At 72.5% G+C, this 230,104-nt stretch carries 199 protein-coding genes and 3 pseudogenes (2 of these 202 only partly in view); 113 read left to right on the top strand and 89 right to left on the bottom strand.

All coding sequences use genetic code 11. The annotated features are described in order from the left end of the window. Window positions 1–1,682, bottom strand: partial view of a tetratricopeptide repeat protein gene (locus tag J421_RS20505; RefSeq protein WP_025413047.1) — the 5' portion only. It extends 490 nt beyond the left edge of the window; 1,682 of the gene's 2,172 nt are visible here — the first part of the coding sequence; the start codon lies at window positions 1,680–1,682; its stop codon lies beyond the left edge, outside the window. 147 nt (window positions 1,683–1,829) lie between these two features. Beyond that, window positions 1,830–3,446 carry a serine/threonine-protein kinase gene (locus J421_RS20500; protein WP_025413046.1) on the bottom strand — a complete coding sequence of 539 codons (1,617 nt, stop codon included), beginning with the start codon at window positions 3,444–3,446 and terminating at the stop codon, window positions 1,830–1,832. A 71-nt stretch (window positions 3,447–3,517) separates the two neighbouring features. Here J421_RS20500 and J421_RS20495 point away from each other — a divergent pair, with 71 nt between their 5' ends. Then, entirely contained in the window at window positions 3,518–5,332 is a 1,815-nt protein-coding gene (locus J421_RS20495; RefSeq protein WP_025413045.1) for a GMC oxidoreductase, read from the top strand. Window positions 5,333–5,395: 63 nt separating this feature from the next. Here the strand turns inward: J421_RS20495 and J421_RS34660 are convergent. After that, window positions 5,396–5,875 (bottom strand): annotated as a pseudogene (locus tag J421_RS34660) (transporter); the annotation flags it as partial. A 733-nt stretch (window positions 5,876–6,608) separates the two neighbouring features. Here J421_RS34660 and J421_RS20490 point away from each other — a divergent pair. Further along, complete coding sequence (locus tag J421_RS20490) at window positions 6,609–8,291, top strand: serine/threonine-protein kinase (protein ID WP_025413043.1); 1,683 nt, start codon at window positions 6,609–6,611, stop codon at window positions 8,289–8,291. A gap of 186 nt (window positions 8,292–8,477) precedes the next feature. Beyond that, the gene (locus J421_RS20485; protein WP_025413042.1) at window positions 8,478–8,708 is read left to right on the top strand and encodes a hypothetical protein; all 231 of its coding nucleotides are present in this window, start codon (window positions 8,478–8,480) and stop codon (window positions 8,706–8,708) included. Between the two features lie 137 nt (window positions 8,709–8,845). Here J421_RS20485 and ppc read toward each other — a convergent pair whose 3' ends face one another. After that, window positions 8,846–11,656, bottom strand: a complete 2,811-nt coding sequence (ppc, locus tag J421_RS20480) for a phosphoenolpyruvate carboxylase (RefSeq protein WP_025413041.1) — start codon at window positions 11,654–11,656, stop codon at window positions 8,846–8,848. Between the two features lie 219 nt (window positions 11,657–11,875). Between ppc and J421_RS20475 the strand changes: the two genes are divergently transcribed. The 3 genes and pseudogenes from J421_RS20475 to J421_RS34655 all read left to right on the top strand — a co-directional run bounded on the left by J421_RS20475 (window position 11,876) and on the right by J421_RS34655 (window position 15,844). Further along, window positions 11,876–14,044: an ADOP family duplicated permease gene (locus J421_RS20475; RefSeq protein WP_025413040.1), complete on the top strand. Its 2,169-nt coding sequence runs from the start codon at window positions 11,876–11,878 to the stop codon at window positions 14,042–14,044. Beyond that, entirely contained in the window at window positions 14,014–14,283 is a 270-nt protein-coding gene (locus J421_RS20470) for an FtsX-like permease family protein (RefSeq protein WP_025413039.1), read from the top strand. The genes J421_RS20475 and J421_RS20470 overlap by 31 nt, the downstream gene beginning before the upstream one ends. A gap of 125 nt (window positions 14,284–14,408) precedes the next feature. Then, a pseudogene (locus J421_RS34655) lies at window positions 14,409–15,844 on the top strand (coniferyl aldehyde dehydrogenase). Window positions 15,845–15,934: 90 nt separating this feature from the next. Here J421_RS34655 and J421_RS20460 read toward each other — a convergent pair. The 3 genes and pseudogenes from J421_RS20460 to J421_RS20450 form a co-directional block, all read right to left on the bottom strand. Beyond that, window positions 15,935–17,889 (bottom strand): annotated as a pseudogene (locus J421_RS20460) (sensor histidine kinase). 335 nt (window positions 17,890–18,224) lie between these two features. Beyond that, on the bottom strand, window positions 18,225–20,270 hold the full coding sequence (locus J421_RS20455; protein WP_025413037.1) for a M13 family metallopeptidase: 2,046 nt from the start codon (window positions 20,268–20,270) through the stop codon (window positions 18,225–18,227). A 125-nt stretch (window positions 20,271–20,395) separates the two neighbouring features. After that, entirely contained in the window at window positions 20,396–21,589 is a 1,194-nt protein-coding gene (locus J421_RS20450) for a S41 family peptidase (protein ID WP_025413036.1), read from the bottom strand. Between the two features lie 156 nt (window positions 21,590–21,745). On the opposite strand from J421_RS20450, the gene J421_RS20445 reads away from it, so the two are divergent. After that, window positions 21,746–22,510 carry a hypothetical protein gene (locus J421_RS20445; RefSeq protein WP_025413035.1) on the top strand — a complete coding sequence of 255 codons (765 nt, stop codon included), beginning with the start codon at window positions 21,746–21,748 and terminating at the stop codon, window positions 22,508–22,510. 38 nt (window positions 22,511–22,548) lie between these two features. On the opposite strand, the gene J421_RS20440 is transcribed toward J421_RS20445, so the two are convergent. From J421_RS20440 to J421_RS32175, 3 genes are all read right to left on the bottom strand, one after another. Beyond that, entirely contained in the window at window positions 22,549–23,079 is a 531-nt protein-coding gene (locus J421_RS20440; protein WP_148306425.1) for a hypothetical protein, read from the bottom strand. Window positions 23,080–23,260: 181 nt separating this feature from the next. Then, the gene (locus J421_RS20435) at window positions 23,261–25,882 is read right to left on the bottom strand and encodes a zinc-dependent metalloprotease (RefSeq protein WP_025413033.1); all 2,622 of its coding nucleotides are present in this window, start codon (window positions 25,880–25,882) and stop codon (window positions 23,261–23,263) included. Between the two features lie 135 nt (window positions 25,883–26,017). Beyond that, window positions 26,018–27,523 carry a methyl-accepting chemotaxis protein gene (locus tag J421_RS32175; RefSeq protein WP_025413032.1) on the bottom strand — a complete coding sequence of 502 codons (1,506 nt, stop codon included), beginning with the start codon at window positions 27,521–27,523 and terminating at the stop codon, window positions 26,018–26,020. Window positions 27,524–27,685: 162 nt separating this feature from the next. Here J421_RS32175 and J421_RS20420 point away from each other — a divergent pair, with 162 nt between their 5' ends. Both J421_RS20420 and J421_RS20415 read left to right on the top strand, forming a co-directional pair. Continuing rightward, the gene (locus tag J421_RS20420) at window positions 27,686–29,968 is read left to right on the top strand and encodes an FUSC family protein (RefSeq protein ID WP_025413031.1); all 2,283 of its coding nucleotides are present in this window, start codon (window positions 27,686–27,688) and stop codon (window positions 29,966–29,968) included. Window positions 29,969–30,250: 282 nt separating this feature from the next. Beyond that, a complete protein-coding gene (locus J421_RS20415) occupies window positions 30,251–31,606 on the top strand; it encodes a serine hydrolase domain-containing protein (RefSeq protein ID WP_025413030.1) in 1,356 nt (451 codons plus the stop codon). 6 nt (window positions 31,607–31,612) lie between these two features. Here J421_RS20415 and J421_RS20410 read toward each other — a convergent pair whose 3' ends face one another. Then, window positions 31,613–33,013, bottom strand: coding sequence for a nicotinate phosphoribosyltransferase (locus tag J421_RS20410; protein ID WP_025413029.1), 1,401 nt, complete (start codon window positions 33,011–33,013; stop codon window positions 31,613–31,615). 214 nt (window positions 33,014–33,227) lie between these two features. Here J421_RS20410 and J421_RS20405 point away from each other — a divergent pair, with 214 nt between their 5' ends. Further along, on the top strand, window positions 33,228–33,485 hold the full coding sequence (locus J421_RS20405) for a hypothetical protein (RefSeq protein ID WP_148306422.1): 258 nt from the start codon (window positions 33,228–33,230) through the stop codon (window positions 33,483–33,485). Between the two features lie 74 nt (window positions 33,486–33,559). Here the strand turns inward: J421_RS20405 and J421_RS20400 are convergent, their stop codons facing one another. The 3 genes from J421_RS20400 to J421_RS20390 are packed head-to-tail and all read right to left on the bottom strand — an operon-like array spanning window position 33,560 to window position 37,751. Then, window positions 33,560–34,432 carry an MOSC domain-containing protein gene (locus J421_RS20400; protein ID WP_104022869.1) on the bottom strand — a complete coding sequence of 291 codons (873 nt, stop codon included), beginning with the start codon at window positions 34,430–34,432 and terminating at the stop codon, window positions 33,560–33,562. 9 nt (window positions 34,433–34,441) lie between these two features. Continuing rightward, window positions 34,442–35,482, bottom strand: coding sequence for an SDR family oxidoreductase (locus tag J421_RS20395; RefSeq protein ID WP_025413026.1), 1,041 nt, complete (start codon window positions 35,480–35,482; stop codon window positions 34,442–34,444). Between the two features lie 19 nt (window positions 35,483–35,501). Continuing rightward, entirely contained in the window at window positions 35,502–37,751 is a 2,250-nt protein-coding gene (locus tag J421_RS20390) for an amylo-alpha-1,6-glucosidase (RefSeq protein WP_025413025.1), read from the bottom strand. A 94-nt stretch (window positions 37,752–37,845) separates the two neighbouring features. Here J421_RS20390 and J421_RS20385 point away from each other — a divergent pair, with 94 nt between their 5' ends. Beyond that, complete coding sequence (locus tag J421_RS20385) at window positions 37,846–38,337, top strand: DUF2231 domain-containing protein (RefSeq protein WP_025413024.1); 492 nt, start codon at window positions 37,846–37,848, stop codon at window positions 38,335–38,337. A 7-nt stretch (window positions 38,338–38,344) separates the two neighbouring features. On the opposite strand, the gene J421_RS20380 is transcribed toward J421_RS20385, so the two are convergent. Further along, a complete protein-coding gene (locus tag J421_RS20380) occupies window positions 38,345–39,370 on the bottom strand; it encodes a TolB-like translocation protein (protein ID WP_104022867.1) in 1,026 nt (341 codons plus the stop codon). Window positions 39,371–39,554: 184 nt separating this feature from the next. Further along, on the bottom strand, window positions 39,555–41,771 hold the full coding sequence (locus tag J421_RS20375; RefSeq protein ID WP_025413022.1) for an alpha-amylase family protein: 2,217 nt from the start codon (window positions 41,769–41,771) through the stop codon (window positions 39,555–39,557). 91 nt (window positions 41,772–41,862) lie between these two features. Here J421_RS20375 and J421_RS32935 point away from each other — a divergent pair, with 91 nt between their 5' ends. Continuing rightward, window positions 41,863–42,588, top strand: a complete 726-nt coding sequence (locus J421_RS32935; RefSeq protein ID WP_025413021.1) for a hypothetical protein — start codon at window positions 41,863–41,865, stop codon at window positions 42,586–42,588. Here J421_RS32935 and J421_RS20365 read toward each other — a convergent pair whose 3' ends face one another. Further along, entirely contained in the window at window positions 42,589–43,218 is a 630-nt protein-coding gene (locus tag J421_RS20365; RefSeq protein ID WP_025413020.1) for a response regulator transcription factor, read from the bottom strand. Between the two features lie 153 nt (window positions 43,219–43,371). On the opposite strand from J421_RS20365, the gene J421_RS20360 reads away from it, so the two are divergent. Next, on the top strand, window positions 43,372–45,501 hold the full coding sequence (locus J421_RS20360) for a TonB-dependent receptor (RefSeq protein ID WP_025413019.1): 2,130 nt from the start codon (window positions 43,372–43,374) through the stop codon (window positions 45,499–45,501). On the opposite strand, the gene J421_RS20355 is transcribed toward J421_RS20360, so the two are convergent. Continuing rightward, on the bottom strand, window positions 45,485–45,703 hold the full coding sequence (locus J421_RS20355; protein ID WP_025413018.1) for a hypothetical protein: 219 nt from the start codon (window positions 45,701–45,703) through the stop codon (window positions 45,485–45,487). The two genes, J421_RS20360 and J421_RS20355, sit on opposite strands and share 17 nt — an antisense overlap. A gap of 117 nt (window positions 45,704–45,820) precedes the next feature. Here J421_RS20355 and J421_RS20350 point away from each other — a divergent pair, with 117 nt between their 5' ends. The 5 genes from J421_RS20350 (at window position 45,821) to J421_RS20330 (ending at window position 54,915) form a co-directional block, all read left to right on the top strand. Then, window positions 45,821–46,822 (top strand): zinc-dependent alcohol dehydrogenase family protein, encoded by a 1,002-nt coding sequence (locus tag J421_RS20350; RefSeq protein WP_025413017.1) that lies wholly within the window; start codon window positions 45,821–45,823, stop codon window positions 46,820–46,822. A 1-nt stretch (window position 46,823) separates the two neighbouring features. Beyond that, complete coding sequence (locus tag J421_RS20345) at window positions 46,824–48,455, top strand: lysylphosphatidylglycerol synthase domain-containing protein (protein ID WP_104022866.1); 1,632 nt, start codon at window positions 46,824–46,826, stop codon at window positions 48,453–48,455. An 81-nt stretch (window positions 48,456–48,536) separates the two neighbouring features. Continuing rightward, the gene (locus J421_RS20340) at window positions 48,537–52,073 is read left to right on the top strand and encodes a CRTAC1 family protein (RefSeq protein WP_025413015.1); all 3,537 of its coding nucleotides are present in this window, start codon (window positions 48,537–48,539) and stop codon (window positions 52,071–52,073) included. A 221-nt stretch (window positions 52,074–52,294) separates the two neighbouring features. Beyond that, the gene (locus J421_RS20335) at window positions 52,295–54,067 is read left to right on the top strand and encodes a CRTAC1 family protein (protein ID WP_025413014.1); all 1,773 of its coding nucleotides are present in this window, start codon (window positions 52,295–52,297) and stop codon (window positions 54,065–54,067) included. Further along, window positions 54,064–54,915, top strand: a complete 852-nt coding sequence (locus tag J421_RS20330) for a hypothetical protein (protein WP_104022865.1) — start codon at window positions 54,064–54,066, stop codon at window positions 54,913–54,915. Before J421_RS20335 ends, J421_RS20330 begins: the two co-directional genes overlap by 4 nt. Here the strand turns inward: J421_RS20330 and J421_RS33685 are convergent. From J421_RS33685 to J421_RS20295, 8 genes are all read right to left on the bottom strand, one after another. Further along, window positions 54,906–55,193 (bottom strand): carboxymuconolactone decarboxylase family protein, encoded by a 288-nt coding sequence (locus J421_RS33685; protein WP_201773051.1) that lies wholly within the window; start codon window positions 55,191–55,193, stop codon window positions 54,906–54,908. The genes J421_RS20330 and J421_RS33685 overlap by 10 nt on opposite strands. 48 nt (window positions 55,194–55,241) lie before the next feature. Next, window positions 55,242–55,484 carry a carboxymuconolactone decarboxylase family protein gene (locus J421_RS33680; RefSeq protein WP_201773050.1) on the bottom strand — a complete coding sequence of 81 codons (243 nt, stop codon included), beginning with the start codon at window positions 55,482–55,484 and terminating at the stop codon, window positions 55,242–55,244. Beyond that, on the bottom strand, window positions 55,481–55,786 hold the full coding sequence (locus J421_RS20320; protein WP_025413012.1) for a carboxymuconolactone decarboxylase family protein: 306 nt from the start codon (window positions 55,784–55,786) through the stop codon (window positions 55,481–55,483). Before J421_RS20320 ends, J421_RS33680 begins: the two co-directional genes overlap by 4 nt. Before the next feature lie 13 nt (window positions 55,787–55,799). Beyond that, on the bottom strand, window positions 55,800–57,458 hold the full coding sequence (locus J421_RS20315) for an MFS transporter (RefSeq protein ID WP_025413011.1): 1,659 nt from the start codon (window positions 57,456–57,458) through the stop codon (window positions 55,800–55,802). Window positions 57,459–57,518: 60 nt separating this feature from the next. Continuing rightward, a complete protein-coding gene (locus tag J421_RS20310; RefSeq protein WP_025413010.1) occupies window positions 57,519–59,120 on the bottom strand; it encodes an NAD(P)/FAD-dependent oxidoreductase in 1,602 nt (533 codons plus the stop codon). 278 nt (window positions 59,121–59,398) lie between these two features. Next, on the bottom strand, window positions 59,399–60,337 hold the full coding sequence (locus J421_RS20305) for an archaeosine biosynthesis radical SAM protein RaSEA (RefSeq protein WP_025413009.1): 939 nt from the start codon (window positions 60,335–60,337) through the stop codon (window positions 59,399–59,401). Next, the gene (locus J421_RS20300) at window positions 60,334–61,665 is read right to left on the bottom strand and encodes an asparagine synthase-related protein (RefSeq protein ID WP_025413008.1); all 1,332 of its coding nucleotides are present in this window, start codon (window positions 61,663–61,665) and stop codon (window positions 60,334–60,336) included. The genes J421_RS20305 and J421_RS20300 overlap by 4 nt, the downstream gene beginning before the upstream one ends. A 39-nt stretch (window positions 61,666–61,704) precedes the next feature. Continuing rightward, window positions 61,705–62,820 carry an NAD(P)-binding domain-containing protein gene (locus J421_RS20295; protein ID WP_025413007.1) on the bottom strand — a complete coding sequence of 372 codons (1,116 nt, stop codon included), beginning with the start codon at window positions 62,818–62,820 and terminating at the stop codon, window positions 61,705–61,707. Between the two features lie 54 nt (window positions 62,821–62,874). Between J421_RS20295 and J421_RS20290 the strand changes: the two genes are divergently transcribed. Further along, window positions 62,875–63,366, top strand: a complete 492-nt coding sequence (locus tag J421_RS20290) for a hypothetical protein (RefSeq protein ID WP_025413006.1) — start codon at window positions 62,875–62,877, stop codon at window positions 63,364–63,366. Between the two features lie 43 nt (window positions 63,367–63,409). Further along, on the top strand, window positions 63,410–64,927 hold the full coding sequence (locus tag J421_RS20285) for a UDP-N-acetylmuramate--L-alanine ligase (RefSeq protein WP_104022862.1): 1,518 nt from the start codon (window positions 63,410–63,412) through the stop codon (window positions 64,925–64,927). On the opposite strand, the gene J421_RS20280 is transcribed toward J421_RS20285, so the two are convergent. The 5 genes from J421_RS20280 to ku all read right to left on the bottom strand — a co-directional run bounded on the left by J421_RS20280 (window position 64,917) and on the right by ku (window position 68,797). After that, complete coding sequence (locus J421_RS20280) at window positions 64,917–65,351, bottom strand: hypothetical protein (RefSeq protein ID WP_025413004.1); 435 nt, start codon at window positions 65,349–65,351, stop codon at window positions 64,917–64,919. The genes J421_RS20285 and J421_RS20280 overlap by 11 nt on opposite strands. Window positions 65,352–65,388: 37 nt before the next feature. Continuing rightward, window positions 65,389–65,928, bottom strand: a complete 540-nt coding sequence (locus J421_RS20275) for a PAS domain-containing protein (RefSeq protein ID WP_148306420.1) — start codon at window positions 65,926–65,928, stop codon at window positions 65,389–65,391. 163 nt (window positions 65,929–66,091) lie between these two features. After that, window positions 66,092–66,610 (bottom strand): hypothetical protein, encoded by a 519-nt coding sequence (locus J421_RS20270; protein ID WP_025413002.1) that lies wholly within the window; start codon window positions 66,608–66,610, stop codon window positions 66,092–66,094. Further along, complete coding sequence (locus J421_RS20265; protein WP_148306419.1) at window positions 66,607–67,737, bottom strand: DNA polymerase domain-containing protein; 1,131 nt, start codon at window positions 67,735–67,737, stop codon at window positions 66,607–66,609. Before J421_RS20265 ends, J421_RS20270 begins: the two co-directional genes overlap by 4 nt. A gap of 175 nt (window positions 67,738–67,912) precedes the next feature. Continuing rightward, the gene (gene ku, locus J421_RS32930; protein WP_025413000.1) at window positions 67,913–68,797 is read right to left on the bottom strand and encodes a non-homologous end joining protein Ku; all 885 of its coding nucleotides are present in this window, start codon (window positions 68,795–68,797) and stop codon (window positions 67,913–67,915) included. A 580-nt stretch (window positions 68,798–69,377) separates the two neighbouring features. Here ku and J421_RS20255 point away from each other — a divergent pair. Continuing rightward, window positions 69,378–69,866, top strand: coding sequence for a hypothetical protein (locus J421_RS20255; protein WP_025412999.1), 489 nt, complete (start codon window positions 69,378–69,380; stop codon window positions 69,864–69,866). Here the strand turns inward: J421_RS20255 and J421_RS20250 are convergent. Next, a complete protein-coding gene (locus J421_RS20250; RefSeq protein WP_025412998.1) occupies window positions 69,810–70,730 on the bottom strand; it encodes a hypothetical protein in 921 nt (306 codons plus the stop codon). The genes J421_RS20255 and J421_RS20250 overlap by 57 nt on opposite strands. A 948-nt stretch (window positions 70,731–71,678) precedes the next feature. Between J421_RS20250 and J421_RS20245 the strand changes: the two genes are divergently transcribed. The 3 genes from J421_RS20245 (at window position 71,679) to ligD (ending at window position 73,493) form a co-directional block, all read left to right on the top strand. After that, window positions 71,679–71,954 (top strand): hypothetical protein, encoded by a 276-nt coding sequence (locus J421_RS20245; protein WP_025412997.1) that lies wholly within the window; start codon window positions 71,679–71,681, stop codon window positions 71,952–71,954. A 95-nt stretch (window positions 71,955–72,049) separates the two neighbouring features. Further along, window positions 72,050–72,463, top strand: a complete 414-nt coding sequence (locus J421_RS20240; RefSeq protein ID WP_025412996.1) for a hypothetical protein — start codon at window positions 72,050–72,052, stop codon at window positions 72,461–72,463. Next, on the top strand, window positions 72,450–73,493 hold the full coding sequence (gene ligD / locus J421_RS20235; protein WP_148306417.1) for a non-homologous end-joining DNA ligase: 1,044 nt from the start codon (window positions 72,450–72,452) through the stop codon (window positions 73,491–73,493). The genes J421_RS20240 and ligD overlap by 14 nt, the downstream gene beginning before the upstream one ends. Here the strand turns inward: ligD and J421_RS20230 are convergent. The 4 genes from J421_RS20230 to J421_RS20215 all read right to left on the bottom strand — a co-directional run bounded on the left by J421_RS20230 (window position 73,490) and on the right by J421_RS20215 (window position 77,061). Beyond that, window positions 73,490–73,822, bottom strand: coding sequence for a hypothetical protein (locus J421_RS20230; RefSeq protein ID WP_025412994.1), 333 nt, complete (start codon window positions 73,820–73,822; stop codon window positions 73,490–73,492). The genes ligD and J421_RS20230 overlap by 4 nt on opposite strands. A gap of 130 nt (window positions 73,823–73,952) precedes the next feature. Next, the gene (locus J421_RS20225; RefSeq protein WP_025412993.1) at window positions 73,953–75,224 is read right to left on the bottom strand and encodes a phospholipase D-like domain-containing protein; all 1,272 of its coding nucleotides are present in this window, start codon (window positions 75,222–75,224) and stop codon (window positions 73,953–73,955) included. 27 nt (window positions 75,225–75,251) lie between these two features. Beyond that, window positions 75,252–75,974, bottom strand: coding sequence for a hypothetical protein (locus tag J421_RS20220; RefSeq protein ID WP_025412992.1), 723 nt, complete (start codon window positions 75,972–75,974; stop codon window positions 75,252–75,254). A 4-nt stretch (window positions 75,975–75,978) separates the two neighbouring features. After that, window positions 75,979–77,061, bottom strand: coding sequence for a hypothetical protein (locus J421_RS20215; protein ID WP_148306416.1), 1,083 nt, complete (start codon window positions 77,059–77,061; stop codon window positions 75,979–75,981). Between the two features lie 139 nt (window positions 77,062–77,200). Here J421_RS20215 and J421_RS20210 point away from each other — a divergent pair, with 139 nt between their 5' ends. Next, complete coding sequence (locus J421_RS20210; RefSeq protein WP_025412990.1) at window positions 77,201–77,485, top strand: hypothetical protein; 285 nt, start codon at window positions 77,201–77,203, stop codon at window positions 77,483–77,485. Between the two features lie 85 nt (window positions 77,486–77,570). Beyond that, on the top strand, window positions 77,571–78,356 hold the full coding sequence (locus J421_RS20205) for a CPBP family intramembrane glutamic endopeptidase (protein WP_025412989.1): 786 nt from the start codon (window positions 77,571–77,573) through the stop codon (window positions 78,354–78,356). 4 nt (window positions 78,357–78,360) lie between these two features. Here the strand turns inward: J421_RS20205 and J421_RS20200 are convergent, their stop codons facing one another. The 3 genes from J421_RS20200 to J421_RS20190 form a co-directional block, all read right to left on the bottom strand. Next, the gene (locus J421_RS20200) at window positions 78,361–78,591 is read right to left on the bottom strand and encodes a hypothetical protein (protein ID WP_025412988.1); all 231 of its coding nucleotides are present in this window, start codon (window positions 78,589–78,591) and stop codon (window positions 78,361–78,363) included. 109 nt (window positions 78,592–78,700) lie between these two features. Further along, window positions 78,701–79,924: a DNA polymerase Y family protein gene (locus tag J421_RS20195; RefSeq protein ID WP_025412987.1), complete on the bottom strand. Its 1,224-nt coding sequence runs from the start codon at window positions 79,922–79,924 to the stop codon at window positions 78,701–78,703. Between the two features lie 103 nt (window positions 79,925–80,027). Continuing rightward, entirely contained in the window at window positions 80,028–81,161 is a 1,134-nt protein-coding gene (locus J421_RS20190) for an alanine racemase (protein ID WP_025412986.1), read from the bottom strand. Between the two features lie 66 nt (window positions 81,162–81,227). On the opposite strand from J421_RS20190, the gene J421_RS20185 reads away from it, so the two are divergent. Both J421_RS20185 and J421_RS20180 read left to right on the top strand, forming a co-directional pair. Then, window positions 81,228–81,656 carry a RidA family protein gene (locus J421_RS20185; protein WP_104022860.1) on the top strand — a complete coding sequence of 143 codons (429 nt, stop codon included), beginning with the start codon at window positions 81,228–81,230 and terminating at the stop codon, window positions 81,654–81,656. Further along, a complete protein-coding gene (locus J421_RS20180; protein WP_025412984.1) occupies window positions 81,653–82,336 on the top strand; it encodes an alpha/beta hydrolase in 684 nt (227 codons plus the stop codon). Before J421_RS20185 ends, J421_RS20180 begins: the two co-directional genes overlap by 4 nt. Here the strand turns inward: J421_RS20180 and J421_RS20175 are convergent. From J421_RS20175 to J421_RS20160, 4 genes are read right to left on the bottom strand one after another with little or no spacing between them, the layout of a single operon-like run. Further along, window positions 82,323–82,712 carry an RNA-binding S4 domain-containing protein gene (locus J421_RS20175; RefSeq protein WP_025412983.1) on the bottom strand — a complete coding sequence of 130 codons (390 nt, stop codon included), beginning with the start codon at window positions 82,710–82,712 and terminating at the stop codon, window positions 82,323–82,325. The genes J421_RS20180 and J421_RS20175 overlap by 14 nt on opposite strands. Beyond that, complete coding sequence (locus J421_RS20170; protein ID WP_025412982.1) at window positions 82,705–83,079, bottom strand: hypothetical protein; 375 nt, start codon at window positions 83,077–83,079, stop codon at window positions 82,705–82,707. Before J421_RS20170 ends, J421_RS20175 begins: the two co-directional genes overlap by 8 nt. A gap of 24 nt (window positions 83,080–83,103) precedes the next feature. Then, a complete protein-coding gene (locus J421_RS20165) occupies window positions 83,104–84,642 on the bottom strand; it encodes a CHAD domain-containing protein (protein WP_025412981.1) in 1,539 nt (512 codons plus the stop codon). Between the two features lie 3 nt (window positions 84,643–84,645). After that, the gene (locus tag J421_RS20160) at window positions 84,646–84,903 is read right to left on the bottom strand and encodes a CPXCG motif-containing cysteine-rich protein (RefSeq protein WP_104022859.1); all 258 of its coding nucleotides are present in this window, start codon (window positions 84,901–84,903) and stop codon (window positions 84,646–84,648) included. A gap of 191 nt (window positions 84,904–85,094) precedes the next feature. On the opposite strand from J421_RS20160, the gene J421_RS20155 reads away from it, so the two are divergent. Next, window positions 85,095–85,715, top strand: a complete 621-nt coding sequence (locus J421_RS20155) for a penicillin-binding protein activator LpoB (RefSeq protein ID WP_025412979.1) — start codon at window positions 85,095–85,097, stop codon at window positions 85,713–85,715. A 14-nt stretch (window positions 85,716–85,729) separates the two neighbouring features. Continuing rightward, window positions 85,730–86,563 (top strand): hypothetical protein, encoded by an 834-nt coding sequence (locus J421_RS20150; RefSeq protein ID WP_148306415.1) that lies wholly within the window; start codon window positions 85,730–85,732, stop codon window positions 86,561–86,563. Between the two features lie 487 nt (window positions 86,564–87,050). Here the strand turns inward: J421_RS20150 and J421_RS20145 are convergent, their stop codons facing one another. Continuing rightward, window positions 87,051–87,419, bottom strand: a complete 369-nt coding sequence (locus J421_RS20145) for a hypothetical protein (protein ID WP_025412977.1) — start codon at window positions 87,417–87,419, stop codon at window positions 87,051–87,053. A 60-nt stretch (window positions 87,420–87,479) separates the two neighbouring features. Then, a complete protein-coding gene (locus J421_RS20140; protein WP_025412976.1) occupies window positions 87,480–87,980 on the bottom strand; it encodes a hypothetical protein in 501 nt (166 codons plus the stop codon). A 263-nt stretch (window positions 87,981–88,243) separates the two neighbouring features. On the opposite strand from J421_RS20140, the gene J421_RS20135 reads away from it, so the two are divergent. Next, window positions 88,244–88,987, top strand: a complete 744-nt coding sequence (locus J421_RS20135; RefSeq protein ID WP_025412975.1) for a hypothetical protein — start codon at window positions 88,244–88,246, stop codon at window positions 88,985–88,987. A gap of 96 nt (window positions 88,988–89,083) precedes the next feature. On the opposite strand, the gene arfB is transcribed toward J421_RS20135, so the two are convergent. Both arfB and J421_RS20125 read right to left on the bottom strand, forming a co-directional pair. Next, window positions 89,084–89,536: an alternative ribosome rescue aminoacyl-tRNA hydrolase ArfB gene (arfB, locus tag J421_RS20130; protein WP_025412974.1), complete on the bottom strand. Its 453-nt coding sequence runs from the start codon at window positions 89,534–89,536 to the stop codon at window positions 89,084–89,086. Beyond that, window positions 89,533–90,876, bottom strand: coding sequence for a hemolysin family protein (locus J421_RS20125; protein ID WP_025412973.1), 1,344 nt, complete (start codon window positions 90,874–90,876; stop codon window positions 89,533–89,535). The genes arfB and J421_RS20125 overlap by 4 nt, the downstream gene beginning before the upstream one ends. Before the next feature lie 78 nt (window positions 90,877–90,954). Here J421_RS20125 and J421_RS34510 point away from each other — a divergent pair, with 78 nt between their 5' ends. The 27 genes from J421_RS34510 (at window position 90,955) to hslU (ending at window position 120,698) form a co-directional block, all read left to right on the top strand. After that, entirely contained in the window at window positions 90,955–92,643 is a 1,689-nt protein-coding gene (locus J421_RS34510; RefSeq protein WP_025412972.1) for a two-component system sensor histidine kinase NtrB, read from the top strand. Window positions 92,644–92,954: 311 nt separating this feature from the next. Continuing rightward, on the top strand, window positions 92,955–94,346 hold the full coding sequence (locus tag J421_RS20115; protein ID WP_025412971.1) for a sigma-54-dependent transcriptional regulator: 1,392 nt from the start codon (window positions 92,955–92,957) through the stop codon (window positions 94,344–94,346). A 401-nt stretch (window positions 94,347–94,747) separates the two neighbouring features. Next, window positions 94,748–95,164: a type IV pilin protein gene (locus tag J421_RS34505; RefSeq protein WP_104022855.1), complete on the top strand. Its 417-nt coding sequence runs from the start codon at window positions 94,748–94,750 to the stop codon at window positions 95,162–95,164. A 91-nt stretch (window positions 95,165–95,255) separates the two neighbouring features. Further along, window positions 95,256–96,455, top strand: a complete 1,200-nt coding sequence (locus tag J421_RS20105; RefSeq protein ID WP_025412969.1) for a sensor histidine kinase — start codon at window positions 95,256–95,258, stop codon at window positions 96,453–96,455. Between the two features lie 37 nt (window positions 96,456–96,492). Continuing rightward, entirely contained in the window at window positions 96,493–96,849 is a 357-nt protein-coding gene (locus J421_RS32925; protein ID WP_025412968.1) for a prepilin-type N-terminal cleavage/methylation domain-containing protein, read from the top strand. Between the two features lie 5 nt (window positions 96,850–96,854). Then, complete coding sequence (locus J421_RS20095; protein ID WP_148306413.1) at window positions 96,855–97,820, top strand: prepilin-type N-terminal cleavage/methylation domain-containing protein; 966 nt, start codon at window positions 96,855–96,857, stop codon at window positions 97,818–97,820. A gap of 2 nt (window positions 97,821–97,822) precedes the next feature. After that, a complete protein-coding gene (locus J421_RS20090; protein WP_025412966.1) occupies window positions 97,823–98,920 on the top strand; it encodes a hypothetical protein in 1,098 nt (365 codons plus the stop codon). A 144-nt stretch (window positions 98,921–99,064) separates the two neighbouring features. Beyond that, the gene (gene pilM / locus J421_RS20085) at window positions 99,065–100,108 is read left to right on the top strand and encodes a type IV pilus assembly protein PilM (RefSeq protein ID WP_025412965.1); all 1,044 of its coding nucleotides are present in this window, start codon (window positions 99,065–99,067) and stop codon (window positions 100,106–100,108) included. Between the two features lie 4 nt (window positions 100,109–100,112). Beyond that, on the top strand, window positions 100,113–100,874 hold the full coding sequence (locus tag J421_RS20080) for a PilN domain-containing protein (RefSeq protein ID WP_025412964.1): 762 nt from the start codon (window positions 100,113–100,115) through the stop codon (window positions 100,872–100,874). Window positions 100,875–100,876: 2 nt separating this feature from the next. Then, complete coding sequence (locus J421_RS20075; protein WP_148306412.1) at window positions 100,877–101,074, top strand: hypothetical protein; 198 nt, start codon at window positions 100,877–100,879, stop codon at window positions 101,072–101,074. Then, window positions 101,071–101,532: a type IV pilus inner membrane component PilO gene (locus J421_RS20070; RefSeq protein ID WP_025412962.1), complete on the top strand. Its 462-nt coding sequence runs from the start codon at window positions 101,071–101,073 to the stop codon at window positions 101,530–101,532. Before J421_RS20075 ends, J421_RS20070 begins: the two co-directional genes overlap by 4 nt. Further along, the gene (locus J421_RS20065; protein WP_025412961.1) at window positions 101,529–102,116 is read left to right on the top strand and encodes a hypothetical protein; all 588 of its coding nucleotides are present in this window, start codon (window positions 101,529–101,531) and stop codon (window positions 102,114–102,116) included. The genes J421_RS20070 and J421_RS20065 overlap by 4 nt, the downstream gene beginning before the upstream one ends. Continuing rightward, complete coding sequence (locus tag J421_RS20060; RefSeq protein WP_025412960.1) at window positions 102,113–104,305, top strand: type IV pilus secretin family protein; 2,193 nt, start codon at window positions 102,113–102,115, stop codon at window positions 104,303–104,305. The genes J421_RS20065 and J421_RS20060 overlap by 4 nt, the downstream gene beginning before the upstream one ends. An 11-nt stretch (window positions 104,306–104,316) precedes the next feature. Continuing rightward, window positions 104,317–106,785, top strand: a complete 2,469-nt coding sequence (locus J421_RS20055; RefSeq protein WP_025412959.1) for a YncE family protein — start codon at window positions 104,317–104,319, stop codon at window positions 106,783–106,785. Between the two features lie 150 nt (window positions 106,786–106,935). Further along, complete coding sequence (gene aroC / locus J421_RS20050) at window positions 106,936–108,129, top strand: chorismate synthase (RefSeq protein WP_025412958.1); 1,194 nt, start codon at window positions 106,936–106,938, stop codon at window positions 108,127–108,129. 5 nt (window positions 108,130–108,134) lie between these two features. Continuing rightward, window positions 108,135–108,665 (top strand): shikimate kinase, encoded by a 531-nt coding sequence (locus tag J421_RS20045; protein WP_158508851.1) that lies wholly within the window; start codon window positions 108,135–108,137, stop codon window positions 108,663–108,665. A gap of 2 nt (window positions 108,666–108,667) precedes the next feature. Then, on the top strand, window positions 108,668–109,111 hold the full coding sequence (locus tag J421_RS20040; RefSeq protein WP_104022853.1) for a DUF494 family protein: 444 nt from the start codon (window positions 108,668–108,670) through the stop codon (window positions 109,109–109,111). A gap of 2 nt (window positions 109,112–109,113) precedes the next feature. Further along, window positions 109,114–111,573, top strand: coding sequence for a type I DNA topoisomerase (topA, locus tag J421_RS20035; protein ID WP_025412955.1), 2,460 nt, complete (start codon window positions 109,114–109,116; stop codon window positions 111,571–111,573). A gap of 127 nt (window positions 111,574–111,700) precedes the next feature. Next, complete coding sequence (locus J421_RS20030; protein ID WP_025412954.1) at window positions 111,701–112,225, top strand: YybH family protein; 525 nt, start codon at window positions 111,701–111,703, stop codon at window positions 112,223–112,225. Between the two features lie 32 nt (window positions 112,226–112,257). Further along, the gene (locus J421_RS20025; RefSeq protein ID WP_025412953.1) at window positions 112,258–112,779 is read left to right on the top strand and encodes a YybH family protein; all 522 of its coding nucleotides are present in this window, start codon (window positions 112,258–112,260) and stop codon (window positions 112,777–112,779) included. A gap of 171 nt (window positions 112,780–112,950) precedes the next feature. After that, window positions 112,951–114,309: a methylenetetrahydrofolate--tRNA-(uracil(54)-C(5))-methyltransferase (FADH(2)-oxidizing) TrmFO gene (gene trmFO / locus J421_RS20020; RefSeq protein ID WP_025412952.1), complete on the top strand. Its 1,359-nt coding sequence runs from the start codon at window positions 112,951–112,953 to the stop codon at window positions 114,307–114,309. After that, the gene (locus tag J421_RS20015) at window positions 114,306–115,226 is read left to right on the top strand and encodes a tyrosine recombinase XerC (protein ID WP_025412951.1); all 921 of its coding nucleotides are present in this window, start codon (window positions 114,306–114,308) and stop codon (window positions 115,224–115,226) included. Before trmFO ends, J421_RS20015 begins: the two co-directional genes overlap by 4 nt. Window positions 115,227–115,261: 35 nt before the next feature. Next, a complete protein-coding gene (locus tag J421_RS20010; RefSeq protein ID WP_025412950.1) occupies window positions 115,262–116,854 on the top strand; it encodes a glycoside hydrolase family 10-like protein in 1,593 nt (530 codons plus the stop codon). A 2-nt stretch (window positions 116,855–116,856) separates the two neighbouring features. Continuing rightward, window positions 116,857–117,246 (top strand): hypothetical protein, encoded by a 390-nt coding sequence (locus J421_RS20005; protein ID WP_025412949.1) that lies wholly within the window; start codon window positions 116,857–116,859, stop codon window positions 117,244–117,246. A gap of 40 nt (window positions 117,247–117,286) precedes the next feature. Then, entirely contained in the window at window positions 117,287–117,850 is a 564-nt protein-coding gene (gene hslV, locus J421_RS20000) for an ATP-dependent protease subunit HslV (protein ID WP_025412948.1), read from the top strand. 348 nt (window positions 117,851–118,198) lie between these two features. After that, complete coding sequence (locus J421_RS19995) at window positions 118,199–119,059, top strand: PEP-CTERM sorting domain-containing protein (protein ID WP_148306410.1); 861 nt, start codon at window positions 118,199–118,201, stop codon at window positions 119,057–119,059. A gap of 142 nt (window positions 119,060–119,201) precedes the next feature. Further along, entirely contained in the window at window positions 119,202–120,698 is a 1,497-nt protein-coding gene (hslU, locus tag J421_RS19990; protein ID WP_025412946.1) for an ATP-dependent protease ATPase subunit HslU, read from the top strand. 107 nt (window positions 120,699–120,805) lie between these two features. On the opposite strand, the gene J421_RS19985 is transcribed toward hslU, so the two are convergent. Then, complete coding sequence (locus J421_RS19985) at window positions 120,806–121,858, bottom strand: hypothetical protein (protein WP_025412945.1); 1,053 nt, start codon at window positions 121,856–121,858, stop codon at window positions 120,806–120,808. Between the two features lie 169 nt (window positions 121,859–122,027). Between J421_RS19985 and argF the strand changes: the two genes are divergently transcribed. From argF to J421_RS19945, 8 genes are all read left to right on the top strand, one after another. Beyond that, window positions 122,028–122,969 (top strand): ornithine carbamoyltransferase, encoded by a 942-nt coding sequence (gene argF, locus J421_RS19980; protein ID WP_025412944.1) that lies wholly within the window; start codon window positions 122,028–122,030, stop codon window positions 122,967–122,969. A gap of 25 nt (window positions 122,970–122,994) precedes the next feature. Next, window positions 122,995–123,465, top strand: coding sequence for a thioredoxin-dependent thiol peroxidase (gene bcp, locus J421_RS19975; protein ID WP_025412943.1), 471 nt, complete (start codon window positions 122,995–122,997; stop codon window positions 123,463–123,465). Window positions 123,466–123,546: 81 nt separating this feature from the next. Next, entirely contained in the window at window positions 123,547–124,125 is a 579-nt protein-coding gene (locus tag J421_RS19970) for a pyridoxamine 5'-phosphate oxidase family protein (RefSeq protein WP_025412942.1), read from the top strand. A 159-nt stretch (window positions 124,126–124,284) separates the two neighbouring features. Continuing rightward, the gene (gcvT, locus tag J421_RS19965) at window positions 124,285–125,397 is read left to right on the top strand and encodes a glycine cleavage system aminomethyltransferase GcvT (RefSeq protein WP_025412941.1); all 1,113 of its coding nucleotides are present in this window, start codon (window positions 124,285–124,287) and stop codon (window positions 125,395–125,397) included. Between the two features lie 10 nt (window positions 125,398–125,407). Then, window positions 125,408–125,911: a MogA/MoaB family molybdenum cofactor biosynthesis protein gene (locus tag J421_RS19960; RefSeq protein ID WP_025412940.1), complete on the top strand. Its 504-nt coding sequence runs from the start codon at window positions 125,408–125,410 to the stop codon at window positions 125,909–125,911. Next, window positions 125,908–127,533, top strand: coding sequence for a sigma-54 dependent transcriptional regulator (locus J421_RS19955; protein ID WP_201773049.1), 1,626 nt, complete (start codon window positions 125,908–125,910; stop codon window positions 127,531–127,533). Before J421_RS19960 ends, J421_RS19955 begins: the two co-directional genes overlap by 4 nt. Window positions 127,534–127,754: 221 nt before the next feature. Then, a complete protein-coding gene (locus tag J421_RS19950; protein ID WP_025412938.1) occupies window positions 127,755–128,477 on the top strand; it encodes a hypothetical protein in 723 nt (240 codons plus the stop codon). Between the two features lie 551 nt (window positions 128,478–129,028). After that, window positions 129,029–130,345 (top strand): HD-GYP domain-containing protein, encoded by a 1,317-nt coding sequence (locus J421_RS19945; RefSeq protein WP_158508850.1) that lies wholly within the window; start codon window positions 129,029–129,031, stop codon window positions 130,343–130,345. A 119-nt stretch (window positions 130,346–130,464) separates the two neighbouring features. On the opposite strand, the gene J421_RS19940 is transcribed toward J421_RS19945, so the two are convergent. The 3 genes from J421_RS19940 to J421_RS19930 all read right to left on the bottom strand — a co-directional run bounded on the left by J421_RS19940 (window position 130,465) and on the right by J421_RS19930 (window position 135,335). Further along, the gene (locus J421_RS19940; RefSeq protein WP_025412936.1) at window positions 130,465–133,560 is read right to left on the bottom strand and encodes an ATP-binding protein; all 3,096 of its coding nucleotides are present in this window, start codon (window positions 133,558–133,560) and stop codon (window positions 130,465–130,467) included. A gap of 156 nt (window positions 133,561–133,716) precedes the next feature. Beyond that, entirely contained in the window at window positions 133,717–134,748 is a 1,032-nt protein-coding gene (locus J421_RS19935; RefSeq protein WP_025412935.1) for an AAA family ATPase, read from the bottom strand. A gap of 113 nt (window positions 134,749–134,861) precedes the next feature. After that, window positions 134,862–135,335 (bottom strand): BsuPI-related putative proteinase inhibitor, encoded by a 474-nt coding sequence (locus tag J421_RS19930; RefSeq protein ID WP_158508849.1) that lies wholly within the window; start codon window positions 135,333–135,335, stop codon window positions 134,862–134,864. Between the two features lie 471 nt (window positions 135,336–135,806). Between J421_RS19930 and J421_RS19925 the strand changes: the two genes are divergently transcribed. From J421_RS19925 to J421_RS19890, 8 genes are all read left to right on the top strand, one after another. Continuing rightward, entirely contained in the window at window positions 135,807–136,046 is a 240-nt protein-coding gene (locus J421_RS19925; RefSeq protein ID WP_025412933.1) for an AtpZ/AtpI family protein, read from the top strand. After that, window positions 136,043–136,390: a hypothetical protein gene (locus tag J421_RS19920; RefSeq protein ID WP_025412932.1), complete on the top strand. Its 348-nt coding sequence runs from the start codon at window positions 136,043–136,045 to the stop codon at window positions 136,388–136,390. Before J421_RS19925 ends, J421_RS19920 begins: the two co-directional genes overlap by 4 nt. Beyond that, window positions 136,387–137,355 carry a F0F1 ATP synthase subunit A gene (gene atpB, locus J421_RS19915; RefSeq protein ID WP_025412931.1) on the top strand — a complete coding sequence of 323 codons (969 nt, stop codon included), beginning with the start codon at window positions 136,387–136,389 and terminating at the stop codon, window positions 137,353–137,355. The genes J421_RS19920 and atpB overlap by 4 nt, the downstream gene beginning before the upstream one ends. A 156-nt stretch (window positions 137,356–137,511) precedes the next feature. Then, a complete protein-coding gene (gene atpE / locus J421_RS19910; RefSeq protein WP_025412930.1) occupies window positions 137,512–137,790 on the top strand; it encodes an ATP synthase F0 subunit C in 279 nt (92 codons plus the stop codon). Between the two features lie 80 nt (window positions 137,791–137,870). After that, window positions 137,871–138,461, top strand: a complete 591-nt coding sequence (gene atpF, locus J421_RS19905) for a F0F1 ATP synthase subunit B (protein ID WP_025412929.1) — start codon at window positions 137,871–137,873, stop codon at window positions 138,459–138,461. After that, window positions 138,461–139,006, top strand: coding sequence for an ATP synthase F1 subunit delta (gene atpH, locus J421_RS19900; RefSeq protein ID WP_025412928.1), 546 nt, complete (start codon window positions 138,461–138,463; stop codon window positions 139,004–139,006). Before atpF ends, atpH begins: the two co-directional genes overlap by 1 nt. 243 nt (window positions 139,007–139,249) lie before the next feature. Beyond that, the gene (locus J421_RS19895; RefSeq protein ID WP_025412927.1) at window positions 139,250–139,606 is read left to right on the top strand and encodes a cupin domain-containing protein; all 357 of its coding nucleotides are present in this window, start codon (window positions 139,250–139,252) and stop codon (window positions 139,604–139,606) included. 21 nt (window positions 139,607–139,627) lie between these two features. Further along, window positions 139,628–140,668: a sugar phosphate nucleotidyltransferase gene (locus J421_RS19890; RefSeq protein WP_148306409.1), complete on the top strand. Its 1,041-nt coding sequence runs from the start codon at window positions 139,628–139,630 to the stop codon at window positions 140,666–140,668. A 200-nt stretch (window positions 140,669–140,868) separates the two neighbouring features. Here the strand turns inward: J421_RS19890 and J421_RS19885 are convergent, their stop codons facing one another. After that, entirely contained in the window at window positions 140,869–142,050 is a 1,182-nt protein-coding gene (locus J421_RS19885; protein ID WP_025412925.1) for a M20/M25/M40 family metallo-hydrolase, read from the bottom strand. Window positions 142,051–142,221: 171 nt separating this feature from the next. Between J421_RS19885 and J421_RS19880 the strand changes: the two genes are divergently transcribed. Continuing rightward, window positions 142,222–143,460 (top strand): MFS transporter, encoded by a 1,239-nt coding sequence (locus J421_RS19880; RefSeq protein ID WP_025412924.1) that lies wholly within the window; start codon window positions 142,222–142,224, stop codon window positions 143,458–143,460. 209 nt (window positions 143,461–143,669) lie between these two features. On the opposite strand, the gene J421_RS19875 is transcribed toward J421_RS19880, so the two are convergent. Both J421_RS19875 and J421_RS19870 read right to left on the bottom strand, forming a co-directional pair. After that, window positions 143,670–143,843 carry a YbdD/YjiX family protein gene (locus J421_RS19875; protein WP_104023177.1) on the bottom strand — a complete coding sequence of 58 codons (174 nt, stop codon included), beginning with the start codon at window positions 143,841–143,843 and terminating at the stop codon, window positions 143,670–143,672. A gap of 10 nt (window positions 143,844–143,853) precedes the next feature. Beyond that, window positions 143,854–145,935: a carbon starvation CstA family protein gene (locus tag J421_RS19870; protein WP_025412922.1), complete on the bottom strand. Its 2,082-nt coding sequence runs from the start codon at window positions 145,933–145,935 to the stop codon at window positions 143,854–143,856. A gap of 137 nt (window positions 145,936–146,072) precedes the next feature. Here J421_RS19870 and J421_RS19865 point away from each other — a divergent pair, with 137 nt between their 5' ends. The 9 genes from J421_RS19865 to J421_RS19825 all read left to right on the top strand — a co-directional run bounded on the left by J421_RS19865 (window position 146,073) and on the right by J421_RS19825 (window position 159,080). Beyond that, a complete protein-coding gene (locus J421_RS19865) occupies window positions 146,073–147,089 on the top strand; it encodes an isocitrate/isopropylmalate dehydrogenase family protein (protein ID WP_025412921.1) in 1,017 nt (338 codons plus the stop codon). A 100-nt stretch (window positions 147,090–147,189) separates the two neighbouring features. Further along, window positions 147,190–148,011, top strand: a complete 822-nt coding sequence (locus J421_RS19860; RefSeq protein WP_025412920.1) for a metallophosphoesterase family protein — start codon at window positions 147,190–147,192, stop codon at window positions 148,009–148,011. A gap of 17 nt (window positions 148,012–148,028) precedes the next feature. Further along, window positions 148,029–148,883, top strand: a complete 855-nt coding sequence (locus tag J421_RS19855; RefSeq protein WP_148306408.1) for a SprT-like domain-containing protein — start codon at window positions 148,029–148,031, stop codon at window positions 148,881–148,883. A 35-nt stretch (window positions 148,884–148,918) separates the two neighbouring features. Next, entirely contained in the window at window positions 148,919–150,148 is a 1,230-nt protein-coding gene (locus tag J421_RS19850; protein ID WP_025412918.1) for an acyl-CoA dehydrogenase family protein, read from the top strand. A gap of 325 nt (window positions 150,149–150,473) precedes the next feature. Further along, complete coding sequence (locus J421_RS19845; protein WP_104022846.1) at window positions 150,474–153,581, top strand: SusC/RagA family TonB-linked outer membrane protein; 3,108 nt, start codon at window positions 150,474–150,476, stop codon at window positions 153,579–153,581. A 1-nt stretch (window position 153,582) separates the two neighbouring features. Next, window positions 153,583–154,896 (top strand): RagB/SusD family nutrient uptake outer membrane protein, encoded by a 1,314-nt coding sequence (locus tag J421_RS19840; protein WP_025412916.1) that lies wholly within the window; start codon window positions 153,583–153,585, stop codon window positions 154,894–154,896. A gap of 237 nt (window positions 154,897–155,133) precedes the next feature. After that, complete coding sequence (locus J421_RS19835) at window positions 155,134–155,886, top strand: electron transfer flavoprotein subunit beta/FixA family protein (RefSeq protein WP_025412915.1); 753 nt, start codon at window positions 155,134–155,136, stop codon at window positions 155,884–155,886. Beyond that, window positions 155,886–156,875 (top strand): electron transfer flavoprotein subunit alpha/FixB family protein, encoded by a 990-nt coding sequence (locus J421_RS19830; RefSeq protein ID WP_025412914.1) that lies wholly within the window; start codon window positions 155,886–155,888, stop codon window positions 156,873–156,875. The genes J421_RS19835 and J421_RS19830 overlap by 1 nt, the downstream gene beginning before the upstream one ends. 117 nt (window positions 156,876–156,992) lie before the next feature. Further along, window positions 156,993–159,080 carry a (Fe-S)-binding protein gene (locus tag J421_RS19825; protein WP_025412913.1) on the top strand — a complete coding sequence of 696 codons (2,088 nt, stop codon included), beginning with the start codon at window positions 156,993–156,995 and terminating at the stop codon, window positions 159,078–159,080. Window positions 159,081–159,319: 239 nt separating this feature from the next. Here J421_RS19825 and J421_RS19820 read toward each other — a convergent pair whose 3' ends face one another. From J421_RS19820 to gpmI, 7 genes are all read right to left on the bottom strand, one after another. Continuing rightward, window positions 159,320–159,991, bottom strand: a complete 672-nt coding sequence (locus tag J421_RS19820) for a class I SAM-dependent methyltransferase (RefSeq protein ID WP_104022845.1) — start codon at window positions 159,989–159,991, stop codon at window positions 159,320–159,322. Then, on the bottom strand, window positions 159,988–161,310 hold the full coding sequence (locus J421_RS19815) for a molybdopterin molybdotransferase MoeA (protein WP_025412912.1): 1,323 nt from the start codon (window positions 161,308–161,310) through the stop codon (window positions 159,988–159,990). Before J421_RS19815 ends, J421_RS19820 begins: the two co-directional genes overlap by 4 nt. Continuing rightward, window positions 161,307–162,866 carry a D-alanyl-D-alanine carboxypeptidase/D-alanyl-D-alanine endopeptidase gene (gene dacB, locus J421_RS19810; RefSeq protein ID WP_025412911.1) on the bottom strand — a complete coding sequence of 520 codons (1,560 nt, stop codon included), beginning with the start codon at window positions 162,864–162,866 and terminating at the stop codon, window positions 161,307–161,309. Before dacB ends, J421_RS19815 begins: the two co-directional genes overlap by 4 nt. Before the next feature lie 158 nt (window positions 162,867–163,024). Beyond that, complete coding sequence (locus J421_RS19805; RefSeq protein ID WP_158508848.1) at window positions 163,025–163,432, bottom strand: 6-pyruvoyl trahydropterin synthase family protein; 408 nt, start codon at window positions 163,430–163,432, stop codon at window positions 163,025–163,027. Between the two features lie 107 nt (window positions 163,433–163,539). Then, complete coding sequence (locus tag J421_RS19800; RefSeq protein ID WP_025412909.1) at window positions 163,540–164,061, bottom strand: BON domain-containing protein; 522 nt, start codon at window positions 164,059–164,061, stop codon at window positions 163,540–163,542. 43 nt (window positions 164,062–164,104) lie between these two features. Then, a complete protein-coding gene (locus J421_RS19795) occupies window positions 164,105–164,815 on the bottom strand; it encodes an outer membrane beta-barrel protein (RefSeq protein ID WP_025412908.1) in 711 nt (236 codons plus the stop codon). Continuing rightward, complete coding sequence (gpmI, locus tag J421_RS19790; protein ID WP_025412907.1) at window positions 164,812–166,398, bottom strand: 2,3-bisphosphoglycerate-independent phosphoglycerate mutase; 1,587 nt, start codon at window positions 166,396–166,398, stop codon at window positions 164,812–164,814. The genes J421_RS19795 and gpmI overlap by 4 nt, the downstream gene beginning before the upstream one ends. Window positions 166,399–166,711: 313 nt before the next feature. Here gpmI and J421_RS19785 point away from each other — a divergent pair, with 313 nt between their 5' ends. The 9 genes from J421_RS19785 to J421_RS19745 all read left to right on the top strand — a co-directional run bounded on the left by J421_RS19785 (window position 166,712) and on the right by J421_RS19745 (window position 176,830). After that, entirely contained in the window at window positions 166,712–167,857 is a 1,146-nt protein-coding gene (locus tag J421_RS19785) for a D-Ala-D-Ala carboxypeptidase family metallohydrolase (RefSeq protein WP_025412906.1), read from the top strand. Window positions 167,858–167,897: 40 nt separating this feature from the next. After that, window positions 167,898–168,401 carry a hypothetical protein gene (locus tag J421_RS19780; protein ID WP_025412905.1) on the top strand — a complete coding sequence of 168 codons (504 nt, stop codon included), beginning with the start codon at window positions 167,898–167,900 and terminating at the stop codon, window positions 168,399–168,401. Further along, window positions 168,398–168,904 (top strand): YkvA family protein, encoded by a 507-nt coding sequence (locus tag J421_RS19775; RefSeq protein ID WP_104022843.1) that lies wholly within the window; start codon window positions 168,398–168,400, stop codon window positions 168,902–168,904. The genes J421_RS19780 and J421_RS19775 overlap by 4 nt, the downstream gene beginning before the upstream one ends. A 30-nt stretch (window positions 168,905–168,934) precedes the next feature. After that, window positions 168,935–170,482, top strand: a complete 1,548-nt coding sequence (guaB, locus tag J421_RS19770) for an IMP dehydrogenase (RefSeq protein WP_104022842.1) — start codon at window positions 168,935–168,937, stop codon at window positions 170,480–170,482. Window positions 170,483–170,750: 268 nt separating this feature from the next. Next, on the top strand, window positions 170,751–172,223 hold the full coding sequence (locus J421_RS19765) for an amino acid permease (RefSeq protein ID WP_025412902.1): 1,473 nt from the start codon (window positions 170,751–170,753) through the stop codon (window positions 172,221–172,223). Between the two features lie 89 nt (window positions 172,224–172,312). Then, window positions 172,313–173,359 carry a DHH family phosphoesterase gene (locus J421_RS19760; protein WP_025412901.1) on the top strand — a complete coding sequence of 349 codons (1,047 nt, stop codon included), beginning with the start codon at window positions 172,313–172,315 and terminating at the stop codon, window positions 173,357–173,359. After that, window positions 173,356–174,519, top strand: a complete 1,164-nt coding sequence (locus tag J421_RS19755) for an Mrp/NBP35 family ATP-binding protein (RefSeq protein WP_025412900.1) — start codon at window positions 173,356–173,358, stop codon at window positions 174,517–174,519. Before J421_RS19760 ends, J421_RS19755 begins: the two co-directional genes overlap by 4 nt. Further along, window positions 174,516–175,883, top strand: coding sequence for an MATE family efflux transporter (locus J421_RS19750; protein ID WP_025412899.1), 1,368 nt, complete (start codon window positions 174,516–174,518; stop codon window positions 175,881–175,883). The genes J421_RS19755 and J421_RS19750 overlap by 4 nt, the downstream gene beginning before the upstream one ends. Before the next feature lie 194 nt (window positions 175,884–176,077). Beyond that, window positions 176,078–176,830: an SAM hydrolase/SAM-dependent halogenase family protein gene (locus J421_RS19745; protein WP_025412898.1), complete on the top strand. Its 753-nt coding sequence runs from the start codon at window positions 176,078–176,080 to the stop codon at window positions 176,828–176,830. Between the two features lie 7 nt (window positions 176,831–176,837). On the opposite strand, the gene J421_RS19740 is transcribed toward J421_RS19745, so the two are convergent. The 5 genes from J421_RS19740 to J421_RS19720 all read right to left on the bottom strand — a co-directional run bounded on the left by J421_RS19740 (window position 176,838) and on the right by J421_RS19720 (window position 181,199). Then, complete coding sequence (locus tag J421_RS19740; RefSeq protein WP_025412897.1) at window positions 176,838–177,812, bottom strand: YihY/virulence factor BrkB family protein; 975 nt, start codon at window positions 177,810–177,812, stop codon at window positions 176,838–176,840. A gap of 78 nt (window positions 177,813–177,890) precedes the next feature. Beyond that, the gene (locus J421_RS19735) at window positions 177,891–178,724 is read right to left on the bottom strand and encodes a hypothetical protein (protein ID WP_025412896.1); all 834 of its coding nucleotides are present in this window, start codon (window positions 178,722–178,724) and stop codon (window positions 177,891–177,893) included. A 37-nt stretch (window positions 178,725–178,761) separates the two neighbouring features. Next, window positions 178,762–179,874 carry a bactofilin family protein gene (locus tag J421_RS19730; RefSeq protein ID WP_025412895.1) on the bottom strand — a complete coding sequence of 371 codons (1,113 nt, stop codon included), beginning with the start codon at window positions 179,872–179,874 and terminating at the stop codon, window positions 178,762–178,764. 22 nt (window positions 179,875–179,896) lie between these two features. Next, a complete protein-coding gene (locus J421_RS19725; RefSeq protein ID WP_025412894.1) occupies window positions 179,897–180,475 on the bottom strand; it encodes an anti-sigma factor in 579 nt (192 codons plus the stop codon). A 112-nt stretch (window positions 180,476–180,587) separates the two neighbouring features. Further along, complete coding sequence (locus J421_RS19720) at window positions 180,588–181,199, bottom strand: sigma-70 family RNA polymerase sigma factor (protein ID WP_025412893.1); 612 nt, start codon at window positions 181,197–181,199, stop codon at window positions 180,588–180,590. A 62-nt stretch (window positions 181,200–181,261) separates the two neighbouring features. On the opposite strand from J421_RS19720, the gene J421_RS19715 reads away from it, so the two are divergent. The 6 genes from J421_RS19715 to J421_RS19690 are packed head-to-tail and all read left to right on the top strand — an operon-like array spanning window position 181,262 to window position 186,233. Then, window positions 181,262–182,032 carry a ubiquinone/menaquinone biosynthesis methyltransferase gene (locus J421_RS19715; RefSeq protein WP_201773046.1) on the top strand — a complete coding sequence of 257 codons (771 nt, stop codon included), beginning with the start codon at window positions 181,262–181,264 and terminating at the stop codon, window positions 182,030–182,032. Continuing rightward, window positions 182,029–183,501: a menaquinone biosynthesis decarboxylase gene (locus J421_RS19710; RefSeq protein ID WP_025412891.1), complete on the top strand. Its 1,473-nt coding sequence runs from the start codon at window positions 182,029–182,031 to the stop codon at window positions 183,499–183,501. Before J421_RS19715 ends, J421_RS19710 begins: the two co-directional genes overlap by 4 nt. Further along, complete coding sequence (locus J421_RS19705; RefSeq protein ID WP_025412890.1) at window positions 183,498–184,403, top strand: UbiA-like polyprenyltransferase; 906 nt, start codon at window positions 183,498–183,500, stop codon at window positions 184,401–184,403. Before J421_RS19710 ends, J421_RS19705 begins: the two co-directional genes overlap by 4 nt. Next, window positions 184,404–185,027, top strand: coding sequence for a UbiX family flavin prenyltransferase (locus J421_RS19700; protein WP_025412889.1), 624 nt, complete (start codon window positions 184,404–184,406; stop codon window positions 185,025–185,027). After that, window positions 185,024–185,488, top strand: a complete 465-nt coding sequence (locus tag J421_RS19695) for a metallophosphoesterase family protein (protein ID WP_025412888.1) — start codon at window positions 185,024–185,026, stop codon at window positions 185,486–185,488. The genes J421_RS19700 and J421_RS19695 overlap by 4 nt, the downstream gene beginning before the upstream one ends. Before the next feature lie 7 nt (window positions 185,489–185,495). Next, window positions 185,496–186,233: a DUF2461 domain-containing protein gene (locus tag J421_RS19690; protein WP_025412887.1), complete on the top strand. Its 738-nt coding sequence runs from the start codon at window positions 185,496–185,498 to the stop codon at window positions 186,231–186,233. 23 nt (window positions 186,234–186,256) lie between these two features. On the opposite strand, the gene J421_RS19685 is transcribed toward J421_RS19690, so the two are convergent. From J421_RS19685 to J421_RS19665, 5 genes are all read right to left on the bottom strand, one after another. Further along, the gene (locus tag J421_RS19685; protein ID WP_025412886.1) at window positions 186,257–186,475 is read right to left on the bottom strand and encodes a hypothetical protein; all 219 of its coding nucleotides are present in this window, start codon (window positions 186,473–186,475) and stop codon (window positions 186,257–186,259) included. A gap of 123 nt (window positions 186,476–186,598) precedes the next feature. After that, window positions 186,599–188,614: a DNA-formamidopyrimidine glycosylase family protein gene (locus tag J421_RS19680; protein WP_025412885.1), complete on the bottom strand. Its 2,016-nt coding sequence runs from the start codon at window positions 188,612–188,614 to the stop codon at window positions 186,599–186,601. After that, window positions 188,592–189,878 (bottom strand): phosphoribosylamine--glycine ligase, encoded by a 1,287-nt coding sequence (gene purD / locus J421_RS19675; RefSeq protein WP_025412884.1) that lies wholly within the window; start codon window positions 189,876–189,878, stop codon window positions 188,592–188,594. The genes J421_RS19680 and purD overlap by 23 nt, the downstream gene beginning before the upstream one ends. Window positions 189,879–189,984: 106 nt before the next feature. Next, entirely contained in the window at window positions 189,985–190,992 is a 1,008-nt protein-coding gene (locus tag J421_RS19670) for a M48 family metallopeptidase (protein WP_025412883.1), read from the bottom strand. Continuing rightward, window positions 190,992–192,161, bottom strand: coding sequence for a cystathionine gamma-synthase (locus J421_RS19665; RefSeq protein ID WP_025412882.1), 1,170 nt, complete (start codon window positions 192,159–192,161; stop codon window positions 190,992–190,994). Before J421_RS19665 ends, J421_RS19670 begins: the two co-directional genes overlap by 1 nt. Before the next feature lie 107 nt (window positions 192,162–192,268). Between J421_RS19665 and J421_RS19660 the strand changes: the two genes are divergently transcribed. The 5 genes from J421_RS19660 (at window position 192,269) to J421_RS19640 (ending at window position 199,588) form a co-directional block, all read left to right on the top strand. Beyond that, window positions 192,269–193,324, top strand: coding sequence for an HD-GYP domain-containing protein (locus J421_RS19660; protein ID WP_158508847.1), 1,056 nt, complete (start codon window positions 192,269–192,271; stop codon window positions 193,322–193,324). Between the two features lie 144 nt (window positions 193,325–193,468). Next, complete coding sequence (gene glmM / locus J421_RS19655) at window positions 193,469–194,833, top strand: phosphoglucosamine mutase (RefSeq protein WP_201773045.1); 1,365 nt, start codon at window positions 193,469–193,471, stop codon at window positions 194,831–194,833. A 106-nt stretch (window positions 194,834–194,939) separates the two neighbouring features. Then, the gene (gene glmS / locus J421_RS19650) at window positions 194,940–196,763 is read left to right on the top strand and encodes a glutamine--fructose-6-phosphate transaminase (isomerizing) (protein ID WP_025412879.1); all 1,824 of its coding nucleotides are present in this window, start codon (window positions 194,940–194,942) and stop codon (window positions 196,761–196,763) included. Between the two features lie 256 nt (window positions 196,764–197,019). Then, window positions 197,020–198,663: a hypothetical protein gene (locus J421_RS19645; RefSeq protein ID WP_148306406.1), complete on the top strand. Its 1,644-nt coding sequence runs from the start codon at window positions 197,020–197,022 to the stop codon at window positions 198,661–198,663. Window positions 198,664–198,766: 103 nt separating this feature from the next. Further along, complete coding sequence (locus J421_RS19640) at window positions 198,767–199,588, top strand: hypothetical protein (protein WP_025412877.1); 822 nt, start codon at window positions 198,767–198,769, stop codon at window positions 199,586–199,588. 64 nt (window positions 199,589–199,652) lie between these two features. Here the strand turns inward: J421_RS19640 and J421_RS19635 are convergent, their stop codons facing one another. Both J421_RS19635 and J421_RS19630 read right to left on the bottom strand, forming a co-directional pair. After that, the gene (locus J421_RS19635; RefSeq protein ID WP_025412876.1) at window positions 199,653–200,648 is read right to left on the bottom strand and encodes a hypothetical protein; all 996 of its coding nucleotides are present in this window, start codon (window positions 200,646–200,648) and stop codon (window positions 199,653–199,655) included. Next, the gene (locus J421_RS19630) at window positions 200,648–201,646 is read right to left on the bottom strand and encodes a hypothetical protein (RefSeq protein WP_025412875.1); all 999 of its coding nucleotides are present in this window, start codon (window positions 201,644–201,646) and stop codon (window positions 200,648–200,650) included. The genes J421_RS19635 and J421_RS19630 overlap by 1 nt, the downstream gene beginning before the upstream one ends. A 190-nt stretch (window positions 201,647–201,836) precedes the next feature. Here J421_RS19630 and J421_RS19625 point away from each other — a divergent pair, with 190 nt between their 5' ends. Then, on the top strand, window positions 201,837–203,864 hold the full coding sequence (locus J421_RS19625; RefSeq protein WP_025412874.1) for a PAS domain-containing sensor histidine kinase: 2,028 nt from the start codon (window positions 201,837–201,839) through the stop codon (window positions 203,862–203,864). 41 nt (window positions 203,865–203,905) lie between these two features. Here the strand turns inward: J421_RS19625 and J421_RS19620 are convergent, their stop codons facing one another. Further along, entirely contained in the window at window positions 203,906–205,063 is a 1,158-nt protein-coding gene (locus J421_RS19620) for a lactonase family protein (RefSeq protein ID WP_025412873.1), read from the bottom strand. 113 nt (window positions 205,064–205,176) lie between these two features. Here J421_RS19620 and J421_RS19615 point away from each other — a divergent pair, with 113 nt between their 5' ends. Continuing rightward, window positions 205,177–205,689 (top strand): DUF1003 domain-containing protein, encoded by a 513-nt coding sequence (locus J421_RS19615; RefSeq protein WP_025412872.1) that lies wholly within the window; start codon window positions 205,177–205,179, stop codon window positions 205,687–205,689. A 182-nt stretch (window positions 205,690–205,871) separates the two neighbouring features. Here J421_RS19615 and J421_RS19610 read toward each other — a convergent pair whose 3' ends face one another. The 11 genes from J421_RS19610 to J421_RS19565 all read right to left on the bottom strand — a co-directional run bounded on the left by J421_RS19610 (window position 205,872) and on the right by J421_RS19565 (window position 216,246). Continuing rightward, window positions 205,872–206,123, bottom strand: a complete 252-nt coding sequence (locus tag J421_RS19610; protein ID WP_025412871.1) for an anti-sigma factor family protein — start codon at window positions 206,121–206,123, stop codon at window positions 205,872–205,874. Continuing rightward, window positions 206,120–206,752, bottom strand: coding sequence for a sigma-70 family RNA polymerase sigma factor (locus J421_RS19605; protein WP_025412870.1), 633 nt, complete (start codon window positions 206,750–206,752; stop codon window positions 206,120–206,122). The genes J421_RS19610 and J421_RS19605 overlap by 4 nt, the downstream gene beginning before the upstream one ends. A gap of 50 nt (window positions 206,753–206,802) precedes the next feature. Then, a complete protein-coding gene (locus tag J421_RS19600) occupies window positions 206,803–209,556 on the bottom strand; it encodes an MGH1-like glycoside hydrolase domain-containing protein (protein WP_025412869.1) in 2,754 nt (917 codons plus the stop codon). Window positions 209,557–209,620: 64 nt separating this feature from the next. After that, entirely contained in the window at window positions 209,621–211,063 is a 1,443-nt protein-coding gene (locus tag J421_RS19595; RefSeq protein WP_148306405.1) for a COG1470 family protein, read from the bottom strand. 2 nt (window positions 211,064–211,065) lie between these two features. After that, complete coding sequence (locus J421_RS32165; RefSeq protein WP_148306404.1) at window positions 211,066–211,623, bottom strand: hypothetical protein; 558 nt, start codon at window positions 211,621–211,623, stop codon at window positions 211,066–211,068. Continuing rightward, a complete protein-coding gene (locus tag J421_RS19590; RefSeq protein WP_025412866.1) occupies window positions 211,527–212,564 on the bottom strand; it encodes an ABC transporter permease in 1,038 nt (345 codons plus the stop codon). Before J421_RS19590 ends, J421_RS32165 begins: the two co-directional genes overlap by 97 nt. Continuing rightward, on the bottom strand, window positions 212,561–213,286 hold the full coding sequence (locus tag J421_RS19585) for an ABC transporter ATP-binding protein (protein ID WP_025412865.1): 726 nt from the start codon (window positions 213,284–213,286) through the stop codon (window positions 212,561–212,563). The genes J421_RS19590 and J421_RS19585 overlap by 4 nt, the downstream gene beginning before the upstream one ends. Before the next feature lie 3 nt (window positions 213,287–213,289). Beyond that, window positions 213,290–214,321: an NHL repeat-containing protein gene (locus J421_RS19580; protein WP_148306403.1), complete on the bottom strand. Its 1,032-nt coding sequence runs from the start codon at window positions 214,319–214,321 to the stop codon at window positions 213,290–213,292. Window positions 214,322–214,332: 11 nt separating this feature from the next. Beyond that, entirely contained in the window at window positions 214,333–214,815 is a 483-nt protein-coding gene (locus tag J421_RS19575) for a hypothetical protein (RefSeq protein WP_148306402.1), read from the bottom strand. A gap of 7 nt (window positions 214,816–214,822) precedes the next feature. Further along, window positions 214,823–215,221: a hypothetical protein gene (locus J421_RS19570; protein ID WP_148306401.1), complete on the bottom strand. Its 399-nt coding sequence runs from the start codon at window positions 215,219–215,221 to the stop codon at window positions 214,823–214,825. Next, window positions 215,164–216,246 carry a helix-turn-helix domain-containing protein gene (locus J421_RS19565; RefSeq protein WP_025412861.1) on the bottom strand — a complete coding sequence of 361 codons (1,083 nt, stop codon included), beginning with the start codon at window positions 216,244–216,246 and terminating at the stop codon, window positions 215,164–215,166. Before J421_RS19565 ends, J421_RS19570 begins: the two co-directional genes overlap by 58 nt. Window positions 216,247–216,599: 353 nt before the next feature. Between J421_RS19565 and J421_RS19560 the strand changes: the two genes are divergently transcribed. The 4 genes from J421_RS19560 to J421_RS19545 all read left to right on the top strand — a co-directional run bounded on the left by J421_RS19560 (window position 216,600) and on the right by J421_RS19545 (window position 220,059). Continuing rightward, entirely contained in the window at window positions 216,600–218,324 is a 1,725-nt protein-coding gene (locus J421_RS19560; protein WP_158508846.1) for a GGDEF domain-containing protein, read from the top strand. Window positions 218,325–218,559: 235 nt separating this feature from the next. Further along, window positions 218,560–219,027, top strand: a complete 468-nt coding sequence (locus J421_RS19555; RefSeq protein WP_025412859.1) for an SRPBCC family protein — start codon at window positions 218,560–218,562, stop codon at window positions 219,025–219,027. Window position 219,028: 1 nt separating this feature from the next. Continuing rightward, window positions 219,029–219,466: a D-aminoacyl-tRNA deacylase gene (gene dtd, locus J421_RS19550; protein WP_025412858.1), complete on the top strand. Its 438-nt coding sequence runs from the start codon at window positions 219,029–219,031 to the stop codon at window positions 219,464–219,466. Next, window positions 219,463–220,059, top strand: coding sequence for a Maf family protein (locus tag J421_RS19545; protein ID WP_104022834.1), 597 nt, complete (start codon window positions 219,463–219,465; stop codon window positions 220,057–220,059). Before dtd ends, J421_RS19545 begins: the two co-directional genes overlap by 4 nt. A gap of 171 nt (window positions 220,060–220,230) precedes the next feature. Here J421_RS19545 and J421_RS19540 read toward each other — a convergent pair whose 3' ends face one another. The 4 genes from J421_RS19540 to trpE all read right to left on the bottom strand — a co-directional run bounded on the left by J421_RS19540 (window position 220,231) and on the right by trpE (window position 225,397). Then, on the bottom strand, window positions 220,231–221,292 hold the full coding sequence (locus J421_RS19540) for a glycosyltransferase family 9 protein (protein ID WP_025412856.1): 1,062 nt from the start codon (window positions 221,290–221,292) through the stop codon (window positions 220,231–220,233). Next, on the bottom strand, window positions 221,289–221,999 hold the full coding sequence (locus J421_RS19535) for a lipopolysaccharide kinase InaA family protein (protein ID WP_025412855.1): 711 nt from the start codon (window positions 221,997–221,999) through the stop codon (window positions 221,289–221,291). Before J421_RS19535 ends, J421_RS19540 begins: the two co-directional genes overlap by 4 nt. A 4-nt stretch (window positions 222,000–222,003) precedes the next feature. Further along, window positions 222,004–223,815, bottom strand: a complete 1,812-nt coding sequence (locus J421_RS19530; RefSeq protein WP_025412854.1) for an adenylate/guanylate cyclase domain-containing protein — start codon at window positions 223,813–223,815, stop codon at window positions 222,004–222,006. Between the two features lie 61 nt (window positions 223,816–223,876). Beyond that, window positions 223,877–225,397, bottom strand: a complete 1,521-nt coding sequence (trpE, locus tag J421_RS19525; RefSeq protein WP_025412853.1) for an anthranilate synthase component I — start codon at window positions 225,395–225,397, stop codon at window positions 223,877–223,879. Between the two features lie 17 nt (window positions 225,398–225,414). Between trpE and J421_RS19520 the strand changes: the two genes are divergently transcribed. The 3 genes from J421_RS19520 to J421_RS19510 all read left to right on the top strand — a co-directional run. Continuing rightward, window positions 225,415–227,631 (top strand): hypothetical protein, encoded by a 2,217-nt coding sequence (locus J421_RS19520; RefSeq protein ID WP_025412852.1) that lies wholly within the window; start codon window positions 225,415–225,417, stop codon window positions 227,629–227,631. Window positions 227,632–227,694: 63 nt separating this feature from the next. Beyond that, complete coding sequence (locus tag J421_RS19515) at window positions 227,695–228,498, top strand: hypothetical protein (protein ID WP_025412851.1); 804 nt, start codon at window positions 227,695–227,697, stop codon at window positions 228,496–228,498. Window positions 228,499–228,577: 79 nt separating this feature from the next. Next, window positions 228,578–230,104, top strand: the 5' portion of a protein-coding gene (locus J421_RS19510) for a GspE/PulE family protein (RefSeq protein ID WP_025412850.1). 99 nt of this gene lie beyond the right edge of the window; the window shows 1,527 of its 1,626 coding nt (coding positions 1–1,527); it begins with the start codon at window positions 228,578–228,580; the stop codon falls past the right edge of the window.

The raw sequence follows: 230,104 nt of genomic DNA, 5'->3' as shown, positions 1-230,104 counted from the left end.
CGCGCCGCGCGCACGGCGTCGGGCGCGATGCCGCGTCCGGTGGCGAGCGCCACGCCGAGCTGGCTGCAGCCGCGCGGCACCTTGCCGTCGCACGCCCGCTGGTAGAGCGTCGCCGCGCGCGCCCACGACGTCGAGTCGACGGCGAGGAGCTGGCCCAGCTCCACGCAGTACGCGACCGCGCCGCCCTCGCACGCGCGGCCGAACAGCGTGGCCGCGCGCGAGAGGTCCTTCGCCGTGCCGGTGCCGGTGGCGGCGAGCAGCCCCTGCTCGCCGCAGGCGGTCGCCTCGCCGCCCGTGCACGCGTGGTCGAGAAAGCCGAACGCCGCGTCGGGCGCCCGCGCGATCCCCTCGCCGCGCAGCGCCATGCGGCCGAGCGCGAGGCACGCCGACGCGGTGCGCGCGTCGCACGCCGTGCGGTACAGCGTCGCGGCGCGCGCGAGGTCCTTCGGCACGGCGCCCGCGAGCTCCTTCGACACGCCCCCGCCGGTCGCGTACGCGTTGGCGGCGAGCGAGCACGCGGGGACGACGCCGTTCTTGCACGCGCCCTCCCACAGCGTCGCCGCGCGGGCGACGTTCTGCGGCACCGCCTTCCCCTCGGCGAGCAGCGCGGCGAGCGTGGCGCAGTCGCCCGCGCGGCCGCCGGTGCAGCCCTTGTCGTAGAGCGCGGCGGCCTGGGTCATGTTGCGCGCCGGCGCGCGTCCGGCCGCGATGAGCGACGCGAGCTCGCCGCACGACCGCGCGTCGCCGGCGTCGCACCCGCGCTCGTAGAGGATCACCGCGTGCGCCGCGTCGGCCGACACGCCGACGCCGTTCGCGAACGCCGCGCCGGCCGCCGCGCAGTGCGCCGTCGCGAGCGCGGCGGGGCCGCTCTCGCACGCCTTCGCCGTGTACGCGAGCCCCTGCGCGCTGTCGACCGGCACACCCTTGCCGCCGAGCAGCATCGTCGCCGCATCGACGCACGCCGGCGCCTCGCCCGCGTCGCAGGCGCGGCGGTACAGCGCGACCGCGCGCTCGCCGTCCTTCGGCACGCCGTGGCCGGTCATGTAGAAGCCGCCGAGCCGGCGGCACGCCGCGAGCTCGCCCTGATCGCAGCGCAGCGTGAGCACCGCCGCGGCCTGCGTGTTGTCGCCCGGGTTGAGGCTCTCGTCGAGGATGTCGACCGCGCGCCAGCACGACGGTCCGCGTCCGGCGCGACACGCGACGAGCAGGTACTCCGCCGCCTTCGCGCGGCTCTTCGGCGCGAAGATCCCCTCGATGTACTGGTCGGCGACGGAGTCGCAGGCCGCCACCGTGCCGCGCTCGCAGCTCCGCTGCATCTCCAGCACGCGCGGCGTGACGATGCCGCCCGCCGAGTCGACCGTCGCCGCGGCGGCGGGCGCCGCGACGCACGACGACTTGAGCTGGCCGATGTAGGCGTCGTCGGCGCCCGCGTTGCGGAGCTTCTTCTCGTCGTCGGCGGTGAGCTCGGCGGCGAGGCAGTTCGCGCGCACCTGCGTCATGACCCACAGCGACGGCGCCTTGCGTCCGAGGAACTCGACCAGATCGCTGACGGCGATCGGCCGCGCCGGCGCGGGCGGTGGCTGCGTGACGGGGTTCTGCGCGTATGCGGCGCCGGCGCCGAGCGCGCCGGTGACCAGCAGTGCCGCGAGCGCGAGGCCGCGGCGAAGACGGAGGTGCGACATACGACGGGATGAGGCGGTGCAGGTGCGGCCCGCGCAGGGGGGCGGCGGCGGGTCCACGTTAGGGCGCATGCCGGGGCTCGGCAATACTGATGTCGTCGCCCCGAATCGTCCCCCGCGCTGCCGTACGCGGCGCCGCGCGCGGCGCGATCAGCCGCAGCCGAGCTGCTCGTCGTACTTGCGCACCTCGGCGCGCTCGGCGGCCGTGCCCGCGGCGGCGCGCGCGGCGCGCAGCGCGGCGCAGGCACCCGCCAGGTCGCCGGCGAGCGCGCTCGCCTCCACGAGCCGGATGTGCGCCGCCGCCCGCGCGTCGCGCGCGAGACGCGGCAGCAGGTCGCGGATCGCCGCCGCCACCGCACGCGCCGTCGCGGCGTCGCTGTTGCCCCGGTGCAACACGTTGGTCAGCGAGTCGAGCACGAGGCGCGCGGCGTACTGACGGTCGCTCTCCGCGGTCGAGCTCTCGCGCCGGTCGCCGGTCGGCGCCGACTCGCGCGGCGTGTCGCGCGGCGTGCGCGCCCGGGCCGTGTCGCGCGCGGCCGGCGGCGCGACCGCCGCGGTCGACTCGGGGCGCGGTGCCGCCGGTTTCGTCGAGTCGACCGCCGTGGCCGGCGGCGCGTGCGTCACCGCCTCGTCCTGCGCGCCGTGTCTCGTCGCGAGGTACGCGAACACCGCGACCGCCGCCACGGCGATCGCTCCGAGCACCATCGGAAGCTTGCTGCGCGTCGGAGCGGGCGGCGGCGTCGGCGCGGCGGGCGCCCGGGGCGTCGCCGGGCGCGCGGCGGGGGCGGAGGCGGTCGGGCGCGCGCCCGGCTGCGTCCACGCTTCGGCGAGCGCGCCCTCGAGCCGCTCGGCGAACTCGCCGGCGCTCTCCGGGCGCCGGCTCACGTCGCGCGCGAGCGCGTCGTCGAACACCGCCTGCACCGCGGGCGGCCACGTGACGTCCGGGCGCACGTCGAGCAGGGGACGCGGCGGGTTCGTGAGGCGCGACGTCAGCATCTGCTCGGGCGTGCTGCTCTCGAACGGCAGCGAACCCGTGAGACACTGGTAGGCGAGCAGCGCGAGCGCGTACACGTCGCTGCGCGGATCCACGGACTCGCCGAGCAGCTGCTCGGGGCTCATGAACTCCGGCGTGCCGACGACGAAGCCCGTCTTCGTGAGCCCGGCGTCCTGCGTGCCGAACGCCTTCGCGATGCCGAAGTCGACGACCTTCACGCGGTCGCGCCCCTTCGCGCCGGTGACGACGAGCACGTTGTCCGGCTTCAGGTCGCGGTGCACGATGCCGAGGCGGTGCGCGGCGTCGAGGCCGTCGGCGATCTGCTTCACGAGCGACGAGACACGGCGCGCGCGCAGCGGTCCCTCCTCGTGGATGAGCGCGCGGAGCGTGCGCCCCGGCACGTACTCCATCGCGAGGTACACCAGCCCGTCGCTCGTCTCGCCGAAGTCGTACACGCGCGCGACGTGGTCGTCCTCGATGCGGCTCGCGCTCGTCGCCTCGCGATTGAACCGCGACACGGCGGACGGATCGCGCACCAGCTCCTTGCGCAGCACCTTGATCGCCGCCTGCTGCGGGAGGCGCACGTGCCGCGCGAGGTATACCTTGCCCATGCCGCCCTCGCCGAGCAGGTCGGTCACGAGGTACCGGTCGGCGACCACGGAGCCGATGAGATCTCCATCCAGCTCGGCCGCGCGCAGCGTGCTCCCGTCCACCGGGCAGAACGCGTTCGCGTCGGGATAGGCGGTGTTGCAGACCGGACAGATCTTCGGCATGGCACGGCGAACTTATGGGCGGGCCCGTGGGGCAGCAAGCAATCGGACCTCGCGTCGGGACACCTGCGCGCATGCGTGACGCGACCTACGACTACGTGATCGTCGGCTCCGGCTTCGGCGGCAGCGTCTCGGCGCTGCGGCTCGCCGAGAAGGGGTATCGCGTGCTCGTGCTCGAGCGCGGCCGGCGCTTTCGCGACGAGGACTTCGCGCGCACCACCTGGAACCTGCGCCGCTACCTCTGGGCGCCCGCGCTGCGCTGCTTCGGCATCCTGCAGATCAGCCCCTTCCGCGACGTGTTCGTGCTGCACGGCGCGGGCGTCGGCGGCGGGAGCCTCGGCTACGCGAACGTGCTCACCGCGCCCGACGACGCGACGTTCGACACGCCGGCGTGGCGCCACCTCGCCGACTGGCGTGCGCTGCTCGCGCCGCACTTCGCCACCGCGCGCCGCATGCTCGGCGTCGCCGAGAACCCCCGCCTCGGGCCGGCCGACGGCGCGCTGCACGAGATCGCGCGATCGTTAGGCACCGAGGGCACGTTCCGCCCGGTGCCCGTCGGCGCGTACTTCGGCGAGCCGGGGCGGGAAGGGCAGGAGGTGCCCGACCCGTACTTCGGCGGCGAGGGGCCGCCGCGACGCGGCTGCATCCACTGCGGCGCGTGCATGGTCGGCTGCCGCCACAACGCGAAGAACACGCTCGTCAAGAACTACCTCTGGCTCGCCGAGCGGCGCGGCGTCGAGGTCCGCGCCGAGTGCCACGTGCGCGACGTGCGGCCGCTCGGTCGGGACGAGGACGACGGCGCGCGCTACGCCGTGGAGTACGTGAGCAGCACGGCGCTGCTGCGGCGTCGCGCGACGGTGGTGCGCGCGCGGCACGTGGTGTTCGCGGCCGGGGCGTTGGGCACGCTCCGGCTGCTGCTCCGGTGCCGCGACGTGACGCGATCGCTGCCGCGCCTCTCGCCGCGGCTCGGGGATCTGGTGCGCACGAACAGCGAGGCGCTGCTCGGCGTCGGGAGCCGCGACCGAACGGTCGACTACTCGAAGGGCGTCGCGATCACCTCCATCTTCAACGCCGATCCGGTGACGACGATCGAGCCCGTGCGCTACCCGGCCGGATCGTCGGCGCTCCGCTTCCTCGCCGGCCCGCTCGTCGACTCCGGCGGCCGGCTCGCGCGCGTGGCGAAGACGCTCGTCGATCTCGTGCGCCGCCCGATGGACGTGCTGCGCGCCTACGTGCTCCCCGGGTGGGCGGAGCGAACGACGATCCTCCTCGTGATGCAGACCGAGGACAACCGGATCCGGCTCCGGCTCGGTCGGAGCGTGTTCACCGCGTGGCGCCGCGACCTCGTCTCGCGTCCCGACGAGGAAGCGACGATCCCCGTGAAGGTCGACGTCGGCCACCGTGTGGCGCGCGCGTTCGCCGAGCGCACGAACGGCGTGGCGATGGGCTCGATCAACGAGGGACTGTTAGGCATCCCGATGACCGCGCACATCCTCGGCGGCTGCCCGGTCGGCCGCGACGCGTCGGAGGGCGTCGTCGGGCTCGATGGGCAGGTCCACGGTCACCCGGGGCTCTACGTGGTGGACGGCTCGATCATGCCCGGCAACCCGGGCGTGAACCCCAGCCTCACGATCGCGGCGCTCGCCGAATATCTGATGTCCCTCGTTCCGCCGTCAGAACGTGACTTCGGCGCCGCCGGTGAAGATGCGATCGGCGCGGAGGCCGCCGCGGTTGAGCGGCACGAGCGCGTTCAGCACGAGCGTCACGTCGCGGCGCGGCATCACCTTGAAGCCGAACGAGCCGCTGACGATGTCGTCGCGCTCGTCGGGGATGCTCGTCGGCGTCACGGTGCGGCGGAACGGCGCGTCGTAGACGACCGGCTGGGGTAGTCGCAGCCGCGACGTCCCGACCTGCAGCTCGCTCACGACGTCCGCGGCGAGCGTCACCTGGTCGGTCACGCGCTGGTCGAAGCCGGCGGTGGCGAGCACCGCGTCGTTCTGGCGCCCGCCGCCGCGGTACATGTAGCCGAGGTTCGCGTGCGGCGACACGTCGCCGGCGCGGCCGGTGAGGACCGCGAGGCCGCGCGCCATGAACGCGCCGGATCCGAGCAGGTCGTCGGCGCTGCCCGTCGCGAAGCGCGACTCGGCCAGCACGGCGAGGCTCGCGCGCGGCGAGTCCGCGAGCCGCAGCTTCGCGCGCACCGCGACGTCGCCGAGTCCCGTGGCCGATCCGCTCACGGCGCGGCTCGCGGTGAGCACGGGGTTGGACGGCGTGCCGGCGAAGAAGTGCGCCGCCGTCGGCCCGCCGAACGGCACCACCTGCGCGAGGCTCTCGCCGTGCATCGACGTCGACACGATCGGCACCACCGCGGACACGTCGAGGCGGTCGCTGACGCCGTACGTCACGTAGAGCGACGTCACCGACACCTTCATGTCGAGCGCGAGGTTCACGTCGATGACGTCGTTCTCCAGGGCCGGCACCCCCATCTTCTTGCAGCTGTCGTGGTACACCGTGTCGCAGCCCGCGAAGTCCACGTTCTCGTGCGTGAACGCGAGCTGCACGTTCGACAGCGGCACGCCGCGCAGCGACGTGAAGCGGAACGCGCTGTGGGTCGCGCCGGCGAGCACGCGGCCGCGCCCCAGCGTCGTCGCGCGCTCGGCGAAGATCGGGCCCGCGGACGTCGACGTCTTCACGGGGATGCCGCCCTCGAAGCGGAAGGTCACGCCGCCGCTCGTCGAGCCGATGGGCGTGTTCGCGACGCTGGTGCCGATCGCGTCGACGAGGAAGCCGATGATGGAGCCGTTCTGCGCCGCGGAGGACGGCACGAAGTGCGTGCCGTGCGCCTGGATCGTGATCGGGTTGCTCGGATCCGCCGAGCCGGCGAGGAAGAGCGGATCCTCGCCCGAGCCGAAGATGAACAGCTCCGCGATGCGGTCGCGCAGTCCCTGCGCGGCGAGCGGCGCCGGCGTGCCGACGAGGGGCACGAGCAGCAGCGCGGCGAGCGTACGCAGCAGTGTCCGGGAACGGAGCGACATCGCGTAGTTCATAGAGGAGGGAACCAAACCCCGGCGCCGCGCATTGCTGACGCCGGGGCCGGGTAGGATATTGCCCGACATCCCATCCGCAATCGCCCTCCGCACACGCACCGCGCGTTCACTCGGGCTCATGGCCGCCGTCACCCGCTCGCCGATCGGGAAGTATCGCATCCTCGAGCTCGTGGGCGAGGGGGCGATGGGTGTCGTCTATCGGGCCGAGGACACGGTGCTGAGCCGCGTCGTGGCGGTGAAGATCATGAGCGAGTCGATCGCGCGGCAGGACGAGCTGCGCGACCGGTTCCTGCGCGAGGCGCAGCTCGGCGGCTCGCTGACGCACCCGAACATCGTCACCGTCTACGACTTCGGCGAGACCGACGGGCACCTGTTCATCGCGATGGAGTTCGTCGAGGGCACCGATCTGGAGACGGTGCTGCAGCGCCGCGAGCCGCTGAAGCTGCAGACGAAGCTCGAGATCGTGATCGACGTGCTCACCGCGCTGGCCTACGCGCACAAGCGCGGCATCGTGCACCGCGACGTGAAGCCGGCGAACATCCGCATCACGACCGACGGGCACGCGAAGCTCATGGACTTCGGCGTCGCGCATCTCACCGCGTCGACCATCACGCGGACGGGCGCGCAGATGGGCACCCCGAGCTACATGGCGCCCGAGCAGGTCACCGGCGGCCGCGTCTCGCCGGCGTCGGACATCTTCGCCGTGGGCACGATGCTCTACGAGCTGCTCGCCGGCTCCAAGCCGTTCGGCGGGCCCACGCTGCACAGCGTGATGTACAAGATCGTGAGCGAGGAGCCGACGCCGCTCGCCGAGATGGTGCCGGGCGTCCCGCCCGGACTCGAGCGGATCGTGCGCCGCGCGCTCGAGAAGGAGGAGTCGGACCGTTATCAAAGCGCGCTGGAGATGGCCGCCGACGTCACCGCGGAGCGCGCAGCGCTGAGCGGCGGCGGATTCCCGGGCACGCTGTCGCTGCGCGTGCCGTCCGTCGCCGCCAAGCCGACGCGCGGCCGCTCGGCGCGTCGTGCCCTGCCGTGGATCGGCGGCGTGTTAGGCGCCGCCGCGGCCGCGGCGATCGCGTGGGGGCTGTCGTCGCGTGCGGCAGCCGCGCGCGCCTCGGCGCCGACCGCGCCGACGGCGAGCGCCGTCGTCGCCGATTCCACGCACACGGTGACGCGAGCCGTCGTGGGGCCCAGCGCGCCGAGCGCGCCGAGTGCGCCGAGTGCGCCGCCGCCGGTCGTCGCGGCGCGGACTGCGCGCCCGGCGCCGCCGCCCGCGCCCAGCAGCGCATCGGCGGCACCGCCCGACGCGGCGCCGGCGCCGACGCCTAACGCGAGGGCCGACGTCCCGGCACCGCCGCCGGCGCCCACCGTCGTCGCGCCGGGGGTCGCGCAGGCCGTCGCAGCAACCGTCGCGCCGGTCGCGGCTTCGAGCGCGCCCGTCACCGCCGCGCCGCCGGCGTCGCCCGCGCGACCGGCCGCGGATCCCGCGCGCATCCCCGACGCGATCGCTGCGTACGCCCGGGCCATCGAGTCGCGCGATCTCGCCGCGCTGCGCGAGGCGTATCCGGGGCTCACCGCGCCGCAGGAGCGCAGCTTCGCGCAGTTCTTCGACGCGGCGCGCTCGATGAAGGTGTCGCTCGCGATCGCCGGCCTCGACGTGACCGGCGCGATGGCGGACGCGCGCGTCGCCGGCACGTACGAGTTCATGACGAGCGGCGGCAAGGCCGAGCGCCAGCCCGTGAGCTTCCGGGCGTCGCTGCGCTACGACGGCACGCGCTGGCGGCTGCTCTCGGTGCGCTGAGCCGTTCGGTACGGCGGCGCGCTCACGAGCGCGCTCACGAGCGCACGGGCGCCCCGCGTGTGACCGTGGTCACCGTGCGAACGCGCGCCGGCTTTCACTGTGGGGGAGATCGTTAGGCTCCAATGTTGCACGGACGCTACGCCCGGCCTCCTGCCGGCCGCGAGCATCCACCCTGAGACCCGACGAATGACCCTGCGATTCGGCGACCGGACGTCAGGAGATGGCGCGATCCACTGCCGACGATGCGGCCACGGCATCACCCTCCGCGGCGGCGACGCGGTCCCGCGCTGCTATTGCGGTGGCGACGAGTTCGAGGAGCCCGGCGACGAGCGCGCCGAGGTGACGGCCTCGAGCCGCGGCGCATCGTTCCCACACGACTTCCCACGCGACTTCCGACGCGGCGACCCGCCGCGCTGAGGTCCGCACCACACGGAACGCGGAGACCGCAGAGCCACCCGCACGCGGCGAGGGGCTCTGCGGTCTCTGCGTTCTGGGGTGCGGTCGTCGCCTCAGCGACCGAGCGCGAACGTCCGCCACATGCCGCGGGAGCGCGCTCAGCCGGTGTTGCGCAGCCCCTGCGCGATGCCGCTCAGCGTCGCCGCGACGGCCTCCTCGGCGCGCGCACGCTCGTCGCTCCCCTCCGCGGCGGCGCGCTTGCGGCGCAGCAGCGTGATCTGCAGCAGCGACAGCGCGTCGACGTACGGGTTGCGCAGCGTGATCGCCGCGCGCAGCACGTCGGAGTCGTTCACGAGGTGTCCCGTGCCACGGATGCGCAGCAGCGCGTCGACCGTGCGCGCGTACTCGGCGTCCAGCTCGGCGAGCAGCTGCACGTCGCCGCCTAACCGTTCCACGTACGCGCGCGCGATCTCGAGGTCGGCCTTCGCGCACACCATCTCGATCTTCGCCAGCAGGTCGTCGAAGAACGGCCACGCCTCGGCCATGCGGCGCAGCACGTCGAGGCCGCCCGGCTTCGCCGCGAGCTCGGCGAGCGCGCTGCCGACGCCGAGCCAGCCGGGGAGCATGAGACGGATCTGCGTCCAGCCGAACTGCCACGGGATCGCGCGAATGCCCTCGATGCCGGGCTTCGCGCCCGGCCGGTAGGCGGGACGCGAGCCGAAGCGCGCGGCCGCGAGCTCGGTCACCGGCGTCGCGGTGAGGAACAGCGCGAACAGCGCGTCGCCATGATGCACGAGGTCGCGGTACAGGTCGAGCGATCGCGCGGCCAGCGCGTCCATCGTCTCGCGGAAGCGCGCCACCTCGGCCGGGTCGACGCGGTCGCGCCAGTCGGTGAACGCGTGCAGCAGCGTGCCGCTCAGCGTCACCTCGAACGTGCGCTCGGCGATCGGCGCGAGGCCGAACTGCTGCGAGATGATCTCGCCCTGCTCGGTGATCTTGATGAGGCCTTCGTTCGTGCCTGGCGGCAGCGCGGCGAGCGCGCGGTACACCGGCGAGCCCCCGCCGCGTCCCACGCTCCCGCCGCGGCCGTGGAACAGCCGCAGATCGATGCCGTGCTCGCGGCACACCGCGGAGAGCATCTCCTGCGCGCGGTACAGCGCCCACGACGACGCGAGCATCCCCGCGTCCTTGCCCGAGTCGGAGTAGCCGATCATCACCTGCTGCCGACGGCCGCGCGCCGCGAGCTGCCGCGCGTACACCTCGTCGGCGAACAGCGCGCGCAGCACGTCGGGCGCGCGCTCCAGATCGTCGAGCGTCTCGAACAGCGGCACGGTGTCGATGCGCGAGACCGGCGGATCGGCCGCGAGATCGACGAGCCCCGCCTCGCGCGCGAGCACCAGCACGCGCAGCAGATCCTCGGCGCACGTCGCCATCGACACGATGTACGTGGACGCCGCCGGCTCGCCGCTCTCGTCCTGCACGACGCGGACGGCGCGGAACGTGTCGAGCACGCGGCGGGTCGCGTCGGCGAGCGGCACGTGCGGTCCGACGAGCGGACGCCGGCCGAGCAGCTCGCGCCGCATCGCGTCGGCGTCCAGGGTGCCTAACCCGACCTGCGCCGCGAGGTCGTCGAGCGCCGCGGCGTGCACGTCGGCGTGGTCGCGGACGTCCATGCGGAACCCGTGGAAGCCGTACGCGCGCACGCGCGCGAGCAGCGGGTCGAATGCGGTGCGGCACGCCTCCGCCGCGCCCGCGTCGAGCAGGTAGCCGCGCACGAGCTGCAGGTCGCGCTCGAACGCCGCGACGTCGTCGTACGCCGCCGGCTCGTGCGCGGGCCGTCCCGCGTCGCGCGACGCCACGCGCCGCCGCGTCGCGTCGAGCCGGGCGGCCATGAACGTGAGCTTGAGCCGCAGCGGCTCGTCGGCGTTTCGGCGGCGGTTCGCCTCCCACACCTCGGGGAGCACCGCCCTGTCGCTCTCCAGCGTCTCCAGCAGCGCAGCCGGCGGCGGCGCGATGTGCGCGGCGAGCGACAGCCGCTCGATCAACCCGTCCACGACGTCGCGGTAGCGGCCGAGGATGACGTGGCTCGCGCGGCGCGCCGCGGCGACGGTGACCTCGGGCGTCACGAACGGATTGCCGTCGCGATCGCCGCCCACCCAGTTGCCGATGCGCAGCGGCACGGCGAGCCTGACGGCGTCCGACGCGGCGCCGAACTCCGCCTCGTACGCGCGCACGAGCGCGTCCTGCGTGCGCGCGCTCGCGTCGAGCAGGCGCGTCTCGAGGTACCACAGCACCGTGCTCACCTCGTCGAGCACCGACGGGCGGTCGTGGCGCACCTCCGCGGTGAGCCAGAGCAGCTCCACCTCGCCCTCGAGCGCATCGTCGATCGCGCGCCGCTCGGAGTCCGACGCGTCGGCGCGGCGCAGCAGCAGGTCGGCGACGCGCGCCTGCAGGCCGAGCAGCGTGCGGCGCGTGCTCTCCGTGGGGTGCGCCGTGAGCACGGGACGCACGTCGAGCCGCTCGACGGCGCGCGCCACCTCGGCGGCGTTCCGGCCGCTCTCGCGCAGCCGCCGCATCGTCCACCGCGCGGACGCCACCTGCGGTGCGTCGCCGCCCTCGTGCTGCGCGTACGTCGCGCGTCGCCGCACGCGGTGCACTTGCTCGGCGGTGTTGATGAGCAGGAAGAACAGCGTGAACGCGCGGGCCGAGAGCGCGCACAGCGCGAGAGGCAGCGCGTCGACGTGGTCGAGCAGCGCGTCGAGGTCGAGCGCACCCGCGTCGCCGCGGCGGCGTGCGCGACACGCGCGGCGCAGGTCCTCCACCGTGCGGAACGCCTCCTCGCCCTCGATGCGATGGATGACGCGGCCGAGCGTCGCGGCGAGGCGGCGCACGTCCTCGTGGAGCGGCAGGTCCTCGGGGCGGGGCGTCGGCTCGGGCGCCGGGGCCGGTGTGGATTCCGTCGTCGGCATGCGCGGCAATGTACGGGCGATGAGGGGGCAGGGGCGAGGCGAGGACTCTCCGGAGATCCAAAGGCGATCGGTCGGATCGCGAGATCCCGACGATCGCTTCATCCCCAGCGGCCGTGACCTCGTCCCTCCGCCCGCAGTGAACGAAACGCGGCGACCACGATCGCCGTACACGATCTCGTTCCCGGCAGGCCCCGTCGAATTCCGCTTCCGTCGCGCGCCATGAACGGCTTCGTTCACGACCTCCGCTACTCCGTCCGCTCGCTCCGCGGGAGCCCGTGGCTCGCCGTGACCGCCGTCGTCGCGATGGCGCTCGGCATCGGCCTCACGACCGCGATCTACTCCATCATCGACGCCGCGATGCTGCGCGGGCTGCCGTTCCCCGCGGGCGACCGCGTGGTGACGGTGACGCGCATGATCCCCGAGAAGGGGCAGCGCATGGGTGTGCTCGTGCGCGACTTCCTCGCCATGCGCGAGCGGCAGCGCGCACTGGAAGGGATCGCGGCGTTCGAGGAGTCGCCGATGAACCTGAGCGGCGACGACCGCCCCGAGCGCGTGCGCGGCGCACGCATCACGGCGGGCGCGTTCGCGCTGCTGCGCATGCAGCCCGCGCTCGGCCGCGACTTCGCGAGCGGCGACGACGTGAAGGGCGCGCCGCTCGTCGCCGTGCTGAGCGACGAGGTGTGGCGCGCGCGATTCCAGGCGGACCCGAAGGTGCTCGGCAGATCGATCCGCGTCGACGGCGAGGCGGCGACGGTGATCGGAGTGATGCCGAAGGGATTCCGGTTCCCGGTGACGTCCGACCTGTGGGTGCCGATGCGGCTCGACCGCTCGGCGTACGAGCGCGACGCGGGGCAGTGGATCGAGGTGTTCGGTCGCCTGCGCCCCGGTGCCACGAAGGAGGCGGCGACGCGCGAGCTCACCGCGCTGCAGTCCGCGATCGACCGCGAGCACGGCGACGCGGAGCAGGGCGCGCGCGCCGAGGTGCAGGGATACGTCGCGGCGTTCACCGGCGGCGAGGACGCGAAGCTGCTGTGGGTGATGCTTGCCGCGGTGATGCTGGTGCTCGTCGTGGCGTGCGTGAACGTCGCGAACCTGCTGCTCTCGCGTGCGGCGCACCGCGCGCGCGAGATCGCCGTGCGGTCGGCGCTGGGCGCGTCGCGCGCACGCGTGGTCGCGCTGTTCCTCACCGAGTCGCTCGCGCTCGCGGCCGTCGGAGCGATCGCGGGACTCGGCATCGCGTGGGTCGGCATGCGGATGTTCTCGCACGCGATCGTCGACACCGAGCCGCCGTTCTGGATCGTGCTCCGCATGGACCCGCGCGTGCTCGGCTTCGTCGCCGCGGCGACGGCGACCGCGGCGCTCGTCTCGGGGTGCCTGCCGGCGCTGCACGCCTCGCGCGCCGGCGTCGGCGAGGTGCTGAAGGATGGCATGCGCGGCACGTCGGGCTTCCGCGTGGGGCGGGTGAGCCGCGCGCTCGTGGTGGCGGAGCTGGCGCTGTCGTGCGGGCTCCTCGTCGCCGCGGGGATGATGGTGAGCACGGTCGCGAAGCTCCGCACGCGCGACTTCGGCGTCGACGCGCGCGGCACGGTGGTGGCCAACCTCATGCTCCCGCCGCGCTACGATCACGACTCGTCCGGCGTGCAGCGGTTCGCCGACGACCTGCTGGCGCGGCTGCGCGCCGCGGGCGTGCCTAACGCGACGCTGGCGAACGCGATGCCGGTGGCGGACGGCTCGCCGGTGCTCCCGACGCGGCCGGAGACGGAGCCCGAGCGCGAGGGCCGGCCGCAGATCGCGCTCCGTGTGGTGGTGTCGCCGGGGTACTTCGCCGCGGTCGGCGCGCGTCCGGTGGTGGGCCGCGACTTCGACGCGCGCGACCGCGCCGGCGCGCCCGACGTGGCGCTCGTGAACGCGGAGTACGTGCGCCGTCACTTCGCCGGCAAGGACCCGATCGGCCAGCGGCTCGTGGTCCGGTGGTCGGAGAACCGCACGCGCACGCTCACCATCGTCGGCATCGCGCCCGACGTCTCGCCCGGCGGCACGAACGCGCTCAGCATCCAGGAGGCGTTCTACGTGCCGCTGCTCCAGTGGCCGGACCGCTGGATCGTCGTCGGCGCGCACGGCTCGACGTCGCTCGCGCCCCGCATGCGCGCCGCGGTCGCCGCGGTGGATCCGGACGTCGCGGTGAGCGAGGTCGAGACGCTCGCCGGACGCATCGCGCGGCGCACGTGGTTCTACCGCGTGTTCGGCGGCACGTTCAGCATCTTCGGCGCGACGGCGCTGTTCCTCGCCGCGCTCGGGCTGTACGCGGTGATGGCCGCGTCGGTGGCGCGGCGCGCGCGCGCGAGCTGGGCGTGCGCATGGCGCTCGGCGCGACCACGGGCGGCGTGATGCGCCTCGTGCTCCGCCAGGGCGGCGCGCAGCTGGCCCTCGGTGGCGCGCTCGGCCTCGCGCTCGGCGTGGGGCTGTCGCAGCTCCTGCGCGGGCTGATGTTCGGCGTGAAGCCCGGCGACCCGGTCGTGATGCTCGGCGTCGTCGCGGTGCTCGGCGGCACCGGCATCGCGGCGTGCCTCGTCCCCGCGCTGCGGGCCAGCCGCGTGGATCCGATCGGGGCGCTGCGCGCGGAGTGAGAGGTAGTCGGGACTCGGGACTCCGGACTCGGGACTCGGGGCTGCGGACTCCCGAGTCCCCAGTCCCCAGTCCCGAGTCCCGAGTCCCGAGTCCCGAGTCCCGAGTCCCGACTATCTTCTCCTGCATGACCGTCACGGCCGCGCCCCCCGCTGTCGATCGTCCATCGCTCGCGTCGCTGCTCGACGCGCAGCGGCGCGCGTTCGCCGCGGGGGCGCCGGACTACGACGCGCGCATCGAGGCGCTGGAGTCGCTCGCCGACGCGCTGCGGGCGCACCAGGAGGAGCTCGCCGACGGCGTGTCGGAGGACTTCGGTGGGCGGGCGCGCGAGGAGACACTGCTGCTCGAGCTGCTGCCGCTGCGCGAGGAACTCCGCAACGCACGCCGCCACCTGCGCGCGTGGATGAAGCCGCGCGCCGTGCGGCCGACGTGGTTCCTGCTGCCGGCGCGGGCGCGCGTGATGTACCAGCCGTTAGGCGTCGTCGGCGTCATCGGCGCGTGGAACTATCAGGTGCTGCTCACGCTCTCGCCGCTCGTCGGCGCGCTCGCGGCGGGGAACCACGTCATCGTGAAGCCGAGCGAGATCACGCCGCGCACCGCGGATCTCATCGCGCGGATCGTCGCCGAGCGGTTCCCGCCGGAGCGCGTGGCGGTCGTCACCGGCGGCCCCGAGGTGGCCGCCGAGTTCTCCGCGCTGCCGTTCGACCATCTCGTGTTCACGGGCTCGACGCGCGTCGGCAAGCTCGTGATGCGCGCCGCGAGCGAGCACCTCACGCCGGTGACGCTGGAGCTGGGCGGCAAGTCGCCGGCGATCGTGCACGCCGACGCGCCGCTCGAGCGCGCGGTCGAGCGCATCCTGATGGGGAAGCTGTACAACGCCGGGCAGACGTGCGTGGCGCCCGACTACGTGCTCGTGCCGCGCGCGCGCGCATGACGGCATTCCGCGACGCCGCCGCTCGCTTCGTCGCCGAGCGCTTTCCGCGGCTCGTCGAGACACGCGACTACACGCGCGTGGTGAACGCCGCGCACTGGACGCGGCTCGCCGGCTACGTCGAGGAGGCGCGCGTCCGCGGCGTGGAGGTCGTCGAGGTGAACCCCGCCGGCGAGCGGTGCACGATCGACAACCGCGTGCTGCCGCCGACGCTGCTCGTCGACCCGCCGGAGGATCTGGCGGTCATGCAGGAGGAGATCTTCGGCCCGCTGCTGCCGCTCGTGCCGTACGACGCGCTGGAGGACGCGATCGACTACGTGAACGCGCGCCCGCGTCCGCTCGCCCTGTACTACTTCGACGACGACGGCCGACGCGTGAACCTCGTGCTCGAGCGCACGACGTCCGGCGGCGTGACGGTGAACGACGTCGTGTACCACCTCGGCCAGGACAACCTCCCGTTCGGCGGCGTGGGGCCCAGCGGCATGGGCCACTACCACGGCTTCGACGGCTTCGAGCGCTTCTCCAAGAAGAAGGGCGTCATGCTGCAGTCGAGACTCTCCGCGCTGAAGCTCGTGTGGCCGCCGTACACGGCGCGCACGCGGGCGCTCGTGGACCGCCTGATGAGGCTCTAGGGCAGGAGGGCAGGAGGGCAGGAGGGCAGGAGGGCAGGAGAGGCGATCGCTCCTGCCCTCCCGCCCTCCTGCCCTCATGCCCTCATGCCCTCATGCCCTCTTCAGTTTCAGCGTGAACGTGGAGCCGGCGCCTAACGCGCTCTCCACGGTGAGGTCGCCGCCCATCGCGCGGGCGAGCTCGCGGCTGATGGCGAGACCGAGGCCGACGCCGTCGCGCAGGCCGCGGTGCGTCGGTGCCGCCTGCACGAACGGCTCGAAGATCGCCTCGAGCTGCTCCGGGGCACGCCGAGCCCCGTGTCGCGCACGCGGATCGCCGCGACGTCGGCCTGCAGCTCGCACTGCACGCCGATGCGGCCCCCCGGCTCGGTGAACTTCACCGCGTTCGAGAGCAGGTTGAGCACGATCTGGCGCAGCTTCACCGCGTCGGCCCGCAGCGTCGCCGCGCCGTCGCACGGCGTGTACTCGTAGAGGATCCCCTTCGCGCGGATCTGCGGCGCGATGAGCGCCTCCACCGAGCGCAGCACGTCGTCGATCGGCACGTCGGTGATGTCGTACGTGATGCCGCCGCTTCCCGCGCGTGCGTACGCGAGCACCTGGTTGATGAGGCCGAGCAGGTGCCGCTGCGCGCGCTGCAGCCGGCGCAGGTCCTCGCGCTGCTGCTCGGTGACCGGGCCCCGCACGCCCATCTCGATCAGCTCCGCGTAGCCGCCGATGGCGTTCAACGGCGTGCGCAGCTCGTGGCTCATGCGCGCGACGAAGTCCTCGCGCGCGCGGCTCGCCGCCTCCGCCTGCGCGCGCGCCAGCTCGGCCTGCGCGCGCGCCACCTCGGCCTCGGCGTGCGCCTGGCGCGCCTCGGCGAGCAGACGCGTGGTGTCGAGCGCGAGCGCGGCGCGCTCGGCGAACGCGTGCGCCGCGTCGCGGTCGTCGTCGTCGAACACGCGCTTCGACGCCGCGCTGCGCGCGAACACGATCGCGCCGAGCGACCGGCCGCGCGCGACGAGCGGGATCGTGATGCCCGAGCGCAGCTCCAGCTGGTCGAGCAGCTCCATGTAGCGCGCGTCGGGCGCGGCGGCGCGCAGATCCTCGGGGCGCAGCCGCGGCGAGAACACCGACTGCTGGGTGCGCATCACGCGCGCGGCGGGCAGCTCGGAGTCGGCGTCGAGCGGGAAGTGTCGCTCGAGCGCGTCGAGTACCGCCTCCCGTGCCGAGTCGGCGTGCGCGCGCGCGACGCGGTGCACGCGACCGTCGGCGCCGAGCCGGTACACGATGCAGTAGTCCGCGAGATCGGGCACCGGCAGACGCGCGATCAGCGCCAGCGTCTCGTCGACCTCGGTCGGCATCGACAACGCGCGCGACACGTCGGCGAGGAACGCGAAGCGGCGCGCCTGACGCGCGGCACGCTCGGCGAGCCGCGCGCGGCCGAGCGCGATCGCCGTCTCCTCGGCCATCGTCTGCAGCATCGCGCGCTCGTCGGCGTCGAACGGATGCGGGCCGGCGAAGCTGATCGCGAGCACGCACGACACGTCCTCCGTCTCGCACGGCAGCGCGGCCGCACCCTCGAAGCCCGCCGCGGCGTGCAGCTCGGTGTGCGGCTGAAAGCGCCGCTCCCAATCGGCGCGCGACTCGAGGAACACCGGCGCGCCGTCGCGCGCGGCCTCGGCGGCGATCGTCGACGCGTCGAGCGGAAGGTCGGCGGCGGCGAGCATGTCGTCGGAGTAGCCGCGCGCGTGCACCAGTCGGAGGACCGGCGCGCCGTCGGCGTCGCGCGCGAGCACGCGGAGCGCGGCCGCGGCGGCCCCCGTGGCGCCGAGCAGCGCGTCCGTGACGCGGTCGCCGATGGCCGCCGTGTCGACGGCGGCGGCGAGCGATGCGGTGACCGACTGGAGGCGCGCGAGCCGGTCGGCAGCGCGGCGCAGCGCGGTCTCGGCGTCCGTGGGCGTCGCGCGCGGTCGATCCGCGCTCCGCCGGTCGAGGAGCGGCCAGTCCTCGGCTCGCTCCTCACCGATGGGAAGCGGTTCCAGCGCGGAGACCTCCGGCACTTCCATGTCGTCCGCGTTCATGTCGGTCGCCGCCGCCGCCGAAGCGGCGCAGCACTCCGGTGAAGGAGGAGAACGGCTTCGGGCCGCTCCGCGCGGGCGGTCCCTGCGCTAAGCTCTCGCGGCCCGGGAATGGCCGCAAGGCAGGACCGCTTCGGTTGAACCGCAGAGGGCCGCAGAGGGCCGCAGAGAACGGCAACGGCTTCTTACCACAGAGGACACGGAGGACACGGAGGAAACCCACGCTCTTGAAGGGTTCTCCTCCGTGTCCTCCGTGTCCTCTGTGGTTCAATACGAAGAGGCAGTCCTCCGCGGCCCTCTGCGGCCTCCGCGGTTGGATGTCGTTACCAGATCTGCGGCACGACCTCGCGCGGCCGGACCATGGGATCGCCCGGCTTGCACCCCCACGCGCGCGCGAACGCCTCGCTGTTCGACAGCGGGCCGTTCACGCGCCAGCGCGCCGGCGCGTGTGGGTCCGTCGTCACGCGCGTGCGCATCGCCTCGGGCCGCGTGTGCTCGCGCCAGCTCTGCGCGTAGCCGAGGAAGAAGCGCTGCTCGGGCGTGTAGCCGTCCATGAGCGCCGGCCGCCCGTTGCGTGCGAGCGCGCGCTGCAGCGCGTCGAACCCGGTGAGCACGCCGCCGTAGTCGGCGATGTTCTCGCCCAACGTCAGCTTGCCGTTCACGTGGAACGTGTCCACCTGCACGTACGTGTCGAACTGGTCGACGACGCGCTGCGCCTGCTGCGTGAAGCGGAGCGAGTCCGTCGGCGTCCACCAATCGCGCTGGTTGCCCGCGGCATCGAAGTGGCGGCCCTCGTCGTCGAAGCCGTGCGTCAGCTCGTGGCCGGCCCAGCTGCCGCCTAACGCGCCGTAGTTCGCGCCGTCGTCGGCCGCGGGATCGAACGTCTGCGGCGCGAGCGCGCCGGCGGGGAACACCATCTCGTTCTTCGACGGGTCGTAGTACGCGTTCACGGTGGGCACGGTCATGTTCCACTCCGTCGTGTCCACCGGCGCTCCGGGGCGGTTGATCGTGCGCTGCCACTCGAACGAGTGCGCGCGCAGCACGTTCAGCGCGAACGGCCCGTCCTGCACGTCGAGCTTCCCGTAGTCGCGCCACCGCTCCGGGTAGCCGACCTTCTCGCCCATCCGCGCGAGCTTGTCGAGCGCCTGCGCGCGCGTGGAGTCCGACATCCACGTGAGCCGCTTGAGCCGCTCGCCGAACGCGGCGCGGATGTCGTCGATGACCGCCTTCGCCCGCGCGCGCGCCTCGGGCGAGAACGTCTTCGCGACGTAGCTCTCGCCGAGCGCCTCGCCGAGGTCCGCGTCGGCCTCGCGCAGGCAGCGCTTCCAGCGGGGCAGCTGTGCCTTCGCTCCCGTGAAGCGCGACGTGAACGCGAAGCTCTCGTCGACGAACGGCGCGCTGAGCCACGGCGCCGTCTCGGCGAGCACGTGCGCGCGCAGGTACGCGCGCCAGTCCGACAGCGGCGCGCGCGCGACGAGGCTGTCGACGCGCTTCACGAAGTCGGGCATGCCGACGTTCACCTGCTGCACCGGCGACGTGATCCCCACCGCGCTGAAGTAGTCCGTCCACGCGACGTGCGGGGCGAGCGCGCGCAGGCGGCCTAACGGCATGAGATGGTCCGTCGCCGCCGGGTCGCGCTGCGCGACGCGCGTCATCGACGCGGCGGCGAGCGACGTCTCGAACGCGAGCACGCGCCCCGCGACGCGCCGCGACTCGGCGGCCGGCGTGCCCGCGAGCTCGAGCAGCCGCGCGAGGTACGTGACGTACGCGCGCCGCGTGGAGTCGCCGGCGGCGCCCTTCTCGAAGTAGTAGTCGCGGTCGGGGAGACCGAGCCCGCCCTGGTAGACGCCGGCGACGTAGTGGGCCGCGTCGTGCCGCCCGACCTCGGGGCCGAACCCGAACGCGACGTTGACGCCCTGCGCCTGCAGCGCCGCGATCTGCTGCACGAGCCCCGCGCGCGACGCGATGCCGTCGATCGCCGTGAGCAGCGGCTTCACCGCCGACACGCCCGTGCGCTCCGCGGCCGTCGAGTCCATGCACGTGCCGTAGAACGTCGCGAGCTTGTGCGGCGTGGTCTCCGCCGCGAGCGTCGCGCGCCGCGCCAGCACGTCCTCGAGCACCGAGCGCACGACGAGCTCGTTGCGGTCGCTCATGTCGCGGCCGACGCCCGACGACGAGTACGCGGCGGGGATGGTGTCCTTCGCCAGCCACGCACCGTTCGCGTACTGGAAGAAGTCCGTGCACGCCTTCGCCGTGGTGTCGACGAACGCCGGATCGACCACCTTCAGCGGGACGGGAACGATCGACGCGGGCGGCTGCGCGGCCGCCTCACTGACGGCGACGAGGGCGGCGAGAGCGAGGAGACGCATGGGGGCTGTCGACGGCGACCTTGTGAGGGCGGCACGAGCAGGGCGACCCGTGAACGGCGACTGAAAACGGCGACCTGTCGCACTGACAAGGTCGCCGTTCGCAGGTCGCCGTTACAAGGTCGCCGTCAGAACGTCGTCGCCGCCCGGTTCGTGAGGAAGTACGGGCTCACGTTGAGCGGCCGCGTGCGCGGGCCGGTGGACTGCGGGAACGCGTCCGGGTTCGCGCGCAGCGCCGGCAGGTCCTGCGTCGAGCCGGTGCCGCCGCACTCCGGCCGCGTGGCGAGCCAGTTCAACGCCGCCGTCGTGGAGAGGTCCCTGGCGCCGGGGGAGCGGTTGTACGTCGTGTCGGACGGGATGACCTGGTCCGGCGTGATCGCGTTGCCGTAGAGCTTTCCGGTGCGGTCGAACATGATCGCCGCGGTGATGTTCAGGTACGCGCTGTCCGGCGGCAGGTACTCGCCCGCGGGCACCGTGGTGTCGCCCGAGGAGTTCGTGCCGAACGACCTCGTCGCGTTCGGATAGCCCTTGAACGCGAGCAGGATGATCTCGCCCGCGCTCGCCGTCCACGGGCCCTGGAGCAGCGCGACCGGCGGGTTGGGATGATTGAGCGTGTACGTGCTCGACGCGGTGACCTGCGGGTAGTTCTTCCGCGTCGACGGGTCGTAGATCCCGGCCTCGCCGTTCTGGACGTAGAAGTACGCCTTCGCGTTCGTGTTGTCGACGAGACCCGCGAACTGGCCGTCGCCGACGAGCGGGTTCAGGCCGGCGAACATCGCCGCCCACGTGCCGCCGGGGTTCGTGCGCAGGTCGATGATCCAGCCGCACGGCTTGTTCGCGTCGAGCGCCTTGATCATCGCGAGCGTCGTGTCGGCGCGCCCCTTCGGGTTCAGGCCGGCGAACGTCGGCACGTACAGATAGGCGACCTTGCCGAGCATCTGCCCCTGCACGAGGTACAGCGGGTTGTTCGGCGGGCTGTCGGTGCGCCCGGGTGCCTCGCTCGGCGGCCAGAAGCCGCTGTGGAAGTCGCCGAGCGGCCGGAAGTAGTGGTCGATCGAGTACTGGATGGCGTTGTACGTGTCCGACGGCTTCTGCGCGTTCGCCGCCTTCGACATGACGTCGGCGCGCATCGTCGTCCAGTTGATCTTGTCGCCCCAGTAGAAGACGTCCTGCTCGAAGTCGAGCGCTTCCGTGAGGTACGCGCGCGCCGTCGTCGACATCCCGGTCGTCGGCGTGACCGGCTCGGTGGTGCCGTTGTCCTTCGAGCCGCAGGCCGCGACGAGCGCCGTCGCGGCGAGGACCCCGAAACGAGGGAATCGCATGGCGGTGTATGACTTGGAGGTGTCCGGCGCGAGATCGTGGAAGACGCACCCGACTTCCACGGACCGGGCAAGAGGCACGCCGCGTCACGAATCGAGCAGCCTCGCCCACTCCACGGGTAACACCCGAGTTCCGTTTGTCCCTTGTACATTCGGGGCATGACCAGCCCGCCGCCCGACGGCCGCCGATTCGACGACGACGAGGTGTCGCTCATCCTGCGCCGGGCGGGGGAGCTGCAGGAGGCGCGGCAGAGCGACGCCGGTGGGATGTCGCTCGCCGACCTCGAGTCGGTGGCGCGCGAGGCGGGGCTCGACCCGGCGCTCGTGCGCCAGGCGGCGGCCGAGCTGTCGCCGCGCGACGCGGCCGCCGCGGCGCTCCCGGGCCCCGGCGGTGGCTTCCTTGGCGCGCCGACGCTGCTGCGCTACGAGCGCGTCGTCGACGGCGAGGTGCCGCCCGCGGAGTACGACGTGCTCGTCGACGAGATCCGCCGCTCCATGAACGACGTCGGCACGTTCAGCATGCTGGGGCGCACGCTCGCGTGGGGCTCGACCCCGGCGATGCAGCGAGGGCAGGCGGGGTCGCGCCAGGTCAGCGTCACCGTGGTCGCGCGTGGCGGCCGCACGGCCATCCGTGTCGAGGAGCGGGTGACGTCGCTCGCCGGCGGCCTGTTCGGGGGCATCATGGGCGGCGTCGGCGGCGGGGGGAGCGGCATCGCCGTCGGGACCGGACTCGCCGTGCTGCACTCCGCCCTCGCCGCCGCCGGGCTGTGGGGGTTGCTGATCGCCGGCAGCTACGGCCTCGCGCGCACGATCTTCACGCGCATCGTCCGCCGCCGCGCCGGTCAGCTCTCGTCACTCGCCGACCGGCTGGCGGGGTACGTCGAGGGCACGAGGGCAGGAGCGCAGGAGGGCACGAGAGGCTGATCGCTCCTCGTGCCCTCCTGCCCTCCTGCCCTCCTGCCCTAGAAGGGCAGGTCCTCGTCGTCGTAGCCGGGATAGTCGTTGTCCGACGGCGGCGGCGCGTCGTGGGCGGGCGGCGGCGGAGCGGGGCGGGCGGCGGGGCGCGGCGCGGCCGGACGCGCGCCGGCCGCCGCGGGGGCGCGCGACTCGCCCTCGCGCGGCGGCCAGATGACGCCGGGGCAGCCGGGACCGCCCATGACCTTGGGCTTGTTGCGGCACTTGAAGTCCGGCGCCCGCGGGTTGCGCTTGGACGTGCGGTCGTCCCACATCTTGCCGCCGCAGACGGGGCACGCGGGGTCGTCGGGCGTGCCGGCGGGAGCGGGCCACTGGCGCGGCTCGTACGTCGTGTCCGTCGCCGCGGCGGGCGCCGGCACCGCATCGCGCGGCGGCCAGATCACGCCGTCGCACGCCTTGTCGCGGCACTTGAAGTCGGGCGCGCGCGGGTTGCGCTTCGACTCGCGGTTGTCCCACATCGCGCCGCCGCACTTCGGGCAGCTCGGCGCCTCTCCTGGCTGGACGGTCTGTTCGCTCATGCACGCATCATAACGCCGCCTCCGATGCGCGACCAATCCGTGGCGCTGCGGATCGGATCTCGTCGAACGCAGGGTGCCAAACGCGCTGCGTGGCTGCGTGGCTGCGTGAGATCACGCGAGCACGCAGCCACGCAGCCACGCAGCCACGCAGCGACGCAGCGACGCAGCGACGCAGCGGAGGTTACTTCTTCGGCTCCAGGATGTCCGCGATGCGGTGCACCATGCCCTGCAGGTGCAGCGTCGTCGCGCGGTCACCGGCGGAGCCGATCGCGCGCTGGATGTCGTTGCGCAGCGTCACGAGCTCGCCGCGCAGCTGCGACTTCGCGTCGTCGGCGAGCGGGGCCTGCGGCTGGCCGAAGCCGCCGCCACCGCCGCCCTGACCGCCCGCGGCGGGCGTCGCCGGCGGGTTGATCTTGCGGTCGATCTGCGTCAGGAAGTCGTTCTGCAGCTCGCGGCGGTACGCGTCGATCACCGGACGGCCCGTGTAGATCTCCGACCAGATGCCGTGGCGCAGGTCGTCGAGCATGTTCGCGAGCTTGTACGCGCTCGTCGGGTTCAGCGCCTCGCCCTCGAGCAGGCGGTTGAGCCGCCCGTCGTTCAGCACCGCCGTGAGCACGCGCGTCTGCGCGCCGTTGATGCGCTGGATCATGCCGCTCGCCTCGATGCGCGACGCGATCTCGGGGCGGATGAGCCACGTCGGCGTCTCGAACACGTTCTCGTTCAGGAAGCGCACCGCCGCCGCCTGACGCTCGCGCGAGAGGCGCTCGTACACGGCGCCCTTCTGGCTGCCCGACTTGTACTGCACGGTGCCGCCGCCGATCATCGTCGCGACGTGGCCGGCCTCGGTCGCCCACTGGCTGACGACGCGCCCGTAGACCTCCTGCAGCTCGTCGTTGTCCTCGCCCGGCCTGACGGTCGCGTCGTACACGTAGCCCACGACGCGCTTGAGGTTCTTGAAGCCTAACGCCGTGGACTTCACCGGGTCGGCGTCGCCCACCGCCTCGTTCAGCGTGCCGAACTGACCGAACTCGTTGTTGGCCGAGAAGCGATACCACGGGATCGTGTCCTGCATGCGCGCCCACGACTCGAGCGTCGGCCGCTCCTGGTCCGGCGTACGGGCGCCGGGGATCGGCTTGTAGCCCCACATGATCGCGAACTTGTCGTACGGGCCGACCTTCGGGCCGAGGTCGTTCACGTCGATCTTGTCCTCGGGCTGCGCGACGTAGTTGAAGCGCGAGTAGTCCATGATCGACGGCGAGTGCCCCATGCGGTGCACCCACGACGCGCTGCGCACGCTGTCGGCCGGATACGTCGAGGAGCCGATCTGGTCGTGCTGGAGGCCCAACGTGTGGCCGATCTCGTGCGCGACGACGAACTCCATCAGCTTGCCGACGAGCGAGTCGGGGAGCGGGAGCCGCTGCGCGCGCGGGTCGAGCGGTGAGACCTGCGTGAAGTACCACTCGCGCGCGAGGTTCATCACGTTGTGGAAGATGCGCGTCGAGCCGTTCAGGATCTCGCCCGTGCGCGGGTCGCTGACGTGCGGACCGACCGCGTTCTCCACCGTCGACGGCAGCCAGCGGATCACCGTGTGGCGGATGTCCTCGGGCGACCAGTCGGGATCGTTCGCCGGGGGGTCCGCGGCGACGATGCCGTCGCGGAAGCCCGCCGCCTCGAACGCCGGCTGCCAGTCGAGGATCGCGCGGCGCATCCACGGCTTGAGCCACTCCGGCGTCGCCGGGTCGACGTAGTAGACGATCGGCTTCTTCGGCGTGCACAGCCCCTGCGCGTCCGGCGCGCCGGCGCACTCCAGACGGTACTTCGTGATGTACTCGCGGCGCGCCGAGCGCTGCTCGTTCGTGCCGAAGTCCACGTTGCGGATGGAGAAGAAGCCGACGCGCTCGTCGAACCGACGCGGCATCATCGGCTGCTCCGGCAGCCGCACGATCGACCAGTGCGCGAGCACGCTCTGCGCGCTGCGCGCGGCGCCGCCGGCGCCCGCGCCCCCGCCCCCGCCGCCCGGGCCGCCGGCGGCCGCCGGCGTACCGGTCTGCGTCGCCTCGACCTCCACGTTGTCGGGGAAGGCGAGCGCGCGCTCGATGTACGAGCGCGTCGGGTCGATCGTCTGCGGCGTGTTGCCGCGGATCGCCGCGAACTCCGGCACGAACGTCGTGAACAGCCGCGTCACGTCGACGACGGCCGCGCTGTCCGGGCCGTACGCCTCGACGTTCAGCACCGCGATGATCGGCCCGTAGTTAGAGTTCTCCACCGCGCGATACACCGACGCCGCGGTGTCCGCGGTGATGGCGAACGACGGCGAGCGCAGGATGACGCGGTTGCCGTTGCGCTCCCAGCGCAGCGTGCGCTCGCTGAACTGGTCGCCGGCATACTCGCCGAAGCCGCCGCCCTGGCCGGTCGTGGGGTTCGACGCCGCGGCGCGCGTGTAGCGGCCGACGACGAGCATGTCCTTGTTCAGCTCCCGCGTCGGGATCTCGAAGTACAGCCGGTCGTTCACGCGGTGCACGGCGAACATGCCGCGCCGCGTGCGCGCGCCGGGCGTGATGACGCGGTTGTACGGGCGCGGCTGCCCGGGGACGCCGCCGCGTCCGGCGACGCCACCGCCGGCACCGCCGGCGCCGGTCGAGTCGCCGGCGGGCGGCTGCCCCTCGGGGGCCGGATTCTGCGAGATGCCGCCGCGCGCCGCACCCGGCGTGGGCGTGGGAGTGGGGGCGGGCTTCGCTGCCTGGTGCGAGCACGCGGCGACGGCGGCCGCGATCGCCAGCAGGGGGACTACTCGGTTCGTCATGCGGTTGGCACGCGGTACGAGGAAACGACCCCGGCCGACGGATCGGCCGGTGTTCGGGAGTTCGTACCTATGACGTGCTAGCGCTGCAAAGCGCTGAGGCCCGCGCGGGGCGTCAGCGGGGGGTCAGTCGCGAGGTCAGTTGTCGCCCCACACCGACCGCCGCCGCTCCTTGCGGAACCCGGTCGGCTTCCGCGCCGGATCGGGCGGCGGCGCGCTGCCGGTCACGAGCGCCGCGAGCGCGCGGCTCTCCGCGTCGAGCGCCGCCGCGGCGCCCGCCGACGCGTCCGCGTGCGCGACGCACCGCGACGTGCCGGCGCGCAACGCCTCCAGCGCGGCGCCGACCTGCCGCACGCGCATCGCCTGCGCCTCGCCCGTTCCCGCGCCGGCGGCGACGACGGCCCCGACGCGCCGCACCTGCTCCGCGATCTCGGCCAGCCGCGCCTCGACGGCGCCGTTCAGCGCGACGGCGGCGGTCGCGTGCCCGGCCGCGGTGTCGACGAGCGCCGCCGTCTCCCGCGCCGCCGCGGCCGACCGCCCGGCCAGCGCGCGCACCTCCTCCGCGACGACGGCGAAGCCGCGACCGGCGTCGCCGGCGCGCGCCGCCTCGACCGCCGCGTTCAGCGCGAGGAGGTTCGTCTGGAACGCGATCGCGTCGATCGTCTTCAGCGCCTTCCGCGTCGCCGTCGCCGCCGTCGCCACCTCCGCGATCGTGCTCGTGAGGCGCGCCATGCCCGCCGCGCCGTCGTCGGCCACCGCGCACGCGCCCTCGACGAGCCCACGCACCTCCGCCGCCGTCGCCGAGTGGCGCGCCGTCGCGGCGGCGAGCGCGGCGAGGCTCGTCGCGATCCCGTCGAGCGACGTGCTCTGCTCGACGGCGTGGCGGGCGAGCGCGTCGCTCTCGCCGCCGATGCGCGACGACGTGTCCGACAGCCGCCGCGCGATCGCCGCGACCTCGCCGCGCAGCCGGTCGAGATCCTCGGCGCTCGTGCTCACCGCGCGATGGACCGGAGCGACGACCGCGTCCACGGTCGCGTTCAGCTCCTCGAGCAGCATCCGGTACGCGCCCGCGGCGCGCCACGACTCGGCGCGTTCGGCGAGCCGTCCCGCGCGCGCCGCGGCGGCGATCGCGCGCGTCGTGTCGATGACCTCGCGCACGTCGTCCCGCACGGCGTTCATGCGTAGCGCCACCACGTCGTCGGGCGACCGCGGCTCGAGCCCGCCCGACAGGTCGCCGCGCGCGAGCCGCTCCGCGGCGGCGGCCACCTCGCGCTGATACGCGACGACGTCGCGCAGCGCGTCGGCGAGCGCCGCGATCTCGTCACCGCCGTCGAACGTCGGCAGCTCGCGCTCCGGGTCGCGCTCCGGGTCCCCGAGGTCGCCGTACGCGAGGCGACGCGCGTGGTCGGCGAGCGACGCCAGCGGATCCACGACGCGCCGGACGGCGGCGCGGGCGAGCGCGATCCCGCACCCGACGACGGCGGCCATCCCGCCCAGCAGCGCCGGAACGAGCAGCGCGGGGGCGAGGCGCACGACGACGTACACGACGACGGCGTGCGTTGCGACGACGGCGACGACGGCGCCGATGCCTAACGAGAGCCGCGCGCGCAGACCGACGCGAGCGATGGGGAGCTGGAGCCGCATGGCGGAGGGTGACGGAACGGCGTGACGAGTCCGTGGGAGTCTCGGCATCCGGCCGCGGCGCCTTGAGCGCCGCCCCGGGTCCTCGCCGGCAGTCGTCGCCCGTGGCCGTCGCCTGCAGTCGTCGCCCTTGCTTCTCGCGGGGGGCCCTCGTGATCGTGCGCCGTGCCCACACCGCGACTCGCCACCCGCACGCGCGACGTGCTGACGTCGACGCTGAAGCTGCCGACTAGCCGCATCGCGACGCTCGCCACGCTGCTTGGCGGGCTCCGCGCGGGGATGGCGACCGTGCTCCCGATCCTCGCCGCGTACGCCACGGCGAGGCCGATCCTCATCTGGGCGGCGATGGGCGGGTGGCTCTCGACGTTCGCGGACACCGGCGGCGCGTACCGGGCGCGCGCGCGGCATCTCGCGGCCTTCGCCGTGGGCGGTGCGGTGTCGTGCTTCGTCGGCGCGCTCGCCGCCCGCGCGCCGCTCACGTCGGTGGTCCTCGTGTTCGTGTGGGCGGCGGGCGGCGCGCTGCTGCGACTGTTCGGCGACGCCGCGACGAGCGTGGGAAGCCTGCTCGCCGTGACGTTCGTCGCGTCGCTCGGCACCGCCACCGACGTGCGCGGCGCGGCGGCCCGCGCGGCGCTGCTCCTCGCCGGGTGCGCGTGGGCGATGCTGCTCACGCTGTTCGTGTGGCCGCTGCGCCCGTGGCAGCCCGCGCGCCGCACCATCGCCGCGTGCTACGACCTGCTCGCGGGCTACGCGCGCGGCATGGCGGCGGCGATCGCGTCGGCGCCTAACGGCGGCGCGCCGTGGCACGACCTCGCGCTCCGCGAGCACGCGGCCATCCGCACGGCGATCGAGACGGCCCGCGTGACGTTCGGCGAGACGCGGCGCACGCGCGTCGGGTCGAGCCGGCGCGGCGAGGACCTCGTCGTGCTGCTCGAGTCGGCGGAGCTGCTGTTCGAGACGCTCGTTGCCGCGGCGGACCAGGTGGAGGCGACCGCGCGCGCGGCGAGCGACCGGCGCGCCGGCGGCACGGCCGACGCGCAGCCGTCCGACGACCGCCTCGTGCACGCGCTCGTCGACGCGGTGGACGCGGTGGGCGACGCGCTCACGTCCGTCGCCGACTCCATCCCCGTGATCGGTCGGTGGCGCGCGTCGCCGCCGCCCACCGCGCACCGCGCCGACCGCGCGATCGTCGCGCTGTGGGAGGCCGCCGAGACGGAGCACGATCCGTCGTCGCCGCGCGCGACCGCAGCGCGCAACGCGGCCGCGCTGCTGGAGCACGCCGTCACGCTCGTCGACACCGGCGCGGAGGCGGCCGCGTCGCTCCTCAGCGGCGGACAGGCGCCGGCCGGCACACCGCGCGCGCCGGCGCAGGATCTCGACGCCGACCTGCGCGCCGCGCAGCCGGCCCCATGGACGGTCCTGCGCGCGAACCTCACGCCCGACTCGCTCGCGATGCGCCACGCGATGCGCGTCGCCGTCGTCGCGGCGGTGGCCACCTGGCTCGGGGCCGTGGCGCGCCTGCCGCACGCGACGTGGGTGACGACGACGGCGCTCATCGTGCTGCAGCCGTACGCGGGGCTCACGCAGCGGCGTGGCCTCGAGCGGCTCACGTGGACGCTGCTCGGCGGGCTCGTATCCGCGCTGCTCGCGGCCGTGGTGCGCGACCGGCTCGCGATCGGGGCGATCATGTTCCCACTCGCCGTGGCGAGCATCGCGGTGCGCGCATCGCACTACGGGCTGTTCACGTTCTTCCTCACGCCGGTATTCGTGCTGCTCGCCGAGCCGGCGGCGGGGGACTGGTCGGTGGCGCTCGTGCGCGGGCTCGACACGCTGTTAGGCGGCGCGCTCGCGCTCGTGGCGAGCCGCGTGCTGTGGCCGAGCTGGGAGTACCGCCGCCTGCCGTCGGAGCTCGGCCGGATGCTCGACGCGCTGCGCGGCTTCTTCCGCGCGGTGGAGTGGCGCGCCGTCGGCGCCGAGTCGGCGTCGCAGGAGCAGGTCGCGGCAGCGCGACGCGCCGTGGGGCTCGCGAGCAACAACGTCGACGCGGCGATCCAGCGGTTCCTCGGTGAGCCACCCGGACGCGTCGCCGACGTCGAGTCGCTGATGACGATGCTGACGTTCGTGCGGCGCATGGCCGGCGCGCTGACGACGATCGCGGTGAGCGGCGGCGGGCTGCGGCCCACGTCCGCGGAGCACCTGGTGCTCGCCCGCGCGCTCGACGTCGCGCTCGCGGACCTCGGCGACGCGGTGCGCGAGGAGCGCGCCCCGCCGCCGCTCCCCGAGCCGGTCGCGCGCCTCGCCCACCGCCGCGCGGACCCGACCGTGCCGCGCGACCGTCGCGCGCTGCGCAGCACGCACGAGCTGCCCGCCGTCGGCGTGGGGCTCGAGCGGCTCGCGCGCCAGGTGGGCGTGCTGCACGCGGCGGCGGCGCGCGTGTACGCGGGTTGAATCGAACCGCGGAGGACGCAGAGGGTCGCAGAGGACTGCCTCTTCGAATAGCAGAAGCTCTGGGGATGAAAGGATCCTGAGGGATCCTGGGATCCTTTCATCCCCAGGTCTCTGCGGTCGATGTTCTCTGCGGCCCTCTGCGTCCTCCGCGGTTCGTTCACACAGCCAAGGCAGTTCCCCGCGGGCTCCGCGGCTCCGCGTGAGACGAACGGCATGGACAACTCCATGCACGCGTCGCAGCTTCGCGACTCCCGCCTGGTCCCCACCGCATCTCCACGACCCATGCGCAGTCTCCTCGCCGCCTCGCTGCTCGCTCTCACGGTCGCCTCGTCCGCGCGCGCCCAGGACGAGCGCAAGCTCGTCGCGTTCGTCGACTCCGTCGCGAACGCCGCCGTCTCCGCCCACAAGACGCCGGGCGTGTCGGTCGCGATCGTGCGGCGCGGACGCACCGTGCTGGCGAAGGGCTACGGCTACGCGGACCTCGAGAACGACGTGCCGGCCGCCCCGAACACGGTCTATCGCATCGGCTCCATCACGAAGCAGTTCACGGCCGCGGGGATCATGCGGCTCATGGAGCAGGGGAAGCTCTCGCTGGACGACACGCTGCAGAAGTTCCTGCCCGGGTTCCCGACGCAGGGGAATCGCGTCACCATCCGCCACCTCCTGAACCACACGTCGGGGATCAAGAGCTACACGAACCTCGGCCCGAAGTGGGCGCGGGTCATGCGCATCGACCTCGTGCCCGATTCGCTCGTCGCGCTGTTCGCGAGCGAGCCGTTCGACTTCAAGCCGGGCGATCGGTGGTCGTACGACAACTCCGGCTACTTCCTGCTCGGCATGGTCATCGAGAAGCTGAGCGGGAAGCCGTACGGGCAGTACGTGCAGGACGAGTTCTTCACGCCGTTAGGCCTGACGGGCACGGTGTACTGCGACCAGGCGCCGCTCATCAAGCACCGCGCGCAGGGATACGCCCCGAAGCCCGGCGGGCAGTTCGTGAACGCCGAGCCGCTCAGCATGACGCAGCCCTATGCGGCGGGGTCGCTCTGCTCCACGGTCACCGACCTCGCGGCGTGGACGCTCGCGCTCTCGTCGGGCAAGGTCGTGAGCCCGGCGTCGTATCGACAGATGACCACCCCGGGCACGCTGAACGACGGCAAGCCGCTCACGTACGGGTTCGGGCTCGGCGTCGGCACCCTGCGCGGCCATCGACAGGTGAGCCACAACGGCGGCATCAACGGCTTCATCTCCGAGCTGCACAACTACGTCGACGACTCGCTGGTCGTCGTGGTGCTGACGAACGTCATGAATCTCACGGCGCCCGAGCTGGAGCGCGTCATCGCGCGCCGCGCGCTCGGCGTGCAGGATCTGCCCGTCGTGGCGATCGACGCGGCGGGGCTGGCGCGCCTCACCGGCGAGTACGCGCTGCCGAACGGGCGCGTGAGGGTGTTCGCCGAGAACGGGCAGCTCCGCATGCAGACCGGGACGCAGCCGCCGGTCGCGCTGAAGCACATCGGCGGCGATCGCTTCGTGCGCGAGGACAACGACGACATCGAGTTCGCGTTCACCGCCGGTACGCCGTCGCCGAGCGTGGTGCGGCGCGCGAACGGCGATTCGCTCACGATCAAGCGACTGCCGTAGCGCCGCCTAACGGTCCTCGCGGAGCATCGCCTCGCGCCGCTCGGCGAGGCGATGCTCCAGTGCCACGGGATAGGGCACGGGGTTCACGAGTCGGCGCACGTCCGCCGGGAGCGCGGCGCACGACGACAGCGCGCGGTCGCGCGCGACGTCCAGCGGCTCGTCGGCGCGCACGCGTCGTCCGCCGCGGAACGCGGGCCGGAGCAGCTCCACGCCGTCGCCCTCGGGCGGCCCGGAGAGCTCGTCCCAGATCACGTCGCGCACCGCCGTGCCGCCCGCCGAGTAGCGGCGCACCTGCAGCATGCCGGGCGTGCTCGCCTTCGCGGCCTGCTCGGAGTGCTTCACGCGCGGCTCCCACGCGCCGCCCGGCTCGCGCACCGCGGCGAGCTTGTACACCGCGCCGAGCGCGGGCTCGTCGTACGCGGTGGCGAGCCGCGTGCCCACGCCCCACACGTCGATGCGCGCGCCGGCCGCCTTCAGCTCGGCGATGCGATGCTCGTCGAGATCGTTCGTCGCGAGCACCTTCGCGTCGGGAAAGCCCGCATCGTCGAGCAGCGCGCGCGCGGCGACGCTGAGCGCGCACAGGTCGCCGGAGTCGAGGCGCACGCCGAGCAGCCGCTGCCCGCGTGCGCGCAGGCGCCGTCCCATCTCGATCGCGTTGCGCACGCCGTCGAGCGTGTCGTACGTGTCGACGAGGAACACGCCGTTGTTCGGCATCGCGTCGGCGTACGCGGAGAACGCCTCGCGCTCCGAGTCGAACGACATGACCCAGCTGTGCGCGTGCGTGCCGCTGACCGGGATGCCGTACAGCTTTCCCGCGAGCACGTCGGACGTGGCCGAGCAGCCGCCGACGTACGCGGCGCGGCTCGCCGACAGCCCGCCGTCGGGGCCCTGCGCGCGTCGCAGGCCGAACTCCAGCACCGCGTCGTCGCCGGCCGCGTGGCGCACGCGCGCCGCCTTCGTGGCGACGAGCGTGGAGAAGCCGACGAGCGTGAGCAGCGTCGTCTCCACGAGCTGCGCCTGCGCGATCGGCCCGACGACGCGCACGAGCGGCTCGTTCGGGAACACCACGGCGCCCTCGTCGACCGCATCGACGTCCAGCGTTAGGCGCAGGTCGCCGAGCCAGTCGAGGAAGGCGCGGTCGAACAGCGGCGCGTCGTCGGCCCCGGTGAGCCCTGCGAGATACGCGAGGTCGTCGTCGCCGAAGCAGAACCGCTCCAGGAAGTCGCAGACCGGGCCCAGCCCGCACGCCACGGCGTAGCCGCCGTCGAACGGCAGGGTGCGGAAGTACAGGTGGAACGCCGCCTCGTGCGCGTCGCGCCCGGCGCGCCAGTAGCTGTACGCCATCGTGAGCTCGTACAGGTCGGTGAGCAGCGCGGGGGGCGGAGCGGTGCGGGTCGGGCCGGGCATGTCGGGGCTCGGGACTCGGTGTCGGTACGCGGGCGAACGTAACGGGGCGGCGTGCACCGGGGGTAGCGCACGAGCCGCGCCGGGCTCGGCGGCCGGGGCGCGCAAAAGTGGGATTCCAAAGGTCGGCGGTACGGTCGTTGCGCAGCCGGGGGCGAGTTAGGCGCGTCCGGCGGTGCCGGGCGGCGCGCTCCCAGACCACCGAGGACTCTCCACGATGAAGCGAGCACTCCTACTGATCGGCGGCATGTTCCTCGTCGGCGCGTGCGGCAAGAAGGACAGCGCCGTGACGACGGACAGCGCGGCGGCCGCGGGCGTCGGCGCGTCGGCCAGTGCGCCCGCCATGACGGCGCCGACGACGACCCCGACCGACAGCGCGGCGGCCGCGGGCGCGACGACGGGCGCCGCGCCCGGTACCGCGCCCGGCGCCACGACGGGCGCGCGGCCGGACACGTCGGCGACGAAGAAGCCCTGATCTGGTCCGCGGGGGCGGGTGACGGCGCCGATCGTCGGTACGTACGTCGGCAAGCACGTCAACCAGTACATCAGCTAGTCGTTGTCCGGCACCGTTGCCCGCCGCCCGCTCTCCGTCACGACATCACCGACCGCGACGTCGCCGCCGCGCACGACGAGGGCGTTCTGCGCGAAGAGGACGTTCTCGCCGCGGCGCCGGTACGTGGCGAGCGTGCGCAGCGGCTCGCCGCGCGCCGACGCGCGCCCGGTGGCGGGGTCCACCGTCGTGAGCACGCAGCGCGCGCACGGCTTCGCCACGCGCAGCGCCACGCCGCCTAACGACACGTCGCGCCAGCCGTCCTCGGCGAACGGCGCGTCGACGCCCTCCACCACGACGTTCGGGCGGAACCGCTCCATGCCGACCGCGCTCGCGCCGTGTGCGACGAGGTGCGCGTTGAGGTCGGCCAGCGACTCGCGCGACACGATCAGCACCGGGAACGCGTCGGCGAACGCGGCACGGTCGTCGGGACCGGCGTACGTCGGATCGACGCGGCGGCGCACGTCGTCGGGCATGTACACGAGATGCGCGGGTCGGCCGAGCGCCTCGGAGAACCACGCGTCGACGTCGCCGCCGTACGTCTCCGCGTCCACGATGTCGGCCCACACGCGCACGCGGCGGCGCGTGGTGCCGGGCGGCGGCGGCGCGACGGTCAGCGGCTCCTGGCCCGGGGCGGTGACGTGCACGCCGCCGTCGGTCGGGGTGGCGTGCACGAGCGCCATCCGCGGCAGCGCGCGCTGCGTGTAGAACACGCCGTCGTCGGCCACCAGCATCCAGCGCCGGTCGCCGGCGAATCCGAGGTCGCCGACGGTGGCGCGCTCGAGCCGCACGCCGCCGAGCGACTTGATCGGGTACACGCGCAGCTCGGCCACCCGGCCGAGCGTGCGTGGGGCGGTGGGAGGCGGCGTCACGCGCGAAAGCTACACCGACTCGGCCGGCGGCGCCTCGCTCCGGCGGCGCGCGCCTAACACGCCGGCGAGCAGCACGCCGACGCCGACCGCGCCCGCCACGGCCGTGAGCCGAGGGTGCAGCACCGCGCTCGTGTACAGGCTCGAGTCCTTCGTGTCGCCCTCCCAGTTGCGGCCGCGCTCTCCGCCGTCGTCCGCCACCGGCGCGTACAGGTTGTCGGGGCGCTCGCCCACCGGTCGATCGGTCTTCTGGGTGTCGAACATCTTGCGCTCCATGTACCGATCCGTGAGCCCCGGTGCGAGCGCCTCCGCGATCGGCAGCTGGACCGCCGCGCCGCCGGCGATCAGCTCGCGCACCGGCTTCGCCGCCGCCTCGAGGATCGCCTCCGCGACGACCTCGGGCACGTACACCGGCGGGATCGGCTGCGGCTCGACGCCCATGTAGCTCTTCGCCTTCTGGAACAGTGGCGTGTCGATCGACGCCGGCTTGATGAGCGTGATCGAGATGGGGACGCCGTCGGCGTGCAGCTCCATGCGCAGCGCGTCGGTGAAGGCCTTCACCGCGTGCTTCGCCGCGCAGTAGTTCCCCTGCAGCGGGATCGCGCGGTCGGCGAGCGCGCTCGCCACGTTCACGATCGCGCCGCCGTCGCGTCCCATGCGCTGCACCGCCGTGCGGCTGCCGTGCACCGTGCCCCAGTAGATGACGTCGAACTGTCGGCGCATGTCCTCCATCGACACGTCCATCACCTTGCCGTAGAGGCCGACGCCCGCCGCGTTCACCCACGTGTCGATGCGGCCGAACTCGCGCACCGCCGTCTCCGCGATGCGCTCCACCTGCCCGGCGTCCGCGACGTCGGCCACCTGGTGGACGGCGCGTCCGCCGCGCGCGCGGATCTCGTCGACCGCCGACGCGAGGTCGTGCTCGTTGCGCGCGGCGAGCACGACGCGCGCCCCGCGCTCCGCCGCGGGTCGCGCCGTCGTGCGGCCGATCCCGCTCGACGCGCCGACCACGACGACGACCTGCTCTCCGATCGGACGCAGGGAGATGTGCATGGCTGATCCTCCGTGTAGCTCAGTGATGCATGAGTGACTCGAACAGCGCGCGCACGCGGTCGCCGACGCCCGCGTGCAGCGACTCCGGCGGCGGCTGGTGGACGACGTGCAGCGTGCCGCGCTTCTCCACGACCTCGGCGTGCGCGCGTCCCGACGACGCGTCGCGCACGAAGCGCAGCGTCGCCGTCGCGCCGGCGAGACGCAGGTCGCGCACGGTGACCTCCGGCAGCCATTCGGGCAGCACGGGGTCGACGACGAGCAGCTCGAGCGGCGCGACCGGCTGCAGGCCGAGCAGCGACTGCAGCAGCATGGTGTATGCGCTCTGGTTCCACGCCTGCATCGGGTTCGCGCGCGGGTACGCGCCCGGCTGCGGGAACTCCGAGCGCGCGTAGCCGCCGACGCACTCGGGAATGCGTCCGCGCTCGTACAGCGTCGCGAGGTCGACCACGGCGCGGGTGAGCTCCAGCGCGCGCCCGTCGAAGCCGAAGCGGCGCAGGCCGAACACGGTGGTCGCGTTCTCCACCGGCCACACGCTGCCGAGGTGATAGGCGAGCGGGTTGTACGCCACGTGCGCCGACGACAGCGTGCGGATCCCCCACCCGCTGAACAGGTCCGGCGCGAACAGCCGCCCCACCACCGGCGGCACGTGGTCCGGCGCGACGATTCCCGCCGCGAGGCAGTGCCCCACGTTCGACGACGCGCTGCGCGCCGGCCGCTTGTCGGCGTCGAGCGCGAGCGCGAAGAAGCCGTCCTCGGGGAGCCACCAGTCGCGGTTGAACCGCTCGCGCAGCTCCGACGCGGAGCGCCACCACGCCTTCGCATCCTCGGTCGCGCCGAGGGCGAGACACATCCCGGCGGTGAGCTGCTGCGCCGCGAACCAGTACGCCTGCAGCTCGCAGGTGCCTAACGGCGCCGGCACCGGCGTGCCGTCCTCGTAGAGGATCGCGTTGCCGCTGTCCTTCCACCCCTGGTTCTTCGTCCCCTTCGGCGACCGCGTCTGATACTCGAGAAAGCCGTCCTGGTCCGGATCGCCGAGCGTACGCGCCCAGTCGAGGATGCGGCGCGCGACGTCCCAGTGCCGGCGCACGCACGCCGCGTCGCCGGTCCACGCGAACAGGTTGCCGAGCCCGATCACGAACAGCAGCGGGCTCGCGAAGTCGGCGTAGTACGCGTCGTACGGGTTGAGGCCGAGCCGCGCGAGCGGGCCGCTGCGGACCTGATACGGGATGCGCCCGGGCTGCGCGTCGCGCCAGTCGTCGGTGTGGTCGCTCTGCATGCGGCCGAGCCGCGCGAGGCTCGCGTCGAGCAGCTCGGCGCGATCGAACATCGCCGTCTGCCAGCCCACCGTGAGCGCGTCACGGCCGAACAGGGCGGGGTAGAGCGGGATCCCCGCCTGGATCGCCCGCCACTCGTCGGGCGCGCCGTCGAGCAGCGCGAGCGACACCACGTCGTCGGCGCCCTGGTTCACGAGCGCGGCCACGCCGACGTCGTCGCCGGCCGGCACCTCCACGCGGGCGAGCGATGCGCGCCACGCCTCGAGCCGCCCGCGCCGCGCCGCCTCGCCCGCGTCGTCCGGCACGCCGGCGCCGAGTGGCACGACGCGCAGCGCCAGCGTCGCGCTCGCGCGCGGCGCGAGATCGACGCGCGTCGTTAGGCGCCCCGGCGTGATGCGCCACTCCGCCGCCCCCTCCGCGCGGATGCGCGTGCCGATCGGCAGCTGCGGGTGCGTGTAGTCGAAGCGGAGCGTCGCCGCGTCTTCCGTCGCATCGCGCACCGCCGCGTCCTGCTGTCGCTCGCCGGAGAACGCCTCCTGGATGTCGGCGAAGTCCGCCGCGACCTCCCACGCGACCTCCAGCGTCACCGGCTCCTGCGCGCGGTTCGTGAGCGTGGCGCTGGCGACGAGCGATGCCGGGCCGACGCGGTGGTGCAGCCGCACGTCGATCGCGCGCTGCGGGACGCCGTGCGGATCGCGCCAGGTCGTGTCGTCGGAGACGTCGGTGCCGCCGCCGCCGAAGTGCGTGAGCTCGGGGTAGGCGAGCACCATCGCGAGCTCGTCGTGCGCGGCCGACGCGTCGGCGCACAGCCATGGCGCCACCCCGTTGACCGTGAGACGGAGCGCGCGCAGGTGGCGCGCCTCGCGGTAGTAGTAGCCGGTCAGCGCGTCGTCGTCGCCGCACTCCCCGCGTGCGTTCGTGACGAGCAGCGACGTGCCGTGCCAGGCGTGGCGCTGGTGCGCGGCGACGTGCGAGCGGCTGAGGTTGAGCGGCACCCGGACCCCTTCTTGCAGACAGATAGTCAATGAGAATCTGCGGTATTCCGCTCCGGTTGCACGACCCGTTCCTTCTGCGCCGCGGAGGGTGGCGATGGAGAGCAAGGCGAAGCTGCTCGGGCACCCGATCCACCAGATCCTGATCGTCTTCCCACTCGGCCTGCTCGGGATGGCGGTCATCTTCGACGTGCTGCGCGTCGCCGCCGGCTGGGCGCTCGGCACCACGGTCTTTCACATGATCGCCGCGGGCGTCGTCGCGGGCCTCGTGGCTGCGGTGTTCGGCCTCGTCGACTGGTCGGCGATCCCCGGCAGCACCCGCGCGAAGGGGGTCGGCGCGCGGCACGGGCTCGGGAACGTCGTCGTCGTGGTGCTCTTCCTCGCGAGCTGGTGGCTGCGGCGCGACGATCCCGCGAATCCCCCGTCGACGGCGTTCGTGCTCTCGCTCCTCGGCGGCGGCCTCGCGCTCGTCACCGGATGGCTCGGCGGCGAGCTGGTGAACCGACTCGGCGTCGGCGTCGACGACGGTGCGCACCTCGACGCGCCGAGCTCCCTCTCGGGTCGGCCGGCGCGGTCGTCGGAGCGCTGACGCGCGGCTACTTCAGTCGGTACAGGAAGATCCCGTAGCCCACGCCCGCGGGGTCCCTGCTGCGCGCCGACTGGAACGCGAAGAACTTTCCGTCGGGGCTGACCGAGGGGTTGGATGCCTTGTAGCCCTCGTAGTCGCCCCACCGCGTCATGCGCACGAACTCCGTGCTGTTAGGCACGAGCCGCATCTTCCACAGGTCGATGTAGCTCGCGTTCTGCCGTTCCGGTCCGCCCTGGTCGCGGCTGGACTCCACGAGCTCCCACGCGCCGTCGGGGGAGACGCCCTCGCCCTCGTTGTACTCGCCGTCCACCTTGCGGTACGTGGTGACGGCATGCGTGGCGAGGTCGATGCCGAACACGTCGGCCTTTCCGCCGTCGCGGTAGCACGTGTAGACGAGCTCCCGGTCGTCGCGGCGGAAGTCCTGCGCCTCGAGCGTGCACGCGGGCCGCCGCGCGCGAAGCACCTCGGTGCGGTTCGCGAGCCGCGGCGCGCCGTTCTCGTACACGACGTCGGCGACGTACATCACCGACTCGCCCTCCGCCACCGAGTCGGGGTACTGGCCGTGCGTGTTCGACCAGGCGATGCGCAGGCGCGAGCGCGACACGGCCACGCCCTCTGAGAGCTTCTGGCCGAGCGCCACGGGCGGCGACTGCGCGTCGGGCTTCATCACCCACAGCTCCTCGTCGCGGTCGCGCGTCGTGCGGATGTCCTTGAAGTCGCGCGCGCCGATGAGCAGCAGATCGCCGTTAGGCAGGTAGTGCACGCGCAGGAAGCCCGCGTGGCGGAAGTGCGCGGTGAGCATGCGCACGAGCCGCGTGCGCAGGTCGATCTCGAACGCGTCGCCGAAGCTCTTGCCCATGAACGCGATGCGCCGCCCGTCGGGCGACCAGACGGCGCGCTCGCCGAACGCGGTGAGCTGCGTGATGTTCGGCGGCAGGTGCGCCTCGGGGCTGCCGGCCTTCGTGGGCTGCGCCGCGAGCGGCGTCGCGAGCCACGTCGCGAGCGCCAACGCTGCTGCGATGGGTCTCCTCATGGTGTGCTCTCCCGGTGCGCCGTTCAGGACTCCACGTACTCGTCTTCGGGGGACTGAAGGAGGACTGAAGGAGGACTGAAGCAGGACAACAACAAAGAAGTTGTGGTTGGTCCTTCTTCAGTCCTCCTTCAGTCCTCCTTCAGTCCTACACGAAACACGTACGTGGAGCCGTGCGGAGCGCGCGTCAGTCGGTCCGACCGACGACCGCGACCTCGTGATCCAGCACCGATGGCAGCTCGAACTCGACCCAGCCGTCACGGCTCACAGCGGCCACGTCGACGTTCGCGACGAGCAGCCGTACGCGGCTCGCGCGCACGTCGCCGGCCCGCACGCGCACGCGCAGCGGCCCCACGCGAATCAGCTCGTCCACCGGCGCGCGCCACGTGCCCGCGCTCGTGAGGTTCACGACGTGCAGCACGAGGCGTCCCGGCTGCCGGTACAGGTGGCAGTCGACGAAGCCGGCGCCGTCGACGTGCAGCGGGATCGTGTCGGCCGCCGCCCACCGCACGAGGTTCGCGAGCAGGTCGCCGTGGTCGGGCAGGTTGTCGCGGGCGTACCGCCGGTCGAGGTCCGCGGGGAGGAAGGCGACGCGGCCGTTCACGAGCAGCGCCGGCACGTCGGTGCGCGGCTCGCGCATCCACGCCTCCTCCGGCGGGAACGTCGGCGACGGGGGAATCCACGTCGCGAGCACCCGTGCCGAGGGCTCGACGCGGAGCGGCTGCAGCACGCCGCCGAACGCGAGGATGTCCGTCTCGTCGAAGCCCGCGAGCGCGGCGTGGCGTGCGCCGGTGGACGGCGTGCGCGGCGCACCCGGGCCGTATCCCCACGCGCGCGACGCGGGGAGCAGGCGCAGGTACGTGTGCTCGGTGCGCCCCGCCTGGCGACGTACGATGCTCTCCGCCGCCGCGTGCGCGCCGAACAGATCGGCGAGCGCGTAGTCGGGGCGCGCGTCGCCCCACTCGTCGAAGCGGCTGCTCTCGCCCGTCGCGATCACCGCGCCGCCGGCGGCGACGAAGCCGCGCACCGCGTCCACCTGCGCCGTCGTCATCGCGCCGACGTCGGGGAGGATGAGGGCCGAGAAGCGGTGGCCGTCGCGCGCGAGGTGGTCCGCGTGCACCGGCAGGTACGGGATGCGTGCGCGCACGAGCGCGTTCGTCCACCCGCGGCGCGGCAGCTCCACGAGGTCGTCCACCGCGTCGCGCCCGTAGAAGTCGCCGTTCGTCTGCGACCACACGATGCCGACCGTGGCGACGGGCGTGCGGCCGACGAGATACCGCTCGTGCGCGGCGTGCCAGCGCGTCACCGGCTCCGCCGTGCGGAACATGCGCCGGTCCTCGTGCGCGGCGCCGACGTGGTGCCACCACGGCTGGATGCCGCCGGCGATGCCGTCGAGCATCCACATCCGGGCCTCGTTAGGCGGCTTGGCCGCGAGGCGGAACTGGCTCGGGCCGGCCTGGTACATCGCCATGCTCTCGGGAACGACCCTGTCCCAGCCGAGCAGCCCGTGCACCAGCTTTCCGGCGTCGCCGTTGCTCTGGAAGCCGCTCGCGTTCGTGCGGAACTGGTGGTCCAGCAGCACGAGCTCGGAGCGCTCGCAGATCGCCTTGAAGTCGCGGAACGCGCTCGACTGCCCGGAGATGGACCCGCTGTTCATGCCGATCCACAGGCAGTCCGGTCCGCCCACGTCGCGCGTCGTGTGGTTGAACAGGTCCCAGATCTCGAGGCGGCGCGCGTAGCTCCACGCGATCCACCGGCGGTACGTCGGGTCGTTCCAGTCCCGCGCGCGCGGCAGGGTCCCGAACTTCCGCTCGCAGTTCGCGCAGTGGCAGATGCTGTCGCGGCGCAGCCCGTTCCAGTTGTTGTCGGCGAACCCCTCGGGGTGCGACCGCTCGACGATCTCGCGCAGCACCGACGGGATGTACTCGTCGTAATACGGGCTGTTGACGCACGCGACGTAGAGATCCGTGTCGCGGTACGGCTTCCCGTCCGCGTCGACGGCGAACCAGTCGGGATGCGCGCGATAGAAGTCCTCGTGCGCGCGGTTGGAGTCCATGCGCGCGAGCACTGCGAGCCCATCGTCGTGCGCGGCGCGCGCCAGCTCGCCGAACAGGTCGCGGTCGCCGAGTCCCGCGGCGCGGTAGTGGAGCGGGAAGCGGCTCGGGTAGTACGCGACGATGCCACCCGCGTTCACGATGACGCCCTGCGTCGCGGTGCGCTTCCAGTGCTGGCGCCACCACGCGACGTCGTAGCTCGCGACGTCGATCTCGCGCACGTTCGTCTGGCCCCACCGGAGCACGCGTCGGTACCACGGCGCGGGCGCGGCGCCGGCCGGGGTCGGCTCGCGCAGCGCGGCGGCACCGCACAGCGCGAGCGAGCGCCCGACGAACTCTCGGCGTAGCATCGACGACCTCCGGTGAGCGGTGAGGCGAGCGGTCGCTAGAATGCGCCCCATGGCTCCGGTTCGGTAGTCAGTCTCCAACGACGGAGGATCGATGCACTCGTCTCATCGCGTCTACGGCGCGGCGGTCGCCACGCTCGCCTCGCTCGTCACGATCGCCGCGTGCTCCAAGCGCGACGCATCGTCCGCGGCCGACACCGCCGCGACGTCCGCCGCGCCCGCGACGCCGGCCCCAGCGCCAGCGGCCGCGGCCCCGGCGACGAGCGACACGCTCGTGCGCGGTACGGTCGCCAGCGTGACCGACACCGTGCTCACGATCCGCGCGGCCGACGGCGGTCAGGTGCGCGTCGCGCTCGCGTCGCCGGTCACGGTGTTCGCGCGCGAGAAGGCGGACCTGTCGCGCGTGACGGAGCGGTCGTTCGTCGGCGTGACGTCGGTCGCGCAGCCCGACGGCAGTCAGCGCGCGACGGAGATCCACATCTTCCCCGAGGCGCTGCGCGGGCTCGGCGAGGGCAGTCGTCCGATGGGCGCGGCGTCGGGCACGGGCGGACGCACGATGACCAACGGCACGGTGGCCGCGGGCGCGTCGCGCATGACCAACGGCGCCGTGCGCGCGCAGTCGGGCGGCACGCTCTCCGTCGAATACAACGGCGGGTCGCAGACGATCACGGTTCCGCCCAACGTGACGGTGACCGCGCTCGCGCCGACCACCGCGCCGCTGCGCGCCGGCGCGAACGTCGTCGTGCTCGCGACGCGGCGGGCCGACGGCTCGCTGCAGTCGTCGCGCGTGCTGCTCGCCGCGCCGACGCCCGCGCGCTGACTAACGGATCGCCGCCACGCCGTCGGTGTCGATCCCGTGCTCCAGCACGTAGCGCGTCACCACCGCGGCGGACGACGCGCCGAGCTTCCGGGCGAGGCTCTCGCGGTACGTGTTCACGGTGCGCACGCCGACGCCGAGCGCCGCGGCGATCTGCTTCGTGGTGAGACCCGCGGCCACGCGCACCGCGACCTGCCGCTCGCGGCGGCTGAGCGCCCCGGCGACGCGCGGCGCCGGGCACTGGGCGCGGAGCGCGCACGCGGCGCACCGCCCGCCGAGCAGCGTCCCGATCGTGGCGCAGAGCTCCTCCACGCCGGCGTCGCGGGGGACGCAGGGGAGGGCGGCGCCGCCGTCGGCGGGGGCGTCGCCCAGGCGCAGGAGGCACGCGGCGGGGGCGGCGCGGCGCAGCGCGTCGAGCCCCGCGGCCTCGGCGGCGCCCGACGGCGCGGCGGCGAGCAGCACGACGTCCGGCCGGCACCGCCCGGCCACGGGCACGCTCTCCTCGACGTCCGCCGCCTCGGCCACGACCGCCAACCCGGGGGTCGCTCCGATCACGGCCCGCAGGCCGGCACGCACGAGGGCGTGCTCCGCCACGAGGAGGATGGTGGTGTCGTCCGGCGTACCCGAGCGCATCGGGAGAATATCACTCCGGATTCCGGGCACGTGGAAGGGGCGCCGGTTCGGTAGAACTGCCGAATGCCCCGCCGCGCGGGCCGGCCGTAGGATGCAGGCGACGATGCTACATGAGAAGCATTCTCAACGAGTCGTCCCGACCTCCACGACCCGATGCCCACGACCCGTCCCCGCCACGCGCTGCTCCTCCTCGGCAGCCTCGCGCTCGGCGCTCCCCTGGCCGCCCAGACGACGCCCGACAGCGCGCCGCGTCGGCGACCCGACTCCACCGCCCAGGCGCTCGCCGCCATGCGCGTGACCGCGGGCCGCGCCCGGACCGGCGCCTATGCCCCCGCACGCACCGCCACGGCGACGAAGACCGACACCCCGCTCCGCGACACCCCGCAGGCGGTCTCCGTGGTCACCCGGCAGCTCATCGCCGACCAGGCCATGCAGGGAATGGCCGACGTCGTCCGCTACGTGCCCGGCGTGTCGATGAGCGGCGGCGAGGGGCACCGCGACCAGCCCACCATCCGCGGCAACTCGTCCACCGCCGACTTCTTCGTCGACGGCGTCCGCGACGACGCGCAGTACTACCGCGACCTGTACAACGTCGAGCGGGTGGAGGCGCTGAAGGGGTCGAACGCGATGATCTTCGGCCGCGGCGGCGGTGGGGGCGTCATCAACCGCGTGATGAAGCAGGCGGAGTGGGCGCCGACGCGCACCATCACCGTCGAGGGCGGCTCGTTCGACCACAAGCGCGGCGCGCTCGACGTCGGAGCCGCGCTCGGCCGCGCCGCGGTGCGGCTCGACGGCGTGTACGAGAAGTCGGGCGTGTTCCGCGATGTGCCCGGCTTCCGGCGCTACGGCGTGAACCCGACCGCCGCGCTCGCGCTCTCGCCGAGCACCACGCTGCGCGCGAGCTACGAGTACTTCGACGACGACCGCACCGTGGACCGCGGCATCCCGTCGTTCCAGGGGCGCCCGTCGCCGGCCGACGTGCGCACGTTCTTCGGCAACCCGGCGGTGAACCGCGCGTTCGCGCACGTGCACCAGGGCAGCACGACGATCGAGCACGTGGCCGCGCGCGGCCTGCGTGTCACGAACCGCACGCGTCTCGCCGACTACGACAAGTTCTACCAGAACACCTACCCGGGTGCGGTGAACGCCGCGGGCACGCAGGTGTCGCTCTCGGCGTACAACCACGCGCTCCGCCGCCGCAACCTGTTCAATCAGACGGACGTCGTGCTGCCGTTAGGCACCGGCGCCGCGCGCCACACGCTGCTCGTCGGCGCGGAGGTCGGCCGGCAGCGCACCGACCAGGTGCGGCAGACCGGGTACTTCGATGGCATCGCGACGTCGCTCAGCGTGCCGTTCGCGCAGCCGACGGTCGAGACGCCGGTGACGTTCCGGCCGAGCGCGACCGACGCCGACAACCTCGCGCGCGCCACCGTCGCCGCCGCGTACCTGCAGGACCAGCTCGCGCTCGGCGAGCACGTGCAGGCTGTCGTCGGCGTGCGCTACGACCGCTTCGCGATCGCGTACCACAACGATCGCACGGGGCAGCGCCTCTCGCGCACCGACCGCCTGGTGTCGCCGCGCGCGGGACTCGTGCTGAAGCCCGCGACACCGCTCTCGCTCTACGGGAGCTACGGCGTGTCGTTCCTGCCGAGCTCCGGCGACCAGTTCACCGCGCTCACGGTGACGTCGCAGACGCTGGAGCCGGAGCGGTTCACGAACCGCGAGATCGGCGCGAAGTGGGACGCGCGCGCGGATCTCGCGCTCACGGCGGCGGCGTATCGCCTCGACCGCACGAACACCTCGGCGCCCGATCCGTCGGACCCGGCGAAGGTGGTGCAGACCGGCGCCCAGCGCACGACCGGCATGGAGCTCGGCGTCACCGGCAACGTGACGCGCGCCTGGCAGATCGCCGGCGGTCTCGCGGCGCAGCGGGCGCGCATCGTGAGCACGACGAGCGCCGCGAAGGCCGGGCAGACCGTGCCGCTCGTGCCGCGTCGCACGCTGTCGCTGTGGAACCGCTACCAGATCCTCCCCGCGCTCGGCGCCGGCGTCGGCATCGTGCGGCAGAGCGACGTGTACGCGGCGATCGACGACGCGGTGACGCTGCCGGGGTTCACGCGTGTCGACGGCGCGGTGTACGTGGGGCTCGCGCGGAACGTGCGCGCGCAGCTCAACGTCGAGAACGTGCTCGACGCGCGCTACTACGGCGTCTCGAACGGGAACAACAACATCATGCCCGGCGCGACGCGCACCGTGCGCGTGTCGCTCACGACGGGGTTCTGACCGCGCGCGGGTTCCCGAGGATCCAGCGGATCCCCTCCGTGACGGACATCGGGCGCGGCGGCTGGAACGACGGCGCGCGCAGCCCCGCGGGGTACGGACGGCCGTTCAGGATGCAGCTGATCGCCTCGGCGAGCAGCACCTCGCGCGGGACGGCGCTGGTGTAGGCGGCGGGCTCGCGACGGGTCTCGCGCTTGGTGCTCATGGGACGCTCCGCGTGTGGTGTGGGGCCACTATGGGCCTCGGCGTCCCCCGACCAAGGGTCGAACGACCCACGGCCGCGCCCCGTGCGCCGCGGCGTGACGGCGCTTAACATCGCAGCGTGCACGCGATGATCCTCGAGGTGCCGGGCGGGCGCCTGCGCGCGGCCGAGCTGCCGGTGCCGTCCGTCGGCGCGGGGCAGCTCCTGCTGCGGGTGCGCGCCTGCGGCGTCTGCCGCACCGACCTGCACGTCGTCGACGGCGACCTGCACGACGCGAAGCGCCCCGTCACCCCGGGACACGAGATCGTCGGCGAGGTGGTGCGGGCCGGCGACGGCGCGTCGCGCTACGCAGTCGGCGCGCGCGTCGGTGTGCCGTGGCTGGGCTGGACGTGCGGCGTGTGTCGCTACTGCCGGGCCGGACGCGAGAACCTGTGCGAGCGCGCGCGGTTCACCGGCTACACGCTCGACGGCGGCTACGCGGAGTACGTCGTGGCCGACGAGCGGTTCTGTCTCCCGGTGCCCGACGCGTACGACGACGAGCACGCGGCGCCGCTGCTGTGCGCGGGGCTCATCGGCCACCGCGCGCTGCGCGCGGCCGGCGATCCGGCGACGGTCGCGCTGTACGGCTTCGGCGCCGCGGCGCACATCGTCGCCCAGGTCGCGCGACACGAGGGGCGGCGCGTCTTCGCGCTCACGCGCCCCGGCGACGAGGACGGGCAGCGCTTCGCGCGCGCGTTAGGCGCGGCGTGGGCGGGCAGCTCGGAGGAGGGTCCGCCGGAGCCGGTGGACGCGGCCATCATCTTCGCGCCGGTGGGCGCGCTGGTGCCCGCGGCGCTGCGCGCGGTGGACAGGGGAGGCGTGGTGGTGTGCGCCGGGATCCACATGAGCGACATCCCGAGCATGCCGTACGAGATCCTGTGGGGCGAGCGCACCGTGCGGTCGGTCGCGAACCTCACGCGCCGCGACGGCGAGGAGTTCATGGCGCTCGCGCCGCGCGTGCCGGTGCGCACGGAGGTGCGGGCGTACGCGCTCGACCGCGCGAACGACGCGCTCGACGATCTGCGCGCGGGGCGCGTGACGGGGGCCGCGGTGCTCCGGCCCTCTGCCAGCGGCGTCGCGTAGCATGTCAGAGGCGTCGCCCACGAAGCGTCGGCTCGTCCGTCTCTGGCGGTCGACGATGGTGGTGGTCCAGCCGCTGTTCCCGCTGCTGCTGTTCGCCGCGGCGCTGTGGGCGCTGCAGCGGCTGCTCGCGGACTACGATCTCCACGAGGTCGTGAGCGCGGTGTCGGCGGTCCGGCCCGGCGCGCTGCTGCTCTCGCTCGCGACGACGGCGCTCGGCTACCTCGCGCTCGTCGGCTACGACTACGTCGCGTTCCGCTTCATCGAGCGGCCGCTGCCGCTGCGTGCGATGCTCGTGCCGTCGTTCGTGAGCTTCGCGGTGGCGAACAGCGCGCCGGCGTCGGTGCTCACGGGCGGCGGCGTGCGCTATCGCGTGTACGCGAGGCATGGCCTCACCGTGAAGCAGGCGGCCGCCGTCGCGGGGTTCGACGTCGTGACGTACGTGGTGGGGCTGCTCGCGCTGAGCGGGATCGCGCTCGTGGCGGGACCCGGCGCGAGCGAGGCGGCGCCCGCGTGGGCGGCCGTGTCCGGACGCACGCTCGGTGTGGTGCTGCTCGTCGTCGTGGTCGCGTACTTCGTCGTCGCGGTCGCGTGGCGCCGTCCGCTGCGGCTGTTCGGCCGCGACCTGCGCATGCCGTCGCCGCAGCTGGCGCTCGCGCAGCTCGCGGTCTCGGCGGCGGACTGGATCCTCTCGTCGGGCGCGCTGTACGTGCTGCTCGCCGACGTGGGGCGGCTGCCGTACCTCGCGTTCCTCACGCGATTCCTCGTCGCGGCGGTCGTGTCGCTCGTCGTGCCGATTCCCGGTGGGCTCGGCGTGTTCGAGGCGGTGGTGCTGTACCTCACGTCGAGCGGCACGCCGGCGCCGCGCGTGCTCGCCGCGCTGCTGGTGTATCGCGTCGTGTACTACCTGCTGCCGCTCGTCGCCGCGGGCGCGCTGCTGCTCGCCGCCGCGGTGCGGCGTGCGGGCCGAGGCGGCGTGCGTCCGGGTCGATGGATCGTCGATCAGCTGCTGCACGCGGCGCCGCGGCTCGTGTCGCTCACGACGTTCCTCTCCGGATGGCTGCTGCTCGTCACGGGGACGCTGGCGACGGACGAGCGACGCCTCGCGTGGCTGTCGCACGTGCTGCCGCTCGCGCTCGTCGAGGCGTCGCACTTCCTCGCCAGTGTGCTCGGCGCGGCGATGCTGATCGTCGCGTGGGGGCTGGAGCGACGCGCGCGCTCGGCGTACCACCTCGCCGTCGCGCTCTACGGCCTCGGCATCGTCGCGTCGCTGCTACGCGCGGCGGACGTACGGCTCGCCGCGGGGTTGCTCGCGGCGCTTCTCGTGCTCGTGGTCGCGGAGCGAAAGTTCCCGCACCGCCAGCCGGGCGACCTGCTGCGCGAGCCGTTCGCCGCCGGATGGGTGGTCGGCATCGGCGCCGCGTTCGTGGTGACGCTGTCCGTCGGCATGTTCGAGTACCACGGCGTGCGCTACTCGAGCCAGCTCTGGTGGCGCGTCGCGCTGGACGACCGCGTGCCACGCGCGCTCCGCGCCGCGGTCGGCGCGAGCGTCACGTTCCTCCTCTTCGCGCTCGCCCGCGTGCTCGCCCGTCACGCGCCGCGCCCGATCGCGCGGTCCAGTCGCTCGGAAGCCTGAGCGCGCTGGCTTACGCGTGGACACGCGGGCAAGATTGAGCAGCCGCGTCGTGTCGTGACTCCTCCCTCCAGCCAGTCCCCGGTGCGCATCGGATCTCGTCCTCGCCTCGTCGTCGTCCTGCTGTCGCTCGTCGCGCTCGTCGTGGCGAGCGCGTGTCGCGAGAAGCCGAAGCGGAGCGTGGCCGAGCTGATGGTCATTCGCGGCGAGGGGCTCGCGCGACTCTCGCGCGGCGAGCTGCCGGAGGCCGAGGCGCAGTTCAAGCAGCTCACCGAGCTCGCGCCGGACGACCCGCTCGGCTACACCGATCTCGGGCTCACGTACCTGCAGGAGGGGCGGCTCGCGGAGGCCGAGGCGCCGCTGCGCCGCGCGCGCAAGCTCGACCCGGCGAGCATCGACGCCGGCCTCGCGCTCGCGAAGCTTCTCGCGCTCACGAAGCGCACCGACGACGCGCGCGAGCTGCTCGAGTCGCTCCGCAAGGGCGCACCGCGCGACGCGCACGTGCTGTACGCGCTCGCGCAGCTCGACGCGAAGGCCACCGACGCGGCGGGCGCCGCACGCTACGAGCAGCGGCTGCGCGACGTGCTCGGCGCGGTGCCGGCGAACCTCGCGGTGAAGGTGGAGCTGGCGGCCGCGCTCGCGCGCCGAGGCGCGGCCGACGCCGCCGTGCAGCAGCTCGAGGAGCTGCGCCGAACGCCACCGGAAGCGCCGGAGCCGGCGCGCATGGCGCTCGACAGCGCGCTGCTGCGTCTCCGGGCGGGGCAGGTGGCCGAGGCGCGCACGTCGATCGACCGGCTCGCGCGCGCGCTGGAGCTGACCGCGCCCTATCAGGCTTCGCTCGACGCGGTGCGATGGGTGGAGGGCCCGCTCGTCGGCCGGCAGTCGCTCACCTTCAGCCCGAAGGACTTCATCACGCTCCGCACGCTCGCGCGCAACGACAGCGCGGCGCCGGTGCGGTTCGTCGACGCGACGAGCGACGCCGGCATCGCGCCGGGCGCGCAGGCGCCTAACGCGTCGGGGAGCGCGCCGGCGGTGCTCGCGGCGGGCGACGTGGACGGCGACGGGACCGACGAGTATCTCGTCGCCGCGTGGTCGGCGGCGCAGCGGAAGTCGGTCGCGCGGCTCTACAACGCGCGCGGCGGCCTGTTCGCCGACGTCTCGACGCGCTCGGCGCTCGCGCTGCCGGACGGCGTGGTGGACGCGACGTTCGCCGATGTCGACAACGACGGCTGGCTCGACCTGTTCGCGATCGGCGGCGACGGGCGTGGGCGGCTGCTGCGCAACCGCGGCGACGGGCGGTTCGAGGACGTCACGGCGAAAGCGGGCGTCGGGGACGTGCGCGGGGCGCGACGGGCGCTGTTCGTCGATCTCGATCACGACGGCGATCTCGATCTCGTGCTCGTCGGCGGCGCGCAGCGCACCGTGTACCGCAACAATCTGGACGGCACGTTCACCGAGGCGACGGCCGCGTTCGGCCTCACCGGTGGTGAAGCACGCGAGGCGCGCGACGTCGCGTTCGGCGACTTCGACGGCGACGGGCGCGTGGACCTGTTCGTCGCGGGCGTCACGGACATGCTGTTCCGCAACGACGGTGCGTCGCGGCTGCGCGACGCGACCGCGGAGAGCGGCGTGGCGTCGACCGGCTCGACGGCGGTGGCGGTCGGCGACTACGACAACGACGGCGCGCTCGACGTGCTCGTCGCCGGCGCGAACGGCGCGGTGCTCTGGCACAACCACGGCGACGGCACGTTCGCGCGCGACGCACGCGCGGAGGCCGGGCTGGCGCCGCTGCGCGGCACGTCGGCGGCGGCGCTGCGGTTCCTCGACTACGACAACGACGGGTGGCTCGACGTCGTCGCCGTCGGCGCGGCACGAGAGCCTGACGGGCGCGGCGTCGTGCTGCTGCACAACGAGCGCGGCGCCGGCTTCGTCGACCGGGCGAGCGCGTTGCCGGACGCGGTGCGCGCCGCCACGGCGGTGCTGCCGACGGACGTCGACGACGACGGCGACCTGGATCTGCTGCTCGCCGACGCGTCGGGCGACGTGCGCCTGCTGCGCAACGTCAACGGGAACCACAATCTCGCGCTGAACGTGCAATTGAAGGCGCTGCGCACGGGCAGCGGGAAGAACAACGACTTCGGTATCGGCGCGCGGCTCGAGCTGCGGGCAGGGGAGCTGCAGCAGACGCGCGTGGTGACCGACCGCGTGACGCACTTCGGGCTCGGGCCGCATCTGAAGGCCGACGTGCTGCGCACCGAGTGGCCGAACGGGATGCCGCAGACGATCTACTTCCCGGGCACCGACCAGGACGTGCTGGAGATGGAGGCGCTGAAGGGCTCGTGCGCGTTCGCCTACACCTGGGACGGCACGCGCTTCCGCTTCGTGACGGACGCGATGTGGCGCAGCGCGTTAGGCATGCCGCTCGGTCTCATGGCGGGTGGGCGGGGCAGCGCGTTCGCGCCCGCCGGCGCGTCGCAGGAGTACGTGCGCATCCCCGGCGACGCGCTGCGGCCGAAGGACGGTCGCTACCTGCTGCAGCTCACCGAGGAGCTGTGGGAGACCGCGTACGCCGACGAGGTGAAGCTCCTCACCGTGGATCACCCCGACTCGGTCGACGTGTTCGTCGACGAGCGATTCGTGCCCCCGGGACCGCCGCTGAAGCTGCGGCTGTATCAGGTGGCGCGCCGGCAGGCGCCGCGGAGCGCGGTCGACGAGCGCGGCACCGACGTGCTGCCCGCGCTGCTGAAGAGTGACGACGTGTACGTGTCCGACCTCACGCCGACGCGCTACCAGGGCGTCGTCGAGCCGCACGACCTCGTGCTCGACCTCGGCGACGAGGCGGGGAAGGCGGGGACGGCGCTGTTCCTGCGCGGGTGGATCTACCCGACCGACGCGAGCATCAACGTCGCGCTGTCGCAGCAGTCCGCGGTGCAGGCCGTGCCGCCGTCGCTCGAGGTGCGCGACGCGCGCGGACGCTGGGTGACCGCGATCGCGAGCCTCGGCTTCCCGTCCGGGAAGGACAAGACGATGGTGATCGAGCTCGGCGGCCTGTTTCCGACGAGCGATCATCATGTGCGGCTGCGCACGACGATGCAGATCTACTGGGACCAGGCGTTCGTCGCGGCCGACGTCGCATCGAGTCCGACGACGATCGCGACGCTCGCTCCCACGTCGGCCGACCTGCACTACCGCGGGTTCTCGCGCACGTACCGCAAGGGCGGCCGCTACGGCCCGTACTGGTTCGCGTACGACGACGTGACGAAGGCGTCGCCGTGGCGCGCGATCACGGGCGCGTTCACGCGCTTCGGCGACGTGCGGTCGCTCGTCGGGACCGCGGACGACATGTACGTCGTGATGGCCCCCGGCGACGAGACGACGCTCGCGTTCGACGCGAGCTCCGAGCGCGCGCTGCCGAAGGGGTGGAAGCGCGACTTCCTGCTCTACACCGACGGCTGGATCAAGGACTCCGACCTGAACACGGCGCACGGCACGACCGTCGGCCCGCTGCCGTTCCACGCGGTGAAGTCGTATCCCTACGGACCCGGCGACGCGTACCCCACGGACCCGATGCACGCGCGGTTCCTTCGGGAGTACCAGACGCGCGTGGTCGGGAGACGTTAGGCAGGGCATGTCGCACGCGGAGACGCGGAGGACGCGGAGAACTTCCTCCGCTGGGTGAATGAACCGCAGAGGACGCAGAGGGCCGCAGAGGACATCATGTGCAGTCCTCGGCGGCCCTCTGCGTCCTCCGCGGTTCAATCCAAAGGGTCCGTTCTCCGCGTCCTCCGCGTCTCCGCGTGAGGCGCCTGTCGTCAAGCTTGCCCGGGCCCCAGATTGACCCCATGCACCCCCCGCTGCGCTCCCGCCCCGCCATCAGACGCGCGATCATCGCCGTGCCGTTCGTCGCCGCGATCGCGCTCGCGGCGCGCCTCGACCGCGAGCCGTTCGGCGGACGCGTCGATCCCGGCCACCCGGGGTTCGCGATGCGCGACGTCACCGCGGCGGCGGGGATCCACTTCGTCCACCATCGCGCCACGCTCGACCCGAAGCTCGCGAACGTCGAGCCACACATCGCCGCCGTCGGCGCGGGGGTCGCCGTGACCGACGTGGACGGCGACGGGTGGCCGGATCTCTACTTCACGAACAGCCGCTTCGGCGCGCCCAACGCGCTGTACCGCAATCGACGCGACGGCACGTTCGAGGACGTCGCGGCGCGCGCCGGACTCGCCGACCTCAATCGGCCCGGCGAGGGCGTGTCGATGGGAAGCATCTGGGGCGACATGGACGGCGACGGACGCGAGGACGTGCTCGTGTACCGCTACGGCTACCTCGCGCTGTTCCGCAACCGCGGCGGCGGCACGTTCGAGGACGTCACCGAGCGCGCGGGGCTGCGCCGATGGGTCAACAGCAACGGCGCGATCTGGCTCGACTACGACCGCGACGGGCGGCTCGACCTCTACGTCACGGCGTACTTCCGCAGCGACGTCGACCTGTGGCACGTCGCGTCGACGCGCATCATGCACGACAGCTTCGAGTTCGCGACGAACGGCGGCAAGAACCTGCTGTTCCACAACGTCGGCGGCGGCCGCTTCGAGGACGTCACCGACCGCATGGGCGTCGGGAGCACGCGGTGGACGCTCGCCGCCGCATCGGCCGACTTCGACGGCGACGGGTGGCCCGATCTGTATCTCGCGAACGACTACGGCCCCGAGGAGCTGTACCTCAACGACCACGGCAAGCGCTTCGTGCCGGCGAAGGCGGGGCTCGAGAGCGAGTCGAAGAGCGGCATGTCGGCGTCGCTCGGCGACGCGTACGGGCGCGGGCGGCTCGACGTGTTCGTGACGAACATCTCGGCCCGCGGCTACCTGTTCCAGAACAACAACCTGCGGCTGAACGAGATGGACGAGTCGCGGAAGTTCCGCAACGTCGCCGACGCGCAGGTGGCGGACGCGGGATGGGCGTGGGGCGCGCAGTTCGGGGACTTCAACAACGACGGCGCGAACGAGCTGTTCGTCGCGAACGGCTTCATCTCCGGCGACCGGGGCACGAGCTACTGGTACAGCATGTCGAAGATCGCCGGCGCGAACGGCGCGCTGTTCGAGGACGCGTCGCGGTGGCCGGCGTTCGGCAACGCCAGCCTGTCCGGCTACGAGCGCTCGCGCGTGTACGTGAATCGCGGGCTCGCCGGCTGGGTCGACGTCGCCGGCGCCGTCGGCGTCACCGACACGTACGATGGCCGCGCCGTGGCGCTCGCGGACCTGTGGAACCGCGGCGCGACCGACGTGATCGTCGCGAACCAGAACCAGCCGGCGATCGTCTATCGCGACGAGCCGGACCCCGCGAGCCACTGGATCGGCTTCCGTCTCGTGGGCACGCGCAGCAATCGCAGCGCGATCGGGGCCGAGGTCGTGATCGAGGCGAGCGGGTTGACGCAGCGGCGCGTCGTCGACGGCGGGATGGGCTTCGCGAGCCAGAACGACCGCCGGCTGCACTTCGGGCTCGGGCGACGCGAGTGGGTCGACGCGATCACCGTGAGCTGGCCGTCGGGCACGCGGCAGGTGCTGCACGGCCTCGCCGTGGACCAGCTCCACACGATCACGGAGCCGACGCGATGAGCGCGACGCAGGCCGCCGAGACCCCGGCGGGACCGCGGTCGTGGGCGCGGGATCTCGACCCGCGGCTGCTCATCGCTGGCCTCATCACGCTGGTGCTGGTCGTCGCGCAGCTGCGCTATCACGTCGTCGGCGGCTACGACCGACTGGTGCTCGCGCTGCTCGCGTGCACGGTCACCGAGGCGGTGCTGTCGTGGTTCGACCGCGGCAAGGTGGTGAACCTGCAGAGCGCGTACATCAGCGGCATCAGCCTCACGCTGCTGGAGAAGCCGCAGGGCGGCGCGCTGTGGCCGGTGCTGATCGGCGGCTTCCTCGCGATCGCGTCGAAGTACGTGCTGCGCTACCGCAACAACCACCTGTGGAACCCGACGAACTTCGCGATCGTGACGCTGCTGCTCGCGGCGCCGTCGCGCGTGTCGGTGCTGAGCCACCAGTGGGGGAACGACCTCGCGACGAACCTCGTGATCTGGGCGTTCGGCCTCCTCATCGCGTCGCGCGTGCGGGTGCTGCACATCACGCTGAGCTACGTCGCGGCGTTCTTCGCGCTCAACACGCTGCGCGCGCTCGTGCTCGGCCAGCCGGTGGCGCCGGAGCTCGCGCCGATCACGGGGCCGATGTACCAGCTCTTCGTGTTCTTCATGATCACCGACCCGCGCACCGTGGTGCGCGGCCGTCAGCGACAGATCGCCGTCGTCGTGGTCATCGCGGTGGTGGAGGCGCTGATCCGCTACGCCTCCGACCGCGGCGCGCCACTCCCCACCGCGTTCAACGCGGCGCCGCCGCTCGTCGCGCTGTGGCTCGTCGGGCCGGTGGCGAAGTGGCTCGATCTGCGGCGTTCAACTCACGAGTAGCCTTTCCTCAGCAGGAACCGCCCGGCCTTGGCGTAGTACGCCGGATCCGGCAGCTCCCAGCCCAACGTGTCCGCGAGCCGGTCGTACGTGTTGAACAGGAACGCGACGTAGAACGCGTCGCGTATCGCTTCCTTCGTCACGCCGGTGGCGAGCACCGCGCGCACGTCGTCGGGCGTGAGCAGCTCCGGGTGGAGCGTGAACGTCTCGAGCAGCCCGAGCATCGCCCGGAGCTTCTCGTCGATCGGGGCCGTCCGGTAGTTCGCGAGCACCGGTTGCATCGACCCGCTGCCGAGCGCCGCCTCCGCGACCGCGGAGTGGGCATTCGTTCAGAACGTGCACTGGTTCAGGTGCGAGACGAACGCGGCGAACGTCTCGCGCTCGCCAGGCGTCCACGGCGACGGGCCGCGCATCACACGCTGCGTGAGCTCGGACCACGGTCGGCCGAAGAACTCCTTGCGATACAGCAGCGTGCGCACGACGCCGGGCGCGTGGCCCATCACGACGCGCATCATGCCGAGCATCAGCTTGTCGCGGAGGCGATGTCCGCGGTGCACGTTGGGCAGTCTCATGCGAGGTCCAGGGCATCCAGCCCGGCGAGGAGTCTCCGGCGCGACGCGCCGAGGGCGGCGCTGACCACGATCTCGAACATCGGGTCGTCGCCGTACGTCGCGCGCAGCCGCGCGACGTCGTCGTCCGTCACGCGGTAGGCATGGTCGTGGATCTTGTCGACGAGCGCGCGCAGGTCGGCGGGGAGCACCTCGCGCGCGCGATCCGCCGCGGCGCGCCGCAGGGCGGGGGCGCTCGCTCCCGTGCCGTCGAGCACTCCGGCGATCACCTCGTCGCGCAGCGCCGCGTACGGATCGCTCGTCATCGCTCGTGATCGTTCACGCGGTGCGCGCGACGTCCACGTTGCTCGGCAGCGACATCTCCTCCAGCGCGCGGTCGCGCGTCTCCACGCCCGCGACCGCGAGGATCACCGCCGAGAGCGCGACCGGCGCCGCCATCACCAGCGCGAGCGCGGTGAAGCCCGGCACCGCCGTGAGCACCACCGCGGCGAGCGGCGGCGCCACCACGCCGCCCACCTTGCTGCACGCCGCCGCGAAGCCGCTGCCCGTGCCGCGCAGGTGCGTCGGGTACACCTCCGCGGTGTACGGCGAGAGCATCGCGGTGATGCCGCTCCCACCGACGAGCAAGGCGACCATGAGCGGCAGGAACCATCCCGCGTTGCGGCCTCCGGCGCCCGGATCCACCACGGCGAACGCGACGAGCGCCGCGGCGGTGAGGACCGCGAACAGGATCATGCTCTTCTTGCTGCTCCAGCGGCCGTACAGGTACGCCACCGCCACGGTCGCCGGCAGCGACACGAGCGCCGCGAGGAAGAGCAGCCGGCTCGCGCTCGCCGCGCTCAGGCCGCGGTCGCGCAGCACCGTCGGCGTGAACGTCACGAACCCCCAGTTCATGAGGCCCCAGCCGAGGGCGTAGGCGCCGACGCTGATCGTGTTGGGCACGTACGGACCGCGGAACAGGCTCAGCACCCGCGAGGGCGACGAGTCGCTCGGCGGCGCGTCCTGCGCCGTCGGCGGCGCCACGTCGGGCGGATCCTGCGTCACGACGACGCCGTAGCGCCGCATCACCTCGTGCGCTTCCGTCGTGCGCCCGCGCGCGAGCAGGAAGCGTGGCGACTCGGGGATCCATCGATTCAGCACGAGCAGGATGAGCCCCGTCGGCAGACCCGCGAACCAGAGGATGCGCCACGTGAAGTGCGGCTCCAGCAGCGCCGCGAGCCCGCTCGCCGCGAGGTAGCCGCCCACCGACCCGAGCCCGCCGTGCAGCACCACGAGCCAGCCGCGGTCGCGCGCCGGCATCGACTCCGTCATGAGCGCGTAGACGATCGGCAGCATGCCGCCCGCGGCGATCCCCATGAGGCCGCACATGAACAGGTTCCATCCGTACGACGGCATGAAGCCGCAGATCGACGTGCCGATGAACAGGATCGACGCGAGCAGGATCGCCGCGCGTCGGCCGACGCGGTCGGCGAGCACCCCCCACAGCAGCGAGCCGATGGTCGTGCCGATGAGCGCGACGAGCGGCAGGCTGGCGATCTGCTTCGTGGTGACCCCGTACTCCGACTTCATCCCGGGCGCAACGAAGCCGAGCGTCGCCGGCTTCATCACGTCGACGATGAGCGCGACGCCGAGGATGAACAGCAGCCCCCAGTGCTGCCGCGTGAGCCGCGCGCCGTCGAGCGCGCGCACGTGCACGCGCGGCGCGTGCGGCACCACGGCGGCTGCGCGGCCGAGCGGCACGATGCCGTAGGTCGCCAGGGCGAGCCCGCCGACGATGAGCGCCATCCCCGCGAGCATGAGCGTCGACATCGACATGCCGCGCATGTGGAAGCCCATGCCCGATGCCTCCGCGAAGTCCGGCACGTGCGCGAGCACGCCGGCCACGACGGCGGCGGTGCCTAACCAGAACGCCGCGGGGCTGTTGAACGTGACCCCGGCCGAATGCGGGATGCGGTCGCGCGTGGAGGGTGCGGACATCGGGGAAGGCATGCGGGGCGGGCGCGCCGGCGGCACCGGCGCGGGTGGGGTCCGTGTCTACTAACGTCGGGACCCGATCCCCGCAATCTGGGACAGGTCGGGCTCCGGCCCCATTCCGCGCAGCGCCGGCAGCGCGGCGAGCACCGCGGCGCGCGTCATCCCCAGCAGCGCGTGCCGGTCGATGAGCGTGTCGAGGTCTACCGGGTAGAGGTTGTGCCGGGACGGGTCGGCGAGCCCCGCGACGTTCCGCGGATGGATCGCGTCGGCCACCCACGCCGCGAACGCCCGCCGCGCGTCCGCGTCCGCCGGCGACAGCGTCCGCAGCCGGCGCAGCGCCTCGCCCGGCAGCGGCTCCGTGACGGCATCGCCGACGCCGAGGAAGCCGCTCCACGTCGCGTCGTCCTCGGGCGCCAGCCGCTGCCCCACCTCGGCGAACGACACCGTCGCGAAGTAGAGCATCGCGTGCGCGGCGAGCAGCTCGAAGTGCGCCATCGCCTCGTACGCGCCGGCGACGAGCCGGTCGATCTGCGTCGCCTCCGCCGCGAGCGCCGCGTCGTAGCGCGCGAGCCACGCCGCGTTAGGCACTCCGTGCTCGAACGCGAGCGCCAGCCGCTCGACGGCGCGCAGGCCCCACGCGATCCCGGTCGAGAACAGCGGGTCGACGAACGCGTACGCATGCGGCAGCAGCAGCCAGCCATCGCCGGCGGCGCGCGCGAGCCGGTGCTGCACCCGCGGCACGAACCCGATCGGCGTGCGCGGCGTCGCGTCGTCGTACGCGGCGCCGATCGTCGGATAGCGCTCGACCACCGCGCGCCAGAGGGCCGCCGGATCCGGCGCGTCGGCGCCGAGCGACGCGAGGCCGCGCGGCGTGAGCAGGAACCCCGCGCTCGTCACGTCGTCGTCGAAGCGCAGCGCGTACATCCACCCCTCGTCGATGACGTGGTGCACGGCGGCGCGGTCGTCGGGGTAGGGTCCGTCGGGCAGTCCCGGCACGACGTCCGGCATCGTCCGCACGCCGTCGAAGTGCGAGTACACGAGCGCCGACTGCGTCTCCACACGGTCGAGCGCCGACGGGATCGCGAGCTGCCGCGCGAGGAATCCGCCGGGCCCCGACGCGTCGACGACGAATTCCGCGCGCAGACCGAGCGGCTCGCCGCCGCGCGTGCCCGTCAGCCGCCACCCGCCGGGCGCACGCTCGGCGCCCGTCAGCTCCACGCGGTCGCGGTAGTCGACGCCCGCGGCGACGGCCTCGCGCACGAAGTGGTGGTCGACGTCGGCGCGCAGCCAGTGCGTGTCGGCGATGTCGTCGCTCGGGCTCGCGGCGACGAGCAGCCGCTCCGAGTCGAGCCCCGCGTTCTCGAATGGGCGCCCCGGATGGTGCCGGTAGAACGTGAACCCGCGCTTGAGACCACGCCGCACGCCCGCGTGGTGTGCGAGCCATCGCCCGTGCGTCGCGAGATGCCAGCAGTCGGCCAGCCCGTAGCGCCGCGCCAGCCGCTCCAGCGACAGGTTGGCGAGCGGCGTCGTCGACTCGCCGATCGCGAACCGCGGATGCGTCCCGCGCTCCAGCAGCACGACGTCGTGGCCGAGCACCGCCAGCACCCGCGCCGCGAGCGACCCGGCGAAGCCGCTGCCGACGACGGCGATCTCACGGCGAGTCATCGGCGTGGCTCCGTTCGCTCACGCGCAGCGGGGAGGCGGAGAACTAGCGCTCTGAATCGAACCGCAGAGGGCCGCAGAGGACTGTCCTGTTGAGTTGAACCACAGAGGACACGGAGGACACGAAGGAAACCAACAAGACTGGTTCTCCTCTGTGTCCTCTGTGTCCTCCGTGGTAAGAAGCCGTTGAAGTAGTTGCCGTTCTCTGCGGCCCTCTGCGGTCCTCTGCGGTTCAAGAATTCTCCGCGTTCTCCGCGCCTCCGCGTAAGATCCGAACGGCATCACGCGCCGCACGCCTCGCAGCGGATCCGCGGCTCGGCGTGTCCCGTGACGTTGATCCGTCCCAGCCGCTCGATGCGTGCCGACCGACACACCTCGCACGCCGGCAGCCGCGCCGCGTCCCACAGATCCACCGTCACGACGGTGGGCCCGAACGCGAGGCACCGGTCGAGCACATCCTCGAGCTGCGCGAGCGTCGGCGGCGTGAACTCGCCGAGTGCGGCGAGCCGCTCCATCTCGCCGTTGCCGCCGCGCACCGGGATGACGCACGCCATCGCCGCGCCCCGCGCCGCCGCGTGCTCCACCGCGCGCACCGTCCACTCCACGCTCTCCGCGACGGGCACCGACGGCGCGCCGAGCAGCACGAACACGCGCAGATCCACGTCGTGCGCCGCGAGATACGCCGCCGCGCGATCGAAGCGATCGACGTCGAGCCGCTTGTTGATGCGCGCCGCCGCCGCCGGGTGGATCGTCTCGAGACCCATCGCCACCTCGAGCCGGCCCGGGATCGACCGCGCGAACGCGACCGTCGCCGGCCCCACCGTGCTCGCGTGCGACTCCACCGTCACGCCGCGGAACCGCGCGCCTAACGACGCGAGGGCCGGCAGATCTTCCGGCGGCACCGCGCGCCGGTCGAAGAAGTTGCTCGCGTTGTACAGCTTGACTCGGTCGGGCAGTGCGCCGTCGAACGCTTCGAGCACGTCTGCCACCTGTCGCGGCAGCGCGCCGGGCGGCGTCGGCCCCTCGATCGTCCACCGCCACAGATCGCAGAACGAGCAGGTGAACGGGCACTCCGCGCCCGCGAGAAAGATCGTGAGCGCGCGCTCCAGCGTCCCGTCGGGCCGTCGCTCCACGTCCACGGCGGTGCCGTGCGCCCGGTACGCGTCGACGGGCGGCTTCGGCGGGCGCAGCGCGCGGATGCGACGGTCGACGGTCGTCACGCCATCGCCGCGTGCAGCGCCTCGAACCGGCGCCGGTAGCGCGCCTCGTTGCGCGGGAACAGTCGCGGCACCTGCTCCGACTCCACCGCGCCGTGCTGGAAGCGGCGCTTCGGAAATACCGGCATCTCGACGCCGAGCACGGTGCGCATGCCGCGCGACACGATCTCGCCCTTGAGCGCGTAGAGCCGCTCGTGCGAGCCCGCCGTGAGCGCGGCGAACGGGATGGCCTCCGCCACCGCGATCACCGACGGCCGCGTGTACGGGCTGAACGTGATGAAGCCGTGTGCCTGCGCGCACGCGTAGCCGCGCACGCATCCGCGGCTGTAGCCGCCCGAGTACGTGAGCGAGTGCTTGATGGACTCGACGCCCCAGCCTTCCTGGTACAGCATGCGGTTGTTCACGACGCTGCGGATCGTGAGCTCGCTGTTCTCCTCGATGGGATAGTCCTTCAGGTTCTCGTCGCCGCCGTCGCCGTCGACGAGCAGCCGCCAGTCCGGGTAGCGCTCGCGCAGCGCGCCGAGCAGCGCGAGGTTCACCGCGGCGCACTCGACGTCGAGCGGCTTGTAGTCCTCGATCACCCCGACCGCGCGCAGCGGGTCGAGCGCCGACGACGGCACGTCCACCGTCTCGCCGAGCATCTCGAGCCCCGTGCGGGTGAGGAACTCGCGCGCCTGGCGCGCGTCGTCGCCCCCGCCGTCCACGCTGAGCGTGAACGCCTTGAGCCGCGCCGGCGACTGCCCCGCGTCGAGCAGCGCGCGATTCAGCGCGAGCAGCACCGACCCGCTGTCGATCCCGCCCGAGAACGGCACGCCGATCGGCGCCTCGGGCTCCTGCTGGGCGAGCCACCGGCGCACCTCGCCGTACAGCGCCGACACGTAGCGCTCGCCGATGACGTCCAGGTCGTTAGGCAGCGTCCCGCGCGGCGGGTCGAAGAAGCGGCGGTGCACGGGGTTCGGATCGGGGCAGCCGACGAGCCGCAGCGTGGTGACGTGGTGCGCCGGCACCATGCGCGTGTAGCTCGGGTGGAACTGGTCGCCCCAGCCGAGCCGCGCGAGCTCCGCCGCGATCTCGTCGATCCGCTCCGCCACGATGAGCACCGGCCCGTCGGCGGCCTTCGCGAGGAAGTAGCGCAGCGGCCGGTCGAGGCTCCGCGCGAGCAGCACGCGCTCGCCGTCGCGCGCGACGAGCGCGAACGAGCCGTCGATGGCGAGGACGTCGCTCGGGTCGGCGGAGAGGAGGCGGCGTCGCGCCTCCGACTCGTCCATGCCCCACAGGTGCTGCGACTCGGGGCGCACCAGCTCGATGACGCGGGCGATCGGGTATTGCATGCGCGGAGGGGACGGAGGAGACGGAGGTGAGCGCGAAATCTACCGCGACGCACGCAGGCCGAGGAACGCCATGAGCTCCTCCGCCGCGGCGCCGCCCGCGCGGTTGGCGCCGATCGTCGACGCCGACGGACCGTAGCCGACGAGGTGTACGCGGGGGTGCTTCGCCACCTGCGTCGCGAGCCGGCCGGTCATCACGATGCCGCCGTTAGGCTCGCGCAGCATGAGCGGCGCGAGGTGGTCGAGCGAGGAGCGGAAGCCGGTGCACCACAGGATGACGTCGGCGCGCATCGTCGTCCCGTCGGGCCACCGCACGCCGTCGTCGAGGATCTCGGCGAACATCGGGAGGCGGTGCAGCACGCCGCGCGCGCGCATGTCCTCCACCGCCGGCGTCACCGGCAGCCCGGTCACCGACACGACCGACAGCGGCGGCAGCCCATGGCGCACGCGGTCCTCCACCATCGCCACCGCCGCGCGCCCCGCCGCCTCGTCGAACGGCCCCGTGCGGAACTCCGGTGGGCGGCGCGTCACCCACGTCGTCGTCGTCACGCGCGAGATCTCGTCGAGCAGCTGGATCGCGGAGATGCCGGCCCCGACGACGATGACGTGCCGGCCGATGAACTCCGCTGCCGTGCGGTAGTCCTTCGTATGGAGCTGTCGCCCCCGGAAGCGCTCGGCGCCCGGATACTCCGGGACGTACGGCGTCTCCCACGTGCCCGTCGCGTTGACGATGCCGCGCGCCGAGATCTCGCCGTGGTCCGTCTCGACGACGAGGCGATCGCCGCGCTGGCACACCACCGTCACCGTGACCGGGCGGTAGACCGGCAGCTCGAACGCCCGCTCGTACGCGGCGAAGTAGCGCGGCACGGCGACGGCCGCGGGCACCTCCGCCGCCTCGGTGTCCACCGCGTCGGCGAAGCGCATTCCGGGCAGGTCGTGGATGCGGTTCACGGTGCTGAGCGTGAGGCTCGGCCACCGATGCTGCCACGCGCCGCCCGGGCTCGGCGACCGATCGAGCACCACGAGGCCGCGCAGCGGCGTTAGGCCGCGGCGCTTCAGGTGGTACGCCGCCGACAGCCCCGCCTGCCCGGCGCCGACGACGACGATCTCGGTCCGCAGGCGCAGCCCCGCGGCGGGCGTGGGTGCGACGTCGCTCACCCGTGCACGGTACTACATTCGTCTGGACTCGCTACCCTGCCAGGAGGTGCTCGCGTGCGGCTGGCACCGCATCGTCCGGACGTGAAGCGCGTCGCCGTCATCGCCGCGGCGATGCTGGGCCCGAGCAGCTGTGGCGGAGGCGGCCGCACCGCCGTGGACCCGCCGCCGCCGCTCGTCTGCAGCGACATCGACGCGGGGCAGACGCTCACCGCGGGAGCGCAGCACGTGGGCAACGTGGTGATCGTCACGATCCGTACCGTCAGCTTCGCGGTCGGGTGGCAGGTGACGAGCGTCGGCGAGGCGGTCGGCGCCACCGTGACCACGACCGCGCTGCCGCGGCTCGCCGGCGACTCGCTGGTCGTGCGCGCGCAGCTCGAGACACCGAGCACCGCGCGCGTCGACTTCCTCGTCGAGTCGACGCTCACCGACGCGCAGGGCAAGAGCTGCGACGTTAGGCGCACGTTCCACCTGCTCATCAGCTCCACCGGCGTGCAGGTCGCGTCCGCGCCCCCCGACCGCCGCCCGCTGAGCGGCCCCGGCATCTAGCCGAGGTGACGTCGCGGCCGCCCGCCGAGATACATTCCGCGCTATGTCGACGACCACCACTCCCGCGCCGAACGGCAACGTCCTCGAGACCATCGACGGCGCGTCGGTGCGCCGCATCCACCTGTTAGGCGTCGCCGGGACCGGCATGGGCGCGTTCGCGGGCATGCTGAAGGCCGCCGGCTACGACGTCACCGGCAGCGACACGAACGTCTACCCGCCGATGAGCGACATGCTGCGCGCGTGGGAGATCGACGTGATGACGCCGTACGACCCCGCGAACCTCGACCGTGCGCGCCCCGACCTGGTCATCGTCGGCAATGTGATCCGCCGCGAGAACCCCGAGGCCACCGCGGTGCGCGAGCGCGGCCTGCCGAGCATGAGCTTTCCTGCGGCGTTCGGGTCGCTCATCCTCGCGACGCGCCACTCCGTCGTCGTCGCCGGCACGCACGGCAAGACGACGACGTCCGCGCTCATGGCGCACGTGCTGGCCGCCGCCGGTCTCGACCCGACGTTCCTCGTCGGCGGCGTGACGCGCAACTACGACAGCAACTTCCGGCTCGGCAAGGGCCCGCACGCCGTCGTCGAGGGCGACGAGTACGACACGGCGTACTTCGACAAGGGCCCGAAGTTCATGCACTACCGCGCGCGCACGGCGATTCTCACGAGCCTCGAGTTCGACCACGCCGACATCTACCGCGACCTGCCGCACTACGAGTCGGCGTTCGAGCGGTTCGCCGCCGTCGTGCCGCCCGAGGGGCAGCTCATCGTCAGCGCGCAGTACCCGCGGCTCGTCGCGATCGCGCGCGCGCACGGCGAGGCGCCGGTGGTCACCTACGCCGCGGCGCCGCACGAGGTGCCCGACACGCGGTTCCAGGCCGTCGACGTGCGGCTCGGTCCCGACGGCGCGCGGTTCCGCGTGCGCGACGCGGAGCGGGGAAGCACCTCGCCGGAGTACCATCTGCCGATGGCCGGCTATCACAACGTCGAGAACGCGGTCGGGGTGTACGTCGCGGCGCGCGCGTTGGGCCTCACCGACGAGCAGATCGCGCCGGGGTTCGCGACGTTCGCCGGCGTGAAGCGGCGCCAGGAGCCGCGCGGCGAGATCGGCGGCGTGCTCGTGCTCGACGACTTCGCGCACCACCCGACCGCGGTGCGCGAGACCGTCGCGGCCGTGCGGGCGCGCTACCCCGACCGCCGCCTGCTCGCCGTCTTCGAGCCGCGGTCGAACACGAGCCGCCGCAACCTGCACCAGGCCGAGTACGGCGAGGCGTTCGAGGGCGCGCAGCACGTCTTCCTGCGCGAGCCCGAGCCGCACGACAAGGTGCCCGTCGATCAGCGGCTCGACGCGCACGCGGTCGTGCGCGCGCTCGAGGCCCACGGCATCGAGGCCGAGGTGCACGAGCCGGTGCCGACGCTCGTGCAGTGCGTCGCCGACACCGCCGCGCCGGGCGACGTCGTGCTCGTGATGAGCAACGGCGCGTTCGGCGGCTTCATCCCGTCGCTGCTCGACGCGCTCGCCTCACGCGCGGCGCGCCGCGCGCAGGACGCGCCTAACGGCTGACCGGGGCGGGCTGCGTGTGCGCCGGCGTCTGCGGCCCCGAGCCGAGCACGCCGCGCCCGATCGCCGTGATGCCGACGGCGATGAGCAGCAGCGTGGCGACGACGCCGAGCAGTCGGATCGTCAGCGCGCGCCGCTCCTCGGTCGCGCGCCGCGCCATCACCGACGAGCCGTGGGCGACGACCGCGGCCACGAGCATCGTCGCGAGGTGGCCGATCAACGCGCCGTAGAAGACGCCGCCGATCACGAGCGCGACGCCGAGCAGGATCTGGAGGTCGAGCAGGCCGGTGAACGCCGCGGTGAGCCCGCGCGCCGCGCCGACGGGACGGCGCGCGACGAGGCCGTACGCGAAGACGAGCGCCGCGAGCACGCCCACGAGGAGCACGAGGTAGCGGAGCCCCGAATGGGCATGGTAGAGGATGTTCATGGCCCGCAATCTACGCGGCCGCGCACCCTCGCAGCTCTCAGAAGGCCGGCACGAGCGGAGCGAGCGTCCACGCGAGCACGGTCGTCGGCTCGCCGAGCGTCAGGATGCGCCGCACCCACGCGCGGCAGTCCACGGGCGCCGCGTCGCTCGGCGACACCCACAACGCGAAGTCCACGACGTGCGCCGTCTGCTGCGCGCGCTCCAGCAGCGCCTCGTACGCCGTACGGTGCGGGGCGGGAACGAACGTCGCGATCGGATGCCCGAGCAGCGCGTCCGGCGGACGGCGGAGCAGGAGACAGGCAGCCGTGTTCGCGTGGGTCACGACGCCGTCGAGCGTGGTGACGAGCGTCGCCGTCGGCAGCCCGTCGAACACGTCGCGGTACCACGTCGCCGCCGCGTCCGCGGTGACCGGCCCCGGGAGCGCCGGCCGGTCGGCCGGGCAGCCGAGCCCAAGGCCCTCGATCGACGCGCGGCGGGGCAGCTTCAGGACGTCCGCATCTCGGCGCGGCACGCGCGGCGGCGTGCGCACCGCGTGCCGGTGCATCTCTTCGGTGGGGTCTCTCGGGATGTCAGGCATGGTCGGCGCGCGGGCCCCGGAGCGACGTCCGGCGTGCTCCCGTGTCTTGCAACCATTGGAGTCCCATGTCAACGGATCTGCTCCGTCCATTGGCGAGAATTAGCCCGAACGAAGACCGAAGTCAATGCGCCGCGCGGTGGCAGCGCGGCCTCGCGTGGCGGCCTCAGCTCGCCGACTCCGACGCGTCGTCGAACCCGCCGCGCGGCAGCCGGCGCGGGCTCGGCGGAGTGAGCCGCATGGCGCGCAGCGCGCGCACGGCGGAGCGGTCGGGAAGCGCGTCGGCGACCGCCCGGCCTAACGGCGTCGCGCGGTAGACCGCCGTCGCGACGCGCTCCAGCAGCCCGACCGACACGAGGTGCTGCAGGTAGTGCGGCATCGTCCCGAGCGCCGGCCCCGTGTCGGGGTACACGGCGCGCACCGACGGCGCCGGCACGCACTCGAGCCCGGCCTGCTCCAGCCAGCACACCACCACCAGCAGCGCCTCCGACGTGCGCAACTGGCCCTTCCGCTCCAGCAGCGCGCGGAGCGCCTCGCGCGCGTCGCTGCGCGTGACGCCTGGTGGGAGCACGCCCCGCAGCGCACGCGGCGCGCGGCGCGTTCCCCGCGCCAGCGGCGGCAGCGGGATGCGCGAGCGCGGCGCGAGCGCGTCGACGAGTTCCTCGGCCGAGACGGGGCGCCTCATCGCCGACCTCCGGCCGCGTGCGACGTGTGCAGCACGCGGCGCAGCGCCTCGAGGTCGTTGCCGCGCTGCATCGCGTCGGCCCACAGGTCGCCCACGCGCGCGATGCGCTCGGGCACCGTGCGGATGTTCCAGTCGCCCGCGTCGAGCGCCGGCGTCACCTCCTCCCAGTTCAGCGGCGTGGACACGGTGAGCGTGGGCGTCGCGCGCGCCGAGTACACGCTGGCGACCGTCTTCCCGGCGATGTTCTGCAGGTAGTCGACGTACACGCTCGCCGACGGACGCTCGCGTACCGCGCGCACCACCGTGGCCGCGTGTCGATGGCGGGCCGCGACCTGCGTGGCGACGAGCTCCGAGAGCAGCCGCGCTGCGTCGGCGGTCGTGTCGCTCGGCAGCGGCACGACGACGTGGATCCCCGACGCGCCGGACGTCTTCGGCAGGCTCGCGAGTCCGAGCGTGAGGAGCTCGTCGTGCACCCACCGCGCGACATCGACGACGCGCCCGAACGGCGCCTCGGGCCCGGGGTCGAGATCGATGATCGCGTAGTCGACGAGCTCCGGGGCATCGGCGCGTCCGTGCCACGGATCCATCGACACCGCGCCGAGCTGCACGTGATACAGCAGCGTCACGAGACCGCCACCGACGAAGCGCGGCTTCGTGTCGCCGTCGACGCGCGCCGTGCGCACGCCGTCGGGCGGCTCGGCGTTCACGTGCTGCTGGTAGAACGCGCCGCGCTCGCCCGCATCGGTGTGACGGCGCAGCACGAGCGGCCGTCCGGCGATCGCGCGCAGCAGGTACGGCGCGACGGCGAGATAGTAGCGCAGCAGATCCGCCTTCGTCGCGCTCGCACCGACGGCGCGCCCGAGATGCGTGACGCCGAGCGCGAGCGGCGCGCGCACGACCCACCGCCAGCCGTACGGGTCGACGCACTCGTCGAGCGTCGGGATGTTCACGCCGAAGTGCTCGGGCGCGATCGCCGACACGTCGGCGACGGCGAGGCGCAGTCGCGTCTTCGCGCCGTGCGACTCGGCCGCTTCGCTCGCGAGCAGCAGATCGAGCGCCTCGCGCGTCGCGCCGAGTCCGAGCGCGACGAGATCGGGCACGCCGGCGAGCGCGTCCGACCACGGCATGCGAGGCACGCGCGCGCGTCCGCGTCGTCGCGGGGGCGGGCTCGGGCTGTCGACTCCCGCGACGATCGGCGATCGCGTCGTCGGTCGGGCGATGGTTCCGCGCACGGGACCCGTGATGGTGGGACGATCGGCGGCGGCGCGCTTGAGCGACATCGGGCGGTGTGGTGAGATGGGATCAGGCGGTGCGCCGGCGCGGCGCCGCCTTCTTCGTGGGCGCGCCGTGCGAGGCGCGTCCGCGCTTGCGCGTCTCGGTCTCGTGCGGCTCCGCGCGCTCCCGCTTCGCATCGGACCCCGTGGCCGCGAGGCTCTCCTTGAGGCGCGACATGAGGTCGATGACCGGCGTGCCGACCGCGTCGACGTCGCTGTCGGTCTCGAGGTCCACGCCGGTGAGCTTCGACTCGACGAGCTTGCGCACCGCGACCTGGTACTCGTCGGTGAAGTCGGACGCGTCGAACGGCGCGTGCAGGTGCGAGATGAGCTGCTCGGCCATCGCCTTCTCCGGCGCGCGCACGCTCTCCGCGCTCGGCAGGTCGAGCGCACGCGGATCGACGAGCGCCGATGCGGGGCGGATGACGTCCATCACGAGCGCGTCCTCGATCACGCGCACGGTGACGAGGTGCGTGCGCTGCCGCATCGTCACGCGTCCCACGCCGACGACGCCGCTGTCGCGGATGGCTTCGCGCAGCAACGCGTACGCGCGCCCCGCGGTCGACTCGGGAATGAGGAAGTACGGCGTCTCGTAGTGTCGAGGGTCGATCTCGCCGGCGTCGACGAACGCCACGAGGTCGAGCGTGCGCCCGGTGGGCACCTTGAGCGCGTCGAGCTCCTCCTGCGTGACGACGACGAACTTGCCCTTCGTGTACTCGTATCCCTTCACGAGATCCTTCCACTCCACGTCGTCGCCGGTGACGGAGTTCACGCGCCGCATCTTGATGGGCGCGAGGTTGTGCTTGTCGAGCTGTCGGAAGCTCACGCTCTCCGTGTCGCGTGTCGCGGGCTCCGCGCGCACCGGGATGTTCACGAGCCCGAAGCTCACCGCGCCTTTCCAGATCGTCGCCACTGTGTCGCGTCCCGTCCGAGGTGAAGATGCGTCGTGCGAGTCGCAGGGGAAGGCCCGGAGGTGCAGACGACGGGCCGCACATCGCGTTGTCGACATTCCACATGTTGTCCACGTGAGTTGTCGACATGCGCGTGGAGAACGAATGCGTATCACAATGCGACAAAGCGTACGCGCTCTGGGGTCAGGGCACGCCAGCGCACACGGCGCCGGCCAGTGTGAACGCTGGAACTCCCGCTCGATGGCCGCGGCGCACGCAGCGGTGATGGGGCCGATCGGCGCGCAGCTCGCCTCGCGCGCGGGGGCGCCGACGTTCACGCCGTATGGATCGCGACGCGCGCGACGTCCGCGTGTGCGCTGGCGCTCCCTGCGCGATGCCGCGCGCGACACGCGTGCTTGTGCACAGCGTTGTGCACAGCGAGTTGTGCACATGCTGTGGAGAACGTGTGCACAACGCACGACGCTGCGCATTGCCGTTGCGAATGTCGCGCGCGCTCGTATTCTTCCCGGGCGCGTAACGAATGACGACTGCGCGCCGGTGCCCGTTAGGCACTCCCTCCGCACTTCTCACCCCAGCGATGCCATGCGTCTCGTCGCGTGCGCGGCTCCCATCGGTGCACTGCTCGTCGCGCTCGAAGACGCGCCCATGACGTCGGCGGCCGTGGAGCTGATCGCGTCCGTCGGCGACGACGATCTATCGTGCTGGGACGCGTACTGGGACGCGAGCGACGCCGACGAGCCGTACTATCTGCACGCGCGACTGCGCGACGCGTGGTACCGCATCGACGCCGAGCCGACCGGCGGCGACGGCGCCGGGGAAGAGCACGTGGGCGCCGAGGCGGGCGTTAGGCGGATGGGGCTCGCCGGGCGGTGGGCGAGCGGTGCGCCGCGACCGTCGTTCTGCTACGTGCGCACGCCGCGGCGCGGCGCGCCGGCCGAAGGCGAGGCGCTGCTGCGAGCGACGACGGCCGCGGTGGTCGCCGCGGCCGTCGAGTCACTCGTCTTTCCGGGGAGCCTACCCGCGCGAACGACGTCGCGCTGGCGCGCCGTGGCGGTCCGGCTCGACGACTGACGCCCCGCGCTCGCCGAGCGTGCCGGCCGGCGCGGGAAGACCGGCGACGATCATCGGCACCTCGAGCGCGGTCGTGAGCCACTGGTACGCCGTGTCGAGCGTCCGATCGCCGGCGGTGAGCGTGCCGGCCGACGCGAGCGCCATGCGGGCCCGCGGCACCGCGAGCGCGGTGACGCCGCGCCGCGCCCACACGACGGTGTGTGCCGTCGCGTCGGCGAGCGCGTAGAGGATCTGCAGGTAGGTGCGCATGACCGGCACCATGTCGCCCGACAGCGTGACGAGCAGCTGCGCCTCGTGCGTCGCGCGCGCCTCCCGCATCTCGCCGAGCCGCTCGAACGCGCGCTGCACCGCGTCGGTGTCGCCCGACTCGTCGCCGGTGAGCACGTGCTCGGCGATCTCGAGCCACACGTCGACGAGCGCGTCGCGCAGCCGCGCATCCCACCGCGCGAGCAGCTGGTGCGTGCCGTCGTCCGCCGCGAGGCCGGTGGTCTCGTGTCGCGCGTCACGCGCCGCGGCGATCCACTGCCGCAGCGCGACCCGGTCGGCGCCGAGCGCGCCGATGCTCAGCGCACGCAGCACGTGCGGCAGGTGGGCGGGATCCCACGGGGGCGGCAGCGGACGCGTGCGCACGAACGTGAACGCGACGTCGCTCGCGCCGCGCAGCGCGGCGAGTGCCGATGCGACCTGCGCGAGCTCCGCCTGATGGCTCGAGCTCGTGTGCGTCGCGTGTCCCGCCAGCGTCGGTGCGGGAGCGCCGCCGGCGTCGGCGGCTCCGGCGCGCTCGACGTCGTCGCTCGGTGGGATGACGTCCTCGGGGGGCGTCGGGAGTGTGGGCGTGAGGCCTGCGCGATCGAGCTCGCGCATCGCGAGCTCGAGTCGATCGGCCTGCTCCAGCGCGGCCAGCTCGTACGCATCGGCGACGCGCGTGAGCAGCTCCGTATCGCGGGCGCTCCACGCGTCGCGCAGGCGCGGCGCGCCGCGGCGCCAGGCGCGCTTGACGAGCGCGCGCGCGCGCGCTGGCGGTCCGAGATCGTCAGCGCGGCGACGGCCCAGTGGTCCTCGACCACCATGCGCGCCGCGAGCTCGATGTCAGCCGCGTCGCTCGACGAGTCCGTTGCGGCGGAAGGCGTACGGGCCATGGCAGCGCATCCGAAGTGGAAGTGCGGGTGACGATCGACACGGCGCGAGCGGTCGCGCGCGGACGAGGAGTGCAGGTGACGCGTTCATCGCTGTGCAGGTGTGCTCGTTCGTGCCGACGTTCGTGTGACGACCGTGTGCCATCGTGTGCTACACCCTCAATACTCGCGTGTGTCGCGCGTGCGGTCGTGCTCGCGATCTACTTACAGTTCCGTGCCAGCGCCGCGCGCAATCTGCGCCGTCAGAGTGGCAGCGAGAGACGCCTATCGCGCAGGTAGCGCGCACGTATCAGTCGTGTATATTCACCGACCCCGCACCACGCGAACGCATCATCGCTGTCGACCACGATGGGCGTGAACGCCGCGAGCGAGACGATCCGCGGTCGTGTGCACCAACGCAGGTGCCGCGTCGCACGCTGCCTCTATCCCACCGCCGACGCACGCGTCGGCACGCCTCCGTCTCACGATGCGTACGAGTGACCCCGCAGTAGCCCTGCGGATCGGGGAGCCGTCGGCAGTCGCCGCGGCGCCTCTCCCGTCGGATGGTGATCCGACGCTCGACCCGACCGTTTCCTGCAATCTGGGGGCGGACGCTCCGTACGCCAGGGTACGCGACGAGCCGCGCCGTTGGCTCACGCTCGTCGCGGACGACGAACCGCCGCCGCCCGCCGCCCCGATGCTCGCCGCGCGCGGCACCGACGCGACCGCGGACCCGCTGCCGATGGCGGCGCCGATCGACGGTGTGATCGGCAGCACATTCGGCTCCTCGGCCGCACTGCGCGAGCTGCTCGACGCGGCGAACGAGCACCGGCGCGTCGTGGATCTCATCTGGACCGCCCACGAGTTCGGCGCCGTCCAGCTCCCCGCCGCGCTCGTGACCCGGCTCGAGCGAGCACGCGCCGCGTGGCCCGCCGCGCTCTCCGGATTCTCCGTCGGCGCGGCACCCGCCTGAGACGCGCGTGACGCGCATTTGACGCGCTGGCACGGGACTCTCGCCGAGGCGTGATCGGGCCACACGGCCCGACACGCTCACCGGCGGAGGTACACGTGGTCGGATTCGTCGACTCGCCAGGCGCGCCGCGCGGCGCGACCGGGCGCGACGCCGCGGAGCCGTTCCGGCCCGCAGTCATCGAAGTGTTAGGCGGCCTGTTCGAGGGCGAGATGTCCCGGGTGAACCGGTACCTCGCCGACGCGCCGCGCGTCGTGCTCTACGACGAGGAGGTCGTCGTCACGGCGTTCGTCCAGCTCACGCCGCACCTCGTGCTCCAGGTGCAGGACGACGATGCCACCGTGAGGCTGGAGCTGCGCCGCATGACCGAGGAGGAGCTGCGCGCGACGGTCCGCGAGGAGCACGCGTGGGAGTCGGTGATCGGCCCCGATCCGTTCGGCATCCCGATCGACGACGCGGGATGCGTGCTGCCGGCGCCGCGTGGGACGGGCACGGGGCGTGCCTGCGGCTGAGCGCCTAACGGCGGCGCCGGTCGCGGCCGGACGGGTGGCGCCCGTCGAGCCGATGTACGCGAGCACCGGCGCGACGCTGCCGACGGGTCCGGGCTGGACGTTCGAGCCGAAGTACGATGGCATCCGCGTGATCGCCGTCGCGACCGCCGGCGAGGCGCGCCTGTTCACGCGGAACGGCAACGACAAGTCCCGCCAGTTCCCCGAGATCGCCGCCGCGCTCCGCGCGCTCGCCGCGCGGGCAGGCCGCTCGCTGGTGCTCGACGGCGAGGTCGTCGCGCTCGATGCGGGCGAGCCCGCGCGCTTCCAGGCGCTGCAGTCGCGCATGCACGTGGAGGATCCGCGTGCGGTCGCGCTGCACGCCACGCAGGCGCCGAGCGCGCTCGTCGCGTTCGACCTGCTGCTCGACGGCGACGAGCCGCTGATCGCGCGCCCGTGGCGCGAGCGCCGGACGCGGCTCGAGCGCGTCCTCGGGCGCCGGGGGCGCGGCGGGAAGGGGGGCCGCCTGCGACTCGGCCACACCGAGGCCGACGGTGCGGCGCTGCTCGCACGCGCACGCGACGCGGGGTGGGAGGGGATCCTCGCCAAGCGCACCGACGCCACGTATGCGCCCGGCGTGCGCACCCGCCACTGGCTCAAGCTGAAGGTGGAGCAGCGCCAGGAGTTCGTCGTCGGCGGCTACACGGAGCCGCGCGAGAGCCGCAAGCATCTCGGCGCGCTGCTGCTCGGCTACTACGACCGCGACGGCCGCTTCGTCTACGCGGGCCATACCGGCGGCGGGTTCACGCACGCCGGCCTGGCCGACATGGCGCGGCGCCTCAGGCCGCTCGCGCGCGCCACATCGCCGTTCACCGAGGCGATCAAGACGAACGCGCCCGCGCACTGGGTGCGGCCGGAGGTGGTCGTCGAGGTGAAGTTCAGCGAGTGGACCGCCGACGGTCGGCTGCGGCAGCCGATCTTCGTCGGGGTGCGCGACGACAAGCCGGCGCGAGACGTCCGGCGCGAGCCGGTCGCGCGGAGCGGCGCCGCCTAACGTCGCGCGGTGCGCTCCGGCCAGCGCACGTACAGCTGGCTGCCGAGCAGATCCTGCGTGACCAGGAACAGCGCCACCTGACCCGCGCGCACGCGCACCGGCACCGAGCGCACGTTCGCGTTGCCGCCGACCGCCGTGGCGACGAGTGTGACGCGGTCGCGCGGGACGTCGGCCGCGCGCAGCGCGAACCGGGCCTCGCCGCTCGCGCCCACCTCGCCGAGCACGGAGTCGCGGCCGGCGCGCTCGAGCGCGATGGCGAGCCGGCGGTCGGCGCGGCTGATGACGCGCACGATCACCGAGTCCGGCTGCGAGACCTCGCGGTCGAACACGGCGTCGGGGGTACGGTGGGCGCGGGAGCACGCCGCGCAGAGGGCGAGAGCGAGAGCCGTGACGAGTGTGCGGGACATGGCCGACGTGGATGTGGACCGAGGACGACGGGGAGCGCCGTGCCGACGCCGCTCACAGCACGCGCCACACCGCGTAGCACGCCTTCTCCTTGATGCGCTCGATCCAGCCCCGCCGGCGAAACTCGTCGAGCCGGATCTCGTTCGCGAAGCCGAGGTCGTCGAGGAACTGCCGCTCGATGGTGCACGTGACGCCCGCATCGAGGATCATGAGCACGGTCTCCTCGTTGAACGAGAGCGAGCGGTTGTCCGCGTTCATGCTGCCTAACGCCGCCCACCCGCCGTCGACGGTGAGCGTCTTCGCGTGCATCATCACCGGCTGGTACTCGAAGATGCGCACGCCGGCGGCGAGCAGCTCCTCGTAGCGCGCGCGGCCGGCGTACCAGGTGCTCTTGACGTCGGTCTCCGCGCTGACCGTGAGGATCCGCGTGTCCACGCCGCGGCGCGCGGCATCGGCGATGAGCGTGCGGATGGCGCGGTCGGGGACGAAGTAGGAGTTCGTGATGTAGAGCGTCCTTCGCGCGCTGGCGATCGAGTAGGTGAGGAACCGCTCGGCCTCGGTGCTCCCGACCGACGGCGACGCGTGCAGCAGACCGGCGACGACCGGCCCGTCACCGTCGGCCGACGGCTCGACCGGAGCGATCAGCAGGTCGCCGGTCGATTCGGTCCAGCACGCGGCGAACGCGGCCCACAGCTGATGCACGGCCGGACCGGTGAAGCGCACGTTCGAGTCGCGCCAGTGGTCCTTCGTCCGGCCGTCGCCGAACCACTTGTCGGAGATGCCGAAGCCGCCCGTCCAGCCGATCGTGCCGTCGATGGAGACGACGCGCACGTGCGCGCGATGCTGCATCGTGCGCAGCGTGCGGATCCCGATCGGTCGGAACGGCTCGGCGCGCACGCCCGCGGCACGCAGCGCGTCGATGTACTCGTCCGGGAACGACGTGCCGAACGCGTCGTAGAGAAAGAACACGCGCACGCCGGCGCGTGCGCGATCGACGAGGATCTCGCGCAGCTCGTCGGCCATGCGCCCGGTCTCGCAGTAGTAGAGCTGCAGCGTGATCGACGTCCGCGCGGCGCGCAGGTCGGCCCACAGGCGCGGGTACGTTTGGTCGCCGTTCCAGAACGTCTCCACGTGATGGCCACCGGACAGCGCCGTGCGGCTGACGAGCTCCATCGCCGTGCAGAACGACGGATCGTCCACCGGCGGCAGCGTCGCGCCGAGCGGGACGACGCGTCGCACGGGCGTGCCTCGAACCGCGTTGAGGAGGCCGAGCAGACCGAGGACTCCGACGAACAGACCGGCGAGGATGAACGCGATGATGGCCATCGGCTGGTCGCGGGGCGCCCGTGTCGATCAATCGAACCGCGTGAAGACGCCGATGCGGTAGCTCAGCACGTTCGCCGCGCCCTCGCTCGTCGTCACGCTCGGCGTCGTGGTCTCGTTCAGCTGCACGTCGCCCGGACGGACGAACCGGGCGTGCGGGTTGTGCTGGTAGCGCACGCCGACGTCGAGCAGCGCCCCGCCGAGGTTAAGCCCGATCGAGGCCAACGGCACGAGAGCGCCGCCGACGCCGCTGATCGTGCGGCTCGTGTTGCTGAAGTTCGTCCGCTGATCGAGCGTGATGGGCTGGCCGTTCGTCGTCTCCTCGCGCGGCACGCGAATCGTCGTCGCGGTGGAGAAGTGCGTCAGCCCGTAGATCGCCGCGGCGTACGGCCGGAACGGTCCGCTGGGTACGGTGAGCTGCGGCCCGATGCCTAACGTGTAGATGTGATTCCTCGCCTCCTCCTCCAGCAGCGCCCGCCCACCGAAGCCGTCGGAGACGACGAACTCGGCGCGTCCCGCGCTGTAGCCGACGACGCTCGCCTCGCCGCGCAGCGAGAGGATGCCGCGCCGGTCGGCGGCGAGCGTCACGTGGCCGTCGCCGCCGAAGCCCCACTTCGCGTTCTGTCGGAAGTCGCCGAGCGGCTGGCTCGCGACGCCGGCCAGCCCTCCACCGAAACGGGACTGCGCCGACAGGGCGGCCGGCGCGACGACCGGCAGGAGCGATGCGGCGACCAGGATGCGAGAGGAGCGCATACGACTACTGGTACTGGATGTAGATCGGCGGCGGAAACAGCGCGAGCACCTGCTTCGGGGTCATCATCGGAAAGCCGTTCTTCGTGTCGTTGTGGTAGAACAGCTTGAATCCCGTGTACTGCACCGGATAGGGATAGATGAACCGCGACCACGTGGCCTTCTTGCCGTGTGGCGGCCCCCACCCGTCCATGTCCATCACGACCTGCACGCGCGGATCGAGCTTGATGCTCTGATAGTTCGTGACCATGGGCCCCGTGAAGCGGTGCACGATGAGCACCTTCGGCGGGAGCTTGTACTGATCGACGAGCCGGATGAGCTGATCGATCGCGTAGTTGATGTGCGTGGCGTCGTACGTGCCGATGCGGCCTCCGGGCAGCCCGCCCTTCGTCATCGCGAACTCGGGATCGAGCGCGAGGTGCACGTCCGGGCGCTGGAGATACGGGAGCAGGTACGCGAGCTCCGACTGCAGCGTGCTCTTGCCGATCTGCACGTCGAGGAAGAGGATCGCGCGCTTCTGCTTCGCCCAGCCGTACACCTTCTCGATGAGCTCCGGCACGGCACGATAGCGATACGTGCTGTCCTTGCCCGGCGTCCCCTGCGCGACGATGGCGATGAGGTGCAGCGCGGGCTGCACCGGGTGCGCCGGATCGGCGGCGTTCCACTTCGCGACCTCGGTGTCGAGCTTCGCGAGCATCTGGTCCATGGGGAGCTCGCCGAGCACGCCCATCTTCTTCGAGAGCGGGTTGCCGTAGAACGCGACGATGCGCTTCGCGGGCAGGATGGAGCCGGCGATCGGTGCCGGGGCCTTCGGGTTCGGCCAGACCGGCTCGTGCCCCTTGGCGCGACGCGCCGTGTCGCCCGGGGTGCGGGCGTTCGGTCGGCGCACCGTGTCGGGCCACCATGCCTCGCCGCTCGCCGAATCGCGGCGGACCGGCGTCGGCGCCGCGGCGACGGCCGTGGTCGCACCGGCGGTGGTCGCGCCGGCGCGGCCGACGGGCTTCGGCGCGTCCGAGTCGCAGCCGGAGAGCGCGCCGGCGACGAGCGCGGCGTACGGATGCAGGGTGGGGCGGGCACGGAAGAGCGACATCATCGACGAGCGAGTGGGCGAGCGTGAGCCGGACAGCGGACGGTCGAACGCTAGCGACGTGGCAAGACCGTTGCCGGTTGGGTCGCGACGCCCGTGCCGGACGGCCGTACCGGGCGTGACTCGAACCCGAGGAGACCGCATGCCCCAGCCCGACGACCGCACCGACGACTCCCTCGCCGGCCGCCGCGACCCGAACCGCTTCCGCGACGAGGACGAGATCGACCGCATGGCTCGCGAGGGCGGCAAGACGGAATGGCAGGAGCGCTCGGCCCCCGCGGCCGGCGATCCGGTGAGCGACGACGAGCGCCGCGGCCTCAGCATCCTCGGCGAGAACGACCCACGCGGCGACGGCGCCATCGAGGGCGTGAGCGACGCGAGCGACGCCGAGGTAGCGTCGAAACCCGCCCCGGACCGACTGGCGTAGGGCAGGAGGGCAGGAGGGCAGGAGGGCAGGAGCTTTCCCTTCGCCTCTCCTGCCCTCCTGCCCTCCTGCCCTCCTGCCCTCGCCCATGCCCGCCCGCCTCGCCCCGACAACCAGCTCGTACTGGCGGCTCAGCCGCGCGCCGCGCTACAGCCTGCTCTTCGCGCTGCCGCTGCTCGCGGCGTACGAGGGGCTGGCGGCGCTGCTGTCGCACGGGGATGCGGCGCAGGTACGCAACGGCGCGGAGGTGATGCTCGCCGCGCTGTTCTCGCTCGTCGCGGGTCCGCGGGGCGGAATGGTCGTCGTCGCGCTCGTCGTGCTCGGCTGCGTGGGGCTCGCCGGGTGGGACATGCGACGCTCGGGCGCGCGGCTGCAGCGCAACGTGTTCGCGCTCATGCTCGCCGAGTCGGCGGTGCTCGCGGTGGTGTGCGGGCTCGTGATCGGCGTGGCGACGGCGCGGCTGCTGCACGCGGTCCAGCCGCATCTCGCCATCACGCATCTCGCGATCGCGCCCGCGCCGGACAGTGCGATGGCCTCGCTGGGGTGGCCGACGAAGCTCATGCTCGCCCTCGGCGCGGGGCTGTTCGAGGAGCTGCTGTTCCGCGTGCTGCTCGTCGGCGCGCTCGCGTTCGGGCTACGCCGAGTGCTCGGCGCCGGGCCGACGCTCGCGGGCGCGGTGGCGTCGGGCGTCGGGGCGCTGGTGTTCGCGGCGGCGCACTACATCGGCGCATACGGCGACGCGTTCACGCTCGCGTCGTTCACGTTCCGCGCGCTCGCCGGGCTGTTCTTCAGCGTGCTGTACGTCCTCCGCGGGTTCGGCATCACCGCGTGGTCGCACGCGCTCTACGACGTGATGGTGCTCACCGTCGGGTGACGCGTCACCGGTGCTCGGGGGCCGGCGTGCTCTGCGCGGCCTCGTGCGCGTTGCCCGGCTGCTCGTATACCTCTCGCATCATGAGGTCGCGCGGGTGGCGGTACGTCCGCGTGTGGATGTAGAACGCCGTCAGGAACAGGGCCGCGACGCCGGCGAGCGTGAGGAGCGCGGCACCCCAGCCACCCTTCTTGTACGGGATGTGGCGGTTGGGCGGCAGGATCGGCGAGTGCGCCATCGAAGTCGGGAATGCGGGTGAGGCGGAATACTACCAGGGCCGACGGGCGAGGGCCAAGGGGCGCACGTGCCGCGCCAGTGGCGAACGCTCCGGTCGCACCGCGGGCGGCTCAGCTCTCGTCCAGCCGGCCGGCGCGCTTGATCACGTCGCGCCCGAACTTCGCGCGGATCGCGTCGACCGTCTGCGACACGCGCCGGTCCTTCTCGGTCTCCACGACGTCGTCGGGTGCGACGACGGTCTCGTCGAACAATCCGAGCTGCTGCGGCGCCGACGCGTGCTCGAGCTGCGACAGCGTGACGCCGAGCAGCCGCGCGCCGACGCGCCGCGCGCGGCGCAGCCGGTGGAGCAGGGGACGCGCGACCTCCCAGATCGCGCGGTCGCTCTCGATCGCGCGCGGCAGCGTGAGGCTCGCCTGGCGGCGCGTGAAGTCGCCGTCCTTGATCTTCACGGTGACGGTGCGCGCGCGGAACTGCTCGCCGCGCAGGTCGGCGCCCACGCGCTCGCACAGCGCGAGCAGCTCGCGCTCCAGCTCCGCGTCGTCGTGCAGGTCGCGCGGGAATGTCTCCTCGCGGCCGGTCGACTTCACCTCGTCGCGTTCCTCGACCGGCGAGTCGTCCTTCCCGCGCACGCGGTCGTGCAGCCAGCGCGCCGTGTCGGCGCCGAGGATCGTCGTCAGCGCCTGCAGATCGAGCGGCAGCACGTCGCGCACCGTGCGCAGCCCGATGTGCGCCAGCTTCTCGGCGAACTTCGGTCCGATGCCGGGAAGGTCGCCCAGCGCGAGCCGCTCCATGAACGCGGCCTCCTCGCCGGGCACGACGACGATGACGCCGTCGCCGCCCTTGTGCGGCTTCGCGTAGTCGACGGCGACCTTCGCGACGAGCTTGTTCGGCGCGACGGCGATGGAGAGCGTCATCCCCGTCTCGTCGCGCACGGCCTCGCGCAGCCGCCGCGCGAACGCCTCCGCGTCCTCGTAGCCGGGCAGCTTCTCGGTGCCGGTGAGATCGACGTAGCCCTCGTCGACGCCGGTCGGCACGACGACGGGTGCACGCGAGCGGATCACCGCGACCACCGCGCGGCTCTTCTCGCCGACCGTGCCGCGCGGCACGGGGACGAACAGGGCCTGCGGGCACAGTCGCTTCGCGGTGCTCGTCGCCATGCCGGCGCGGATGCCGTACTTGCGCGCGGCGTAGCTCGCCGACGTCACGACACCGCGCGACTCCGCGCTGCCGCCGACGACGAGCAGCTCGGCCTTCCCCGCGGTGTCGGGCCACTCGACGGCCGCGCACTGGGTGAAGAACGCGTCGATGTCGTAGTGGAGGATGCGACGGGTCATGATCGTCTCACGCGGAAACGCGGAGCACGCGGAGAACGACAAGCATACCGACCAGTCTAGCAGTTCTCCGTGTGCTCCGCGTCTCCGCGTGAGACACCACGGCCTACCAGTCCGGAATCATCTCGGGCACGTCGCGCCCGCGTGCGGCAACCGGCCAGCGCGTCTCCACGACGCCGTTGCGCACGCCGTAGATCAGATCGTTCAGGTGCACCACGATGCACACGTGGTTAGGCACCACGCGCACGGTGTCGCCGACCTTCGGCTGCCAGTCGGTGCGCGAGAGGTCGAGGATGCCGTGCTCCTCGCTCATGCGCGTCACGACGACCTCGGGGCGGTCGAGCAGCGCGCCGAAGCCGGGCGCGGCACCGCCGCCGGCGCGCGTCTGGTCCATCGGCTCGCGGCCGAGCGCCTTGGCGCCGGCGTCGATCACGGCCTGACCGGGAACCGCCGTGCTGACGACGGTCGCGACGACGGTCAGCGCGCAGTCGTCCCACTCGCACGCGCCGACGGCCGCGGTCACGCGATCGTTGTAGACGTACGTGCCGGGGCGCACCTCGGTGAGGCCGGGCACCTCGTGCATGCGCCATGCGGCCGGCGTCGAGCCGCCGCTCACGATGCGCGGCGTGAGCCCGTCGCGCTCGAGGGCGCCGAGCGTCGCGTCGAGCTGCGCGGATACGTCGGCCAAGGCGGGGCCCTGCTCGCCGATGCTCTGTCGCACGTGGCCGGGGTAGAACGTGATGCCTTCGTAGCGCAGCGCCTCGCGCTCCGACACGAAGCGCGCGAGCTCCACCACCGCGTCGGCGCCGGCGACGCCCACGCGCCGCATGCCGACGTCCATCTCCACGAGCACGCCGACCTCGCGTCCCACCTCGTCGGCCGCGGCCGCGAGCTGCACCGCGGCGCGCGCGGAGTCGAGCGCGACGAGCAGCCGCACCCGCGACGGCAGCGCCATCAACCGGCGCAGCTTCGTGGTGCCGACGACGGGGAACGCGACGAGCACGTCGTCGGTGAGCTCGGACATCACCTCGGCTTCGCGGATCGTCGCGCACGTTAGGCCGGTCGCGCCGAGCCGCAACTGCTCCGCGGCGATGCGCGGCGCCTTGTGCGTCTTCACGTGCGGACGCAGACGCAGCGCGTGCACCGCCGCGTAGGCCGCCATGCGATCGAGGTTCGCGGCGAGGATGTCGAGATCCACCACCGCGGCGGGGGTCTCGAGCTGGTCGAGGTAGAGTGGCACCAGGGGGTGGTCGGGGAGATTACAATCCGCGCATGACGCGGTCTCACTCACTGTCCTGAGACATACATGACACCCACGTCGCCCAGTCAGCAACCTGCCGACCGCACCCGCGGCTGGCAATCCGTGATGCTCCCCGGTGCCCCCGCACCGAAGGGGGCCTACTCCCCGGCCGTCCGGGCGGGGGATCTCGTGTTCGTGTCGGGCCAGGTGCCGCGCGACCCGTCGACGGGCGCGCTCGTCGGGGACGAGATCGCCGAGCAGACGCGCCAGGTCATGCGCAACGTGGAGCGCGCGCTCGCCGCCGCCGACGCGACGCTCGACGATGTCGTTTCCGTCACGGTGTATCTCACGAACGTCGACGACTGGGGGACGTTCGACGCGACGTACCGCGAGATCATGCGCCCGCCGTATCCCACGCGCACCGCGGTCGGCGCATCGCTGCGCGGTATCCTCGTGGAGATCAGCGCCGTCGCCTACGTCGGCGGCCGCGAGTGAGCGACCCGGTCGAGCGGCACCTCACCGTCCCGCGCACCGCGCGCTACTACACGCTCGGCGATGCGGCGACGGCGCGCGAGATCTGGGTGGTGCTGCACGGCTACGGGCAGCTCGCCGCGTACTTCGCGCGGCCGTTCGCGCCGCACGCGGCGGGTCGGCTCGTCGTCGTGCCGGAGGCGCTGTCGCGCTTCTACCTCGAGTCCACGCTCGACGGTCCGCACGGCCCGCGGGTGGGCGCGACGTGGATGACGCGCGAGGACCGCGACGCGGAGATCGGCGACTACGTGCGGTGGCTCGACCTCGCGCTCGATGCCGCGGCCGACGGCGCGGGTGCGCCGCTGCACGTGCTCGGCTTCTCGCAGGCGACCGCGACGGCGTGCCGCTGGCTCGCCGCGCGCGACCGCCGCGGCGCGCCGCCCGCCGCGCGGCTGGTGCTGTGGGCGGGCGACGTGCCGCCGGAGCTCGACCTCGGCGCGGCGTGGCTCCGGCGCACGCGCCTAACGTTCGTCGCCGGCGCCGAGGACCGGTTCGTCGCCGCGGACGCCGTCGCGGCGCTGCGCGCGCGGCTCGATGCGGCGGGCGTGCCATACGACGCCGTGCGCTTCGAGGGCGGGCACAAGCTCGACGCGCCGACCCTCGCACGCGTGATGCACGCGACGGTCGACGTCAGCGCCCCTTGAAGCGGCGGATCTCGCGCCGGTCCTTCTTGCTCGGACGTCCGTCGTCGAAGTCGAACGTCGTCGCGGCGAGGCGGTGCTGCTCGGAGGCGCGCGCGCGGTCGGCCGCGCTCTCCGGCGTCTCGTCGTAGAGCTCGCGCGCGGCGGTCGCCGGGCCGCGGCGCTCCGCGGTGTCCTTCACCTTCACGACGAAGAGCTGCGGGCCGACGCGCACGCGGATCTCGTCGCCGGGCCCGACGAGCTTCGCCGGCTTCGCGCGCGTGCCGTTCACGTCGACCTTGCCGCCGTCGACGGCCTCGGTGGCGAGGGAGCGCGTCTTGAAGAACCGCGCCGCCCACAGCCACTTGTCGAGACGCACCCGCTCCTGGTCGTCACTCATCGTCGTCCTCGTCGTCGAGCTCGTCCTCGAGATCGTCGTCGTCCTCGTCGTCCTCGTCCGCGGCGCCGAGCGCCTGGCGCACGCGCGTGACCGCGCCGCCGTAGACGTTGCGCACGTCGGGCGAGCGCTCGGCGGCGAGGAGGCGCTCGAGCTCGGGCACGGCGGCGCGCAACGCGGTCGCGTCGGCCGCGGCGCCGAGCAGCGCGGAGACGCGGTCGCACGCGTCGGCCATCTGTCGACACGCGTCGGCGCTCGGCCCGTGCGCCTGGGTGCCGCCGCGCGACTGAAGCACCGAGGCGCGCGCACGGAGCGCCTGCGCGTCGTCGCGGAAGCGGGAGGCGAGCAGCGTTGGAAGGGGATCGGTCATCGGGGAATGATCCGGCGCGCCTGCCTAACGCGACGCCGCCAGCTCGTAGTTGGTGTAGCCCGGTTCGTCGGTCACCTCGCGCACCACGTACGGCGCGAGCCACTCGGGGAACGGCGGCGTGGCGTCGGGCGACGGGAGCTCGATCTCGGCGAGCACGAGCGGCCGGTCGAGGAACTCGTCGATCTCCCACGTGAGCGCGCCGTCGGGCACGGGATGGCGGCGCTTCGCGATGCGGCGCGGCTCCGTGTGCGGCCACAGCGCGCGCCACAGATCCGCCGTCGTCTCCTCGTCGAGCTCCACGCGCGACACGCCGCGTCCCATCTTCACCGTGCGATGGAAGCGCTCGCCGGCGCCGTCGCGCGTGCGGCGCAGCCGCTCGACGAGCTGCTCGCCGGGGAGCCAGCCCTGCTCGATCTCCGCGGGCGGCACGTCGCGCGCGCGCGGCGGCAGCGCACTGAGCAGGTACTTCCGCTCGATCTCGCGCGGCACGCCGTCGTCGCCGGCCCCACCGGCCCGCGGCGCGGCGAGCGCCTGCGCGACGTGCTCCAGCGCGGCGAGGAACGGTGCGGCCGCGCCCGCGAACCACGTGCTGGAGAGCTCCACAAACAGGGCCTCGCGCCGCGTCCGCGCGCGCCGCGCCAGCCCGGCGAGCCCCGGCCGCGGATCGCGCTCCAACGCCGCCTTCGGGATCGGCGTCGGATGCGGCCGTTCGTTCTCCGGCTCGGCCGGTTCCGCGGGTGACGCCTCCGCCGACGCGGCATCCATCGACGCCGCCTCCGCCGTCTGCTGCTGCCGCTGGAAGTCGCCTAACGCGATGGCGAGCTCCTCGCCGACCACGTCGAGGTCGTGCAGCTCGCCCAACGCATCCTGCAGCGCCTTGAGGCGACGCACCGCATCGCGCGCGCCGTCGACCGCCGGCGCGACGGGCTCGAGGAGATAGCGCACCCGCTTCGCCGCGATGCGCGCCTCGTGCGCCGCGTCGGCGGCCGCGGGGCCGGTGACCTCGGCCAGACGCAGCGACAGCTCCGTCGCGGCGGCACGCACGCGCGTCGCGAGCGCGTCGGCGAAGCGGGGCGGGGCGGCCGCATCGCCGACGCGGTGCGTGAGCTCGTAGCACGGAAGCGCGCGCTGCAGCCTCGCGCTCACCTTCTCGAAGTCGGTCGCGACCTCGTCGCGCAGCGATTCGTCGGAACGGAGCTTCTGCTCGCGCAGTCGATCGCGGAACCACGCCGCGCCGGGACGATGACGCGAGTACAGCGACGGGCGCTGCGTCTCCAGCCATTCGAGCTGCACCTCGGCGTCGCGGCCACCGTTCGTCGCGCGCGCGACGCGCCGCAGCCGACGACGCGCCTTGCCGCGCACGCTCTCCGCGAGCTCGCGTGGGAACGCGCGGATCGTGCTGCGCAGTCGCCGGATCGCGACGCGGAAGTCGTGCAGCGCCTCGGTGTCCGACGGGTCGCCGAGCCGATCGCGTGCGGCGCACGCCTGCGCGAGAAAGTCGAGCGCGACGACCCGCACCGCCTCCTTCGGGTGGCGCTCCAGCAGGATGTCCGGGGCGAGCATCGCTCAGTCGCCGTCCGCGGGCTCGGCGAAGACCTGCGCGCAACCGTCGCCGTCGTACGCCACGACCACGCGCCACGGACGGCAGCAGACCTGGCAGTCCTCGACGTACTCCTGGTGGGCGCCGCTCCCGGGGTCGAGCGCGACGTCGTTCGCCTCGCCGCAGTACGGGCAGACGACCACGCCCGTCACGTCGGCCACCCCGTCACCGAGGGGGAACTCCTCGTCGAGCCAGTCCTCGGTGGGATCCTCGAAGTCGATCATGGGCGGAAGTTGTCGACGGGTCCGTCCCCGCGCTACGACACGGCTGCGTCACCGCGAAGGGACAACGGGGCTGGCGCTGGATTCCGCACCGTGAGGCCGCGCAACGACTTGCGTGACGTGCGTCACGGGCCCGGGCGCTGCGTACCGTCGCGCTCGACGTTCCGTCCCGCCCTCCGCAGCCCCCGGTCCCCATGCGACACACCTCGTTCGTCCGAGCGCGGCACGCCCCGTTGCTCGCCGCCGCCGTCGTGGCGCTCGGCGCGTGCAACAACAAGCGGGTCGCGCGCATCGATCCCACCTCGGTCACCGACCTCTCCGGGCGGTGGAACGACACCGACTCGCGGCTCGTCGCCGGCGCGCTCGTGCAGCAGGCGCTCGCCGCGCCGTGGGCCGAGCGCGCCGCGGCGGCGCGCGGCGGCCGCCCGCCGGCGGTCATCGTCGGCGCGTTCACGAACCACACGATGGAGCACATCCCCGTCGCGACGTTCACGCGCGACGTGGAGGCCGCGCTGTTGGGCAGCGGCACGGTCACCGTGGTCGCGAGCGCGTCCGAGCGGCAGGAGGTGCGGGCCGAGCGCGCCGACCAGCAGCAGTACGCGGCGGCCGACACGCGCGCCGGTCTCGTGAAGGAGCAGGGCGCCCAGTACGTGCTGAAGGGCGACGTGCAGGCGATCGAGGACGCCGAGGGGCGCGAGCGCGTGGTCTACTACCAGATCGACGCGACGCTCGTGGACCTGGAGTCGAACGCGAAGGTCTGGGTGGGACAGCACAAGATCAAGAAGTACATCGACCGCCGACGCATCGGCTGGTGAGGGAGAACATGACCATGACTCGACGTATGCTCCGATCCGTGCTCGTGTTCGTCCCGGTCGGCTGCTGCCTGTCGCTCGCCTCGGCGTGCAACGGCCCACGCGTGATCCACGAGCAGCCCGTGCTGGTGACCGGCGAGCGCGTCCCCGACGCGGCACGCGCCGGCGAGGCCGCGGCATCGCGCGCGGCCGAGATGCAGAACGCCCATCGCGCCGCCGCCGACTCGGCCGCGGCGTCCGCGCTGCAGGGATGCACGCCCGACGTGTGCGCCGCGCTCGCCCGCGGCGAGGTGGCGCTCGGCATGACGGAGGCGCAGGTGCTCGCCGCGACGCGGAGCGCGCCCGCGGCGTGGAGCGCGCGCCGCGCGTCGGCGTCGGCGGTGCTCGTGCCGGCGTCGTTAGGCACGCCGCCGCGCGACATGCAGGGCGAGATCGCGATGGTGCAGCTCGCGTCGGGCCGGGTGTCGTCGGTCGCGTACCGCGAGGGCGCCGGCGTGCGCGTGGTGCAGAGCGCGGCGGACGCCACGCCCGAGGGACGTGCCGCGGCGGAGGGGCGGATGCTCCTGGCCGAGGGTGACCGGCTCGCGGCCGCTGGCCAGAGCGCCGCGGCGCTCGACCGATACGACCGCGCGCTCGTGCTGCTGCCGAACGAGCCGATGCTGCAGTACCGCATCGCGACGCTGCTGGACGAGCAGCTGCGCCCGATCGAGGCGCTGATGCGCTATCAGCGGTTCCTGACCCAGCTCGAGATCCAGCGCATCGACGCGATCGGGAACGCGAACGCGAAGCTGGCCGACGCGATCGCGCGGGCGCGGGAGCGGGTGATCATTCTCGAGAAGCAGGCGCGATGAACTGCCGCGGTGGGCTGCGTCGCTGCGTGGCTGCGTGGCTGCGTGACGGATCCCAACGCAGCCACGCAGCCACGCCGCGACGCAGCCTCCTCGGGGGCATGCTCGTGTGCGGGGCGCTGTTAGGCGGCTGCTCGTCGCTCGTGCGGCAGACGGCGCGCGCGGCGATGGCGGGGCCGGATGGGCTCGCGCCGGCGGAGCAGCGGCTGCGCGAGGCGCTCGCGGCGGGGCGGTTCGAGGCGGCGTTGCAGACGGCGGCGAGCGAGAAGCGCGGCGGGCCGGGCGACCGCCTGCTCCGCGACCTGTTCGCCGGCACGGCCGCGTACTACGCCGGCAAGTTCGACGAGAGCGCTGCCGCGTTCGAGCGCGCTGCGACGCTGGCCGACGATCGCTACACGAAGAGCGCGAGCCGCGGTGCGCTGTCGCTCACGACGAACGACCTCGCCCTGCCGTACGCGCCGGGGCACAACGAGCGGCTGCTCGTGCACTACTACGGGCTGCTGGCGTGGCTCCGCCGCGGCTCGGTCGCCGACGCGGCCGTCGAGGCGCGGCGGCTCGGGTCGCTGCTGCAGCAGTACGACGCGGATCGCCTGCCGATGGACGCGTCGACGCGCGCGGTGCTGCGCGTCGTGTCGGGCGCGGTGTTCGCGGCGGCGGGTGACGCGAACGACGCCGCCGTCGCGTTCCGCATCGCGCGCGCGCTCGCCGGCGGTGTCGTGTCGGACTCGGTCGACGCGTCGCCCGACGCGCCGACCGACGCGGCGTGGACGGCAGTCGCACCGGCGTCGGCGGACAGCGGCGACGTGCTCGTGGTGGTGGAGCAGGGGTTCGTCGCGCACCGCGTGGAGCAGCGCCTCACCGTGCGCGGCCGCGACGACGGCGAGTGGCGCGTGTTCCAGGGTGCGAGCCGCCACGGCGGCTACGGGCAGCGCGACGCGATCGCCCGCGCGTCGTCGCTGCTGACGGGCGACGAGGGGCTGTGGGCGGATGTGCCGCAGCGCGTGCTCGCGCTCGACGCCGACACGGCCGACGCGATTGCCGACGACTCGGCCCCCGACGCGGACACGCTCGCGACGAGCGACGCGACGAGCGACGCGACGACCGACGCATCGATGCCATCGCGCGTGCGACGCCGCGGCTGGTCGACGCGCGCGCAGCTCACGTGGCCCGCGTACCGACGGCCGGCGCCGATGCCGCTCGTGTCGCTCGTCGTCGATACGACGCCCGCGGTCACGCTGCTGCGCGCGGATCTCTCCGCGGCGGAGGCGGCCGACTTCCGGCGCGACCGCACGGCGCGGCTCGCGCGCCTGCTCGTGCGCACGGCGCTGCGCGAGGCCGCGGCGTCGGGGCTGGAGAAGAAGCACAAGGACATCGCGTCGATCGTGCGCTCGGTCGGCGGCGCCGTCGAGCGCGCGGACACGCGGTCGTGGCATCTGCTGCCGGGCGTCGTCGGCGTGGCGCGCGTGCGGCTGCCGGTGGGCGATCACGCGATCGGCGCGGATCTCGGCGGCACGCGGGTGTCGTTAGGCACCGTGCACGTCGTGCCGGGCGGCCTCGCGCTCGCGACGGCTCGGCTCTGGGGCCGAGCGCGGCGGTACCCACGCTCACGAGCGCATCCCCGTGAAACCGCGCCGCGCGTGCGGCGTAATGGGCAGCAGAAGCACTTCCCCCAGGAGCCCCACCATGCTCATCCATCGCGCACTTCGCATCGCGCGACGCCTCGCACCGGCGCTCGCGCTTCCCACTGCGGTCCTCGCACAATCCCCGCTCAACCTCGGCCCCGCGACCGCCGACGGCGAGCCGCGGCTCATGGCCGGCGTCGACTTCACCGTCGCGCAGCCCGCGGGGCAGTTCAAGCAGTACGTCTCGAACGGCTTCGGCGTCGGCGTGCACGGCCTCGCGCGCCTCGGCGGCCTCGGCGCGTTCGCGCTGCGCGTCGACGGCAACTTCGTGCAGTACGGCAGCGAGACGAAGCGCGTCAATCTGAGCCCCACCGTGGGCGGCCGCATCCAGGTGGACCTCAACACGTCGAACAACATCGTCTGGTTCGGCGTGGGGCCGCAGCTCATGGCGCCGCGCGGGCCGGTGCGCCCGTACGTCAACGGCACCGTCGGCTTCTCGTACTTCGCCACCGAGTCGTCGGTGAAGGGGTTGAACGACGGCGAGTCGCTGCTGCACAACACGAACTACGACGACTTCGTGTTCTCGTACTCCGGCGGCACGGGCGTGCTGATCCCGATCGCGCACGGCCGGCGCACGCTCGTGTTCCTCGACCTCGGCGCGCGCTTCCACAACAACGGGCGCACGAGCTACCTGCGCGAGGGCGGCATCGAGGATCTGCCGGGCGGCGGCATCGCGCTGCACACGATCGACTCCAACGCGAACCTGTGGACGTACCACGTCGGCGTGTCGATCGGCGGCCGCTGAGGGGCGAGGGCAGGAGGGCAGGAGGGCAGGAGGGCAGGAGGGCCACACGGCCTCCTGCCCTCGTGCGTTTCGCGCGCGCCCTCCTGCCCTCGTGCCCTAGATGTCGAAGTCGCGCCGCTGACGCTTCTTCTCGGAGTGCTTGCGCTTCTCGTCGAGCCGCTTGGCCTTCGCCGCGCGCGAGGGCTTGGTGGCTTTCCGCTTCTTCGGGACGTGCAGCGCGCGCCGGACGAGATCCGCGAGCCGCGCCTCGGCGGCCTCGCGGTTCTGGCGCTGGCTGCGGAATTCGCTCGCCACGACGCGCACGTTGCCGTCGGCGTCGAGCCGCGCGGCGAGGCGGGCGAGGACGTGGTCGCGGCGGGCGTCGTCGAGGGCGCGGGTGGTGCGCACGTTCCATCGCAGCTCGATGCGCGTGCTCGACGTGTTGACGTGCTGACCACCGGGACCACCGGCGCGCGTCGCCTTCGCGTCGAGCTCCGCGCGCGGGATCGCGACGTCGGGCGTGACGACCAGCGCGTCGCCCGGATCCGGCGCGCCTAACGGATCGGTCACGACGCGGCGGGCGCCGGCGCGCGGTGCACGCGGACCGCGGCGACGCGGCGGCCGTCCATCGCGACCACTTCGAGCTCGCCGCCGGGGAACGGCACCCGGTCGCCGATCTTCGGCAGCCGCCCGAGCGTGCCGAACACGTAGCCGCCGAGCGTCGTCCAGTCGCCGTCGGGAATGCGCAGGTGGTAGTCGGAGCGCACGTCGACGAGCGACAGCGCGCCGGCCAGCTCCAGCACCCCCTCGAACTCGAACGCCTCGCGCTCGCGCTGGTCGTACTCGTCGTTGATGTCGCCGACCACCTCCTCGACGAGATCCTCCATCGTCACGATGCCGGCGGTGCCGCCGTACTCGTCGAGCACCACGGCGAGGTGCGCGCGCGTCTTCCGCAGGTCGTCGAGCACCCGCTCGGCGGCGCGCGTGCTCGGGATGTAGAGCGGCTCGCGCAGGTAGTCCTTCAGCGAGAACGGGCTGTCGCCGTCGCGCAGCCAGTAGTCCTTGGCGAGGAACACGCCGACGACGTCGTCGAGCGACTCGTGGTACACCGGGTAGCGCGAGTACCGCTCCGTGCGCAGCACCTCGCGCACCTCCTCCTCCGTCGCATCCTGGTCGAGCGCGACGACCTCGGTGCGCGGGCGCATGACGTCGTACGCCTTCTTCTCGTGGAAGTCGAACACGCCGGCGAGCATGGCGGAGTCGCTCTCGTCGAGCGTGCCGTGCGCGCGCGCCTGCATCACGAGCAGCCGCAGCTCCTCCGGCGAGTGGACCTGCTCCTCCTCCGACACCGGCTGGATGCCGAACAGGCGGAGCAGGCGGTTCGCCGAGCCGTTCAGCACCCAGATGAACGGCGACGTCACGCGCACGAACAGCAGGATCGGGCGCGCGATGACCTTCGCGACGCCCTCCGCGTTCACGAGCGAGACCGACTTCGGTCCGAGCTCGCCGATGACGATGTGCAGGAACGTGATGACGAGGAAGCCGATCACGACCGCCGCCGCGGTGTGCTCCGTGGCCGGCGACGCGTGCACGCCGAGCGAGCGCAGCCCGAGGTCGATGAGCGCCGCCACCGAGGGCTCGCCGAGCCAGCCCAGCGCCAGGGAGGCGAGGGTCACGCCGAGCTGGGTGCCCGAGATGATGCGGGGGAGCTGGTCCTGCGCATCGCGCACGCGGCGCGCGGCGCGGTCCCCCTCGGCGGCCATCTGATCCAGGCGGCTGCGGCGGGCCGCGACCAGCGAGAACTCGGCGGCCACGAAGAAGCCGTTCAGCAGCACGAGCAGGAACACGAGCCCGAGACGCAGCGCGATGGCGCCGAGCGTCAGCGTCTCCTCCGCCTCTGCTACGGCCACCCTGTAACCCCCTCGTAGCTGGTTCGTCCCCCTGTCGTGCGCCGCTCGCCCCAATCTACCGCCCTCGCGCTGCAAGTCATGCTGGACCCGCGCCAGATCGTGCGCTGGGTCCACGTGGCGCGGCTCACGGTCGCCGCGGCGATCCTGCTCGCGGCGGTGTTCGTGTGGACGAGCGCCACCCGCAACGACACCCTCGTCGCGACGCTGGCGTTCGCCGGCGCGGTGCTGTGGACCGGCGCCGCGATCGCCCTCGACCGCCGGCCGCGGGACGACGCGGGCCCCTCGACGCTGGTGGTCGCCGCGAACGTCCTCTGCGACCTCGCGCTCGTCACGGCGGTGGTCCACGTCACCGGCGCCGGCGCGTCGCAGTTCGTCGCGCTCTATGTGCTCGTGGTGGCGTACGCCGCGCTGCTCCTGCCGGCCGTCGGCGGCGCGCTCGCCGTGGCCGCCGCGGACGTGCTCTACGCCGCCGATGCCGCGTGGCTGCGCCCGTACGCCACCTCCGGCGGCATCGGCCTCCAGGTCGCGCTGTTCGGCGTCGTCGCGGTCGCGAGCGGGTGGGTGGGGGCGCGGATGCGCGCCGCGGGCACCGGCGGCCACCGGCTCACCGCGGCGCTCGCGCGGGCGAGCGTGGAGGCGGCCGACATCCTCCGCGCGATGAACAGCGGCATCCTCACGGTCGACGCGGACGGGGTGCTGCTCTACGCGAACCCCGCGGCCTCGGCGCTGCTCGGCGTCGCGCTCCACGAGCGGCTCGGCGCCCCGGTGCTCGAGTCCATCGCCGAGCGGTCGCCGGAGCTCGCACACGCGCTGCGGCGCGCCGCGGTGGAGCGCGAGCGGACCACGCGCGCCGAGGGCACCGTGGCGCGCGCCGACGGCTTGCGGCGCATCGGCGTGACGACGACCGCGGGCGCGGACGACGCGCGCACCGGGACCGCGATCTTCTCCGACATCACGGACTCCAAGCGGATCGACGCGCTGCACGCGCGCGCCGGTCGGCTGGAGGCGATCGCCGAGCTCTCGGCGTCGCTGGCGCACGAGATCAAGAACCCGCTCGCGTCGATCCGCAGCGCGGTGGAGCAGCTCGCGCGGCGCAGTGCGCGACGCGCCGCCGCAGCCGGGGAGGACGACGAGGACGAGCGCACGCTCTCCACGCTCATCGTGCGCGAGAGCGATCGCCTGAGCCGCCTGCTGAGCGAGTTCCTCGACTTCGCGCGCGCCCGCGTGCGCCGCGTGGAGCGGGTGGACGTCGCGTCGGTGGCGCGCGACGCGGCGCAGCTCGCGGCCGCGCACCCGTCGCGCGCCGAGGACGTGCGCATCGACGTGGACGCGCCCGAAGGCAGCGACGGCGCCGCGGTGCTCGTCGACGGCGACGAGGAGCTGCTGCATCGCGCGCTGTTCAACCTCGCGCTGAACGCGGTGCAGGCGACGCCGGCCGGGGGACGCGTGCGCATCGAGGTGCAGCTGCCGGAGGCCGCGGAGCTGCCGCCCGGCATCGCGTTCGCGGGCGGCGCCGTCGCGGTGCACGTGTCGGACGGTGGCCGCGGCATCGACCCGGAGACGCTCGACCGGCTGTTCGACCCGTTCTTCACGACGAAGCCGACCGGCAGTGGGCTCGGTCTCGCGGTGGTGCACCGCGTGGTGGAAGCGCACCGCGGCGTGGTGCTCGTGGAGGCGGGCGGGGGAGGGAGCGGGGCGCGGTTCACGCTGCTGCTGCCGCGGGCCGCCGAGGGGATGGGGACGACGGCGGAGCGGGCGGCGGCGTAGGGACGGACACGTGACTGCGGGACGGCCGACGGCGGGACGACGACGGCGGGACGACGAACGGCGGGACGACGAACGGCGGGACGATCGACGGCGGTGCCGCGATGGCCGGATCCGCTCCGCGTCGGATTGGCACCGCGGCGCGATCCGCGAGTAGCACCTTGGGCGAAGGGGGGGGAGCCCCCCTGGGGACTAGGTACGCGCGGTCCCGCCGTATGCGTCCCCCGGTGAAGCGTCCCGCGGTGAAGCGTCCCGCGGTGAAGCGTCCCGCAGTAGATCGTCCCGCAGTAGATCGTCCCGCCGTTCCTCTCCAGATGACCCCATCGCCGCTGGCGCGTCATCAGGACATGAGCTGCTCCGTCCTCCTCATCGACGACGAAACGTCGATCCTCGACTCGCTGCGCATCCTCCTCAAGGAGGAGGGCTTCGCCGTGCACGCCGCGCACGGGGGCCGCGCGGGGCTCGAGCAGATCGCCGCGCTGAAGCCCGACGTCGTGCTGAGCGACGTGCGCATGCCCGGCGTCGACGGGCTGCAGGTGCTCGACGCGGCGCGCGCGCAGGACCCGGACACGCCGGTGATCCTCATGACCGCGCAGGCGACGCTGCAGAGCGCCATCCAGGCGGTGAACGCGGGCGCGTACTACTACCTCCAGAAGCCGTTCCGCAACGACGAGCTGGTGGCCACGGTGCGCCGCGCCGCCGAGCATCGCACGCTGCGCGTCGAGAACACGTCGCTGAAGCAGGAGCTGAAGCGGCGCGGTGGATCGTCGGCCGCGCCACCGGTGGGGCAGAGCCGCGCGTGGCGCGAGGCGCTGCGGCTGGCGGAGACCGTCGCGCCGACCGACAGCACGGTGCTCGTCACCGGCGAGAGCGGCACGGGCAAGGAGGTCGTCGCGCGCCTCATCCACGAGCGCTCCGGACGACTCGGCGGACCGTTCCTCTCCGTGAACTGCGGCGCGCTCCCCGAGGGGCTGCTGGAAAGTGAGCTGTTCGGCCACATGAAGGGCTCCTTCACCGGCGCGGTGAAGGACAAGCAGGGTCTGTTCGCGGCGGCGACCGGCGGCACGTTCTTCCTCGACGAGATCGGCGAGACGACGCCGGCGACGCAGGTGAAGCTCCTGCGCGTGCTGCAGCAGCGCGAGATCATCCCCGTGGGCGCGACGGAAGCGGTGCCGGTCGATGCGCGCCTCGTCGCGGCGACGAACCGCGACCTCGAGGACGAGGTGCGGCGCGGCGGCTTCCGCGGCGATCTGTACTACCGGTTGAACGTCATCACGGTGCACCTGCCGCCGCTGCGCGATCGTCGCGACGACATCCCGCTGCTCGCCGACGCGTTCCTGCGCCGATCCGCGGCGCACCGCGGCGACTCGCCGAAGACGCTCGCGCCGCAGGCCCTCGACGCGATGATGGCCTACGACTGGCCCGGCAACGTGCGCGAGCTGGAGAACGCGCTGGAGCGCGCCGTGATCCTCACCGCCGGCGACACCATCGCCGCCGCGTCGCTGCCCGAGCGTGTGTCCGAGCGACGCGCCGAGCCGCTCGTGAGCGAGCGCGCGCCGGCGTCGCCCACGCTGGAGGCGATCGAGCGCGCGTACGTCACGTGGGTGCTGCAGAACGAGAGCGGCAACAAGAGCCGCGCGGCCGAGGTGCTGGGGATCGACCCGTCGACGCTCTACCGCAAGCTCGCCCGCTACGGCGTCGACTGAGAAGCGACGGAACGAGCTGAAATGACGAATGGCCCCCGGCATCGGACGCCGGGGGCCATTCGTCGCTCGTTAGGCCCGTCGAGCGGCCGAGCGGCGGCTCTTGCAAGCTGCAACGCATCATGCAAAACGCGGTGCGCGTCGGAAGGATCCGCCCCGCGTTCGAACGGTGTAAGTGATTGCATCTCCGCGCGTTAGGCTAGCGCGACTCGGACGGCATGCGCACTGCCTTAGAGGCGCCCGGCAGCACGCGACGAGCGGCCGCCGAACGACGCGAGCGTCACACGAAAACGTGAGATCGCACCCGCTCAAGTGACCGCCGGAACGTGCCGAGAATGCAACACGTGCACGAATCCAACACTTCCCGCAACACCGCTTCAAACCCCGCACGGAGGCAACCGCACATGATGCAGAACACGAACCGCAAGGGCTTCACGCTGATCGAGCTTCTGATCGTCGTCGTCATCATCGGCATTCTCGCCGCGATCGCGATCCCGAAGTTCTCGTCGACCAAGGAGAAGGCGTACATGGCGACGATGAAGGCGGACCTGAAGAACCTCACGAACGTGCAGGAGGCCTTCTACTCCGACTCCGGCCGCTACGCGAAGCAGAGCGAGCTGACGGGTAACTACCTGTGGAACCTGAGCCAGGGCAACGCGATCCAGGGCGTCGACGGCGATGCGACCGGCTGGTCGGCCGCGATCACGAACCCGGCGGTCAAGGCGGTCACGAGCTGCAACATCTTCGCGGGCGGCCCGACGGGCGCCGCGGCGACGAACAAGGGCTCGGCCACGGCCGACGGCGCGCCGCTCTGTAAGTAAGTCACGGAGCAGCACCGCTGTGCGGGAGGGGGGCGGCACCTTCGGGTGCCGCCCCCTTGCCGCTTTCGGGGCACGCGAGGATCCTCCGCGCATGCCGGAGTCGACTCCGACGGATCCGATCGATCCCTACGTCCCGCCGCCGCTGCTCCGCGCCCTCGCGCGCCGCGTCGCGCTGCTCGCCGCCCTCGCGGCGGTGGCCGGCGCGCTCGTCGCGTTGGGCGCCCTGCGCGTCGCCGGCGGTGAATCGTTAGGCACCGGCCTGCTCGCCGCCGCGGCGGCGGCCGCCGTGCTCTCCGTCGCCGGCATCGTGCTCACGCGCCGCTGGGGGCGCCGCGAGCTGAGCGAGCGCTATCAGCGTCTCGCCGAGCAGCTCCGCGCGGAGCAGGCGCAGCGCGCGCGCGTGGAGAAGCTCGCGACCGTGGGGCACATGGCCGCCGGCATCGCGCACGAGGTGGGGAACCCGCTCGCCGCGATCGCCGGCTACGCGCACGTGCTCCGCACGCGCGGCGCCACGATCCCCGGCGTCGGCGACGTGCTCGACGCGCTCGAGCGCGAGACGGCGCGCATCGACCGCATCGTGCGCGGCCTGCTCGACTTCGCGCGCCCGCGCCGCGTGACCCCGAGCGCGGTCGACGTGAACGACGTCCTCGCCGGCGCGCGCCGCCTGCTCAACGACCAGGGCGTGCTGCGCCGCATCCGCGTCGCCGAGGATCTCGACCGCGCGGCGCCGACGGTGTTCGCCGAGCGGCACGAGCTGGAGCAGGTGTTCGTGAACCTGCTGCTGAACGCCGCCGACGCGATGGAGCGCGTGGGACGGATCGCGCTGCGCACGCGCATCGTCCCGGTCGACGAGCTGCGCGCGCCGCGCGGACGTGCCGGCGACGTGCCGGGCGAGTACGTGCCGCACAAGCCGCATCGCCGCGTCGCGGAGTGGCTCTCCGGCGCGGTGCGCGCGCCGGGGCTCGTGGCGCAGGTCGTCGTCGCCGACTCCGGTCCCGGCATCGCGCCCGACGACGTGGAGCGCGTGTTCGATCCGTTTTTCACGACGAAGTCCGCCAGCCGCGGCACGGGGCTCGGCCTCGCCGTCGTGGCGCGCATCGTCGATGCGCTGGGCGGCGCGGTGTGGGTGCAGCGGGCGCGCGAGGGCGGCGCCGCGTTCGTCATCGTGCTCCCACTGGCCGACGGCCACGCCCAGTCGGCACGACGCGCCGCGTTCGCCGAGCCGATCGAGGACGCGCTGCAGCTCCCGCTGTTCGTGCGCAACGATTCGACCCCTCCCGCGACGGATTGATACGTCGTCCGCCCGCGCGCGACGCACCGTGTGTCGCATGCGAGCGAGAGATGGGAGACGCGGGTTCACGATCGCCGAGCTGCTCGTCGCGCTCGGCCTGCTGGTCGTCGGGCTGCTCGCGCTGGCGGGCACCGCGACGCAGCTCGCGCGCGCCGAGTCGCGCGCCGTCGCGAGCGAGCGCGCCGCCGCGCTGCTCGCCGATCGACTCGAGCGCGTGGCCTCGTCACCGTGCGCCGACGGCGCGGGCGGCAACGCCACGCGGGTCGCCGCCGAGGCGTGGAGCACCTGGACCGTCGACAGCGTGCACTGGCTCGCGGACTCGGTGCGCTGGACGTCGAGCGGCGCGCCCGTCCGGTCGGCCTCGATCGGCGCGCCGGTGCGCTGCGGTCGGTGACGACGATGTTGCCTTTCATTGAACCACAGAGGACGCGGAGGACGCAGAGGACTGCACATGACACTCCTCTGCGTCCTCTGCGTCCTCTGCGGTTCATTCGAAGAGCAGCAGGCTTCACCCTGGTCGAGCTGCTCGTCTCCCTCGTGCTGCTCGGCGTGCTCACCGCGACCGTCGCCGACGTCGTCGCGCGGCAGTGGCGGCTGCAGGGCGCGCTCGACGCGCGGCGCGCCGCGCGCGCACAGCTCGCTGCCGCGGCCGACGCGCTCCGGCCCGCGCTCCGCATGGCCGCCGGCACCCGCGACGCGGCCGACTCGTCGGACCTCGTGGTCGTGAGCGACACGCTGCTCGAGCTGCGCGCGGCCACCGGCGCATCGGTCGTCTGCGGCGTGGTCGACCCGAGCACGATCGATCTCGTGCCGCTCGCCACCGCGCCGCCCGCGCTGAGCTGGTGGCGCGCCGCGCCGCAGCCGGGCGACGTCGCGCTCGTGCACGTGGACGACGCGTCGGGCGGCGCGTGGATCGCGCGCGACGTCGAATCGGTCGGCGGCACCACGGTTGGATGCGCGGCCTCGCCGCTCGCGGCGACCGCGCAGCCGCGGCCGCGCCTCCGCCTAACGATGCCGCTGCCGGGGGCCGTCGCGCCCGGCGCACCGGTCCGGCTCGCGCGCCGGGTACGGTGGCTCCACTACCGCTCCGGCGGCCTGTGGTACCTCGGCGAGCGTGAATGGGACGGCGCGGCGTGGACGGGCACGCAGCCGGTCGCGGGGCCGCTCCGCCCACCGGGCTCGCGCGGGGGCCTCACGATCGTCGCGCGCGACTCGGCGGGGAACGCGCTCGTCGGATCGGTGGTGTCCTCGCGCGTCGTGCGCGTCGACGTCGTCGTGCGCGCCGACGTGCCGTCGCTCACCGGCGTGCGCGGGGCGACGTCGGTCGACTCGGTGGCGTTCGTCGTCGCGCCGCGCGGAGGCTGACCATGCGATCGCGTCGCGGTGCCGCGCTCGCCGTCGTCCTCGTCGCCCTCGTGGTCGTCGCCGCGTTAGGCGCCGGGGCCGCGCTCGCGGCGCGCGAGTCGAACCGCTCGGCGAGCGACGATCTCGCGCGCGTGCGGGCGGAGTCGCGCGCGTGGGGCTCGCTGGAGCACGCGGTGCGCGAGTGGGACCGACGGCGCAGTGTGCTCGCGGTCGGCGCGGTGGACTCCGGCGTCGGCGCCGCCGATCCTCGCGACGTCGTGCGCGTCGTGCGCCTGGATCGCACGCGCTTCCTCGTCGAGGCGTCGGCCCGCGAGCGCTCGGCGGCGCCCGGTGCGGCAGGGCAGGCGGAGCGCACCGCGTCCTCGTTCGTGCGTCTCGCGCCGCCGACCGTCGCGGCGCTCGCCGCCATCACGTCCGGGGGCACGCTCTCGGTGCTCGACCATGCAGCGGTGGACGGACGCGACGTGCCGCCGCCCGGATGGACCGACTGCGCGACGCCGACGAGCGACACGGCCGCCGTCGCCACGGCCGCGGCAGGGGCTGTGCGTCCCGCGCCACAATCGACGATCGGTGGTGCGCTCAAGCAACACTCCGCCGCTGCCGACACTGCGAGCTACGCGGCGTTCGGGGCGGACGACTGGGCCACGCTCGCCGTGCGCGCCGACGTCGTCGTCGCCAGTGGGCCGAGCGTGCCGACGCCGCGCGCGAGCGCATCGACGTGCGTGCTCGACGTCGATGCGTGGTCGGAGCCGATGCGGGGCGGTGGGGCGGTGGGCGCGTGCACGACGACGTTCCCGATCGTCGTCGCGCCGAACGGGCTCGCGCTCGACGGCGGACGCGGGCAGGGCATGCTGCTCGTGAACGGCGATCTCGTTCTGAACGGATCCGTCACGTACGCCGGCGTGATCGTCGTGCGCGGTGCGCTGCGCGCGGACGTCGGTGCGCTGCGGTTGCACGGCGCGCTGCTCGTGCAGGGTGGTGGTGCGCTCGGCGCGGGATCGCTCGTGCAGTTCTCACGCTGCGCGATCGAGCGCGCGATGGATGGCATCGCACGCGCGAGCGCGGCGCGACGACACAGTTGGGCGGAAGTAACACGGTGACACGAATCACTCCCGAAGCGGGCGCCGCTGTTACCTGAGCGCACTTCGACTCGTGTTCACGCTGACGCGATACGCGTTCGTCGCTTTGTCAAGATCGTACTTGCAGGATCGCCGTCGCACGGTCGTCTCACAGCAACCACTCGCATGGCGCTATTCCGCCGCAACCGCACCACCGTGGGCCTCGACATCGGCTCCGGGCTCGTGAAGGCCGCCGTGGTGGATCACGGCAAGGACCTTCCGGAGCTCGTCAAGGTGGCCGTCACTCCACTCGGCGCCGACGCGATCGTCGACGGCGAGGTGATGGATCCGGCGCTCGTCGCCGACGCCGTGCGCGAGACGCTGCACGCCGCGGGCGTGAAGCCGAAGGGACTCGTCGTCGCCGTCGGCGGACGCGACGTCATCGTGAAGCGCATCCGCAGCGAGCGCGTCCCCGAAGCGCAGGCGCGTGAGCTGATGCGCTTCGAGGCCGAGCAGCACGTGCCGTTCGACATGGACTCCGTGCAGCTCGACTTCCAGATCCTCGACCCCGAGGGCGAGGGCCGCGAGATGACCGTGCTGCTCGTCGCCGCGAAGCGCGAGCTCGTCGACGCGAAGCTGCGCCTGCTCGGTGAGGCCGGCGCCGACGTGGCGCTCGTCGACGTCGACGCGTTCGCGCTGCACAACGCGTTCGCCGCGAACTATCCGGACGCGCTCGAGGGCGTGGTCGCGCTCGCGAACGTCGGCCACGACGTGACCAACGTGAACATCCTCGACGACGGCGTGCCGGCGCTCACGCGCGACCTCGCCTGCGGCACGCGCCGCGTCCGCGAGGATCTGCAGCGCGAGCACGGCCTGTCGTCGCGCGAGGCCGAACAGCTGCTGCGCGCCGGCGCGTCGGACCCGCGGCTCGACGCGGTGCTCGCGCGGCATGCGGAAGACATCGCGGCCGGCGTCGAGCGCGCGGCCGCGTTCCTCGAGTCGGCGTCGCGCTCCGCGGGCCCGCTCCGCGCGCTCTACCTGTGCGGCGGCGGCGCGCAGATCCCCGGGCTCGCCCAGGCGATCGCCGGCCGTCTTCGCGTGAACGTGGAGGCGGCGAGCCCACTCGCCGCGCTCGCCGTGCGTGACGGCGCGCTCGACGACGTCGACGCGGCCGCGGTCGCGCCGCTGCTCATGCTCCCCATCGGGCTCGCGCTCCGCGCGGCGGCCTAACGCCATGCTGATCCACATCAACCTGCATCCCGAGGGCGGGCGCCGCCGGCGCCGCGGGCTCCCGAAGGCGAGCCCCGCGATCGGCCGCGCGCTCGCGCCGCTACGCGACAAGTACCTCATCGGTGCCGTCGTCGCCGTGGTCGCGTCGTGCGGCGCCGTCGCGGCGCTCCACCTCACGCAGACCGCCGAAGCCGCGGAGCTGACGCAGCAGGAGGAGGCCGCGCAGCGCGACTCCGCCCGCTTCGCCGGCGTCATCGCGGCGCGCGCGAAGGTGCTCGCGCGGCGCGACTCGCTCGGCCGCGAGCTGCGCATCATCACCGCCATCGACAGCACGCGCTACACGTGGGCGCACCTGCTCGACGAGGTGAGCGCGACGCTGCCGCCGTACACCTGGCTCTCCAGCGTGACCCAGACGAGCGCGCCGCCGGCGCCGCCGACGACCGTCGTGGGGAAGGCCGGCGCGAAGCCGGTGGCCGACACGAAGGCCGCCGCGCCTAACGGTGCGAAGGCGACGACCGACAGCGTGCCGACGCTCCGCTTCCGCGTCGTCGGCCAGACGGTCGACCTGCAGGCCCTGACGCTGTTCATGCGCGACCTCGAAGCCTCGCCGTTCGTGCGCAACGTGCAGCTCGTGAACTCCGCGCCCGCCGCGCAGCAGGTGCAGGGCAGCTCGCGCGAGCTCACCGAGTTCACGCTCGACGCGGAGTACGAGCGCCCGACGCGCGACGTGCTGCGCACCGTGACCATCTCCGTCCCGGTGAGGTGACCGTGGGACTCCTCCCGTCGAACCAGAAGGACCAGATCAAGGTCGCCATGGGCCTGATCGGGGTCGCCCTCGCCGGCTACTACTACTCGTACCCGTACACGGCCAAGGCCGCGGAGCTCGAGACCGTGCGCGCGCACGTCGAGACGCTCGACGGGCAGAACGCGAAGGCGCGCGCGCGCAGGCGTCGCACGCCGACATGACGAAGCTGCGCGACGAGGCCGCCCGCACCGGCGCCGGCCTCGAGGCGATGCGCCGGCTCGTGCCGACCGAGCGTGAGGTCCCCGCGCTGCTCGAGGAGATCTCCACCGCCGCGCGTCGCGCGGGGCTCGAGGTCAGCGGCGTCGTGCCGGATCCCGTGCTGAAGGGCGACGAGTTCGACACGTACCGCTACAAGATCACCGTCGTCGGCGGCTACCACCGGCTCTCGACGTTCCTCGCGAACGTCGGCTCGCTGCCGCGCATCGTCGCGCCGGTCGCGTTCACGCTCACGCCCGCGCCCGACGCCGCCCAGGCGCCGGTGAAGCCGGGCGTGACGCGCCCGCCGCAGCTCGCCGCCTCGGTCACGCTGCAGACGTACGTCGCGCACGGCATCGCGACGGCGCCCGCCGACACCGTCGCCGTGCGGCCGGTCGCCAACACCGGGGAGATCCTGCCATGACGCCGAGAGGCCTGCTTCTGAGCGCGCTCGCCGGCGTGCTCGCCGGCGGCGGCGCCGCCGCGCTGCGCGCACAGTCGCGCGTGGTGCATCCGGCGGCGGACGTCGTGCCCGCGAAGGCCGCCGCGCCGCGCGGCGCCGTCCGTCACGCCGCGCCTAACGCGAAGCCTGACGCGAAGCCCAGCGCGAAGCCCAGCGCGAAGCCGAACGCGAAGGCCGGCAAGGCGGACGCGAAGGCGAACACGCCGCCGGCGATCGTCACCATCGAGCGCGAGACGTACAGCTACACGAGCGACGGCCGGCGCGATCCGTTCAAGTCGCTGCTCACGACGGCCGATCTTCGCCCGATGCTGGCGGAGCTGCGGCTCGTCGCCGTCGCGTTCGATCCCACGAACGGCGGCTCCGTCGCGATCCTCCGCGACGTCAACGCGAAGACGCAGCACCGCGTGCGTGTCGGCTCGGTCCTCGGCCGGATGCGCGTCGCGGCGATTCAGAAGAAGGCGGTCGTGTTCACGATCGAGGAGCTGGGCTACAGCCGTCAGGAGACGCTGGGGCTGAACGATTCCACCGCAGTGAGGGGCAAATGAAGGTAGGGACGCTGATCACCGCCGCGGCCGCGCTGCACGCGACCGCGCCCGTCACTCCGGCGCACGCCGCGAGCGCCTGGCTCGCCGCCGGCGTGCGGCGTAGCGCGGTGGCCGAGGCGCCCGCGCCCGACGCCGCCCGGGGCGCCGTCACCGCCGTGCGCGTCGCGCCGGCCGGCACCGCCGGAGCCGAGATCGCCGTGCGCGTCGACCGGCAGGTCGAGGTGCAGGACTTCACGCTCGACTCGCCGTTCCGCATCGTGCTCGACATCTCCGGCGCGCAGCTCGCGCACGCCGCCCGCGCCTACGATGGCGTCGTGCGCGGCGGCGTGACCAACGTCCGGCTGTCGCAGTTCCGCGCCGGCATCGTCCGCGTCGTCGTGGAGCTCGACGGCTCGCACCGCTACGAGGTGCGCAAGACCGACGGCGAGGTCCGCCTCGTCGTGAAGGGCGGCGCCACCGACTTCGCCCCGTGGCAGAGCGCCGGCATCGCCAGCGTCGTCGCCGCGCAGCCCGCGCCGCAGGCCGCGCCGCCCGCGGCCGAGCAGCCCGCCGAGCAGCCGCCCGTCGCGCGCCCCGCGCCCGCCCCGACCCGCCTCGCCGTTAGGCAGCCGGAGAAGATCGCGGACAAGCCGGTCGAGAAGCCGGCCGAGCGCCCGGCGATCGCCAAGGCCGCGGTCGACAAGCCGGCGTTCGAGAAGGCGCGCGACAGCGAGCCCGAGCCGACGCGTGCCGAGCCCGCGAGCCGCGTCGCCGTCGCGCCGCGCATCACCGTCACGTACCAGGACGCCGACATCCACGACGTCGTCGCCGCGTTCGCCGCGTTCTCCGGCCGCACGATCATCGTCGGCCGCGACGTCACGGGGCAGGTGACCGCCGAGATCAAGGAGCAGCCGTGGGACGTCGCGCTCGGCGCGCTCCTCCGGTCGCAAGGGCTCGCCGCCACCGAGGACAAGAGCGGCATCATCACCGTCGACAGCTACAAGAACATCGCCTCCACGCGCGCCGTCGAGCCGCTCGTCACGCAGATCGTCGAGGTGAACTACGCGAAGGCCTCGTCGCTGCTGCCGATCGTCCAGACGCTGCTCTCGCGCGACTGCGGCACCACCGTCGGCAACGACGTCGTCGGCGCCGCCTCCGGCGCCACGGCCAACTCGGCCGCCGCGACGCAGGCGGGCGCGTCGACCGCCACGCGCACCTGCCTCGTGCGCGGCGCCGTCACCGCCGACACGTCGACCAACAAGCTGCTCGTCACCGACGTCCCGTCGCACCTCCCCGAGATCACCGCGCGGCTGCAGGAGCTCGACGTCCGCACGCCGCAGGTCGCGATCAAGGCGAAGATCGTCTTCGTCAATCGCACGGGCCTCGAGGACATCGGCGTCTCGTACGACCTCGGCACCGGCACCCAGCAGTTCTTCAACTCGCTCGTCAAGCGCATCGACCCGTCGACGCGCAAGCCGGTCGACACGAACGGCGACGGCGTGCCGGACGCGATGGGCGGCGGCTCGCCGTTCGACGGCGACCGCATCTCGGTCGGCGGCAACGCGCTCTCCGCGCTCGCGAACGCGAACAACGCGATGACGCCGTCGGCGCTGAACCTGATCTACTCGGCCACCATCGGCCGCTTCCAGCTCACGTCGTTCCTCAACGTGCTCCAGCAGACGTCGCTCGCCGACGTGCAGTCGGAGCCGAGCATCGTGACGCTGAACAACCGGACGGCCGAGATCTTCGTCGGCCAGCAGATCCCGATCCGCGTCATCGACGCGAGCGCGGGCGGCAACAGCGGCGGCGGCGGCGGCGGGAACTTCCCGCGCGCCACGGTGCGCCTCGAGGAGGCGGGCATCAAGCTCTCCGTCACGCCGCAGGTCACGAACAACCGCAAGGTCGTCCTCACGGTCAGCGCGGAGAACTCCAACGCGCAGGCCGCGTCGAGCGACGTCGGCGTGATCTTCAACCGCCAGCGCGCCGACAACCAGCTCCTCGTCGGCGACGGCGAGACGGCGGTCATCGGCGGCCTCACGGTCACCGAGACGTCGAAGGCGAAGACCGGCATCCCGTTCCTCGTCGACCTGCCGCTCATCGGCCGCCTGTTCGGCCAGACCACGACGTCGCAGGTCAAGCGCGACCTCCTGATCCTCATCACGCCGCACATCCTCGAGGATGGCGAGACGGCGCCCACCAACCGCCGTTGAGCGCCGCCGCCATGCCTAACACCTACCAGGGCCCGCTGCCGTCGGACGAGTCGCTCGTCGCGCGCTCGTTCCGCGCGCTCGGTGCCGTGCTCGCGCTGCTGTTCCTCGGCGCCTGCGGCGGCGAGCAGCCGACCGCCGTCGCGTCGATCATCGCCGACCGCAACCCGCCCGTCGTCGCGCTCAGCAAGACGACCGGGACGCCGCCGGACAGCGTCCTCTCGTTCCAGCTCCAGGCGCGCGACGACCTCGGGCTGAAGTCGATCCACGTCCGCCTCGTCGGCGGCGTGGCCGGCGCGTTCGACACGACGTTCACGAGCGCCGTCACGACCGTCACGCTGCCGTACAGCGTCGTCGTCGCGCGCTCGGTGCCCGTCGGCACCATCGTCACCGTGATCGCCCAGGCGGTCGACGGCAACGCGAACACGTCGACGCCCGACTCGCTGCGCCTCGCCGTCGGCAACGTCACGCCGCCGAAGGTCACCATCACCGGCCCCGCCGCCGGCACGCTGTTCGTCGTCGGCAAGTCCGGCGTGCTCTCGTTCAGCGCGCGCTCGCAGCTGAAGGTGAAGACGGTCGGCTTCACGACCACGGGCCCGTACCGCTTCGCCGACTCGACGATCCTCAAGGCGCCGCTGAAGGACTCCGTCGCGGTGCTCGACACGCTCGTCGTGCCCGACACCGTGAAGGCCGGCGTCATCATCGTCACGCCGTTCGTCATCGACTCGCTCGGCCAGCGCGCCACCGGCGACCCGGTGTCGTACGCCGTGCAGCCGATCAGCGCGGTGAACAGCATCCCGACCGTCGGCATCGGCCTGCACCCGCGCGTCGAGGTGCTCGACACGGTGCACGTCTCGGCGAACGATCCGACCGGCATCACGCGCCTCGGCTACGAGGTGCGCAGCCTCACCGGCACCCTGCTCGCCGCCGACTCCGGCGCGTCGTCGGGCAACCTCACGGTGGCGGAGAGCACGTTCACGTGGCGGCTCAAGGTGTCGCCGCCGGCCACGGTGGTCGTGAAGTCGTTCGCCACGAACGCCGCCGGCCGCCGCAGCTACGCCAAGCTCGCCAACGGCCTCGATCGCGCCGACACGGTGCTGCTCGTCGCCGGCCTCACGCGCAACCTGCCTAACGGCGGGCGCCTGGCCGACGCGATCTACCTGCCGCGCTACGACCGGCTGTACCTGACCAACATCGATCGCAACCAGCTCGAGGTCTTCAGCCTCCCCGACACGCAGTTCCTCGCGCCGGTGCTCGTCGGCTCGCGGCCGTGGGGGATCTCGGCCTGGCCGCGCGACCGCGCGGGGAACGCCGCCGACACGCTGCTCGTCGCGAACTCGGGCGGTACGAACGTCAGCTACGTCGACCTGCGCCGCGGATCGACCGGCCGCGAGGTCTACCGCTACCCGCTGCCGAACATCCACGTCTGCTCGATCACGACCGAGGTCTCCTCCTCCGGCCAGAAGTTCCAGCAGCGCACCTGCTACGACTTCACCGACCGGCCGCAGTTCATCGCCTCGACGTGCTCGGGTCCGGACGACGGCGGTCCGTGCGACGACGCCATCGTGGTCTACTCCACGTCGGCCACCGGCGCGCAGCCCACGCCGTTCCCGAACCGCGGCACCGTGCGGTGGGAGAACCTCATCACCCACGCGTCGCACTTCTTCTTCGAGCAGGCCATCGGCCAGCAGGCGAAGCGTGCCGACACGCTCGAGATCACCCGCTACGCGGCGCAGGGCGTCGGCAGCGACTCGGTGCTCGTGCCGTACCAGACGCGCCTCACGAACGACAACGGCGACCAGGGCCTCTACTCCGTCGTCGTCGACGTCGGCAACCTCGCGTTCCGCGACACCACGTTCCTCCGCAACTCGGGCAACTTCCGCCGCGCCATCATCGGCGAGGGCGGGCCGGTGAAGGGGAGCCGCTCCATGATGTACGACGCGTCGCGCGGCATGCAGATGGCCATCGACCTCGGGCTCTCCGGCGTCTGGTACTTCGACCAGCCGATGATGGACCGCGGCATCTCGCGCTACTTCGACGTCTCCGATTACGTCGTGAACTCGAACGCCCGCGTGCTCGGCGTGTCGACCAACTTCGACGGCGAGCTCTCCGCCATCCGCGCCGACTCGACGTACATCATCGACCCGACGCTCCGCCTGCAGGGGCTCATGCAGACGAACGGCGGTAGCAACGCCGGCTTCGACTTCCACCCGATGAACACGGGGCTCAACTCCCCGATCTCGAACACCCGCCTCGCCTTCTCGGCGTCCACGGGTCCGCAGATCGAGGTGTTCGACACCTACTGCTATCAGAAGGTGGGGACGATCGAGGTCCGCGATCCCATCGTCGGCCCGATCAAGGCCTCGGTTCGCCCGGACGGCCGCCTCGTCCTCGTCGGCGCCTCCGCCACCGGCGTCATCGTCGTCACGGTGGACCGGCCGTTCGCCTCGAGCTGCGCCGGAGGGATGCGCGCGGCGCGGTAGCCAGGCGAGGGCAGGAGGGCAGGAGGGTAGGAGGGCAAGAGGGCAGGAGGGCCATCGGCTCTCCTGCCCTCGCGCGTTTCGCGCGCGCCCTCCTGCCCTCCTGCCCTTCGGGCACGTTAGGTTGCCGGTCCCGCTCACCCGTCCCGCCCGATGTCCCAGCTCCGCTTCACCACCGCCGGCGAGTCCCACGGCCCCGCGCTCGTCTCCGTCCTCGAGGGCATGCCCGCCGGCGTCCCGCTGCTGGCCGAGCACGTCGACGCGGAGCTCGCCCGCCGCCAGCAGGGCTACGGGCGCGGGCGCCGGATGCAGATCGAGAAGGACCACGTCGAGTTCCTGAGCGGCGTGCGCGCGGGCGAGACCGTCGGGTCGCCGATCGCGATGTTGATCCGGAACAACGATTGGAAGAACTGGCAGGACGTCATGGACGCCGCGCCGCGCGAGGGCGACCCCGACCCGCGCCGCCGAGCCGTGACCCGCGTCCGTCCCGGCCACGCCGACCTCACCGGGGTCCTGAAGTACGACCGCGCCGACGCGCGCGACATCCTTGAGCGCGCCTCCGCCCGCGAGACCACGGCCCGCGTCGCCGCCGCCGCGATCTGCCGTCGGCTGCTGGCCGAGTTCGACGTCCGCATCGGCAGCCACCTCGTCCACCTCGGCGGCATCGACGCCGCGCGGCCGGACACGCTTCCGGAGGACCTGAACGCCGCCGCCGACGCCAGTCCGCTCCGCACGCTCGATGCGTCGGCCGAGGCGCGCATGATCACGCTCATCGACGAGACCAAGCGCGCCGGCAACACGCTCGGCGGCATCTGCGAGGTCGTCGTCGACGGGCTCCCCGTCGGCCTCGGCTCGCACGTGAGCTGGGACCGGAAGCTCGACGGCCGGCTGGGGCAGGCCATGCTGTCGATTCCGGCCGTGAAGGGCGTCGAGATCGGCCTCGGCTTCGAGACGTCGCGCCGCACGGGAGCCGACGTCCACGACGAGATCGAGTTGGCCCCCGGCCGGCCGCTCACCGGCCACACCCGCCGCCGGACGAACCGCGCGGGCGGCCTGGAGGGCGGCATGACGACCGGCGAGCCGCTCGTCGTCCGCGTCGCCATGAAGCCGATCAGCACCCTCATGCGCCCGCTCGAGACGATCGACGTCGCGAAGTCGGAGCCGGCCTCGGCCGCCGCGGAGCGCAGCGACGTGACCGCCGTACCGGCCATGGGGGTCATAGCCGAGGCGATGGCGGCCTTCGTCCTCGCGCAGGCGTTCCTGGAGAAGTTCGGCGGCGACTCACTCGGCGAGATGCGACGCAACTACGACGGGTACCTGACGCGGGTCGGCGAGCGGATCGGGTGAGCGCGGTGGCCGGTCGACACCTGGTGCTCGTCGGTCTTCCGGGCGCCGGAAAGACGAGCGCCGGCCGCCTCGTCGCCGACCGCCTCGCCCGCCCGTTCCTCGACTTCGACGAGGAGCTGGAGCGCCGTGCGGGCTGCTCGGTGACCGAGCTGTTCGCCCGCGACGGCGAGGCGGCGTTCCGCGAGCGGGAGGTCGACCTCTCGGTCGAGCTCGCGGGCCGGCCGGCCATGGTCATCGCCCCCGGCGGCGGCTGGATGGCGAACCCGCTCGCCGCGGCAACTTTGCGCCCCGCGGCGCGTATCATCTACCTTCGGGTGAGTCCCGCGGCCGCGCTCGACCGCATGGGACCGGCGCTCGCGGCCCGACCGTTGCTCGCCGGAGCCGACCCACGGCAGGCCCTCGAGGGCCTGCTCCGCCGCCGCGAGGCCCTCTACGCCATGGCCGACTTCGTCCTCGACACCGAGGCGCTGTCGGTCGACGAGGTGGCGGACACGCTGGCGGTTCTCACCCGCGAGTTCGAGCGCGCCGACGGATGACCATGAGCGACGCCTCCCTGAACAACTTGCTCTCCGAGATGCGCGAGCGATTCGCGCCAGGCGCCGACCCGCGCGAGGTCGAGGTCTGGCTCGCGTCGCGCGGGTACGACGCGCGTCAGATCGGTGAGATCCTGGAGGTGTTCGCCCCCCATCTCTCCGGCGTCCCGACGGACGGAGGGACCTCGCGTCCCCCGGCGGGACGTCGGCCCGAGGGCCCGCTGTTCCGCGTCCCCGGCAGCCACGAGCGGGGACGCTTCGCCCCCGAGGCGTGGGGTCGGATTCTCGCCCTCTCCGCCACCGGCGCGCTGTCGCCGGCGGACCGCGAGGGGCTCATCGAGCGCGCACTCCAGAGCACCGACGGCCGCGTCGGCCTCGCCGAGCTGCGGGCCCTCCTCGAGAGCGCCGGCATCGACGACGGCGGCTCGACCGCGACGACGATCCACTAGCGATGCCCACGAAGAAGAAGGACACCGAGCCCACGAAGGCGGCGGCCAGGAAGGCGGCGCCCGCGAAGGCGACGCCCGCGAAGGCGACCGCGAAGAAGGCGACGGCGAAGAAGGCCGCCGCCAAGCGGACGCTCAAGTATCAGCCCGCAGACGACGACGAGCCGTCGGAGCCGGGCTCCACGTCGCTCGTCATCGTCGAGTCGCCCGCGAAGGCGAAGACGATCGGCAAGTACCTCGGCCGCGGCTACAAGGTGCGGGCGACGGTCGGCCACGTCCTCGACCTGCCCGAGAAGAAGCTCGGCATCGACATCGAGGGCGGGTTCGAGCCCGAGCTCGTGCCGATCCCCGGCAAGGAGCCGGTCATCGCGGATCTCAAGAAGAACGCGAAGGACGCCCGCGAGGTGTTCATCGCCACCGACCCGGACCGCGAGGGCGAGGCGATCGGGGCGCACGTCGTCAGCGTGATCAAGCGCAAGGGCGGCGCGCCCATCCGGCGCGTGCTGTTCCACGAGATCACGAAGGACGGCGTGCAGCGCGCCATGGCGCACGCCACCGAGATCAACGAGAAGAAGGTCGAGGCGCAGCAGGCGCGCCGCGTTCTCGATCGCCTCGTCGGCTACAAGGCGAGCCCCATCCTCTGGAAGACGGTGAAGAAGGGGCTCTCCGCGGGCCGCGTGCAGACCGTCGCGCTGCGTCTCATCGTCGAGCGCGAGCGCGAGATCCGCGCGTTCGTGCCGGTCGAGTACTGGAGCGTGACCGCGCTGCTCGAGAAGAACGGGCAGACGTTCACCGCCAAGCTGCACCACGTCGACGGCAAGAAGCCCGAGCTGCCTAACGAGGCGGCGGCGGCGAACGTCCTCGCCGACCTCCGGGGGCGGCGCGTCTTCCCGGTCACCGACGTCAAGCGCCGCGAGCGCCGCAAGAACCCGTCGGCGCCGTTCACCACCAGCACGCTGCAGCAGGAGGCCGCGAAGAAGCTCGGCTTCGGCTCCAAGCGCACGATGCGGCTCGCGCAGGATCTCTACGAGGGCATCGAGCTCGGGAAGGACGAGGGCGCGGTCGGTCTCATCACCTACATGCGTACCGACTCCTCGCGCGTCGCCGAGAGCGCGGCGGCCGAGGCGCGCGACTACCTGCACACGCTGTTCGGCCAGGAGTACCTCGCCGCCGGCCCGCAGCTCTACGAGAGCAGCAAGTCGAAGAACACGCAGGACGCGCACGAGGGCGTTAGGCCGACGGATCCGCGGCGCCGCCCGGACCAGGTGCAGCGCTATCTCAAGGAGGACCAGTTCAAGCTCTACCAGCTCATCTGGCAGCGCTTCATGGCCTCGCAGATGGCGCCCGCCGTGTTCGACACGACGACGGTGGACTTCGAGCTCGAGGGCGCGCCCAGCACGTATCTGTTCCGCGCCACCGGCTCCGTCGTGAAGTTCCAGGGCTTCCTCGCGCTCTACCGCGAGGCGCGCGAGGAGGGCGAGGCGAAGGCGCTCGAGGACGAGCAGGAGCTGCCGACGCTCGAGGTGAAGGAGCAGGTGCCGGTGAAGGAGATCACGCCGGCCCAGCACTTCACGCAGCCCCCGCCGCGCTACTCCGAGGCGAGCCTCGTGAAGGAGCTCGAGCGGCTCGGCATCGGCCGGCCGTCCACCTACGCGAGCATCATCTCGGTGCTCGCCGACCGCCGCTACGTGAACCTCGAGCAGCGCCGCTTCTTCCCCACCCCGCTCGGCGAGACGGTCGAGAAGGTCATGGTGAAGAAGTTCCCCGACGTGTTCAACGTCGCGTTCACGGCGAACATGGAGGAGGAGCTCGACCGCGTGGAGGAGGGCGAGGTGTCGTGGCAGCACGTCCTCGACGAGTTCTACACGCCGTTCTCCGCCACGCTGAACGACAACGACCTCGATCAGCTCATCGCCGAGGCGCACGACCTGTCGGCGCTCGCGACGGAGAAGTGCCCGGACTGCGGCGGTCGGCTCGTGCCGAAGGGCGGCTTCTTCGGGCCGTTCGTCGCCTGCGAGAACCATCCGAAGAACTGCAAGTACACGCGGCCGCTGAAGGGCGAGAAGAAGGAGGCGATCGTCACCGATTACCTCTGCCACGAGTGCGGCGCGCCGATGCTGCTCCGCCACGGCCGCTCGGGCGACTTCCTCGGCTGCAGCCGCTTCCCGAAGTGCCGCGGCACGCGCTCCGTGCCGACGGGCGTGAAGTGCCCGAAGGACGGCGGCGACATCTCCGAGCGCCGCTCGAAGGCGCGCGGCAAGCTGTTCTACGGCTGCGAGAACTACCCGAACTGCGACTTCGTGGTGTGGGACAAGCCGGTGCCCGAGGTGTGCCCCGAGTGTGGCTACGTCGGCGCGGAGGCGAAATCCAACAAGACGCGCGGGGCGTACCGTCGGTGCCTGAAGTGCGGCAACGAGTGGGACGTCCAGACGCCGGAGGAGGCCGAAGAGCCGGTCGCCGTCTGACGTCCGCTGCGTGGCTGCGTGGGCTGCGTGGGCCGCGCACGTTGCCCCTCACGCAGCGACGCAGCAACGTAGCCACGCAGCAGCACTCCCCGCCGCACGCACGCCTCTCTCACCCGGAGGTCCCACCATGCGTCGCTGCACCGTTGCCCTCGCACTGCTCGCCGTTGCCGCCTGCTCCCCGAAGGCCGACGAGAAAGTCGACTCCACGACCGCTGCGGCCGCCGTCGCGGCGCCGAACGTGGCCAACACCAAGGCGGACGAGGACTCCATCCGCGCCATCAGCGATCGCATCGGCGCCGCGATGAGCGCCCACGACACCGCCGCCGTGCGCGCGCTCTACGCCGACGACGGTGTCGACTTCACCCCGGGAATGGCGCCGGCGCGAGGGAGCGCCGCGCTCGTCAAGGAGTACGGCGACATGTTCGGCGGGATGAAGGGCCTCAAGGCGACGCTCGCGCCGGCGGACGTGATCGTGTCGCAGTCCGGCGACCTCGCCGTCTCGCGCTCGCGCTACCAGCTGTCGTGGACCGACGCGAAGGGAAAGCCCGCCAGCGACCACGGCAACGTCGTCGTCGCGTGGAAGAAGGTGAACGGCCAGTGGAAGATCGCGACGAGCATCAACGCCTCCGAAGTCCCCATGCCGGGCATGTGACGTCGCACACCTCTCACGCCGGAGTGCCCACCATGCGTCAGTGCATTGCCGCTCTCGCGCTTCTCGTCGCCGCCGGCTGCACCGCGAAGAAGGCCGAGAGCACGGACACCACCACGCCGCCCGCCGCCGTCGCCTCGAACGCCGCCAACACCAGGGCCGACGAGGACTCCATCAAGGCCCTCGGCGAGCGCTGGAAGCAGATGCTCGCCAGCAAGGACACCGCCGGCATCGCCGCGCTGTACACCGACGACGGCGCCGAGTACGCGCCGAACCAGCCGGCCGCGAAGGGGACCGCGGCCGTCACCAAGGCGTGGGCCGGTCTCTACGGACTCGGCAAGGACGTGAAGCTCGACTTCAACGCGTCCGACCTGCTCGTCGCGCAGAGCGGCGACGTCGCCGTCGAGCGCGGCACGTACACCCTCACGTGGACCGACGCGAAGGGCAAGGCGATGAACGACCACGGCAACTACGTCACCGCGTTCAAGAAGGTGAACGGCCAGTGGAAGGTCCTCGCCGACATCAACGCGTCCGAGGTCCCCGTCGCTGGCATGTGATCTCACGCTCCACGCTCCACGCTCCACGCTCCACGCTCCACGCTCCACGCTCCACGCTCCACGCTCCACGCTCCACGCTCCACGCTCCACGCTCCACGCTCACTCCGCATCGCGTAGGAGCGAGCGTGGAGCGTGGAGCGTGGAGGAGCGTGGAGCGTGGTAGATTCCGACATGGGAGTGATTCACGTCGTCGGAGGAGGCCTCGCCGGTTGCGAGGCGAGCTGGCAGTTGGCGGAGCGGGGGCATCGCGTCGTGCTGCACGAGATGCGTCCGCTCCGCACCACCCCCGCGCACAAGAGCGATCGGCTCGCGGAGCTGGTCTGCTCCAACACGTTCAAGAGCACCGAGACGACGAACGCGCACGGCCTGCTGAAGGCCGAGATGCGCGCGCTCGGATCCATGATCCTCGCCGCCGCCGACGAGGCCCGCGTCCCGGGCGGCAGCGCGCTCACCGTCGACCGTGAGCTGTTCGCCCGCGCCGTGCACGAGCGCGTGCACGCGCATCCCAACATCCGCGTGGATGTCGGCGAGGTCACGGACCTCCCCGAGCCGGGGATCGTCGCCACCGGGCCGCTCACGTCGGAGTCGCTCACGCGCGCCATCGCCGAACGGTTAGGCACCGGCGCGCTCGCGTTCTACGACGCCATCGCGCCCATCGTCGCCGGCGACTCCATCGACACGTCCATCGCGTTCCGCGCCGCGCGGTGGGGGAAGGAGACCATGGCGGGCGCCGGCGGCGAGGGCGCGTATTTCAACTGCCCGTTCACGCGCGAGCGGTACGAGGCGTTCCTCGACGCGCTCGTCGCCGCCGACCAGTACGCGGGTCAGGCGTTCGACCCCATCCCGTACTTCGAGGGATGCATGCCGGTCGAGGAGATGGCGAAGCGCGGACGCGATACGCTGCGCTTCGGACCGATGAAGCCGATCGGCCTCCGCGACCCGCGCACCGGCGTGAGGCCGTGGGCGGTCGCCCAGCTGCGCATGGAGGACCGCGACGGCCGCATGTGGAACCTCGTCGGGTTCCAGACGCGCATGCGCACCGGCGAGCAGCAGCGCGTGCTGCGCATGATCCCGGGTCTCGAGCAGGCCGAGTTCCTGCGCTGGGGCTCGATCCATCGCAACTCCTACGTGAACGCGCCCGCCGCGCTCGCGCCGCACCTCGCGCTGCGCGACGCGCCCACCACGCTGCTCGCCGGCCAGCTCACCGGCGTCGAGGGCTACACCGAGAGCACCGCGACCGGTCTGCTCGCCGGCATCAACCTCGATCGCATGCTGCGCGGCGACGAGCCGGTGCTGCCGCCCACGACCACGATGCTCGGCGCGCTGTACCGCTATCTGCGCGACGCCGACCCGGCGCACTTCCAGCCGATGAACGCGAACTTCGGCCTCGTCGACGACCTCGTCGAGCCGGTGCGCGACAAGCAGACCAAGCGCCTGCGGCTCGCCGAGCGCGCGCTCGCGGACCTCGTGGGGTGGCGCGACGAATGGGCGGTGTCGATCGACGCGAGACACCTGCTTTCTCGGACATGAGCGACCAGGTCACCGACTTCCTCGAGCACCTCGCGAAGGAGCGCGACGTCTCGCCGAACACCATCAAGGCGTACGCGCGCGACCTCGGCGAGCTGACGACGTTCCTCGCCGGTTTCTACGGCGCGCGGCCGTGGAGCTGGAGCACGGTGGACCGTCTCGCCATCCGCGGCTTCCTCGGCCACCTCGCGCGTCGCGGGCTCTCCAAAAGGTCGAGCGCGCGCATGCTCTCCGCCGTGCGCTCGTTCTTCCGCTTCCTCCATCGCGAGGAGGTCGTCGACGCGAACCCCGCGCGCGCGGTCGGTACGCCGAAGCTCGACAAGTATCTGCCGAAGTACCTCGACCGCGCGCAGGTCGACCGGCTGTTCGCCGCCGTCGAGGGCCGCGCACGGACCGAGGGGCGCTTCGTCGACGTGCGCAACCTCGCGCTGCTCGAGCTGCTGTACTCCGCGGGGCTGCGCGTCTCCGAGATCCAGGGCGTCAACCGCACCGACCTCGATCTCGTCGGGCAGCAGCTGAAGGTGCGCGGCAAGGGGCGCAAGGAGCGCATCGTGCCGATCGGCGACCACGCCGTGCTCGCGCTCCGCAACTACGAGTCGCGCCGCGACGACCTCGCCCGTCGGCTCGGCGGCAAGATCGATCGCGCGGCGTTCTTCCTCACCGAGCGCGGCAAGCGTGTGAGCGTGCGCGCGATCCAGTCGGCTGTCGTCGCGCTGCTGCGGCTCGTCGACGAGGAGAGCGGCCTCTCCACGCACTCCATGCGCCACACGTTCGCCACGCACATGCTCGACGCGGGCGCCGACCTCCGCGCCGTGCAGGAGCTGCTCGGCCACGCCTCCGTGTCCACCACGCAGATCTACACCCACACGAGCGTCGAGCGGCTCAAGCAGGTGTACCGCAAGGCGCACCCACGGGCGTGAGTCCTGAGGCGGGCAGCGCCGACGGACCTGCTCCTGTGCGACGGGCGCGCCTCGCCCTCGCTGCGCTCGCGTTAGGCACCGCGTGCGCCGGCGATCCGACGGCGCCCGACGCGCCGACGCCTACGCCGACGCCCGTCACGCCGCCGCCGCCCCCGTCGGACACGGCGCCCACGCCGCGGCGCGAGTTCCGCGGCGCGTGGGTCGCCACCGTGTCGAACGTCGACTGGCCGTCGCGCGCCGGGCTCCCCGCCGCGCAGCAGCAGACGGAGCTGCGCAACATCGTCCGCAACTACGTGCAGACGAACCTGAACGCGATGATCCTCCAGGTTCGTCCGGCCGCGGACGCGCTGTACGCGTCGCCGTACGAGCCGTGGTCGCGCTACCTCACCGGCACGCAGGGCGTGGATCCGGGCTACGACCCGCTCGCGTTCGCGGTGAAGGAGGCGCACGCCGCGGGGCTCGAGCTGCACGCGTGGTTCAACCCGTTCCGCGCGGGGCTCGCCGCCGACACGGCGCGCTTCGCCGCGACGCACGTGTGGCGCGCGCGGCGCGACCTCGCGCGCGTGTACGGCACACAGCTCTGGATGGATCCGGGCGACCCCGAGGTCGTCGAGCGCACGGTGCAGGTCATTCTCGACGTCGTGCGCCGCTACGACGTCGACGCCGTACACATCGACGACTACTTCTACCCGTACCAGGAGCGCGACCCGAAGACGAACGCGATCCTCGACTTTCCCGACAGCGCGACGTACGCGCGGTTCAATCCGCGCAACCTCGCGCGCGCCGACTGGCGACGCGACAACATCAACCGCTTCGTCGAGCGGCTGTACCGGCAGGTGCACGCGGTGAAGCCGTGGGTGCGCGTCGGCATCTCGCCGTTCGGCATCTGGCGCCCCGGCAACCCGCCCGGCATCACGGGGCTCGACGCGTACGCCGACATCTACGCCGACTCCCGGCTGTGGCTGACGAGCGGCTGGGCCGACTACCTCGCGCCGCAGCTCTACTGGGCCATCGGCGCCCCGCAGCAGAGCTACACCGCGCTCAACACCTGGTGGGCGCTCCAGAACGTCGTCCACATGCACCTGTGGCCCGGCGTCGCGAGCTATCGCGTGCGCGATGGGACGACGAGCGCGTTCCTGCCTAACGAGATCTCGGACCAGGTGGCCGTCACGCGCACCATCCCCGGCGCGCCGGGCAACATCTTCTACAACACGACGTCGCTGTTCTCGTCCGTGACCGGCGTCGCGCGCCAGCTCGTCTCCACCGTGTACCAGGTGCCGACGCTGCCGCCGGCCACGCCGTGGCTCGACCCGACGCCCCCCGGCGCGCCGACGGTCACCGCGACGGAGGGCACGCCCACCGCGGCCGGGCGCGTGTGGACGGTGCACATCACGCCGCCGGCCGGAGAGGCGGTGCGGTGGTGGGTGATCCAGCCGCGCGTCGCGGGGCAGTGGACCGGGCCCGTCGTCGCGTTCGGGGACCAGCTCGCCGTCGACCTCACGCTGCCGTCGTCCACCGGCGGCGGGCGGCTCGAGATGGTCGGCGTGTCGGGCGCTGACGCGGTGTGGAACGTGGGACTCACGGCATACTGGCGTCCGCCGGCGGTCGCGATCTTGCACCCCCGCTAGGCGTGCGACTGGAGCTCCTTCCCCTCATCTTCGGCGTCGTCGTGGCGCTCGGCGGCCTCGCCCTCGTCTTCGACTCGCGCGTCCCCGACTCGGAGCTGCGGGTGGCCGAGCGCCGACGCCGTGCGCGCACGGAGCGCGACCGCGCCGGCGAGGGGCTCATCGGGGTCGGCATCGCGGCCCTCGGCGCCGCCCTCATCGGGCGTGACGCGTGGGCGTACGGCAACATCGCCGTGCTGGCGGGGGTCGTGTGCCTCGCCGTGGGGAGCTGGCGCAACCGGCAGTACCTGCGCGAGCTCCTGTTCTTTCGTGGCGCCGCCCGCCGCGGCCGCAGCGCCGACCGGCCCACGGACGCGCCCCCGCCGCCACCGCCGCCCTCGGCGCCGCTGCGCTGAGTCGGTCGGAGGGCGGGTGAGCGCGGTTAGATTGGCCCGCATGTCCGCTCCCACCGCCTGCATCCTCCCGCGCGTCCGGGCCACCACCATCCTCGCCGTCCGCCGCGACGGCGAGGTCGCCCTCGGCGGCGACGGCCAGGTCACCGTCGGCGACACGGTGATGAAGAACAACGCGCAGAAGGTCCGCCTGCTGCGCGGGGGACGGCTCCTGGCCGGCTTCGCCGGCTCCGTCGCCGACGCGCTCACCCTGTTCGAGAAGTTCGAGGAGAAGCTGGAGCGCTATCCGGGGAACGTCCCCCGCGCCGCCGTGGAGCTGGCGAAGGACTGGCGCAGCGACCGGGTGCTCCGGCGGCTCGAGGCGTTGCTGGCCGTCGCCGACCGCGAGCACGGCTTCGTGATCTCCGGCGACGGCGAGCTGATCGAGCCGGACGACGGGATCCTCGCCATCGGCTCGGGCGGGGCCTACGCCCTCGCCGCCGCCCGCGCGCTCGTCGCGAACACCGCGCTGCCGCCGCGCGACGTCGTTCGCCGATCGCTCGAGATCGCGGGCGAGATCTGCGTCTACACGAACACGAACATCGTGGTGCTGGAGCCCACGGCGTAGCGTCGGCGCCACGCCCTGTGGTGCGTCTGCGGCGCTCGCGCGACGGTGTGGCTCCGCCGCCGCAGGTGCCGCGTTTCGGGTAAGTGCCTGTAGGAGAACGGTTTGCCCGAAATGCCGGGTCGCGCCTGCCGCCCTGCCGCGCGGGGTCCCCGACTTGCTCAACGACGGGCTGCACGACGAGCGGAGCGGCGCGATGGAAGCAGCAGTCTCAGCCGTACCTTGTAAGACGATCAGGCGAGTTGTACTGTAGCGACGGGGACGAAGTCACGGTCGTGCCCGCAGGACGTAGGCCCAGCGGCGATGCTGTCCATGCGCCGACCCATCTCGATCCCCACCCCAGGAGTTCCGATGCGGCGTTCCCTCCAAGCAGCCGCGGCAGCGGCGGTGGCGGCACTGCCGTCCGTCGCCCATGCAGCGTGTGACCCGAGCGACTTCTCGAATACGAGCGTCGCCGGGTACTACGCGTTCGTACGGCTCAACCAGCAGGTCTTCAACTTCAGCTGTCTGATCCAGGCCGCCGGATCGGGCTACTCGGTCCAGGGCGGCACCGCCGGCAACACGTCGGTGAGCCTCACGGCGAGCTACGCCACGGGCGCCAGCCCCGGGCTGAACTACACGGTGGGGCTGAACAACTCGACGGCGTCGACGAACGACATCGCCTTCCTGTTCATCGCGCCGCTGACGCACAGCATCTACACCGAGCCGTCGTCGACCATCGACTACGGCGTGGCGTCGCAGGGCCGTCCGGGCATCTCGATCGCCTCGATCGCGTCGGGCGCCGCCATCCTGTCGCCGACGTCGGGGGCCGTGACGCAGTCGAACGTCCCCGCCTATCTCGTCGGCACGCGCACTCCCGTCGTGGTCCAGACGGGCAACAACTTCCTCGTGAACCTCGGCGTCGATCTCGACCCGTCGGGCGCGAGCTGCTCCATCGCCACGCTCGCCTCCAACGCCCCCAACCCGGGCGTCCGCAAGAACGACTGCCACACGTCGTTCGACATGGGCAGCGGAGTCGGCGGCGGCTACTACACGCTCGACAGCTACGCGGTCAGCGTCTCCTACCGGCAGAACGGCGGCGCGAACACGTCCTCCTCGGCCACCGGCGCGTTCGCGCTGTCGGCCGTGCCGGAGCCGTCGACCGTCACGCTCATGGCGTCGGGGATGCTGACGCTCGTCGGCGTCGGCTACTCGCGTCGCCGCCGCGCCTGAGGAAGGAAAGGGGGACCGACCGCCGCATCGCGTAGGTTAGGAGGGCCCCAGGGCCATGGCCCTGGGGTTCCTCCACGCGCGGCGTCCGCCAGGGCCGGGCCATTAGATTCCGGACGACGCCCCGGATCCGAACGCCTCGCTCATGCCATCCAAGCGAACGCAACAAGCGCTCGCTCGTCTCGCCGACCTGACGCCCCGCCAGATCGCCGCCGAGCTCGATCGTTACATCGTCGGTCAGACCGAGGCGAAGAAGGCCGTCGCCATCGCCCTCCGCAATCGGTGGCGCCGCCAGCGCGCGCCCGAGGCGCTGCGCGACGAGATCTCGTCGAACAACATCGTCCTCATCGGCCCCACCGGGAGCGGCAAGACGGAGATCGCCCGCCGTCTCGCGAAGCTCGCGGGCGCGCCGTTCATCAAGGTCGAGGCGTCGAAGTTCACCGAGGTGGGCTACGTCGGTCGCGACGTCGAGTCCATGGTGCGCGACCTCGTCGAGAGCGCCATCGACATGGTGCGCACGGAGCGGGAGGGCGAGGTGGAGGACCTCGCGAACGAGCGCGTCGACGACCGGCTGCTCGACCTGCTGCTGCCGTCGTCGCGTCAGGGCACCGACGGCACGTCGCGCGAGCCAGCGCCCGACGCGCTCGCGGCGGGCGTGTTCGTCGTCTCGCCGTCGGGGAGCGTGACGCCGGACCACCCGATCCCGGTGCCGTCCGTGGGCGATGGCGACGCCGATGGCGACGAGGACCACGACCGCTACCGCCGCACCCGCGACAAGCTGCGGCAACTGCTCATCGACGGGCAGCTCGATGGGCGCGACGTGGAGGTGGAGGTGGAGCAGCGCGCGCCCGCGTTCGACATGATGGCATCGCCCGGCGCGCCGGAGGGCGCCGACGCGTTCGGCGAATGGCTGCGCGAGATGCTGCCGAAGCGGAAGAAGAAGCGTCGCGTGAAGGTCTCCGAGGCGCGCCGCATCCTGCTCGACGAGGAGCTGGAGAAGCTCATCGACCTCGAGGACGTCACCGCCGACGCGCTCGAGCGCGTGGAGTCGTTAGGCATCATCTTCCTCGACGAGATCGACAAGATCGCGACCGCCCGCGGCGACCACGGGGGCGGGCCCGACGTGTCGCGCGAGGGCGTGCAGCGCGACCTGCTGCCGATCGTCGAGGGCTCGAACGTGCCGACGCGCTACGGCCTCGTGAAGACGGACCACATCCTGTTCGTCGCGGCCGGCGCGTTCCACGTCGCGAAGCCGAGCGACCTGATCCCCGAGCTGCAGGGGCGCTTCCCGATCCGCGTCGAGCTGAAGCCGCTCACGGAGGAGGACTTCGTGCGCATCATGACGGAGCCCGAGAACGCGCTCACGAAGCAGTACCAGGCGCTCGTCGAGGCCGACGGCGCCCGCCTCCGCTTCACCGACGACGGCATCCGCGAGGTCGCGCGCACCGCGGCGCGCGTGAACGAGCGGATGGAGAACATCGGCGCGCGCCGCCTGCACACGGTCATGACGACGCTGCTCGAGGACGTCCTCTACGAGCTCCCCGACCGCGGTCGCGACGAGATCGTCGTCGACGCGGCCATGGTCCGCGATCGCCTGAAGTCGGTCGCCGACGACGAGGATCTGCGCAAGTACATCTTGTGAGACGGCGCTGAGACCTCGGCGCTGACGAAGCGGCGCTGGAACGGCGGCTCTGACACCACGCGTTCCCAGCGCCGCTGTACCGGAGCCGGCGTTTCAGCGCCGGGTTATCAGAACCGCAGTCCGGCCGTTATCGGCAGCATCCCCGAGAATCCGCGCGCCGAAGGCGTGTCGTTCAGGAAGTAGCGGAACTCGGTGAACACCCGCACCGGCCCGCGTCCGAACTCCATCCCCGCGCCGGCGTTGAGCCCGAGGTCGACGCGGTCGTGCGACTCGGTGCGGTAGGTGAGCGCCGTCGCCCCCTGCACGGAGCTGAGCGACGTCGTCGTCGCCACCACCGGTAGCGTCTCGCGCGTGCTGAGCACGCCCACGCCGCCGAGCAGGTACGGGCGCACGAAGGAGCCGCGCAGCATCGTGTACGTGGCGTCGAGGTTCACGCCGAGCATCTTGCTACGGCTGCGCAACTCGAACGTCTGTGCCGTGACCGGGAGCGCGCCGCACGCGGGGCACACGATCGTCGGCAGCGTCTCGCGCTGCCGGTCGGTCCAGCCGAACACCACCTCGGGGCGCATGCCGAGCCCGGAGCTCGTGCGGAAGTCGACGCCGCCGTGCGCGACGTAGCGGTTCACGTCGTCGAACCGTCGGATGTCCGCGCCACCGCCGAGCGAGAGGCGCGGTCGTGTGTCGTAGTAGCGTGGACGCGCGCGCAGGACGCGGTCACGGATGCGGTCGCGCTCCAGGTCGCGCTGCAGATCGCGGCGCAGCGTCTCCGCCCAGTCGAGCTGGCGGCGCCGGTCGTCGGCCGCGCGGCGGCGCGCCGCCTCGGCGCGTTCCAGCGCGCGCTCCCGCTCCGCGCGCGACCGCTCCAGCGCCTGCTCGCGCGCCTCTGCCGCGCGGTCGAGGGCGCGCTCCCGCGCGTCGCGAGCGCGATCCAGCGCGCGGTCGCGTTCCCGGTCGCGCTCCCGGTCGCGGTCCCGGTCGGCGCGGACGTCGCGCTCGTCGCGCAGCTCGTCGCAGCTCACGCGGCGGCCGTTGCGGAGGCACTCGATCTCGCCGCGCGAGTCCTTCCGGACCTCGATGCGCGTCGTCTGGGCGCGTGCGGACGGGGCGGCCGCCGCGAGGGCGCCGGCGAGGAGGGCGATCGGGAGCAGCGTTCGGCGCATCGGGTTCCTCCGACGAGGGGCCACGCGACGGCGCACCGTCGGTCGACGGCGGCCACACGCGTGAGACAGGGCGATCGTCGCGGAGGGTTTGCCCGTTCGTCACCGGGGGCGCCCTTGCTCGCGCCGGTCGGCGGTCCTTAGGTTCAGCCCCTTTCCGTACCACGCCGCCATGTCCGCCCCCGCTTTCCCGACCGGTCCCGCGCACCGCGACTTCCTCGCGATCCCCGACTTCACGCGGGCCGAGCTGGACGCGCTGTTCGACCTCGCCGAGCGGATGCGCCGCGGCGAGTACTCGGCGCGCCCGCTCGCCGGCAAGTCGCTCGCGATGATCTTCATGAAGTCGTCGACGCGCACGCGCGTGTCGTTCGAGGTGGGCGCGTGGCAGCTCGGCGGACAGGCGCTGTTCCTGTCGCCGCGCGACGTGCAGCTCGGACGCGGCGAGCCGGTGGCCGACACCGCGCGCGTGCTCTCGCGCTACGTCGACGGCATCATGATCCGCACGTTCGCGCACGACGAGGTGGAGGAGCTCGCGCGCCACGCGACCGTGCCGGTGATCAACGGGCTGACGGATCGCCTGCACCCGTGCCAGGTGCTCGCCGACCTGCTCACCGTTAGGCAGCGGCTCGGCGGCTACGAGGGGAAGAAGGTCGCGTGGGTCGGCGACGGGAACAACATGGCCAACTCGTGGATCAACGCGGCCTACCGGCTGGGCTTCGAGCTCGCGCTCGCGTGTCCCGAGGGATACGACCCCGACGCGGCGCTGCTCGAGCGCGCGCGGGGCGCGGCGCGCGTGACGCTCGTGCGCGACCCGGCCGAGGCGGTGCAGGGCGCGCACGTCGTGAACACCGACGTGTGGGCGTCGATGGGGCAGGAGGAGGAGCAGGCGCAGCGCGAGCGCGCGTTCGCCCGCTTCCAGGTGGACGGCGCGCTCATGCGCCGCGCGGCGCGTGACGCGGTGTTCCTGCACTGCCTCCCCGCGCATCGGGGCGAGGAGGTCACCGCCGACGTCATCGACGGGCCGCAGAGCGCCGTGTGGGACGAGGCGGAGAACCGCCTGCACGTGCAGAAGGCGGTGATGGCCGCGCTCATGGGCGGCGAGCGCCTCGCCTAACGGAAGCCCGACGGAGGCCCGACGGATGCTCGCCCCGGGCGATCTCGCCCCCGACTTCACGCTGCCCACGGACACGGGTGCGCCGCTCACGCTGAGCGCGCTGCGCGGCCGGCCCGTCGTGCTGTACTTCTACCCGAAGGACGACACCGAGACGTGCACGAAGGAGGCGTGCGGCTTCCGCGACCTCTTTCCACGCTTCGACGCGTCGGGCGCGACGGTGCTCGGCGTCAGCCCCGACTCGGTGAAGTCGCACGCGAAGTTCAGGCAGAAGTACGCGCTGCCGTTCACGCTGCTCGCCGACGCCGAGCACGCCGTGGCCGAGGCGTACGACGTCTGGCACGAGAAGTCGATGTTCGGCAACACGTACATGGGCGTGCTGCGCACGACGTTCGTCATCGACGCCGCGGGCCGCGTGGCGCGCGTGTTCGAGAAGGTCCGGACCGCCGGACACGCGGCCGAGGTCGCGGCGGTCGTGTCCGAGCTCGCGGGGCGCTGAGCGGCGGTCGGCACCGATCGTGCGCTCGCCCTCGTCGACGACGGCCCATGGGGGGCCGCGCGACACCGGGAGGGGGGACGCATGAAGGCCGAGGACAAGAACCGCGACGACGACGTCTCGCTCGACAAGAAGCTCGACGACCTCTACGCGCTGATCGACGGCATCGAGGTCGCGCTCATGACGACGCGCCGCGCCGACGGGCACCTCGTGACGCGTCCCATGCAGGTGCAGCGGCGCACCGCGGGCACCGATCTGTGGTTCATGACGAACGTCGAGTCGCACAAGCTCGACGAGCTCGCGACCGATCCGCACGTGAACCTCGGGTTCTACCGCGACCGCACCCGCGAGTGGGTGTCGGTGAGCGGCATGGCGGTGCTGACGCAGGACAAGCGTCTGGTCCACGACCTCTACAAGCCAGATTGGCGCGCCTGGCTCGGCGACGAGGGCGGCGCGCGCGACGGCGGCCCGGACGACCCGCGCATCGCGCTCGTGCTCGTCGAGGCGCACTCCGTGATCTACTCGAAGCAGGACCGCCCGACGCCGCTCGTCCTGTTCGAGATCGCGAAGGGCATCGTCACCGGGCAGCCGCCGAAGGTGGCGGACATGCGCACGCTCTCCGAGAGCGAGATCCAGCGGGCGCCGGGCGTCGAGACACGCTGAGCTCCTCCACGCTCTCCGCTCCACGCTCCACGCTCGGCCAGTTGGCGGCACATGGTGAGCGCGGAGCGGGGAGCGTGGAGCGTGGCGCGGAGGCCTTCCAAGCGTCCTGCCACCCCGGCATATTCCCGGTCCTCCCTCACTCGACCGGAGCATCACCCGATGGCCGACGCCGTCACCGCTGACGCGCTCAAGCGCACGCCGTTCCACGACATCCATCGGGAGCTCGGCGCGAAGCTGGTGCCGTTCGCGGGCTACGAGATGCCGGTGCAGTACCCGACCGGGATCACCGCCGAGCACAAGGCCGTGCGCGCCTCGTGCGGCGTGTTCGACGTCAGCCACATGGGCGAGTTCATCGTGCGCGGCGTGCAGGCGATCGAGTTCGTGAACCACGTCACGACGAACGACGTCGCGAAGCTCGAGATCGGGCAGGTGCACTACTCCACGATCCTCAACGAGCGCGGCACGATCGAGGACGACTGCCTCGTCTATCGGTTCGCCGATCGCGTGATGATGGTCGTGAACGGGTCGAACAAGGACAAGGACCTCGCGCACGTGCAGCGCTACGCCGAGCGCTTCGCCGTCACCGTCGACGACCGCACCGACGACATCGCGCTGCTCGCCGTGCAGGGGCCCGACGCCGAGGCGATCCTGCAGCCGCTCACGAAGACGGATCTGTCGGCGATCAAGTACTACTGGTTCACCGAAGGCGAGATGGCCGGCATCCCCGCCGTGGTCTCGCGCACCGGCTACACCGGCGAGGACGGCTTCGAGCTGTACTTCGACGCCGCGAACGCGCGCCCGATGTGGGATGCGCTCATGGCGACCGGGCGCATCACGCCGTGCGGGCTCGGCTCGCGTGACTCGCTGCGGCTCGAGATGGGCATGGCGCTCTATGGCAACGACATCGACGACACGACCACGCCGCTGGAGGCGGGGCTCGGCTGGCTCGTGAAGATGGGGAAGGGCGACTTCGTCGGACGTGACGCGCTCGAGCGGCAGAAGGCGGCGGGGATCCCGCGCCGCCTCGTCGGCTTCACGAGCGAGGAGCGGGTGTTCCCGCGCCACGGCTATCCGGTGTTCTACGAGAACGCGCCGAGCGGCGTGGTGTGTTCGGGGACGCTCAGCCCGTCGTTAGGCATCCCGATCGGCACCTGCTATCTGCCGACCGCGGCGGCGAAGGAAGGCACCGCGTTCGAGCTCGAGATCCGCGGGAAGCGCGTCGGCGCGACGGTCGTGAAGCCGCCCTTCTACAAGCACGCGTCGCACAAGTGAAGGGCGGGGTGTGCGCGTAGCGATTCTCACCATCTCGGATGCAGGGGCGCGCGGCGAGCGCGCGGACACGTCGGGCGCCGAGATCGTGGCGTGGGCACAGCGGCGCGGCGACGACGTGGCGGCGCGCGCGCTCGTCCCCGACGACGCCGAGCGCATCGCGCGCCAGCTCGCCGAGTGGTGCGACGCCGACGTCGCGGAGCTCGTGCTGACCACCGGCGGCACCGGCCTCGCCCCGCGCGACGTCACGCCGGAAGCGACGCGCACGGTGCTGGAGCGCGAGGCGCCCGGCATCGCCGAGCGGATCCGGTGGACCGCGGGCGCGTCGTTCCCGCGCGCCGCGCTGTCCCGCGGCCTCGCCGGCGTGCGGCGGCGGGCGCTCGTCGTGAACCTCCCCGGCTCTCCCGGCGGCGTGCGCGACGGACTCGCCGCGCTCGACCCCATCGTCGACCACGCGTGCGACGTGCTGCGCGGGCGTGTGACCGACCATTCGGCCCCGCGGAGGGAAGGGACGTGAGCGCGCCGCGGACCGGACGCAGCGCCGGCGGCGCGCGCGACGCGGAGCGTGCGTACCGCGCCGTCCTCACGCTCAGCGACGTCGAGCCGGCGGTGCGCATCAACGCGCTGCTCGAGGCGGCGGGCCTGGCGACGGAGATGGTCTCGCCGCTCGACGACATCCGCGCCGTGCTACGCCGCGGCCACCCCGACGTCGTGATCCTCACCGGCGCCCTGCTCGACCCCCACAACCTCTCGCTCGTGCGGCACCTCTCCTGGGATGGCGTGCCCGCCGTCGGCCTCACCGACGTGAGCGACCCGCAGACGACGGCGCGGCTGCGCGAGGCCGGATACGCGAGGCTCTATCCGAAGCCCATCGTCCCCGAGGAGGTGGCGGACGGCGTGCGCCGCCTGCTCGAGCGGCGCCGACTGCAGGAAGCCACGGGGCTCATCGGCGAGAGCGAGGCGATCCAGGAAGTGCTCGTGAAGGTCGAGCAGATCGCCCCCGTCACGAGCACGGTCCTCATCGACGGCGAGAGCGGGACCGGGAAGGAGCTCGTCGCCCGCGCGATCCACCGACTGAGTCCTCGACGCGGCAAGCCGTTCATCGCCGTGAACGTCGGCGCGCTGCCCGAGACGCTGCTCGAGTCGGAGCTGTTCGGCCACGAGAAGGGCGCGTTCACCGGCGCGGCGGAGCGGCGGCTCGGCCGCTTCGAGCTGGCGGACGGCGGCACGCTGTTCCTCGACGAGATCGGCGAGATCCCGCCGGCGACGCAGGTGAAGCTCCTGCGCGTGCTCGAGGAGCGCGAGGTCACGCGCCTCGGCGCCGCGCAGCCGATCGAGGTCGACGTGCGCGTGGTGGCGGCGACGAACCGGCCGCTGCGCGAGCACGTGATGGAGGGGACGTTCCGCGCGGACCTGTTCTACCGGCTCGACGTCCTGCGCATCTACCTGCCGCCGCTGCGCGAGCGACGGTCGGACATCCCGTTGCTCGTCCGGCGGTTCGTGGCGGAGTACGCGGCGCGCCACGACCGACCGTTCCACGGCATCGCCGCGGACGCGATGGCGCTGCTCGTGGACTATCCGTGGCCGGGGAACGTGCGCGAGCTGCGGAACCTCATCGAGAGCATGGTGGTGCTCGCGCCGGGTCGCGAGATCCGCCCCGAGGACCTGCCGCGGCACCTGCGCGAGGGGAGCGAGGTGGCGGGAGCGCGGCTGCTGCCGGTGGCCGTGGGCCCGATGGTGCGCGACGGCGAGCGCGCACAGGGGCGAGAGCTGGAGTTCATCGTCCGCAGCCTGCTCGAGCTGAAGCTCCAGGTGGAGGAGCTCCGTCGCCGGCTGGACGAGGAGCGCGCCGCGCAGCGCGCGTCGCGCGAGATCGCGGCGCCGAGCGAGGTGCCGCTGGTAGGCGTCGCGCCGGCCGTCGCGGCGATCGAGGCGCGCGAGACCGCGCCGCCGCCGAACGTCGTCACGATCTCGCCGGGGATGACGATGGCGGAGATCGAGCGGCTCGCGATCGAGGCCGCGTTACGCGAGACGGGGGGTAATCGTCGCAGGGCCGCGGAGCTCCTCGGGATCGGCGAGCGCACGCTCTATCGGAAGCTGCACGAGTATCAGCTGCCCGAGAGCGCGACGAGCGAGTGACGATTCCGTGAATGAGGACTTCGCGGGTTGCTAAGCTCTGCCGCACCCGGCACAATTCACCGGTAGTTCGTCCCCTTCTCGTAGTTCCCCCCTCGCAGCACGCAGTCTCCCGCCTCTCGCGTCGCGCCGTCTCCGGCTGACGCTCCCCAGCGACATCCCCGGGGTACGCCACCCGACCCGCGCTCCGCGCTGGCCCCCGCTTCCCCACGCCCGCACCCGCCGTGTCGCATCCATCGAGCACGATCGTTCGCCCCTCGCAGCCGACGGCCCTGCCCGTCGCCGAGGCCGAGGCGCTGATCGCGAGCCTTCCCGGCGTCATCTCGGCCCGCATCGTCGAAGTCGACGGCGGCGGCGTGAGCGACATCCACGTGCTGACGGGGATGGACGTGCCGGCGAAGCAGACCGTGCGCAACGTGGAGAGCGCGCTGCTCGCGCAGTTCGGTGTGCGCGTCGACCATCGGAAGATCTCGGTCGCGACGACGAGCGAGGGGGCGCGCCAGCGGCCGACGCCGCGGCCGACGGCGACGATCTCTCCGCTGCCGACGGCGGCGCCCGCGGAGCGCCGCGTGACGTTCGACGACGTGGAGGTGCGCCGCTCGTCGAAGACCGCGTGGTGCCGCGTGGCGTTGCGCCGCGGCAGCGAGACGGTGGAGGCGGAGGCCGAGGCGCCGACGGGCGCGCGGTCGCACACCGAGGAGATCGCGGCGCGCGCGACGCTGGCCGCGCTGAGCCAGTTCTCGCCGGACGCCGTGGGGCTGGCGCTGGAAGGGTCGCAGGTGATCGCGGCGTTCGGGCGCGAGTTCGTGTTCGTCGGCGTGACGGCGCGGCAGGGCCGCGGCGCGGCGCTGCTGACGGGCAGCTGCGAGGTGCGCGACAACGTGGAGACCGCGGCGGCGCTGGCGGTGCTGGACGCGACGAACCGCTGGGTGGGCCGCGGGCGCTGAGCGTACGCGCCGGCCGACCGGCCGATCGTCACACTTCTTCGTCACGCCGCTTCAGGCGGGGTGCCTAACAACCGAGACTCACCCGTGATGCTTCGTGGGCGCCTCACGCGCCGGGCGGAGGATCCCCGACACCGATAGCACGTTCCAAACGCCTAACCTACAGGAGAACATCTCGCCGCAGGCAGTCGATGCGGCGAGCCCCCCGAGCCAAAGAGACCTAGCCACTCCATTTTGCTACACCGCTTGCGCGAATGCTGTCGATCGGTCGCGTCGGGATGAAACCCGCGCGACCACATTGCAGGACCAGTAGGCAGCACGACACCTAGTCTGTACTAGAGCGAAGCGGAATCAGATTCGGCAGTAGAGCGGAGCCGAGCCGTGAAAATGTGTGCAGTTCACACGTTGTACTTTCACTGGCGAGGACACTCCCATGGACCTGATTCTCACGATTCTGGACGGCATCGCGACTGTTGGCGGCGTGATTTGGTGGTGACCTAGGGATCGGAGGCCGGGGGGATCACCTCCTCCTCCCCTGACTGATGCAGACACGAGTGCGAGTCTACATCTGCAGCATCATGGCCCTCGCAGCGCTCGCTGTGACGGCCTTATATGCTTGGGGGCCAGAGGCGACCGTGGAGTCCGCGGCGATCGCAGGGATTCTCTGCGCCATCGGCTGGCTGTACGGAAGCCTCACGTATGAATTAGATCAGAAGGGTACGCGCGCTAGCGTTGGTTTCCTGCTGTTCCCGGCCGCCGCGTTCGCAGTGGCTAATTGGACGGTTCCACTTATCGTCTGTGTTACCGTCTTTGCCCTTGAGATTCGGCGACGCGCTCCACTTCATAAGACGCTCTTCAACTCGACGTCGTTAGCGCTGGCGAACGCGGTCTCGATCATCGCGTTCCGTGCGACGGGGGGAAGCGGTTGGGCCGGTCACGATCGAATTCCGGTCGTCTCCGTTATCGCGCTGCTTGTCGCTCACAACCTTACGAGCAGTGGTGTCACCTCTGGCGTAATCGCCCTGTCGAGCGGTCAGCCGCTCGGCCGCACATGGCGCGCGGTGACCGGCAAGACCATCATAGACGATGTACTGGTAAGCCCATTTACAGCCGTCATCGCCTATACAGCGGTCAAGTACCCGATCGGCTGGACGATCGTCGGTTGTACGACGCTAATTTGGATCAATAGGCTTTATCAGACGAATCGGGCGCTTCAGCGCGTGTCGCACGAGATGCTGGAGCTCATGGTGAGCGCCATCGAGGCTCGAGACCCCTACACCTCGGGGCATTCACGCCGAGTCTCGAGAATGAGCGTCGAGATCGCACGTGCCATCGGCTTGAGCCACCGAGAGGTAGAGCGCATCCGCGTTGCAGGGCTCCTCCACGATGTAGGCAAGATCCATGAGAAGTACGCACCAATACTGAGCAAGCCCGACCGCCTCACTCGCGACGAGTGGATCCTGATGAAGGAGCATCCGGTCGACGGCGAGAACCTAGTGCGCAACGTCTCGCAATTGCACGATGTCCTGCCGGCGGTGCGTCACCACCACGAGCGCTGGGATGGTGCTGGCTATCCTGATGGTCTGCGAGGAGAGAGCATTCCTCTCATGGCGCGTGTAATGGCAATCGCCGACACGATCGACGCCATGACGTCTGACCGCTCGTACCGCCGCGGGCTGAGTGTTGAGGAGGTACGTAAGGAAGTTGAGCGCTGCGCTGGCACGCAGTTCGATCCAGCAATCGTTGGCAAGCTGTTAGCCGGCCCGTACTGGGACGCGCTGTTCGCGCCGATGGAGAGCGACAATGCCACTCGGTATGAGTTGAAGCTGGTGTCCGATTCCAACCCGGCTCCTGAGAAAGTCGTCGCGTAAGGCCGGTTACTCCCGTACGCCGCTGTGATCAGTAGCTCCAGCCACCCTGGCTGGGGCTCGTCTTTGTTGTTGCCCCAAGGCCAATCCGTCGCATCGATGTTGAATCGTGTGTCGCCGCGCTATCCGCGGATGAGGGAGGCAGGCGACGTCCACGCTGCGAGCGAGCGCCGGAACTCGCGCACATAGTCACCGATGATGCGAGCCGCGTCGTCTGCACGACCGCTCCTTTCTAGCGCAAGTGCCAGCACGGCAGCAGTCCGGTCTTGCATGGGCTGGGATCGTAATGACACGTGGACGCGTTCAAGCTCGCGGATCAGGGCAGGATCAACCGTCTCGTCGCTGCAGTTGAGCAGCACCTCTACGAGCGTCGTTATTGCTCCACTGAGGATCCAGAGAAGCGGAAACGGTTCGGAGCGAACGGATTCGTACAACTCAAAGGCTGCGCGGAACGCTCGGTCACAGCGTCCCTCCAGTAACGCGAGGCGCGCGTTGGACTCCAGTAGCGGTGTACGATAGACATGCTGCGGGAACGTCGATATTCGTTGCTGGAAGCACTCGAGCCAGTACTGTGCCCGCGACTTGTCTCGCTCTAGCAGGTGGACTTCGAATAGCGTATGTACGGCGAGCACCTCGAAGTGAACGCTGCCCGCTTCGCGCGCGGCGCGCAGTGCGGCCTCGAGATACGGCACAGCTTGCGTTCCCATCCCGACGAGGACATAGGCCTGCGCGACATTTTGCAAGGCGCCTAGTCTCTTCAGAGGATCGGACTCCTCGGCGGCCAGTATTCGAAGCGCCTCAGCGTGCTCCAGGGCCTTCCGAGGGTCTCCGTGGTCGGCCTCGAAGATCATTTCCAGGTTAAGCCGTTCCAGCGGGTCGAGTGTCGGACTGGTCCGCGCATCCGCCGTGACCTCCCAGAAGCGCGCAGTAGCCTCGCCGCGCCCGCTATTCGTTGCGAGAACGAGACCCAACCTGGCTGCCTGGACTCGTGTGCCGGGTGAGAATTGCGGATCGGCCGCGACGGCGTACAACTCGTCGAGCAGGGGTAGTGTGTCGGCGCCGCTTCGGAATTCCGCGTTTATCCTCAGTAGTGCGTCGCCAGCGGAGGCCTCAGGGTCGAGTGTGGCCGCGCGCAAGGTTGCAAGTTCGGCTCCGACGAGCTTGGCTCTTTCCCACGAGGCACTTAGCGAAAGGCATCGAAGTGTTCTACGCAGAATGCTTGTCCGCTTCGACTCAGATGGATCGAATTCGAGTGCTCCCTCTAGGAGCCTGATGCTATCGGGAATCGCCCCGAGGCGCTCCACGGCTCCAGCGGCATCCATGAGTGTGTCGACTGCACGATCTGCCTCTTGTGCAGCGCGCCAGTGTGTAGCGGCAGCGAGGAGGCGCTCGGCAGTCGGATGCTGGGACTTAGTATCCGAGAGGCATGCGGCGGCACGCCCATGAAGAAGTCGCCGTACTGCTCGCGAAGTAGTGTCCAGTACTCGACGTCGGATGAGTTCATGGCGTGGAGCAACGACCGTTGACTCGTCATCCAGGAGCAATGCGGCGGTCAGTTCGTCCAGCGCGCCCGCGAAAGCATGCGACGGTAGCTCCAGGACCGTGCGCAAGTGCTCCATCATCGCGAACTCGCCGAGAATGGATGCTGACTCAAGTACTCGCCTCGCCGTCGGACTGAGTCGAGCCAGTCTCGCGTCCAACAATCCCTGCAACGACGGCGGCATCGTTCCCTCCGCTCCGCCTTCCAACCGGTGCACCACGAGCTCCCGCAGGAACAGCGGATTCCCCTCGCCGACCGACACGCACCACGCGAGCGCGTCCTCGCCTAACGACCCGCCGTGATCCTTCACGATCTCGCGCGCGTACGCCGACGCCGCCTCGGGCGTGAGCGCGAGCACCGGATGCACCGCCAGCTGCTCCACGCACCGCTGCGGCGTCACCGGCGTCGGGTGCGGGCCGCGCGACGTGAGGAGCATCAGCAGCCGCTTCTTCGGCAGCCACTCGAGGAGCGACGCGATCACCGCCCACGACGACGCGTCGAGCCAGTGCACGTCCTCGATCACCAGCAGCACCGTCGCCTCCCCCGTCACCGCGTCGCAGAGATCCACGATCGACTGCCGGATCCGCGACGCGATCCACCGCGGGTCGCTGATGTCGTCGGGCTGCACGCCGCCCGCCGGGTGAACCTCCGTTAGGCGGTCGAGGAAGGCGAGGGAGTCGGGCGCGACGCCGATCGCGCCGGGGAGCGCGCGGAGCTGCGGCACCGCTTCCGAGAAGGCGGACAGCGGACGCTCGGCGTCCGACTCCACCGTCGTCGCGCGCACCACACGGACGCCTTGCATCGAGGCGACCTTCGTGAGCTCGTGGACCAGTCGCGTCTTGCCGATCCCCGGGGCGCCCGTGAGGAGCACGCCGCTCCCCTCGCCGTTGCGGGCGCGTAGCATCGCCGTGGACAGCGTCTGCATGATCGCCGCGCGGCCGACGAAGCAGCGCTCCGACGGGCCGCCGTAGCGGCGCGACGGGAACCGCTCGGCGATGCGCCGCCGGAGCACCGTCGCCGGGAGATGCAGCTGCGAGCGCTCGGGACCCAGCTCCGCCACGAACCGGTCGAGGATCTCGATCGCCTCGTTCTTCGCGCCCTCCATCGCCGTCGCTTCGGCGCGCGCCAGCGTCGCCTCCTCGTTCAGCGGATCGAGCAGCAGGACGTCGCGCGCGAGCGCGTCCACCTCGCCCCACTCGCCGCGCAGGCGGTGCGCGTGCGCGACCTCGAGCAGCACGCGCCGCACGCGCGCCTCCATCGCCGCCCGCGCCTTGTCGAGCCACTCCGCGAACCGTCCAGAGAAGTGGGGCTCGTAGCCGGGAAGGACCGGCCCGATCGTGAGCGTCCCGGCCATCCGCTCCGCCACCAGCCGCTCGGCCGCCGGCGCGGCGCTGAACGTCGGCGCGACGAGCGACTCGGGGAGCATGAGCGTCTCCCGGCCCCCCTCCACCGGGGCGCCGCCGATGCGGAGCCGATACAGGAGCTGCCGCAGGCAGTGGCGGCCCCGCGTCGCATCGTGGTGGGGCCACAGCAGCTCGGCCAGCGCCTGGCGCGGCAGGTGCCGCCCACGCTCGGTCGTGAGATAGACCAGGGCGGCGAACAGCTGGTCCGAGTCGGGCGTGTAGTGCTCGCCGTCGACCTCGATGATGCACTCGCCGAGCGTACGCAGCCGGATCATGGGGCGTCCTCGCCGGGACTTCGGCTCATCGTGCGCGCCGCCGGGCCCCCGTCGGCCCGGCGATCACGCAACGAAGAGTCCGCATGTCCGTCACCACAGCGTCAATCTGTGACGTTGGCGATGCGTCAGAAAGACGCGCCCCTTACCGGGTAAAGGCTAAGCTCGCTCCCGCAGGTCGATGAGCTGCTCCACGCCCACGCCGTCCGCCTCGGCCTGGAAGTTCAGGACCAGCCGATGCCGCAGCACCGGGAGCGCCACGGCGCGCACATCGTCCAGGTCTGGCACCGGACGACCGTCGAGCGCCGCGCGCGCCTTCGCACCGAGGATCAGGTACTGCGACGCGCGCGGGCCGCCGCCCCAGCTGACGTACTTCTTCACCAGCGGGGTCGCGTCGGCGTCGTCGGGCCGGGTGGAGCGGGCGAGCCGGACGGCGTATTTCACGACCGTCGGCGGGGCCGGCAGGCGCCGGACGAGCCGCTGCAGCTCGCTCAGCCGCGCGGCGCCGAGCACCGGCGCCGGCTCGGCGTGGCGGTCGCTCGTCGTCATGGCGACGATCTGCTCCTCCTCGTCGCGCGACGGGTAGCCCACCCGCAGCTCGAACATGAACCGGTCGAGCTGCGCCTCGGGCAGGGGATACGTCCCCTCCTGCTCGATCGGGTTCTGCGTCGCGAGCACGAAGAACGGCTCCGGCAGGTGGTGCGTCGTCCCGGCGGCCGTGACGGCGTGCTCCTGCATCGCCTGGAGGAGCGCCGCCTGGGTCTTCGGCGGGGCGCGATTGATCTCGTCGGCGAGCACGATGTTGCCGAAGATCGGCCCCTTCACGAACCGGAACGCCCGGTGCCCCGTGGCATGGTCCTCCTCGAGCAGCTCGGTGCCGGTGATGTCGCTCGGCATGAGGTCGGGGGTGAACTGCACGCGCGAGAACGCGAGGTCGAGCGCCTGCGCCACCGTCTGCACGAGCAGCGTCTTCGCCAGCCCGGGGACGCCGACGAGGACGACGTGGCCGCCGGCGAGGAGCGCGGCGACGAGGTTGTCGACGATCTCGTGCTGCCCGACGACGCGACGGGCGATCTGCGCGGTGAGCGCGGAGCGGGCCGCGGCGAGCTCGCGGAGGAGCTCCACGTCCCGCGCGCCAGCGGCGTCGCGGCCCCCGCCGTCGCGGGAGGTGGGCTGGGCGTTCGTCGTCACGGCCGTCCTGGTGAGAGGAAGGCCGAAATCAACCCGCGTGCACGGGAGAAAAGAAGGGCGCCGGGGCGGGGAGCGCCGGCGCCGTGTCGAGCGGTATTTGAGCGGAGCGCGAGCTAGTGGACGAGGCTCGCGGTGACCGGGCCGCTGGTGGCGACGAGGTTCGACGGGCGGACCTCGAACGTGGCGCGGCGCTCGATCGGGAAGTTGCCGCTGCGCAGGATGGCGACGGCGGTGTACTCGCCCGGCTGCGTCGGCTCCCAGTGCTCCGCGTACACCGCGGTATCGCCACCGGACAGGAACTTGTTCTGCACCGTCTGGGTGAAGAGCCGCCCCCGGCTCCAGCGCCACACCTCGTGTCCCGCGGCGTCGAGCACCACGAAGTCGCGCGTCTGGCCGTTCGGGAAGTCGATCTCGACCTGCTTCTTGTCGAGGTTCACGACCTCGAGCGCGAGCCGGATTCCGTCGGGGGTCGGCGCGACGGCGAGCGCGGCGTCGATGCGGGTGGTGTCGCCGGCGCGGTGCGCGTGGTGGCTCGGCGCGGCGGGGTGGGCGGCGTCGGTCCCCGAGAGGCGCAGCCGGCCGATCATGGAGGTCGGCGTCGCGGCCGTGGTGCCATGGGGGCGCGGTCCGCACGCGAACACGATCGCGGCGGCGCAGACGAGGGGGACGACGAGACGACTATACATACGATGGGACGACGCGGCAGCGGCGGGGGGCGCGGCGCGGTCGACGGGCGAGGGAGGAGGCTCGAAGGGGGGCCTCACCAGCGCGCGGCAACCTACTGGCAGGGGGACGACGCGTCAACCCGATAGGTAACAGTAAGTCACGGGCGCGACGTGACTTATCCCACACTCATCTGGTTTCGCCATCTGTTCGGCCCGGGTGGGTGGTTCGCTTGCGAAAAATTTCACAAGCGATAGATTCCCGCCCGCGATGGAGCCAGGCGCGCAGGGTTCGGACCAGCAGGCGCCGCGCGAGCCGGATGTCGGGTCGACGCGGGACGCGCCGGGGGGTCGGCCGGTCGGCGGCCTCCGAGCGTCGGTGCCGTCGCGGCAGGGATGGGGCTGCAGTTCGCGATCTCCCTGCTGGTGTTTCTCTTTCTCGGGCAGTGGCTCGACCGACGCCTGGGCACGGCGCCGGTCTTTTTGTTGGGGTGTGTCTTCGTCGGAGTGGGCGGCTCGTTCTACGCGATGTACCGGACGATCATGGCCGCGCAGCGGCGAGAAGACGAGGCGCGCCGCGCGGAGCAGGCGCGCCGCGCGGCCGAATCGTTAGGCGGGACGCGAGGCGGCGCGTGAAGGCGCTCGCGCTGTTCGCCGGCGCCGCGCTCGCCATCGTGGCGGTCGCCGGGCTCGTGCTCACGCTGGTCTGGCCGTCGCCGGAGGCGGCGCGCGCCATTCGCGTGAGCGCGATCGTGGCGTTCGTCGTGCAGCTGTTCGCGTTCGGGATCATGCGGGTGGCCCGCCGCTCGAACCCGGTCGCCGCGTGGGGGCTCGGCATGCTGCTCCGCTTCGCCGTCTTCGTGCTCTACGCGTTCGTGTTCGTGAAGTCGCTCGCGCTCGTCGGTGGACCCGCGCTCGCCAGTCTGGCGCTGTTCTTCTTCCTCTCCACGCTCGTCGAACCTCTGTTGCTGAACGTATGAGACTGCTCGGCACCGCGCTGGCCCTGCTCCTCGCGCTCGGCGCGCCGCTCGCGGCGCCAACGGCCCGCGCGCAGGAGTCGACGACACATGCCGCGCCGGCGACCGCCGCGGGCGAGGCCACCCGGCCGGTCGACTTCATCACGCCGCACATCACCGACAGCGATCGCCTCGACCTGCCGTGCTTCAAGCGCGGACTCGTCTGCGAGGTGGACCTGGCCGAGGTCCTCGGCGCGCACTGGTATCTCCCCGGCACGCACATCGACGTGCGGCCGACGAAGCACGTCGTGATGCTCCTGCTCGCGGCGCTGCTCTCGGCCGCGGTGCTGATCCTCGCGGCGCGCGCGCACGAGCGGCACACGCACGAGGTGGGGCGGCCGAAGGGGTTCGCGGCCGGGATCGAGGCGATGGTGCTCTACCTCCGCAACGAGGTCGCCATCCCGAACCTCGGGCCGCACGGCGAGCGGTTCGTGCCGTTCGTGCTCACGCTCTTCTTCTTCATCCTGTTCGCGAACCTGCTCGGCCTCATCCCGTACGGGTCGACGGCGACGGGCAACATCTCCGTCACGGCGACGCTCGCGGTCATCACGATGATCGTCATCGAGGTCGCCGGAATGCGCGCGCAGGGGCTCGGCTACCTCAACACGATCTTCTACTGGAACAAGGATCTGAACCCGTTCATGCGGGTGATCATGTTCATCGTGATGACGCCGGTGGAGATGGTGGGCAAGCTGTCGAAGCCGTTCGCGCTGGCGATCCGTCTGTTCGCGAACATGACCGCGGGCCACATCGTGGTGCTCGCGTTCATCGGGCTGATCTTCGCGTTCGGCTACCTGGTGGGCCTCGCGCCGCTGCTCATGGCGGTCGGCATCATGCTACTCGAGATCTTCGTCGCGTTCCTGCAGGCGTTCGTGTTCTGCCTGCTGGCGGCGGTGTTCATCGGCCAGATTCGCGAAGCCCATCATTGATCGTTAGGCAGGACCGCGGGGGAGCTCGCTCCACCTCCGCGGCGGTACCCGGGTCGAGCGACCGGGGGATGCCCACTGAGCCACAGCTCGTTGGTGGGCGGCGCGAGAGCGCGGAGCGTACGGCACGATCACTTCAGTGAAATCGGAACTCGAACGATGGCGATCCTTCCTCTTCTCCAGGCCGCGGCCGAGACGGCCAGCAACAACCGCGGCTACGGTCTCATCGGCGCCGGCCTCGCCGCCGGCCTCTCGGCGATCGGCGCCGGCATCGGCATCGGCCGCATCGGCGGCTCGATGACCGAGAGCATGGCGCGCCAGCCCGAGGCGGCCGGCCGCATCCAGACGGCCGCGCTGATTCTCGCCGCCCTCATCGAGGGTGTCGCGCTGTTCGGCGCCGTCATCGGCTTCCAGATCCAGGGCAAGATCGCGTTCTGAGCCCGCGAGTCCCGGCGCCCGCCGACTCGAGTCGGCGGGCGGCCAGGCTCACTCTTCTTGGTGACTTCCTGATCTCTTCGATGCGTACCGTCTATCGCTCGCTGCCCCTTCTGACGCTCGCCGCCTCGCCGCTCCTCGCGCAGGAGCACGAGGCGCAGGGGCCGGTGAACCTGCTCGAGCCGCACGCGGGGCTGATGTTCTGGACGCTCGTCATCTTCGTCGTCCTGCTCGTCGTCCTGTCGCGCTTCGCGTTCAAGCCGCTCGTCGCCGCCGTCGAGGCGCGCGAGCGCACGCTCGAGGACGCGATCCAGGGCGCGAAGCGCGACCGCGACGAGGCCGCCCGCCTGCTCGCCGAGCAGCGCGCGCAGCTCGACGCGTCGCGGGGCGAGGCGCAGAAGCTCATCGCCGACGGCCGCGCCGCGGCCGAGAAGATGCGCGCGGAGCTGCTCGAGCAGACACGCCAGCAGCAGCAAGAGCTGCTCGAGCGCGCGCGCCGCGACATCGACGCGGAGCGCGACCGCGCCATCGCCGATCTGCGCCGCGAGGCGGTGGATCTCGCGATCGCCGGCGCGTCGAAGGTCATCGAGCGCAACCTCGACGACACGTCGAACCGTCAGCTCGTCGAGAACTTCCTCGGCAGCCTCCAGCCGGCCGGCGGGGCGCGTCGCTGATGCGCGACACGACCATCGCCCGCAACTACGCCGAGGTCCTCCTCGCGCTCGCGAACAAGGCGGACGACACCGATGGGTGGGGGCGCACGGTGCGCGAGGTCGCCGACGCGATCGGCGCCGACGTGACGCTGCGCCACTTCCTCGAGTCGCCGCGCGTGTCCGCGGAGCGGAAGGGCGAGATCCTCGCGCGGGCCTTCCAGGACCGACTGCCGCCGCTGTTCGTGCGCTTCCTGCAGACGCTGTTGCGGAAGGGCCGGCAGATGCTGTTCCCCGAGATCGCGACCGAGTACCACACTCTGCTCGACGAGGCGGAGGGGCGCGTGCACGCGCAGGTCACGTTCGCGCGTAGCCCGTCGGAGGGAGAGCGCGCGGCGGTGACGCAGGGGCTCTCGCGCACGCTCGGCAAGCAGGTGGTGCCGCACGTGACGGTGGATCCGGCGATCGTCGGCGGCGTGGTGGTGCGGGTCGGCGACCAGGTGATGGACGGATCGGTGCGCCGACGTCTCCGGATCCTCCGCGAGCGGCTCGTGCACGGCAACGCGTAAGGACGTCGGTCGGGGTAGGGCATGCGCGAGCGCGGCGGGCGATTCCTTCGGGAGCGTCCGCCGCGCTCGCGTCGTCGTGGAGGTAGTGCGCGGTCGGACGGACGATTGTAGAGTGGGTGCGGCGGGTCGCGTCTGACGCCGCCGTCACGATCCCATCCTCCCCGAACCCGATTGCCCGTGGCCACGACCCTCCCGCCTCGCCCGTCCGCCTCCGACCAGCGGCCCACCAGCGGCCGCGCCGCCGTGCGCGTGGTGCCGAAGCCGTGGGGGCACGAGATCATCTGGGCGCACACCGAGCGATACTGCGGCAAGATCCTGCACATCACGGCGGGCCATTCGCTGTCGGTGCAGTATCACGAGCGCAAGGACGAGACGGTGTACCTGCTCTCGGGCGAGATGCGCTACTGGGTGGGCGAGCGGGCCGACGCGCTCACCGATCAGCGGCTGAAGCCCGGCGACGCGTTCCGCATCACGCCGGGCACGGTGCACTACATGGAGGCCGTGACCGACTGCGACGTGCTGGAGGCGAGCACGCCGGAGCTCGACGACGTCGTGCGCATCAAGGACCGCTACGGCCGCGAGGGGACCACCGCGCCGTGAGTGCTGGTGACGAGGCGCGCCGTGCTAGATTCCGGCGCGCCTCTCACCGTCCACCACGACATCGACATGAAGGTCATCATCCCGCTCGCCGGCAAGGGCACCCGGCTCCGTCCGCACACGCACATCACGCCGAAGCCGATGCTGCGCATCGCCGGAAAACCGGTGATGGACTACGTCATGGACGACGTGAAGCGGCTCGGCGACGTGGAGCAGGTCATCTACATCACCGGCCATCTGAAAGAGAAGGTCGAGGCGCACGCGCGCGACGACATCGGGCTGCCGGCGGTGTTCGTCGAGCAGCAAGTGCAGGACGGCACGGCGGGCGCGGTGAACCTCGCGCGGCCGTACGTCGACCAGCCGGTGCTCATCATCTTCGTCGACACGATCTTCGACGCGGATCTGTCGATCGTGCACGACACCGACGCCGACGGAATCATCTGGACGAAGGAGGTCGAGGACTACCAGCGCTTCGGCGTGGTGGTCACCGATGCCGACGGCAACATGACGCGCATCGTCGAGAAGCCGAAGGATCCGATCTCCAAGCGCGCGAACATCGGTCTGTACTACGTGCGGAACTGGAAGCTGCTGTACGAGGGGATCGACCACGTGCTCGCGCAGCCGCCCAACAAAGGGGAGTTCTACCTCACGGACGCGTTCCAGTACATGATCGACAAGGGCGCGAAGATCCGCGTCATCGACGTGCAGGGCTGGTACGACGCGGGGCAGATCGAGACGCTGATCGACACGAACCGCGTGATGCTGGAGAAGGGCCGCGCGCGCCGTCCCGCATCGCTCGACGCGGGCGCCCGACTCGTCGACCCGGTCTACGTGGAGGAGGGCGCGCGCATCACGAACTCCACCGTCGGGCCTAACGTGTCGGTGGCCGCGGGAACGGTGATCGACGGCTCGGAGGTGCGCGACACGATGATCGGCGCGAACTGCCGCCTCACGAACTGCGAGCTCCGCAACTCCGTGATCGGCGACCACGTGACGCTCGACGGCATGCGCGGCTCGGTGACCGTCGGCGACCACTCGGAAGTGCGCGCCGCGCCGCGCGGGTGATTCGTCTCCGGGGGGCGTCGCGCCTGGACGGGACTCCACGTACGTGTTTCTCGAGGACTGAAGAGGGACTGAAGGAGGACTGAAGAAGGACCGACAACACTTTCTGTGTCTGGTCCTTCTTCAGTCCCTCTTCAGTCCTTCTTCAGTCCAACGAACACACGTACGTGGAGCCTCGACGGGTGCGACGTCCGGATGACCCGTCAGGCCAGACCCGCCGCGGCGACGGCGAGCGTGAGCGCTCGCGCCACGCCGACGGAGCCGTCGGTGTTGTCGAACCACTCGCCCGGCGTGTGCGCATCCCCGCCGCGGCCGCCGGCGCCGATCGCGACGGCGGGCACGCCGAGCCCGATGGGCACGTTCGCGTCGGTCGACGCGGTCGCGAGCTCGGGGCGGCGGCCGACGAGGCGCGTCGCGGCGAGGGCGGCGCGCACGAGCGGATCGTCCTCGGGCACGACGCCGCACGGGCGGTCCCCGATCAGCTCCACGTGGTGCTCGAGCGGCGGCGTGCCGTGCGCGCGGCGCGCGTTCTCCGCGGCGCACGCGTCGCGCGCGGCGCGATGCGCGGCGCGCGACAGGGCGTGCAACGTGCTCGGATCGGTCGAGCGGATGTCGACCTCGATCCACGCGTCCCGCGGGATCGCGTTCACCGACATGCCACCGCCGATGCGCGCGACGGTGAGCGTGGCCCGCGGCTCGTCGGGCAGCGGCAGCGTCGCGAGCCGCGCCGCGCACACCGCCGCGGCGTGGATGGCGTTAGGCACCCCGAACGCGGCCCAGCTGTGCCCCCCAGGCCCGGTGAAGCGCGCGCGGAAGCGGCGCGAGCCGAGCGCGCGGTGCACGACGCGCTCGTCGCCCGCGCCGTCGATGACGATGACCGCGGCCGGCGGCGGCGCGTCCTCGAAGTAGCGCTTCGCGCCGCGGAGGTCGCCGAGCCCCTCCTCGCCGACCGTGGCGACGAACTCCACGGGGCGGCGCGTGCGCACGGTGGTGCCGTCGATCGCCTCGGCCAGCGCGAGCATCACGGCGAGCCCGCGTCCGTTGTCGCCGATGCCAGGACCGACGAGCCGTCGTCCGTCGCGCCGGACGCGGAGCGGCACGTCGCGCGGGAAGACGGTGTCGAGGTGCGCGCACAGCACGACGGGAGCGGTGCGCGCGGCGCCGGGACGGCGAGCGATGACGTTGCCGACGTCGTCGGTGCGCACGTCGGCGAGGCCGAGCGCCGAGAACCGGCGCGCCATCCATGCACCGCGCTCCGCCTCGTCGCCCGTCGGCGCCGGGATCTCGCAGATCGCGACCTGCGTGCGCACGATCTCCGCGTCGTTCGCGGCGAGACGCGCGTGCACGGGGGCGAGCGCTTCGTGAACCTGGTGCGTGCGCGGCATGGAGGTGGCGATCGGGGCGACGGGGGGGGACGCGTCGGGGAGATGGCCCGGCGACCGGCGCAGCGCAAGGGCCGGTCCCGGGTGGACCGCCCGCCTAGATTCGGCGACGTCCCACGACCGGAGCCAGAGCGACGCGTGACCACGACGAACACGACCGATACGAACACCGAGATGCCGACAGCGGCGCGCCCGCGCGCGCGCCTCGGTCGCAACGTCGTCGCGCTCTCGGCGGTGAGCCTGTTCACCGACGCGTCGAGCGAGATGATCTACCCGCTGCTGCCGATCTTCCTGCAGGTGGTGCTCGGCGCGACGGCGAGCACGGTGGGCGCGATCGAGGGCGCGGCCGAGTCGGTCGCGGCGCTGCTGAAGCTCGCGAGCGGGTGGTGGTCCGACCGCGTGCGACGCCGGAAGCCGCTCGTCGTCGCGGGATACACGATCGCATCGGTGGCGCGTCCGCTCGTCGCGGTAGCGGCGACGCCGGCGCACGTGCTGCTCGTTCGGCTCGTCGACCGCGTGGGCAAGGGAATCCGCACGTCGCCGCGCGACGCGCTGCTCGCCGACTCGGTGGATCCGGCGGTGCGCGGGCGCGCGTTCGGGTTCCACCGCGCGGCGGACCACGCGGGCGCGGTGGTGGGGCCGCTCGTCGCGTTCGCGCTGCTGCAGGTGGGACATCTCTCGATGCGGAGCGTGTTCTGGCTCGCTGCGGTGCCGGCCGCGCTCGCGGTGCTCACGCTGGTGCTGGCGGTGCGTGAGGCGCCGGGGCCGTCGCTGCCGCCGGCGCCGGGGGCCCCCCCCCGAGAGCAACATGACGACGCGCCGGTGCCGGCGCCTAACCGAACCGACGCGCACGCGGACGCGGCGACGCACGGGCGCGCGTTCCCGACGTTCCTCGGCGCCGTGACGCTGTTCACGCTCGGGAACTCGTCCGACGCGTTCCTGCTGCTGCGCGCGCGGCAGCTCGGCGTACCGGTGGCGCTCGTGCCGGTGCTCTGGTCGGCGTTCCACGTCGTGAAGTCGGCGTCGAGCACGCCCGGCGGTGCGCTGTCGGATCGCTACGGGCGCAAGCCGCTCATCGTCGCCGGGTGGCTGCTGTACGCCGCGGTGTACCTCGCGTTCGGGCGCGTGGAGACGGCGTGGGCGGCGTGGGCGCTGTTCGGCGTCTACGGGCTGTTCTTCGGGCTGACCGAAGGGACGGAGAAGGCGCTCGTGGCCGACCTCGTGCCGCGCGCGCGACGCGGGACGGCGTTCGGCTGGTACAACCTCGCGATCGGCCTCGCCGCGCTGCCGGCGTCGCTGCTGTTCGGCTTCGTGTGGGACCGCGTGGGACCGCCGGCGGCGTTCACGTTAGGCGCGTTCCTCGCGCTGCTGGCCGCGATCGTGCTGGGATTCGTGCGGGTGGATCCGCGGTGACGCGCGGGCGTTTGTGCGCGCGGCGGAGCTCCGCTTTCGGGCGTCGCTCCGCGCGGGTTTGGACGCGGATCACGCGGATCACGCGGACAGATCCGGATAGGTTCTCGCCTGTAGTCTCAAGTCGAGAACCTATCCGGATGTGTCCGCGTGATCCGCGTCCACTTCTAGATCCGTGCGCCGCGAGGAGGTTTGGGCCGGGCGCGAGCCGGTCAGCAGCAGCGCGCCCCCGGCCGGTCGTAGCGCGCCGCGAGGCGCTCGCGCGCGAACTCGTCGCGCGTCATCGGGGTGCAGCCCGGGTGGTGCGCGTGCACGTGGGCGACGTAGCGCTCGTAGTCGGGGGCGCCGACGATCGCGCGCAGCAGCCGCGCGGCGCGGTGCAGCATCTCGCGCACGTCAGTCGCCCGCCACGGGCTGCGCGCCGCGGAACGCGGGCGCGTCGCCGGGAACCTCGGTGCTGAGCGCCGGCTTGCGACCCGTGAGCACCGCCGACCACTCTCGGAGCGAGTCGGCGAGGATGACGACGACGGCGAGGACGAAGAACCCCGCGACGGCGGCGTCGAGGCGGTCGTTGAACATCATCCGCTGCGCCGCGGCGACCGACTTCACGCCCGGCGGCAGCGTGCCCGAGGCCACCGCTTCGGCGAGGACGCGGGCGTGCGCGAGGAAGCCGATCTTCGGGCTCGACGACCAGATCTTCATCCATCCGGCGGTCATGGTGACGGCGACGAGCCACGCGAGCGGGAGCAGCGTCACGAACGCGTAGCGCGCCTTGCCCATCTTGATGATGACGGTCGTGCCGACGCAGAGCGCGACGGCGGCGAGCAGCTGGTTCGAGATGCCGAACAGCGGCCACAGCGAGTTGATGCCGCCGAGGGGATCGGTGACGCCCTGGTAGAGGAAGTAGCCCCACGCGCCGACGACGAGCGCGCTGGAGAGCAGCACCGCCGGGTACCACGACACGCGGCCTAACGGCGCCCACGCGTGGCGCAGCAGGTCCTGCAGCATGAAGCGCCCGACACGCGTGCCCGCGTCGAGCGTGGTGAGGATGAACAGCGCCTCGAACATGATGGCGAAGTGGTACCACAGCGCCATCGCGCCGCCGCCGAGCGCGGAGCTGAACAGGTGCGCCATGCCCACCGCGAGGCTCGGCGCGCCGCCGGTGCGCGAGAGCAGCGACGCCTCGCCCACCTGCCGCGCGAGCGACTCGATCTCCGCCGGCGTGACGACGAAGCCCCACTGCGCGATCGCCGCGGCGGCCGACGTCGCGGTGGTGCCGAGCGCCGCCGCGGGCGCGTTGATGGCGAAGTAGACGCCGGGTGTGAGCACGCATGCCGCGACGAGCGCCATGATCGCGACGAGCGACTCGCAGAGCATCGCGCCGTAGCCGATGGGGCGCGCGTCGGGCTCGCGCTCGAGCAGCTTCGGCGTCGTGCCGCTCGAGATGAGCGCGTGGAAGCCGGAGATGGCGCCGCACGCGACGGTCACGAACACGAACGGGAACAGGTCGCCGGCGAACACGGGCCCCGTGCCGTCGACGAACCGCGTGAGGGCCGGCATCTGCAGCGGCGGCAGCACGACGAGGATGCCCAACGCGAGCGCGACGACGACGCCGATCTTCACGAACGCCGAGAGGTAGTCGCGCGGCGCGAGCAGCAGCCACACCGGCACGACCGACGCCGCGAAGCCGTAGACCATGATGAGGATCGCGAGCGTCGTCCCGCCGAGCGTGAACGTCGGCGCGAGCGCGGGGTTCTGCGCCACCGCGCGGCCGGCGACGAGCGCGACGCCGAGCAGCACGATGCCGATCGCGGAAGCCTCGAGCACGCGGCCCGGTCGCAGCCAGCGCAGATACACGCCCATGACGAGCGCGATCGGAATCGTGAGCCCGATGGTGACGACGCCCCACGCGCTCTCGCGCAGCGCGTTCACGACGACGAGCGCGAGCACCGCGATGAGCACGATCATGATGCCGAGCACCGCGACGAGCGCGGTGACGCCGGCGACGGGCCCGATCTCGTCGCGCGCCATCTGCCCGAGCGTCTTGCCGTCGCGTCGCACGCTCGCGGCGAGGATGACGAAGTCCTGCACCGCGCCGCCGAGCGCGACGCCGATGATGATCCAGATCGCGCCGGGGAGGAAGCCGAACTGCGCGGCGAGCGTGGGCCCGACGAGCGGGCCGGGGCCGGCGATGGCGGCGAAGTGGTGGCCGAAGACGATCCAGCGGTTCGTCGGCACGTAGTCGCGTCCGTCGGCGAGACGCTCGGCGGGTGTGCGCCGCGCGGCGTCGAGCGCGAAGACCTTCGCCGCGATGAAGCGGCTGTAGAAGCGATACGCGACGAGATACGTGCAGACGGCGGCCGTGATGAGCCAGGCCGCGCTGATCGTCTCGCCGCGGGAGAGCGCGAGCACGCCGAACGCGGCGGCGCCGGCCAGCGCGATGGCGGCCCACAGAAGGGCGCGGAAGGTGCGGGGCATGGCGAGAAGTTGCGGCGCGCGCAAGGCCTGTCAACTTCCCAGACGGGCCCGGTCGGGCGCTGGCACACGGCTGGAACCGGCCCCGCGCGACGCGTTACCTTGCGTGCTCCTCCACGCATCGCACAGCCTCGAGACACATGCCCACGCAAGTCACGCTGATCCCGGGCGACGGCATCGGCCCGAGCATCTCCGACGCGACGGTCCGCATCCTCGACGCGGCCGGCGCCGACATCCAGTGGGACGTGCAGGTCGCGGGACAGGCCGGTGTCACGCGGTGGCACGACCCGATGCCCGACGCGACACTCGACTCCATCAAGCGCACGTGCCTCGCGCTCAAGGGCCCGCTCGAGACGCCGGTGGGACAGGGGTTCCGCTCGGTGAACGTGGCGCTGCGCAAGACGTTCGACCTGTACGCGAACGTTAGGCCGGCGCGCACGCTCGTCGAGCACAAGCGGCGCTACGAGGACATCGACCTCGTGATGATCCGCGAGAACACCGAGGGGCTGTACATCGGCAACGAGCACTACATCCAGATCGGCAACGACCCGAAGGCCGCGGCGGAGTCGATCGCGCTCATCACGCGGCACGGCTCCGAGCGCATCGTGCGCTACGCGTTCGACTACGCGGTCGCGCACGGGCGGAAGAAGGTGACGCTGGTTCACAAGGCGAACATCCTGAAGTACTCGCAGGGCCTGTTCCTCGACGTCGGCCGCGAGGTGGCGCGGGACTACGCCGGCCGCGTGGAGTTCGAGGATCAGATCGTCGACGCGATGGCGATGAAGCTCGTGCTGCAGCCGGAGCGGTTCGACGTCATCGTCACGACGAACCTGTTCGGCGACATCCTGTCCGATCTCATCTCCGGGCTCGTCGGCGGGCTGGGGCTCGCGCCGGGCGGCAACATCGGGCGCACGGCGGCGATCTTCGAGGCGGTGCACGGCACGGCGCCCGACATCGCGGGCAAGGGGATCGCGAACCCGGGCGCGCTCGTCCTCGCGGCCTGCATGATGCTCGATCACATGGGCAAGAGCGACGTCGCGACGCGCGTGCGCGGCGCCCTCGAGGGCACGCTGAAGGACGGCCGCTCGCTCACCCGCGACCTCGGCGGCGCGGCGAGCACCGACGAGTTCACGAACGCGATCATCGCGCGACTCTGATGCCGAAAGCCCTCGACCGCTCCACGCTCCACGCTCCACGCTCGCTCCGCCGCGCGTGGATGTGGAGCGTGGAGCGTGGAGCGTGGAGCGTGGAGGGGCTGTGACGTCGATCCTGCACGTCTCCGATCTCCACTTCGGCCGCCCCGCGGTGCCGGCGCAGATCGACGCCATCGAGGCGGCGATCCACGCCGAGCGGTTCGACGTCGTGGCGGTGTCGGGGGACCTGTCGCAGCGGGCGCGCGCGGGCGAGTTCCAGCGCGCGCATGTGTTCCTCCGCGATGCGGGACGGACGAGCCGCACGATCGTCGTGCCGGGGAACCACGACGTGATGTGGTGGCGCGCGCCGCTCGGCATCGGCGACGAGACCGCGCTGTACGAGAACTATCGCGCGTACGTGGACGAGGATCTCGAGCCGGTGCTGCGCGTGCCCGGCGCGACGTTCGTGGGGCTGAACACCGCGCAGGGCGTGCTGCCGGCGACGCTGACGTGGAACGTGCGGGACATCTCCATCATCGGACACTTGACGAAGCAGCAGATCGAGCGGGCGCGGCGCGCGTTCGACGAGTCGCCGAGCGGCGACGCGCGCGTGATCGTGATGCACCACAACCCCGTGAAGGGACAGCTCTCGCAGCGGCACGGCCTCAAGAACACGCCGAAGATCCTCGGCGCGTTCGCCGAGATGGGCGTCGATCTCGTGCTGTGCGGGCACGATCACCAGGAGGCCGTGCACTTCGTGGAGCACACGCGCAAGGGCACCGTGATCTCCACCGCGGGCACGGTGTCGAACCGCTCGCGCGGCGGGCGTCCGTCGTCGTACAACGTCATTCGCGTCGGCGGTGACGAGATCGACATCACGACGCACGTCTGGTCGGCCGAGGCGAAGGACTTCGTGGCGGGGCCGCACAAGTGCTTCGCGCGCTAGAGGGCTGGGTGGACCGCATGACGCACCGCTTCCGGGGGAGCCGCCGCCCGGCGGAGACGCCGTCGTCGCAGCTCGCGCTGGACTTCGGGAGTCGGGACTCGGGACTCGGGACTCGGGACTCGGTTGCGGAATGCGAGTCCCGAGTCCCGAGTCCCGAGTCCCGACTCCCGAGTCCCGATCCGAGTGCGTTCCACGGGCGGCTGCGCGCGTTAGGCCTCATCGGCATCGACCGCGTGCGGCTCACGCGCAACCGCACGGTGATGGTGAGCTTCAGCGACGGCGAGCTGCGCGTGCACGAGGGGTACCTCGACGCGCCCGAGGACGTCCTGCGCGCCGTGGTGCGCTTCGTGTGCGGGCGCACGCGGGCGGAGCGCAAGCGCGCGCGCGAGGCGATCCTCGCCTATCAGATCGCGCGGCCGTCGGCGTCGCGCCGGCGGGAGCGCTCGCGCCCCGAGGACGCGCCGCTCGTCGCGCAGCTCGAGCGGTTCCACGCGCACTACAACCGCGTGTACTTCGGTGGTCGCCTGCGCACGCTGCCCATCCGGCTCTCGGCGCGCATGCGCACGCGGCTCGGCCACTACACCGCGGCGTCGCCGACGGGCGAGCCGGCGGAGATCGTGATCGGACGCGACCACATCCGCCGTCACGGGTGGGAGGAGGCGCTCCACACGCTGCTGCACGAGATGGTGCACCAGTGGCAGGACGAGAGCGGCCACCTCATCGACCACGGCGCGACGTTCCGCACGAAGGCACGCGAGGTCGGCATCACGCCCTCGGCCCGGCGGCACGTGACGCCGCGTCGCCAGCGACAGGCGGCGCCCCCCGCACCGGCGGCACACACGATCGGGCTCCGGGCGGCGCGCGAGGAGTAGTTAGATTCCGGCATTCGCTCACCGGACCCCACGTCATGGCCACCGAACTCGCCGAGTCCTACTTCCCGTCGCCGCAGCTCACGCCGCGCGACGGAGACCTGTTCAACATCGACGCCGCGCTGACCGAGGAGGAGCGCGCGGTGCGCGACTCCGTGCGCCGGTTCGTCGACGAGCGCGTGCTGCCGATCATCGGCAAGTACTACGTGGACGGCAAGTTCCCGAAGGAGCTCATCCCCGAGATGGGGGAGCTCGGCTTCTTCGGCGCGAACCTTCCCGAGGAGTACGGCTGCGCGGGGCTGAACAACGTCTCGTACGGGCTGATCATGCAGGAGCTCGAGCGCGGCGACTCCGGCATCCGCTCGTTCGCGTCGGTGCAGGGCGCGCTCGTGATGTACCCGATCTACGCGTTCGGCAGCGAGGAGCAGAAGCGCCACTGGCTGCCGCGCATGGCGAAGGGCGAGGTCATCGGCTGCTTCGGCCTCACGGAGCCCGACTACGGCTCCAACCCCGCCGGCATGATCACGCGCGCCCGCAAGCAGCAGGACGGGAGCTGGGTCCTGAACGGCGCGAAGATGTGGATCACGAACGGATCCACGGCGCACGTCGCCGTCGTGTGGGCGAAGACCGAGGACGACGACGACAGCGGCCGCTCGATCCGCGGCTTCGTGGTGCCGACGGACACGCCGGGGTTCACGGCGCGCGACCAGAAGGGGAAGCTCTCGCTGCGCGCGAGCGACACGTCGGAGCTCGTGCTGCAGGACGTGAAGCTCCCCGCCGAGGCGATCCTGCCGAACTCCGGCGGACTCAAGTCGCCGCTCATGTGCCTCACGCAGGCGCGCTACGGCATCTCGTGGGGCGCGCTCGGCGCGGCGATCGCCTGCTTCGAGGAGGCGACGAGCTACGCGAAGAACCGCGTGATGTTCGACAAGCCGATCGGCGCGTTCCAGATCCAGCAGGTGCGGCTCGCCGAGATGCTGACCGAGATCACGAAGGGCCAGCTCCTCTCGCTGCACCTCGGCCGCTGCAAGGACCTCGGCACGTTCACGCCGACGATGGTCTCGCTCGCGAAGCGCAACAACGTGAACATCGCGACGGACATCGCGCGCGAAGCGCGTCGCCTCCTCGGCGGCAACGGCATCCTCGCCGAGTACGCGTCGATGCGGCACATGGCGAACCTGGAGAGCGTGTACACGTACGAGGGGACGCACGACGTGCACTCGCTCGTGCTCGGCCAGGCGATCACCGGATTCAACGCCTTCAAGTGAAGTAACGGGGACCGCGGGCGCCGATACGGCGGGATCGCGCACGGCGGGATCGCGCACGGCGGGAGCGAGAACGGCGGCGGGTACGGCGGAGTCGGATACAGCGGAGGTCGCAGCTTCGCCGTACCCGATTCCGCCGTACCCGCCGCCGTGTTCGATTCCGCTTCTTCGCTTCCGCCGTCGTCGTTCCGTCGTTAAGAGGTCGTGGGTGACCCCGGTTGGTGATAGCGGGTCCGAAGAGCAGCAGTCCGCCGCTCCGTGGAGCGGCACTCTCGACGCTGGGCGGCGGTGTCGTGCCCGGCGTCTCTCCCGCCTAACAGGAGACGTCATGTCCGTTCACTCCGCACCGCCGGCCGGGCGACCGGCCGGCACTCGAGGTGTCGGGCGCGCGCTGGCGCTGGTGCTCGCCGCGCCGCCGGTGGTCGCGCCGCTCGCCTTGCTCGTGGCGCCCGCCCCCGCCGCGGCCGTGCAGCCGGCGGCCCAGGGCGTCGTCGCCGGCGTGGTGACGACGCAGTCGGGGCGCGCGCTGAGCGATGCACAGGTGGTCGTCGACGGGACGACCCTCGGCGCGACGACCGACGCGGCCGGGCACTTCCGCATCACCGGCGCGAGCGGCACGACCGTGCGCGTCACCGCGCGCCGCATCGGCTATGCGCCGACGACCGTCACCGCGCGCGTCGGCGCGACCGACGTCACCATCGCGATGGCCGAGCGGGTGCTCGAGCTGAACCAGGTCGTCGTCACGGGCACCGCCGGCGTGGCGGAGAAGCGTGCCGTCGGCAACGCGGTGAGCACCGTCAAGGCGGCGGACGTCGTCGCCACCCAGCCGGTGCGCAACGTCCAGGATCTGCTCACCGGCCGCGCCGCGGGCGTCGCCGTCATCGCGAGCTCGGGGCAGGTCGGCACGGGCTCACGCATTCGCGTGCGCGGCGCGTCGAGCCTGTCCCTCGCGAACGACCCGCTGATCTACGTCGACGGCGTGCGCGTCGACAACGCGCAGGCGACCGGCCCGACGGTGCAGGCGTTCGGCTCCGCGCCGGTGTCGCGGTGGAACGACTTCAACCCCGAGGACATCGAGAGCATCGAGGTCATCAAGGGGCCCGCCGCGGCGACGCTGTATGGCACCGAGGCGAGCAACGGCGTCATCCAGATCATCACGAAGAAGGGCGCCGCTGGCCGGCCGGTCGCGAACATCACCGCGCACCTCGGCTCGAGCTGGCTGCCCGGGTGGAAGGACGGCTACGGCTACACGAACTACGGCGCCGTGCAGCGCCAGGGCGCCGCGGCGGGCGTGCTCGACACGATCTCGATCACGATCGCGCAGCTGAACGACTCGCTGAACGCGCACTTCGGCCACGACATCTTCCGCGCCGGCGTGAACCGCGACGTCGAGGCGAGCGTGAGCGGCGGTCCCGCGCAGCTCAAGTACTACATGGCGCTGAACCACAACGAGGACGACGGCGTGGAGCGCGCGAACCGGCTGAACAAGTCCGGCGTCCGCGCGAACCTCACCGCGTCGCCGTGGCGCAAGGTCGACATCACGACCGCGCTCGGGTACACGACCGGTCGCACGTACCTGCCGTTCGAGTCGGGCGGCGGCGGCGCGACGTGGGCGACGTTCTTCTCGTCGCCGACGTTCCTCTACAACAACCCGGGCGCGGCGACCCAGACGCCGAACAACCCGCAGCTGGGCTTCCGCAGCGGGCCCCCGGACATCTACTACGCCTCGTACACCGAGTTCCAGGGGGTGAACCGGTTCACGGGGAGCATGACGATCGCGAACCGCCCCACCGGGTGGCTCGACCACCGGCTCATCATCGGCGTCGACCAGGTCGACGAGGACAACCAGGACCAGGAGCCGCGGAACGACATCATCGGCAACACGTACGCGTCGTTCAGCGGTCTCACCGGGCCTAACGCCGGGTACCTCGAGATCGACACGCGCAGCGTGCGCAACCTCACGGCGGACTACGCGCTGAACGCGAAGGTCGCGCTGCCGTGGAGCATGCAGAGCGTGACGTCGCTCGGCGGCCAGTTCTACGGCCGCCGCACGCACCTGCGCGGCGACGACGCGTTCGGGTTCCCGGCGGCGGGCTTCCTCTCGCTCACCTCGGGCGCCACGCAGCAGATCTTCCGCGACGACCTGTACGACAACAACACGCTCGGCGGCTTCGTGCAGGAGCAGCTGATCTGGAAGGACCGGCTGTACCTGACGGGCGCCGTGCGGCGCGACGACAACTCGGCGTTCGGCACGAACTACCCCGCCGTGACGTACCCGAAGCTGAGCGCCTCGTACGTCCTCAGCGAGGAGCCGGCGCTGCACCTGCCGAGCGCGATCAACACGCTGCGCGTGCGCGCAGCGTACGGCGGCAGCGGCCTGCAGCCGGGCGCGTTCGACGCCATCCGCACGTACAACGCGGTCGGCGGTCTGCTCACGCCGAGCAACGCGGGCAACACGAACCTCGGGCCGGAGAAGAGCTACGAGACCGAGATCGGCGCGGACGTCGGCCTGTTCGCGGACAAGCTGGGCGCCGAGGTCACGTACTACACCGGCTACACCAGGGACGCGATCCTGTCGCGGACCGCGGCGCCGTCGAACGGGTTCCCGGGGCTGCAGCTGTTCAACGCCGGCCGGGTGAACCGCAACGGCCTCGAATGGCTCGTGCGCGCGACGCCGTACAGCAGTCGCCCGGTCACGCTCGACTTCTCGGTGACCGGCAGCTTCACGCACCAGAAGATCAAGTCGCTCGCGCCGGGCACCAACCAGGTGGTCGTGTCGTCGAACGTGGTGCACGTGGTGAACTATGCACCCGGTGCGTGGTGGGACCGCCGCATCGTCTCCGCCGACTACAACCCGACGACGAAGAAGACGAGCAACCTGCTGTGCGACGACGGCAAGGGCGGCACCGTGGCGTGCGCGAGCGCGCCGCGCGTGTACCTCGGCAACTCGATCCCGACGCACGAGGGGTCGATCAGCGGCGGCGCCACGTTCTTCCAGAACCTGCGCCTCAACGCGTTCGTCGACTACCGCGGCGGCTACAAGAAGCTCGACGGCAACTACCGCGTGCGCTGCGGCGCGTTCGCGCTCTGCCGCGACCTGTACTACCCGGACGAGCAGCCGAACAAGGCGGTGCTCGCCGCGGAGCAGGCAGGCACGGCGTACACGTTCCACCTCATCAAGGACGCCGACTTCGTGCGGTTCCGCGAGCTCTCCCTGACGTACACGCTGCCGCAGCGCTTCGCGCGCCGCATCGGCGGCTCGGCCGCGGCGCTCACCGTCGCCGGCCGCAACCTGCACCTGTGGACGAACTACACGGGCCTCGAGCCCGAGGCGTCGTTCAACAGCGGCACCCGCGGCGGCGCGTACGGCTTCTGGGAGCAGAACGTGCTGCCGCAGACGCGCCAGATCGTGACGACCCTCAACCTCTCCTTCTGAGATGACGCCTAACACGCACCACGCCGCGCCGCGGCGTCCGCGCGCGGGCGTCGGGCCCGCGGTACTCCTCCTGCTGCTGACGGCCGGCGCGGCGTGCTCCGGCACCGTCGACAAGCTGCTCTCGGTGACGACGCCGAGCCGCCTCGCCGACGAGCAGTTCCTCGTGCCGCAGAACGCGCAGCTCATCGTCAACAGCGCGGTCGCCGACTTCTCGTGCGCGCTGAACGGCTACGTCGTCGCGTCGGGGCTCTCGTCGGGCGAGCTGGCCGACGCGTCGCAGACCGCGTCCCGCTGGTCGTTCGACCGCCGCGACATCCTGCCGACCGACGCGCAGTACGCCACGTCGAGCTGCACGGGCCTCGGCGTCTACACGCCGATCAGCACCGCGCGCTTCTCCGCCGACCAGGCGCTCTCGCACCTGGACACGTGGACCGATGCGCAGGTGCCTAACCGTCAGCAGCTGATCGCCCGGGCGGCGCTCTACGCCGGCTTCTCGTACGTGCTCCTCGGCGAGGGCTTCTGCTCGGCCGCGGTGAACCTCGGCCCCGAGCTGCAGACCGCGCAGGTGATGGACTCCGCGATCGCCCGCTTCACCCGTGCCATCACCGTCGCGCAGTCGCTGAACGACCAGACGACGCTGAACGCGGCGTACGTCGGCCGCGCGCGCGCGAAGATCGACAAGGGCGACAAGGCCGGTGCCGCGGCCGATGCGGCGCTCGTGCCGGTGGGCTTCGTGCTGAACACGGTGGCCGACGCGACGGTGTCGCGCCTCAGCAACCGCGTGTTCGCGGAGAACAACAGCGGCGCGGGCGGCGTCACGATCGCCCCCGCGTACCGCAACCTCACCGTGGGCGGGCTGCCCGACCCGCGCGTGAAGGTCGGCGATCAGAACCGGCTGAACAGCGACCAGGCGAACCGCTGGTTCACGCAGAGCAAGTACACGTCGCTCGCGACGCCGCTCCCGATCGCGTCGGGCATCGAGGCGCAGCTCATCCTCGCCGAGGCGACCGGCGGCACGCAGGGCGTCGCGATCCTCAACAGCCTCCGCGCGCGCAGCGGCATCGGGCTCCCCGCGCTGACCGCCGCGGAGGTCGCGGACTTCCAGGGGACGCTCTACTCCGAGCGCGCCCGCGAGCTGTTCCTCCAGGGCAACCACTGGTTCGACGTGCGCCGCTTCAACGCGCCGCTCGTGCCGGCGCCGGGCGCGACGTATCCGGCGGGCGGCGCGATCGCGAAGGCGGGCACGTACGGCAGCGAGCGGTGCTGGCCGCTGCCCGACGTGGAGCGGGCCGCGAACCCGAATCTGGGGAGCTGACGCGCTGGTAAAGGCCGCGCTCGTGAGGCGGCGCTCGTGAGGCGGCGCTGGTGACGCGGCGCTGGTGAGGCGGCGCTGGAATGGCGGCTCTGGACCCGCGCGGTATCAGGGCCGCCGTTCCAGCGCCGCTTTTTCAGCGCCGAGGTTCAGCGCCGCCTCATCAGGGTTGAACACCGTTCGGTAACCGGCGACCTTAGAGGCGCTGTTCTCGATTCCAGCTCCCAGGGAGGGTCCGCAGTGAAGATTGCGGTGTGCATCAAGCGCGTGCCGGTGATGGAGGTCAAGTTCGCGGTCGGCAAGGACGGCGCGAGCGTCGACGAGACCGGACTGAAGTTCGATGTGAACGACTTCGACCTGTGGGCGGTGGAAGCCGCGCTGCAGCTCAACGAGAAGAATCCCGGCGGCGAGGTCACCGTCGTGTCGCTCGGCACCGACGCCGCGCAGGAGCAGATCCGCAAGGCGCTGTCGATGGGCGCCGACAAGGGCGTGCTGCTGAAGACCGACCGGATGCCCACCGACGGCCTCGCGATCGCCCAGGCACTCGCCGCGGAGCTGAGAGGCGGCGGCTACGACGTGATCTTCTTCGGCATGAAGGCGATCGACTCCGACGCGCAGACCGTCGGCCCGATGGTCGGCGAGCTGCTCGACGTCGCGTGCGTCGCCGGCGTCTCGAAGCTGGACATCGCGAACGGGAAGGGCACCGCGCAGCGCGCGGTGGAGGGCGGCGTGGAGGTCGTGGAGTTCTCGCTCCCTGCGGTGATCACCGTCGACGAGGGGCTCGCGAAGGAGCGGCTCCCCTCGCTGAAGGGCATCATGGCGGCGAAGAAGAAGCCGCTCGAGACGAAGCCCGCGCAGTTAGGCACCGCGGGCGTCACGGTGACCAAGATGGAGCTGCCCGCCGAGCGCGCGGCCGGCCGCATCGTGGGCGAGGGCGCCGCGGCGGTGCCGGAGCTCGTGCGACTTCTCCAGACCGAGGCGAAGGTGCTCTGATGGCGAACGTGTTCGCATTCGCGGAGACGCGCGGCGGTGAGCTGCGCAAGGCGGGGCTCGAGGCCGTGACCGCGGCGCGGCAGCTCGCCGACGCGACCGGCGGCGGCGAGGTGCACGCCATGGTGGCCGGCGCGCCCGGCGTCGGTGGCGTCGCGCAGAAGCTCGCCGAAGTCGGCGCCGACGTCGTGCTCGTCGTCGAGCACCCGGCCCTCGCGCGCTACGACGCCGAGACGCTCACGCGTACCGTCGCCGAGCGCGTGAAGAGCGGCGGCTATCGCGCCGCGGTGTTCAGCGCGACCGCGCAGGGCAAGGAGCTCGCGCCGCGCGTCGCGGCACGCCTCGGGGCGCCGCTCGCCGCCGACGCCACGAGCGTTTCCGCCGAGGGGGGCGCGATCGTCGTGAAGCACCCGATGTACACGGGCAAGGTGATCGGCACGCTGTCGATCGCCGCATCGCCCGCGCTGGTGAGCGTGCGACTCGGCGCGATCACGCCGGCGCCTAACGCGAAGGCGGGCCGCGTGGAGGCCGTGCAGGCCGTCGGCGACCCCGCGCAGTCGAAGGCGCGCGTCGTCGAGCTGCGCGAGGGGAGCAAGGGGAAGGTCGACCTCGGCGAGGCGCCGGTGATCGTCTCCGGCGGGCGCGGACTGAAGGCGGCGGAGAACTTCAAGCTCGTCGAGGATCTCGCCGACGCGTTCGGCAACGCCGCCGTCGGTGCGACGCGCGCCGTCACCGACGAGGGATGGCGGCCGCACTCCGAGCAGATCGGCCAGACGGGGCGCGTGGTGAGCCCGCAGCTCTACGTCGCCGTCGGCATCTCCGGCGCCATCCAGCACCTCGCCGGCATGCGCACCGCGAAGACGATCGTCGCGATCAACAAGGACAAGGATGCGCCGATCTTCAAGATCGCCGACTACGGCATCGTCGGCGACGTGTTCGACGTGGTGCCGGCGCTGACGCAAGCGGTGAGGGCGGCGAAGCAGCACGGGTGAACCATTCTTTGACAGGATGAACAGGATGGACAGGATGAACACCGACAAGAGAGCCTTTGTGGTTGGTGTCCATCCTGTCCGTCCTGTTCATCCTGTCCACAACAACGAGGTCCCGTCTTGACGATCGCCAACGCCGTCTTCCTCGCGATTCTGGTCCTCGCCGCCGCGTTCTTCGCCTACAACGCGCAGCGGCTGTACGGCTACATGACGGCGGTCGGCAAGCCGGAGCCGCGCGGCGACGACGTGTCGGCTCGGCTCTGGAACCTCGTCTCGATCGGCTTCGGCCAGAGCAAGATCCTGCGCGATCCGGCCGCGGGGTTCATGCACGCGTCGGTCTTCTGGGGCTTCTGCGTCATCACCATCGGCACGATCGAGATCCTGATCCAGGGCATCTCGAGCGGGTTCACGTACCAGCGGTTCCTGCCGTCGCCGATCTACGGCGTGTACGGGCTGTCGCAGGAGCTCTTCGCGTTGCTCGTGCTGGGCGCGGTGTCGTGGCTGATCTACCGCCGGCTCGTGCTGAAGCCGAAGCGGCTGCAGGGCGACGAGGTGCATCGGTGGGAGGCGGTCGCGATCCTGTGCTGGATCGGGCTGCTCATGGTGACGCTGCTGCTGAACGGCGCCACGGAGTCGATCTACGCGCCGGACGAGGTGAACGGCGCGCGTCTCCTCTCGCGCGGCCTCGGCGCGGCGCTCGGCTTCATGTCGCCGGACTCGGCGCGCACGCTCCACACGGTGAGCTGGTGGACGCACGCGATCCTGGTGCTCGGCTTCCTGAACTACCTGCCGTACTCGAAGCACCTGCACGTCATCGTCTCGCTGCCGAACACGTTCCTGTCGAACACGAGCGGCCCGTGGCCGAAGGTCATGCGGCCGATGGACCTCGAGGACGAGAACGCGGAGCAGTTCGGCGCGAGCGACGTCGAGCACCTGACGTGGAAGAACCTGCTCGACGGGTACGCGTGCACCGAGTGCGGCCGCTGCACCGCGGCGTGCCCGGCGAACATCACCGGCAAGGTGCTCTCGCCGCGCAAGATCGTCGTCAACACGCGGCAGCGGCTCATGGAGAAGGCGCCGCTCGTCGTCGGCGACGTCGGCGAGTTCCGCAACCCGCACCTCGTGCACCACGAGGGCGCCGACGCGGGCACGGCCACGCCGACCGCGGCGCTCGAGAACCGCCTCCTCGACAACTACATCACCGAGGAGGAGCTGTGGGCGTGCACGAGCTGCCGCGCGTGCGTGCAGGAGTGTCCCGTCTCGATCGACCAGCTCGACATCATCAACGAGCTGCGGCGCGAGCTCGTGCTCACCGAGTCGCGCTTCCCCGAGGAGCTGCAGCCGGCGTTCACGTCGATGGAACGGAACGGGAGCCCGTGGGCGTTCAGCCCCGCCGCGCGCGCCGAGTGGGCCGAGGGGCTCGACATCCCGACGATGGCCGAGGCGTTCGAGCGCGGTGAGCGGCCCGAGATCCTGTTCTGGGTGGGCTGCATGGGATCGTTCGACGACCGCGCGAAAAAGATCACGGTCGCGTTCGCGCGCGTGCTGCAGGCGGCGAAGGTGAACTTCGCGATCCTCGGTCAGGAGGAGAGCTGCAACGGCGATCCGGCGCGCCGCATGGGCAACGAGTACCTGTACCAGATGCTCGCGAAGGGCGCGATCGAGACGCTCGACCGCTACGAGGTGAAGACGGTCGTCACATTCTGCCCGCACTGTTTCCACCAGATCGGCAACGAGTTCCCGCAGCTCGGCGGCAACTACGAGGTCATCCACCACACGACGTTCATCGACCGCCTGCTCACCGACGGGCGCATCCCGCTGAGCGACGAGCACGCGAGCCGGCTCACGATGGTGTACCACGACTCGTGCTACCTCGGCCGCTACAACGACGTGTACGACGCGCCCCGTGCTACGCTGCGTCGCGCGCTCCCGGTCGTGAACCTCGTCGAGCCGAAGCGCACGCGGTCGCGCGGGCTGTGCTGCGGCGCGGGCGGCGGCCGCATGTGGATGGAGGAGACGGCGGGGAAGCGCATCAACATCGAGCGCACCGAGGAGCTGCTCGCGACCGGCGCCGAGGCGATCGCGGTCGCGTGCCCGTTCTGCATGACCATGGTGACCGACGGCGTCACCGCGAAGGGCTCGGAGGTGCCGGTGCTCGACGTCTCGGAGGTGGTCGCGTCGCGGCTCGCCACGAGTTCGCCGCGCTGAGCGCGCCTCGGGGTACGCCCCTTGAAGCGAGCCCCGCCCCGGCTCGCGCCGCTCTCCGCGAGCGGCGCGAGCCGGGGCGTTAGGCGCGCCGCCTCACGACTCCTCCCGGAGAAGAAAGAAGCTCCTCGTTTTTCGGTAGCGGATCGACCGATCCGCGGATCAGTCGATCCGCTTGCCAATCACGAGGAGCTCTCCGCAGCGAGGAAGTGAGAGACGGCGCGCCGACGCGCCGACTGGACTCATCGCCGCTGCAGCGTGTAGATCCGTATCCGCTGCACGATCTCCCCGATCGGCACCGGCCGCACGTACGATCCGTCCACGCGGAAGCCCCTCGCCTGCGCGGCCTCGACGAACGCCGGCGCGGCGAGGCGCCCCGGGTCGGCGACGAGCGCGATGCCGCGCGGCGCGAGCGCGCGGTCGAGCACCGCCGCGACGAGCTCCGCGTACGGCCGCTCGTACAGCACGTCCGACGCGACGACGACGTCGTAGGTGGGCAGATCGTCGGGGAGCGCGCGCCAGTCGAGGTGACGCGCGACGACGTCGTGGCCGGCGCGCGCGAGGTTCGCGCGGGCGAACGCGAGCGCGTCGTCGTAGTAGTCGCTCACCGTGACGTCGAATCCCGCACGCGCCGCCGCGAGCGCCACCACGCCCACGCCGCACCCCAGCTCGAGCAGCGAGCAGCCGGCGCCGTGCTCCTGCAGCAGCCGCTCGCCCAACGCGATGGACGACGGCCACACGTCGGCCCAGTACGGCAGCCGCTCGTCGCGCGCGAAGTCGTCCTCGCTGATGAGGTCCTCCGCGCTGCGGGGCCGCATCACGTCGAACGTCGTGTCGCCGAGTCGTACCACGCCGTCGACGACGTCGAAGCGCGCCGCGAGATCGCGCGGCACGCCGGTGGCCGGTCCGCTCACGCCGGCGGCCGTTCCGCGTCGAGCGCGTCGTCGCCGAGGAGGATCGCGTGCAGCGTCGCGCCGGCGGGCACGTCCTGCACGCCCTCGGGCACGACGAGCAGCGCCTCGGCCCGCGCCATCGACGTGAGCAGGTTGGAGCCCTGCGGCCCCGTGAGCCGCGCGACGAGATGGCCGTCGTCGTCGTGGTCGAGCGTGACGCGCAGGAAGTGCGTGAGCGTCGCGCCCACGCGCACCGGCTCACCCACGCGCACGCTCACCGCCCGTCGGAACGCACGACGGTGCCCGCCCATGCGGCGCAGCAGCGGCCGCCCGAACAGCTCGAACGTGACGAGCGCCGAGACCGGGTTGCCGGGAAGGCCGAGCCACGGCACGCGACGGTCGCCCCAGTGCACCACGCCGAAACCGAACGGCCCGCCGGGGCGCATGCGCACGCGCCAGAAGCGCAGCTCCGCGCCTAACGCGAGCAGCGCGTCGCGCGTGTGGTCGTGAAGGCCGACCGACACGCCCCCCGACGTCACGATCGCGTCGAAGCCGCGCGCGAGCACCGTCGCGAGCAGGCTGCGCAGCGCACCCGCGTCGTCGCGCACGAAGCCGCAGTCGGTGGCGTCGGCGCCGGCCGCCCATGCGTGGGCGGTCAGCGCGTACGAGTTCGACGAGACGATGCGCCGACCCGCGAGCACGGCGTCGAACGCGTCGACGCGCGCCAGCTCGTCGCCCGAGCTCACGATCGCGACGCGCGGCCGGCGCGTGACCGGCACGCTCGCGCGTCCGACGCTCGCCAGCACGCCGATCGCCGCCGCGCCGATCGTGGTGCCGCGCTCCAGCACCGTGGCGCCGGCGCGCACGTCCTCGCCGCGCGGCCGCACGTTGCGGCGCTGCGGCCTGTCGCCGACGACGTCGCGGTCGCTCAGCACGCGCACCCGCGCTCCGTCGGCCTCCGTGTCCTCCACGCGTACCACGGCGTCGGCGCTCGCCGGCACGGGCGCGCCGGTGGAGATGCGCGCGGCGTCGCCGGCGCCTAACGACACCGCCGACGCATCGCCTCCGGCGGCGATGTCGCCGACGACGCGCAGCGTCGCCGGTCGCTCTCGCGACGCGCCGTGCACGTCCGCGACGCGCACCGCGTAGCCGTCCATCGCGGCGTTGTCCCACGGCGGCAGGTCGAGCGGCGACGCGACGTCATCGGCGAGCGCGCGGCCCAGCGCGTCCATGAGCGGCACCGACTCGGCGGGCAGCGGCTCCGCGGCGGCGACGACGGCGGCGAGCGCCTCGGCGAACGAGAGACGCGTCGGAGGTCCGTCGCCGCCGCGGGCCGTCACCGCTGCGACGCCGTGGCGGGGGCGCCCATCGCGGCGAGGCGCGCCGCGATCGCGTCCTGCACGCGCTCCACCTCGCGCGTCGGCACCGTGTAGTTGTTGCAGAGGAAGCTGAACACGAGCTGCCGGCCGTCGGCCGTCGTCACGTAGCCCGACAGCGAGCGCGCCTTGTCCACGGTGCCCGTCTTCGCGTGCACGTTGCCCTCGGCCGGCGTCCCCTTCATGCGGTTGCGGATCGTGCCGTCCACGCCGGCGATCGGCAGCGCGTCGTAGAACGCGCGGAACGCGGTGTCGGAGCGGATGGTCGTGAGCACCTTCACGAGCGTCCACGGCGTCACGTAGTCGTGCCGCGACAGGCCGCTGCCGTCGCGCACCACCGCGTCGCGCTCCGGCGTGACGCCCCATGCGCGAAGCTGCGCGTCGATCACGCGCCGCCCGCTGTCGGCCGAGCCGACGCCCGTGCGCGCGTAGCCCAACGTCCGCAGCAGGATCTCGGCGATCTGGTTCTGCGACGGCTTCTCCAGCACCGGCAGCACCTCGCGCAGCGTCGGCGAGACGAGATGGAACAGCGTGTCCGCCGGCGCGCCGTTAGGCGTCAGGCTCTTGGTGACGCGCGTGCGCGAGGATGTCGCGCGGCGCGTCGGCTCCGTGACCGACACGCCGCGCAGCGCCAGCGCCTCGTGCAGTGCCGAGAGGTACGAGCGCGTCGGATCGGGGTACGCCAGCTCGAGCGCCGCGCTGTCGTTCGGCGCGATCGTGCCCTCGATGACGTATCCGCCGGTCGCGCTGTCGGGGCGTGCCTCGACGCGCGCGCGACGGCGTCCGGTGTCGGCCGGCGCAACGGTGCGTGCCTCGATCTTCAGCGCCGGATACGCGGAGATCGGCGCCGTCCACGCCGTCGGCTCGCCGCCTGGCGCCGCGGCGCCGCGCACGACGACGCGCGTGTAGCCCTCGTTGAACAGCAATTCGTCCACGCCCGCGCCGTAGCCGTAGATCGCGTCGTCCCAGTCCCACCCGTAGCCGAGCGTGGGGCCCGGGAACAGATCGCCCTCGGCGACGATTCGACCGCGGATGCGCTTGATGCCGCGCGCCGCGAGCGAGTCGGCGACGTCACGCAGCGGGCCTAACGCGTCGCCGCGCATGTGATCGCTCACCGTGGGATCGCCGCGGCCGATCACGACGAGATCCCCGTCGAGCGTGCCGTTGGTCACCCGCCCGCGCGTCGCGAACGACGTGCGCCAGCGGTAGTCGGCGCCGAGCAGCGTGAGCGCGACGGAGCCGGTGATGATCTTCTGGTTCGACGCGGGCAGGAACAGCTTGCCGGCGTTGTGCGCGTAGAGCGTCTCGTTGCGCCCCGGGTCGACGACGAGGATGCCCCAGTGTGCGTTGGACCACTGCGGGTCGCGCACCATCGAGTCGACGTCGGCGCGGAAGCGGGCGAGTGCCGCGGTGCGGGGGTCGACCGGCGCGGGGGCGGGCGTCGGCGCCGGCGGGGGTGCGGCCGCGCGCGTGCACGCGCCGGCGAGGGTGAGGACGAGCAGCAGCGGAAGTGGACGCATGACCGCAAACTAAGCGCTGGCGGCGCTGATGAGGCGGCACTGAAGCTTCGGCGCTGTAACTGCGGCGCTGGGAACACGTGGTCTCAGCGCCGCCGTGTCAGCGCCGCCGCATCAGCGCCGCCGCATCAGCGCCGCCTGCTCAGCGCCGCCGCACGCTTCTACGGCTCATACGTCGCCGACAGCGTGCGATCTTCCGCGACCGTGACCCGCGTCACGCGCAGCGTGCCCGTCCCCAGCGCCTGGTCCAGCCGTCGCTGCACTCGCTCGCACACGTAGCGCGCGAGGTTCTCGCCGCTCGGGATCTGTCGCCCGTCCGCGAACTCCGGCACGTCGAGGTTGATGTTCGCGTGGTCGAACCGCGCGTGCACCTCCTCGTGCAGCACGCGGTCGAGCAGCCCGAGGTCGGCCACGAACCCCGTCGCTTCGTCGAGCGGGCCGCTCACCGTCACGTCGCACGCGTAGCTGTGCCCGTGATAGTTCGGCCGCGCGCACGCCCCGAACACCGCGGCGTTCTTCTCGTCGCTCCAGTCCGGCCGCCGGTAGCGATGCGCCGCCGCGAAGCTCACGCGGCGAGTCAGTGAGAAACGAGCCATGAAGAAGGGCAGGAGGGCAGGAGCGCAGGAGGGCACGAGAGGAGATGGCTCCTGCCCTCGTGCCCTCCTGCCCTCGTGCCCTAGTGGTCTTCGGCCATCTCCCCCGGCCCCGCGTCCGTGCCGCGCAGCCCCTCGGGCGTCGGCGACTCGGGCGGGATGTACGTCGTGCCGTGGGCGATCGCGTCCTGCATGTCCGTCGTGCCGAACATGCGCTCGTCGAGGTCCTCGTCGCCGCGTGCCTCGTGCACCTCGTCCGACTCCTGGGGCGGCATGTCGCCGATCAGCGTGTTCGCCGTCGTGCGCTCCATCTCCAGGTGGTCCTCGACGTCCATCGGCGTGTCGGCGCGCCGCACCGGATCGACGACGATGCCGTTCTCGACGTCCGCGGCGCCGACGAGATCCGTCACCACGTGCTCCGCGATGCGCAGCTCCGCCTCGGTGCCCACGCGCCCTTCGAGACGCACCGTGCCGTCGACCACGTCCACGGTGATGTCGTCCGGATCGATGTCGGGGTTCTCGGCCAGCCGGTCGCGCACGAGCTGCCGGAGCTCGTCGTCGTCCAGGTCGTCGATGCTGCTGAAGTCCTCGTAATCGCGCGCCATCGCTCGCTCCTGCGGTCGGACCGCGGTCGCCGGCGGTGGGGCGTCAGCGGAACAGCTGATACGTGACGCCGAGGGTGACCGCCTTGTTGTTCAGCCAGTTGCTCTTCGAGTGCGTGGACGGCAGCACCGAGGTGCTGTCGAGCGCCGGTGTCATGTAGGCATCCGGGTAGCGCAGCTGGAAGCTGTGATAGCCCAGGTCCGCGCGCAGCGCCCAGCGACCGCTCGGCACGTAGCGCATCCCGACGCCGTACGCGAACGCAAAGCGGGTGCCGAGATTGAGCCCGCCCGGGTCCGCCCCCTTCAGGTTGCTCGCCAGCCCGGCGCCGGCGTGCACCAGCGGCACGAGGCCGTGGAAGCTCTTCCCGCCCGTGAGCGCGAACGTGAATCCCACGTCGGCGAACGTCATCGGCCGCCGCTCGACGCCGAGCACCCGACGGCTCGCCGGCCGCGCCGGGTCGAGCACCGTGCGGTCGCTGATCGCCGAGCCGACGCGCGCCGTGAACGACGCAGGCCCGCCGAGGTAGATGTCGTACTGCACGCCGAAGTACGGCGCGCTCTGCGGCGCGACGCCCGCCGCGTCGTTCGCGGCGAAGAAGTAGCCGGCGAGCGTGGAGAACGACTGGCGGTACGACAGATCCTCGAACGGGCTCCGCTCCGGCGGATAGCCCACCTGCGCCCCCGCCCGCGCGCCGATCACGAGGGCGCCCGCCGCGAGCGCTCGCGCGAGATGCGTCCCATGCGTCACGTACCTCACGCCCCGCTCCCGGCGGTCGCCGCCACGCGCGCCTGCAGGTCGCCGAGGTCGACGCCCGTCATCTCGTTAGGCTGCTCGATGCCGAGCATGCGGAGGATCGTCGGGCCCACGTCGCACAGCGCGCCACCACGGCGCAGCGGCGCGTCGGAGTCGGGATCCACGATCACGAACGGGACGGGGTTGGTCGTGTGGGCCGTGTGCGGCCCGCCGGTCTCGGGGTCGATCATCATCTCGCAGTTGCCGTGATCGGCGGTGACGAGCAGTCGCCATCCGCCCTTTTCCGCGGCGGCGAGCACGCGCGCGAGACACTGGTCCACCGTCTCGCAGGCCTTGATCGTCGCCGGCAGCGAGCCCGAATGGCCCACCATGTCGCCGTTCGCGTAGTTGCACAGGATGAAGTCGTGCGAGCGCGTCTCCAGCGCGTGCACGAGACCGTCGGTGAGCGGGATCGCGCTCATCTCCGGCGCCAGGTCGTACGTCGCCACCTTCTGGCTCGGCACGAGCACCCGGTCCTCGCCCTTGTACGGCGTCTCGTTCCCGCCGTTGTAGAAGTAGGTCACGTGCGGGTACTTCTCCGTCTCCGCCGTCTTCAGGATCGTGCGCCCCGCGTCGCTCAGCACCTCGGCCACGATGCGCGCCATCGACTGCGGCGCGAACGCGGCCCGCACGCCGAACGGCTCGAACGTCGGGTCGTACACCGTCATCGTCACGACGGTCACTTTCGGGCGCTTCGACACGTCGAAGCCGTCGAACGCGGGGTCGGTCATCGCGCGCACGATCTGGCGCATGCGGTCGGACCGGTAGTTCCAGCAGATCACGACGTCGCCGTCGCGCATCGGGGCGACCGGCTTTCCGTCGGCGTCGACGACGACCTCCGGGATGATGAACTCGTCCGTCGTGCCGCCGTCGTACGCCGTCTGGATCGCGCCCACCGGGTCGCCCGCGTGCGGGCCCACGCCGTCCACCGCCGCGCGATAGAACAGCTCCGTGCGCTGCCACCGCTTGTCGCGGTCCATGCCGTAGTACCGGCCGCCCAGGCTCGCGATGACCGCGCGTCCGTCGGCCGTCTTCACCGTCTCGCGCATGTACTCGAGCGCGCTCTTCGGCAGCGTGTCGCGGCCGTCGAGCAGGGCGTGGATCGCGACCTTCGGCACCCCCTCGCGCGCGGCGAGGTCGATGAGCGCGAAGAGGTGCTTGTCGAGCGCGTGCACGCCGCCCTTGCCGAGCAGGCCCACGAGATGGAGCGTGCCGCCGTTCGCCTTCACCGTGCGGCACCCCTCCACGAACGCGGGGTTCCGGAAGAAGTCCCCGCTGCGGACCGCCTCGGAGATGCGGACGAGGTCCTGCATCACCACGCGGCCGGCGCCGAGGTTGAGATGGCCCACCTCGCTGTTTCCCATCTGCCCCTCGGGGAGCCCCACGGCCAGGCCGGAGGCGTCCAGCAGGGTGCGCGAGCGGCGGCGCCACAGGGCGTCCCACGTCGGCGTGTTCGCGAGTGCGATCGCGTTGCCCTCGCGTTCCGGGCGATGGCCCCAGCCGTCGAGGACGAGCAGCGCGACGGGGCGAGTGTGGATGCTGGACATCCGGCAGAATCTACCCGGCCGCCGGGACGGCTTCCAGGCGAACCCCGACGGGCGACGAAGGGTAGCACGCGCTCGGCGAGGACCTCTGGGGATCCGGAAGGCGATTGGAGGGCTCCCGAGATCCCTTTCATCGCCCTCGGATCCCCAGAAGCCCTCGCCTCGCACCTCGAGCCGCCGGGGCATCGACTTACCCCCCAAGTCCGCTAGACTTCGAAACTTGCGGCGTTCGGCGTGACCTCGCCGACCCGTCGACGGTCTGGTGGCTGTGGAGGCATACAGGATTGATCGGGATGATCCCGTTTCGGAGGCACGCGTGACGGAGCCGGCGAGCGACGGATCCCGTCGGCTCACCATGTTCGAGCTGGCGCGGCTGGAGGAGGCCCGCCGCCGCGCGGCCGAGGTGGACGTCGCCGTGCGCCGCAGCGCGAGCACCACGCGCGACGTGCGGCGCCCCTCGTGGATGCTCCTCGGCGCGCTGCTCTGCGTCGCCGCCACGGCGGTCCTGCGGCTCCTCCGTCCGGTCGAGGAGCTGGCGGCGGAGCGCCGCTACGAGCGGGAGATCGGCGCCGGGGCCGAGGTGGAGCTGGGCGGTCCGACGGCGACGTCGGCACGGCCGGGGTACGGCAAGAGCGGCAACGTTCTCGTGCGCGTCGCCATGCCGGGGCAGATCATCGAGTACCCGCTCACGCTGCGCAGCGACCCGGTGCACCTCGCCTACCAGTGGGTGCGCGCGTCCGATTCGTCGCAGGCCGACGCGCCGCGCCCGCTGGGCGGCCCGGCGATGGTCGCACCGGCGCAGCCGGGGCTCTACCACCTCGCCGTGCTGGCGCGCACGACGGGCGCCACGCCGCAGGTCCTCGGCGACATCACGCTCGCCGTGCTCGTGCCGTTCTCGCAGAAGATGGCGGGCCAGGTGAACGGGTACCGGATCGGGTCGTACCCGTTCGAGCGCTTCGGGGGCGAGCGGCCGATCGGCTTCTTGGAGGTCGACCGCCGCAACGTCGACGTGCCGCTCACGCGCCACCTGCGGCTCGCCGACTTCGTGACGCACGACGAGCAGTCGGTGTGGCCGAAGTACGCTGCCGTGAGCCCGCGCCTGCTCGACAAGCTGGAGCTGGTGGTCGACGAGGTGGCGCGCATCCGCGGCGTGACGGATCCCCTGCGCATCGAGGTCGACGTGCACTCCGGCTTCCGCACGCCGCTGCACAACAGCAGCGTCGAGGGCGCGGCGCTGAACAGCCGCCACCAGTACGGCGACGCCGCCGACGTCGCGATCGACGCCGACGGCGACGGCCGGCTCACCGCGTTCGACAGCCGCCTCGTGGCGCTCGCCGCCGAGATGGTCGAGAAGCGCAACCCCGATCTCGTCGGCGGACTCGGGGTGTATGTGAGCCCGAAGTACCGCACGCCGTACGTCCACATCGACGCGCGCGGCAAGCGCGCCCGGTGGTGGGGCTGACCGCCTCACACTCCGTCGTCGCCGGCCGTAGAATGAAGGCATGAGCGACCACATTCGCGAGCGCATCAACCGCAAGCTCGACGCGCTGACCGAGGAGCGGCTGTACCAGATCCTCGACTACGTCGAGTTCCTGGAGTCGAAGTACGCCGCGCGGCAGAGCGCCGCGCCGAACGCGTTCACGAAGTTCGCCGAGGGGGTCGAGGACCGGCTCCGGGCGGGGCGCGTGTCGGCCAGCACGATCGCCGACACCATGGGGCTGCTGAACCGCGCCGTCGGGATGCTGAACGGGGTCGCGGCGGCTGGCAAGTCCGTTGCAGCGGACCTCGCCAACGCCGCGCAGCGCGTGGGTACGGCGGTCGCCGATGCGACCGCACAGGCGGGGACCGTCATCACCTCGACGACGCCTCCACCCGCGGACCCCAGCGCGCCGAACGCACCCAGCGCGGCGCCGAATGCCGCACCGCCGTCGACGCACCCGTCTCCGCCCGCGCCGCCCCCGGCCGGACCGGCGGCGGGTCCCGCACCCGGAGAGCCCCGCTCGTGAGTCCTCGCAATCCCGCTGCCCGCATCGCCCACGCCGCCGGACGCGCCCGCCACGCCGTCGGCGACCGCGTGCGCGACGTCACCCGCGACGTCCGGCGCGAGGTGCGCCGCCACGCGCCGCGCAGGGGCGCCAAGCGCACCGTGCTCGACACCATCCGGCAGATCCCGGCGTACCTGCGCCTGCTCGCCGGCCTGCTCGTCGACCGCCGCGTCTCCGTCCTCGACAAGCTCCTCGTCGCCGCCGCGGTCGCGTACATCGTCGCGCCGATCGACCTCATCCCGGACTACCTGCCGTTCATCGGCGAGGTCGACGACGTCTTCCTGCTCGTGACCGCGCTGCAGCGCCTGGTCGCGAACAGCGGGCGGCGCGTGCTGCTCGACCACTGGACCGGCCCGCGCTCCGAGCTGAGCGACCTCAATCTGCAGCGCGTGCTGCAGGCGGCCGCGTTCTTCCTCCCCATGGGAATCCAACGGAGGCTGCGCCGTCGGGTGGAGGAGCCTTGAACCGGCTCTGAGGGCCGCCTACCTTTCGCCATGGCGACCACTACTCGCATCGAATCGACCAGCCCCGCTCGTCCGGCACCGCCGGAGAGCGGGGCTTCGCGCAATGGGGCGCCGCGCGGCATCGCGCGCGTGCGCGACGACGTCGCGCTGACCTTCGACGACGTGCTCCTCGTGCCGCGCCACGCGCGCGTGCATCCGAAGGACGCCGACACGAGCTCGCGCTTCACGCGCGGCATCACGCTCCGCGTGCCGCTGATCTCCGCGGCCATGGATACCGTGACCGAGAGCGACATGGCGATCGCCATGGCGCGCGCCGGCGGCATCGGCGTGCTGCACAAGAACATGTCGATCGACCGCCAGGCGGCGGAGGTCGACCGCGTGAAGCGCTCCGAGAGCGGCATGATCCTGAACCCGATCACGCTCTCGCCGGATGCCACGCTGCGCGAGGCGGTGGCGCTCATGCAGCGCTTCAAGATCTCCGGCGTGCCGGTGGTCGACCGCGACGGACGCCTCGTCGGCATCATCACGAACCGCGACCTGCAGTTCGAGCGCAGCCTCGACCGCCCGCTGCACGAGGCGATGACGAGCGAGGGGCTCGTGACCGCGCCGATGGGCACCACGCTCGACGAGGCGGAGGCGATCATGGGACGCCACCGCATCGAGAAGCTGCCGGTGGTCGACGACAACGGCGGGCTGCGCGGCCTCATCACGGTGAAGGACATCCACAAGCGGCGGCAGTACCCGGGCGCGAACAAGGACCAGCACGGGCGCCTGCGCGTCGCAGCGGCGGTCGGCGCGGCCGGCGACTTTCTCGCCCGCGCGCGCGCGCTCGTCGACGCCGGCGTCGACGTGCTCGTGATCGACACCGCGCACGGCCACAGCCAGGGCGTGCTCGACGCGACGGCGCGCGTGCGCGACGCGTTCCCGGACGTGCAGCTCGTCGCCGGCAACGTGGCGACGCGCGACGGCGCGGCGGCGCTCGTGGAGCGCGGCGTCGACGCGGTGAAGGTCGGCGTCGGCCCTGGCTCGATCTGCACCACGCGCGTCGTCACCGGTGTCGGCGTGCCGCAGCTCACCGCGATCTTCGAGGCGGTGGAGGGCGCCGGCGACGTCCCCGTGATCGCCGACGGCGGCATCAAGTACTCGGGCGACATCGTGAAGGCGCTCGCCGCCGGCGCGTCGAGCGTGATGATGGGCTCCATGCTCGCCGGCACCGAGGAGAGCCCCGGCGAGTCGCTGCTGCTCGAGGGACGCCGCTTCAAGATGATCCGCGGCATGGGCTCCCTCGCCGCGATGCAGGACGGCAGCGCCGACCGGTACTTCCAGGAAGGCGAGATGTCGCCGAAGAAGCTCGTCCCCGAGGGGATCGAGGGGCGCGTGCCGTACAAGGGCCCCGTCGCCGACGTGCTGTTCCAGATGGTCGGCGGCCTGCGGAGCGGCATGGGCTACGTCGGCTGCGGCAGCATCGACGAGCTGCGCACCGAGGCGGTGTTCACGCGCATCACGACCGCGGGCCTGCGCGAGTCGCACCCGCACGACGTCACGATCACGCGCGAGGCACCGAACTACTCGGCCTGACGGCCGCTGCGTGGCTGCGTGGCTGCGTGACTGCGCGAAGGCGACGCAGCCACGCAGCCACGCAGCGTTTTTTTCGAGGTAGGGTATCGCGCGCCGTCAGGGTTCTGTCAGGAGGCGCGGCGAGGCGTGCCCCAACGTCGGCGCGCGGCGTACGTATTGACAACGTCCGAGCGCACGGGGCAGTTTGCGCCCTTCGCGCGACGGAGCGGCCTCGGCCGTTCGTCGAGCAGCTCTCCACACCGCTGGCCCCTACCGAGAGAGACACGCTATGGCGTTGATGGCGACGAAGAACATCGACCGCATCCAGTCGGAAGCGGGTGAGGAGGGGCAGCACACCCTCAGGCGCACGCTCACCGCGACCAACCTCGTGATGCTCGGCATCGGCGCCATCATCGGCGCCGGCATCTTCGTGCTGACCGGCTCCGCCGCCGCGCAGTACGCGGGCCCCGCGGTCGTGCTGTCGTTCGTGCTCGCGGGCCTCGGCTGCCTGTTCGCGGGGCTCTGCTACGCCGAGTTCGCGTCGATGATTCCCGTGGCCGGGAGCGCGTACACGTATGCCTACGCGACGTTAGGCGAGATCATCGCGTGGATCATCGGCTGGGACCTGATCCTCGAGTACCTCGTCGGCGCGTCCACCGTCGCGGTGGGGTGGGCGGGCTACTTCAAGGCGTTCATGACGAAGCTCGGCATCCACCTGCCGGACGCGCTCACGCAGGCGCCGCTCGTGTGGAACACGCAGACCGAGACGATCCAGCGCGTGCCGGGCGGCGTGATCAACATCCCCGCCATGGTGCTGACGCTGCTCATGACGACGCTCCTCGTCATCGGCATCAAGGAGTCGGCGCGGTTCAACAACCTGATCGTGTTCGTGAAGGTCACGATCGTCTTCCTCGTCATCGGCTTCGGGTTCATGTTCGTCGACACGGCGAACTGGCACCCGTTCATTCCGCCGCAGATCGGGCCGGGGCAGTACGGGTGGGACGGCATCGTGCGCGCGGCCGGCGTCGTGTTCTTCGCCTACATCGGCTTCGACGCCGTGAGCACGGCGGCGCAGGAGGCGCGCAACCCGCAGCGCGACATGCCGATCGGCATGCTCGGATCGCTCGCGTTCTGCACGGTGCTCTACATCCTGATGTCGCTCGTCATGACCGGGCTCGCGCCGTACAAGGACCTCAACGTCCCGCACCCGGTGGACGTCGCGCTCGCGCGCGTGCCGTCGCTCGGCTGGCTGAACTACCTCGTCGACATCGGCGCCATCGCCGGCCTCGCGTCGGTCGTGCTCGTGATGCTCATGGGACAGCCCCGCATCTTCTTCTCGATGGCGCGCGACGGGCTGCTGCCGCCGGTCTTCGGCAAGGTGCATCCGCGCTTCCGCACCCCGTACGTGACGACGATTCTCACGGGCTGCCTCGCCGCCGTCGGCGCCGGCCTGCTGCCGATCGACCTGCTCGGCGAGCTGGTGTCGATCGGGACGCTGTTCGCGTTCATGGTCGTCAGCGCGGGCGTGCTCGTGCTCCGCTACCGCCGGCCGGAGCTCAAGCGCCCGTTCCGCACCCCGCTCGTGCCCGTCGTGCCGATCCTCGGCATCCTGGTCTGCGGCTATCTCGTGTGGGGACTGCCGCGCGCGACGCAGGAGCGGCTCGTGATCTGGCTCGTGATCGGGCTCGTGATCTACTTCCTGTATGGCCGCACGCACTCGCGCGTGAGCAACCCGGGTCAGCCGGCGTTCAGCGGCGACTGAGCACACCGCGCGCGACGTGTGAGCGCCCGGCCGCCTTACCCGCGGCCGGGCGCTTGCTTTTGGCCCATGCGGGTCGCCAAGCTTTTCCGATGACCAGCGTTCTCTCCGGCACCGCCGATCTTCTCGCCGTCCCGCCCGCGCGGGAGGCGGCACTGCGCGCGCTCGCGGTGCAGCTGAAGTCGGGAATGCGTGTCGCGCTGTCGACGCACATCAACGCCGACGGCGACGGCTGCGGCTCCGAAGCGGGGATGGCGCACCTCCTCCGCCAGCTCGGCATCGACGCGCACGTCGTGAACCCGACGCCGTGGCCGGACATGTATCGCTTCATGCTCGACGGGGGCGTCGTGGACGAGAGCCCACGCGGCGCCGACGCGCTGAAGCGCATCGACGGCCTGATCGTGCTCGACATCAGCGACGTGAAGCGATTGGGTGTGCTCGCCGAGTCGGTGCGCGCGCTGCGTGTGCCGAAGATGGTGATCGACCATCACATCGCGACCGACGAGCCGGCGGGCAGCGTCGCGGTGAGCGACACCGCCGCGTGCGCGACCGGTGAGCTCGTGTTCGACTTCGCGCGCGTGCTCGGCCTCGAGCTGACGCCGGAGATCGGCACCGCGCTGTACGCGGCGATCCTCACCGACACCGGCGGCTTCCGCTTCAGCAACACGTCGCCGCGCTGTCACGCGATCGCCGGACAGCTCCTCGCCACCGGCGTGGACCCGGAAGAGATGTACCGGCGCGTGTATGCGTCGGTGCCGGTGGGCAAGCTCGCGCTGCTGCGCGAGGCGCTCGGCACGCTCGACGTGGACGCGGCGCGCGGCCTCGCGTGGATCTCGGTTCCCGCCGGCGCGATGGAGCGGCACAACGTGCGGGCCGAGGATCTCGACGGCATCGTCGAGCACCCGCGGTCGATCGCCGGGACGCGGCTCGCGCTGTTCTTCCGCGACCTCGGACACAACCGCGTGAAGGTGTCGTTCCGCAGCACGGGCGAGGTGGACGTGAACGCGCTCGCGCGCGAGTTCGGCGGGGGCGGCCACGCGAAGGCGTCGGGCGCGCTCATCGCGGGCTCGCTCGACGACGTCGAGCAGCGCGTCGTCGACGCCTCGCGCGCATATCTCGACTCACTCTCGAACGGATGACCGACTCTCTCCAGCAGCGCATCGAGACGGCGCTCTCGCAGATACATCACCCGCGGCTCGGCACGGACGTCGTGCGGGCCGACGTCGTGCGCGACGTCGCGACGACGACGGACGGCAAGGTACGGCTCACCCTCGTGCTCGCGGCGGAGGACGACGCGACGCTCGTGCGCGACGTGCGCCACGCCGTCGAGGGCGTCGACGGCGTGACGAACGTGCGCGTCGACGTCATGGATCCCGCGCAGTACGACGCCGCGCGCGGCGACAAGCGCGCCGCGAACCTCGCCGCCGCGGGCCGCTCCGCGCCGGCGCGCGCGCTGCCCGTGATGGACGCCGCGCCCTCGCGTCCCGCGACGCCCGCGGCGCCGCAGCCGGTGAACTACCCGGAGCTCGGGAAGATCATCGCCGTCTCGAGCGGCAAGGGCGGCGTCGGCAAGTCCACCGTCGCGGTGAACCTCGCGCTCGCGCTCGCGCAGCGCGGCGCGCGCGTGGGCATCATGGACGCGGACGTCTACGGCCCGAATCTCCCGCGCATGCTCGGCGTCGACGAGCCGCCGCCGGTGCGCGACCAGAAGATCCAGCCGCTCGAGGCGCACGGGCTGAAGATCATGAGCATCGGGTTCATGATCGAGCGCGACCAGCCGGCGATCTGGCGCGGGCCGATCGTCATGAAGGTCATCACGCAGTTCCTGCGCGACGTCGCCTGGGGGCAGCTCGACTACCTCATCGTCGACATGCCGCCCGGCACCGGCGACGCGCAGCTCTCGCTCGTGCAGGCGACGAACGTGCACGGCGGCGTCATCGTCACCACGCCGCAGCAGGTCGCGGTGGGCGACGCGCTCCGCGGCGTGAAGATGTTCGAGCGCGTCGGTGTGCCGGTGCTCGGCATCGTCGAGAACATGAGCTACCTCGAGAACCCCGAGACGGGAAAGCCGATCGCCGTGTTCGGATCCGGCGGCGGCCAGCGCCTCGCCGATGAAGTCGGCGTGCCGCTGCTCGGCCAGGTGCCGATCGACCCGCGCATCGTCGAGGGCGGCGACACCGGCCGTCCGATCGTCGCCGCCGAGCCTAACGCGAGCGCGTCGCGCGCGCTCATCGCGGTGGCCGAGCGCGTGGCGGCGCGGGTGGCGGAGCGCTACGGCGCGGAGCGGGCCGCGCGGTGACCCTCCCGGTCGACGAGCGCGACGGCGGCGTCACCGTCGCACTCGTCGGCCCGGCGCTGGTGCACGAGCCGCTCGGCACGCTGGTCGTGCGCGTCGCGCTCCCCGCGGTCGCGTCGAACCTGCTCATGACGTTGTTCCTCGCCGTCGACTCGTTCTGGATCGGGACGCGGCTCGGGCCGACGGCGCTCGCCGCCGCGACGGCGTCGGTGTTCTGGGTGTGGCTCGGCATCTCGGTGGCCGAGATGATCTCCGTCGGCCTCACGGCGGTCGCTGCTCGGCGACATGGCGAGCGGCGACCCGCGGAGGCGGCGCGCACGGCGGGGGACGCGCTGCTCGTCGCGTTCGCGTTAGGCACCGTCGCCGCCGTCGTCGGGCGGCTCGGCCTGCACGGGATGTTCGCGCTCATGGACGCGCCGCGCGACGTGGCGGCGGTCGGCGCGTCGTACCTCGGCACGTACATGATCGCCGCGCCGGTGCTGTACGCGTACTTCGTCGTCGACGCGACGTTCCGCGCGTCCGGCGACACGCGCACGCCGCTCGTCATCCTCGCGGCGTCGGTCGTCGTGTCGCTCGTGCTCGACCCGCTGCTCATCCTGGGACTCGCGGGGCTGCCGAAGCTCGGCATCGCCGGCGCCGCGCTGGCGACGGTGTCGACGCGGTGCGTGGCGTGCGCGGTGGGACTCGCGGTGCTGCGACGGCGGCACATGATCGTGTTCGGCGCGCCGCGGTTCGACGTCGTGCGGCGCGTGCTGCGCGTGGGATTGCCGACGGCGGCGACGGGCGTGCTGTTCAGCATCGTGTACGTCGTCGTCGCGCGCACGGCGTCGCGCTTCGGCACGGCGACGCTCGCCGCGCTGGGTCTCGGCTTCCGCGTGGAGAGCTGGCTGTACATGATCGGCGTCGGCTTCGGCGCCGCCGCCGCGGCGATCGTCGGGCAGAACCTCGGCGCCGGCGAGACGGCGCGCGCGGAGCGCACCGGGTGGCTCATGCTCGCCTACAGCACCATGCCGGCGTTGCTCGTCGTGACGCTCGCGCTCACGGCGCCGCAGTGGGCGGCCGGAATCTTCACGCGCGACGCCGAGGTCATCGCGCAGACGGCGAGCTACCTGCGCATCGGCGCGGTCGCGCAGCTCTTCCTCAGCGCGGAGGTCGTGCTCGAGGGCGCCCTCGGCGGCGCGGGCTTCACCGTCGCGCCGATGGTGACGTCGACGGTGCTCACGGTGGCGCGCATCCCGCTCGCGACGTGGTCGGCGCGGTTCGGCGTCGTCGGCCTGTGGTGGACCATCGCCGCGACGGCGGCGGGGCGGGGCATGGCCATGATGGCGCTCTGGGGCGCCGGGCGGTGGAAACGGACGCGCGTGTAAGGCCCCGGACGGCTCCACGTACGAGTCTTCGTGGGACTGAAGAAGGACTGAAGAGGGACTGAAGAAGGACTCTTGAAGGGTTCCTTCTTCAGTCCCCCTTCAGTCCTTCTTCAGTCCTACAGAAACACGTACGTGGAGCCATGCCGGCCCCACCCGCGCTGCGGCGACGCCGCCCCGCTGTTAGCATTTGCCGAATGCGCCCCATCGTCACGCTGCTCACCGACTTCGGCACGGCCGACGGCTACGTGGCCGAGATGAAGGGCGTACTGCTGACGAGCGTGCCCGACGCGACGGTGGTGGACGTGACGCACGACGTGCCGTCGCAGGACGTGGAGGCGGGGCGGCTGGCGGTCGCGCGCTACTGGCGCCGGTTCCCGCCGGGCACCGTGCACATCGCCGTCGTCGATCCCGGCGTCGGGTCGTCGCGGGCCGCGCTCGCGGTGGCGAGCGACGGGCGCTTCCTCGTCGGGCCGGACAACGGCCTGCTGTCGCCGGCGCTGCTCGCGCAGGGGGCGCGTGTGGTGGCGCTGCCGGTGCCGCCGCACGCCGCGCCGACGTTCCACGGCCGCGACGTGTTCGCTCCCGCCGCCGCGCTGCTGCTGCAGGGCGTGCCGCTCGACTCGTTAGGCATGCCGCACGACACGCCGGTCGTGCGCCGCACCGCGGAGGCGCACCGGCTCGCCGACGGCACCGTGGCCGGGCAGGTCATCACGATCGATCGCTTCGGCAACGCGATCACGAACCTCGTGACGCGCGGCGCCGCGGAGGTGAGCGTGGGCGGCTACACGCTCGCCGTACGGCGCTCCTACGCGGACGTCGAGCCCGGAGCGGTGGTGGCGCTCACGGGCTCGAACGGGCTCGTCGAGATCGCGGTGCGCGACGGCAGCGCCGCCCAGCGGCTCGGCCTCGCGCGCGGGGCGCCGGTGCTGCTCCGCGCGCTCCGTTAGGCGCGGCTCAGGATGCCGTCGCCGCGCGCGGCGGCAGCACGCGTGGCTCGACGCGGTGCACCTGCTCCACGGACGGCTTCGCGACCTCGCCGCCGTCGGAGATCCAGCCGTTGTACAGGTGCCCGACGCGCGTGCGCATCGCTCCCGTGCCGTGGTGCAGCTCCGACGCGAGCTCGCCGCCGGTGAGCAGCACGACCATCGACAGGTACATCCACGTCAGCAGCACGATCACCGCGCCGATGGTGCCGTACGTCTTGTTGTAGTTGCCGAAGTTCTGGACGTAGAGCCGGAAACCCATCGTCACGACGATCCACAGCACCGAGGCGAGCAGCGCGCCGGCGAGCGAGTGCCACTTGTTCTGCCGCACGTCCGGCAGGAAGAAGTACACGGCCCAGGCGGTGCCGACGAGGATCGCGGCGGCGAGCGCGTACTGGATCACGGTCCAGAACCATTTGCCCGTCTCGCCGATGTGCATCCACGCGGCGAGCTTGTCGACGATGTCGCCGCCGGCGACGAAGACGACCGTCGCGAGCGTGAACAGGATGCCGACGCAGATCAGGGCGGCCATCGCGATGAGCTGGCGCTTCCACCACGGCCGCGCGTCCTTGTCGCAGTCGTACGCCGTGTTCAGCGCGCCCATCAGGTTGCTGAAGATGCTCGACCCGGAGAACAGCGCGAGCAGCGCGCCCACCGACACGAGTCCCGGCGCCCCGGGCGCGAACACCACCTGCTCGACGACGTTCTTCACGAGCGTGAACGCGTCCGGCGGCACCGCGCGCGCGAGCTGGTCGAGCACGAGATAGAACGTCTTCTTCCGGTCGCCGACGAGCGCCAGCAGCGGCGCCAGGAAGAGGAAGATCGGGAACAGCGAGAAGAAGAAGTAGTACGCGAGCTGCGCGCCGAGTCCGAGGACGTTGTCCTCGATCACCTCGCTCGCCGTCTTCTTCACGAGCGGACCCACGCGATATCCCTTCACGATCATCCCAAGCTCCATGCGGCAAGGTTCCGTCCGCCTCACGGGGCAAGGGACGGGCCGGACCCGTCGCAGGTAACCGGGCCTCTACTCGTGCCTGATCGTGAGCCGGCCGAACGCGGCCGAGCCGCGCACGCGGAGCCGATGGGGCGCGTCGTCCCAGTTGTCGCTCACCCAGGCGTTGCCGCGCCGCCGCAGCCCGTCGCGGTCGAGCGACGCGAACGCGCGGTCGATCTCGACGCTGACGCCGACGTCGGCCGGCACGCGAATCGTGCTGCCGCCGAGCGCGAGCTGGAGGTCGAGGTCGACGTCCTGGGTCCACCGGCCGCCGAAGTCGAGGTCGACGCCGCCAACGCCGGAGTTCACGGAGACGAGCGGGGCGTTCGCGTTCGCCAGGTCGTAGCCCCGGAATCGCGCCGCGCCGACCTGGATGTCGAGCAGGCGCATCGGGTGTGGGTTCGGCACGTCGAAGCGGACCGCGCTCTCGCTCGCCCCCGCCTGCAGGCGCAGCGCGTCGAGCGTGAGGCCGCTGAGGTCGAGCTCCGCCTTCGTCGCCCCGAGCTCCAGCGCGAGGTCCATCGGGACGCCGCGGGCGAGCTCCACGCGCATGGACATGTCGCGCGTGTGCGAGATGCGCCCGTGGTCGCCGCGGACGCCGAGCTCCAGCCGGCGCGACACCGGGTCGAACGAGTGGATCGGCTCGACGGCGTCGGGGTCGTAGCGCAGCTCCATGCGATAGAGCTGCGGGTCGTCCGTCGGCCGCATGGACAGCCGGCCGGCGCCGTAGCGCACGCGGACGGTGGTGGCGCCGGAGTCGTGCAGCTGGCGCGACGACTCCAGGGTCTTCAGCTCCTGGCCGCGAGCGACCGGCGTCAGGCTGGCGAGCGAGAGGAGTCCGGCGGCGATGACGCGACGGGACATGGTCGTCCTCCGATCGCCGGCCCGACGCCGGCCGGCGTCACGCGGTGGGCGGAGCGGGCGGCACGGTCGGGCGACGCGCGGCGACCACACCGGCGACCGGCGTCGGCGTCTGCCACCCCGGCACGTTTGACTGGTATGGCGACCGCTCGGCCGCGTGCCCGGCGCCCTCGGCCCGGCGGGCGGCCCGCGCCGACTCGGAGCGGGTGCCGGCGCGCGAGATCAGCGCCGCCCCGAACCCGGCCGTCGCCGCCACCCACGTGGTGGCCAGCGCGACGGTCCGCAGGACGACGGCGAGCGCGGGCACCGAGGTGAGCGCCGCGGAGCCGAGCCACACCGCCAGGTAGACGGCGATGCCGACGCTGAGCGCGGTGAGCGCCTCGCCGCGGGCGGAGGTCGCGCGCCGGCGCGTGGGCCCGCGCTCACCGCCGAGGACCGACCGGCCAGTGACGAACGCGACGGCGAGGAAGCCAAGCGTGACGAGCCCCGCCGCCGCGATGATGCCGGCGACGATGGCGAGCGGGATGGCGAGGATGCCAACGACGGTGAGCGTGAGCGCGACGCAGACGACGAGCAGCGCGGGCAGGACGAGCATCTGCCCCACGATCCCGACGCCAAGAGCGCGGGCGAAGCTCACCTCGAACGCCTCGGCCACGCCGTCGAGGTACGGGCTCGCGGTGACGAGGACGCCGAGCCCGATCACGAGCAGCACGACGAGCCAGCCGAGGACCAGCTTGACGGCGTGCATCGTTCCCAGGTCGCTCGCGCGCACCGGCACGACCGCCGGCGAGGCGCGGCGTCCCTCCGTGCCGGACATCGACCGCAGCTCGCCGTCGACCCGGGCGCCGTCGAGCAGCTGCACGTGGCCGAACACGGCGACGGCGTCGCCCCTCACGTGGGCGCCCGGGTGGACCGTGAGGTCGCCCGCGAGCACGAGCGCGTCACCGTCGACCGTGCCGTAGACGTCCACCGGGCCCCGCAGCACCGCGACGTCCTCGACCCGAGCGCCGGCCGGCACGACGAGCCCGCGCGTGGCCGCCGGAGCGGGCGTGGCGGCGGGGGCCGGGGCGGTCTGCTGGGCGCGGAGCGGAGCGGCGAGGGCCGTGAGGAGGGCGAGGGCGGCGAGCCGGAGGGACGGGGTGCGGCGTCGCATGGGGCGTCCCATCGGGCTCAGCTCACTGCCGGTTGCGGCCCGCGGCCGCGACGCGCCGGAGTCCGGCCGCCGCGATGATCACCGCGAGAATGAAGGTCGTGGCGATGAGGGCGACGCCCGTCCCGCTGCCGAGCAGGCCGACGGCGGGGTCGCCGAGGGCCGACGCGACGGCGTCGCCGAGGATGCCGCGGGCGGCGCCCTGGGCGCGCTCGAGGGCGGTACCGCCGAGCATGGTCAGCACGTCGAGGCGGGCGCCGAGCCAGAGCAGGGCGACCGTGAGGACGGACGCCACGGAGACCGCGCCCGCCCCAGCGAGCACACGCGCGGGGCGCGACTGCGGGACGAAGCGGCGCAGCGTGTCGAGCAGCGCGACGTGCCACGGCTCGAACACCTGGACCTGCGCCATGACCCGCTCCGCGAACAGCGGCGACGGCGCGAGATGCGGCAGCGCCTCGAGCTCCGCGACCACGAAGCGGGCCGCCTCGACCTCCGCCGCGCACTCCGGGCACTGCCGGACGTGCGCCTTCAGCGGCGCGACGCCGAATCCGGCTTCGCCGTCGAGCAGCAGATCGATCTCGTCCGGAAGTAGATGACGGTTCACAATGGCTCCTGTGCCGGGTCGTACGCTCCGGGCCGAAGCAGAGTTTCAGTGTCGGTACGCGCGCGCGCGAGCGGCGCGTGTCCTTCATCACCAATACGCAGTTCTACGGAGATCACGATCGCAGGTGCTCGAGCGCGCGTCGCAGCTCGTGGCGCGCTCGGTGGATGTACGTCTTCACGGTGCCGAGCGGGAGGTCGAGCGTGGCCGCGATCTCCTCGTACGACCGCCCCTCGACATGACGCAGCATGATGCACGATCGATACTCGGGACGCAGCCGCGCGATGGCCCGCTCGATCGCGGTGCCCAGCTCGCGCGACTCCATCTCCTCCAGCGCCGTCTCCTGCTGCGCCGCGATCTCGAACGTCGTGGCCTCGATCTCCGCGGCGCTCGACGCGTGCGGCGAGCCGTCCATGCTCACCGTGTCGAGCTTCTTCCGACGCAGGTAGTCGATGGCGACGTTGTTCGCGATCTTGAACAGCCAGCTCGAGAACTTGAACTCCGGGCTGTACCGATCGATGTGGTTGAGGACCTTGATGAACGTGTCCTGCGCGAGGTCCTCGGCCACCTCGCGGTCGCGCACCATGCGGTGCACGAGCGAGAAGACCGGCCGTTCGTAGCGGCGCACGAGCTCACGGAACGCCGCCTCCCGCCCGTCCTGCGCGAGCCGTACGACGTCGGCGTCCGGAAGATTCTCGAGCTCGAGGCGGGATGGCGGCGGGGGCATGCTCACGGTGGCAGGCGTCCCCAACCTACAACCGAAGTGCGGGCCTTTGTAGCTTCACGGCGATGCCTACCATGCCCGCCGAGCCCGCGCCGCCACCCGTGGACGACGCCGTCGCGCGTGCCGCGGCGGCGGGCGGCGCGGAGAAGCGCGCGTACGTGCAGCGCATCTTCTCCGAGATCGCCCCGCGCTACGACCTGCTGAACCACGTCCTGAGCCTGAACGTCGACCGGCGCTGGCGCCGGCGCGCCGTCGCGGCGCTGGCGTGGCGGGCGCACCCGGCCGGCGCGTACCTCGACCTGTGCGCGGGCACGCTGGACGTGGGGGCGATGCTCGTGCGCGAGCGCGGCTTCGCCGGCACCGTGGTGGGCGCCGACTTCGCCGAGCCGATGCTGCGCGCGGGCGCGGGGAAGGCGCCGCGATCGCGGCTCGCGCCGGTGACCGCCGACGCGCTGTCGCTGCCGCTCGCCGACGACGCGCTGGCGGGGGCGATCGTGGCGTTCGGCATCCGCAACGTGGCGGACCTCGACGCGGCGCTGCGCGAGGTGCTGCGGGTGCTCCGCCCCGGCGCGCGGTTCGTGATCCTCGAGTTCTCGACGCCGCGCTCCGCGCTCGTGCGCGCCGGCTACCACCTGTACTTCCACCACGTGCTGCCGCTCGTCGGCCGGCTCGTGAGCGGGCACGAGACCGCGTACAGCTACCTGCCGCGCTCCGTCGCGCACTTTCCGGTCGAGGAGGAGCTCGCGGCGCGCATGACGCGCGCGGGGTTCGCGCAGGTCCGCTGGGAGAGCCTTTCGTTAGGCATCGCGGCCATTCACGTCGGCGAGAAACGGTGACGTTGGACACGCTCCAGGATTTCATCTCCGCGATCGAGCAGGCAGGCGAGCTGCATCGCGTCCGGCGCCCGGTGAAAGCCCACCTCGAGATCTGCGAGATCACCGACCGCGTCTCCAAGATGCCCGGGGGCGGGAAGGCGCTGCTGTTCGAGCACGTGCTGCTGCGCGACGGCACGCGGTCGCCGTACCCGGTGGCGATCAACCTGTTCGGCTCCATGCGCCGCATGGCGCTCGCGTTAGGCGTCGACGCGCTCGACGAGCACGGGCGGCGCATCACGGAGCTCATGGACCTCAAGGTCCCCGAAGGGCTGCTCGGCAAGCTGTCGATGTTGCCGCGACTGTTCGAGGTGTCGAAGTTTCCCCCGCGCGTGAAGGGCGGGAACCCGCCGTGCCGGGAGGTCGTGTGGCGCGGCGACGAGATCGATCTCGACCGGCTGCCGATCCTCACGTGCTGGCCGGACGACGGCGGCCCGTACGTGACGCTGACGATGGTGATCTCGAAGGATCCCACGCGCGGCATCCGCAACGTCGGCATGTACCGCGTGCAGCAGCTGTCGAAGAACACCGTCGCCATGCACTGGCAGCGGCACAAGGTGGGCGCCGCGCACTGGCGCGAGATGGCGGAGCGCGGCGAGACGATGCCGGTGTGCATCGTCGTCGGCGCGGACCCGGCGTCGATCTACTCGGCGAGCGCGCCGCTGCCGCCGGCGGTGGACGAGTTCATCTTCGCCGGGTTCCTGCGGCGCGAGCCGGTGAAGCTGGTGAAGGCGCTGACGAACGATCTCGAGGTGCCGTGGGACGCCGAGATCGTGCTCGAGGGATACATCGACCCGCGCGAGGCGCTCGTGGTGGAGGGGCCGTTCGGCGACCACACGGGGTTCTACTCGGAGGCGGACCTGTACCCCCAGGTGCACCTCACCGCGGTGACGATGCGCCAGCACGCCACGTACGCGACGACGATCGTCGGCCGCCCGCCGATGGAGGACTACTACCTCGGCCACGCCACCGAGCGCGTGTTCCTGCCGCTGCTCAAGATGACGGTGCCGGAGATCGTGGACTATCACATGCCCGCCGAGGGCGTGTTCCACAACCTCGTGTTCGTGTCGATCGACAAGCAGTATCCCGGGCAGGCGTACAAGGTGATGCACGCGCTGTGGGGGCAGGGGCTGATGTCGCTCGCCAAGGTGCTCGTCGTGGTCGACAAGCACGTGAACGTGCGCGACACCCAGCAGGCGTGGTGGGCGGCGCTGAACAACATCGACCCGGAGCGCGACGTGCGCTTCACCATGGGACCAGTCGACGTGCTCGATCACGCGAGCCGCGCGTTCACCTACGGGAGCAAGATGGGCATCGACGGCACGCGCAAGCTGCCGGAGGAGGGCTTCACGCGGGCGTGGCCGCCGCTCATCGAGATGGACCAGGCGACGAAGGCGGCCGTCGACGCGATGTGGCCGGAGCTGGGCCTGTGACGACGCGACCCGCCGAGCCACAGACGTTCGTCGGCACGTCGAAGCTCGCCCGCTACGCGAGCTTCGTGAAGCTGCCCCATACGGTGTTCGCGCTGCCGTTCGCGCTCGTCGGCGTGGTGCTCGCGAGCTGGACGCGCATGCCCGACGCGCGCACACTCGTGTGGACCGTGGTCGCGTTCACCGCGGCGCGCTTCGCGGCCATGGGCTTCAACCGCATCGTCGACCGCGACGTCGACGCGGCGAACCCGCGCACGGCGCGGCGCGAGCTGCCCACCGGTGCGCTGTCGCTGCGCGAGGCGCAGCTGGCGGTGGCGGTGGCGTCGCTCGTGTTCGTCGGCGCCGCGGCCGCGCTCAACACCCTGTGTCTCGCGCTCGCGCCGCTCGCGCTGGCATGGGTGTTCTTCTACAGCTACACGAAGCGGTTCACGCGCTGGTCGCACCTCGTGATGGGCCTCGGACTCGGCATCGCGCCGGTGGGCGGCTACCTCGCCGTCACGGGCTCGTGGACGCGGCCGTGGTGGCTCGCCGGCTCGCTCGCGCTCGCGGTGATGGCGTGGGCCGGCGGCTTCGACGTGTTCTATGCGCTGCAGGACGTCGCGTTCGACCGCGAGGCGGGGCTGCACTCGCTGCCCGCGATGCTCGGCCCGCGCCGCGCGATCGCGATCGCGCGCGTGCTGCACGCATCGGCGGTGGCGCTGCTGGGCGCGGCGGCACTCGGCGCGCCGGCGGGACACGGGTGGCTGCTCGCCGGCGTCGCGGTCGTCGCGGCGCTGCTGTTCTACGAGCACTCGCTCGTGCGCGAGAACGACCTGTCGCGCCTCGACGCGGCGTTCTTCACGATGAACGGCGTGATCAGCATCGTGTTCCTCGTGTTCGCGCTCGTCGCGCGGGCCACGGCGTAGATGCGCGAGCGGCGCGCGTCCCCGCTCCCGGTCGTCGTCGCCGTCACCGGCGCGTCGGGCGCGCCGTACGCGGTGCGGCTGCTGCAGGCGCTCGCTGCCGCGTCGCGGCCGACGTGGCTCGTCGTCAGCTCGCACGGGTGGCGGCTGCTCGCCACGGAGTCGGACATCGCGTCGTCGGACGCGTTGCGCGACGCGGTGGGCGCGTCGAACTGGGACCCGTGGATCACGGCGTTCGACGACACCGACCGCGGCGCGCGTCCGGCGTCGGGCTCCGCGCGCACGGCCGGGATGGTGATCTGCCCGTGCTCCATGGGCACGCTCGCCGCGATCGCCGCGGGCACGTCGCGGTCGCTCGTGGAGCGCGCGGCCGACGTGACGCTGAAGGAGCGCCGCCCGCTGGTGCTCGTGCCGCGCGAGACGCCGCTCAGCGCGATCCACCTCGAGAACATGCTGCGCCTGACGCGCGCCGGCGCGACGGTGCTCCCCGCGTCGCCGGGCTTCTACCACCGGCCGCGCGACATCGACGCACTGGTGGACTTCGTGGTCGCGCGCGTGCTCGACCACCTCGGCGTGGAGCACGCGGTGGGACGGCGGTGGGGCGAGGGCGACGAGGCGACGGAATGACGCACGTCGTGGGGCTCATCTCCGACACGCACGGGCTGGTGCGCGCGTCGGTGTTCGACGCGCTCGCGGGCGTGGAGCTGATCCTCCATGCGGGCGACGTCGGCGACGGCGTGCTCGAGGAGCTGGAGGCGATCGCGCCGGTGCGCGCGGTGTTCGGCAACACCGATCCCGTCGACCCGCGGCTCGAGGAGTCGCTGGAGCTGACGATCGGCGGGCTGTCGATCCACGTGAGCCACGGCCACGAGCTCGGCGCGCCGACGCCGCAGAAGCTGCTCGCCGCGTACGCCGCCGACGTGATCGTCTACGGCCACACGCATCGACAGCTCGTGACGCGCGCCGACGGGCGTCTCGTCGTGAACCCCGGCGCGGCGGGGCAGCGTCGGTTCAACCTCCGGCCGAGCGTCGGGCGCCTAACGATCGCGGATGGCGCGGCCGCGGTGGAGCTGGTGGACCTCACGTGAGCGCTTCATGACCTTCACCGGTTTCACCTCGAGAGCATTCACGTTCCTGCGCGGCCTCGCGAAGCACAACGAGAAGCCGTGGTTCGAGGCGCATCGCGACTCGTACGAGAACGACCTGCGCGCGCCGATGATCGCGCTCGTCGACGAGATGGACGCGCGGTTCGGGGAGTTCGCGCCGGAGATGGTGGGCGATCGGCGGCGCAGCGTGTTCCGCATCCACCGCGACGTGCGCTTCTCGAAGGACAAGCGGCCGTACAAGACGAACGCGGCGTGCTGGTTCTTCCACCGCGACGTGTCGCGCGCGCGGCAGGGCGAGCGCGCGGGGGAGAGCAGCGCCGCGGTGCACGGCGGCGCGGGGCTCTACTTCCAGCTCGCGCCGGCCGACTGCTGGGTGGGGGGTGGGCTGTGGATGCCGCCGCGTCCGGCGCTCAACATGATCCGCGAGGCGCTCGCGGCGGACCATCGCGGCTTCGAGCGGATCGTGCGCGCGCCGGCGTTCGCGGAGCGCTTCGGGGCGCTCGACGCGGAGTCGCTGCTCACGCGCACGCCGCGTGGGTACGACGCGGACCACCCGGCGGCGGAGTGGCTGCGCTACCAGTCGTTCACGGCCGGGCGCAAGATGCGCGACGCGGAGACGTTAGGCGCGTCGCTGCCGGAGACGCTGGAGGCGGACTACCGCCTGCTCCTGCCGCTGGTGCGCTGGCTCAACGCCGCGCTGCACCTGCAGGCAGCGCGACGGCGCTAGCGGCGCCGTCGCGCGCCGGGCCGTCACACCTCGCGGAAGTGCGACGCGGGGTAGAGGTAGTCGTCGTCGGAGTCGTCGATGATGCGATAGAACGCGCCATCCGCCTCGACGCCGACCAGCTCGTAGATCTTTCCCAACGTCAGGTCGTGACACCCGCCCGGCTCGTCGTCGCCCGGGATGAGGAGCCAGGGCTCCACGCTGATGCACTGGACGAGGGTCGTCGGCTGCCAAGTGGTGGCCATATCGCGCACTCCTGCGGCGTCATCGCGGTTGGATGAAGCCGGCGCCCCGGCCGGTGCGCCAACGTCGCACGCGGGACCGGCGCCAGCCGGTTCATTCCCGAAGTGCAAGACAGGCGCCAACGGCTAGGCCGCCTCGATCGCCTCCGCGGGGCCGCCCGCCAGCCACGACTCGGGAGTCGCGGTGCGCGCGAGCTCGTCGGGGAAACGGCGGAACCAGCTCGAGAGCAGCAGCAGCTCGTCGACCTCGTGCGGCGACACCGCCGCGCCGCGCGGCTCGGGTGCGTCGAACACCGCCGCGACGCGCTCCCGCGCCAGCTCCCGGTCGCGCGGGCGCCGTGGGGCGGCCATCTCGCCGCGCACCCGGCCGCGGCGGATGAGATACGTGCGGTCCTCGCCGCCGTGCCCGGGGACGGTGTACAGGAAGCTCAGGGTCTCGGTGGCGTAGCGCATCCGCTCGAACTGGTCGCGCAGCCCCTCCAGCCGGCGGACCTTGTCGCGGAGCAGGGCCGCGCGCTCGAAGTCGAGCGCCTCGGCGCACTCCTCCATGCGCGAGCGCAGCGTCACGATCGGCGCGTCGTCCACGCCGTCGAGGAACGCGCGGGCGAGCGCCACGCGCTCGTCGTACTCGTCGTGCGAGCACGCGGCGACGCACGGGCCGAGGCACTTCCGGATCTCGTGCCGGATGCAGCGCGGCGTGCGCGGCGCGATCTGCGCGAGCGCGTCGGGGAAGAGCTCCTGCTGGTCGGCGAAGCGCATCTTCACGTCGTTCGCGCAGTCGCGCAGGCCGAGGACGTCGCTCAGCTCGCGCACCGCCTCGGTCACGCGGTCGAAGCCCTGGTACGGGCCGTACCACATCCCGGGCTCGTCGCGGCCGCCGTCGCGCACGACCTGGAGCTTGGGCGCCGCGCCGCGCGTGAGGCGGATGAAGACCCAATGCTCGGCGTCGCGCTTCAGCATGACGTTGAAGCGCGGACGCAGCTTCTTGATGAGCCGCAGCTCGTGGAGCAGCGCACCAAACTCGCTCGGCACGTACTCCCACTCGATCGTCCACGCCTCGCGCACGATGCGAGCGCCCTTGTCGGCCGGGTACGAGCCGCGGAAGTAGCTCAGCAGCCTGCTCCGCACGCGCTTCGACTTGCCGACGTAGATCACGTCGCCGTCGGCGCCGATCATCCGATAGACCCCCGGCCGGTCCTCCGCGCCGGCGCGCACGAGCGCGCGCAGACCGGCGACGTGGATCTCGTCGAAGATGGGGGTGAACACGGGACTCGGGACTCGGGACTCGGGACTCGGGACTCGGGACTCCCGATCAGTTTTGACAGGTCGGGCAATACACGGTCGTGCGGCCGTCGATCGCGTGCGTGTCGACGAGCGTCGTCCCGCAGCGGGGACACGGCGCGTCCGCCCGTCCGTACACCGCGAGCCGCTCCACGAAGCCGCCACGCTCGCCGCGGGCGTCGACGTAGTCGCGGAAGCTCGTGCCGCGCAGCGCGATCGACTCCCGCAGCACGGCGACGATCGCGTCCCGCAGACGGCGGACCTCCGCCGCGGCGAGCGACGCACCGGGACGCGCGGGGTCGATGCGCGCGCGCGCCAGAGCGCTTCGTTGGCGTAGATGTTCCCCACACCCACCACGCGCCGCTGGTCCTGCAGGAGCTTCTTGATCGCCTGTCGCGAGGACCGAACAAGTCCCGATAGATGGCCGGCCGTGAACGCGGGGTCAAGAGGCTCCACGCCGAGCGCGGCGACGTACGGCTCGAACCGCTCCGGCCCCATGAGCGCGATCGTCCCGAGGCACCGGATGTCGCGGTAGTGCAGGCGCCGGCCGTCGTCGAGATCGAACGTGACCCGGAGGAACCGGCGCTCGCGCTCGTCGATCGCGCCGCCGTCGATGAGGAGCGCCCCCGTGAACCGCGGCTGCACGACGAGCCGGTCGCCGGTCGAGAGGTCGAGCACGACCAGCTTGGCCCGCCGCCACACGCGCTCGATGCGCGCCCCGGCGACGCGCGGCGCGAGCTCGGTCGGCGTTACCTCGCGCAGCACGTCGGCGCGGTGGACCGTGGCGCCGGTGATCGACGCCCCCCGGACCTCGGCGTCGAGGTCGCGGGCGATCGTCTCAGTCTCGGGCAGTTCCGGCAAGCCGCTCCGCCTCGCGCCACCCGATGTCGCGTCGCATCTGCCTCCCGTCGAAGCGGATCGACTCGGCGACGGCGCGGCTCGTCGCGCGCGCGTCGTCGAACGACGGGGCCACGGCGGTGACGGCGAGCACGCGTCCGCCGGCGGTGACCAGCCGGCCGTCGGCGTCGCGCTTCGTGCCGGCGTGGAAGATCTCGACGCCCGCCGGAACCTGCGCCGGCAGCTCGATCGGATCGCCGGTGCGCGGCTTCTCCGGGTAGCCGTGCGCCGCGAGCACGGTCGTCACGGCGGCGGGCGGCGTGGCGACCGTCCAGCCGGCGTCGGGGAGCCGGTCGCCGCGCGCGATGGCGAGCATCAGCTCCCCGAGCGGAAGGCCGAGCGCGTCCATGACCGGCAGCACCGCCTGCGTCTCGGGGTCGCCGAAGCGGCAGTTGAACTCGACCACGCGCGGCCCGTCCGCGGTGAGCATGAGCCCCGCGTACAGCAGCCCGGTGAACGGCCGCCGCGCGTCGCGCATCGCGCCGAGCGTGGGGAGCACGATGCGCTCGAGCGCGTCGCCGGCGTCGAGCGACACCGGCGCGTAGGCACCCATGCCGCCGGTGTTCGGGCCCTCGTCGCCGTCGTGCAGCCGCTTGTGGTCCTGCGCCGGCACGAGCGGGAGCGCGGCGTGTCCGTCGGTGAGATAGAACACGGACAGCTCCTCGCCCTCCATGAACTCCTCGACGAGCACCTCGGCCTCGCCGTACACGTGGCCGACGAGCATGTCGTCGATCGCGCGCTCGGCGTCGCGCATGGTGTGCGCGACGACGACGCCCTTGCCGGCGGCGAGGCCCGAGTACTTCACGACGACGGGGGCGCCTAACGCGGCCGCGGCGCGCTTCGCGTCGGTGGGGTCGGTGTGGCGCGTGGCGCGCGCCGTCGGCACGCCGGCATCGAGCATGAGGCGCTTCGCGAACGCTTTCGACGTCTCGATCTCGGCCGCGTCCTGCGTGGGGCCGAACGCGGGAAGGCCGCGCGCGCGGAAGCGGTCGACGAGCCCCGCGGCGAGCGGCGCCTCGGGTCCGACGAGCGTGAACGCGGGCCGCTGCTGCTCGGCGAGCGCGACGAGCGCGTCGACGTCGGTGGCGGAGACGTTCACGCAGCGGCCCAGCGTGGCGATGCCGGGATTGCCGGGCGCGGCGACGATCTCGGTGTCGGGATTCTCGCGCTTCAGCTTCCAGGCGAGCGCGTGCTCGCGGCCGCCGCCGCCGACGAGGAGGACTTTCATGAGGTGCAAGCTAAGCGGGCCGCAGTGGAGGAATGAGACGAGGACACTGCATTGGGGATCTCGGGATCCTTCACGATCCCGAGATCCCCACTGTAGTGCCCTCGTCTCACGTCTGTCCCTTCGTCCCTTTCCGAATGGCGTCGTTGAACGCGTCCTTCGCGCGGCCGAGCGTGTCGCGCAGCCCTTCGGTCGCGGAGCGCCACTGGTCGCCGTAGTAGCTTGCCGCCTCCTTGTAGTCCGACGAGAGCGGCGGACGATCGTCGGTGCCGCGGCGGCGGTAGTCGCCGGCGACGATGCGGTCGTAGCCGCCGCCCTGCACCCAGCGCTGCAGCTCCGCCGCGCGCACGGTGTTGAACGGGTGATCGCGCATGGCGGTGTTCACGAGCTTCATCACCGTGTCCCATGCGCCGGTCTGCGACTCGTACTCCGCGGCCTGCGTCATGAACGCGTCGACGTCCATGGCGTCCTCCTCCGCGGCGCCGGGGCGCGTGCCGCCGGCCATCTCCATGAACGTCGCGTACGCGACGCGCGGCTCCTGCACGCCGAGCAGCCCGGCGCGGTCGCACGACAGCTCCGCCTTGCGGTACCACTCGAGCAGCGCGAGCTGGAACGGGAGCAGCGCGAGCCCGGCGAGGAACGGCAGGTTCGTCACGCCGATCATGAGCACGATGAGCGCGATCGTGCGGTACGTGACGTGGCCGCTCATGACGTGCCCGAGCTCGTGCGCGAGGATGAACTGCTGCTGTCGCGCGTTCAGCAGCTCGAGGAGGCTGGAGTTCAGCACGATCACCGGCCGCTCGAAGCCGACGGCGCCCGCGTTCACGAGCGGCGTCTGCGTGACGTAGAGCGGCGGCGCCTCGCCGCCGGCGGTGCCCGGCCAGTCGAGCGTGCCGAGCATCTCCTGGTACCAGCCGTGGAGGCGCGGGCGCTGGCGCGGGCCGACGAGCACCGCGTTCGCGAGGAAGAGATTGCGTACGCCGCGGTCGCCGAAGAACCCCGCGACGCGGCGCACGATCTCGTCGAAGCCGGGAATCGCGCGCAGCGTGTTGAGCGCCGCGCGATCGGCGGGGTGCTCCCAACTGAGGCTGCTGATTCCTTCGAGGCGAGCGGCCATCAGAGCCCCTCGAACGCCTGCTCGAGATCCGACAGCAGGTCGTTCACGTCCTCGACCCCGCAGCTCAGGCGAATGAGGCCCTCGCTCAGTCCGAGGTCTCCGCGGCGCTCGATGGGGACGGACGCGTGCGTCATGAGCGCCGGATTCGAGATGAGGCTCTCGACGCCGCCCAACGACTCGGCGAGCGAGAAGACGCGGACCCGCTCGAGCACGTGCGCGGCCTTCTCGCGGGTGCCTAACTCCACCGAGATCATGCCGCCGAAGCCACGCATCTGGCGGCACGCGAGCTCGTGCTGCGGGTGCGTCGGGAGGCCCGGGTATATGACGCGTTCGTCACCGAGCCGCTCGACGAGCCACTGCGCGACGCGGCGGCCGTTCTCGTCGTGGCGCTGCATGCGCAGGTGCAGCGTCTTCGTGCCGCGCAGCACGAGCCACGCGTCGAACGGGCCGGGGACGGCGCCGGCGGCGTTCAGGATGAACTGGAGGCGCGTCGCGAGGTCGTCGTCGTTCAGCACCGCCATGCCGCCGACCATGTCGCTGTGGCCGTTCAGGTACTTCGTGGCGGAGTGCCAGACGATGTCGGCGCCGAAGTCGAGCGGCCGCTGGAAGTACGGCGTGGCGAACGTGTTGTCGACGACGAGCAGCGCGTCGCCGCGGTGGGCGATCTCGGCCGCCGCGCCGAGGTCCGTGAGCCGCATGAGCGGATTCGTCGGCGTCTCGATCATGACCATGCGCGTCTCGGGCGTCATGGCATCGGCGATGCGCTGCGGCTCGCGCGTGTCCACGTACGAGAAGCGCAGGCCGTAGTTCTGCAGCAGCTTGTCGAAGAGGCGGAAGGTGCCGCCGTAGACGTTCTCGCCGCACACGACGTGATCGCCGCTCTTGAACAGCTTCATGATGGAGTCCAGGCACCCCATCCCGCTCGAGAACGCGAAGCCGTGGCGGCCGCCCTCGAGCGCCGCTACGTTGCGCTCGAGGGCCTCCCGCGTCGGGTTCTTGCCGCGCGCGTACTCGTAGCCCTTGTTCCGCCCGAGCCCTTCCTGGACGTACGTCGACGTCTGATAGATCGGCGTCATGATCGCGCCGCTCGTCGGATCCGGGCGCTGGCCGGCGTGGATCGCGCGCGTGCCGAACGCGCCCGAAAGGTCGTCGTCGTAGATCCGCGTCATCGCTGCTCTCGTCGTGGCTCGTCGAGGAAGATGGGGCCTGCCGAGCGGCAAGATAATCGTCCGCCATGTCGAGCCGCCCACCTCTTCTGACGACTCCCGCGTCCTCGGTGCCGATCATCGTGCCCGACACGCTCGCGGTGTCCACGGTGCCGCAGCGCGCGCTGGTGGTCGACGACGAGCCGCGCCTCCGACAGGTGCTCGTGCGCCTCATGACGCGCGACGGGTTCGAGTGCGCCGACGCGGCGAACGGCGACGAGGCGATCCGGCAGCTCGAGCGCACGCCGGTGACGCTCGTCATGAGCGACCTCCGCATGCCCGGCACCGACGGCGTGGAGCTGCTGCGCACCATCCGCGAGCGGTGGCCCAACACGGCCGTCGTCATGATCACGGCCGTGTCCGACGTCGATGTCGCCGTGCGGTGCCTCGCGCTCGGCGCCATGGACTACCTCACGAAGCCGTTCCACCTCGAGGAGGTGCGGGCGCGCGTGCGGCAGGCGCTCGACAAGCGGCGGCTGCTGCTGGAGAACCGCGAGCATCAGCTCCGGCTCGAGGCACGGGTCGCGGAGCAGGCGCGGAGCCTGGAGAGCCTGTTCCTGGCGAGCATGCAGTCGCTCGCCGACGCGCTCGAGGTGAAGGACCCGTACACGCGCGGCCACTCGATCCGCGTCAGCCTGTACTCGGTCTCGATCGCCCACGCGCTCGGCCTCGGCACCGACGTGATCCGCCAGATCGAGCTCGGCGGCCATCTTCACGACATCGGCAAGATCGGCGTGCGCGAGTCCGTGCTGAAGAAGCCGGGGCCGCTCACCGAAGAGGAGTACCGGCACATCATGACCCACCCCGTGGTGGGGTGGAAGCTGCTGAACCCCCTGCTGTCGGACATGCCGCTCGCCCTCGACATCGTGCGGTCGCACCACGAGCGGGTGGACGGGTGCGGGATGCCCGACGGGCTGGCCGGGGACGCGATCCCGCTCGTGGCGCGCATCGCCGCGGTGGCCGACTCGTTCGACGCGATGACGAGCGACCGGCCGTACCGCGTGGGCCTGTCGATGGCGGCGGCGCGGCAGGAGCTGTGGCGCTGCGCGGGCACCCAGTACGACCCGGACGTCGTCGCGGCGTTCGACGCGGCCGTCGAGGAGGGGGAGATCTCGATCGGGGCGTGATCCCCGGCGCGGGGCGCCCGGCCGAAATCGTTGCCCGAGCGGGCCCGGCGGGCATACGTTACCTGCTTACCTCGTTCCCGACGGCCGCCCAGGCGGCCGGCTTCTTTTTTTCGGTACTGGGCGGCCATGGCGTACGAAGGGTTGATGGTCAGCGTGTCCGGCGTGCGCGGCCGCGTGGGCGAGGCGCTCTCGCCGGAGGTCGTGGCGCGGTTCGCGGCGGCGTTCGGCGCGTGGGCGACGGCGCGGCGGGGAGCGGGCGAGACGCGCGCCGTGGTGCTCGGGCGCGACAGCCGGGTGTCGGGGCCGCTGTTCCACCGCGTGGTGCTCTCCGCGCTGGAGGCGGTCGGCGCGGACGTCATCGACCTCGGGCTGACGACGACGCCGACCTGCCAGCTCGCCGTCGAGCACCACCACGCCGCGGGCGGCCTGATGATCTCGGCCAGCCACAACCCGATCGAGTGGAACGCGCTCAAGTTCATCGGGCCGAGCGGGTCGTTCCTGTCGGCGGAGGAGGGGGCCGAGATGCGCGCCGCGATGGAGGCGGGGACGTCGTACGCGACGTGGGACCGTCTCGGCCACGTGACCTCGGACTTCGACGCGGCGGCGCGCCACGTCGAGCAGATCCTGGGGCTTCCGTTCCTCGACGTGGAGGGGATCCGGGATCGCCGCTTCCACGTCGCGCTCGACGCCGTGCGTGGGGCCGGGGCCGTCATCATGCCGATGTTGCTGGAGCGGCTCGGCTGCACGGTGCGGGCGATCAACCTGGAGCCGGACGGGCGCTTCCCCCGGCCGCCGGAGCCGGTGGCCGAGAACCTCGGCGACCTCGAGGCGCTGGTGCGCGAGAGCGGGGCGGCGATCGGCTTCGCGACCGACCCCGACGTGGACCGGCTGGCGCTCGTCTCCGAGCGCGGCGAGGCGATCGGCGAGGACTACACCCTGGCGCTCGCGGCGCGCACCGTGCTCAAGCACCGCCGCGGGCCGGTCGTGACGAACCTCTCGACGAGCCGCGTGGTGGAGGACGTCGCCGCCGCGGCGGGCGTGGAATGCCTGCTCGCGCCGGTGGGCGAGGTGAACGTCGCGGTGAAGATGCGCGACGTGGGCGCGGTGATCGGCGGCGAGGGGAACGGCGGGGTGATCCTGCCGGAGCTCCACCTCGGGCGCGACGCCCCGCTCGGCGCGGCGCTATTGCTGCAATTGCTGGTGGAGGAGGGGCGCCCGCTGTCGGCGATCGTCGCCGACCACCCGCGCTACGTGATCGTGAAGGACAAGCTCGACCGGCCGCCCGTGCCGCTGGACTCGGTGTACCAGGCGCTGCGCGGGGCGTTCCCCGAGGCGTCGCCGGACACCCAGGACGGGCTGCGCCTGAGCTGGACCGACCGATGGGTGCACGTACGGCCGAGCGGCACCGAGCCGATCGTCCGGGTGATCGCGGAGGCGCCATCCCTGCCGGAGGCGACCGATCTGGTGTCGCGGTCGCGGAAGCCCGTGGAAGCGCTGTTCGCGAAGTGAACGCTGCGTGGCTGCGCAGCGGCGTGGGCACCAGGTATGACGCAGCCACGCAGTCACGCAGCAGACCTCGAGTCTCGAATCGGATTTCCCTGCAATCAACCGGGCCATGTGTGGAATCGTCGGATATGTCGGACCCCGCGCGGCGGCGCCGCTGCTGATCGACGGGCTGAAGCGCCTCGAGTACCGCGGCTACGACTCGGCGGGCGTGGCCGTGATGAACGGCAAGGTCGAGACGCGGAAAGCGGCCGGGAAGATCGCGCGCCTCGAGTCGGTGATCGGCCAGCAGCCGGTGCACGGCACGGTGGGAATCGCGCACACGCGGTGGGCGACGCACGGGGCGCCGAACGAGCGCAACGCGCACCCGCACGTGGACGAGAAGTCCGAGGTGGCGGTGGTGCACAACGGCATCATCGAGAACGCGACGGCGCTGCGCACGCTGCTGGAGCAGACGGGGCACACGTTCACGTCGGAGACCGACACCGAGGTGCTCGCGCACCTGATCGAGGCGAGCTACGACGGCTGCCTGGAGGACGCGGTGCTGGAGGCGCTGCACCTCGTGGACGGCACGTACGGCATCGCGGTGGTGCACGCGAAGGAGCCGAACAAGATCGTCGCCGCGCGGAAGGGGAGCCCGCTGCTCGTCGGCGTGGGTGACGGCGAGTACTTCGTGGCGAGCGACGCGTCGGCGATCCTCAACAGCACGCGCAACGTCGTGTACCTGGACGACGGCGAGCTCGCGGTCGTGACGCGCGACGGCTACAAGATCATGAGCCTCGACGCGCGCGAGCTGGTGAAGGAAGTCAACCGCATCGAGTGGGATCTCGACGAGATCGAGCGCGGCGGCTTCCCGCACTTCATGCTGAAGGAGATCTTCGAGCAGCCGCAGACGCTCGAGAACACGATGCGCGGCCGGGTGATCCTCGAGGAAGGGTTCACGAAGCTCGGCGGGCTCAATCTCACGAAGGAGCAGCTGCTCGCGATCGACAGCATCACGATCACCGCGTGCGGCACGAGCTGGCACTCGGCGCTCATCGGCGAGATGATGATCGAGGAGCTGTGCCGGATCCCGGTGGAGGTGGAGTACGCCTCCGAGTACCGGTACCGCAACCCGATCGTGTCGCCGAACACGCTGGTGATCGTGATCTCGCAGAGCGGCGAGACGGCGGACACGCTCGCGGCGATGCGCGAGGCGAAGCGGCGCGGCGCGAGAACGCTGGGCCTCGTGAACGTCGTCGGCTCGACGATCGCGCGCGAGGACGACGGCGGCGTGTACCTGCACGCCGGTCCCGAGATCGGCGTCGCGTCGACGAAGGCGTTCACGAGCCAGGTGGTGGCGCTCGCGCTGTTCACGCTGAAGCTCGCGCGGCTCCGCAACCTCGGCATCGAGCGCGGGCGCGAGATCGCGCAGGCGCTGCTGCGGCTGCCCGGGCAGGTGCAGTCGATCCTCGATCGCGCCGACGAGATCCAGGAGCTCGCCGACCAGTTCAAGAACGCGCACAACTTCCTGTACCTCGGGCGCGGCTACAACTTCCCGACGGCGCTCGAGGGCGCGCTGAAGCTGAAGGAGATCAGCTACATCCACGCCGAGGGCTACCCCGCCGCGGAGATGAAGCACGGGCCGATCGCGCTGATCGACGACCTCATGCCGGTCGTGGTCGTCGCGCCGCACGACTCGGTGTTCGACAAGGTCGTGTCGAACGTGCAGGAGGTGAAGGCGCGGAAGGGCCGCGTCATCGGGATCACGACGCGCGACGAGGAGTCGCTCGCCGGGAAGCTCGACTACGAGTTCCGGATCCCGGAGACGGTCGACATGCTGATGCCGATCCTGGCGAGCGTCCCGCTGCAGCTGCTCGCGTACTACATCGCCGTGAAGCGCGGCTGCAACGTGGACCAGCCGCGCAACCTCGCGAAGAGCGTGACGGTGGAGTGATCGCCGTCCCGGCCGCTCGTTAGGCCGTCGTTAGGCCCGCGTTAGGCACTCGGCGCCCCCGCCGAGGTCGACTGTCCGCCCGGAACGGACGGCTGACCTCGGCGGGGGCGCCGAGCGCTTCGGGCGTGCGATCGTCGTTGACAAGATCTCCGGCGCGCGCCACGCTCGTGTCGTGGCACGTGCGCGTCGCACGTGCACCGCGTCCTGCGCACGGCGCACCGCGCACGGCGCACCGCACGCCGACGGGAGCAGCGCGATGTCCCTGTCGCACCACACCTACCGGCTGTGGAACGAGCCCCCGCCCGACGGCGCGCCGTCGCCGGCGGGGGATGCGTGGGTCCGTCAGACGCTGCGCGACGACCAGCGCGACCCGCTCGCCATGTCGGAGATGCGGCGCATCGCGATCCGCTGCGGCATGGGCCCCGACCTCTCCGGCGTCAGCGACCACGAGGTCGTCGACCGCATGGCCGGGTTCATCGCGTCCGGCACCGTGCGGCTGTTCATCGAGCCCGTCTCGCTCGGCAGCGGCGGGGGCGGCGGCGTCGCACCGCCGCCGCCCGCCCCGAAGCCCACGCCGCCGAAGCCGGCACCCCCGAAGCCGGCGCCGCCGGCGAAGAAGCTCGCGAACCTGCACGTGCAGCTGCAGCACCCGTGCGACAAGAGCCCGCTCGACAAGGGCACCGTCCACATCTCGGGGCCGGAGACGCACGACCTCAACACCGGCGCCGACGGGTGGGCGAAGTTCGACGGCATCGCGCCCGGCAGCTACTCCATTCGCGGCCAGCACCCGCAGCACAAGGAAGGCACCGCGACCGCGAACGCGCCCGCGGACGCCACCACGGAGTCGAAGCTCCCGCTGCAGGCGACGATCGAGATCAAGGCGGTGAAGACGGAGTACACGGTGGTGCTCGACAAGACCGGCAACCTGCCGAGCGCCGGGACGTTCCCGATCCTCGAGTTCACCATCACGAAGGGACCGCCGAACCACCTGTTCGACGTGCAGATCTCGCGCGCCGGCGCGGGCAAGCTCTCCGGCGGCCCGGGGCTCGGCGACTCGTGGGCGCCGGGCGACGCGCGCGACGTGCGCGTCGGGCGGACGGAGTACAGCAGCTGGTCGAGCGGCCAGAAGACGCTGAAGCTCGATGGGGCGGGGAGCGCGACGTTCAAGATGCCGATCGAGTGGTGGCGCGATCAGGCGCGACGCACGCTCGCCACGTTCACCGAGGACACGCTCGCGTTCCGCGTCGTCGCCGTGAAGGATGCCGCGACGCCGATCTGCGCGGACTCCGCGAAGGGCTCGCTCAAGCTCCGCAACAACCTCACGAAGTTCGACGTCGTCGACCTCGGGTACATCGCCGGCGGGACGAAGCACTCGGTGCGGATGGAGTTCACCGTCCGCGAGGCCGACACGACCGAGATGTACACCATGGTGCAGTGGATGCAGGGCGCCATGCCGCAATGGAGCGGCACGCCGCCGGTGAAGAGCTTCCCGACGCACAAGCTGTACGACATCATCCACGACGCGGACTTCCCCGACTTCACGATCGACCGACTGCACACGAACCCGCGCTATCGCGACGGCGCGTTCACCGTGAGCGCCGACAAGAAGACGGCGAGCACCGACGATGCGCCGGGCGGCGCGATCGATCCCGGCATCAGCCACGAGTGGCACGGCGTCGACTTCGAGACGCGCGTCCATCTGAACTTCGAGGTGCCCGCCGCGGTGAAGATCACGCGCAAGGACGGCTCGGCGCCGGTGTTCGGCGTCGTCACCGGGAAGCTCGACGATCCGCAGCCCGTGACGCTCACCTCGAAGACGTGGAACACGCGCGTGCTGCAGGTCCGCAACGCCGACGGTACCATCACCGTGACGCATCCGGCCAGCTTCGCCGGTCCCTGAACGCACTCCCATGGTGGCGCGACGACGCACGCTCGCGGCACTCTGCCTGCTCGTCGCGTGGAGCGGCCAGCGCGGTTGCCATGCCCAGCAACGACCGACTCCGATGAACGCACCCGCGATCGATCATTCGCTGTCCGTCGCGCGCGACGCCGCGAACCCGCTGCCGGAGCGCGTCGCGGCGCTGGAGGCGCTCGCGCGCCGCGCCGATCCGGAGCTCCTGCCCGGGCTGCGCGCGCTGTGGGAGCGCGAGCGACCCGCGGGGCGGCCCGGCAAGAACTTCGATCCGGCGGCGGACGAGCGCATCGTGGACCTGCACCTCGTGCGCGCGATCGCGGCGTGCGGCGACACGTCGCTGCTCCCCGAGATCGCGAGCCTCGTCGCGCGCGGCGCGCCGGCGCGCGGAGAGCAGGACGACGAGCGGCGGCACGCCGCCGCCGTCATTCGCGCCATCGGACGTCCGGATCCGGTCGGCCGGCTCGTGTCGCTCGCCGCGCGCGGCGATCCGCGCGAGGTGGCGAACGCCGTGCGCACGTTGCAGCTGCTCGCGCTCCCCGCGCCGGCGAGCGGCGGCCCGGTGCCCGCGTTCGCCGAGCTCTCGGCGCCCGTGTCGTTCACGATCCACCGGCTGCGCGAGGAGGTCGAGACGATCGCCCGACTCTCCGGTGGGCGCATCGCGGTGTCGAGCGGCGCGGCGGCGCAGATCGCGGCGCAGGACTACGACCGCGGCGAGGTGCGGCGCGAGGGCACCACGCTCGCGACGGTGCTGGAGCGGGAGCTCGACCTGCTCGACCTCGCGTACGCCGTCGGGCCGGAGGGCGTGGAGATCTGCACGTTCGCGGAGGCCGCGGTGCGCTGGCAGCGCTGGTGGTCGACGCACGCGAGCGCGCTGCCGGGCGCGTCCTCGCGGGACGGCGCGACGACCTGACCGCTCGCGGCGAGCGCGCCTAACGACGCGCCGCGGCCGCGAGCCGGTCCGGTCCAGCTCCCGTCTACGGCCGGCGCGCGCCGAACGCGTCGCGCGCCGCGCCGCCCATGCGCGCGAGGTCCATCATCTCCGCCATGTCGCGCCACTCGGCCACCGTCGTCGCCTGCGTGACGTCGTCGCGGTAGGCGGTGAGCGCGCCCAACAACAGTCGCCGACGCTCGGCGTCAGGCACGCCGGGGGCCGCCAGGATGTCGGCGACCACGTCGTGCAGTGCGTGCAGGTTGTCGAACACGATGGCCGCCTCGGGATAGCGCGCGGCGAACGCCGGCGCGATCGCGGCGGCCATCGGCATGTCGGCGGGCGTCGTGCGCGGCGCGTCGTCGAGCATCGCGAAGAAGCGCGCGGTCACGGCGCGCACGTTCGCGTCGCGCTCCGCGCGGCTGCCGCCGGCGAGCAGCGCGTCGTACAGCGTCATCTGCAGCCAGTGGTACGACCAGAGCAGCCCGTTATAGCGCGGGTGCGCGCGGCGGAAGCCCAGCGCGTGCGGCCCGCTCTCCATGAGGCCCATGCGCTTCGGCACGGTGCTCAACGCGAGGTCGGGACGCGAGCGATAGTAGCGGAGCACCGCCGCGGCGGCGGCGTCGCGCTGCGCGGGCGTCAGACGCGCGTCGGCGCAGACGTCGTAGAGCTGGCGATGGAGCATGTGCGCCCACTCGAATGCCGCGCGCAGCTCCGGCGCGAGCCGCACGTAGGCGGGCCCGATCGCCGCCTCGTCGAGCGGCACGCTCGGTGGATGCCGCAGCAGCCGCGTCGTGATCCAGTCGTAGTCGGCGCGCTCGATGTCCGCGGCGGGAGCGCGCCGCGCGAGCCGATCGTAGACTCTCGCATGTCCGTAGTCGAACGCGTTGAACAGCCGGTCGACGCTCGGATACGCCGCGCGGAACGTCCAGTTGTGCGATGCGGGCAGCCAGATCTGCTCGTCGTAGGTCGCGCCGCGGCGCAGGGGCGCGCACGCCGTCATACCTGCGAGCAGCGCGCTCGCGATGAGAGCGCGACGCATCAGTGCGCGCGCACCAGCGGACGCGCCGCCACGGTCAGCGTGGCGCCGAGCGTGACGAGCGTCGCGCGGTTCACGCCGGCGACGCGCCGGCCGATGCCGGCGTCGAGCACCACGTTAGGCGCGACCTGGTGGCGCGCGCCGATCTCCGCACCGACGTCGGGACGGCCGTAGAGCCGCTCGAACGACTCGGCGTAGACGTCGGCGGCGAGCAGCACGGAGTGCACGGCGACCGCGCGATCGACCGCCGCGCCGAGGAACCAGCGGCGCCCGTAACGCGTGCGCGACAGCGCGAGCTGCCGCGTCGATGCAGATGCCGTCGCCGGTGCGCCGCACAGCCGTGCGCTCGGCGCGGCGTCGGACGCGTCCGGCATCGGCGCGACGTCGCACGGCGTGTCGGGGATGAAGGGCTCCGGCACGAACGGGCACGACGTGCCCGGTGGCGCGACCTGGTTCGGGCCGCAGCCGACGAGCGGGTTGGGCACGGAGAGGTTCCACGTACCGAGGGCGCCGTTCACGTGCACGCGCGCGGCGCGGAACGTTCGTGTGAGCATCGCCTTGCCGGAGTAGACCGGCAGCGGCGACGCGAAGCTGCCCACGGGGAGCAGCACGTCGGCAGCGAGGGCCAGCGCGGGATGGTCGGGCGTCTCGATCGTGAGCGCGTGGAGCGCGGACACGCCGATCCCGGCGACGCCGGCCCGTCTCGGTGCCTGGCCGCTCGGCGGTACGTAGAGCAGCGTCGCGCGCAGCTCGACCTCGGTCCGCGGCAGCACGCCGTACGAGAGCTTGGGCTCCGCGCGCAGCCGTGTGACGCCCGACGCGGTGTGCTCGACGCGGAGCGGCGGGAGCTGTACGCCGAGCGCGTAGCGCGCGGTCGCCGTCGCGTCCTCGATGCGCAGCGGGCGGCCGGCGTCGGTGTCGTGGTACTCGGTCTGGGCGCGCGCCGTCGCTGCCAGCAGGAGCGCGGCGACGGGGCCGAGCGCGAGAGAGGGTCGGGGCACGCGGGGGCAGTCGGGGTGAGCGGGCGGCGCATTCCTGCCGCGCGGAGCGGCCGGCGCGTCGATTCGTTGCGCGCGCGCGTGATGCGCGTCACCATGCCGCTAATCGCTCGGCGCGGGTCGCGCGTCGATTGCTGTGGCGGGCAGGCAGCCGCCGCAACCGCCTTGCCGTGCCGCTCGTCTCGATCGACTCATGACCCGCTCGTCCCGCGTTCCCACCGTCATCGCGCTGCTGCTCGTGTCGCTCGCCGGCGCCGCCGCCACGGCGTCGCACCTGCGGGCGTCGCACGGGCGGTTCGACGCCGCGGTCGCGGCCGCGCTGGCGCTGACGGTGGTGCTCGCGGGGCTGGTCGTCGGCCGGTGGCTGCGCGAGGCGCGCGCGGCCCGCGAAGAGGCGGACGTCATGATCGAGATGATGCGTGCGCAGGCCGAGGTGCTGGAGCACCAGGTGGTGGAGGCGCAGGAGCTGGCGCAGCAGCTCGAGGAGGCGAACGAGGAGCTGTCGGCGACGCTGCAGGCGGCGAACGCGTCGGCGGAGCAGCTGCGGCGCATCTTCAGCGAGAGCCCGGTGCCGATGTGGATCTACGACCCGGCGACGCTGCGCTTTCTCGACGTCAACGCCGCCGCCGCAGCGGCGTACGGCTACTCGCGGGCCGAGTTCCTGACGATGACGCTGCGGGACATCCGGCCGCCCGAGGACGTGCCGACCCTGGTGCGCGCGGTGCAGTCCGCGGCGGCCACCGGACACGTCGTGCGCGACACGTCCCGGCACCGTACGCGCGACGGCTCGCTGCGCCGGGTGGAGCTCACGTCGCAGGACACGGTCGTGGACGGCCAGCAGGCGCGGCTCGTCGTGGTGTTCGACGTCACCGACCGCGATCGCGCGGCCTCGCGCGACCACTTCCTGGGCGAGGTGAGCCGCGCGCTCGGCGCGTCGCTCGACTTTCGCGCGACGCTGCGGCACGTGGTGGAGGTGAGCCTGGCGGCGTTCGCCGCGTGGGTCGCCGCGGACGTGGTCGACGAGTCGGGCGTGCTGCGCGAGGTCGCCGCGGCCGGCCGCGCCGGCGCCGACTGGTGCCGCCGGCCGCTTCCCATCGACGCGCCCCACGGGCCGGCGTCGGTGGTGCGCACCGGTGCCACGACGCACCTGCCTAACGTGTCGGCCGCGGAGCTCGAGCGGCTCGTGGACGACGCGGAGGAGCGCGAGCGACTGCGGCTGCTGGACGGGCGGTCGGTGCTCGTGGTGCCGCTCGTCGCGCACGCGCGGCGGCTCGGCGCGCTGTCGTTCGTCTCGCCGGTGTCCCGGCCGTTCACCGAGAGCGATCGCGCGCTGGCCGAGGAGGTGGGGCGGCGTGCGGGGCTCGCGCTCGACAACGCGGAACGGTACCACGCGGAGCAGGGCGCGCGCACGGCCGCGGAAGACGCGAACCGCGCGAAGAGCGAGTTCCTCGCCGTGATGAGCCACGAGCTGCGCACGCCGCTGAACGCGATCGCGGGCTACGCGCAGCTGCTCGAGCTGGGGCTCTACGGGCCGCTGACCGACGAGCAGCGGAAGGTGCTGGGCCGCGTGAACCACGCGCAGGGGCACCTGCTGAGCCTCATCAACGACGTGCTGAACTTCGCGAAGCTCGAGGCGGGGCGGGTGCAGTACGACGTGCGCGAGACCGACGTCGCCGTGGTGATGGCGGAGGCCGTGGAGCTCGGCGTGCCGCAGCTGGAGGCGAAGGGCGTGACGCTCGAGGTGGAGGAGTCGGCGGCGGGCGATTCCCTCGCCGTGTGGGCCGACGGCGACAAGCTGCGCCAGGTGCTGCTCAACCTCCTCTCGAACGCGGCGAAGTTCACGCCGAGCGGCGGGTGCGTCACGCTGCGCTGCGAGCCGGCCGACGCGTCGCACCCCGACCTCGCGCTGATCCACATCGCCGACACCGGCATCGGCATCGCGGCCGACAAGCTGGAGGCCATCTTCGAGCCGTTCGTGCAGGTCGACGCCCGACGCACGCGCGAGCACCAGGGCACGGGGCTGGGGCTCGCGATCAGCCGCGACCTCGCGCGCGGCATGGGGGGCGACCTCACGGCGGCGAGCGAGTTAGGCAAGGGGAGCACGTTCACGCTGGCGCTGCGGCGCGTGGTCGCCGCCGACGGCGAACGCACCGACCGGCGCGCGAGCACCGATCGGCGCGTGGGGGACCGTCGCCGGCATTCCGACCGTCGGACGCGTTAGGCGCGCGTCAGGCGCGCGTCAGGCGCGCGACGCGACGCGACTCAGAACGCGGCGATGCCCTGCTGGCCGGAGCGCGGCGCGGTGGCGGGCGTGTCGGCGAGGGGCGTGAGCGAGCCGTCGGGCGCGAGCGCGAGCGCACCGATGCCGCCGGTGCCCGCCTTCAGCACGTAGACGAAGCGACCGTCCGCGCTGACGTCGAGGTCGAGCGGCGCCGCGCCGGCGCCGAGGTCCGCGGAGACGCCCGACGGGACGAGCAGCGAGAGACGCCCCTCGGGGCTCACCGCGAAGCCGGTCAGCGTCGCGCTCCCGGCGTTCGCCGTGAACGCGACGCGGCCGTCGGGCGTGACGACGAGCCAGCACGGCGCGCGCTGCAGCGTGGCGGCCGACGCGGTGCGCACGTGCAGCACGCCACCGGCCGCGGCGTACGACGACGCGGTGCCGGGCCCCGCCTCGGAGACGACGAGCCGGCCGGTGTTCGTGTAGTCGAAGCCGAACGGCGCCGCGCCGCTCGACGCGTTCGGGATCGCGGTGCCCAACGCGCCGTCAGGCTGCACGAGATAGGTGTCGATCGTCGCCGACACTCGCTCGGTCACGGCGAGCAGCCGGCCGTCGCGGCTGAGACGCACCTCGGCGGGACCGCTGGCGCCGGCGCTGAGCGCGCGCGTCCACGCCGGTGCGGGCTGCAGCCGACTGCCGCTGCCGATGGTGAACGCCGTGACCGTGCTGCTGCCCGCGTTCAGCGCGTAGAGCGCGCGCGTGCCGACGGCGAGGCTCACCGGCCGCACGCCGCCGGACGCGATGCGCTGCACCAGCTCGAGGCGCGGCGACTCGCCGACGCGGAACACGGAGATGTCGTCGGTGCCCGCGTTCACGACGTACAGGTAGTGGTGGTTGCCGCTCAGCGCCACGGAGTACTGCGAGAACAGCGGATCCGTGGTGCCGCCGATGCCGGCGCCGCCGGTGGGGAACGAGCCGGCCGGCGTGAGCGTACCGTCGGGGGCGCGGTCGAACGCGAGCACGGCGTTCGCGCCCGCATCGTTCGTGGCCGTGAACACGCCGCCGACGCGCGGCAGACGCGAGGTGACGAGATCGACGGCGGCGCTCGGCGTTAGGCGTCCCGCGGGCGCGACGGGCGCGTCGACCGGATCGGCGCAGGCGGCGACGAGCAGCGTGGCGAGCACGGCGAATCTGGTGCGCATGATCGGGGCGTAGGGGTTGAAGGATGGGACGGCGAATCGTGCGCGCCGTAATGCATCCGCCCATGACCCGGTTCCCGGGAACCAACGCGCGATCCTGCGCATTTCTTCCTGCCATGACCACGATTCCGCTCACGAACGAGGCGGCCGCGGCCGCCGACGCGATCGTCTGTCCGGCGTGCGGCGGCACGAACGACGGCGACGCGGTGTTCTGCGCGAACCCGGCGTGCGGCAAGGCGCTCGGCAAGTACCGCTACGTGGCCGAGGAGGTGCGGGGCCGCTCGGCGTGGCACGAGCGCGTCGCCGACCGCGTCGTGGCGTTCGTCGGCCGCAGCCACTTCATCCTCGTGCACGTGTTCTGGTTCCTCGTGTGGGTCGCCGTGAACACGGGCATCATCGCGCTCGCCCATCCGTTCGACGCCTACCCGTTCGGTCTCCTCGGGCTGCTGCTCGGCGTCGAGGCCATCCTGCTCACCGGATTCCTGCTCATCAGCCAGAACCGGGAGCGACAGCAGGAGGCGCTGCAGGCGGAGATCGAGTATGAGATCAACGTGCGCATGAGCCGGCGGATCGACGAGATCGAGCGGCTCGTGCGGGGGATCGCGGAGCGGCTCGACGAGCGGCGGTGACGGCGGCTTTGGGCGCGCCGAGCGGGGCTCCACGTACGTGTGTTGGTGGGACTGAAGAAGGACTGAAGAGGGACTGAAGAAGGACCAACAACATTGTTGGTGTTCTCCTTCTTCAGTCCTCCTTCAGTCCTTCTTCAGTCCCACACGAACTCGTATGTGGAGCCCCGCTCGGCGCACGCGAATCATTCGCCGAGCGCCCGCAGCGCAGTGAGCACGCGGGCCTGGAGGCCGTCGGGCAGGGTGATGCGCTGGACGGAGCGGCGCACGCCGGCGAGCACGCTCGCCTCGAAGCGGAACTCGCGTGCGCACGCGGCGCACACGAGCAGATGGTCGTTCACGAGCTCCGTCTCGGCGGCGGTCAGCTCGCGGTCCAGGAAGTCGTCGAGGCGCCGGAACGTCTCCTCGCAGCTGTAGCGCGTGAGCGGCGCGGTCATGCGCGGTCCTCCACGATCCCGGCGTCGCGCGCCGCCTGCCAGAGCGCCTGCTGGAGCATTCTGCGTCCTCGGTGGAGTCGCGAGCGCACGGTGCCGACGGGGACGTCGAGCACGTCCGCGATCTCCTGGTACGTGAAGTCTTCCATGAAGTAGAGCGTGCACACCGCCGAGAACTCCTCGGGGAGATCGGCGATCGCCGCGGCGATGCGCTCGGTGCCTAACGCATCGAGCAGGGGCGCCGCCGGGTCCTCGCCGGTCTGCGGCAGCCCGTTCTGCGCGGACAGCGCGTAGAGGCCCAGCTCCGGCGCGTCGTCGTACTCGACGGTCTGCGGGCGGCGCCGGCGCGCCCGATGGCTTCCCCAGAAGCTCGTCGTGACGATGCGGAAGAACCACGCCTTGAAGTTCGTGCCCGCCGCGAAGCCGGAGGCCCCGCGGAACGCGAGCAGCGCCGCTTCCTGCACGAGGTCCTCGGCGTCCGCCGGCTCGCGCGCGAGGCGCAGCGCGTACGCGTACGCGGCGGGGAGCACCGCGACGAGCATCGCCTCGAACGCCTCCGGCGACAGCGGCGCGCGCGGGGCCTGGGACTCGGGCGTGTATGCGCCGCTGGCGGCGGTGACGAGCTCCGACATGAGGCGGGTCGTTGAGGACCGAGCGAATCAGCCGCCGGCCGGTCGGGGTGTCAAGGTTCGGCGGGCGTGCCAGTCGGGATGGCGAACATGTCGGTGATGGTGAGCGAGTGCGCGCCGTCGTGGCGCGCTGCGGTGCGCGCCTGCGCGACGGTCTCCAGGCAGCGCACGACGAGCGCCGTCCATCCGGTCTGGTGGCTGGCGCCGATGCCGCGCCCCGTGTCGCCGTGGAAGTACTCGTGGAACAGGACGAGGTCGCGCCACGCCGGATCGGTCGCGTAGCGCGGGTCGTCGCCGTGACACGGCCGACGTCCGCTCGCATCGGGGAGGAAGATGCGCGCGAGGCGGGCCGACAGCTCCGTCGCCACCTCGTCGAGCGTGAGCATGCGCCCGGAGCCGACGGGACACTCCACGCGCAGCGAGTCGCCGTAGAAGTGCGCGTACCGCTCCAGCGCCTCCACGAGCAGGTAGTTCACGGGGAACCAGATCGGCCCGCGCCAGTTCGAGTTGCCGCCGAACAGCCCGGTCGTGCTCTCGGCCGGATCGTACGCCACGGTGAGCGAGTCGCCGTCCGCGTGGAACACGTACGGGTGCTCCTTGTGCACGCGCGACACGGAGCGCACGCCGAAGTCCGAGAGGAACTCGCTCTCGTCGAGCAGGTAGCGCAGCACGCGCTCGAGCCGCTCGCGCGACGGGATGGCGAGCAGCCGCTGCGTGCGCGTCGCGCCGTCGTGCGTCGGCTGCTCGACGTACGAGATGTAGTGTGCGAGGTCGGGGCGGTTCTCGACGAACCAGCGCATCCGCTTCGAGAACGCCGGCAGCCGGTCCATCACGCGCTGCTCCAGAATCTCCACCGCGATGAGCGGGATGAGGCCGACGAGCGACCGCACGCGCAGCGGGTACTCCTTCCCGTCGAGATGGATCTCGTCGTAGTAGAAGCCGTCGCGCTCGTCCCACAGCCCGCTGTCGCCGAGCGTGTTCATGGCGTCGGTGATGGCCACGAAGTGCTCGAAGAACTTCGACGCGACGTCGTCGTACGCCGGATCCTCGCTCGCCAGCTCGAGCGCGATGGAGAGCATGGTGGCGCAGAAGAACGCCATCCACGCCGTGCCGTCGGCCTGCACCAGCTCTCCCGCCGTCGGGAGCGGCTTGGACCGGTCGAAGACGCCGATGTTGTCGAGGCCGAGGAAGCCGCCGGCGAACAGGTTGTTGCCCTCGGGGTCCTTGCGGTTCACCCACCAGGTAAAGTTCACGAGGAGCTTGTGGAACGCGCGCTCGAGGAAGTCGCGGTCTCGCTTGCCGCGCTGGCCGGTCATCTTGTAGACGCGCCACACGGCCCACGCGTGCACCGGCGGGTTCACGTCGCCGAACGCGAACTCGTAGGCCGGGATCTGCCCGTTCGGGTGCATGTACCACTCGCGCAGGAACAGGATCAGCTGGTGCTTCGCGAAGTCGGGGTCGATGCGCGCGAGCGGCAGCGTGTGGAACGCGAGATCCCACGCCGCGTACCACGGATACTCCCACTTGTCCGGCATCGACACGACGTCGGCGTTGTAGACGTGCCGCCAGTTCGCGTTGCGCCCACGCTTGCGTGCGGGGGGCGGCGGCGGCTGCGCGGGATCGCCGTCCAGCCACTCCGCCACGACGTAGAAGTAGAACTGCTTGGACCAGAGCAGCCCCGCGTATGCCTGCCGCGCGACGCGATGCTCCTCCGCGGTGAGCGCCGCGGGCAGGCGCGACGCGTAGAACTCGTCGGCCTCCGCGATGCGCCGCGTGAACGTCGCGTCGAACGCGGAGCCGCGCGCGACGTCGGGGTCGGTGTCGTCGTCCATCGGGTGCAGCCGCAGCGTCACCGTGACGCTGGCGCGCGCGGGGACGACGAGGGGGTAGTACAGCGCCGCCTTCGTGCCGCGGGGCTTCGGGCTCACCGCGCCGAGGCGTCCGTTCACGACGTACTCGTGGAACGCGTCCTTCACGGGGCCCGCGTTCGGCGTGTCCCACAGCCGCGCGGTGTTGCTGTCGTTCTCCGTGAACAGCGTCGTGGGATGCGTGCCGTCCGACGCGTCGGCGCCCGTGAGCACGAACTGGCCGAGCATGTGGTGGTCGGCGACGATGCGCGCGGGCTCGTGGCCGTGCATCGACGGCTTCGGCCCGTACTGCTCGCCCGTGCGCCCCCACGACCAGGTGTTGCGGAACCAGAGCGTGGGCAGCAGGTGCAGCGGCGCCGAGTCGGGGCCGCGGTTCGTGACGGTGAGGCGTACGAGGACGTCGTCGGGCGACTCCTTCGCGTACTCGGCGAGCACGTCGAAGTAGCGGCCCTCGTCGAACACGCCGCTGTCGATCAGCTCGAACTCCGGATCCAGCTTGCCGCGCCGCCGGCTCTCCTCGAGCAGGCGCGCGTACGGGAACTCCGCCTGCGGGTACTTGTACAGCGCCTTCAGGTACGACGACGTCGGCGTGGCGTCGAGGTAGTAGTAGCACTCCTTGACGTCCTCGCCGTGATTGCCCTCGTTGCCGGTGAGGCCGAACAGTCGCTCCTTCAGGATCGGGTCGCGGCCGTTCCACAGCGCGAGCGCGAAGCACAGCCGGCACTGGCGGTCGGCGATGCCGAACAGCCCGTCCTCGCCCCAACGGTAGGCGCGGCTCCGCGCGTGGTCGTGCGGGAAGTACTCCCAGCAGGTGCCGAACTCCGAGTAGTCCTCGCGCACCGTGCCCCACTGCCGCTCCGACAGGTACGGGCCCCACCGCTTCCAGTATCGGGTGCGTCGGGCGTCCTCGGAGAGGCGCAGCGCTTCGGCGTGATCCACGTTCGGGTCCTCGGCTCGGGGCTGAGGACAAGATGCACCGCGTGCAGGACATGGGCAGCACCTGTTAACGAGTCACCCACCTGCGCCCGTACGCGACCGCCATCGCGAGGAGCGCGGCGAGGCCGAGCACCCCGACTAACGCGCCCGTGCCGCCGTCGCCCGGGACGCGCACCCGGACGAGCTTGTCCTCCACCTCGATGCGTCGCGCGGAGGACGCGTCGTCGACGCCGATGCGCAGCTCGTAGTCGCCGCCGGCGGCGTCGCGCGGCGGCAGGAGCTGGACGGCGACGCGGCGTTCGTCCCCGGGCGCGACGGCGGGGATGGACGCCGGTGCGAGCGACACCTGCCACCGCGGCGGCGCCTCGACCCGCAGCCGCACGTCCGTGACCCGTCCGGTGCCGGTGTTGCGCACGACGAGCGCGAGTGGCGTGACCGTGTCGGCCGAGGCCTGCAACGCGAGCGTCGCCGGACGCAGCGCCAGCCGCGCGACGCCGCGTGGCACGAGCTCCAGGCGCGCACTCCCCTGGGCGACGTCGGCGCCGTCGCTCTCGTCGGTCGCGACGACGTCGAACGCGAGCGGCGCGTCGGGGCGCACCGCCGACGAGGGCCGTGCCGGCAGCGACACGGCGAGCTGCACGCGCGCCGTGTTCGCGCCATCGGGGAAGCGGAGCTGGCCGAGGCGCGTGCGCGTGTCGGGATCGCGGAACTCGACCGCGAGGTCCGGCGGCAGGCCGCTCGCGACGAGGCGCGTCGGCACCGCGCGAGGGCGCGAGCGCTGGAGACGGAGATCGTAGACGACCTGCGCACCGAGGTCACCCTCGAGCGACGACTGCGACGCCTGCACGCCGATGACGTTCGCCGCCGCGCCCACCTCGAGCCGGATCCGCCGCTCCTCCACACGCCCGCCCGCGTCGACGGCGATCACCGCGTCCGCGAGATCGGCGAGCAGCTCGAACGACACGTCGCGCGACTCGCCCGGGCGCAGCGCGTCGATGATGCGCTCGTACGGTCGCGACACGACGGCGCCCGCCGCGCCGACGTCGGTCTTCAGCGCGACCACCGCGCCACGCACGGTCGTGATCGCAGCGAGCTCGCTCGCGTCGAGCTCGGGCGACGCCGTCTCCGTGGAATCCACGGCGGGCGCGCGCACGTCGACCGGAAGCGGCGCGCTCTCGTTGCGCAGCGTGAGCACGACGCGCAGCCGGCCGTCGGCGGTGCGCGACTTCACCGCGCGCGCGATCGTGAGGTGGGCACGCGCGCCGGACGCGGCGAGCAGCGCGCCGACGTAGGCCAGTCGCGCCCGCACGTAATCGGCCCGTCTCGCCTCGTGCTCGCTCGGCGAGAGCATGGCACGGCGGAGCAGGGCGTCGGCGCGCGCGAGCTCGCCCGCGGTGCGCTCCACGTCGCTGCGCGTGCGCAGCACGTCGAGGTACTCGGCGCTCGTCTGCGCGTGCGCGCTGCGCACCGCGAGAACGGCACATCCGAGCAGCATGAAGAGGCAGCGCACGCTCACACCTCCATGCGCAGCACGGCGTGCGCGGCGAGCAGCAGGCAGACCAGCGCGTGCGCGAGCAGCGCACCGAGCGACGGAAGCGCGGCACGGACGTCGGCGGCGAGGTCGGGCGCCGGGGCGGAGAAGGCTGGCAGCTCGTCGTAGCGCGGCACGCGCCCACCGGGATCGAACGCGTTAGGCAGGTACGTGATGCGGAGGTAGCGCTCGCGAGCGGCGAACAGCTCCGTGCCGTACGGCCGGTCGAACGTCGCCGCCTCGAGGCGGGCCTGGTGGTCGTCGACCGCGCGCTCCCACCGCGACAGCGCCGGCGCGCCCGTACCCACCACGGTCTCGGCGAAGCGCGCGAACGCACCGGCCGGCGACAGCGCGTCGATCCACGCCGCGAGCGCGGCCTGCGCGTCGCGCTCGCGGCGCCGCTCGTTCGCCGCGCCACGGAGCAGCGCGCGCTTGCGCCGCATCAGCTCCGCCTCGACCGGCTCGCGTACGGCGTCGTACGCGCGGCGCAGCGCGGGAGACGCGACGCTGTCGAGCGGCACCTCGTCGGTGCCGGACACGCGGCGCCACACGGCGGCGAGCACGTGCGCGCGCGCTCGACCTCGAGCTGCCGGATGCCCTCGCTGCGCGCCTGTCGCTGCAGCTCGTCGGGCGTGACGGGACGCGCGACGCTCGCGACGAGCGACGCGCCGCCGGGCAGCACGACGACGAGCAGCGCCCACACGGTCACCGCCGCCACGACCGCCGTCTGACCGTCGCGACAGCGCGCGCTCACGAGCACTCCGAGCGCGAGCATCGCGGCGAGGAACAGCACCGCGCCGACGGCGAGCGACAGCAGTCGCAGTCCGACGCCGGGGCCGAGCAGCGGAGCGCGCACGAGCAGCATCACGACGGCGGCGGCGAGCGTGCCGGCGCACACCGGCACGCAGAGCGTGAGCAGTCCGCCCACATACTTGCCGCACAGCACGTCGAGCCGTGACACGGGCGCCGTGAACAGCGCGCGCAGCAGCCCGCGCTCGCGATCGCCCGCGATGGTCTCCGCGGCGAGCAGCACGGCGACGAGCGAGAGCACCACGCGCACGACGAACGCGACGTCGAGCGTCCGCTGGTCCGCCACGGAGGCATCCGCATCCTGCGCCGGACCCGCGGAGACGCCTTCGGTGCCGAACTGCCAGAAGCCTGGCGCGGCGAGGTCGGCGCCGAGCGCGAGCACGCTCGCCGGCGCGGGCGGACGGATCGCGCGCAACGCAGGATCCGCGATCACGCGGCCGCTGCGCCACCCGAAGCGAGACGAGAGGCTCTCGGGATCGTCCCGTTCGAGCGCCGCGCTCACGGTGCGCAGCGATTCGAGGGCGTCGGCGTAGCGCACGCGCTCCTCGAAGCGGCGCACGTTGACGAACGCCCCCGTCGCGAGCAGCGCGACGACGAGCGCGAGCAGCGCGCGCAGGCGTCGGCTGCGCAGGTGGCCGAGCAGCTCGCGGCGCGCGACGAGGAGGATCATGCCGCGGTCTCCGCGTCGAGCACGTCGTAGCGCGCGGCGTACCACGCGTCGAGCGAGACGCCGTCGCCAGGCCGGCGCACGGTCCCGACGACGCGCCCACGCGCGAGGCACACGGCGACGTCGGTCACGGCGGCGCTGCGCGCGAGGTCGTGCGAGCTGGCGAGCACCGCGCAGCCGTCGTGCGCGAGACGACGGAGCAGCGCGACCAGGTCGCGCGCGGCCGCGGGATCGAGGCCGCTCGTCGGCTCGTCGAGGATGAGGTTGCGCACGCCCGCCGCGGCGGCGATCGCGAGACCGACCTTCTGCCGCATCCCCTTGGAGTACGTCGCCACCGCGCGGTCGACGGCCGCGTCGGGTACGCCGAACCGGGCAAGTGCGTCGCCCGCCTCCGCCCGCGAGAGGCGCACGCGTCCGGCGAGACGCACGAAGAACAGCACGTTCTCGCGCCCCGTGAGCGCCGGGTACACCGCGACCTGCTCGCCGAGGAACGCGAGGCGCCGCCGCGCGTCGATCGGCGCGCGCGCCACGACGGTGCCGTCGACCTCCGCGTGGCCGGCGTCGGGGCGCACGAAGTCGAGGAAGCAGTTCATCGTCGTGGTCTTCCCGGCGCCGTTGTGACCCACGAGCGTGCACACCTCGCCGTCCGCGACGTCGAAGGTCACGTTGTCGAGCGCGCGCGTGTCGGGCGGGAAGCGCTTGCGGAGTGCGACGGCGCGGAGCATCGGTCAACGCGCCCCGACGCGGGTGGTGTCGCGCGCCGACCAGCGCAGCGCGACGATCGTTGGCCTGCCGTCGCGATGGGTCAGCACGAACAGCGCGCGGGACGTCGCCGCGAGCGCCTCGACGCGCGTGCGCGTGCGGATCGAGTAGCGGTAGGCGCCCAGGGAGTCGTACACGTCGACGACGTGGGCGCGGTCGGCGCTCCGACCATCGAACGCGACGAGCCGCGCGGCATCGGTCGCACCGACGTCGATCGCGCCGAGCACGTGCTCGGCCAGCGACTGCGACACGGTGACGCCGCCGTCGTGCTCCGTGCGCGTCACGACCACGCGCGGCAGCGCGAGCGGCTCGACGAAGCGGACGGCTGGCCGGAACGCCGATCCCTCGAACTCCGCGAAGCCGAGCCCGAACGAGAGCGCGGCGATGCAGCCGCGGGGGGTGGGCGCGAGCAAGACGGCGCTCAGCAGATCACCGGAGGCGCGCAGCCCCGGCCACGGCAGCGGCGTCACCGAGAGCACGGTGCCGTTCGGCGCGATGCGAACGAGCCCGCGCGACGACGCGGCGATCGACACGAGGACCGACGAGTCGGGGAGCTCGCAGATGCTCTGCGCGTCGCCGGCCGTCGCCGCCGGCGTGGACCGGCGCACGCGCCCGTCGGGACCGACGCGCAGGAGCGTGCCGCGCGCGGCGTCGTACACGATGATGCCGCCGGTGCGGCCCGAGGTGACGGCGTGCGGCTCGCGCACCGCCGACGAGTCGTCGCCGCCGTGCGTGCGCCAGCGCGGCACGCCGGTGCGCTGGTCGAACGCGAGCACGGTCTTCGAGCCGACGTCGGTGACGTAGAGCGACGACTCGTCGGCGGCGAGCGACGAGGCGGTCGGCGCGTCGTCGGCCCCGTCGAGCGCGCGCACCCACGAGGTGTCGGCAGCGCGGACCGCGAACCGTCGCTGCGATCCCTGCTTGGGCGCCGCGCTCGGCGGCGGCGACGCGGGGCGCTCGCAGCCGAGCGCGGCGAGCACGATCATCCATCGTCTCATCGGAGGCGGCTTCACGGTGTGGGGAGGCGCCGGAGTGCGAGCGTCTCGAGCGTGCGATGGAACGCGACCAGCTGGCGCGTCGACTGCGGCGACGGCAGCACCAGCACCTCGCCGTACGCGCGCGTGTACACGACCACCGATGGACCCGCGCGATCGATCAGCGTGGCGAGCGAGTCGCGCGTCGGCGCCGACACGTGGACGAGCGGGACGTCGACGTCGAACGCGCGGAGCTGGCTGCGGACGCCCGCCGCCGCGCTGTCACCATCGAGCAACAGCACGCCGGCGAGCGTGACGCGACCGCGGACGGTGCGACGATCGAACGCGCGGAGCGTGGCGACGTTCGCGTCGCACTGGCGCGCGCGCAGCGCGAACACGGCGGTCGGGCCGCCGTCGGGCCGCGACGGCAGATCGCTCAACGGGCGCGGCCTCGCGCACGCGAGCAGCGCCGCCGACACGCCGACGACCGGTGCCCCGAGGATTCGCGGACGTCGCACCATCGGCTCACGGCCAGTAGAGGATGGTGACGGTGGTGATCGACGAGCTGCACACCATCGTCGTCGTTCCGCCACCGCCCGAGACGCCGAGGGTGCCACTCGCGTACTGCGGCACCCAGCTGAGACACTTCCAGCTCGAGTCCTTGCGGCACTGCACGCGGGCGCCCGTACCGCACGCGGCGGTCGTCTGATCGGTCGCGCTCCATCCGCCGCTGGTGCTGCCGCCGCCGAGCACCGGATCGCCGCCGCAGCTCTCGATCGTGACGTCGCAGTTCGAGAGCAGCTTCGGCGTCGGTCGGCCCGTGCGCGGCGCGGGCGCCTGCGCGCCGAGGTATCCCGCGGCATTGCTCACCGCGGCCATCGCGAGGATCGCGACGAGTCGACGCTGCCTGAATCGCTGTAACATGTTGCCCTCCGGTCGAGCACCGTGCCGCCAGCCGCGCGGCCTCCCATGGCCGCCGAGGTGCGACGACGGGAGCGTGGCGCCACGATGCGACGCATCGGCAGCGGCGCCGCACATCGGCCGCGACACCCGTCACGCCGCGCGAACGCGATCGCCACCACGAGCGCTTGCGTTAGGCGCGCGACGAGCCGCTGGCGGGCCAGCAGCGCGGGGAACAGCGCGCACCCCCCATCGGCGCCCGCCGCGCGCTCGGCCACGCGTCGCTGCGCGGGCTCGTGCCGGCACAGGCGCGCGACGAGTGCCTCCAGCCCACCGGCCGCGCGCACCGCCGACGGCGTGGTGCCGGCGTGACGCTGGAGCGCGTTGCGCAGCGCGTTCGCCGACGAGAACCCGACGTCGAGCGCGACGCGCTCCACGACGACCGCATCGCCGCACAGCCGGTCCGCCGCGACGAGCAGCCGGCACCAGCTCTGGAGCGTGCGCGGCGACGGCAGCGACGCGCGCGCGAGGCGTCGCTCGAGCGCACGCCGTCCGACGCCGAGGTGCGCCGCCGCGGCGCGTGCCGCGTCGGGGGCGTCGACGTTCGCGACGAGGTGCTCGAGCAGCGGCGCGAACCGCTCGGGGATCCCGGCGGCGACGAGGCGTCGCACGAGCGCGTCGGGGGACGCGGCGCCGCCGGGACGCAGCACCGCGAGGAGCGGCTCGAGCCCGGCGTCCTCCACGAGCACGTCGGTGCCGCCCGCGCGCGCGAAGTCGAGCAGGGCGCGGCAGTCGGGCTCCGCGAGCCGGCAGCGCGCGAGCAGCGGGAGCGCGGGCGCCGCGGCGCGCAGCGCGCGCACGGTCCCCGAGGTGGCGCGTCCCGCGCCGTCGCGCAGGTCGACGACGACCGCCGCCACCGGCCGCGTGCGCACGTGGGTCATGAGCGCTCTCCGGTCCTCGAACACGTCGACGACCGCGCGGGGCCGGAGTCGCGCGGCGAGCGCGGCACCCTCGCCCGGCTGCGCGAGCAGGCACGCGACGCTCAGCATCCCGGGCGCCGCCGCCGAGCATGATGGAGATCGACCGTCACGCGAGCGTCACCGTGAGAGGAGGTGGGGAGACACCATCGGCGTGCGACCGACGCTGTCGCCGCTGACGCCTCCGTACTGCGTCACGCGAACGCGGACCGGGCCGATCGAACGCGCGCGGCTGCGTCACCCGCGACGGTCATTGACTCGACACCCCGGGGAGCCCATTCTGCTCCGCCGCGCCGCGGGGCGGAGCGTGGCCCGACGCCGCCTCGATCGTCCTCTCCGGCGTGAGCGTGGTTTGCCAGAAACGCCGGATGCCGGTCCGTCTCGCCTCGTCGTCTCCCTCCCGCCGGAACCCCGCCGTGCCCCTCGTGCATCCGACTCGCCGGGCTCTCTCGCTCGCGGCGCTCGCCACGCTGCTGGTCGGTCCCGTCGCGGCCGCACGCCAGCCCGCGCCGCCGACCGCCGCGGTCGTGAGCGGACTGCCGCTCGTCGGCCCGGCGAGCTCCGCGCGCGTCGGCGACACGGTGACGATCGCGGGACGCGCGACGGTGGCGAGCGGCGTGCTCCAGGCGCGCGGCGTGTACCTCGCCGTGCAGGGCGACGCCGGCGCGGTGTGGGTGTTCCGGCGCAACTCCGCCGTGGCGGTCCGTCGCGGCGACTCGGTCGAGGCGCGCGGCGCGCTGTTCGTCTACCGCGGCTCGATCGAGATCATCGCGACGTCGCTCACGGTGGTGCCGACCGCGCAGCTCGCGACACCGGCGCCCGACTCGGGGTGGCCCGCCGCGCCGCTGCGCGAGGCGCGGCTCGTCCGCGTGTCGCACGCCGTCGTCGGCGCGCGCGGCGAGAGCGAGGGCGGACGGTGGATTCGCCTGCATGCGCCCGGGCACGCCGACTCCGTGACGCTGTGGATTCCGTGGACGCATGCCGACCCGCCGGGGCTCGCCGACGTGCGCACCGAGGACGTGCTCGACGTGACCGGGCTCGCGACGCTGTACCGCGACAACCCCGGCGATCCCGGCGTGTGGCAGATCGTGCCGCGGCGCGCCACGGACGTGCACACCGTGGGCATCCCGCGCCTCGTGTACCGGCGGCTCGTGCAGGGCACCGTCCTGCTCGTGGTCGTCGTGGTCCTCGTCGTGGTCGCGACGCGGCTGCTCACGCGGCGCCAGTCGCTCGCGCTGCGCGAGACGGAGGCGCGGTATCGCCAGCTGCTCGCGCTGTCGCCGGACGCGGTGCTCGTGCACGACGGCGATCGCGTGCTGTTCGCGAACGCCGCCGCCGCTCGGCTCCTCGGCGCCGCGGACGAGCAGGCGATGGCGGGGTGGTCGGTGGACACGTTCGTCGGCACGGACGAGCGGGCGGCGCTCGACGCGGCGGTCGGTCGGCGGCAGCCGGCGGGGGCGCCGGTCGGGCGCCGGCTGCGCACCGTGTTCCGCACGACGGACGGCGCGCACGTCGACGTCGAGGTCGCGACGAGCCCGTGCCGCTATCACGACCGCGACGCGGCGGTCGTCGTCGCGCGGGACATCGGGCCGCAGCTCCGCTACGAGCGCGAGCTGCGCGAGCTGGCGCTGCTCGACGAGCTCACGGGGCTGCACAACCGCCGCGGCTTCTTCCTGTTCGCCGAGGCGGAGCTGCGCCGGCTGCGCGAGCGCGGGTCGTACGCGGTGCTCGTGTTCGCCGACCTCGATGGACTGAAGACCATCAACGACCGGCACGGCCACGCGGCGGGCGACCAGGCGCTGCGCGCCGTCGCGCGCGGGCTGCGCGACCTCGTCGGCGAGCAGGGGCTCGCCGCGCGCTGGAGCGGCGACGAGTTCGTGGCGCTGGTGCCCGACGCGTCGGTCGCGGCGGCGCCTAACGGCGCGACCGACGCGTCGGGCGACACGCTCGTCGCCGAGGCGTTCGAGCAGCGGCTCGCCGGCGCGATCGTGCGCCACGCGCCCGCCGCGGCGCCGTATCCGGTGTCGGCGAGCGTCGGTGCGCGTCGACTCGGCCCCGACGCCGGCGAGACGCTCGCCGCGGCACTCGCTGCGGCCGACGCGGGGCTCTACCGGCGCCGCGGCCGCCGCGCCACGGCGAACGGGAACTAACGGGGGCTCTCGAGCCGCCGGACAGGACTCCACGTACGAGTTTCTGTGGGACTGAAGAAGGACTGAAGGAGGACTGAAGAAGGACCAAACACAACGACTTGTTGTTGTCCCTCTTCAGTCCCTCTTCAGTCCTTCTTCAGTCCTCCAAGAACACGTACGTGGAGTCATGCCTGGCGCACCCGCGCATGGATCGCGACGCGTTGATCCCGGCAGCGTGCGCGGATAACGTTCCGCCATGCCCGCGACCCGCGTCCGCCGACACATCGACGCACCACGCGCGCGCGTGTACGACGCGCTGGTCGACGCGCGCGCCGTCGCCGAGTGGATGGTACCGGACGGCATGACGAGCGAAGTGCATGCGTTCGACGGACGCGAGGGGGGCGCGTTCCGCATCTCGCTCACGTACGACGCGCCGACCGGGGTGGGGAAGACGACCGCGCACACCGACACGTACCACGGTCGATTCGTGCAGCTCGTGCCGCACGAGCGCGTCGTGCAGGTCGTGGAGTTCGAGACCGCCGACCCATCGATGCGCGGCGAGATGACGATCACGTTCACGCTCGCCGACGCGAACGGCGGTACCGCGCTGTCCGCCGTGCACGAGCATCTGCCGCCCGGACTCTCGGCGGCGGACAACGAGACCGGCTGGCGCATGTCGCTCGCGAAGCTCGCCGAGCTGGTCGAGCGGGAGCGGGCGCGCTAGCGTGCGGGTGCTCGTCCAGCGGGTCTCGCGCGGGGAGGTGCGCGTGGGCGACCGCGTCACCGGGCGCATCGGGCGGGGGTTCGTGCTCCTCGTCGGCTTCACGCACACCGACGGCGACGCGGAGCTCGAGTGGATGACCGAGAAGGTCCTCGGCCTCCGCGTCTTCTCCGACGCCGACGACAAGATGAACCTCGCGCTCGGCGACGTCGGCGGCGCGCTACTCGTCGTGTCGCAGTTCACGCTCTACGGCGACGCGAGGAAGGGGAAGCGGCCGAGCTTCATCGATGCGGCGCGGCCGGAGCACGCGGTGCCGTTATACGAGCGGTTCGTCGCGCTGCTGCGCGCCCGCGGCGCGCTCGTGGAGACCGGCGAGTTCGGCGCGATGATGGACGTGGAGCTCGTGAACGACGGCCCGGTGACGCTGTGGCTGGAGCGATGAGTCAACCCGTGCGCGTCGTGTTGGCGTCGCAGTCGCCGCGGCGGCGCGAGCTGCTGACGCTCGTCGGCATCCCGCACGAGGTGGTGCCGGCCGACATCGACGAGACGCCGTTCCCGCACGAGGCGCCGGCGGCGTACACCGAGCGGCTCGCGCGCGAGAAGGTCGCCGCGGTCGCCGGCCGCTTCCCGGGCGCGGTCGTCATCGGGTCGGACACGACGGTCGTCATCGGCGGCGAGCTGCTCGCGAAGCCGGAGGACGACGCGGACGCGCGGCGCATGCTGCGACTCCTGAGCGGACGCACGCACACCGTGCACACCGCCGTCGCCGTCTGCCGCGGCGACCGCGTGGTGTCGGGCGTGGAAGACGTCGCGGTGACGTTCCGCCCGTTAGGCGACGACGAGATCGCCGCCTACGTCGCGACGCGCGAGCCGATGGACAAGGCCGGCGCGTACGGCATCCAGGGCTACGGCGCGACGATCGTGGAGCGCATCGACGGCGACTACTTCGCGGTGATGGGACTGCCGCTCGTGCGGCTGACCCGGCTGCTCGGCGAGGTCGGGGTGAGGTACCGGTTCGGAGCGCCGTTCGTTTGAACCGCAGAGGGCCGCAGAGGGCCGCAGAGGCTTTCATTTGAACCACAGAGGACACAGAGGACACGGAGGAAACCAATAAGAAGTGGTTCTCCTCTGTGACCTCCGTGTCCTCTGTGGTTCAAAAGGAAGGGGCAGTCCTCTGCGGCCCTCTGCGGCCCTCTGCGGTTCAATTCATACAGCCCGGTACCGCTCACGCCACACCTGCACCTTCGCGAGCACGTCGTCCACCGTGATGCGCGGCATCCGGTCGAGACGATTCTCCATCGAGATCGGGTACTCCTCGCCCGGCTCGCCGTACGCGTCGATCATGAGGTCGCGGAACTTGCGGTAGGGCCCGACGCGCTTGGGGTTCGAGTAGCCGATCAGGCTCACCACCGGCCGGTCGAGCGCGACGGTCATGTGCAACGGCCCCGTGTCCGGCGACAGCACCAGCGCCGCACCGTCGAGGATCGCGACGAGCTTGCGCAGCCCGCTGCCTAACGCGGAGACCGGCCTGTGCCGCGCCTCGCGCACGATCACCGCCTCCGCCGCCAGCTCGCGCTCCGAGCGACCGCCGACGAGCACCGGCTGCAGCCCGAAGTCGGCGTACAGCGCGTCGCACACCGCGGCCCACCGCTCGGGAAGCCAGTCCTTCTGCGGCTTGCTCGTCGCGACGACGATCGGCGCGATCGGTCGGTCGAACTGCGAGAGGAACTCCGCCTGCCACGCGCGCTCGTCGGGCCACGGGCCGAGATTCCACACCGGCGGCTCGTGCGGTACGCCGAGCGCCTCGAGGAACTCGAAGTACTGGTCCTGCACGTGCCCCATCGCGTGCGGCGGGATCTTCGCGTTCGTGAACAGCCAGTTGAAGTCGCGCGCCCGCGCGCGGTCGAAGCCGAGCTTCACCGGCGCCGGCACGAACGACGTGATGAGACCGGCCTTGAAGTACACCTGCAGGTTGATGCACAGGTCGAATGGCCCGCGCGCGCGCAGCTCGCGCCGCACGTCGGCGAACCCGCGCACCCCCGCCGTGCGGTCGAACGGCACGATGTCGTCCACCGACGGGTGCCCGCGCACGAGCGTCGCCGGCCCGGGCTGCAGCACCCACGTGGCGTGCATCGCGGGGTGCGCGCGCTCGAGCGCCGTGAGCACGGGCAGCACGTGCACCGCGTCGCCCACCGCGCTCATCATCACGATGCAGACGCGGTCGAGCGGGACGTGCGCGTACGGCGCTGCGGAGTCGCGGGCCGTCATGCGACGCGTCGGGCGAGCTCCGCGAGCGCGGCGTCGGCGATGGCGAGCCCGCGCTCGCGCCGCCACTTCAATAGCGACCGCTCCAGCCGCGCCCAGTTCGCGCGCGCCGCAGCCTCGGGCGGCGTGCCTAACGCCACGACGTCCACGTCGAGCACCCACGCACCGTCGGCCGCGAGCAGCACGTTCTTCAGGTTGAGGTCCGGATGCCGCGCCCCCGCCGCCGCGAGCGCGCGCAGCAGCGCCGCCGTCGCGTCGATCCACGCGTCGTCCGGCACCGCGCCGATCGCGTCGCCGAGGTCGCGCGCATCGGGCACGAGCCGCGTCGCCACGTCGGCGCGCCGGAGCAGCGGCCCCGCGGGATAGATCGCGTACGCCACCATCTGCGGCGTGCGCACGCCCGCGTCACGCAGCGCGATCGACGTCGCGAGCTCGCGCGGCGCGCGCGTCGGCGCGAGAAACCGATCGCCGGTGAGCGGGGCGAGCAGGCCGCCGTGGCGGCTGTGGCGCACCACGACCTGCGTCTCGCCGTCGGGCAGCGTCGCCGCGTACGCCGAGCCGCGACCGCGCAGCTCGCGCCGCTCGGGGTGCGACGCCGCCCACTCGTGCAGCGTGCCGTCGCCGAGCGCCTCGCGGATCGCGCCCGCGCACTCCGCGAGACAGATCACGTGCACGCCGCCTGCCGAGAGCCCCGTGTAGCCGGCGGGCACCGCGTCAGCTCATGCGCCGCACGACCGCGTACACCGGTCCCGCCTCGGCCTTGCCGCCGGGCGACGGGACGATGCGCAGCGGCGGCGGCTCGCGAAGCACCGCGCGCAGCCCGTCGCCCAACAGGATCTCGTTCGGGCCGGCCGCGTCGCACAGATGCGCGGCCTGGTTCACCGCGTCGCCGAGCACCGTGAACTCGAGGCGGCGCTCGGACCCGATGTTGCCGGCGAACACCTCGCCGTACGACAGCCCGACCCCCATCGCGAGCGTGGGACGTCCGACCGCCGACCACTCCGCGTTCAACGCGTCGAGCGCGTCGATCATGTCGAGCGCGGCGCGCATCGCGCGGTCCGGATCGTCGGGGTGCCCCTCGGGCGCGCCCCACTGCGCCATCACCGCGTCGCCGATGAACTTGTCGAGCGTGCCGCCGTGCTTGAACACGCACTCCACCATCGCGCTCAGGAACTCCGAGATCGTCGCCGCGACGGTGTCCGGTGCGGCGCCGGCGGCGAAGCGCGTGAAGCCGCGCAGGTCGCCGAACAGCACCGTGACGTGCCGCCGCTCGCCGCCGGGACGCATGATCTCCGTGGAGCGCGCGATCCGGTCGGCCACGGGCGGCGCGAAGTAGCGCTCGAAGTTGCCGCGCGCGACCGCCTCGCGCCGCACGCGCTCGGCCAACCGCGTCGTCTCGAGCGCGGCGGCTGCGATCGCCGCGAACGCGGACAGGAAGTCGAGGTCCGCCTCGTCGAACGTGTGGTCCGGCGCCGCGCTGTCCACGTAGAGCGCGCCTAACGCCGCGCCGTCCGACGCGAGCAGCGGTCCGCACAGCGCCGAGCGCACGCGCTGCTGCAGCACCGACTGGCCGCCGAAGCGCGGGTCGGCGGCCGCGTTCACGGAGAGCAGCGCCGCCTTTCGGTCGATCGCCGCGCGCACGATCGAGCGGGGCACCGCGCGTGCCTCCAGCCCCGCGAGGTCGGCGCCCCAGCGGTCGCGCGCCGCCGCCGGCACCAGGCGGTCGGGCTCCTGTTCGTCGCGCAGCATGATCGCGGCGCGATCCGCGTCGAGCGTCTCCAGCGCGTAGCCCACGATGCGCTGCAGCAGCGCGCCCAGGTCGCCCACGCCGCCGAGCCCCTTCGCCACCTCGAGGAGCAGCGTGAGCTTGCGCGTCGCCAGCTCCGCGGCCGGCGTCGCGCCTCCGCGCTCGGCGACGATCGGCAGCTCCGGATCCGGTGCACGATCGGGCGCCGGCCCCGTGGACGACGTCGGCGCCGGCTCGTGAGCGACGGGCTCCGGCTCGGCCGCCGCCATCGGCGCCGCCACCGGCTCGGGCATGGGCTCCGGTTCGGGCTCGGGCATCGGCTGCACCGGCTCCGGCTCCGGCGGCGCGGCGGCCGCCGACGGCGGCGGCGACGGCGACTCCAGCACCGGGATCGGCGGATGCGGCACCGGCTGCTCGGCCGCGGCCTGCGCGTACCACGCGGCGGCGTCCGACTCCGGCGTCGCCGGCACGGACGGAGCCACGCGCGCGGTCGGCGACTGCTCCGCCACGTGCAGCGTGAGCGCGCCGAACGTGATCGCGTCGCCCGCCCGCAGCTGCGCCACCTCCACGCGCTGCCCGTTCCAGAACGTCCCGTTGCGCGAGCCGAGGTCCCGCACGACGAGCATCTCGTCGTCCGAGCGCACCTCCGCGTGGCGCCGCGAGATCGTCGGATCGGTGAGCGCCACGTCGCACTCCACCGCGCGCCCGACGACGATGGGCGTCCCGGGGCGCACCACGACGACCGTGTGGCCGGTGAGGTCGACGAGCGCGAGAGGCATGCGAGCAAGATAGGGCAGGAGGGCAGGAGCGCAGGAGGGCAGGAGCGCAGGAGGGGAAGAGCTAGCCCTCTCGTGCCCTCCTGCCCTCCTGCGCTCCTGCCCTCACACGGCCTATGGCCGTGAGCATCGCCCGCGCCTTGTTCTCCGTCTCCTCCCACTCGCGCGCCGGGTCGGAGTCGTAGACGATGCCGGCGCCCGCCTGCACGTTCGCCACGCCGTCGGCGATCACGCACGTGCGGATCGTGATCGCGAGATCCATCCGCTCGTCGCCGGCGGCGATGTACCCCACAGCGCCCGCGTACGGCCCGCGCCGCTCCGGCTCCAGCTCGTCGATGATCTCCATCGCGCGCACCTTCGGTGCACCGGTCATCGTGCCCGCGGGAAACGTCGCGCGGAACACGTCGATCGCCGACGCGTCGCCGGCCAGCTCGCCCTCCACCTGGCTCACGATGTGGAGCACGTGCGAGTACCGCTCGATGTGCATGAGGCTCGTCACCTCCACCGTGCCGTACTTCGCCACGCGTCCCACGTCGTTCCGCCCGAGGTCCACGAGCATCACGTGCTCGGCGCGCTCCTTCTCGTCGGCGAGCAGCTCGTCGGAGAGCCGGGCGTCCTCGTCCGCCGTCGCGCCGCGTGGACGCGTGCCGGCGATCGGCCTAACGACGACGCGGCGCTTGCCGACGCGCACGAGCAGCTCCGGCGAGCATCCCACGAGCTCCACGCCGTCGAGCACGAGGTGGAACATGTACGGCGACGGGTTGATCGCCCGCAGCGCGCGGTACAGCGTGTCGCTCGGGAAGTCGAGCGGCACGCGGATCCGCCGCGCGAGCAGCGCCTGGAAGCAGTCGCCCGCGCGGATGTACTCCTTGATGCGCTCCACGTCGCGCTCGAACTTCTCGCGCCCGTAGTTCGACTCGCCCACCGCCGGGGGCGCCGTCGGGTCGAGCACGAGCGCCGGCAGCGCCTGCGCGGTACGGAGCCGCGCCATGACGTCGGCGATCGTGCGCTGCGCGGCGTCCCACTGCGCGCGCAGCGCGTCGTCGTCGAGCCGCTCGTCCACCGGCACCCCCACGACCACGCGCGCCTGCGAGAGCAGGTTGTCGATCACCACCAGCGCGTCGGTGAACACGAACAGCGCGTCGGGCACGCCGAGCGTGTCGGGCGGCGCGTGCGGCAGCCGCTCGATGTAGCGCACCACGTCGTAGCTGAAGTAGCCCACCGCGCCGCTCCAGAACGGCCCGAGCTCCGGCACGTCGACGGGCCGCCGCGCGTTGACGAGCGACTGCAGGTCGGCGAGCGGATCCGACGGCGTGCGCCGCGCGTGCCAGCCCGCATCGGGCGTCCAGTCCTCCACCACGCCGCCGATCAGCCGCCACGCCGCGCGCGGCTCCGTGCCGAGATACGTGTAGCGCGCCCACGTCTCGCCGCCCGCCGGTGCGCTCTCGAGCAGGAAGGCGAACGGCCCGCGCCGCAGCTTCGCGAACGCGCTCACCGGCGTGTCCGTGTCGAGGAGGCAGTCGGCCCATACGGGCACGAGGCCGCCCCGGGCGGCGCGCGCGCGGAATTCGTCGAAGGATGCCATGGGGCTAAGATACTCGTATGCCGCGTCACCTTCTCGCGCTCGCCCTCACCATTCTCGGCGCGTCGTCCGCCGGCGCCCAGCCGGCCGCGCCATGCGACACCGCGGCCGTCGCCGCGACCGCCGCCGCGCCGAGTGGCGATCCGCGCGCGTGGAACTCCGCCCAGGCGCTCGCGCTCGTCGCCCGCGCCGGCTGCCGACGCCGCACGCAGCTCGCCGACACGTCGCTGCACGACTACCAGGCCACCGCACGCGGCTACCTCACGTTCCTCGGCCAGCTCGGCGACATCGAGATCCCGCGCGTGATCCAGGCGACGCAGGTCGCCACGCAGGTGTACTGGAAAGCGCCCAACATCAGCAAGCAGATCGTCGTCGGCGAGCGCGACACGACGCTGCTGCCGACCGACAACGCGTTCTACCGCGATCGGTACGGCGTCGTGCAGAACAACTTCCCCGACGTCATCCGCGTCGGCGAGGGGCGCGACGTCGCCGACGTGCCGCACCCGCTCTCCGCGCTCGGCCTCGCGGCGTACGACTTCGCGGTGCGCGACTCGCTCCGCATCCGCGTCGGCGGCGGGACGCTCGGCGTGATCGAGCTGCAGGTGCGCCCGAAGGATCCGTCGCAGCCGCGGCTCGTCGGCTCGTTGTTCATCGACCGCGACGACGCGCAGGTCGTGCGCATGGCGTTCACGTTCACGCGCTCCGCGTACCTCGACAAGCGCAACGACGCCGTGTCGATCGTGCTCGAGAACGCGCTCGTGCAGGGGCGCTACTGGCTGCCGCGCCACCAGGAGGTCGAGGTGCGGCGCTCGGGCACCTGGCTCGACTTCCCGGCGCACGGCATCGTGCGCGGCCGGTGGGAGATCGGCGACTACGCGGTGAACGTGAACGTGCCGCCGCGCACGTTCGCCGGCGCGCCGCTCGAGTTCCGGCCGCCGCTCGCGCGCCGCCAGTACCCGTTCGCCGGACGCGTGCTCGACTCGCTCCCCGCCGACGTGCGCACGGTGTCGGACGAGGACGTGCGCCGCGTGCAGGCGCAGGCGCAGGCGCTCGTGCAGCGCGAGGTGCTCGCCCGCGCGCGCGGCTCCGCGCTCTCCGCGCGCGCCATCTCCGACTTCGTGCGCGTGAACCGCGTCGAGGGGCTCGCGGTCGGCGCCGGCTACACGCTCCGTCCGGGCAGCGGCAACGGCATCACCGCGCGCGGCCGCTACGGCTTCGACGACGAGCAGCCGAAGGGACGGCTCGTGCTGCAGCACGCGTGGCCGAGCGGCGTCGCGCTGCGACTCGGTGGGTCCCGCGACTTCCGCGAGGCCGGGGACGAGCCGGAGGGCTCGGCGCTGCGCAACAGCCTCGCTGCGCAGGAGTTCGGGAGCGACTACACCGACCCGTACGACGCGGCCGGGGTCGCGCTCGGCCTCGATCTGCCCGAGACGTGGCTCGGGCTGCGCCCCACCATCGAGCTCGCGGGCGAGTGGCAGGACTCGCTCGCCGTGCACGCGCGACCGTTCAACGGCCGGTACGAGCGCACGATTCCCGCGCGTCGCACGGAGACGCTGCGCCTCACGTTGGGCGCCGAACGGCCTAACGCGGCCGGGCCGTTCGGCACCGAGTGGCGCGGCAGCGCGCAGCTGCGGCTCGCCACGTGGGCCGACCGCGGCGAGTCGTTCACGTGCGGCGCGTCCGACGGCACCTGCGGCTCGCTCGCCCGCGCCGCGTTCGCGCTGCACGTCGAGCGTCCGTTCGGGCGCGAGCGGATCGTCACGCACACGACGTTCGGCGTCGTCGGCGGGCATCGGACCGCGCCGATGATCGTCGGCGGCTGCGCGGACATCCGCATCCTGTGCAGCGGCGAGGCGGCCGACGCGGATGTGCCCCCGCAGGACCTCGTCTACCTCGGCGGACCCGTCACGGGGCCGGGCTACGCGTTCCACGAGTTCGCCGGCGGCGTCGCGGCGAGCCAGCGCGTGGAGTGGCGCTCGCCCGTGCCGTTCCCGTCGCTGTCACTCGGCACCTATGGCCGCGCGCCCGCATCGGCGACGCTCGCGCCGTACGTGCATACGGTCTACGTCGCGCGGCCGGCGTCGTTCCAGCCGCGTCGCGTCGGCTGGTACCCGTCGTTAGGCATCGGCGCGTACGCGTTCTTCGATCTCGTGCGGTTCGACGTCGCGCGCGGGCTGCGCGACAAGCGATGGACGTTCTCGGTCGACGTGGCGCGCGACTTCTGGCGGATCCTCTAGCGGTTCTTGCCGAGTCACAGGGGGCGGGGGCAACGTAGCGGCATCCCGTCTTCGGAGCTCGCGATGTCGACGACCACGCCGCCCACCACGCCACCGACCTACACGCCGGCGTCGGATGCCGAGCGCGCCGCCCAGGCCGCGGCCGAGCCGCGAGTGGCCGCGCTGCTCACGCCGGAGCAGCTGCACCGGCTCGTCGTCGAGCTGTTCAAGTATCCGATCGTCGTCTTCTCCGTGCTCGTCGCGCTCGTGCTCGCGCAGCGGTTCCTCGGCGTGCGCTTCGGCGCCGTCGCGTCCATCGGGCCCGACGGCGTGTCGTTCGTCGCGCACACCGACACGCTGAACGCGCGCGTCCTGCAGATCACGTCGCAGCTCGCCGATACGCGCGCCGCGCTCGAGCGGCTGCAGCACACGGGCGAGCTCGGCGCCGACAGCGCGAAGAAGATCGCCGCGCATCTCGAGCAGGAGAGCTTCGACGGGCTGCAGACGGTGAGCGACGCGCAGGCGAAGCTGAGCCGCTCGCTCTCGAGCGACGACAACCGACCGCTGCTCTCCGGGCAGGACGGCTGGATCTGGATCGGCAACTACACGCCCGGCTCGCCGCGCTGGGAGAAGCCGAAGATCCGTCCTCTCGCCGGCGGCGCGCTCCCGACGCCGCCGGAGCAGATCAATCGCGACGACGAGTTCCTCGTCTCCGGCAACATGGTCGTGCGCGCCGGTCTCCCGCCGAACACCACTGACTACTTCCTCGAGCAGCCGAGCGTCGGCGCCATCAAGCGCGACACGCGCGTGCAGGCGCTCGGGCAGCCGCAGGCCGTGCAGCGGCCGTACGCGCGGCAGTACTGGATGAAGGTGCACGTCGTGCCCTGACGGCCCGCGCGCCGCGATCGAGACACGTCACGCGCGTTTTCGCTACGGTCGTCCGGAAGTGCGAGGGCGATCGTGCGGCATGCAGTCGCCCGCCGCCACCACGCCCGAGCAGCGCCTGGAGAGCGCGCTCCGCGCCGTGCTCCCCGCCGCAGTGGACCTCGGAGCGGCCGAGGCCTCGTGCGGCGAGCGGTGGGCCGCCGCGCGGCGCGCCGCCTCGTGCGACGACGCGGCGCTCGCCGAGCGGCTCGCGCGCCACTTCGGCGTCGGCGTTGCCGTGATCGCGCCGCCCGATCCCGCGCTCCGTCGTCTCGTGCCGCTGCCGCTCGCCCAGCGGCTCGGCGTGCTGCCGCTCCGCGCCTCGGCAGTCGTGCTCACCGTCGCCGCGCCGGCGCCGGGCGACCCCGCCGCCGAGGGCGCTCTCGCCGCCGCGAGCGGACGCCGCGTGCGCTTCGCCATCGCGCCGCCCGACGTCGTCGCCACGGGCCTCGCCACGCTGTACGGCGGGGAGGAGCAGGGCGCCGACGCCCGCCCCGTCGTGCGGCTCGTCGATCGCGTCGTCGCCGACGGCGTCACGCGTGGTGCGAGCGACATCCACCTCGAGTGCGGCGAGGCGGGGGTCGTCGTTCGCTATCGCGTGGACGGTGTGCTGCTCGACGCCACGACGCTCGCCCGCGACGCCGGCATCCCCGTGGTGTCGCGCATCAAGATCATGTCGGGCCTCGACATCGCCGATCGTCTCCGGCCCCAGGATGGCCGCGCGCGCGTCACCGTCGGCGGGCGAACGCTCGACCTCCGCGTCTCCACGCTCCCCGCGGCGCACGGCGAGAAGGTCGTCATCCGCGTGCTCGACGGCGCCGCCACGACGCTGTCGCTCGACGGCCTGGGCCTCGCCGACGCCGACCTCGCGCGGTTCACCGGGATGCTCGACGCGCGCGAGGGACTCGTGCTCGTCACCGGGCCGACTGGGTCGGGGAAGACCACCACGCTCTACGCCGCGCTGCGGCACGTGCAGCAGCGCGGGGTGAACGTGGTCACCGTCGAGGACCCGGTGGAGTACCGACTCGCCGGCGTCACCCAGGTCGCGGTGAACGAGCGTGCCGGCCTGACGTTCGCCGCCGCGCTGCGCTCCATCCTCCGCCAGGACCCCGACGTCGTGCTCGTCGGCGAGATCCGCGACCGCGAGACGGCGACCATCGCGGTGCAGGCGTCGCTCACGGGGCACCTCGTGCTGTCGACGCTCCACACCATCGACGCCGCCGCCGCCGTCGCGCGCCTCACCGACCTCGGCGTCGAGCCGTTCAAGCTCGCGGCGGCGCTCCGCGGCGTCGTCGCCCAGCGGCTGCTCCGTCGGATCTGCGCGCGCTGCCGCGGCGGCGCGGCCGACTGTCCGTCGTGCAGCGGCAGCGGTTACCGCGGCCGCGCCGCGGCGGTCGAGCTGCTCGTGGCCGGCGAGGAGGTCTCGCGCCGCATCGCCCGCGGCGAGCCCGCCGCCGCGATCGCCGACGCCGCCCGCGACGCCGGCATGCGCACGCTCTGGGACAGCGGTATCGACCAGGTCCGCCGCGGCGTCACCGACGACGCGGAGCTGCGCCGCGCCCTCGAGCCG

The sequence above is a fragment of the Gemmatirosa kalamazoonensis genome (assembly GCF_000522985.1).
GTDB classification, from domain to species: Bacteria; Gemmatimonadota; Gemmatimonadetes; order Gemmatimonadales; family Gemmatimonadaceae; genus Gemmatirosa; species Gemmatirosa kalamazoonensis.
Note: the sequence above shows the minus strand (reverse complement) of the source record. Positions and strands in the feature narration are given on the sequence as shown.

Excerpts from the sequence above, each read along its gene's own strand:
- J421_RS20500 (WP_025413046.1), bottom strand. The coding sequence starts at position 3,446 with ATGCCGAAGATCTGTCCGGTCTGCAACACCGCCTATCCCGACGCGAAC.
- J421_RS20495 (WP_025413045.1), top strand. The coding sequence starts at position 3,518 with ATGCGTGACGCGACCTACGACTACGTGATCGTCGGCTCCGGCTTCGGC.
- J421_RS20490 (WP_025413043.1), top strand. The coding sequence starts at position 6,609 with ATGGCCGCCGTCACCCGCTCGCCGATCGGGAAGTATCGCATCCTCGAG.
- J421_RS20485 (WP_025413042.1), top strand. The coding sequence starts at position 8,478 with ATGACCCTGCGATTCGGCGACCGGACGTCAGGAGATGGCGCGATCCAC.
- ppc (WP_025413041.1), bottom strand. The coding sequence starts at position 11,656 with ATGCCGACGACGGAATCCACACCGGCCCCGGCGCCCGAGCCGACGCCC.
- J421_RS20475 (WP_025413040.1), top strand. The coding sequence starts at position 11,876 with ATGAACGGCTTCGTTCACGACCTCCGCTACTCCGTCCGCTCGCTCCGC.
- J421_RS20470 (WP_025413039.1), top strand. The coding sequence starts at position 14,014 with ATGGCGCTCGGCGCGACCACGGGCGGCGTGATGCGCCTCGTGCTCCGC.
- J421_RS20455 (WP_025413037.1), bottom strand. The coding sequence starts at position 20,270 with ATGCGTCTCCTCGCTCTCGCCGCCCTCGTCGCCGTCAGTGAGGCGGCC.
- J421_RS20450 (WP_025413036.1), bottom strand. The coding sequence starts at position 21,589 with ATGCGATTCCCTCGTTTCGGGGTCCTCGCCGCGACGGCGCTCGTCGCG.
- J421_RS20445 (WP_025413035.1), top strand. The coding sequence starts at position 21,746 with ATGACCAGCCCGCCGCCCGACGGCCGCCGATTCGACGACGACGAGGTG.
- J421_RS20440 (WP_148306425.1), bottom strand. The coding sequence starts at position 23,079 with ATGAGCGAACAGACCGTCCAGCCAGGAGAGGCGCCGAGCTGCCCGAAG.
- J421_RS20435 (WP_025413033.1), bottom strand. The coding sequence starts at position 25,882 with ATGACGAACCGAGTAGTCCCCCTGCTGGCGATCGCGGCCGCCGTCGCC.
- J421_RS32175 (WP_025413032.1), bottom strand. The coding sequence starts at position 27,523 with ATGCGGCTCCAGCTCCCCATCGCTCGCGTCGGTCTGCGCGCGCGGCTC.
- J421_RS20415 (WP_025413030.1), top strand. The coding sequence starts at position 30,251 with ATGCGCAGTCTCCTCGCCGCCTCGCTGCTCGCTCTCACGGTCGCCTCG.
- J421_RS20410 (WP_025413029.1), bottom strand. The coding sequence starts at position 33,013 with ATGCCCGGCCCGACCCGCACCGCTCCGCCCCCCGCGCTGCTCACCGAC.
- J421_RS20405 (WP_148306422.1), top strand. The coding sequence starts at position 33,228 with ATGAAGCGAGCACTCCTACTGATCGGCGGCATGTTCCTCGTCGGCGCG.
- J421_RS20395 (WP_025413026.1), bottom strand. The coding sequence starts at position 35,482 with ATGCACATCTCCCTGCGTCCGATCGGAGAGCAGGTCGTCGTCGTGGTC.
- J421_RS20385 (WP_025413024.1), top strand. The coding sequence starts at position 37,846 with ATGGAGAGCAAGGCGAAGCTGCTCGGGCACCCGATCCACCAGATCCTG.
- J421_RS20380 (WP_104022867.1), bottom strand. The coding sequence starts at position 39,370 with ATGAGGAGACCCATCGCAGCAGCGTTGGCGCTCGCGACGTGGCTCGCG.
- J421_RS20375 (WP_025413022.1), bottom strand. The coding sequence starts at position 41,771 with ATGCTACGCCGAGAGTTCGTCGGGCGCTCGCTCGCGCTGTGCGGTGCC.
- J421_RS32935 (WP_025413021.1), top strand. The coding sequence starts at position 41,863 with ATGCACTCGTCTCATCGCGTCTACGGCGCGGCGGTCGCCACGCTCGCC.
- J421_RS20365 (WP_025413020.1), bottom strand. The coding sequence starts at position 43,218 with ATGCGCTCGGGTACGCCGGACGACACCACCATCCTCCTCGTGGCGGAG.
- J421_RS20360 (WP_025413019.1), top strand. The coding sequence starts at position 43,372 with ATGCCCACGACCCGTCCCCGCCACGCGCTGCTCCTCCTCGGCAGCCTC.
- J421_RS20355 (WP_025413018.1), bottom strand. The coding sequence starts at position 45,703 with ATGAGCACCAAGCGCGAGACCCGTCGCGAGCCCGCCGCCTACACCAGC.
- J421_RS20345 (WP_104022866.1), top strand. The coding sequence starts at position 46,824 with ATGTCAGAGGCGTCGCCCACGAAGCGTCGGCTCGTCCGTCTCTGGCGG.
- J421_RS20335 (WP_025413014.1), top strand. The coding sequence starts at position 52,295 with ATGCACCCCCCGCTGCGCTCCCGCCCCGCCATCAGACGCGCGATCATC.
- J421_RS20330 (WP_104022865.1), top strand. The coding sequence starts at position 54,064 with ATGAGCGCGACGCAGGCCGCCGAGACCCCGGCGGGACCGCGGTCGTGG.
- J421_RS33685 (WP_201773051.1), bottom strand. The coding sequence starts at position 55,193 with ATGCAACCGGTGCTCGCGAACTACCGGACGGCCCCGATCGACGAGAAG.
- J421_RS33680 (WP_201773050.1), bottom strand. The coding sequence starts at position 55,484 with ATGAGACTGCCCAACGTGCACCGCGGACATCGCCTCCGCGACAAGCTG.
- J421_RS20320 (WP_025413012.1), bottom strand. The coding sequence starts at position 55,786 with ATGACGAGCGATCCGTACGCGGCGCTGCGCGACGAGGTGATCGCCGGA.
- J421_RS20315 (WP_025413011.1), bottom strand. The coding sequence starts at position 57,458 with ATGTCCGCACCCTCCACGCGCGACCGCATCCCGCATTCGGCCGGGGTC.
- J421_RS20310 (WP_025413010.1), bottom strand. The coding sequence starts at position 59,120 with ATGACTCGCCGTGAGATCGCCGTCGTCGGCAGCGGCTTCGCCGGGTCG.
- J421_RS20300 (WP_025413008.1), bottom strand. The coding sequence starts at position 61,665 with ATGCAATACCCGATCGCCCGCGTCATCGAGCTGGTGCGCCCCGAGTCG.
- J421_RS20285 (WP_104022862.1), top strand. The coding sequence starts at position 63,410 with ATGTCGACGACCACCACTCCCGCGCCGAACGGCAACGTCCTCGAGACC.
- J421_RS20280 (WP_025413004.1), bottom strand. The coding sequence starts at position 65,351 with ATGAACATCCTCTACCATGCCCATTCGGGGCTCCGCTACCTCGTGCTC.
- J421_RS20275 (WP_148306420.1), bottom strand. The coding sequence starts at position 65,928 with ATGCCTGACATCCCGAGAGACCCCACCGAAGAGATGCACCGGCACGCG.
- J421_RS20270 (WP_025413002.1), bottom strand. The coding sequence starts at position 66,610 with ATGAGGCGCCCCGTCTCGGCCGAGGAACTCGTCGACGCGCTCGCGCCG.
- J421_RS20265 (WP_148306419.1), bottom strand. The coding sequence starts at position 67,737 with ATGCCGTGGTCGGACGCGCTCGCCGGCGTGCCCGATCTCGTCGCGCTC.
- J421_RS20255 (WP_025412999.1), top strand. The coding sequence starts at position 69,378 with ATGCGTCTCGTCGCGTGCGCGGCTCCCATCGGTGCACTGCTCGTCGCG.
- J421_RS20250 (WP_025412998.1), bottom strand. The coding sequence starts at position 70,730 with ATGCGCGAGCTCGATCGCGCAGGCCTCACGCCCACACTCCCGACGCCC.
- J421_RS20245 (WP_025412997.1), top strand. The coding sequence starts at position 71,679 with ATGCTCGCCGCGCGCGGCACCGACGCGACCGCGGACCCGCTGCCGATG.
- J421_RS20225 (WP_025412993.1), bottom strand. The coding sequence starts at position 75,224 with ATGGCCATCATCGCGTTCATCCTCGCCGGTCTGTTCGTCGGAGTCCTC.
- J421_RS20220 (WP_025412992.1), bottom strand. The coding sequence starts at position 75,974 with ATGCGCTCCTCTCGCATCCTGGTCGCCGCATCGCTCCTGCCGGTCGTC.
- J421_RS20215 (WP_148306416.1), bottom strand. The coding sequence starts at position 77,061 with ATGTCGCTCTTCCGTGCCCGCCCCACCCTGCATCCGTACGCCGCGCTC.
- J421_RS20210 (WP_025412990.1), top strand. The coding sequence starts at position 77,201 with ATGCCCCAGCCCGACGACCGCACCGACGACTCCCTCGCCGGCCGCCGC.
- J421_RS20205 (WP_025412989.1), top strand. The coding sequence starts at position 77,571 with ATGCCCGCCCGCCTCGCCCCGACAACCAGCTCGTACTGGCGGCTCAGC.
- J421_RS20200 (WP_025412988.1), bottom strand. The coding sequence starts at position 78,591 with ATGGCGCACTCGCCGATCCTGCCGCCCAACCGCCACATCCCGTACAAG.
- J421_RS20195 (WP_025412987.1), bottom strand. The coding sequence starts at position 79,924 with ATGACCCGTCGCATCCTCCACTACGACATCGACGCGTTCTTCACCCAG.
- J421_RS20185 (WP_104022860.1), top strand. The coding sequence starts at position 81,228 with ATGACACCCACGTCGCCCAGTCAGCAACCTGCCGACCGCACCCGCGGC.
- J421_RS20175 (WP_025412983.1), bottom strand. The coding sequence starts at position 82,712 with ATGAGTGACGACCAGGAGCGGGTGCGTCTCGACAAGTGGCTGTGGGCG.
- J421_RS20170 (WP_025412982.1), bottom strand. The coding sequence starts at position 83,079 with ATGACCGATCCCCTTCCAACGCTGCTCGCCTCCCGCTTCCGCGACGAC.
- J421_RS20165 (WP_025412981.1), bottom strand. The coding sequence starts at position 84,642 with ATGCTCGCCCCGGACATCCTGCTGGAGCGCCACCCGAAGGAGGCGGTG.
- J421_RS20160 (WP_104022859.1), bottom strand. The coding sequence starts at position 84,903 with ATGATCGACTTCGAGGATCCCACCGAGGACTGGCTCGACGAGGAGTTC.
- J421_RS20155 (WP_025412979.1), top strand. The coding sequence starts at position 85,095 with ATGCGACACACCTCGTTCGTCCGAGCGCGGCACGCCCCGTTGCTCGCC.
- J421_RS20150 (WP_148306415.1), top strand. The coding sequence starts at position 85,730 with ATGACTCGACGTATGCTCCGATCCGTGCTCGTGTTCGTCCCGGTCGGC.
- J421_RS20135 (WP_025412975.1), top strand. The coding sequence starts at position 88,244 with ATGCTCATCCATCGCGCACTTCGCATCGCGCGACGCCTCGCACCGGCG.
- J421_RS34510 (WP_025412972.1), top strand. The coding sequence starts at position 90,955 with ATGCTGGACCCGCGCCAGATCGTGCGCTGGGTCCACGTGGCGCGGCTC.
- J421_RS20115 (WP_025412971.1), top strand. The coding sequence starts at position 92,955 with ATGACCCCATCGCCGCTGGCGCGTCATCAGGACATGAGCTGCTCCGTC.
- J421_RS34505 (WP_104022855.1), top strand. The coding sequence starts at position 94,748 with ATGATGCAGAACACGAACCGCAAGGGCTTCACGCTGATCGAGCTTCTG.
- J421_RS20105 (WP_025412969.1), top strand. The coding sequence starts at position 95,256 with ATGCCGGAGTCGACTCCGACGGATCCGATCGATCCCTACGTCCCGCCG.
- J421_RS32925 (WP_025412968.1), top strand. The coding sequence starts at position 96,493 with ATGCGAGCGAGAGATGGGAGACGCGGGTTCACGATCGCCGAGCTGCTC.
- J421_RS20095 (WP_148306413.1), top strand. The coding sequence starts at position 96,855 with ATGTTGCCTTTCATTGAACCACAGAGGACGCGGAGGACGCAGAGGACT.
- J421_RS20090 (WP_025412966.1), top strand. The coding sequence starts at position 97,823 with ATGCGATCGCGTCGCGGTGCCGCGCTCGCCGTCGTCCTCGTCGCCCTC.
- pilM (WP_025412965.1), top strand. The coding sequence starts at position 99,065 with ATGGCGCTATTCCGCCGCAACCGCACCACCGTGGGCCTCGACATCGGC.
- J421_RS20080 (WP_025412964.1), top strand. The coding sequence starts at position 100,113 with ATGCTGATCCACATCAACCTGCATCCCGAGGGCGGGCGCCGCCGGCGC.
- J421_RS20070 (WP_025412962.1), top strand. The coding sequence starts at position 101,071 with ATGACGAAGCTGCGCGACGAGGCCGCCCGCACCGGCGCCGGCCTCGAG.
- J421_RS20065 (WP_025412961.1), top strand. The coding sequence starts at position 101,529 with ATGACGCCGAGAGGCCTGCTTCTGAGCGCGCTCGCCGGCGTGCTCGCC.
- J421_RS20060 (WP_025412960.1), top strand. The coding sequence starts at position 102,113 with ATGAAGGTAGGGACGCTGATCACCGCCGCGGCCGCGCTGCACGCGACC.
- J421_RS20055 (WP_025412959.1), top strand. The coding sequence starts at position 104,317 with ATGCCTAACACCTACCAGGGCCCGCTGCCGTCGGACGAGTCGCTCGTC.
- aroC (WP_025412958.1), top strand. The coding sequence starts at position 106,936 with ATGTCCCAGCTCCGCTTCACCACCGCCGGCGAGTCCCACGGCCCCGCG.
- J421_RS20040 (WP_104022853.1), top strand. The coding sequence starts at position 108,668 with ATGAGCGACGCCTCCCTGAACAACTTGCTCTCCGAGATGCGCGAGCGA.
- topA (WP_025412955.1), top strand. The coding sequence starts at position 109,114 with ATGCCCACGAAGAAGAAGGACACCGAGCCCACGAAGGCGGCGGCCAGG.
- J421_RS20030 (WP_025412954.1), top strand. The coding sequence starts at position 111,701 with ATGCGTCGCTGCACCGTTGCCCTCGCACTGCTCGCCGTTGCCGCCTGC.
- J421_RS20025 (WP_025412953.1), top strand. The coding sequence starts at position 112,258 with ATGCGTCAGTGCATTGCCGCTCTCGCGCTTCTCGTCGCCGCCGGCTGC.
- trmFO (WP_025412952.1), top strand. The coding sequence starts at position 112,951 with ATGGGAGTGATTCACGTCGTCGGAGGAGGCCTCGCCGGTTGCGAGGCG.
- J421_RS20015 (WP_025412951.1), top strand. The coding sequence starts at position 114,306 with ATGAGCGACCAGGTCACCGACTTCCTCGAGCACCTCGCGAAGGAGCGC.
- hslV (WP_025412948.1), top strand. The coding sequence starts at position 117,287 with ATGTCCGCTCCCACCGCCTGCATCCTCCCGCGCGTCCGGGCCACCACC.
- J421_RS19995 (WP_148306410.1), top strand. The coding sequence starts at position 118,199 with ATGCGGCGTTCCCTCCAAGCAGCCGCGGCAGCGGCGGTGGCGGCACTG.
- hslU (WP_025412946.1), top strand. The coding sequence starts at position 119,202 with ATGCCATCCAAGCGAACGCAACAAGCGCTCGCTCGTCTCGCCGACCTG.
- J421_RS19985 (WP_025412945.1), bottom strand. The coding sequence starts at position 121,858 with ATGCGCCGAACGCTGCTCCCGATCGCCCTCCTCGCCGGCGCCCTCGCG.
- argF (WP_025412944.1), top strand. The coding sequence starts at position 122,028 with ATGTCCGCCCCCGCTTTCCCGACCGGTCCCGCGCACCGCGACTTCCTC.
- bcp (WP_025412943.1), top strand. The coding sequence starts at position 122,995 with ATGCTCGCCCCGGGCGATCTCGCCCCCGACTTCACGCTGCCCACGGAC.
- J421_RS19970 (WP_025412942.1), top strand. The coding sequence starts at position 123,547 with ATGAAGGCCGAGGACAAGAACCGCGACGACGACGTCTCGCTCGACAAG.
- gcvT (WP_025412941.1), top strand. The coding sequence starts at position 124,285 with ATGGCCGACGCCGTCACCGCTGACGCGCTCAAGCGCACGCCGTTCCAC.
- J421_RS19940 (WP_025412936.1), bottom strand. The coding sequence starts at position 133,560 with ATGATCCGGCTGCGTACGCTCGGCGAGTGCATCATCGAGGTCGACGGC.
- J421_RS19930 (WP_158508849.1), bottom strand. The coding sequence starts at position 135,335 with ATGATCGGCCGGCTGCGCCTCTCGGGGACCGACGCCGCCCACCCCGCC.
- J421_RS19925 (WP_025412933.1), top strand. The coding sequence starts at position 135,807 with ATGGGGCTGCAGTTCGCGATCTCCCTGCTGGTGTTTCTCTTTCTCGGG.
- atpB (WP_025412931.1), top strand. The coding sequence starts at position 136,387 with ATGAGACTGCTCGGCACCGCGCTGGCCCTGCTCCTCGCGCTCGGCGCG.
- atpE (WP_025412930.1), top strand. The coding sequence starts at position 137,512 with ATGGCGATCCTTCCTCTTCTCCAGGCCGCGGCCGAGACGGCCAGCAAC.
- atpF (WP_025412929.1), top strand. The coding sequence starts at position 137,871 with ATGCGTACCGTCTATCGCTCGCTGCCCCTTCTGACGCTCGCCGCCTCG.
- atpH (WP_025412928.1), top strand. The coding sequence starts at position 138,461 with ATGCGCGACACGACCATCGCCCGCAACTACGCCGAGGTCCTCCTCGCG.
- J421_RS19885 (WP_025412925.1), bottom strand. The coding sequence starts at position 142,050 with ATGCCGCGCACGCACCAGGTTCACGAAGCGCTCGCCCCCGTGCACGCG.
- J421_RS19880 (WP_025412924.1), top strand. The coding sequence starts at position 142,222 with ATGCCGACAGCGGCGCGCCCGCGCGCGCGCCTCGGTCGCAACGTCGTC.
- J421_RS19875 (WP_104023177.1), bottom strand. The coding sequence starts at position 143,843 with ATGCTGCACCGCGCCGCGCGGCTGCTGCGCGCGATCGTCGGCGCCCCC.
- J421_RS19870 (WP_025412922.1), bottom strand. The coding sequence starts at position 145,935 with ATGCCCCGCACCTTCCGCGCCCTTCTGTGGGCCGCCATCGCGCTGGCC.
- J421_RS19865 (WP_025412921.1), top strand. The coding sequence starts at position 146,073 with ATGCCCACGCAAGTCACGCTGATCCCGGGCGACGGCATCGGCCCGAGC.
- J421_RS19855 (WP_148306408.1), top strand. The coding sequence starts at position 148,029 with ATGACGCACCGCTTCCGGGGGAGCCGCCGCCCGGCGGAGACGCCGTCG.
- J421_RS19850 (WP_025412918.1), top strand. The coding sequence starts at position 148,919 with ATGGCCACCGAACTCGCCGAGTCCTACTTCCCGTCGCCGCAGCTCACG.
- J421_RS19845 (WP_104022846.1), top strand. The coding sequence starts at position 150,474 with ATGTCCGTTCACTCCGCACCGCCGGCCGGGCGACCGGCCGGCACTCGA.
- J421_RS19840 (WP_025412916.1), top strand. The coding sequence starts at position 153,583 with ATGACGCCTAACACGCACCACGCCGCGCCGCGGCGTCCGCGCGCGGGC.
- J421_RS19830 (WP_025412914.1), top strand. The coding sequence starts at position 155,886 with ATGGCGAACGTGTTCGCATTCGCGGAGACGCGCGGCGGTGAGCTGCGC.
- dacB (WP_025412911.1), bottom strand. The coding sequence starts at position 162,866 with ATGCGTCCACTTCCGCTGCTGCTCGTCCTCACCCTCGCCGGCGCGTGC.
- J421_RS19800 (WP_025412909.1), bottom strand. The coding sequence starts at position 164,061 with ATGGCGCGCGATTACGAGGACTTCAGCAGCATCGACGACCTGGACGAC.
- gpmI (WP_025412907.1), bottom strand. The coding sequence starts at position 166,398 with ATGTCCAGCATCCACACTCGCCCCGTCGCGCTGCTCGTCCTCGACGGC.
- J421_RS19780 (WP_025412905.1), top strand. The coding sequence starts at position 167,898 with ATGAGCGACCACATTCGCGAGCGCATCAACCGCAAGCTCGACGCGCTG.
- guaB (WP_104022842.1), top strand. The coding sequence starts at position 168,935 with ATGGCGACCACTACTCGCATCGAATCGACCAGCCCCGCTCGTCCGGCA.
- J421_RS19765 (WP_025412902.1), top strand. The coding sequence starts at position 170,751 with ATGGCGTTGATGGCGACGAAGAACATCGACCGCATCCAGTCGGAAGCG.
- J421_RS19760 (WP_025412901.1), top strand. The coding sequence starts at position 172,313 with ATGACCAGCGTTCTCTCCGGCACCGCCGATCTTCTCGCCGTCCCGCCC.
- J421_RS19755 (WP_025412900.1), top strand. The coding sequence starts at position 173,356 with ATGACCGACTCTCTCCAGCAGCGCATCGAGACGGCGCTCTCGCAGATA.
- J421_RS19745 (WP_025412898.1), top strand. The coding sequence starts at position 176,078 with ATGCGCCCCATCGTCACGCTGCTCACCGACTTCGGCACGGCCGACGGC.
- J421_RS19740 (WP_025412897.1), bottom strand. The coding sequence starts at position 177,812 with ATGATCGTGAAGGGATATCGCGTGGGTCCGCTCGTGAAGAAGACGGCG.
- J421_RS19735 (WP_025412896.1), bottom strand. The coding sequence starts at position 178,724 with ATGTCCCGTCGCGTCATCGCCGCCGGACTCCTCTCGCTCGCCAGCCTG.
- J421_RS19730 (WP_025412895.1), bottom strand. The coding sequence starts at position 179,874 with ATGCGACGCCGCACCCCGTCCCTCCGGCTCGCCGCCCTCGCCCTCCTC.
- J421_RS19720 (WP_025412893.1), bottom strand. The coding sequence starts at position 181,199 with ATGCCCCCGCCGCCATCCCGCCTCGAGCTCGAGAATCTTCCGGACGCC.
- J421_RS19715 (WP_201773046.1), top strand. The coding sequence starts at position 181,262 with ATGCCTACCATGCCCGCCGAGCCCGCGCCGCCACCCGTGGACGACGCC.
- J421_RS19700 (WP_025412889.1), top strand. The coding sequence starts at position 184,404 with ATGCGCGAGCGGCGCGCGTCCCCGCTCCCGGTCGTCGTCGCCGTCACC.
- J421_RS19695 (WP_025412888.1), top strand. The coding sequence starts at position 185,024 with ATGACGCACGTCGTGGGGCTCATCTCCGACACGCACGGGCTGGTGCGC.
- J421_RS19690 (WP_025412887.1), top strand. The coding sequence starts at position 185,496 with ATGACCTTCACCGGTTTCACCTCGAGAGCATTCACGTTCCTGCGCGGC.
- J421_RS19685 (WP_025412886.1), bottom strand. The coding sequence starts at position 186,475 with ATGGCCACCACTTGGCAGCCGACGACCCTCGTCCAGTGCATCAGCGTG.
- purD (WP_025412884.1), bottom strand. The coding sequence starts at position 189,878 with ATGAAAGTCCTCCTCGTCGGCGGCGGCGGCCGCGAGCACGCGCTCGCC.
- J421_RS19670 (WP_025412883.1), bottom strand. The coding sequence starts at position 190,992 with ATGGCCGCTCGCCTCGAAGGAATCAGCAGCCTCAGTTGGGAGCACCCC.
- J421_RS19665 (WP_025412882.1), bottom strand. The coding sequence starts at position 192,161 with ATGACGCGGATCTACGACGACGACCTTTCGGGCGCGTTCGGCACGCGC.
- glmM (WP_201773045.1), top strand. The coding sequence starts at position 193,469 with ATGGTCAGCGTGTCCGGCGTGCGCGGCCGCGTGGGCGAGGCGCTCTCG.
- glmS (WP_025412879.1), top strand. The coding sequence starts at position 194,940 with ATGTGTGGAATCGTCGGATATGTCGGACCCCGCGCGGCGGCGCCGCTG.
- J421_RS19645 (WP_148306406.1), top strand. The coding sequence starts at position 197,020 with ATGTCCCTGTCGCACCACACCTACCGGCTGTGGAACGAGCCCCCGCCC.
- J421_RS19640 (WP_025412877.1), top strand. The coding sequence starts at position 198,767 with ATGAACGCACCCGCGATCGATCATTCGCTGTCCGTCGCGCGCGACGCC.
- J421_RS19635 (WP_025412876.1), bottom strand. The coding sequence starts at position 200,648 with ATGCGTCGCGCTCTCATCGCGAGCGCGCTGCTCGCAGGTATGACGGCG.
- J421_RS19625 (WP_025412874.1), top strand. The coding sequence starts at position 201,837 with ATGACCCGCTCGTCCCGCGTTCCCACCGTCATCGCGCTGCTGCTCGTG.
- J421_RS19620 (WP_025412873.1), bottom strand. The coding sequence starts at position 205,063 with ATGCGCACCAGATTCGCCGTGCTCGCCACGCTGCTCGTCGCCGCCTGC.
- J421_RS19615 (WP_025412872.1), top strand. The coding sequence starts at position 205,177 with ATGACCACGATTCCGCTCACGAACGAGGCGGCCGCGGCCGCCGACGCG.
- J421_RS19610 (WP_025412871.1), bottom strand. The coding sequence starts at position 206,123 with ATGACCGCGCCGCTCACGCGCTACAGCTGCGAGGAGACGTTCCGGCGC.
- J421_RS19605 (WP_025412870.1), bottom strand. The coding sequence starts at position 206,752 with ATGTCGGAGCTCGTCACCGCCGCCAGCGGCGCATACACGCCCGAGTCC.
- J421_RS19590 (WP_025412866.1), bottom strand. The coding sequence starts at position 212,564 with ATGATCCTCCTCGTCGCGCGCCGCGAGCTGCTCGGCCACCTGCGCAGC.
- J421_RS19585 (WP_025412865.1), bottom strand. The coding sequence starts at position 213,286 with ATGCTCCGCGCCGTCGCACTCCGCAAGCGCTTCCCGCCCGACACGCGC.
- J421_RS19580 (WP_148306403.1), bottom strand. The coding sequence starts at position 214,321 with ATGAGACGATGGATGATCGTGCTCGCCGCGCTCGGCTGCGAGCGCCCC.
- J421_RS19570 (WP_148306401.1), bottom strand. The coding sequence starts at position 215,221 with ATGTTACAGCGATTCAGGCAGCGTCGACTCGTCGCGATCCTCGCGATG.
- J421_RS19565 (WP_025412861.1), bottom strand. The coding sequence starts at position 216,246 with ATGCTGAGCGTCGCGTGCCTGCTCGCGCAGCCGGGCGAGGGTGCCGCG.
- J421_RS19555 (WP_025412859.1), top strand. The coding sequence starts at position 218,560 with ATGCCCGCGACCCGCGTCCGCCGACACATCGACGCACCACGCGCGCGC.
- J421_RS19545 (WP_104022834.1), top strand. The coding sequence starts at position 219,463 with ATGAGTCAACCCGTGCGCGTCGTGTTGGCGTCGCAGTCGCCGCGGCGG.
- J421_RS19540 (WP_025412856.1), bottom strand. The coding sequence starts at position 221,292 with ATGACGGCCCGCGACTCCGCAGCGCCGTACGCGCACGTCCCGCTCGAC.
- J421_RS19530 (WP_025412854.1), bottom strand. The coding sequence starts at position 223,815 with ATGCCTCTCGCGCTCGTCGACCTCACCGGCCACACGGTCGTCGTGGTG.
- trpE (WP_025412853.1), bottom strand. The coding sequence starts at position 225,397 with ATGGCATCCTTCGACGAATTCCGCGCGCGCGCCGCCCGGGGCGGCCTC.
- J421_RS19520 (WP_025412852.1), top strand. The coding sequence starts at position 225,415 with ATGCCGCGTCACCTTCTCGCGCTCGCCCTCACCATTCTCGGCGCGTCG.
- J421_RS19515 (WP_025412851.1), top strand. The coding sequence starts at position 227,695 with ATGTCGACGACCACGCCGCCCACCACGCCACCGACCTACACGCCGGCG.